This is a genomic window from Paenibacillus sp. FSL H8-0548, from assembly GCF_038630985.1.
GTDB lineage: Bacteria > Bacillota > Bacilli > Paenibacillales > Paenibacillaceae > Pristimantibacillus.
Genome location: NZ_CP152049.1, coordinates 15,001 through 187,500, shown reverse-complemented (window position 1 = coordinate 187,500; position 172,500 = coordinate 15,001). Strand labels below are relative to the sequence as shown.

Genomic DNA, 172,500 nt, shown 5'->3' with positions numbered 1-172,500 from the left:
AGGTGCAAGCACCTCTTCAACTCCGCTCGACTTGCATGTATTAGGCACGCCGCCAGCGTTCGTCCTGAGCCAGGATCAAACTCTCCATTTTGGTGTTTGAAATGCTCATTACTTTTTTATCGCTTTTTCGCTTATCCCGAAGGATTTGCGAGGCAGTTATTACTCGTTGTTCAGTTTTCAAAGAGCAATCTTTTCTTTCGTGTCAACCGTGTGTCTCATTGGCGACTTTTATAATATATCACACATGCCCAAGTTATTGCAAGTTATTTTTTTAATTCTTTTTTTGAAGCTTGTTTACTTACTCTTGGCGCGAGAAATAATATAGCATGTACTTGCCACTCGAGTCAACCCTTTAACCAAACCTTTTTATTACCTCTACACAATAACCCATTGAAGACCCGCGATCAAGGCAATTCCGGGAATCCCGAGTATAAGCACCGTACTGATCGTTGCCGGATTTAATGGTATATACATAGCAGGTACCAGCTCAGAATAATTCAGCAGATACAGCAGACCTGCAGCCAAAACTAAGTGAAGGCAAAAGCTGCGAAGCATTCCCCATGATAGTTTATTTTTCAGAATAACCGCAATCAATAATACCGTCGATGCAATAAATACAGCCATCCAAACTGTTTTCATTTTATAACTCCCCTCCAGCTTGGCCAATTATTACTTGTACGTTTCGCTAATCGAAGGAGCATATCGTACCTTTTCTCCGCTGTAACCATACAATGGATGGCATAATCAATTTGATCTGTGCCCATCGCGTAATTAAAGAAACGATTAGCATTCTCCCAATCCCGATGCGCCTCTGAAATTTCTAATCGAATTTCACTCATATAGTTCGTCTCTTGTTCCAATTCGGCAATTTGCTGCTTCTTCAACACGATTACAACCTCCCGCTTGTCCGATTTACATATAGCCCATTACTATATGTATAAACGAGGAGGACAAAATAGAACGCATCTCATTGCTTCCCTTCATCTGCAGAAGCAAGCGTAAACGGCTGTAGCCGTCCTTTAAAGGGAGAGCTCGTTTCGCAGTGATAGATAATTGAAAACTTATAAATTCTTATATGTCGAAAAAAGCGACAGGTCGAGTTAACTCGACCTGTCGCTTTTTCAAAAAAACATAAAACTAATTGATTTCTCTTCGACCTTCTAGCGCTTTCGAGAGAGTGACCTCATCTGCATATTCAAGATCGCCGCCAACCGGCAATCCATGCGCAATTCGGGTTACACGAATACCAAAAGGCTTGATCAGCCTAGATAGATACATCGCAGTTGCCTCACCCTCAATATTCGGGTTAGTTGCGAGTATAAGCTCCTGAATACGCTCATCACTAAGACGTCGCAGCAGCTCGGCGATTCGAATTTCATCTGGACCAATGCCCTCCATAGGTGAAATCGCACCTTGCAGTACATGATATTGCCCTTGAAAATCCTTCATTCGTTCAATGGCTACAAGATCCTTCGAATCTTGAACGACACAAATAACGGATTGATCACGAGATTTATCCTGACAAATTCTGCACGGATCCGTATCGGTAATATTGCAGCAAACCGAGCAATAGAACAAATTGCGCTTAACGCTTACTAGCGCCTTCGCAAAGTCAATGACGTCGTCTTCTTTCATTCGAAGCACGTGGAACGCTAGACGAGCGGCCGTTTTGGGCCCAATGCCCGGCAATCGCGTAAAAGCATCAATTAATTTCGCTATCGGTTCGGGGTAATACAAAACTCGGTACAGCTCCTTTCAAGCGGAAGCAATGCTGCTTCTTAGAACAATCCTGGTATCTTCATTCCACCAGTAAATTTACCCATATCTTTATTCGCAAGCTCATCAACTTTAGAGAGCGCATCATTAACAGCTGTAAGGACCAGATCCTGCAGCATTTCTACATCCTCTGGATCAACCGCTTCAGGTTTAATTGTAATGCTTAAAAGTTTTTTATGGCCATTCGCCTCAACGGTAACAACTCCGCCGCCTGCAGATCCTTCAACTGTTTTTGTTTCAAGCTCTTCCTGTGCCTTCATCATTTGATCCTGCATTTTCTTCACTTGCTTCATCATTTGGTTCATATTGTTCATTACAGTCACCTCATCATTAGAATTTAGTTTTTGTCCTTGATAACTACCAGATCCTCACCAAAAAGCTTAACAGCTTCTTCTACCCACTCAGGCCTGCTTGATGCCTGAGGGGCATTAGTTCTCTCGGGCTCGAGCTCCAGCGTTTCAATCTTCTGAGCGGCAGCACCCTGCGATGCCGCCTGCCAATCCTTCAGCATGACCGTAACAATCCGAAACGAACTGCCTAGGACAGTATTCATAACCTTCTCAATAATATCACGATTCGCTGGTTTTTCGGTGGTTTCTCGGTGCATCGTATTTTTGAACGCCACAAGGATGGCATCATCAGCAGATGCAACGGGCTCGCCGTCCTTCAACCATGCGTGTACAGTGATCTTGGCATCCTTCACGCCTTGAAGTACATCATTCCATTTCATACGGATCTGATTAAACTCAGGGCTGCCTGCCGTTGCTAAATAGGGATCAAGCTTAACCGACGATCTGACGATGCCGCCTGATCCGCCAAATGAGCTGCGAACCGCGCTTGTGCGCGCCGCTTGCTTGCCCGCAGCTTGATCTGATGAAGAAGCTCCCGAACTTATACCGTTCTGGAGCACTTGCTCTAGCTTTCGCTCTAGCGCTTCAACCTGCTGTCGCAAACGAGCAACGTCGGCTGACTGCGAACCGCTTGTGGCAGTACCGCTCATTTCAGCTTGTGGCGCGCCTGCGCCCTCGTCTAATGTACACAGCTTCATCAGCGCAACCTCAAATAAGGTTTGAGGCTGTGATGCATGCTTCAGCTCTACCTGGTAACGATTGAGCGTATCAATCATTGCAAACAAGCGAACCGGCGTGAAGGCATCAGCCATCGCTTTAAAACGTTCCGGATCAACAATCCGCTCCGTTGCTGCTCCTCCTTGAGGCGCAAGCTTCATTACAAGCAAGTCACGGAAATAATATATCAAATTTTCCATGCATTTGTCCGCGCTTTTTCCAGCTTGCATCAAGCTCTCTACGAGCGGCATAACCGCTGCAACATTTCGATCTTTAACAGCCTCTGCGAGCTGATAGAAATGATCCGCTGCCATACCGCCAGTTACATCCACTGCTGCCTCAAGGGTAATGCGACCATCAGCAAATGCAGATACTTGCTCCAGCAAGCTGATCGCATCGCGCATTCCGCCTTCTGATAGTCTGGCGATATAAGCTATCGCGTCCTCTTCAGCCTCTATGCCTTCTTCGCGGCAAATCTTTATCAAGTGCTCTGTCTGCTCATCGAGTGAAACCTGTCTGAAGTCGAAGCGTTGACAGCGCGAGATAATCGTAGCCGGCAGCTTATGCGGTTCAGTCGTGGCTAAGATAAAAATAACATGCCCTGGCGGCTCCTCCAATGTCTTGAGTAGAGCATTGAATGCCTCTGCCGTAAGCATATGTACTTCATCTATGATGTAAACCTTGAACTGCACTTCTGAAGGAGCATAACGCACTTTATCACGAATATCACGAATTTCATCAATACCGCGGTTAGATGCAGCATCAATCTCTATGACATCCATAACGTTGCCAGCAGTGATTCCTATGCAAGCATCACATTCATTACAAGGTTCATCCGCTGGGCCCCTTTCACAGTTAACCGCTTTCGCCAAAATCTTCGCAGCGCTGGTTTTTCCTGTTCCTCGTGGTCCATTAAAAAGATACGCATGCGATACACGCTGTTCACGTATTGAATTTTGCAGTGTTTGGATAATATGCTGTTGTCCAACCATGTCCCGAAACGTCTGCGGACGCCAGGCACGGTATAAAGCGATATGTGACACACAGACCTTTCCTTTCACGTTGCCTTTTCATTACAAAACATAATTGCTATCTCCTATTATACAACAACTATGTAGCAAGGTGAAACGGTTATCGACATCCTTTGGCGGCGTCAGCGCGTTTCATTCCGGAGAAATATAGAGAAAGTATGACGAAATGTTCTACTTTCCTATATTTTGAGAAGAAACGACTTCGTCGTCCTTGTCTAAGGACAAGAAGTTTATCTCTTCGCAACTCTAGTAAAACAAAATATTTATAAACAAAAAACACCTGCAATCGCTATTTCCGACAAAAACATCGAACAGCGCTCACAGGTGCTACTTTTGCTATTGGTATTTACATTTAGAAAATATTTAGTACCGTGCACCTACTCCTGATAAATGCGACCCAGACGACATCCTTGCACTACAGCTCGAGTCAGGCACTCCCCCGGCACATGAACTAATTTGCTTATGGCTGCTTCCTTCCGGACCTGACCGGGTTCACAAACGTCCATTGCGGAGGACCCAACTGTCAACACTGCTCGCAAGTGCCAAGACTCTACATCAGCATAACCTCAAGTAGGAATTCAACCTCGCTACAGCGGATTGCGAGTTACAGGGCACCGCTACCTCCCCATCTAGCACGGCAAAAATAAGTATAGCTGATTTAGGCACAAAGCGCAACTCGTACATCTAAATGGAGACTGGCAACTTATTCTATTTCTTCGCCTCTACATGAACGTTATAACGCGGCATATTATATTGCACAACGGATTGGGCTTCGGCAAGTAATTTCTCCGCTTGCTCGTCTGACAAAGATTTATTTACCTTTATATTTACATGCAGATCATTGCCATTAAAGTAAATTTGCGTATGCTCAATACCAGACAACGGCCTCAGCACCTGCTCAACAAAGTTGCCATCTGCATTATAATTCAAATATTGATACCGATTCGGCAAGTTTGGATTGCTGTTAGAGTACCCCATGTAGCCATCATGACCATAGGTTTTCAATCTGTTTTCTTGCTCACTTCTTCCACATCCAGAAAACGTTAGGACCAGCGCAGCTGCAAGTACCACCGTGAGTGCTAGACGCATGAAATTGAACGGTTTCTTATCCAATCAAAAAACCTCCCTTCTATCCAATAGGATGGCTGAGGGAGGCTCTTGTATTCTGCCAAATAAAAGCAAAATAATTTGTAAGATTAGATGCCGTATTTCTTCTTGAAACGATCGACGCGGCCGCCAGCATCCAGGAACTTTTGCTTACCCGTGTAGAATGGGTGGCATTGGGAACAAACCTCTACGCGAACAACCGGTTTAACTGAACCAGTCTCGAAGGAATTTCCACAAGCGCAAGTTGCTGTAATGACGTGGTATGTCGGATGAATAGCTTGTTTCATCTCGTTCACCTCTTTCTGCCCTGAATCGCATGCGGATTCAGAGTTAAATCACACATCTCGGATTATAGCACGAACTGATTTGCAGTTGCAATGAATAATCGCTCATATGTTAATATCCACCGGTTTTAACATCTGTTTGGCATTTAGCGAAGCAGCCCCGCTGGAGGAACATGAGTATAGGAGCCAATAACAACATCAGGCAGCTCCTGGCGAAATATTTCAAGCATCTGCTTCATTCCATAAATTTCACCCTGCGCTTTTGGAATGATAGCCAAATAGCTTTCAGGATCGATATTAAGGTTGCGCATTTGAATCAGCTTAAGACCTGTACGCTTTACGAAACCAATCATAGCTTCAATTTCTTCTTCACGATCGGTTACACCTGGAAAAATTAAATAGTTAATCGAAGTATATACCCCATTATCTGAAGCATATTTTAGGGATTTCTCTACATTTTTGAGCGTATAGCCTCGAGGCTTGTAATACGCATTATAATGATCATCAAGCGCGCTGATCGTACTTACACGCATAAGATTAAGACCAGCATCTACGATAGCACGCATGAAATCGGTCAAACCTGCGTTTGTATTGATATTGATATAGCCAAGCGAAGTTTGACTCCGGACACGATTCATCGCCTCGACGATAATTCGCGCCTGTGTTGAGGGCTCGCCCTCACAGCCTTGTCCAAAGCTAATGATGGATTCCGGCTCCTTCAAATGCTCCAGCATAATTTCGACAACCTCATCTACCGTCGGTTTAAAATTCATGCGCGTCTGAGGCGCAACAAAACCGCTATCATCAGGTTGCTCCGAAATACAGCCAAAGCAGCCCGCATTGCAGGAATAGGAAACAGGAACAGCACCCTCCCAGCGTCCTAAAAATGTGTTGGAAGAGGTCAAGCATTCATAGCCCAAAGCACAATTGGACAAATGCTTGTACAAACGATTTTCCGGGTATTTGGCAAGCAAACGATCTACTTGAATTCCCAGCTCATCACGGTCGCAATTTAGCGGGTCCCATTTCTCCGGATTATCGCTTTGCTCAGCGGTGACGTAAAAGTTGCCATCCTTCCATACGACAGCGGTATATCCAAACAAAGGGAGCTTCTCATTCTTGTCCGCCTTCACATAACCAGGCAGGCACAGACGAGTGAACCCTTGCGGCAGCAAAGCACCAACCGACTGAGCTCCGCCTGGTATCACCTGCATCTCACCTGTGTTAGGATTAAGCCCGATTGGCCTAGTGAAAGGCAGGCTTACCAACGTCGCTCCATTAGGAAGAGGAATAAGCTCATCCTCCATAATTTCGACGATCATATCACCGCTTCTTCCCAGAGCTATAAAGTCCGGGTGATCAAATACATTGCCTTGTTCATCCGCATATACGAGATTCATGTTGTTCTCCCTCCTGCGGTCTTACGATCCGTGCGTCGTTCTAGGTGTAGTAGGCCGCCTGCTGGTCGTTGTTGCACTGCTTTTCATACCGGACCGCTCCGGTTTTGCTTCTATTGTAGTATCCAATGACATAAGGAACTGTTCGTTATTTTCGGTTTCCTTAAGCTTCTTCAAGAAATTATCAACATAATCAGGCGTATCGGTCATACCTCTGCGTATAGCCCATACCTTATCAAGCTCATCCTTCGTAAGCAGCATCTCTTCACGTCTTGTACCTGATCTACGCATATCAAGCGCAGGGAAAATACGACGCTCGGAAAGCTTGCGATCGAGGTGAAGCTCCATATTGCCTGTACCTTTAAATTCTTCATAAATGATATCATCCATACGCGAGCCCGTTTCAATTAACGCAGTCGCCAGTATGGTCAGGCTTCCGCCCTCTTCCACATTCCGAGCCGATCCAAAAAAACGTTTTGGCCGATGGAAGGCAGCTGGATCAATACCACCGCTAAGTGTGCGGCCAGATGGAGGAATGACTAGGTTATAAGCTCTAGCTAGACGAGTAATACTATCCATAAGGATGACAACATCCTTCTTATGCTCAACAAGGCGAAGCGCCCGCTCAAGCACAAGCTCTGCTACTTTAATATGGTTCTCAGGAAGCTCATCGAAGGTTGAGGCAATAACCTCGCCTTTAACGGAGCGCTGCATATCAGTAACTTCCTCTGGACGCTCATCAATGAGCAGTACAAACAATTTAATATCGGGTCGGTTTTCAGAAATACTGTGGGCTATTTCTTTGAGTAGCAATGTCTTACCAGTCTTCGGAGGGGCAACAATAAGACCGCGCTGACCAAGTCCTACAGGAGCAAGCAAATCCATCATTCGAGTAGATAGCTTCGATGAAGTCGTCTCAAGCACCAGCTTCTTTTCTGGATAAAGAGGGGTAAGCGCAGGAAAGTGAAGTCGTTCCGATGCTGTTTCCGGATTTTCGCCATTGACGGCACTTACCTGCAGCAATCCAAAGTAACGTTCATTTTCTTTTGGCGGACGGCATTTCCCGGATACGAGATCACCGCTCCTAAGATCAAATCTACGAATTTGCGATGCGGAGATATAAATATCTTCCTTGCTCGGCAAATAGTTAATAGGCCGTAAAAATCCGAAGCCTTCTGACAAAATATCCAGCACGCCCTCCATGAACATAAGGCCGCTTTTCTCTGCTTGTGCACGTAGAATAGCAAAAATTAATTCTTTCTTCTTGAGAGTCCCGTAATACGGAACCTGAAATTGCTTCGCTAATTTATATAGATCCGTCAATTTCATCTCTTCTAGATCGGCAATCTGAAGGTCTGTCATGTCCTCACCACTTTATTCAGTTTTCATTATAAGTTCGTTTATCTATTAAAAAATAGATTGATTAATCATCATTGCCGATTTAAACGGCTTCTATTCCCCAGTATCTGTTTCACGCCATACTTCCGCGCCTAAGCGACATAGATTCTCTACTAAATTGTCGTAGCCCCGATCAATATACTCAACGCCAGAAATTTCAGTAACTCCTTCATCTACAGTCAGCGCAGCCACAACCAAGGCTGCTCCTGCGCGCAAGTCCGCCGCCTTTACTTTAGCAGCATTCAGCTTACCGCCCTCAATAACAGCCGAACGGCTTTCTAAGCGAATATTTGCACCCATTCGTGTAAGTTCAGGGACATGTTTAAATCTGGTTCCATAAACATAATCGGTCAAAATGCTAACTCCACTCGCCTGTGTGAGCAAGGTAGTCATCGGTGATTGCAGATCCGTAGGAAAGCCCGGATAGACGAGTGCTTTCACATCAATGGACGAATAAACAGGTCCACCAATAATACGTATGGACTCATCCATCTCAATAACCTGAACACCCATCTCCTCCAGCTTAGCAGTCATGGCTTCCAGATGTTTAGGAATAACATTATCAATGAGAACATCACCGCGCGTTGCGGCTGCTGCAATCATATACGTTCCGGCTTGAATTCGATCTGGAATAATGGAGTGGCGGCAGCCGTGAAGCTGATCGACCCCTTCAATACGGATCGTTTCAGTACCTGCGCCTTTGATTTTTGCACCCATGGCATTTAGGAGAGTGGCTACATCTATAATTTCAGGCTCTTTTGCCGCATTTTCAATAATCGTTTGCCCTTGGGCTCGCGAAGCTGCCAGCATAATATTAATTGTCGCGCCAACACTGGATACATCGAGATAAATTTTCGCACCACGCAGCTGCTTGGCCGAAATTCGAATAGAGCCGTGCTCATTAGTTACCGTAGCACCCAATGCTTCAAACCCTTTAATGTGTTGATCAATAGGTCTTGGCTCAAAATTACAGCCGCCAGGCAAACCGATCGTAGCTTCACCAAATCGACCAAGCATAGCTCCCATCAAATAATAGGAGGCACGCAATAATTTAACTTTACCGTTTGGCATTGGCTTAGAAATGAGCTTAGAAGGATCAATCCGCATCATGTCGCCGTCGCGTCTTACTGTAGCGCCAAGCTCCTCCAGAATTTCACTGTATACCGCTACATCACTTATAGCCGGCAAATTATCTAATATAACTTCTGATTCTGCCAAAATAGCAGCTGGCACAAGCGCAACCGCGCTGTTCTTAGCACCGCTGATTTGAACGGTTCCGCGAAGCGGTCGTCCACCGCGTATCATCAATTTCTCCATTTAATTGTAGTTCCTCCCGTAGACTTGGAAGAGAATAAAGGAAAAACCGCCAAAGCAAGCCAGTGTTAAGCCCACTTGCCGTTTTGAGGCGGTTGATTCCTTTGCTCCTAGTTATTACACTAACTAATACGATGATTATCTCTTGCTATTGTCGTTCAAGTCCGTAACGACATATCATTCTGAGACATTATAACATATTGCGCCTCAAAATAGTAAAGCATGTTTTGGCACTGCTAGAAAATGAAAAAACGACATCGTCTTCGAGCAAGCGACGATGCCGTTTATACGCTGTATTACGAGCCTATTGCAAAACGACTAGGAGAGCTACCGCCTCGCAGCTGCATATTTACTGCAATTCGCATCTCATCAATGTCGAATGGCTTGGTAAAATGCATTAACGCCCCAAGATCTGTCGCTTCCTTTATCATATCTAATTCACCATATGCGGTCATCATGATCACTTTAATATTACGATCGATAGCTTTCACATGCTTTAAAATTTCAAGACCATCCATACCAGGAATCTTCATATCCAACAGCAAAAGATCGGGAGCGTCATTCTTTACAATTTGTAAAGCCAGCTTACCATTAGATGCTTGGAACGTATCATAACCCTCACTGCTGAACACTTCCATGAGCAATACGCGAATACCGTTCTGATCATCAACGATCAATACTTTCTTCTTATCCAACTCCAAATCCCCCCGCGACTGAGCTTACCTCCAAAAATGGCCAACTCTTCCATAATCGTTAATATATTCGCTAAAGCGGGTATATAATCCTTCTCACAAAGAGAAAAACTTATTAGAAGTTGCTGCAGAATTTATCGTCGACAAAAATAGCGGGAAACTACTCCGAATAATTAAGCGCAGCTTGTACAAATCCGCGGAACAATGGCTGCGGACGATTCGGTCTGGATGTGAATTCCGGATGGAATTGAACAGATAAGAACCACGGATGCTCCGCAAGCTCCACCATTTCCACAAGACGGCCATCAGGAGATGTGCCTGAAATAGTTAGACCCGCTGCTTCAATTGCTTCACGATATTCATTATTGAACTCATAACGATGACGATGACGTTCGTATACCAGCTCATCTCCATATTCGCGTTCAGCAAGTGTACCTGGCTTAAGTTTGCATGGATACAGACCGAGACGCATTGTACCGCCCATATCCTCAATATCCTTCTGATCAGGAAGCAAATCAATAACAGGGTACGGAGTAGATGGATTAATTTCCGAACTGTTGGCATTAGCTAGTCCAAGTACATTCCGAGCATATTCAATAACAGCTACCTGCATGCCTAAGCAGATACCGAAGAATGGAATCTTATTTTCACGTGCATATTTAATAGCAGAAATTTTGCCCTCAATACCGCGATCACCGAAACCGCCTGGCACTAGAATGCCGTGTACGCCTCCAAGCTGCTCTTGGATGTTCTCATTCGTAAGCTCGTCTGCATGAATCCAACGAATCTTAACAACTGAATCCGACGCTATGCCTGCATGCTCAAGCGATTCTACGATACTAAGATAAGCATCGTGCAGCGCAACATATTTTCCGACGATTGCGATTTCAGTCGTCTTATGAAGAGACTTCACGCGCTTGACAAGCGCTTCCCACTCGCGCATATCCGGTTGTTCCGTTTGAAGCTTCAGATGGTTGACGACAATCTCATCAAGACCCTCCTCACGAAGCATCAATGGCACCTCATACAATGTCGAAGCATCGCGGCATTCTACTACTGCATTCGCATCGATATCGCAGAACAAGCCAATTTTGCGCTTCAAATCTTCGGCAAGCGGATGCTCTGTGCGGCATACAATCACGTTAGGCTGAATGCCGATGCTGCGAAGCTCTTTAACACTATGCTGAGTCGGCTTCGTTTTCACTTCGCCTGCAGCTTTAATATAAGGAATAAGCGTAACGTGAATATACATCACATTATCGCGACCAATATCACTTTTAATTTGACGAATAGCTTCAAGGAATGGCAAGCTCTCAATGTCGCCTACAGTACCGCCGATTTCAGTAATAACAACGTCGGATCCCGCTTCTTTGCCAGCGCGGAATACACGCTCTTTAATTTCATTCGTAATATGCGGAATAACCTGAACCGTACCGCCCAAATAGTCGCCCCGACGTTCTTTCGTAATAACGTTTGAGTATATTTTTCCGGATGTCACATTGTTGTTCTTCGACAAATTAATATCGATAAACCGTTCATAGTGACCGAGATCCAAATCTGTTTCTGCACCATCATCGGTGACGAATACTTCTCCGTGCTGATATGGACTCATCGTTCCTGGGTCCACGTTGATATAAGGATCAAACTTTTGGATCGTTACTTTGAGGCCCCTGTTCTTCAGCAATCGTCCGAGCGAGGCTGCTGTTATCCCTTTGCCCAAGGACGACACTACGCCGCCGGTTACAAATATATATTTGGTCACTTTGATGATACCCTCCAAGCTCTTATGGTTAATGTTTAGGTTTGCCCATTTACTCGATAAACATGGATGCAGGTACACTCTGCTTATCCATCCAGTTTGTGGGAATAAATCCTACAGACCCATCCCTCACAAACAAAAAAAGTGACACCCGTAGCAACGGGGCACTTTTACTTTTTTGGCATATATAAAAATATAAGTAGGTATAAACTAAAAGTAAGCTATACTCTGCCTATATTTCATCGCGAAACGAATCCGTGCTGTCAAATGACCATGTCCATCGTTTACGCTTGTATGCGTTATTTGTTAACCGAATCTTAAGCCCATGAGATAGTTTACTCTGCGTCCGTGGGACCTGTCAAGCGAAACTGACAGGTTAAGTCCAAGTCCGCTCGAAACGACTCGGTCATTGTGTGAGGTACGCTGTTACCCCCACAAAATGCAGGGCAGGAGAAGCTCATCGCTTTCCCTGCCCTGCAAGCTTCAATTATTTGTCGCTGCCGTCCTCTTCTTCGAAATCTTCATCGTCTTCTTCTGCTTCTTCGTCATCAGCATCCAGCTCGCCCACGACTTCTTCCCCGTCTATCTCTTCATCATCGATTCCTACTTCTTCATCGACTTCAGCTTCCTCTTCAGCTTCTTCGAAGTCCTCACGGTCCTCGTCGAATACGTCATAGTCCTCTTCCGCCTCTGTGTAAGTATCCTCTTCTTCGTCTGCGAACACATCTTCATCCTCGAGATCATCGTCGTCGTTAATGATACGTGTACGTTTCGCATTGCCTACAGGATCTTCCGAACGCTCAACTGGATACCAGCGCTTAAGTCCCCACATATTACTGCCGACACAAGCAAAACGGCCATCAATATTGATTTCCGTATATACCTGGGCAATAAATTGGTTGATTCCGTCTGCGGAAAGACCGCGTATTTTAGCGATCTCCATCATAAGATCGCGATAGTAGTAAGGGGTATTAGCCGCTTTCAGCACCTCAAAGGCCAAATCGACCATAGGCATTTCCTTCATACGCTCAGGATCCAGCTTTAACGTAAAATTGCTGCTGCTCATATGGACACATCCTCTCTTGCCAATCAAATTATGTACGTATTCATTCCTTCAAAATGCAAGGATTGTGTATGCTATCCTCTTATACACCGCTCACATTTCAATGTGAAACGAGCGTGTGCTGCCAGAGGATGGCACCGTCGTTTACACTAGTCAAAGTATAGTAAAACCTATTTCCTCCAAAAAAGCAAGCGCCCTTGATGCGACGGGCATAGCTTGGACTTAAATGCAAAAAGCGAAAGGATATTCCTTCCGCTTCGACTGTATCCATCCGACCTTGGCACCAGGTAATGCACCTTGGACGTAAGAGCCCCTGAGAACTCTTTGTTCATCGTATGTCCCCGGGCGATTTTTGACACGGTTTGTTGCCTAATTATATGAAAAAAGGCAAGTGGCTCATGCGCTCATGCACTTTTATTCATACAATAGTTCAGCATGGTCCGTCGGGAGGGGAAGCCAAGTTTGGACACCACCGCTTTTATCCGCTTGCTGCAGGATACGATGGCTTGCACGGACTCCACGACAGTAAAGCGAATTATTCGTTTTCAGCGTGCTAGCGACTACCGATATTTCCTACAGCAAATGCCCCACATCACTTCGTCGTCATCGCCGCAAAAAAAAATAAGACAAATGCCTATTATACAAGGAATTTCTTGTCGGCTGCCTGCCGAGGAGACACTTGAACGTTTCGCAGGACACGTATGGATTGAAAAGGACTGCAAAATCAGTGTTCATTCTTCAGCCCAAAAGTCGATTATTGTTGATAAAGGAATCCCTTGGGGTGTAAATCAGATCAAAGCTCCGCTGGCCTGGAGCACTACGACCGGCCATCGCATTAAAGTTGGGGTCATCGATACAGGCGCTGACTTCAACCACCCCGATCTTCGTCATTCGCTCTCCAGAGGCATCAATCTGCTCAATCGCAGTATGCTGCCCCACGATGACAATGGTCATGGGACGCATATTGCCGGAACGATTGCAGCAGCTAACCAACTGCAGGGTATGATCGGCGTAGCTCCACGTGCGCTGATCTCGCCAATCAAGGCCTTCGATCACAATGGGAGCGCCTTCGTTTCTGACATTATCCTCGGAATTGAGTGGTGCATCCGAAATCAAATAAATGTCATTAATATGAGCTTTGGAATGAAAACCAAAAGCAAAGCGCTGCTTGGCGCGGTCACTAATGCTCACAATGCAGGAGTGATTATTGTAGCTTCATCCGGCAATGATGGGAAGCGTCGCTCTGTCGACTATCCTGCCCGCTATCCTCAGACGATAGCCGTTGGCGCTACGAACAAGCTTCACCGAATTGCTGCATTCAGCAACCGTGGTGCGTACATTGATGTATACGCCCCTGGTGATAAAATCGTATCCGCATGGCTTCGCGGCAAATATAACGAAATGAGCGGCACCTCCATGGCCACCTCTCATGTTAGCGGAGCGATTGCCCTCTTGCTTGCGTATAAGCCAGACCTTACTCCAACTGAAATCAAGTCCATTATTAAACGTTCCGTACAGCCCATAAGAGGCAGCAAAGCCCGCCGATCGGTCGGCGAGCTTGATGTGATGCGAATGATGCAAGCCGTGGATAAAACATAAATCCACGGCTCCTCTCTATGATATTAGAATTACATACGCTCAGGAGCAGATACGCCCACAAGGCGCAGCACATTAGCAATCGAGAGACGAACGGCCCCGAGCAGTGCCAGCCGTGCCTGTGATTGCTCAGCATCGTCTGTAATGACGCGCTCCGCACGGTAGTAGCTGTGAAACTGAGAAGCCAGCTCATAAACGTAACGAATGAGTCTATGCGGCGCATATAGGGCAGCTGTCTCTGATATTTCCTGCGGCAGCTCGCCAATTTTGCGAAGAAGATCATATTCTCCCTCTGCCGTCAGCTTACTAAAGTTAATGCTGTCCGTAGACCCCAGTACAATTCCTTGTTCCTCTGCTTGTCTAAAAATACTGCAAATCCGCGCATGCGCATATTGCACATAAAACACCGGGTTTTCATTGGAGGTAGAGATCGCAAGGTCCATATCGAAATCGAGATGGGAATCCATGCTCCGCATAGAGAAGAAATAACGAATGGCGTCAATGCCAACCTCGTCCATCAAATCCTGCATCGTTACCGCCTTGCCTGTACGTTTCGACATTTTCATTTTTTCGCCGTTCTGGAACAAGCTGACCATTTGGGCAATCAGTACCGTCAATTTTTTCGGATCGTTGCCTAGCGCCTCCATTGCAGCCTTCACGCGAGGGATATAGCCATGGTGATCAGCACCCCAAATATTGATCATTTGATCAAAGCCGCGGCCGTATTTATCACGGTGATAGGCAATATCGGGCGTCAAATAAGTGTATGAGCCGTCATTTTTCACAAGAACGCGGTTTTTGTCGTCGCCGAAGGTCATCGTTGACAACCAAGTCGCCCCTTCTTCCTCGTATACATGCCCTGTCGCTCTAAGCGCAGCAAGACCTTGTTCAACGAGGCCGCTCTCATAAAGTGAAGTTTCGCTATACCAAACATCAAAGCCTACGCGGAATCTTCCAAGATCCCGTTTGATCTTGTCAAGCTCCCGCTCTAGACCAAACTGACGAAAAAATGTAAACCGCTCTTGGTCTGGAAGCGCTAGAAGCTTGTCCCCCTCTTGCTCCACGAGCAGCTTAGCGAAGCCGATGATATCCTCGCCATAGTAGCCGTCCTCTGGCATTTCTGCTGCTTGTCCAAGCTCCTGACGGTAACGAGCTTCAATAGAAACAGCAAGGTTCTCTACTTGTTTCCCTGCATCATTGATATAGTACTCTCTTGTTACATCATAGCCGGCATAATCCAGCACGTTGCACAATGCATCGCCAACTGCCGCCCCTCGAGCATGTCCAAGATGAAGACTGCCTGTTGGATTGGCGCTGACAAATTCGACTTGCACGCGTTTGCCGTTGCCATCCAAAGTACGTCCGTAGTTTTCACCCGCTTCAAGAGCAGCACCCACAACTGGATAGAGATAGCTGTTGTCCATACGGAAGTTAATAAATCCTGGTCCTGCGATTTCCGCAGATAGAATAGAAGCCTTCTTCTTATCTATATTGGCGATAATTGCTTCGGCGATCTGACGAGGGTTCTTCTTCGCAAGCTTTGTTAGCTGCATAGCTGCATTTGTCGCCAAATCACCATGCGATTTATCCTTTGGCACCTCTAGGACGAATGCTGGGAGCTCTTCCCGTTCTGCTAGGCCTGCTGCTACTGCAGCATCTGCGATGGCAGCCTTAACCTGTTCATACATCTTCTCCAGTACATTTTCGTTCATGAATTAAGTTCCCCCTGTATATGGAGCCGTATATGGAAACGACCCGACATTTGATCATTTACGTGAAGCTCATATTCCCACTCTAGCGTAAAGGGTAGCTGCGCAGGCAATAGATCCGCTTCTGCTTTCTCGCCGCTATCACTAGGCACTTGCAGAGAAAGCAGCTGCGTTTCTGTTTCAAGCACAAAAGACGTCATACTCGATTGATAGCGGCCAATCCGCTTCTGCCCTTGCACGAACAGCTGCTCCGACTCAATGGCGCCCCGTCGCATGATGGACAGCTCGCCTTGCCGATATTTCAATAGCGTGCGCACCTCGCCAGCCTTCGGATCACCCTCTACAGCAGGCTCGCTGTAACGGATAAAAATCGACTTCTCCTTACGAAACCATTCACCCTCGTAGGTATGAATGTGCGAGCTTCCGTCCTGCATGCTCTCCAAAGTCATTCGCACTTTCCTGCTATCATTCATAATCGTACTCCTGTTATCAGTCTAATCTTATGTAACTACTATATACAGGAAGGCTATTAATTTCAACGCTAGAGCAAGCTTAAGTTACTGTATAAGGCACAATTACACGCCAAGCCTCCACACGATCTTCAAGTGTTCGCATACGCGGAGTCGGAATAGGACTGGACGATGGGAGCTTGAGCGTTGCAATGTTCTTGAAGCTCTCGTGTCCGCGATAAAACTTATAAAACGTATCGTAAGCCTTGCTTCCGTTAAACGCGAAGCAGCGCAAGGAAGGATACTTTTCGACCAGCTCAGGAAGCTTTTGCGGTACTACTCCCTTGATATTCACATCCAAGCTTCCTTCACGCTCACAGGACTCAATGACATCCCATAGCGCCAAGCGATGCTCCTTTAAGAAAGCAAGTCGGTTCTCATATACAGGATCTGGGTCAGAGTCATTAAACAATCGATATATAATCCGCCACATAAAGTTCTGAGGATGCCCATAAAATTGTTTATGCTCAAGCGATTTCACGCTTGGCGCTGTTCCCAGTATGAGTACCTGCGCGCGTTCATCAATCACGGGTGGAAATGAATATATACGCATCTAGTCAGCTCCTTCGTACGTTTTGTCTGCAGCCATTGCGACTTAGTATGAGTATAATTAACCCCGCAGCATACGCAATAAACGCAGATTGCCTTTGCTTAACATGAAAAGGCCTCGCCAATCCGGATTTACCGATTGGGCGAAGCCTTTTCTTCTTAAAGTCTATAGGTTTACTTCAAGAAACCAAGCAGCATTTCACGAATAACCTTTGCCGCTACGATTTGAGTTTGCTCCGTAGGATCATAAGCTGGCGCAACCTCAACTAGATCAAAACCAACAATATTCACGCCCGAACGAGCTATAGCATGAACGGATTCAATAAGCTCCTTCGACGTTATGCCGCCCGCTTCCGCTGTACCTGTACCAGGCGCTGCGGATGGATCAAGCACATCAATATCAATCGTCAAATACACCGGACGGCCCTCAAGCGATGGAAGCACCTTCTTCAGCGGCTCCAATACCTCGAACGGGTGGAAGTTGATGTTCTCGCGCGCATATTGCCATTCCTCGCGGGAGCCTGAACGGATACCGAACTGGTAAATGTTCTGTCCGCCCATTAGCCCCGCTGCTTTGCGCAGCGGCGTAGAGTGAGACAGCGGCTCGCCTTCATACGACTCGCGCAGATCGGCATGAGCGTCGAAGTGGATGATCGCCAGATCAGGATGCTTCTTGTACACCTCTTGGAAGATCGGCCAAGAAACGAGATGCTCGCCGCCGAGACCAACGGGGATTTTGCCGTCATCCAGCACACCGCGAACGAACTCACCGATAATTTCCAGACTGCGTGCTGCATTGCCGAAAGGCAGCAGCAGATCGCCCGCATCGAAATACTCGATATCCTCTAGGCTGCGATCGAGGTAAGGGCTGTATTCTTCAAGTCCAATGGACACCTCACGGATGCGAGGCGGACCAAAGCGTGAGCCTGGACGGAAGCTAACCGTGAAATCCATCGGCATGCCATAGATAACCGCTTTGGAAGCTTCATAGTTTTCTGAGCTCAAAATAAAAACATTGCCTGAATATTTTTGATCCAATTTCATGAGGGTTGTCCTCTCTTTCCTATAACATAGCCGCTGCTTACTTTATGAGATCTTCAACGAATTTAGGCAGCACGAATGCTGCTTTGTGAAGACGCGGCGTATAATATTTCGTATCGATTTCTGGAATCGCTGACTCGTCCACAGCTGTTGGGTCGTACTTTTTGCTGCCCATTGTGAACGTCCATAGACCGCTTGGGTATGTTGGGATATTAGCGCCGTATACACGAACGATCGGGAATACTTCCTTCACGTCTTTGTTAACGCTTTGGATAAGATCAGCCTTGAACCAAGGGTTGTCCGTTTGTGCAACGAAGATGCCGTCTTCCTTCAAGGACTCATAGATGCCTTGGTAGAAGCCCTTCGTGAATAGGTTGGCAGCAGGACCAACTGGCTCCGTGGAATCAACCATAATGACGTCATAAGTATTCTTATGATCATGAATATGCATAAATCCGTCGTTTACGAGCACTTCAACACGCGGGTTGTCGAGCTCGCCAGCGATGGATGGCAAGTATTTCTTGGAGTACTCGATAACTTTTCCGTCAATATCGACAAGAACAGCCTTTTTGACTTTAGGGTGCTTCATAACCTCACGAATAACGCCGCCGTCTCCGCCGCCTACAACAAGGACGTTCTCAGGATTCGGATGCGTGAAAAGAACAGGATGCGCAACCATCTCATGGTATACGAATTCATCCTTGACCGTGGTCATTACCATACCGTCAAGCACCAGCATCGTTCCGAACTCTTCCGTTTCGATCATATCAAGCTGTTGAAAATCCGTTTGTTCATTTACGTAAGTTTTAGTAATCTTCGCCGTAATGCCGAAGCTGTTGGTTTGTTTTTCCGTATACCATAATTCCATGTCGTAAAATCCCTTCTTTCCTTCAATCGTTCAACCTGTATTATAGTAAAATTATCTATTCACCACAAGTAGTCCGTGAAGTCCGCATATTAAGGTTTTTTATTTTTCTTGATCATGGATAGGCAGTGTAATTTCAATCCATGTTCCCCAGCCCAGCTTACTACGTATGCGGAACTGATGCCCGCTGCCATACATTAGCTGCAGCCTTTTGTACGTATTGAACAGCCCGATATGCTTCGTTTCCTTCTCCGCTGTAATCATTTGCCTTAGCTGCACCAGCCGCTCCCGCGTCATGCCTACACCCGTATCAATGATCGCAATATGCAGCTTGGCACCGCGCCGCTTGATCTGAACCTTTACATACCCAAATCTGTTGCTCTCCTTGATGCCATGGTAAATCGAGTTTTCGAGCAACGGCTGCAACAACAGCTTTAAGACCTTATAATCCAGCAATTCCTCATCATAATCCCAAACCATATGGAACTTGTCCTTGTAGCGGATTTTCATAATCTCAATATAATGTTTTGTATTCCGCAGCTCTTCCTCCAGCGTAACCCACTTATTGGACGAGCTTATGGCATAGTGGATAACCTCCGATAGATAATCGAGCATTTGGCTCACCTCGTTCTGTCCACCCGTAAGCCCAATCGCCTTCCAAAAAATCGTCCGCAGCGTATTAGCCATAAAATGCGGATTGATATTAGACTGCAGCGCCATCATTTCCATCATCTGCAGCATATATTTCTTCTCGGTCAGCTGGATCTTGAGAGCGCTGCGCTCGACGAATGACTTGATCATGCTTTGCAAAATAAAACTGTATTCGTCCGTCACCTTCTCTGGCAGCCGCGGGATTGGCCTCCCATTCTCCGCATTGTCGATCGTCTGCAGCACCCGCAATATATTCCGATGATTCCGTCTGGAAATGTAATAAGTCAGAACAAGCCCAAGCACCAGCGAAACAAATACAAGCGTCACCGTAAGATAAAGCAGGTTCGTGGACAGCTGGTAGAAATGGCGACTCGGTGTAACCGAGATATACTGCAAGTCATAGATTTCCGATTCCAGCATAGACACCACGTAGCTCTCTCCCGTAACCTTGGACTTATACCGCTGCGATTTCGTTAAATCGAGCATAGAGATGCTCCTCAGGTCCACATGAGAGACATTTGTCGTAGCGAGAATCTCCTTCTCCCCATTCATCATGAATACCAGCTGCTGCGGCTGGTAAAGCAGCTTTTCCATGGTCGACTCCAGCTCATTCATCCATATATTGGCTACCATATAGCCTTCCGTCTTCGTCAAACCCGGCGGAACGAAGCGCTTATACAATGTCACAAGCTCCGTTTCCTTACGGTCGAAGGAGTAACGCTTCATCGTACGGCGCTCGATATACAAATCCTGCTTCTTCTGCTTCATAGCCGTAACCGTAGCATACCAGGAAATATCATTGTAGTTTTTGAGGTTGATCCTTCCTTCATTGGAAGCGAGGAAATGACCATTGGCATTATCATAATATAAATATATCGAGTGAATATGCGGTCTGATACTGGTCGGCGCATTAATGATCCCCATAAAATGGTTAAAGGCTTCAATGTCGCTGGAGCTCGCTTCATCCCCTGCCAGCAGCGAGCGCAGTCGCAAGATGAGCCTTGTGTTATAGTTCAACGTGTAATGCACAGAGTCCAGCTCGTTGAACATCAACTCCACCGTGCTGCGGGTTTGCTCCATCATCTTATAATTACTGGTGTTAAGCTCTGTTTTGATATAGCTCAAGGTGGTTACAATGGAAAAACCGCCCAGTATAATGAGCGGTATAAGCAGCGGTATAATGAAACGAAGCACGTTTTTTACAAAAAAAGATTTTCTCATCGCCCATCTCCAGCTCTAGCATTTCTACTCTTCCTGCTCTTCCTTCCAGCCCTTTCGGTTCCGGTAATCACGCGGTGTCATGCCGTAATAATTTTTGAAGGCTCTCGTAAAATTAAACGAATTGCTGTAACCGACCCGGTCGCTAATTTCATACGTCTTATACTGGATATCCTCGAGCAGTCGCGCCGCCTCCTCCATTCGGACCGTGGTCAAATAATCGGAAAACCGGATACCGGCGTGTTTTTTGAAAAACTTGCTCAAGTAATCAGCATTCATATGCACCTGCTGCGACAGATCCTCCAGCGTAACATCCTTGTAATGCTGCAGGACGTAATCCTTGACCATTGTAATGACCTTCTCAGGAAAGCTGCCGCCCAGCTCGGGCGTCCCCTTAATCTCCTGTATCGTGATCGTGCTGTCGAGCTCCTCCTTAATATTCGTGAATGCACGAATAAGCTCATTGTAGTTCGTTGATTTCAAAATATAGCGTCTCACACCTGCTTCAAGCGCCTTCTGCGCATATTCAAAGTCCTTGAATGCACTGAAGAAAATGATTTGGATGCGGGAGTATTTGGCGTTCAGCTCTGCCGCTAGATCAATTCCGGACATGACGGGCATGCGGATATCGCAAAGAATGACGTCTACCTCGTTATTTTTTATAAAATCATAAGCTTCCTGCCCGTTCTCGGCGTCTCCAACGACATGGAAACCGATCGAGTCCCAAGGAAAATATTTGCACAGGCCGTTGCGAATTTCGTAATCATCGTCTGCAATCAGTAGTTTGTACATCATGACCTCCGAATTCATCTCTGGCGAAGTGTGAGTGCCTCTACGTATTTAAAGCGTTTCCATTTTTAGATTAGCGCAATTAAATCATGTCGGTCAAGCGTTAAATAAGGTGCCTCCTATCCTCAAACGCCGCAATATATCTTAACCCTACAAATATATTCTTTAATCGACACCCTCTTCAAACGGGTTGACCAATGATTGTTTTTATCCGTTCTCCTTCGTTACATTTCGCTCCGCTTGCTGTTACGCTTGAAATGATATTCAAACCGCATTCCCTAGGAAAGGACAGTTTCTATGAGCAATTATTTCCCCTTAGAAGAGAGCATATATGACCGACAAGGAAGCTGCGTCAACAAGGTAATCGGGACAATCGCCAATCAATACGTCGCAGCTACGCCGCCAAACGGCTTCACTTTCCGAACCATAAGCGCAGACAGCTTCAAGCAATTGGAAGATGGCCGCTACGACATGAATTTGAACCACAAGTTCCCCGAGCGCCAACTGGGAGAGTACGGATATGCCTGCGCTCTCGTCCAGAGTGAGGAAGGAAGCGATCTTGAACTTTCCTTAAGCTGCTACGGACCGGTGAGAATCTATTTGAACGGCAGACTTTTCTATAAATCGACCGTAGCAGATGACGTTAACATTCTGAATCAACGGCTCCTGCAGACACAGTTGAAGAAAGGATGGAACCTTTTTTTCATCAAAATGATTAAAACCTCCTCCGGCTTCGGCTGTGTCTTCGGATCTAGCAATTACAAGTGGTTTCCGGTACATGCACTCTCCCCGTTTGCCGAACGCTCAGGCAGTGGCGGATGGATCTATTCCAGCTCTGAGATAGACGTATATCCGGAGGAAAAGCTGCCGATGGCCCGCTCTTCAGAGAAAGATTTGCCGTCTGAGTGGCTTCCGCGGCTAACAGATGGCAGCAGCCAGGACTGCGACTTTTCATCCGTATTTGGCATGCTGCCGGGTCAATCCGCCTATGCGTGGAGCAGCTTTACAATAAGCGGTCATCAAGCCGTTTCTTGCACACTAAGCGTAGAAGCTCCCGGTCCTGTTCAACTATGGGTAGACCATGCGCTTATACTGCAATCCAAGGGAGGCCGCTTTGACGCTGCGGTTGCATTGTCCCCCGGCGAGCACACGGTGCTGCTGCTATCTACTTGCGGTGAGGTTGGCTGGAGAGTTTCCTTATCTGTAAGCGACGGATTCACAACATACCTTTTGAATGCTCCACAGCAAATCAAAGGTGTATCGCAGAGCTGGATCCTTCTGGGTCCATTCGAGAGCAGCACATATGCCGATGCCGGTACGGAACCCTTTCCTACGCTGTACCGCTTATTCGAGTCTGGTTCTTCTGGAGATAGCGAATCATTGTATTGGCGTACACCGGGCATAACGAACGGTTATATCAGGCCCTATCTAGAAAACGAACGCTTCGCGAAATGGAACTATCCGCTTGGTGTTACGCTGTATGGCCTGCTTCAGGCTGGGCGTACGCTGCAGCGTGCGGATTTGCATGACTATGTGATAGCGCATATTTCCGAATGTACCCAGCTTTATTCCTATTCCTTATGGGATCGCGAGCAATACGGTGCTCCCGCAATCAATCACCAGCTCGTTGAACTTAATATGCTCGATGATTGCGGCTCTTTCGGCTCGGCCATGCTCGAAGCTTATGAAGATACGCAGGACGAAAGTTTTTTGCGAATTGCCCATACTCTTGCTGACTATATCATGAACAAGCAGGAACGCCGGGAGGACGGCGCTTTTTACAGGCTGCGGCCCGGAGAATATCAGGAGAATACGCTGTGGGCGGATGACCTATACATGAGCACACCATTTCTGACCCGGTATTATAAACATACCGGCAGCGAAGCCGCCATCGCGGATGCCGCCAAGCAGTTCCTGCTTTTCAAAACATACTTATACATGCCCGAGCAGCAAATCGTATCTCATGTTTATGATTTCAAGTACAATACGCCAACCTATGTGCCATGGGGACGCGGCAACGGCTGGGTGCTCTTTTCCCTATCCGAGCTGCTCGCTGTCCTTCCGGAATCACATGAGCATCGCAATGAGCTACTCCATATGTTTAACGAGCTTGCTAGCGGTTATTTGAAGCTTCAAGGCGATAATGGACTGTGGCATCAGGTGCTTACGGACCCCTCTTCGTACGAGGAAACCTCCTGTACCGCAATGTTTGCATATGCCTTCAGTCGTGGCGTACGCCTCAACTGGCTTCAAGACCCATCCTCCTATGCGAGTTCAGCTAGCCGCGCGTGGGAGGGTCTTACCAAACATTCTATTGATCAAAAGGGAAATGTTTACGGCGTATGCAGAGGCTCCGGCTATTCCTTCTCCACCGAATATTATCGCGATGAGCTGAATTGGATACTAAACGACACGCATGGCATCGGCATTGTCATTTTATGCGGTGTCGAATATGAGAAAATGCTCGCTTCACTTTCCTAGCATTCGCCAGAAAGAGCGAGAACAAGAGACTGCCCTCCCAGGGCAGTCTCTTGTCGTCCATATTGTCAGCTGCTTTGTTCGCTCCACTTCTCATCCTACGCAAGGTGAAACCTATACTTTCCTATATATCAAAGAAGGAGGCCACTCAAGCAGCAAAGCTGCCCAAGAAATGCCTCCTTCTTCCATACCGTATATACCGTATACCTTATGCCTCTAATGAACCGCTTAACCCTTCAATCCCGTCGTGGCTATGCCTTCCACGAAATATTTTTGCGCAAAGAAAAATAGAAGCACGCAAGGAACAATCGCGACGATAGACATCGCCATAACCTCATTCCACTTCGCGGCAGAGCTGATATCCAGCGACATGCGAAGTCCTAGCGCCAGCGTATATTTCTTCACACTGTTAATATAAATGAGTGAGTTGAAGAAATCATTCCATGTCCAGATAAACTGAAAGATCGCTGCGGAGAATAATGCCGGCTTGCACAGCGGCAGCAGAATCCGTGTCAGCACCACGAAGGAATTGCAACCGTCAATGGTTGCGGACTCGTCCAGTTCCTTCGGCAGGCCTCTGAAAAACTGAACAAGCATAAAGATAAAGAATGGATAACAGGCAAACAGTGCCGGGACCGTGAAGGGCAGGTAGCTGTTCAGCCAACCGAGCTCGTTAAACAAAATATATCGCGGAATAATAATAACCGCATTAGGCAGCATCAGCGTCGAGATCATAACCGCAAACAACAAGCCTTTCAGCGGAAACCGAAAACGCGCAAAGCCATAAGCGACCAAGACGCTGGACCCCAGCGTGAACAAGACGACAGGCACAACCATTTTAAACGTATTAAACAAAAACACGCCGAATGTAAATTGCCCACTGCCTTTCCACCCCTTGATATAGGAGTCCCATACGATTTCCTTAGGTAACAAAGCTAGCGAGCCGAATATTTCATTATTCTCCTTGAAGGAGGCAAAAAACAGCCAAATAAGCGGAAATACCATAACAAGCGCAAAGATTGCCAGAAAGAAATGACTGCCCAAATAGCGAGTGCGGAGACTTCCATTATTCATTTAAAATCCCCTCCGTCCTCGTAGTGCGTCCAATATTTCGATGATTTGAATATAATCAGAGTAACGACCAGGATGACCAGGAACAGCACCCACGAAAGTGCGGAGGCGTAGCCCATCTTGAAAAACTTAAAGCCTTCGTCATACAGCTTAAGCGCAAACAAGTAGGTCGAATTCATTGGTCCGCCGTTTGTAATGACAAATGCGCTCGTGAAATCCTGGAACGCATTGACCAGCTGCATAATAATATTGAAGAAAATAATCGGTGTCAGCAGCGGTACCGTAATCATAAAAAACATGCGAGGTTTGGATGCCCCGTCTACGCGTCCCGCCTCATACAGCTCATTCGGGATTTGTTTCAGCCCTGCCAGAAACAAAACCATGGAGGAGCCGAATTGCCATACCGCCAGCAGGCTCAGCGTGAACAGCGCTATGTTCGGACTGCCCAGCCAATCGACCGGAGGCACATGCACCTTAGCGAGCAAGCCATTAACGAACCCTTCCTTCATGAACAGAAAGCGCCACAAAATCGATACGGCGACGCTTCCTCCCAGAATCGAAGGAAGATAGAACAAAGTGCGGTACGTATTGACTCCGCGAATGCTGACGTTTAGAACAATGGCCACCAGCAGCGCGAAAATCAGCTTCATGGGCACCGAGAAGAAAACGTACACAAGCGTCGTTATCATGGACTGGTAGAAGTTGCTGTCCTTCGTAAACATATCCACATAGTTGTCCGCTCCTATAAAGCTCGGCTTGTTCGTAATGCTATAATCCGTAAAGGAATAGACAAAAGAAGCCCCAAACGGATACAGCTGGAAGACGAGAAAGCCGATTAACCAAGGTAAAATATACAGTAGGCCTACATATTGCTTACTCCACTTTCTAGTCCTTATGTTCACAGTCTCACCTTGCTTTTCAATAGAATTCTATTTCAGCTCTTTGAATTTATCCTCTACGCGTTGAATCAACTGATCAGCGCCCTTCTCTGGCGTCAGGTTGCCGTAGACTACTTTCTCGCAAATATCCCGAATAATGTCCGCGATTTCCGGCTTATTTTGCACAATTGGCGGTGAATTCATCGGGTCTTTAAGCGCATTGTCGACCATACCTGCGACGTCTGGGTCAATGACATCCGCTTCAACCAAGGCTTGCATGGCCGCTGCCGATGTCGGCACTGAGCGGGTATCAAGCAAGATCAGCGCTGCTTCCTTGCTGTTCAGCAGCCAGTTGATAAATTTAACGGATTCTTCTGCGTTTTTGGATTTTTTGTTTACAGCCAAAATCATGGATGGCTTGAATTTCACGGCAGTCGATTTTCCATTTTCCGCAAAGATAGGCATTCCAACCGCAAACTTATCTTCACCTGCAGCAGACTTGTACTTCGATACTGTAGATGACCAATCCACCGTCATACCGACTTCCCCGTTCACCCATTTCGGATTCTGTTCCATCTTGCTGGTGAATAGTGCCGCATCGCCAAGCGGAAGCGCTGCGCCGCTGTCGAACAATTCCTTCATCATGGTTAGCGCTTCCTTGATATCCTCTTTGGAAGCGGTGATAGCCGGAGCGTCAGAAACCCAGTATTCGCCGTTCTTAGAGTACAGGTACTCCCCTAATACAAATTCGCCCAATCCACCCGTCGTCGTCCCTGGCTCTATGACAAATAGATGATTTCCTTTGTTTTCAGCGTTGATTCTGCCGCCTTCCTTAATTAATTCCTGCCATGTCCATTGCTTGTCAGTCGAGAGACCGAATTTGTCGAAGAAGCCTTTATTAATCATCGTTCCATATCCGTTAGTGCCCATAGGCAGTGCTACGAGACTCCCATTAAATGAGGTGTACTCCTCCAGTACCGTTTGCGGGAACTGCGAGCGGTCAACCTCGGGCTCGTTGTTCAAGTCTACGAAAACATCGCCCTGTGCCGAGAGATCCGGAAGCCATGGATAATCCAGCTGCATAATGTCTGGCGCGGAATTGCCGGCAATCTGCGTCATGATCTTTTGCTGGTAGCCATCATAACCCTGATACTCGCCTTCAATAGAAACATGCGGGTTGAGCGCTTGGTAGGCATCAATGGCAGCGAGCGTCGCCTGATGCCGCGCATCCGAGCCCCACCAGGAAAACCTCAGATTTACCGGTTCCTTCTTGTCCTCAGGCTTGCTGCTCTCCGTTGTATTCGGTGATGCTGAATTCGTTACTGCCGGACTGTTGTTGTTCCCTCCGCAAGCGACGACCGTAGTCGCCAGTGCCGCCAGCAGAACCCCCGTGCCAAACAGCTTCCCCATTTTTTTCTTACTCATTGCTATTCCTCCCCTTAGTCGTTGAACTTGTATTGTAAGCACTTTCACAGTAGCGCTACTAAAAAGATATCATCCTGGCTTTGAAATAAATACGACGCTGATCCGAGATAAACTATCCATAGACTCCCTAATCTGGCGGACCTCCACTAAGGATAGCTTTCGACCATTGAAGATATAGCATCTGCAAGTTAGCAAAATACAGCATTCTTCTATCCATTTTGTGTTTTTCACCCTATGGGCTGCCGTCTTTTCCTATCCTTCCTCGCTTGCAGCCATATCAATGATTGACTTCGCTTTAAGATAACAGATTCAAGATAGTTTATCTCAAGCGACAAGCGTATTCATCCAAGCATCAACATGATACCTTCAATGGGGATGACAAAGATATCTCTATTGAAAGGGAGGGGAACGTGAAAGAAGATCGAGAGCAAGGACGGCGGCAGCTTCATTTAGTCTTATCTTCATCTTCCACATTTGTAAGCGCGTTCAATATCTATCTTAAATAGGAGGGGTCTCATTGATTAAGAAACGCTTTGCGAAAAAGTTCGTTAGCTGCATCCTCATTCTCGCCATGCTCCTGCCCGGTATGCAGGTATTTGCAGCTGCGGCTACCAGCACCCAATCAGGCAATAAATGGACGCTGGAGAATGATATAATCCGGACCGAAATTGAGTTTACGGATGAAGGCCGTCTTCAAATCAACAGCTTCTTCAATAAACCCGCAGGAAAAGAGTATTTGCCACAAGGGCCGGAGCTTAATCGATCCTCCCTGTTCTCTTACAGCTATCGCCTGCTGGAGAACGAACAGACTGGCAAAGAAGCAATCGGAGCCGTACAAACGCTGAATGCCAGCGATAGTGGCTATTTGCTCGGTACGCCTACCGTGCAGAATCTTTCGATGACGACGGAAAAAGGCGTCAACTCTATCATTGGAAAGCGGTTAGAGCTTCCCGTAACGAAGGACGGCATCACGATTACGCTGTCTTTTGAAATCTATGACGGCAACGCTGGCCTGAAGTATCAAACGTACATCCGCAATAACAGCGCAGATAAACGGCTTCAAATTACGGCCTCCGACGTCCTCAAGCTGGACATGCCGGACGAGCCTAGAAACCTGCACTATACCTGCATTACCAAATGGAAAAGCACAACCAGCGGCGTTGACCAAGCCGACTGCGGCAAAGCAAGCGAAGATATCAAAGTACTCATCAATCTCTATCAATCAGGTGACGGCTTCTATATCGGGCCGGAAGTGAACTCCAAAACGCAGGTGTACAGACGGGATCCAAGCGCACCTGATACAGGACAAACGTATATGGCCCGCGCTTTTGCAGGCATCAGCGCCTTTAAAGGCAAACAAGTCACCATATCCACCAATCCGGAAGCGCTGCAGCTCGTCTTGTTTCCACAAGAACAATTCGAATATATTGCCGTCAATCTTACGGCCTTCACTGGGGATATTGTAGATGCTAAGATGGCCGTTGAAGAGCATCTGCGCACCCGTTTCAAGTACAATCACACCTCCACTATTTTGAACACGAACGACTGGCAATGGGGAAATGGCAAGCGCAGCGAGGCATTCTACAAATCGACCGCCGTGCCAATTACGAAGCAAGCGGGCTTCGATATGGTCATGTTTGACGATGGCTGGAACAACGCTGACAGCAACGGCACGTCGCGCGATGGCGTAACGCCTCTCCCTTCCTATACGGACAATATGAACCGCTTGGCCGATTATTACAAAAACGAAGGACTGCTGTTCGGACTCTGGTATTCCTTGTCGGGCGGCTACCATAATCGAGGCAACGACCTCGCAGATCCCGCCGTTATTGCAGCCAAAAAGGAAAAAATCCAGTATATGATCGACAACTATCATCTTGTTCATCAGATGATCGATCTTACTCAGTTTTGGCTAAATGACGAGGTTACGGATTATTCGCATCCGACCGATAACGTCTACCGCAAAAACGTTTTGTCCAAGGATCTCATGAACGGCATTGTTGAGGTAAATCCGGAGTATAAGGTCAAATATACGACGGAGGTGGACATTTGGCCCTCACAGGGCGACCGCTCCAACGAGCTGCTCCATGTCATTAACAACGGCTGGACGACCTCTTCTACCGAGTACGGCGAGACATTGGATATTTCGTTGTTCGGAGGGCAGTTCGGCCATCTGCCACTCAATTCGGTTTACTTCAATTCCGGCAATATGAGCACAGGCGATATGTCGAGCTTCTATAAATACATGTTTGCGAGAAATATCAAGCACGGAGCTTCTCCTGATACTTGGAGTGCAGCCAACATCGAGCTTGCGGGCAAATTCAACGCTTGGCGGAAATCTCCGCGGATTCAAGCTCTGACGGACACGATCATTCGTCCGGTCTATACTGGCGAGGGCTGGGACAGCAATGTTGCAGCGAACTGGAATCAGAACGCTGGTCCTTACGTGCTCATGCACGTATCTGAGAGCAAGGACCAGGCGCTCATGATTGCAACAGGCGGCGGCAAGCCCGGCGCAGCAGCAGTTAATGTCAATCTGAGATGGCTGGACAAGAACAAATCCTACTTGGTGGAGGACATTACGCTGGATGACACCGGGATTGTCTCCTATCGGTTCAAGGGGCTGCTGACGGGCGAACAGCTGAAGAGCTTCAGGATTGATCTCGATGAAAATACGACCAAAGGCAAAGCTTACTGGATTCAGGAATTTGCGGATCAGCCTTACCAAATGCTGTATGCGGACGAGAATGTACAGGATGCGACGCTTACACTGGACGGCAGCTTGATTAAACTTTCCGGAACCGGAAAAGCAAACAGTTCAGGAAAAATCATTGTCTATGGCAAAAATGAAAATGCCGCTATGGCGGTTACGGTCCATTTTGACGGAACAGGCACCGGATCACTCGTCATTGACCAATTCGAATCCACGGATGATATATTTATCCCATCCCTGCCTTCTTCCGCTACTTATATAGCGGCTGATTTGTTCGATCAAGGGAAAACAACGCTGTCTGGCGGAACACAGACGAAGGTTGCGGGCGGTACTACGCCTAATACATCTGCGTACGGCCTTAACTTTACTTCTGCTACTACAACTGCTGGCAGCTATATCGAATTTGCCGTTAACGTGGCGAAAGCTGGCGTCTATCAGATACAGATCGCCTCCAAGGTATCGACTTCAAGAGGCATAGGCCAGTGGTATATTGAAGGAAACAAAGCAGGAGCAGTCTGGAATCAGAACGAAAGTGAGAAAATCAAATTCCATGACTTGGGCACAGTGACCTTCGCCAGCCCAGGTGAGAAAAAATTCCGTTTCCAATTCGAGGGAAGCTCAAACAGAGTGTTGAATATAGACCGAATCGTATTAACCTCTGTATTAACAGAGCCTAGCCCTTCTTATGAGGCAGAGAATGCCAGTCTGATTGCAGCTTCAACCGGAGCAAGCGTCACTACGGCTAACGATCCGGGCGCAAGCGGAGGAAAATGGGTAGCTGGAGCGATGCCAAGCGTTGGCGACAGCGTCTACCTTACCTTTGACGTTCAACAGTCCGGCACCTATCTCGTGACCGCCGCGCATCTGCTTGGCAATGAAAAAGGCACAGCGCAATTGCTCATTAATGGCGAGGCTGTTGGCGAGCCCTACGATCAATATGCTGCGGCTCCCGCATTCCAAGAGCACACTTACGGCAGATACACATTCCCTGAGCCGGGCAGCTATATTTTCGCCTTTCAGGTAACAGGCAAGCACGAAGCGTCAGCCAAATATGATATATCCATTGATAAAATCAAGCTCGAAGCCGTACCGCCGCGCATGGTCATCACCGGAAGCACCGACATGGAGGTGGGTGAGCAAGCTGCGCTTCAAGCAAGAGCAGAAGGTATCGCAGCCTTGTACACAACGGGTGATTATGTGAAATGGATCATCGCGGATCAGCAGCCTGCCGCAGGCACAGGCCGAGTCGTATCGCTCATTCCAGACGGACTGTCCGCTAAGGTTCTTGGTGTGAATGCCGGAACTGCCAAGCTGAAGGCGATGAGCACTGTCAGCGGCGAAGTCGCTGCCGAGGTAACGATAACGGTAAACGGAACGGTCATCGTTCCGCCGCAGATCACTAACGTAGCCGTAGATGGCGATCGCGTGGTCGGAAAACCGTTAACAGCCAACATTTCTTTCATTAAAGGCGACAAGGAAGCTAATTCGGACGACTTTGAATATGTATGGAACCGCAGCGGCTCACCTATCTCAGGTGCTAATGGGAAGTCCTACATCCCAACCAAAGCGGATCTGGGATCAGAGATCAGACTTTCGGTTATTCCGGTCGACGTCGCCGGTACACGTGGCGCTTTCGCCGAAAGTGCGCCTGTCTTCGTTGTAGACGCACCGGAACAAGCGCTGCCACAAGCACTGAATGTGAACATCGAGACCGAAGCATCCGGCACCGTTGTGGGACAGGCGGTTACGGCCGTCTACGACTATTACCATGCTCTCGCAGAGGCTGAGCAAGGTACAACTGTTCAGTGGTACACCGTTAACGACGGAGATTCGGAGAATAGAAACATCATCCCTGATGCCACGAAGCTCAACTTTACGCCAACCGCAGAGATGATCGGATACTATTTGCAGGTCGAGATCACGCCTCGCAGCGCGGCTCAAGAAGGAACGCCGATCACGGCGCTCTCAGCCGGCCCCGTTCTAGCAGCACCTGTAGAACCGAGTCCAAGCCCGAGCAGCAGCCCAACGCCGGCTCCGACGACAGCACCGACACCTGCGCCAACTACAGCTCCAACAGCAAAGCCTGAGGAGGAAAATCTCTCCTTCCCTGGCTTCAAAGCCGAAGAATTGCTCATTTCCTCGACTGGCGTCGGATTAAGCAAACGAAGCGGCACAGCATTCGTCAGCGGTTTTCCGAATCGTACCTTTATGCCAGACAAAGCGATTACAAGGGAAGAAGCCCTGACAATGCTCTACAATCTGGTTGCGAACGGAGACAAGCAAAACGTGAATGCGGCAGACAACCCATTCCAAGACGTCAAGGCCACGGCCTATTCGCTCCATGCAATTCTATATTTTGCGAATAAAGGAATGGTCTCCGGTGTTGGGGATGGACGCTTTGCCCCGACCAAGTCCATGACAAGAGCGGAGCTTGCCAAGCTGCTCTCCACTTTCTTGACAGGCAAGGAATCCTCCCCTGCTCCTTCATTCAAAGATGTTCAGGGACACTGGGCAGAAGCAGCTATCAAGCAGCTCGCTGGCGAAGGCTTGATGGTCGGCTTTGAGGATCACTCTTTCCGCCCTGATGATGAACTAACCAGGGCGCAAATCGTCGCCGTTCTTTGCAGGCTTCTCGGAAGGGAAGCAGGAGCAAGCGATGACCAGACAACGAACACCTTTACAGATATGAATGCCAACCATTGGGCCTACGGCTATATCTTAGAGGCTGCCCAATAATCAGGCGGTAAGAAACTAAGACAAAAAATTTAAGAGGCGGCTGCCTTCCGGCATTTAAGCGGAAAGCAGCCGCCTTATTTTATGAGAGTTTTCTATAAATGCTGGCTCACGATGAATAGAGGGCTCCTCATTTTTCCATACTAAGGAAAAGTGATGTTTTGCAACGAAGGGAGCCCGCTCCATGAAAAAGCCATCCACAAGACCGGTCAAGAATCGTCGCCTGCCAGTCTTTCCGATTATAACCGAGAGGTTCCTTCCTCAAATTTTGAAAATAAAAAGTTGGCTTCGCTGGACAGCAGCTGCTCTCATCCTGTTCCTGCTCGTTATCGTAGGCACACTAATCTATTTGCGCACCCAGTCACTCCCTGTCGCGGCGATCAGTCAAACCTCTCAAATGGTCGACTTGCACGGAAATGTCATTGATACGTTCCATGCGGGAGAAAACCGCCGCTCTGTACAGCTATCGGACATTTCTCATTATGTCATTGATGCTACCTTAGCGATTGAGGATCGCCGCTTCTACGATCATCGCGGCTTTGATATGAAAGGTATGGCCCGCGCGGTTATGGTAAATGTTCAGAGCTTCTCGGCAAGGCAAGGCGCAAGCACGCTCACGCAGCAGCTGGCACGCAATCTCTATTTGACGCATGAGCGAACATGGCAGCGCAAGATGAAGGAGGCCATGTACACCGTGCAGCTCGAGATGAGCTACTCCAAGGATGAGATTCTCGGCATGTATTTGAATCAAATCTATTACGGACATGGCTCCTATGGCATTGAGGCCGCAGCGATGATGTACTTCAATAAGCATGCCTCGGAGCTGACGCTTGCCGAGAGCGCGATGCTTGCCGGCATTCCGAAGGGTCCTAAATATTATTCACCCTATATGAATATGAAAAACGCCAAGGACCGCCAGCTGACGATACTGCAGGCAATGCTCGAGGGCGGCTCCATTACAGCTGATCAGGCAGATGCCGCCTATGCAGAGATTTTGAATTTAGAGGCGCTCGGATCAGGAACGCAGGAAGGCTTTGCGCCTTATTTTCGTGATTATATCCGTTACATAGCTGTCGACAAGCTTGGAATTAATGAGCATTTGCTCAACGAAGGCGGCATTACGATTTATACGACGCTGGACCCCACTGCTCAAGCGACGGCTGAGGAGGTCATTGCCAAGGGCATTCCCGAAAGCTCTGAGCAGCAAGCGGCGCTTATTGCTATCGATCCGCGCAGCGGCTATATCAAAGCGATGGTTGGCGGCAGAGACTATAAGAAGAACCAATACAATCGTGTTTTCGCCAAAACACGTCAGCCCGGCTCCTCCTTCAAGCCGATCCTGTATCTAGCTGCTTTGCAAAGCGGCTTCATGACTCCGGTATCGCGTTATATAAGCGAGCCAACGATATTCACCTACGATGAAGGACGCAAAACGTATGAGCCAAGTAATTATGGCGATAAGTATACGAACGATCTGATCGATATGCGTCAAGCACTGGCGAGCTCTGACAACATCTACGCGGTCAATACGATCATGACCATCGGCGCCGAGAAAGTTATCGATGCCGCTAGAGCGCTCGGCATTGACAGTCCTATGCAGCCAGTACCCTCGCTCGCACTTGGCACCTTCCCGGTCAGCCCGTTCGAAATGGCGTCTGCCTTTGGCATATTTGCTAGCGGCGGCATCCATGTCGAGCCGATTGCGATCATTCGTATCGAGGATCGTAAAGGCCAAGTATTATATGAAGCGAAGCAAAAGACCGAGCAGGCGATCACTCCCGCGGAAGCTTATGTCATGACCAGCTTAATGGAGAGTGTATTTGATGATGGAGGAACAGCCTCGCGAGTAGCTTCTATTATCAAGCGCCCGGTTGCCGGCAAGACAGGCACAACACCAACTGATGCATGGCTGGTCGGATATACGCCTGAGCTTGCGACAGCTGTATGGGTCGGCTATGACAAGGATCGAAAGCTGACTGTTGCAGAGGCCTACCGTGCCGCACCGATCTTCGCCAAGTTTACGGAACAGGCATTAGCCGCTGTTCCTCCGAAGATTTTCAAGGTTCCCGAAGGGGTCGTCAATGTTTACATTGATCCTACGAGCGGCAAGCTTGCCGAGGGCAATTGTCCCAACAAACGGCTGGAGTCCTTCCTAAGCGGCACTGAGCCCACTGAGGTTTGCGGCGATCCGGCTGCTGCGGGCGAGGATGCTAACAGCAAAGACGAAGATGCCAAAAACGCTGGACGCCGTACCTGGTGGAGTGACTTGAAGCGTTGGTGGACAGACTAACGGTGCAGGTACGAGCTTGGATGATGAGGTGATGCTGCCGATCCTATTCATCTATAATGGCGACTCTTGCACAATTTTGTCCGTTTTATGATCAAATAGTGAATATTCTTTGAACAAAAGTGTGGAGTTGTGGTATAGTAAACATAAGAAAACACTTACAATTGGTCGGGAGTGTTCAATATGACAACTAAAACAGCAACAATAAGCCAAACTCAGCCTTCAAAATCAGATGTTAAGCGTCTTGTCAATGCAATGACCGTCATCGCATGGGTCATTCTAGCCATCGGCGTTTTACTCAGCCTAATCAACCTAAGCCATTTTAGCGATCAAAATGTCGGCCTTATGGTTGGCATCGGGTTCTTAATCGGCAGCGTTCATATTTATGTCATTGGCACAGCGATCGGACTCGTCCACGCACGCCGGAATCAAGAGCAGCTGCCGAACGATCACAGCGAGCATTAATTTCATGCAGTTGCTAGGCTGAGCTGTACAAATTGACAGCCCCATTGGTTATCGACCAATAGGGCTGTCTTTTTTTATGCTTAAAGCAGGACAAGCCTACTTTTTTATTTTCCAATGATACGAGCTGCTATTTTGGGGGTATATATAGAAGAACAAAATTTGGAGCCTACATCCAAAATAAAACTGTTGTCTAAGCAGTGAACTTTCTATTACAGAATCAAGACGAATTCTTGACGTAATTGTTAACCCCGCAGTTATTAGCTGCCGGATCTGCTATTGTAATCGTAAGCAGTAATTTTGAGGAGTTGAACAGATGATGAGACCGTTTCTTCGTACGCTGACACCCGTTCTTATTATGCTAATGGCCGTTGTGCTTTCCGGCTGTGGCGAGCAATTTCTTGTGCTCGATCCGAAAGGGCCCATCGGCGAGTCTCAGAAAGATTTGATTTATTTTTCAACTATTTTATGTTCGGTAATTATTATTCCTGTACTTATCCTGGCAGCTTTCATTATCTGGCGGTACCGTGATAAGCCAAACAGAAAAGCTTCCTATACACCCAACTGGGAGCACAGCACGAAGCTTGAGGTTACTTGGTGGGGCATTCCGATTGTCGTTATTCTCATTTTGGCAGTCGTCACCGTTAGATACACGTATGCCCTTGAGCCCTCTAAACCGATTGAATCGGCTAAAGAGGCCATAACGATTGAAGTAACATCGCTAGACTGGAAATGGCTGTTCACCTATCCAGATTCGGGTATTTCAACGGTCAATTACATTAAAATCCCTGAGGATGTGCCCATTAAGTTTAGACTAACGTCTGACACGGCAATGAACTCCTTCTGGGTTCCGCAGCTTGGCGGTCAAATCTATACGATGTCAGGTATGGCTATGACCCTATATCTGCAAGCAGATGAACAAGGCAGCTATTATGGCTCCGGAGCAAACTTTACAGGGGAACACTTTGCGCAAATGACCTTTAAAGTAGACGCTACCTCAGAGGAAGAATATCAAGCCTGGATAGACGACGTGAAAGCTTCTTCTCCTGCTCTTACGATGGATGGCTTTGAAGCGCTGACTGAACCAGGCGTGTCTGACGTGCAGCTATTCTCCAGCTCCCCTGAAGGCTTGTTTGATAAAGTCGTCATGCAATATGTAAACGGCGGTGGCAGTGCTCATCAGCATCATGGCAGCGGGGCAGCTAAGCCTGCAGAAACCAAGGATGACGAAACAACAACGGAATCCACTACCGAATCGCATGATCATATGTCCAGCGGCATGGAAACTACTACTCAAAACCATGCGGGTCATTAACCCGTAAACAAGCGAAGGCTTTTGAAGCGAGTTTGTTCCACAAACTTTTAGGAGGATTCCTCATGTTAGACAAAATTAAAGAATTCGCGAGCGAATTTTTCGTTACAGGCGATCCGCTTATTTTAGGGGCCCAAGTGTCTATTGGGCTCTCGGTCGTCGCGATATTATTCGTGCTCACCTTTTTCAAAAAATGGCGCTGGCTCTGGACGGAATGGCTAACTAGCGTCGATCACAAAAAAATCGGTATTATGTATATCATTGCATCCCTTCTTATGCTGTTCCGCGGTGGTGTCGATGCACTGCTAATGCGTGTTCAACTGGCTGCTCCGGAGGTCGAGTTTTTAGCCCCGGACCACTATAACCAGATATTCACCACCCACGGCGTTATCATGATCTTGTTCATGGCAATGCCGCTGATGTTCGGTTTATTCAATATCGTCGTCCCGCTATTAATCGGAGCTCGTGACGTTGCCTTTCCGTTCCTGAACTCCCTTAGCTTCTGGTTGTTCTTCATGGGAGCGATGCTGTTTAACGTTTCCTTTATTATCGGTGGATCACCCGATGCAGGCTGGCTTGCTTACCCGCCGCTCTCCGAGCTTTCGGGCAGTCCGGGTCTAGGTCAAGACTTCTATATTTGGGGTATTCAAATCTCTGGTATCGGCTCCTTGGCTACCGGGATCAACTTTATCGTTACAATCTTGAAAATGCGTGCGCCAGGCATGAAGCTTATGCAAATGCCGATGTTCGTATGGTCTGTACTCTCGTCTTGCGTAACGATTATTTTCGCTTTTCCAATATTGACCGTTACTTTGTTCCTTCTATTCATTGACCGTTATCTCGGCGCGCATTTCTTTACGCTCGATGGCGGCGGCAATCCGATGATGTATATCAACCTCATCTGGATGTGGGGACATCCTGAGGTGTACATCGTTATTTTACCTGCATTCGGGATATTCTCTGAAATCGTTTCTGTTTTCTCGAAGAAAAAGCTTTTCGGCTACAAATCAATGGTATTCGCCCTTATGGCCATCAGCTTCTTCTCATTCTTTACTTGGGCGCATCACTTCTTCACCATGGGCTCCGGCGCCAATGTCAATGCATTCTTCGCCTTAACGACGATGATCATTGCTATACCGACCGGGGTTAAAATATTCAACTGGCTGTTTACGATGTACCGCGGCCGAATTAGGTTTACAACTCCGATGATGTGGACAGTTGCGTTTATACCGTGCTTCATTGTCGGCGGGATGACTGGGGTGCTCTTGTCTGTTGCGCCTGCTGACTTCCAGTTCCATAACAGCTACTTCCTGATCGCGCATTTCCATCAGGTGCTGATCGGTGGCGTCGTGTTTGGTTATTTTGCAGGCCTTTACTACTGGTGGCCAAAATTGTTCGGTTTCCGTCTGCATGAGGGCCTTGGCAAATGGGCATTCTGGTTCTGGAACATCGGCTTCTATGTATGCTTCATGCCGCAATACGCGCTTGGCCTAATGGGTATGACACGCCGCTTTAACGAATACAACTTCGATATGGGATGGCAGCCGCTTAACGTGGTATCGACAGTTGGCGCATTCCTAATGGGCATCGCGTTTATATTCCAAGTATGGCAAATCGCGCACAGCATTAAGTTTTTCAAGAAAGAAAAGGACGGCGACGCTTGGGATGGCCGTACACTGGAATGGTCGATTCCATCTCCTCCTCCGATCTACAACTTTGCTCGCTTGCCGCAGGTTACGAGTCAAGACGAGTGGTGGGAAGAGAAGCAGCGTATTGCCAGCGGCAAGCCTGCCAAGCCATTGGCACCGCTTGAACCGATTCATATGCCTAAAAACTCCGCTATTCCATTCATTATGGCGGTGTGCTGGTTCATAGCCGGCTTCGGCTTCGTATGGGATTGGCTATGGATGGCGATACCGGGTCTAGTCGGCGTAGCCGTATGTATGCTTGTGCGTTCGTTCACCTATGATACGGATTACTATATATCTGTAGAAGAGATTGAGCGTACGGAAGCAGCATTAAGGGGGAATAACTAATGGCACATGCAGTATCCAAGCCAGCAGGAGCGCATGGCGGTCATGGCGGCGGTCACCATGACGAGCATCACGATCAAGAATCAATGAAAACGTTCGGCTTCTGGCTGTTTCTTATAACTGACGTAATTTTATTCGGCACATTATTTGCTACATTCGTTGTCCTTCGTTTCAGTACGGACGGAGGGCCAACGGGCGGCGAGTTGATTGAGCTAAACGGGATTATCATCTCCACCTTCATTCTCCTGACCAGCAGCTTTACAAGCGGTCTGGCTGTTCTTCAGATGAACAAGGGCAATAAGCAAGGGCTTATTCTATGGCTTGCCATTACGGCTTTGCTTGGCGCATCATTTATTTATCTAGAAGTAACCGAGTTCGTGCATCTCGTGCATGAGGGTGCCAACATCGGAACAAGTGCTTACTGGTCTGCTTTCTTTGTTCTAGTCGGGACTCACGGCCTTCACGTATCGGTCGGGCTCGTCTGGATGGTCGCACTGATGCTTCAGTTGAGTCGCCGCGGCATTACGCCAGTTACGAAGCGCAAGGTCGGCATCATTAGCTTGTACTGGCATTTCTTGGACGTTGTATGGATTTTTGTATTCACGATTGTTTACTTGATGGGGGTGATGTAGATGAGTAACCCTAACACGCATGAAGCTCAGCACGATTCCCATGGCGGATCGATGAAGGCCTATGTTATTGGCTTTCTCTTCTCCATCATTCTGACGATTATTCCACTAGTTGTAGTCATGAATGATCTGCTGAACAAAACCGCTACGACAGTTCTCATTCTCGTAATGGCTATCCTGCAGTTCATTGTTCAGCTTGTCTTCTTTATGCATATTCGAGACGAGGAGAAGCCGCGCTACAACCTCATGGCGCTTATCTTCGGACTTGTCATATTGCTGACGATCGTTGCTGGCTCCATCTGGATTATGACTTACAATACGGTAGGCTAATACTCGGCAATTAGCAAAAACAAAGCTGGATCAAAGTCATTGCGACTTGGATTCAGCTTTTTTTTGTGTGCCTATGACCTTCTTCATTCTGATTGTTTATAATCAAACTTTACCTTTTATTGGATATAGATCCATGTCATAATCCTACTATAACGATTGGCAAATCTAATTAGAGGTGATCACAATATCCATTCTTCTTCGCCCCCTGCAGCTGCCCGATGACTATGAGCAGCTTGCCCAATTACTAAACCAGGTTTGGTCCGAGCCAACCTCGGCAAAGCGGCTCTTAGAGGATGATCAGAAGCTATATGAGGTTGGCCATACTTGGCTGGATGAAAACGGACTACTCGCTGGCTACGATCGAGAACGTCTAGCAGCAGTTAATGAAGAAGGGGAAATTGTGGGGTACGCTTGGTCATGGCGAGCCCCTTGGACAGAGCCGGGCTATTTATGCAATACGCTCATTGTTGCGGAAGCGTACCGCAAACAAGGAATCGGACAGCGACTGCTGCAGCATATTTCGGAATGGGCTTTAAACATCGGCGCTTCTGGTCTTATGACAGAAATATGGGACGACAACGAGGATGCTCGGCAATTTGCAATTCAGCGAGCTTTTGTCATCGACCGCCATGCCTTTCAATCCGTCCTGAGCATAGACAATCAAGAGGGACAGCTAGCAGCGGCTTTGCCCGATTTTCCCGAGATAGACAATCTTCGCTTTCTAACGCTTGCGGATGAGCCTGGCGAGGAAAGCGAGCTCAAGCTCTATGAGCTTTACAAGGAAACGCTCATAGATATTCCGGGATTTCTAGGAGAGGTGCCTGAGCAGAGCGAATGGCGAAAATGGTATTTGCAGGTCGATGGTTATGCCCCTGAACGAGTCATTATTGCTGCTGACGGCGATAACTTTGTTGGGGTTACAAATGTTCTACTAAATGCGAAGACCAACGGCATGTATCATGAATATACTGGCGTAAGCCGAGCGTACCGCGGCAAGAAGGTTGCACTGGCACTGAAGTTAAAAGCGATTCAGCTTGCCAGACGTGAAAACGCTGCTTACCTTCGAACGGACAACGATTCGGCCAATGAACCCATTCTTAGCATTAACAGGAAGCTTGGGTACTTTCCGCTTCGCGGCTCCTATCGAGTACTCGCACCACTAGATCAAGTAATACAACGGTTGAACATGTCTGTGCCAAGGTGAAACGGCTATCGCCGTCCTATGGCGGCGCCAGCTCGTTTCGCAGTGATAGATAAGCCTATTTATAATAGAAAACTTATAAATTCCTATCTATATAAGTTGAACTATAGATTTCCAGGCGAGAATAAGGGCTCCGAGGGCGTACACTTCGTTTCTCCAGTACAATCTTCTGGCTTCGCTAGATGAAGGTGAAGCGCCTACGCTGCACTTTATACAATGAAAACCTCACATGAGTGCTGCTTCAGACGGCTACATTGTACTTTCGCAGTAGAATTAGCTCCAAACCAACGAATATCGCCCTATACTAGGCAATCTATTGCACAAACTACAGTGTACGTGCCAAGTTAGGCGAGTAACGTCGATTACGTTGTACAAACTGCAACGTAGCCTCTTCCTATAGCGCTGAACCCATCGAGCTAGCAAGCCCAATCTAAGAGTTGGAGAAGGATAGCTGAAGTAACCCAACTAGATAATTTGAACTGGGGATTTACGTTTTGGGCGCTGTGCGAGTAGATCATCCTTAAGTATCGCGAGTACAACCAGTTTCTTTGATTTCCTTAGACGGTTAAAGGCAAGGATAAGGGCTGCAAAAGCGAACAGTTCGTTTCTCCACAATGATCTTCTCGCTTCGTCTAAACTTCATTTTTTTAGTTCAACTTATATATTAAATAAAGAAAAGACTTCCTCCAACTAACCAAGCTTTCGCTCCGGTTGGTTTGGGGAAGTCTCTTCTTGTTTCACCTTGCTGCATCAGCCTCGAGAAAATTCAGCATAGCTGACCTTTACGCCTTTAGGCACCGCCAGCGTCATATGCATATCTAAATGATCCGAGACAATGCCGCCATCTCTGTTATCCAAAGACCCGATCATAACGTACAGGGTAGACCCTACTGTTTCCGTTTTCAGGATATGGCCATCCTGCCGCTCCATAGGCTTAGATGACGAATATCGAACTTGGCCAAACAGCTGAAGCTCTCGCGAATCGGTTTCAGTAAGCTGGATGTCGGAATACGTATGAACTACGATACGCTCAATACTAGCTGGCACCTGCTCCATCTTCGTTTCGATAAACGCGGTGCGCTGCGTCATTTGCAATCCTCGTTGCAGTTCATCAAATAGGCCCGTCGACATCAGCAATGCAAGCCCAAGACTCACCGCACCAATGACCCCTACAAAGAAGACACTTATCCAGTCATAACGGACGATAGCTCGCTCGCTGCTCGAAAGCTTTAAATAAAGAAGAAGCTCCACGCCCAGCATGATAAATACGACCGGAGCTACCCACATCAGCATCTCATAAGCCTCAATCTCTTGCCAGAAGGATACCGCAAGTCCCGTACCCATAAGAATTAAAGTGACACCCATAGATAAAGAGCCAACCCGCCAGATTCTTGCGTTCTGGGGCAGATGTTCTGGTTCGACTGCGATGTTTACATTGTTCAATGCGATTCCTCCTCACGCTTTGCAAGCAAGGTCGGCGGCCGCTCTGGCGGTTTGCCCTTGCTTGAATGAATAGGCGCTTTGCTTCCGAAGGCTAGGCGCAGGCCGACAATAATCATGACGAATGCAACAACAGCCGTTGGAATCATATATTTAATTTGCATGTATTGCGAGTAAAGCTGATTCGAAAAATGAGAGGTTACCTCTACAGCTACACGATCCAGCAAATAGTATGCGCCAAAGCCAAGCAGTCCAAGACCAAACCAGCGCTGATAAGGCACAAGCTGCGTCAGCACCGGCTCGTCAGTAAGCGTCTGGCGCTCGTAACGAGAGGTCTGCTGCAGGGCATCGAAGAAAGCAAAGCACCAGAAGAGAGGCAGCAGGAAGAAAAACAACGACAGGCGCAAATTGTCCATAATATAGACGGTCAGGAGAAAGCCGCCCATTAGCTGCAGCCCCCGCTTTTGCAAGCCTAGATACAGATGGCCTGCACCTGGGAATATCGATAAGGCAATAGCAAGCACCTTGCTCTTGCGCCCCGAAGACATATAAGATTCCATATCCTCAAAAATAGCCCGATCCACTAGCAGCTCTCCGCGCTGCTTCGCATGCAGCTGACTGATTGCATCAAACATGCTGTATACCCATATAACAGGCAATGCAAGTAAAAAGACGAGCAGCTCTCCTCTGTGAACAATCATGCTCAAAAAGACAATAATCGCGAACCAGCCAATGAACGAAATGAGAAAGGTGACACCGCGCTGCATTAACCCCAGATTCATATGTCCGAGACCAGGTACAAACGAAAATAGAATCGTCCGTGATTTCTCACGCTGATGCTCCAGGCCTATGGGTACAAAGCTCGGATCAGGTTGACCGGCATGTTGATGATTCGGATGTCTATGGCTTGGATATGGCGATAAAGCCTTGCCATTAATAAGACCAACGATCATATCAATCATGTTGATAAGCGCTGCTATTCCGGCCACAAACAAAAAGAAGAAAATAAACCCATCCTCAATATAACCGCCCGCCATTGCTAGCAGTAAAAGCATGGCTATTGGGCCAAAAAAGGCTCCTCCATACAAAATAGCACGGATAGGCCTTCCTAAATAGGCATGCCCTACGCCAGGAATAAAAGAAAGCAAAAACGCCGCTATTGGACTTTTGTTCATCGATTATTTTTCATTCCTTTCTATATCAATTGATTATTTAAAACGAGATGCTCTCAGCCCATCCAGCCATGATCCAGTCTGGTCAACGATTCTATCTGACCACGATTCCGATTGCCTGTTGCTTGCCTCAGACGGGTCCGGCCGCATCGTTTGCTGTTTATTCTCGTTCAGCTCACGCTGCACAAGCTTCTCAGAGAAGGAGCTGAAGGTTCCGCTAGCAAGCAGCAGCAATGTAATAGAAGCTGCTACCGTATAGTGGGTTACCGGATGCTGGAGCCACGTGCGAACGCGAGAAGGAGACTTCTGAATCCGCTTATCTGACTCTACTTGATTAGATTGTCTTCGATGAAGCCCCTGCTCGCTTACCAGCTCTGCTACCACACGCTGCTCCATCAGGTCAAAATCAGGCTGCAGCGGCTGCAGCACGGCCTCGGAATCATTCATGAAGCCAATAAACAGCTCCAAACACGTTTCACAAACGCTCAGCTCCTGCTCGACTACTGCTCGTTCAGCTTCCGGAAGTCGATTATTCACATATTCCTGCATTTGGTCTGGCGTTATGTGCATATTTTTCACTCGAAATCCTCCTTCCGCCAATGGCGCTTCATCCAGTTTCTAGCACGGTACAATCTGGACTCCACGCTTTTGCGCTCCAGTCCGGTTTCGGCTGCGATCTGTTCGTACGATTTATCTTCCATATAATACGCGGTGATGACCTCGCGATAGTTATCCGGCATTTCATCTACCCTCTCGCGCACCCGCTGCCTATCCGACTGCTCGATAGCCAACAGCTCTGCTGATGAAATTCCTCCAGTGTCCTCTTGCAGCCTCTCCGCTATCACTTCGCTGTCGAGCAGCTCCTCAGGCCTTCTAGCTTTACTTCGCCTGAAATCAATTGCCCGATTAACAGCAATACGGGTAATCCACGTCTTCAACCCATCCAGACGGCATTCCGGAAGGGAGCGATAAATTTGCAGCAGCACTTCCTGCGTAATATCCTCCGCATCATGCGGCGAATGAAGCACTGCGAAGACTGTTCTATATATATACGGACCATACGCCTTTACGAAAGGACCATAATGCTCGGGCCCGCCCTTCTGTACCGCTCTGATCCAATCCTCGTCTTGAATGTCGCTCCCCTCCTTCCCAACACAATAGACGCCATCCCATCCCTCTTACCCTGCACTAAAAATAAAAAAAGTTTTCATAGAGGCTGACAGCTCAAAAAAAAAGCGGAAAACCTCATCATTCGTAATATTAATACGAACGATGAGGTTCTCATCTTTTATTAGTGATGACGCTCAAATCATCATGCACTTACCTATCGCTAAACCGTTAAAGCATGCTTTAGCTCTTCCGGCGAACGATCCCACCACTCCGGGTTGTGCTCAACAAGCAGCTTGTTAAGTGCCGTACGTTCAACATCACCCAGCTCATCTAGCACATAGCGGCGTTTAAGCGATTGATCCAGCTTATTAACATGATCAGGAAGTATCTTCCATCCACGTTTTGCCTCCGAATCAATCAGCATTTCACACGCTGTTACCCCAGCATAATAAGAGCCTTCCTCATTACGGTCGACCGCTACCCAGACGATCCAGCACTGGCGGCCGTTTGGCGTGTCCTCTTTATTTGGCGTGAACTTAATTCCGCGCTCCACCTTGCTCTTGGCATGCATCGCGCCAACGTCGATATAAGCAACTCCCTCATCAATAATGACACAGGCTACAGCGCTCAAATCGATCGAACCTGATCCAAAGCCTTTATGTTTTTTGCTGCTCACAACGTTGAGCGTCAGTGATTTCTTTTCTTTTTTCTCAGGCTGAGCTGGTTGTCCTTGTTCTTCCGTCATACAAATTCACACCTTCCCCATACATTAATTCCATTTTAGCTAATAATCTTTGAAAAGCAAACATATACATGCTGTAGATGCTTGTCAACGGGAGGGAAACGTTCAATGACTCCACGCAATTCCAAAAAAATTTTACTCGTATTACTCGCAGTCGTCATGCTCGGCTTATCTGTGCAGTACGGCTTCGGGACTGCTTGGCAATCCCAATATACTTATGCCTTCGCCCCTGCCGCGAGTGCCAAGCAAACCCCTGCGCCTGCCCAAAACTCGGCCAAGCCGCCCAGCGTGCAGGAGCCAAATACGGTTCTGACGCCTACACCTCAAGAGCTTAGCAAACGTGTCGTTGAGTATCATATCAGTGTTCATTTACTTGACGATGCAAAAATATTAAATGGCGATCAGACCGTAACCTGGACGAACCCTGGCAAAAAAGCTGTGGCCGAGCTTTATTTCCACCTGTATCCCAACGCCTTTCAGTCAGACAAAACAACGTTTATGAAAGAGTCCGGCGGCAAGCTCCGCCAAGACAAAGCAACTACGAACAGCCAAGGCTATATGAAGCTGCTGACGTTAGAAACACTAGAAGGAGAGAGCCTCCTGCCGCGCCTCCAATTCGTGCAGCCTGATGATGGGAATACCGACGATTTCAGCTTAGCCAAAATCCGCTTGCCAGAGCCTGTTGCTCCAGGCAAATCGGTTACCCTTCATATGGCTTACGAGGTAAAGCTGCCGGAAGTGTTCGCTCGCATGGGGTATTCAGGCAATTTTGTCATGGCGGGACAATGGTTTCCCAAAATCGCTGTATACGAAACTGCAGGCACGCGAGGCCGGACAGCTGAAGGCTGGAATGTCCATCAGTATCATGGAAACTCCGAGTTTTACAGCGACTTTGGCATATACAGCGTGCGAATAAAAGTACCCGAAGCCTACACAGTCGCAGCTACCGGATTCCAGACGAAGGCCATTGAAATGAAAGATCAAATGAAGATTTATCAATTTTATGCCGATGATGTGCACGACTTCGCTTGGTCTGCTTCACCTGACTTTGTTTATGAGGAGACCGCTTACTCCGATACGGGCATACCCGGCGTTCGTATTAAGCTGTATCTAGACCCTGCGCATGCCGCCCTTAAGGATCGTTACATGCATGCAGCTAAATCAGCGTTGTCGAGCTATGCCAAATGGTATGGCGAGTATCCTTACAGCACGCTGTCTATCGTCGTACCCCCGAAAGGAGCGAACGGAGCCGGCGGCATGGAATATCCCACACTGATTACTGCATTCGCTGCCGAGAAAGAAAATCCCGGCTACAATCTGGAGCGTACCGTCGTCCATGAAATCGGCCATCAATACTGGTATGGCATGGTTGCCAGCAATGAATTCGAGGAGGCATGGCTCGATGAAGGCTTTACGTCCTATGCTGAGGATAAAGTAATGGAGACTACTTACGGTCTCGAGTCTAATCTACGCATAGAAGCCAGCTATATGACCGATCCCGCTCCGCTCAAGCAGCCATCTTGGGCATATGGCAGCCATACACAATATGCCGAGAACGTTTATATGCGAGCCAAGCTGGTGCTTATCGGTATTGAGAATCAGGTCGGATCACGAACAATGCAGAAGATATTACGTACCTATTTCCAAAAATATAAGTTCAAGCATCCCTCCAGCGCAGATTTCCAGCGTGTTGTCGAGCAGGTAACCAAGACCAAATGGCATGATTATTTCAGCCAATATGTATACGACGACCAAATGGCCGACTTCTCCATCGAATCTATACATGTTCGTCCCGTTACGCAGGAAGGGGATCAGCTTTACGAATCGGTTGTTCTCGTCAAGAAGAACGGCGGCAGCAATGGCGAAATCAAAATCGTGCTGCAATTTACCGATGGTACAAAAATGACGAAGCTTTGGAGCGGCGAAGAGTCCCATATTCAATATAAGGAGCTGCATACTGCCCCGCTTCAATGGGCTGTCGTCGATCCGAATTACAGCAACGTACTCGACAATAAGCTCATTAACAACTATATGCAGGCTAAGCTGCCTGAAGAAAAGCGTACTAGATGGAGCCTTGGCGTAGTCAAGCTGGTTGAAGGGCTGCTCGGATCGCTTAGCTGGTAAGTAATTGCGTTCAAGGAGCGATAAATGATGAAGATACATTTGAAGCAAGGCTGGCGACTCACAGTTAAACATTTTTACCTTGTAATTATATTGTTTCTATATCAGCTGCTTTGGGGCTTCTTCCTCTATCGATTCATCGATTCGATCGTTTCGCCGCTGCTGCGTCGTTATCCAAGCGCTTACCCTTCTGACGTTGCAGCACAGCTTTTCGTTACCGAAGCCCAGTTTCAACTGCTGAAGACCGATCTCATCTCTCCCTACGTTTGGACGCTCGGCAGCCTGCTGCTCATTCGAATGGTGCTCACTCCTCTATTTAACGCAGGTCTATTCTACTCGCTAAAACAGACGAGATCTGACGGAGGAACGCGCTTTCTGGAAGGGATTCGCAAAGCATGGAAGCCCGTTGTTCTTCTTTACTGGGTAGAATCTATTCTCTCGCTGGCCCCAGCCTGGTGGCTGCTGCCGCGCGCGCTCGAGTCTCTGCTTCAGAGCAGCTCCGTGCCGGAGCTTATGCAAACGGTACTGCCCGGAGCAGCACTATGGCTCATATGGGGGACGGTGCTGCACCTGCTGTTTCTATCGATGCAGCTTGGCGCAGCCTCTGGCGAGGGCGTCTTCCGCTCCTTATGGCTCGCTCTGCGTAACTTTCTCTCCTATGCAGCACTGTCGCTTATTATGTGGGGATTGGGCGCAGCTGCTGGCATTGTCGTCACCAGCGTATCCATGCTTTGGACCGGATTGTTCGCACTCATTCTGCATCAAGGCTATCATCTCGTTCGTACATTAATGAAAGTATGGACGATAGCAGCGCAGTATGAATACCTGCAATCGAAATGAATAACTTCATGCACGGCCCCTCCTCCACAATGATGTGGTCGCGAGGGGCTTTTTTATTTCTTATTTACCGCAACTAATTGTTGGAATTTATGTATAAATAGTTGACAGAAAATGATAATTGGGGGATATAGAAATGATGCGTAAAAAACTCATTATAATATCGATGGCGTTGCTCCTATCAGGCGGCTCATTAGTTGCCGCGGACAAACTATTTCAGAAGGTAACCATCCTTTATAATAATAATAAGCTGCAGGCAGACGATGGATTGCTGGTGGATGATAAGATCTATATCAATATTCGCTCTCTTAGTGAGCCTCTGCAGGCTTTTATCCAGTGGAAAAGCAGTGAGAAGAGGCTTATTATTCAGAAGCCTAATGTTCATATGTTTCTGATGAACGAGAAGCGTACAATGTTTGGTCAAGTCGATAAGGGCACGACTCAGAAGTTTCTAGTGCAGGCACAAATCGATAACTTAAATCTTGAGATAGATAGCTTCAAGGTGATGATTGTCGATCCGAACGATAAAGAAACTGTCATTGACAGCCGCAATCAAAAGGATAATGACTTTAAAGAATTCGTTGAGAAGGATACGTTTTGGTTCAGCTCAAAGGTCATCACCTATGATTTTAAATATGCAGGCAAATACAGGCTGCAGTTCTGGATGGAGCAAAAAAACGGGGATCCGCAGATCATCTCAGAAAAAGTCATTACTGCGAAATAATGAAGAAACTTATACTTCCTATATTTTAAAATAGCTACTCTGCGTTGAACAAGGAAGCCGTTCTTATGAACAGCTTCCTTGTTCTATTTGCACTTCGCTTGCGGCTAGCGAAATAGGTATTTATACATATGAGATATTTTTAATCTTTTGCAAAAAAGGTTACAACACCGCCGTTTATAGGCCGCTAGACTTGGTCCAGCGATATGCTCCCAAAGGGACAAATCGGTATATTTTACACGATATCCACATAATAAATGAAATTGAGTTCATTCATTTGGTTAGAAAGTACTACTAACAACGGTTTTATTACAGTAAACACGGATTAATGAATGAATAAGCCAAAAGTTTACATGAGAATTATTAGAATTTGCCAGTAAAAGCAGGAGATGATTGAAAATAATCGAATAATTCTCAACAGCAGTAAAAAAACAGCCTAATTCCCTATGGGGAAACGGGGGAACCACTTTGGGTGAATTGATTCCGATGTCTGATCCATTTTGCAGCGTCTGAGGAATCATAGGGAGCCTTCAACCGAACCCCACAGCTAACCTCGTCGGCCTTGGAAGGAGCTTCACAATTGAAAAAGGTTACCGCATTACTAATGGGTCTCGTACTCCTTCTTGCTTTTCAAGCGGGAAGCGCGTTCGCAGATTCAAAACTGAACGGATTTATCGATGGTGTGATTGGTACCCCGTACAAGAGCGGTGGAACATCGTCGAAAGGCTTTGATTGCTCTGGATTTACAAGCTATGTGTTCACTAAAATGGGCATCGAGCTTCCACGTACTTCCGTTGCGCAATCCAAAGCAGGCACGAAGGTCGATAAGACTGATCTAATTCCGGGAGATCTTGTGTTTTTTGACACCGTTGGTGGCAACAATAGCAGTGTATCCCACGTTGGCATTTACATTGGAGACGGTAAGTTTGCTCATTCATCCTCGAGCAGAGGTGTTGTAACAGACAAACTGAACTCTTCCTATTATGAAACTCGTTTTGTGACTGCTCGTCGTGTCATGAATGATGAGTCTTTCGAAGCATTTGCTAACGAAAAATAGAGTAACCTGGCCCTTCGCAGTAAGGACTTTATAGGTAGGCTCATTCAGCAAAGCCGCAGTTTTTTGTCCTGAAACGACAAATGACATGCGGCTTTGCTGTTTCATCCCAAGCTTTTCGCGATATCTGAAAGGAGCACTGCTTGATGTACTTATTCATTCATCGCAAAGATTTGCGTACTGCAGATTTGCGGGCATTTGACTATTTAAAGAAAAAGGATACGCCCGGCATTCATTTGCTCATCATAGATCCCATTTTAATCGGCGGAGGCAGGCTAACCAGCCATAGCGGCAGAAATTTCATGGCACAGGCCGCATCTTTGCTGCACAGCTATTTTAACGAGGACAGGGAGCTTCATGTGCTCTATGGGGACCCTGCCTTAATAACAGAGGCGCTTCTGCAAGCCCACCCCATTGACGAGGTTGTGGTCCATGCAGACTACACGCCTTATGCCCGTAAGCGGGACGAGCAGTTGCAGCAGGTTACTCGTAGTCTAGGGCGTCGCTGGATGCCCCTTGCAGATGCAGCACTTGCTGATCTCGAGGCTTTCCCAGCATTCGCGCGTCGACAAGAGACCTACAAGGTGTTTACCCCCTTCTACCGGATGTGGAGCAGCTTTATGCTGCAATGCTATAGTCCGATGGGCGAAACAACGATACAGCAGCTTTCAACTGTAAAAGAATTGAACAGCACTATTGCACAGCAGTTTGAGCTGCCTAATTCCATATCCTCTGCACTGGGCGGTACGAACGTTGAGGGATTGCCCAAATCGCTGCTGAGGCTCGATCGCTTCATGCGTGAACGTCTTGCTTCCTATGCAGATAGCCGTGATTCCTTTGCAGAGGAGCTTACGAGCGGGCTCGCTCGCTTCTTGAATACAGGCGCGATCTCGTCGCGTCACGCTTATGAGCAAACACAGGGCTTGCCCGGAGCTGAAGCATGGCATCGCCAGCTTGCATGGAGAGATTTCTATTTGTATCAAGCCATGTATAATGATGATTATTTCAGGTACGAGCAGCAAACAGATCTGTCTGCCTTGTCAGATAAGCATTTTGAAGCATGGACTTCCGCTGCAACAGGTATTCCGATTATCGATGCCGCAATGACCCAGTTAAGCCGTACAGGAGAACTGCCAAATCGCTTGCGAATGGTTGTAGCGATGTTCTTAACCAAAAACCTGCTCTGCCCCTTTACGCTCGGGGAGCAGCATTTCCGTCATCATCTCAGCGATTATGACAATACACTTAACCGCGGAGGCTGGCTATGGTGCTCTTCGCTCGGCTACGATGCTGCGCCTTATTTCCGAATTATGAATCCAGCACTTCAGTCGCAAACGCATGATCCCAGCGGCAGCTACATCCGGCGCTGGCTGCCTCATTTGGCTCATCTGTCTGATAAAGAGATACATCAGCCACAAAGCGGCGCTATCGTAGATTTAAAAGCATCTCGCTCTAGAGCCATTGAGGTATACAAAACGATACTCAAGTAATTAACTTCAATGAATGTAACGCAGTCATTTGGTTAGAAGCCTTGATTTTAGATCTATAATAATAATAAAACCTCCACAGCAGCTTTGAAACAGCAGTTGTGGAGGTTTTTCACATAAATATGAAAAAATAAGAACCTATATAAGTTGAATTTAACAAAATGAAGTTATAGCGAAGCGAGAAGATTGTTATGGAGAAACGAAGTGTTCGCCTTTGCGGCCTTATTCTTACCTTTAAATGTTTTAGGAAATCAAAGAATCTGGCTGCAACAGCGATCGTAAGAATGAACTTCTCGCGCAGCGACCAAAACGCAAATGTTTAGTTCAACTTATATAGGCTTTGTTTTCTTCTGCCCCTATGGCCATTCTTCGCAGCACTTGTCTTCTTCCTAGAACCAGCATAGCAGCTAAAAGTAAAAGCATCAGCACAACGAGTGCGCTTATATACCATAATGTAGACTCAACATTATATTGATCCATAAACCAGCCGGTTAAGCGTGGAAAAATAGCTCCTCCAAGCCCGCCGAAAGCGACCAGCAGGCTCGTTGTCCGCTCAGTCATGCCCGGAATAAGCTCATTAGCGTAGACTAGTGCAATTCCGAATATACCAGCGAAGAACAATCCGCTTAACGCAACCAGTACGAGCATCCAGCTTAGTTGCCCTAAGACAGCCATTAAAATAAAAATAATGGAAGCTCCTGCCGTTGCGATCAACAAATATCGCGAATATCCCATACGTTCAGCCAATACGCCAGCGAATATGCGGCCCAGCACCATCGTACCCCAGAACAAGCTAAGTACAGCAGCAGCACTAGACTCCCCTACTCCCGAGCGGGAAATAAGAATCGATGGCAGGTAATTTGAGAAGCTCATTTCCATGCCTACATAAAGCATAAAAAACAATGCCGATAGGAGTAAAAAAGGCAATGCTTTGCGCGGATAACCGAAAAAAGCAGAGGTTTGTGCCCCCTCAGCACTTGGTAATCTCTGAGCTGCCGCACTTTTCCCTTGCTCCGAAGTAGAGCGTGAGCTAACGCTGAGCTGATCATCCAGCTCCCCGAAGGACATCGTCAGCCACATTACAAATATAATGGCTGCCATAGCCGCAAGTATAGGGAATGAAACCTGCCATATGTTATTTTTGATCAAATACGCAGCCGCAATCGGGATTAATAAGGCGCCAACCCCAAAGAAGGTTTCCAGCTTACTCATTGCCGAGGCCTTCCCGTTCTTCGCCATATCGATAATCATGGCGCCAACCACTGCTTCCGTCATCCCAAATCCGAGTCCAGCAAGCGGGGCAATCGCAAGCATCCAGCTCCATGGAAGCAGCAAGCTATAAGCCGCTTCGCTAAGCGCCAGTATGCCAATAGCAAGCAGCACAGCTCCCCTCTTGCCCATTCTCGCCGTAATGGACGGCGCCAGCAGCACACCGACTAAAAAACCAAGAAATTGATTCATAATCCATTGGCCGCCATCTTTATAGGTTAGGCCGTAATGAGCAATTAGCTGCTCTAGGATAGACCCGCCTACCACATGGGCAACCCCAATAACTAAATAAGACAAGCAGCCAAGCCAAATTAACTTTTTCATATCTAAGCTTCTCCTTATTTTTCGCACATTCACCTTGCGCCAATCTGATATAATAAACCTGTTTCAATTGTCGTTCATCTGATAGGAAGCCATATCCAAGCGGAGGTATTTACCCCATGACAAATCATCAAGGCTCCAAACATTATAAACGAAATCCGCTCGAAATGACCATATGTCCAATGAATCCCCTGCATGCACAGGAAATATGCAGCTGGACATACGAATCCCCGTATCATATTTATAATTGGCCCGCTTGGGAGCATATGCAAAAGGACGGAATCGAGTTTGGCGATCCCGTCCTGCGTGCAGCGCAATATACAGCCGTTATTGACAATCAGCAGCAGCTGATTGGTTATGCTCAATTTTTCCCTATAGCAGGCGTAACAAGGCTTGGACTCGGAATAATTCCTGCGCTTTGCGGACAAGGCCTAGGGCCCGCTTTCACAAGGCTTATCGTAGCGGAAGCCCGGCGGCGTGCGCCAGAAAATGAAATCGATTTAGAAGTGCTCACTTGGAATACGCGAGCCGTGCGAACTTATGAACAGGCTGGCTTTCATATTGCGGATACCTATCCTCATCCGAAGTCAGACCTCTGCTCCGACTGCTACTGCATGGTATATGAGCCATCTGAGCATCATAGAGGCTGAGCCCCTCGCTCCGTATCCTTTTGATCCATAAATAAAATAAGTCCCGGTGCAATCAAGACGGACACGGTCCGGATCCAAGCTGGTGAATCCAAATCCGTATACGCTCTAGAAATAATGGCACGTCGATTCTCGTTTAACTGTACCAGATTAGGAACAAAGTAAGGGCGCCAGCTCCAGTTCGCACCGCGATACTGCTCTTCACGTTGCCAGCTCATATCCGCATCGCGGTAATAGTTGGATGATAACTGAATACCATCCTCGTTACATAAATATACTCGGATACAATCATGATAAAGCTCGGGCAGCAGTGCCTCGAGCCATTCACCACTATGCTCGGTGAATCGCACCCTTGAAGCGGTTTTCACAAGCTGCTCGGCTAGACTCTCGAATTGGCTTTGCCAATAGCGCTCGCTTCCTAAATAATGATGCAAATGCTGCTCAAGCTCAGCCTCAACGATCGTTGCAAAGCAATCCGGCGCAAGAAAGTCAGGCTCTGCTCGCGCAAACATAAATCCCTGCACATAACGAGCCCCTAATTGTATAGAGCGAACCAGATCCTCCCTCGTCTCTACACCCTCGACAAGCAATGACGCTCCTACTTGCTCCGCTAGATCAGAGAAAGAGCTTAACACGCCAAAATAACCGTCATGCGTTGCACTCTTCTTAATCATATGAATATCGATTTTAAGTAAATTAGGCTGAATTTGCGCAATGCGGTCTGTATCGCTAAAGCCGCTGCCGACATCGTCAATCGCAATCATACAGCCTCTCGCCCTGTAGATATCCACTACGGCTCGAAGCTTCTCCGTGGAACCTGAAAAGCTTTCTTCTGTAATCTCAATGACAATTCGCTTCGGATTAATTCCATATTTATCAAGCAAGGACAATGTGTAAAGCTCTCCGTTTTCCTCATAACGATAGATCCAAGACGGCTTTAAATTAATAAAGAGCATCGGTTGCTCTTCCATTAACGATAGCTTGGAGAATGCCTGCTCACGCAGTATCCGATCTACAATAATATGATCCTCTTCCGGGACCTGTTCATTGCAGAAAAAAGGACCGAGGCTGCGAACAGAGTTATGTTTAACTGCCCTTCCAAGCACCTCATACCCTATAATCCGTCTTGTATCCATCGCTATAATGGGCTGATAAAATGCGGCTAGCGTTTCACCGTTTAAATCAAGCCCTTTCGGAAGCTGCAGCGATGATTGGCACTTCTTCATAGCGCTCTCCTCTATGTCACATGTATGTTAGTTTATATATCACGTATATTAAAGAACATTGTAATAGAGTAGCTATGAAATGTAAAGATACGGTATTAGCCCCTATCCTCCCGCTGGAAATAATCCGTCTACATTAGATCAGCCTAATAATTTGCGTAACCTTCTCACCCTGCGAAACCTCAATGACATGATGCTTGCTATTGTACGTAATGGTACCGCTTCCCACCCCTATAACGGGATCCTCACCCAAGCCGAAAAAAACATCGTCCGCTAGCGCCTCCATCACTTCATGACGATCCTCGGCAGGCAGCACCGACCATTCCTCAGGCTCCATTTCAAAAAAAGTATAGCTATCCTCAATTTCCGCTACTGCTGCTGTAAAATCCTTCAAAATATCCGCATATTCTCTAGCATGTCTAACGCCCATTCGTATATACCACCTTTATCGTCGTCATTTTTTGTACATATCTCTCTACTATTCTACCTCATTTTATTAATTTTTAACGTGTTTGCCTTCAAATCGTTCCTTTTACTCTAACTTCAGAATACCCATTTGACGATAATAAAAGAAGTAGAGAAATGTCGAAAATGTATTGGACGGGGTGTATGATGAAAAATTCAACAATTATTGGTCTTGTGCTAGGATTAGTCGCTGTACTCGGAGGCATGGTTTTAAAGGGAGCGCACCTGTCATCTCTTCTAAATCCAGCTGCTTATATGATCATCATTTTAGGTACGGTTGCTGCTATCATGATAGCCTTCCCGATGCAAGAGCTCGCCAAGGTGGGCAAGCTGTTTAAAATGGTTTTCACAGAGCAAACACTGCCGCAACGCGATGAGTTAATTCAGCGCTTCATGGAATGGGCATCCATTACGCGCCGCGAGGGACTACTCGCCCTTGAAGCGAAGGTTGATGAAATAGAAGATGCGTTCCTTCGCAATGGCATGCGTATGATTATTGACGGAAATGACCAGGATTTCGTTCGTGACGTTTTATTGGAAGATATTGCTGCAACTGAGGATCGTCACAAGGCGGGCGCGCTTATTTTCACGCAAGCAGGCACCTATGCTCCTACGCTCGGTGTACTCGGCGCGGTTGTTGGCCTTGTTGCTGCACTTGCGGATATGAGCGACATGAACAAGCTTGCCCATGCAATCGCGGGAGCTTTTATTGCTACACTTCTTGGTATCTTTACAGGTTATGTTCTCTGGCATCCAATTGCCAATAAGCTAAAACGTATGTCTAAGAAAGAAATTCAAATTCGACTCATGATGGTTGAAGGCCTGCTTTCCATTCAATCCGGCGTTTCCACAATCGCTATTAATCAGAAGCTGTCTGTTTTCCTTACACCTACAGAGAGAGCGAAGATGAAGGAGAAGGAGGAAGGAGCCGTTGAGCAGAAAGCATAGACACGAAGAACACGAGGAGCATGTTGATGAATCCTGGCTCATTCCTTACGCCGACCTGCTCACGCTGCTCTTGGCACTATTTATCGTGCTATACTCCATGAACTCTGTTGACGTGAAGAAATTTGAGGACATGTCTAACGCGTTCAGTATTGCACTCAGCTCAGGCAGCGGCATCCTCACTGAGAAAAGCATCGTAAGAAGTGGCGATGATGATGGAAAAAAACAAGATGAAGCAGGCGGAATTATCGATTCGAAAGAGGAAGCCAAAGATCCAAACAAGGAATTGTCCCAAGCAGATAAAGCTATGGAAGAGCTTATGGAGAGAGAACAAAAAAATCTAGAAGAGCTAAAGAAAAATATCGATAACTATATTGAGAAAAACGGCCTCACCAGCGATCTTGAAACGAAGCTCAATCTCTCCCAGCTTATGATCACGATCAGTGACAATGCATTATTTGCTCCAGCGCAAGCGAATGTTAAGCCTGAATCACGAGAGCTTGCTGTCGCTATTGGCAAGATGCTGCAGCAGTATCCTGATTACGAGGTTGTCGTGTCAGGCCATACCGACACAACGCCAATATCAACTGTTTTCTTCAAATCTAATTGGGATCTAAGCTCCATGCGGGCGATTCGATTTATGGATATTCTGCTTGAAAACAAACAGCTGAAGCCCGAACGCTTTAGTGCGATTGGCTTCGGAGAATATCGTCCGGTTGCTGACAACAAAACCGCAGCAGGTAAATCTAAAAATCGCCGCGTCGAGGTTTCCATTATGCATACCTATAGTGATGCTACGAATCCACAGAAGATCTCTGTAGCGAAATGATATTCTTTCCTATATTTCAAGAAAACCCATTGAATTGATCACACAATGTGATCAAATCCAATGGGTTTTCCTATATTGCCGCGTCCATCTCCATCTACACTGGCTTATAGCTCAATATTCCAAAAAGCTCCGTTTTTTCCTCTTCGCTTAGATCTCGCCATTTCCCAACCTGCAGTCCACCAAGCTTAATGTTCATAATTCTTTGCCGCTGCAGCTTTCTTACATGATAGCCAAATACTTCACACATTCTGCGTATTTGACGATTCCGACCCTCTGTTAAAATAATCCGGAATACCCTGTCCGTAACTCTCGTCACCACGCAAGGCAAGGTCATACTGCCCAGAATATGAACGCCGCTCGCCATTCCCTTTAAGAAAGCATCCGTCGCCGGTTTATCGACCGTTACCAAATACTCCTTCTCATGCTTGCCTTCGGAGCGAAGAATTGGATTAACGACATCACCGTCGTTGGTTAGAAGGATGAGACCCTCTGAATCCTTATCCAGCCTTCCAATTGGAAAAATACGTTCCGTATGACCAACGTAATCGACAATATTCCCTTTAATATGCAGCTCAGTCGTACATGTAATTCCGACTGGTTTATGGAGTGCGATGTAAACATGACGCTTCTGCTCGCCAATTCGATGCCCATCGACACGAACGTCATCCCCTAGCTCCGCCTGGCTTCCAAGCTGTGCTGCCACGCCGTTAATCGTAACGCGTCCGCTATCTACCAGCTTATCTGCCTCTCGTCTAGAGCAATATCCGGTTTCACTAATAAACTTATTGATTCTCAAAGCTGTTTCACCCCGTTGTATTTACTACCAGTTCGGCAATTTTGTCCGATGGATAATAATGCATTCCTGCTGTTGTACTCGCTGCGTCTGCAGATTTCATCTTTATAGCTCGGCTTGCTGCATGAAGCATTGCACGAGCCACATCCTCGCCCTTAATTGGACGATACTTGCGCATGCGACCCACCATCGCAAATTGCAAGCCCTTCGACATCCATGCACCAAAAGTCTCGCCGGGACGGGACAAAGCCCGCTCTCCAAGCAGCAGGGATGGCTGGAATATTTGAATTTGCGGTATACTCAGCTTAACAAGGGCATCCTGCAGCTCGCCCTTCACTCTGCTGTAAAACACCCTTGAGCTCGAGGAGGCCCCCATAGCGGTAACCACAGAAAATAAGGAGGCATGCGTGCGTTCCGCAAACCGCGCCAAAGTGAGCGGGTACTCATAGTCTACCTTACGGAAGGCTTCTTTTGTTTTGGCTGCCTTAATTGTAGTGCCAAGCGTACAAAAAACAACATCAGCGTTTGTGTGCTCCAATACCTGATCCAGCTCGTCCAAGGATGCAACGATCAGATGCAGCTTAGTGAGTTCACTTGGACTGCCGAGCCTCGCAGCTTCTATCGGTCGTCTGGAGACAACGGTGATTTTAAGCACAGCAGGATCTCGAATCAACTGCTCCAGCAAAGCGATGCCAATGAGACCCGTTGCCCCTACCAGCAAGGTGGTAAAGCCCTCCGAACCATTAGAAGGATTGCTGCTCTTCAGAGTACTCTTCTTGTTGCTTACAGCTTGCATCATAGACCACTTCTCCTTCACTTATTTCATTAGGAGTCCGATCTCGTACCTATTGTCCTAGTATAACGCTCTCAGCCTCTTCTTTCAAAGCAGGCAGCAGCAGATGCACGGTTGTCCCCACATTTACCTGGCTCTTAATATCCAGCGTGCCGCGGTGGCTGTTAATAATACGCTGGCTGACCATAATGCCAAGCCCTGTACCCGTTTCCTTTCCCGTAAAGAAGGGGTCTCCAATCTTAGGTATCATGTCGTCGGGAATCCCTACACCCTCATCTGTAATTATAATTGAAATATAATCTCGCTTATGCGTAATATAATTATGAATTTTTCCACCGCTCGGCATAGCCTCAATTGCATTTTTCAATAAATTAATAAAAACCTGCTTTAATTGGTTCTCCTCGCATGAGATTAGGCAGTTCTCCTCTGTAAAGGAAACTCTAAACTCGATATTATGGAGCAGAGCTTCACTATTCATGAACGCCATCACATCTCGCAAAACATTCCTCACGTCCTTGGCAACGAACCTTGTGGCCTGCGGTTTAGCCAATATTAGAAATTCGCCGACAATTAAATTAATGCGATCAAGCTCCGATAGCATAAGAGACACATGCGAGAGCACCAGCTTCTTGCTCTCTTGCTGAAGCTGAAGGAAACCTCGCAGCGTCGTAAGCGGATTTCTAATTTCATGAGCAACGCCAGCTGCCAGCTGTCCGACTGTCGTCAGCTTCTCCGACCTGCGCAGCAGCTCCTCCATCTTATTTCGACTGCGCATATCCCTTGAAATACTTGCAAACGCACGAATCGTTCCATCCGTATCACGTATTGGCGAAATCGTTACGCTTACAGGAATCAGCTCTCCTGTCTTCGTAACACACATTGTTTCCTGTGATGGCAGCGCTCTTCCCAGCAATAGCTGGTTCAGCATATGTTTCATCTCCGCACGATGCGAGTCAGGGAGAATAGGATAAATAAGCCCAATTGCCTCCTCCTCCTCATAGCCAAAAAGCTGCTCAAACGCACGGTTTACTTGAATGATTTTTCCATCTAAATCATTAAGGTGAATCGCATCGCTCGTATTGTTAATAAAGGACTCCAAATGTTCCTTCATCCGTCGGTTTTCCTCAAACGCTCTGCGCAGCTTATTCATATAAATACTTAAGTTTTGCGACATGGCATTCACCTTAAGTGCTAGCAATCCAAACTCATCCTTGCGCTTAATGCGAATAGGCTGTTGGAAGCGTGCGGATGAGACCTCATTTACCTTCCATAAAATATCCTTTATCGGTCTAATCATTACACCGACCAGCCAGTAGCTGATGATAAGTACAAGCAGCATTGTGATGCCTGTATAAATGAGGGAATGATTTCGTCTGGCAGCAACCAAACTATTAATCCCATCACCATCATACACAACGCTTATAATATAGTTATCGTTTTGATTATCCGAGTAGTAGCTGCGATAATAAGTCTCATCATTTATCCGCATCTTACGCAGCTCAAAGCCGGTATTCTTAATATCCGGTATAATTAAATGATCCGTCACGGAGTTCTTGTACGTGTAAGTACCGAAAGGGACAGCGAGCGTGTCTTGATCAAATACCGTTATTTCCTTTATATTTGGGTTTAATGATTTTACGATTTCAAATAGCTGCTCCAGAGCCGTATGCTCCTCTTCTGAAAGAAGGTAGCCATCGCCTGGCTGCTCATCGAATGAGGAAAAAACACCTGAAACGTGCACAGATGTATCCTGCATGGCACGACGAGCATGCTCCTTCATCCCTTGGATCATTGAATATTCATTCAAAATATGATGGAGTATAAAAAACGTCAATACAGTAAGAGTAATCAAGACGGAAAATTTCATCTTAATTGACAATGAATGACACATCCTTTTTATACAAGAGCGTTTATTAACATCTTATACACACTATCCACAATATTTAAGCACACACCTGAATAATTTGTTAGTATTTTTGTGTATATCGATTTAGTTATCCACAAAGTTATCCACTACATGTTAACAACAGAATATTTGTTCGTTGTATATTCATCATCATTCAAAGGAGTTCATGTACATGACTAGAGAACAAGAAGATCAGCATTGGATGCTGGAAGCCATAGAAGAGGCAAAAAAAGCCGAACAAATTGGAGAAGTTCCTATCGGGGCTGTTATCGTTAAAGATAATGAAATTATCGGGAGAGGCTACAATTTGAGAGAAACGCGGTTTGATCCGACCGCGCATGCTGAAATGGTGGCCATACGTGACGCCTGCGATCGCATTGGCGCATGGAGGTTATTGGACTGTACGCTGTATGTCACGCTAGAGCCTTGTCCCATGTGCGCCGGCGCAATTGTACAAGCACGCGTTAAACGCGTAGTTTACGGAACGGCTGATCCTAAAGCCGGCTGTGCCGGGACGCTCATGAATTTACTGCAAGAGCCCCGTTTCAACCATGAAACGGAGCTCACAAATGGTATTTTACAGCCTGAATGCGCTTATCTTTTAACACAATTCTTCCGTCGACTTCGCGGAAAATAGTTTTTTACAAATCGTCCCGGCTTATCGTGATATGTGTTAGCTCGTTTCTTTGTATATGCTGTAGCGCAACTATAAGTTGATCGGCCTCTTCGCTAACTGCCAGAACATCCGGATCTGTCAGGCTGCCGCGCGCTTCGGCTATTTCGTGAAGCTTTGACCGCAGCGACTGCAATTGTTTAAGCAAGTGTTTTTTGTCCATAGCTCGCTTCGGGGCACGCTCCTTATCTAGCACTCGTGTGGTAATGCCTCTATTATACTCCGTGTATAATAAGGAGTTTGTAAAATTTTGTCGACAAACACTAACAATTTTCAGGCAATTTTCGACAAAAAAGGGGTTTTGATCCCGTTTTATAGTTCCATTTCACTATAAAAATCGATCAGATTTTGGAAATGTTTCTTTCCTTTCCACATCGCTCTCAATAAATTATGTCTCCAATTTTAATGATATTGATAATCATAATCATTTAATGTATAATTTAACTAATTACTTATTTATAGTGGAGTGCATGCCAAATGAGTTCTGCAGATAAGCTACAAACCTTTTTGACGCTGGCCGACTGCCGCTCTTTTACTGAAACGGCAAAGATTCTTTATACCTCTCAGCCTACGGTCAGCAATCATATACAGCAGCTCGAAAATCAGTACGGTACAGCCTTATTCAATCGTTCGGGAAAAAGCATCGCTTTAACACAAAAAGGTAGAATACTATATGACTACGCTTTAAAGATCACATCACTGTATAAGGAGGCCGCTGACCGTCTTCAGCACGATGCTCCACAAACGCCAAATATCTATGTCAGCCATTATTTAGGCACCTATGTACTGCCTGAGCTTATTATGCGCTTTAATGACAAATATCCAGAAAAATCTTCGCTGCTGCGTACCTGTGACTATGTCGAATTAAACAATAATTTGCTGCATAAAAAAACAAATTTCGCTATTATGCCACTCTATGAAACCGATAGCTCTATCCATTCTGACTATGAAATAGAACCCCTCTTTGCCGAGGATCTGCTGCTCGTCGCATCGCCGGAGCACCTATGGAACAAGCGCAAAATGTTATATATCAGAGACTTAAATCACAAGCGTCTGCTTGTTCCTGAGAACGATTATATTCGGTCCACTTTAGTCCAGGCCTTAAAGCGCAATCATGTAAATGTAGATATCGTATATAAACAAAGTCTTGAAGATATTAAAGATGAAGTCGCACAAGAAAGTAGCATTGCTTATCTTCCCTATTATTCTGTGAACAAAAGTATTGCTAGCGGTACGCTTATTACACGCCCAATTGCGGGCATGCAAATGAAACGAAGCAGCGGATTTGTCATACGCAAAAACATAACGCTCACAGAACAAGAGCAGGCCTTCTATTCCTTTATTAAACAAGCATTCTAGCTCCGGTTTACAGTACAGAAAAAACACAAATAGGATTAGAGCAAGAGCAGGCGCATCCCATGCGCCTGCTCTTGTCTTTTTGTTATTTTATATGGGCCAAAGATCCGCCTATCAGCCAGCATTATGAGGATAAATCCATTTGTATTATAAGAAAGTATGAAGTAAAATTATTTAAACCATAAATCAAAATAGTCACTGAAACAAACACAATTTGGAAGTCAGGATGTGCCTTTGTGAATAATAAAGCTGTTATTTTAGGATGTAATTATTATATTGGTTTAAGTACGATTCGTTGCTTAGGAATTAACGGAGTACATACTGTTGCTGTTGACTATTCAACTAAAGATACGTATGGTGCCGATTCAAAATATACATCTGAGAAGCTGATCTCCCCTCATTACAAGGAAGATACGGCCGCATTCATTCGTTTCTTAAAAGATTATGCACGTAAGCAAAGCGCTCCTCCAGTGCTTATTCCATGTCATGATTCTTATCTCGAGGTTATTGATGCGCATCTGGAAGAGTTAAGAGAGCATTATCTGATTCCGCAGGATGTGCCTGGCATATATTCAGATATGATGAACAAAGAGGTATTACAGCGCCTCTCACTCGAGAACGGTGTTGCCGTCCCAGAAACAGTTCGCGTAGATGAAGAGCAATTCTATGAAAAAATTGATCAAGTCATTAAATATCCTTGTATTGTAAAGCCAACGGACTCCCCTTCCTTCGTAGCCAAGTTCAGAAGGAAGCTATTCAAGGTAAACAACCGTGTAGAGCTTGAAGATGCACTCACCAAAGCAAAGGACGCTCAGCTCGAGGTTATCGTGCAGCGAATCATTCCAGGTTTTGACGATCATATGTATACTTTTGACGCTTATTTAAATCAGGATTCCAAAGTGACGCACTGGGTGACCTGTCAGAAATTCCGCCAATACCCGATTAACTTCGGCGCTTCGGTTTATACTGGCCAGCGCTATGTGCAGGAGCTATTTGATATCGGCGCACCTTTCCTTGAGAAGATGAAATGGAAGGGATTCGCGGAGATTGAATTTAAGAAGGATGCTGAAACGGGGAAATTTTATTTAATTGAGGTCAACTGTAGAATTACGAATCTCAATAATTTGCTGTACAAGGTAGGCGTGAATATACCGTGGATTACCTATCAAGAGCTGACTGGCAGCAACCTTGTACCGCCTAAAGCCGTCAAAGAGAATACGAACCGTGTATTCTGGTACGGGTACGAGGATATGCTCGCCGTTCGTGATTATATTAAGACAGGCCAACTGACCCGCAAGCAAGTATTTTTATCGTTGTTTAAGCCAAAGGCTTATGCCATTTGGGACTGGAAGGACCCTAAGCCAGCCTTCTCTTATGCTGCAATTATAGGCGGCAAGCTGGCAAAAAAACTTATGAGAAGATAATTTCTGCCAACAAAACTGGTCAATAGAATGGAGCTGGTCGTATGTTGTTGACCTCCTTAATTAAAGATCTTGCTTACACGCTTCTAAAAGGTGACTTACATACCGAAATAAGCTCGCTTGCCTATGACTCCAGGGAGGTCAAAGCAGGTGGTGTATTTGTAGCCATTTCTGGATTTTCAGTCGATGGGCACCGCTTCATAGATAAAGCGCTTGAGCTTGGTGCGACCGTTATCGTTGTAGAGAAGGATTTTAGGGTCACCGCCGATGTGACAGTGCTTCGAGTTGACGACACGCGTGAAGCACTTGCCCGTTTAGCGGCAAATTTCTATCAGCGCCCGACGGAGCAGATGAATTTACTCGGCATCACAGGCACAAACGGGAAGACCTCGATTACTTATTTTCTAAAATCTATTTTCGAGCAAACAGGAACCTCTCTCGGCATTATCGGAACCATTGGGACAGTTATCGGAGACAGGACATTCCAAAACAAAAATACAACGCCTGAATCCCTTAATCTGCAGCATATTTTCGCCGATATGATTGAAGCCCATACCAAGCATTGCGTAATGGAGGTCTCCTCTCATGCGCTTAATTTGAATCGCGTCGCGCATTCCAGCTTCAACACGGGAATTTTCACGAATCTAACGCCCGATCATCTGGAACTGCATCATACGATGGAGGAATATTTCGAAGCCAAGGCTAAGCTGTTTGCGATGACAACCGATTACAATATTATTAACGCAGACGATCCGTATGGCAAAATTCTAATGGATCGTTTAAGAAATCAAGGCCCAGGTCTGATCACTTACGCCATTGAGCAGGAAGCAGACATTTACGCCACAGACATCAGCTATTTTGCCGACTACACAACCTACACCGTCAATACGCCAAAAGGCAGCATACCCATTATGGTAAATCTCCCTGGCGCAATTTACGTATATAACAGCTTAGCCGCTATTGCCACCGCTTATTGCAATCAGTTCAGCCTACAGCAAATTGCAGATGGCATTGCAGCGGTCACTGGTATTAAAGGCCGGCTCGAGGTCGTTTATCAGGATGAGGATAATAAAATCATCGTCGATTTCGCGCATACCGAGGACAGCTTGGAGAAAGCTTTAACAACTATACGTCCTTTTACTGCAGGCAAAATCATTCTTGTATTCGGCGTATATGCCGCTGATGGTGAATCGGGCACTGAGAAGCGCAGATCGATGGCTAAGGTTGCCGCTACGTTCGCGGATTTTTCCGTGATCACCTCAGATAATCCGAAAGAGCAGGATAATACGCTTATTATACGAGAAATTGTGGAAGGCATTGAGGCCTATCATGGTGCCTACGAGGCTGTCGTCGACCGAAGAGATGCCATTGCCTTTGCTATTGAAATAAGCCAAAAGGGCGATGTTATTCTCATTGCGGGCAAAGGACATGAAACGACGCAAATTATCGGCAAAACGGAGATCCCTTTTAATGAACCGGAAATCGTAAAGGAACTTATGCGGAAAACAAAGTAACAGCGTATTAAACAATATAGTAAATGAAAGGTATCTCCTATGTGCGGTTTTGTAGGTTTTGCAGACAGTCGTCCAGACGCTGATCAAGTATCCATCATCAAAGAGATGATGGATACGATCGTTCATAGAGGTCCTGACAGCGGCGGCATTTATTCGGATGAAGAGGTAACACTAGGCTTTCGACGCCTGAAAATCATCGACATGTCTGAAGCCGCCAGCCAGCCCATGTACAATGAAGACAAAAGCTGTGTTCTTGTCTTTAACGGGGAAATTTATAATTATCATGAGCTTAGAGAAGAGCTGCTGCAGAGAGGACATACCTTTGTAAGTCATACGGATAGCGAAGTCATCATCCATGCTTACGAAGAGTATGGGGTCGAGCTTCTTCAGAGGCTCCGGGGCATGTTTGCTTTTGCGATATGGGATACGAAAAAGGAAACGATGTTCCTCGCCAGAGATTTCTTTGGCATTAAGCCGCTTTATTACACACAAAATACATCGGATCATTCCTTCCTTTTCGGCTCCGAAATCAAAGCATTTCTGAAGCAGCCCGCCTTTAAGAAAGAGCTGAATAAGGATGCGCTTAAGCCTTATCTCACCTTTCAATATTCCGTGATGGATGAAACTTTTTTCAAAGGCGTCTATAAATTGAAGCCCGGCCATTATATGATTTACAATAAAGGCTCGCTGGAAATTACGCCTTACTGGGATGCCAGCTTTGAAGCAGAAGAAAATAGCCTGTCCTATTATGTCGACCAAATCAAAAGCACCGTGAAAAATTCCGTCGAATATCACCAAATTAGCGATGTAGAGGTTGGGTCTTTTTTATCAGGCGGGATTGATTCCAGCTATATTACGGCTTTGCTTAAGCCTAGCAAAACATTTTCCGTCGGCTTTCAGGACTATGAAGGCAACTTTAACGAAACGAATCTGGCTAAGGATTTATCTGATCTTTTGAATATTGAAAATCACAGGAAACTAGTCACCGCTGATGAATGCTTTGAAATGCTGCCAATGATCCAGTATCATATGGATGAGCCGCAGTCCAATCCCTCTTCTGTTCCTTTATATTTCTTGGCAGAGCTGGCGAGCAAGCATGTAACGGTGGTGTTGTCAGGCGAAGGCGCAGACGAAATATTTGGCGGCTATGACTGGTATGATACGACTCCTGCTATGAAGAAATATAGGAAATTGCCCTTTGTCGTTCGGCGGCCGCTCTCTTTCATAAGCAGCAAGCTTCCTAAAAATAGAATTACGAGCTTCGTTATGAAGGGTGGACAGCGAGTCGAAGAACGTTTTATCGGACAAGCTCATGTCTTCGACGAGGCTGATGCGTTAGCGGTATTGAAGGAGGACTACAAGCACGGGCCTTCTGTACAGAGCATTACAAGGAAAGTATACGAGCAAGTACGCGGCAAAGACGATATTACAAAAATGCAATATATCGATTTGAAGCTTTGGCTCCCAGGCGACATTCTTCTTAAGGCAGATAAAATGAGTCTTGCGCACTCCATCGAGCTGCGAGTTCCTTTTTTAGATAAAGTGGTCATGGGTTTAGCAACGAAGCTGCCGACGGATCTCCGTGTACACCCGAGCCAGACGAAGTATGCCTTGCGTACTGCGGCGAAGGAAGTACTTCCGGACGAATGGGCGAATAGACCTAAGGTCGGATTCCCTGTGCCCATCAGACACTGGCTGAAGCAAGACAAATATTATACGCTTGTGAAGGATATGTTTCTATCCGACCGGGCCAAGCATTTCTTTCATACCGATCAGCTTCTGAATTATTTGGATGCACACTATACGGGCAAACACAACTACGCTAGATACATTTGGACGGTATACGTATTCCTGATTTGGCATAAAACTTTCTTTGAGCAAGCGTGAACAGCTGCCTCCCATTATGGCTGCTAAAGCTGATTACACACTGTAGCAACTAAAACAGCAATACAGTAAAGGGAACCCAACATGAAGAGAATCATAACACTGCTGGTATTACTAGGTATTATCTTTTTAGTTTATACGTTGTATAACAAAGAAAACGCTAAGGACATAAATAAAGAAACTGTTATAAAACCAGAAACGGCGTCGCCTGCACCCGAAATCAAGCAAGGAACAATTACGATTATCAATCTAGATGAAGCAACCCAGCAGCCCATTAAAGATGCTGTTTTTACAATCCAGGCTGCGGATCGTACGGCCGTCATTGATACAATAACGACCGATGCAGAGGGCAAAGCAACGTCTCGTTTGCTTGATTACGGAACAAATTATACAATTAAACAGCAGACAGTGAGCTTGCCTTATCAATTGTCGGAAGAAGTGCATCAGTTGATTGTGGATGCGCCTAATCTACAGGTGTCGGCTGCGAATCCCGTTCTTCGTCATGTTAAAAATTTCGAGAGGGCTGACGACGGTTCTCTTGCCATTACGAGTGTCTACATTGACGTTAAGACCGTTATGCAGAAGCCTGAGCTGCCTAATGGCTGTGAGATTACCTCTTTAACCGCTGTTCTTAATTATTACGGACATGACGTTACAAAAACAGAAATGGCAGATGTTTATTTGCCGAAGCAGGCATTTTATTCTAAAAATAATAAGCTATATGGACCTAACCCATATATAGCTTACGCCGGTGACCCTAGAGAACTAAAGGGCGGTTTTTTCAGCTTTGCGCCTCCAATTGTGGACGCAGCCAACCTGTATTTCGATGCCTTCTCGCTTAGCGGCAGCACGGCCGATATTAGCGGAAGCACGAGAGAACAAATGATCGAGCAGCTAAGCAAAGGGATTCCCGTTGTTACTTGGATTACGCTTGATCTGTCGCCGCCAAAGGTAAATTATAGTTGGTATTTCAGCGATACAGGCGAATATTATGCGGCACCGGTAAATTTGCACGTAGTTGTATTAAATGGCTATGAGGACGGAATCGTACATGTCATGAATCCGTTAGAGGGCCAAGTCAGCTACGATGCCGATACCTTTTTTAATAGCTATGACGAAATGGGCAGCCATGCTATGATTGTCGGTAAATCACTCACTTAAAATAAACACTTCATCAAAAGTAGGTTGAACTATGGAAGCTAAAAGCTTAGGAATCATAGGTGGGATGGGGCCAAAGGCGACATCTGTATTTTTCGATATGATTATCGAACAGACCGCGGCAGAGCGTGATCAAGAACATATTGATATCGTTATTCTCAACCATGCCACCTTACCGGATCGAACAAGTGTCATACTGAGCAACGAAGGTGGTCGTTTCCTTGAATCGGTCGCTAAGGATTTGAAGCTTCTAGAAGCGGCGGGTGTTGCAAATATTGCAATCCCTTGCAATACATCACATTATTTTTATACAGATATGCAGCAGCTGACAAACATCAATATCATTAATATGGTGGATGAGACTCTTAAAGTCATTTACGAAACCTATGGTGAGCATTGTAAAGTCGGTATTTTGGCTACAAACGGAACGGTCAGCAGCGGGGTCTACCGTAAAGGCTGCGCTCAATACAATATGCAGCTCCATGAGCCTAGCGATGAAATTCAAGAGCATGTCATGGACATTATTTACAACAAGGTTAAACGCAATTTGCCAGTTAAGCCATTCGAATTTGAAGGCATTATCAATCAAATGCTGGACCACGAGCAGTGCCAGTGTGTCATCATTGCCTGCACGGAGCTATCCTGTATTCCCATCCAAGCTGCAGTAGCCAAAAACTGTGTAGACGCCATGGCTGTGCTCGTTCAGAAGTCGATTGAGCTCTCAGGGAAGCAGTCTGTGGTGAAATAGCGGTATATCGATGATGCACGACTACAAAAAAACAGAAGCCAGAGATTCATCTCTGGCTTCTGTTTTTTTTCTGACTCAACCTATCGTTTTCAGAGACGACTGTGCATTGCAGCTAAGGTTTCACGCTAGTTTTATCAAAGTCTTTGCCTAAGCGCGTAGATAAATAGCTGCGATTAGCCAAAATCCGCTCATCCGATGGTCTAAATTGTGCTGCCTTTTCATTATGCTCATATGCTTTTTCATACTGTCCAATACGATCATAACAAACACATAGCTGCAGATGGGGCAGCCATGTGGAGCATGCTAGGTTCTCAAAGCCCCAGCTGTGATCATTTCTCTCTGCGCTTAACGCCAGCTTATACCAGAAGATCGCAAGCTTGGGCTCCCTTTGTTGTAAGAAATGATAGCCTAAACGGCAGCAAAATTCCGGACGAGGATTATCGTAATGAAAGGATCGGAAGATGGAGTCGACCATGCTTCTCACTTCCTGGAGTTTATTATAACAATCGGCTAGTCTGCTGCAGGCAGCTATATTGTCCTCCAGCCATCCTTTTCCTGTCGCAAGAAACTTATCATAGTACCTTACAGCCGCGTCGAATTCACCATGATCCTTAAGCTCATTGGCATAATAAAACAAATCGCGCGGAGAGAAAACTTCCCCTTCTGCCAATCGTTTCTCATAAATGTTTAAATTACGATCGCTGTCATGATGAAGACTGCTATGGGTTACTGCTGCATCGCTGTGAATAATATTCCCATAAACCCGAAGGTATTCATGCACCGGACCAATCCATTGAAAAGCTCGTTCCCGCTTTACTATTCGGTTTCGCCTTAATTTGGATGTTACGTTGCCAAATTCATCGAACGCTAGATGATATTCCATCGAAACCGAATCAACGCTAGGGTCCAAATTTCGTTTTAAATTAATCAGCTTCTGCTGATCCTTCTCCTTCAAAACATCGTCCGCATCCAGCCACATAATATAGGATTTCGTTGCCAAAGAAAAAGCAAAGTTGCGAGCTGCCGCAAAATCATCAATCCATGTAAAATGTTCGATTCGATCCGTGTATTCACCAGCGACCTGCTTCGTTGAATCTGTCGAGCCTGTGTCTACAATAATAATCTCATCAGCGATGTCCTTCACTGAGGAAAGACATCGCCCGAGCGTTTTTTCTTCATTTTTTACAATTAAGCACAAGCTGATCGTAATCAATAAAATCACGCTCCTGCGAGTTGATCATATTGATTCATCATATTCCCGTACTTTTTTCCTGTTACTCCGCTATATCTGCTTCGTGTGCTCTTACTTCCAATATGGCAGGCAGCTCCTTAAAGAAAACATCAACCACCTGTGGATCAAAATGGCGTCCCCGCTCTTCCTTAATGAGCCCCAGTATGCGATCAAGCTCCCATGCCGCTTTATACACGCGGGAGCTGCCGAGTGCGTCAAAGACATCTGCAAGCGCCGTTATCCGTCCATAAACATGAATCGCTTCGCCTTTAAGCCCTCGCGGGTAACCTGAGCCGTCCCACTTCTCATGATGCTGCCAAGCTACAATAGCTGCCGCCTGCAACAGCTGCCTCTTCGAATTACGCAGAAGATGGTAGCCAATATCGGCGTGATGCTTCATCTGCTCAAATTCATCCTCGGTGAGTTTCCCAGGCTTATTCAGCACAGAGTCCGGTATTGCTACCTTCCCTATATCATGCATGGGCGAGGCACTGCGCAGCATGTCTGCTTCTGTCTCACTCATACCCATTCCCAATGCCAAAATATAAGAATACTGTGCCACTCGTTTTACATGATTACCCGTTTCCTTCGAGCGGCCTTCACCGATCTTCCCCATAGCTAAAATAATCTCTTTTTGCGTTTCAACAATTTCCTCATTTAACATAAATGATTCTAGAGATTTACCTGAGTAGGATGCAGCAAGCGATAAATATTCCATATCTTGGGTCGAAAATATTTGTTTCTCCGTCAATTTATTTATGGCTTGATATGCTCCGATAACCTCTCCCTGATTATTGCGAAAAGGAATCGTCATAATCGACTTTGTACGGTAGCCTGTTTTTTTGTCACTTTCCTGGTTATGCCTGGAGTCTTCATAAGCATCGTCTATAAAAATCGGCTGCCCCGTGCTTATTGCGGTTCCTACCAGCCCGCTTCCATAAGGAACTCGAATTTCCTGTACACCATGAGCCACCACAGTAAACAATTCATTGCGCAGCGCGTCAATTAGCCATACTGTACAACGGTCTGCAACTACCATTTCTCTGCCCATATTGGCCATTAAAACAAGAATAGAATCCAATCTTTTCTCATTGGCTATCTTTGCTGTATACTCAAAAATGACCTTTAACAATAGCTCAGGCGTTAAGTCGAATTTATAAGAGTAGGATTCATCGATTGTATCATCCATGCAGGGACTCCTTCGGCCGTTCAGACTCATAATCTTTAAGCTATTCGCCTACATTGACAATAAATCCTGCTAATCCGTTCTATAAAAGGACTTTTTTCGACAAAAAATATTGTTTTTTTCTATCTGTTATTATTTTATTCCATCTCAGTTCCAACTCTTATTGTAATTTCAGACGACAATCTTGCGCTTCGTACTGTTATCGTGATAAAATTACTTTTGCTGCGCGTCCGTAGCTCATCCGGATAGAGCAAACGTTTCCTAAACGTTAGGTGGGAGGTTCGAGCCCTCTCGGGCGCGCCATTTCTATACGACTATTCAAGCCTATTGCTGTCAACAGCAATAGGCTTTTGTTATTCCCGCTTCGAAGGTGCGTAAGCCATAACCTCCATCTCAATGAGATAGGGTCCAAGTCCGCTGAATACAGTGATTCGAGCCGGGTACGGCTTAGTAATCAGCTTTGCGTACACTTCATTATAAGCGGCCTGATCCTCTAGCTGGCTTAGATGAGTGGTCACCTTTACGATATGCTCCAGCGACAAGCCTACCTCCTGCAAAATAACCTCAATATTGCGAATGCATTGCGCCGTCTGCTCCTCAATACCACCAACCGGCTCTAAGGTTTCCGGATTTACGCCAACCTGGCCAGCTACATATACGAAATCGCCTGCCTGTACAGCGTGCGAGAATGGCAGTGGAAATTGCGGTGCACGCGCTGATGTAATAACTGTTGTCATTTTTTCATTCCTCCCGCTTCTTCCTAATGAATCTGAGCAGACATTCGGTGCCAGCTTGTTGCCTGTTGAAACTTACTTCCCAGTGCAAGGAGCGTTTCCTCGCCCATCAGCGGACCTGCCAGCTGCATCCCTATCGGCAGCTGCCTCGAAGCTTCGATACCAATAGGGATTGTCATTGCCGGCAGTCCGGCATTCGTGAATGGGCCGTTAAACATTGGACTTCCCGTCTTATAGCCAGGCAACGCGAGTGTGGGCGTCGAGGGAGTCAGCAGCGCGTCAACCTCTGTAAATAAACGCATCATCTCATTTCGGAAAACAGTCCGCACCCGCTGTGCCTGTAAATAATCTACTGCGCTAAGCTCATAGCCTAGCTCGAGCTGCTCCCGCATTGCAGATCCGTAATCATCTGCCCTCGTCTTATAGTTTTCCATATGATAGGCAGCCCCCTCGGCACGCATCGTCATCCGATGTGCCGCGACAGCCTCTTGCATGCAATCCGGGAGCTTTACCCTTTTAAACTGAACACCAAGACTCTTTAGCACCTCAATCGCCGATTCCACTGCAGCTGTAATTGCAGGCTCCTCTGCCAAAAAAAACGAATCAGGCAGCCCAACAACCATGCCCCTTATATCTCGATCAATCCCAGAAGTAAACCTCGGCGCTTCGCCAGGCAAAGTGGCTGGATCGCGAGAATCCCATCCCGCTAGTGCCTCAAGCGTAATGGCCGTATCCTCGACCGTCCTCGTGAAGCAGCCAATGTGATCCAGCGTCCAACTGGCATAGAAGACACCGTATCGGCTAATCCTTCCAAAGGTAGGCTTCATGCAAGTGAGTCCGTTGTACGCGGCAGGCCTAATAAGCGATCCGAAGGTTTGTGTTCCAAGCGTAAATGCAGCCATACCGGCAGATACTGCAGCCGCCGAACCTGAGCTGGAGCCGCCGGGCGTATGCGATAAATTCCACGGATTGCGCGTTGGCGGCTCACCGCCCTGATAGGCGAATTCCGTTGTCGTTGTTTTACCAAGCAACACTGCCCCAGCATCCGTCAGCCGTTCAATTACAGCGGCATTCGTACTCGGTACATAATCCGGAGCCACCTGCGAGCCGCCTGAAGTACGTAGGCCTTCCGTGCATATAATATCCTTGGCACCATACGGGATGCCGTGCAGCGGGCCGCGGTAATTTCCATTCATCAGCTCCCGCTCCGCCTTCTTGGCCGCCTTTATGGCTGCCTCAGGCGTCACGGTCACCCAGGCCTGTACACGGCTCTCTACAGCATCAATACGCTTCAAGTGTGCTTCCGTTAGCTCTACTGGAGAGAGACATTTAGTCCGTATTAACGTGGCAGCCTCTGCCATGCCAAGCTCATGCAGCTGTGTCGAAATCATCAAGCAAGCACTCCTCTAGATGCCAGCATCGGCAAGGTGTCATCAGAAACCCGGAACGCTCGAAGCAGCAGCAGCTCTGACTCATAACTTTTTCTTTCCTCGACCGTCACATATCCATCTCTATATTTACTTTTTTCCTGAGCCATAAACACCATGTATTTATCCTGCTGCTCTACATTCATGACAAAGACTCCTTCCTTATGGCATAAAGCTCGCATCTACCATATCCTCGTATTTCACATCCACCTTCAGGTTGCCAATAAACTTCTGCATATCGATCGCCGCCTCAAATGCCGATTCCGTTAATGTGCCGTCCTGTGGGTACACATTGCTGTCAATCATACGCTGTACCGCATTTTCTACCACGACAGCATCAAGATTCGGAAATTCCTTTTTCGCCACTTCCTTCGTGCCTTCCGGGTCCGAGTGGATGTAATCCAGCGCAAGCTCGATGGAGCTAACCATTCGTTTCACCAAATCCGGCTGTTCCTTAATAACCTTGGATGACGTGTTCAATGTTGCAAAGGCAAAATCCGGATAATCCTTCGTAAAGTCGTATACGATTTCGAGGCCCTGCACGATTCCTTGGTCCAATTGCGGCTCATAAACAATAGCAATATCCGCTTGTCCGGCTAACAGCGTTCCTAGCTCCGAGCCATTTTGCACTTCGGTTATCTTTACATCCTTCTCAAGATCGATATGATTGTCTGCAAACAGCTTGCGCAAAAGACTGTTCGAGCTGGTAGGCGCAATGCCAGTTACAATCGTTTTCCCTTTAAAATCCTCAGGTGAATCAATTGTTGTACCCGCCTTTGCAACCGCCCATACTGGTGCGCTGCCTGACAAAATACTCACCGATACCGCATCCCCGCCCTTTGCTTTGGCAAAAGCCACATGCTCTGGCCCATGGAACGAAAACGTCGATTCGCCTGACAGCACAGAGGCAAGTGCGGTTGGACCGCTTCCCGCAGCCGTAATAGACGAGAGTTTAATTCCGTTTTGTTCGAGGTACCCCTTTTCCTGTGCTACATACAACGGAAGGTAAAGAAGATTATGATAAACCTCGGATACCATAATAACATCCGGTTTCGTTTCGTTTGCTGCGGCTGGAGCCACTTTCGGCGTATTGGCGCCGCCGCATGCACTAAGCAATATACTGCTTGCAAGTATGAGGCCGCTTAACTTCATTGCTGTCTTTTTCATCATCATCATCAGTCTCCTTTGAGTTTGGGGTTTCTATATAGGACCGCTTAAACACCTGCTGATTTATTCGACATCTGCTTATTGTCATTCCAAGGCAAAATCCATTTTTCAACAAAGCTTACAATGGTATAAAGGCATGTCGCGACAAGCATCAGCGTGAATACACCGACCCAAACTGCTGGCAGATTAAACAAATTGCCTTCAACAAAAATCATATGACCTAGCCCTTTATCCGATGAGATAAACTCGCCGCCTACAACGGAAACGAGCGCAAGCCCAATATTGATGCGGAAAGCGGAAATAATCCACGGAAGCGACGATGGAACGATAATTTTGGTGAAAATCTGAGACCGCTTCGCTCCAAATGATTTCATTAAATGAATCTGTGATTGATCGATCTGATGAGTTGCCTGATACGCTGAAAGTAAAGCAACGATCAGGGTCGCTATGGAGGCCAAAGCTATTTTGGAGAAAATACCAGACCCAAACCAGATAATAATCAAGGGAGCTAGCGCAATTTTAGGCACGCCGTTTAGGGCAACAACAAAAGGGTCAATTACTCTAGACAGCTTTTTTGAAAACCAAAGCAGCAGACCCGCTAATGAGCCGATGAGGCTTCCGACTGCGAATCCAATTACGGTCGCCTTCACCGTCGCATAAGCGTCGGTAAACAACTGGCCCGATTGGATCATCGACACGGTCGATTGTAAAATTGCCGAAGGCGAACCGAGCAGGAAAGCGTTGACCCACTCCAGCCGAACAATCATTTCCCAGCCTGCAATAATAACGCCGATAATGACAAAACGCCACGCCATCGCTGCTGCCCACTGCTTCAGCGCTTCTGCTTTATGCGGCTTTATGAGACGGCGACTGCCAACCGATATTTTTTTAGCGTCTGGAAGCTTCATTCTCTGTGATGCATTTTCCATTAGCTTGACCTCCCCATCTGAATATCCAGCTCTGACCAAATGGACTCAAAAAACTGCTTGAACTTCGTATCCGTACGCGCCTTCATTGCCGAGCCATGCTCAGCTGCCAAACCGACCTCGTACGTCTTCTTCACATAAGTAGGCCGCTTGCTCATAACGAAAATACGGTCTGAAACGGAGATAGCCTCTTCGATATCGTGAGTGATGAGCACACCGGTTTTTCCTTCATTTTTTAGAATGGACAATATTTCATCCTCCAGCACCAGCCTTGTCTGATAGTCCAGCGCCGAGAACGGCTCATCCAGCAAAATAATATCTGGCTGCGTCACCAGTGTGCGAATGAGTGCAACCCGCTGCCGCATGCCGCCCGATAGAGTAGATGGATAGGACTTGGCGAAGGAATCCAGTCCATAGCGTACAAGATAGGTCATCGCGATCTCATGACGATCCTTCTTGGAAAGTCCCTTTACCTCAAGACCCAGCGTTACATTATCAAGTATCGTCCGCCAAGGGAGCAGCAAATCTCGCTGCATCATATAACCAACATGGCCGGTTTTGCGCCCAATTTCGTCTCCATCGACCAGAACCTTGCCAGAGGTTGGCTCCAGCAGCCCTGCAATGATGTTGAAAATAGTGCTTTTCCCGCAGCCGCTCGGTCCGACGACGCTCACAAACTCTTGATGTCGAATTTCCATGGTGATGCCCGCCAATACGTTGATATCATCGCCCTCTGCGTCTAAAAACGATTTCGTAATATTTTGTACTTGAATGGCTGGATGCCTTTGTTCACCTCTCAGCACCATTTCCTCTACCGGCTTCATATTGACTACGCTGCTCATTTGTCCTAACTCCCTTCGTATATGTGTGAACTCTTTTTATTGATGTTAGTTTTCCTCACATGAATTTGATATGTCTATATCATAATCATTTCAGCCGCTGCTGTCATTGGTCAAAAGCGCTGTAATCAAAATATGAATTTAGCTGTTTTGACTAAATTTTTGTGTTTGTATTTTTCAAGAGCGGCTCAATGGCAAAGGCAACACGAAACCGAAAGCTCTCCAGCGGGTCCTTCAGCCTTCGTCCTGTCAGCTTTTCGCACTTTTCCAACCGATAAATAACCGTATTCCTGTGGATAAACAGCTCCTTAGCCGTATCAATAATTTGGCAGTGGTTGTCATAGAAGCAGCGTAGCGTCCTCAGCAGCTCGTTCTGATCATTCTCTTCCTTATTGAACAAATCCTTAAGCGCCTCTTCATAAAATCTCCGCAGCTCTTCATAAGGAAGCATGCGCAGCAGCCGGCTAACATCCATCGTCTGATACGATTGAACAAAATGTTTTCTCTTTAACAAATAACCCGATTGAAGTGCCTTCAATGCTTCCTTAAAGGACAAGCCCAAATCAAGCACATTCGTAAACGGATTGCCAATGCCGAACGATAATCCCGTCTGCTCATCGGTGTAGATTCGTTCCGAAGCAAGCGCTAGCCGCTTTATGAACGCAGCCTCGTCCCAGCTATCCTCGGGCTGCTGAACGAGTATTCCGAACACATCATTTTTGGTAAACATAACAAATGGAACATCCAACCGCGCAAACTCCCGCTTCAGCACCTCGTAATAGGCATCCCGCTCAGCATTTAGACGTTCTTCTGTAGCAGAATCATCGTTCCTCTGCCTATGTGCTGGTGAATCATCCAACTTAGCGACAATAATAAAGGCTGTTGCTTCCGTCTGCAGACCATATTTGCTGCCGCGATGCAGCACCTCCTGCTCGGCGCTCATATGGCCCTCAATCAAATCGGAAAAAAACTCATTTTTATAGCGGCGGGAACGTTCCTTAACCGCCTGCTTCTTCGTCATTTCCAGTCCGATGACGTGCGCTGCCTGCTCGACTGCCAGTGCGGACAGACCTGACATTGCGTGCGCATCAGAAAACGCAAGCAAGTAACCTTCATGGCGATACGTATGAATGGGGAATAACTCTATATGTCGATAATAAGGGGGCTGAATGTTGGTAAAGCACAGCGATAACGGCGAGCTTGAAGAAGGGAGCAAAGCCATCGCCTCCGCGGCAAATGCCGGAAGACGTTCCATTTGCACACTGGAAAAATGACTTGAGGCAGCGGATATCTGATGTTTTATATTAAGCAAAAGCACAGGCGTATCTAATATTTCGGCCAACTTGTCTATAATTCGCTCAAGCCCATTTCCTTGCATAACCATGTCAGAAAACTGCTTGTGAATCGTAAGCGCATAATGCAGCTCATGTGTTTTCGTTTCCAACATAAGGCTAATGGACTGCTGAAACAGCTCACCGAGCGTCGTCTCAAGCATGGATAGCTCAATAATCGGAAAAGAAAGGCGATCCGCCTCCTCAAGCACCTCCTGAGGAATGCTCATCGAGAAACGTTTGGTCTTTATTGCAAGCCCTGCGCAGCCTTTGCTATGCATGTCGATAATAAAATCGATCATCACCTCTGGACGATCCTTTAATATATATCCATTCGTCAGCAGAAGATCGCCCTTCTTGAGAAAGGTGACAATATCGGGAGCATCCATAATGTTAATTGACGACACATCTTGAGCAGCTATACCGTTCATTCCAGCAATAATCTCAGCTTTAGCAAATACAGGCGATTTGAGCAAGTCAACAAGAAGCATATGACCAACACCTTTCTCTTAATGTTAGTAAATCTAACATTTAAAAAAGGAGTTTGTAAAGTTTTATTTGTGCATTTCAACTAAAATGACCAGATGCCTTTAAGCATTCCGTATAGAGTGAGGGAGCTGATGAGACAAATAGTGACATTGTTCATCAAGAAACGAGCATTTATAAACGCCGTCTATTTTTAAAAATAGATAGGTTGACTGTAGAACGTTTGTTCCCCTATAATGAACATGAGGTGATTTACACATGTCCATGCCGTTAACCAAGATATACGAAGCAGAACTGCAAAGTCCACCTACTCACGAAGAACTACAGCTTATACATATCGCCATTATCCTTCCACTAGCCCATGCTGTTGTAGAGCGCAATAGAGGAGAGCTGGAGAGAAAAGCCCGGTCCTTACGTTCCATTTTCACCAAGGCGGCCGATTTAATTATAGTGAGAATGAAATCCGATTTAGCAGCAAACACGAGGCAACTTGTCCTTAAAGGCATTACAGTAGGTCTGTACAGCAGCGCTTATGAGAATGTGGTCTATCGCTTTAACTGCCGCGGCTTTGAACAAGAGATTTCCCTTCCAAATGAATACATACGCAGCGAAATAAACAGGCATATTGCAGCCTATAGCTCATCCATTTTTTTGAAAAATGTTTCTTGCTAACTCGCTTTTCTGATTAAATGCAACCTTTTTCTTCTCGGATGCGTAACAAATACAAATCACATTCGAGTAGTTGTTTAGGAGGAATAGAATATGAAGGCTGCAGGTACGTTACTATTAATAACTGCAATAATCGAGGCTATTTTAGGCTTTCCTGTACTAGGAGGCATGCTTGTCATTTTATCAGGATACACGGTATTGTTCGCGACACTCATCCTTCATATCGTAACCCTGGTCCTTTGTTCTCAGCATAATAAACCGATAATAGGCAGCGTTTTCGGCATTGTTACATCTGTATTGGCATGGATTCCGGTTTTGGGAATGATTCTGCACCTTACAACGGCCGTCATTCTCTTTATTTCCGTTTCTAAGAAGGAGCAAGACAGCAATTTCCCTCATCCTCCCGCTCCAGGCACCTTCTAACGAACATAAGAAAAAGGCCATCCCCGTAGAATTATCTACTGAAGGATAGCCTTTTTTCACTTCAAGACTTTAAATTCTAGGCTTTAACCTCTAGACTAGCCTGACTGATCATATTTCTTCTTCGACATACGCTTAATACCAGCCCTAGTGCCATTAACTCAAGAATGCCGGTTGTGCCCCCGTATGATATGAAAGGCATATTCATTGCCGTTATGGGCATCAGCCCAAATGACATCATAATATTCCAAACAAAATGAAATCCAATAATCGATAGCATAGCCGTTGCAAGCCCTTTGGCATAAGAATCCTTAAGTGTTCTTAACGCTGTAATGGCTTTGACAATGAACAGTACCGTGAGCAGCATAACCGCACCGCCAAACACCCAGCCAAAGCTATAAATTAAATGAGTGAACACCATCTCACTTTGCAAATAGGGAATTTTGTTATTGGTGACGCCAAAACCATTTCCCCATAATCCCGCTGATCGCACAGCTTCGATTACATTCAACTGCTGATAGCCGATCCACTCTGAGTCAGACGACATAAAGAAAAAGAAATATCTCTCAAAAGAATGATAAATTCTCTCTTTCATAAGGATCAATAGGCTTCCTGCTATTACGGCTAATGTTGCTGCACCAGTCAAAAACAGTTTATATGATTTCGAAACATAGGTTACTACGATCATAAGCCCGAAAGCATATCCTATAAAGCTATGAAAGGAATTCCCTTGTAAATACAGCAACGTGGGAACCAGCACAAACATAACAATGATTTTAACCAGCTGCACTGCTTGTTTGAATTTCCCTTGCTCGGCCTGCCCTTTGCTCATCAGCATTCCCGCTAATGCAATCAAAAATAAATAAGCAGCAAGAGCATAGACATTTAAGGTAAACGATCCAGCAGTGAACCAACGTTTAGCCCCATTGATAGTAGTTCCATAAATAGAACAGGCCACCAATAGGATCACTGTTCCGCTGTAAATGTACAAGGAATATTTCTTTAATTTTCGATAATCCAGAAAGTAAATAACGACAAGAAGAACAATACCTATTGCTGTAAAAAACGATTTTCTAAATAATAATTGAACATTATATTGTATATTTTGGCCCAGATAAGCGACCTGCAGCGAATACATAGCAAGCAGCCCTATGCCAATCATTATGGCAACTATAGCTGCCAGGCTCCATTCCATCCTAGGCTTGTGCGCTGCGTGCAGCTGCTTCCCAAGGTCATCCGGATTGCCCATCTGTGCCAATGCTTGTTGGACAGCTTCAGCCTCGGTCAGCCCCTCACTAAGCTTGTCATCCACTAGCTCTTCTAGATGACTTCTCATCTCAAGCTGTATATCCGCATGTACCTCCTTAGCTTTCACATGACCGCACACCTGCTTCAAATATTGCTCAACCGATTTACCCTTCATACCGCCAATCCCGCTCATGCATGGCCCTCCCCAATTACACGGTCCACAGTCGTTCGAAACAGCGCCCATTCCTGCTTCTTCTCCTCTAACTGTCCTTTTCCACGCTCGGTAATCCGGTAATATTTGCGTTTTCGGCTGCCTTCCTCATTCCAGTAGGATTCAACCATCTGTTCAACCTCAAGCGTATGCAGAATCGGATAGAGTGTCCCTTCTTTGAACGTAAACAGTCCGCTGGAGCTGCGCTCGATCTCTTTGGTCATCTCATAGCCGTACATTTCTTTGCGATCAAGCAGCGTTAAAATTAAAATAACAGTGCTTCCCTTCATAAGCTCTTTATTGATTTTCATAGCGTTCTCCTTCTATGTATCGAGTATCTATACATCGTATATCTATGTATAAGTATATAATGAGGTTTGAACAATATCAAGTTGATGTCTCCAAACTACAAAAAAAGAAGCAGCCCGCATAAATAGGGGCTGCTTCTCTTTTAAGCTTATAGTCCAGTTGGCAGCTGGAACATCTGTGTCAGTTCATCAATCGTAATCACATCGGTTGGAATTTCTTCAAACTTCGGCTCTTTGCCAATGTCCGAATAAATGACGTCATAGTGAAGACCTAGCTTCATCTTCTGACCGCTCGCTTCATCCGAGGCTTCAAAATTCAGCTTGCCTGCTTGATAAGAAAGGTAGCCATCCGAAATAGCTCCAGTAAACTTCAATGTGTTCACTTTAATATCATTTTTAAGTGTATTTAGAATTTCCTCTTTGTTCGTTTCCAAATCAGTTTTCAGCTGCTCGATATCTGCTTTCTCAAGCTGCAATGATTGCAATGATGCTTCGTTTTTGAGTAAAATATCCAGAACCGCAGGCAGTACTTCGTTTACAACGGTTTCTACCGTTTGCGGGTAGTTGCCTTCATTAATTTCAAAAGCAACGACTTGATCAGCCTTCAAGTCAGCAGGTAAACCCGCCTCACTAGCTTTAAGCTCGCTGAAGTAGGTTTTTTCATCAAAGTTTTTGAGCAATACTTCGCCAATCTCTTGTCCCAGCTTCTGCTGCGTAGTCAGATCAAGCCCAGCGGCGCCTTGCTGCTCCGCAAGCTCCTTCAGGTCAATCTTAATATATTTGCCTGTAATCGTCTCCGGCAGCGGCAGCATCGGAATTTGAGGCACTTTAATGTATAATATTTGATCTGTAAAAATCATCGGCACCGTCAGCTTCATTTCCATGTCGCCAGGAATGACAATATTCATATTCAGATCCGTACGCATCGGTTCCTTCTGGTACACCGCATCCACTGTAATCGTTGCGTCCTTGATCATACCTACAATAGCAGCGGTGGCAGCCAAGTCGCCTTGCATAGCCGCATCCTGTGGAATTTCCAATTCATCTAAACCTAATGACATTTTTACTGCGTATGAGTCCGCTTCTGTAATTTTAGTCATAGCTGCCTGCAATGCTTCCTTCGGCGGTTTAGCCGAGCTGCACCCTGCAATAACAACTATAATAACGGCCAACAAAATAACCGCTATTTTCTGTACCTTCTTCATGTAATAAGTTCCTCCCCTATCTTTTTATGAGCACCTCCATTCTATACTAAAAAAGCAGCTTTTAGAAGTTATAACCAAAAAATCCCGTTTCAAATATCGAAACGGGACGTTAGATCTATTCATTATTTGTGACCTTCGATATAGTTCTAAGACCCTTGAGGATTATGATGACTCACATGATTACGCTGCTTCGTCTTCTTAGAGCCCGATAGCGGCTCTTGCTGTCCTTCGCCATTATTCTGCTTGGACCTGCCGCTTTGCGGATTGTTATCCGGTACTGGAAAGCTGTCTGGCTTCGACATAAGGACCCCTCCTCTAATCTTTTTGATGCAGCAAATCAGTTGGATGATCGTGGTTTATTGCGTCCTGGTTGCGACGGTCGTTCTTATCCTGCTGCAGCTGCTGGGCTTGATGACCATTAACCGCATCAATTGACAGTGCGTCCGCCACATTCGATAAATTTTTATCAACAGATCCTTTTGCCTTTGTCATCAATGTCCGTCTCCTCTATACATGAGTCAAGCGTTGAAGCGCTTGTGCACATTCATGCAGATGTCTAGTGTAGTCCGAAATCAATTCTTGTATGACGTCTCCGCGTTCATCGACAGATATCTTATCCCGCTCAACGTCAATCAGCTCAACCTTCACTTCGCGACTATCCACATAAGTAACCTTAAAATCAAACGAATACATTTGATGGCCAGCTGTTTCGATCGTTATGCGCAGCGACTTCGAATCTGCCTCGTCTGGCAGCACCTTGCAGCGATCAGCAGTATTAATTGTTTCCGGCAGCGTTTGCCGCCAAGCATCAGCTAAGTTTTCCTGATTCATTTGCAGCTCATCTGTTTTACCCATTGAGTAAAGCACCTCCACACCGTATAACATGCGAAGAGCGACTATATTTTATACGAAAAATAAGTAACAAAAAAAGCCTAAACGCTTAGCGTCTAGACTTGGTTGATTAAGTATGGAGGAGAGAGTGGGACTCGAACCCACGTGGGCTTGCACCCTAACAGTTTTCAAGACTGCCCCGTTATGACCGCTTCGGTATCTCTCCGCATGTAATTTTCACAAGAATTATTGTACCACAGGTCAAAATAGAAATGCAACTATATTTTGACCCTGTGGCAAAATAAATTTAGAGCTTTGATGCTTCGATCGAGCTAATTCCACCCATATAAGGACGAAGCACCTCAGGAATGGTGATAGAACCATCGGCCTGCTGGAAATTTTCAACGATTGCGGCAAAGGTACGACCTACGGCGAGGCCCGAACCGTTCAATGTATGAACAAACTCCGGCTTGCTCTTCGTATCTCTACGGAATCGAATTCCGGCACGACGCGCTTGGAAATCCTCTACGTTCGAGCATGAAGAAATTTCACGGTATGTGCCTGCGCTTGGCAGCCAAACTTCGAGGTCATATGTTTTAGCCGCTGTGAAGCCCATATCTCCCGTACAAAGCGTCAGAACGCGATACGGAAGTCCTAACAGCTCTAGTACCTTCTCTGCATTAGCTGTCATTTTCTCCAGCTCTTCATACGAATCCTCTGGTTTCGTCAGCTTGATCAGCTCAACCTTGTTGAATTGATGCTGACGAATCAAGCCGCGCGTATCGCGTCCAGCAGAGCCCGCTTCTGAACGGAAGCAGGAGCTGTAGGCTACAAAATATTTTGGAAGCTCTTCAACAGACAAAATCTCTTCACGATGCAGGTTTGTAACGGGAACCTCTGCAGTCGGAATAAGGAAATAGTCCGAATCCGAAATTTTAAATAGATCCTCTTCAAATTTCGGAAGCTGTCCTGTACCGACCAAGCTATCACGATTGACGATATAAGGCGGCAGAATCTCTTCATAGCCGTGCTTATCACTATGCAGGTCCATCATAAAGCTGATCAGCGCACGCTCTAGACGAGCCCCTAGACCGCGGTAGAACGTAAAGCGTGAGCCTGTCACCTTAGCTGCGCGTTCGAAGTCCAAAATCCCAAGTGTTTGAGCAAGCTCCCAGTGCGGCTTAGGCTCAAAGTCAAAGCTTGGCACCTCGCCGTTTTTACGAATCTCCACATTATCTTCCTCGGACTTGCCGATCGGCACGCTGTCACTAGGAATATTAGGAATGGCCTGCGTCAGCTCTACCACCTGCACATCAAGCTCACGAAGCTCATCGTCCAGCTCTTTAATGCGGTCTCCTACTTCTCTCATTTCAAGGATAAGCGATTCAGCATCGCCGCCAGTTCTCTTGAGCTTGGCCACTTCCTGTGAAACCGTGTTGCGACGGCTTTTCAGCGTCTCCGTTTCTTGAATGAGATCACGACGCTTGGTATCAAGCGCCGGGAAATTGGCTACCAGCTCAAGCGAAGCTCCGCGGTCAAGCAGCGCTTTCTCAACCTTCTCAAATTCGTTGCGTAACAATTTAACATCCAGCACGTTTCAAAAGCCCCTCTCTGAAGGGAGTAAATTTTATTATTGTAAAAGCCTATTCCTTGGCTGCCGCTGCTTCTTTCACCATGTCGACGAAATACGCATGCAGTCTGAAATCATCCGTCAGTTCAGGATGATAGGAAACGGCAAGAAGATGTCCTTGTCTTGCTGTAACGATCTCATCTCTGAAGGTGGACAATACGTCAACATCCGAACCGACTTTTTTGATTAGCGGGGCACGAATGAATACTGCGCGAACCGGCTCATCAATACCTTTAACGTCCAAGTCCGTTTCAAAGCTTTCCTGCTGACGGCCAAATGCATTCCGCGCAACGGTCATATTCATAAGACGTAAATGCGCGTCCTCTTGCCCCTCAATTTCGTCCGCCAATACGATAAGGCCCGCACATGTGCCGAACAACGGCTTGCCCTGCGCAGAAAATTCCGCAATAGCTTCCATAAAACCGTATTTCCGCATAAGCTTGCCGATCGTCGTGCTTTCGCCGCCAGGTATGACAAGCCCCTGCAGCTCATCAAGCTGCTGGACCTGCTTAACGGCTACCGCCTCTGCGCCCGCCGCTTCTAAGCTGCGTATATGCTCTGCTACTGCGCCCTGAAGCGCAAGTACACCTATCTTCATTGATCCGTTCACCTTCCTTTACAGGCAAGAGCCGGCAGCGCAATTCACGCTAAGCCGGCACCTGCATCCAACATCTATTAAATACCGCGATCTTGCATACGCTCTGAGGAGTTAAGCTTGGAAATTTCGATCCCCTTCATTGGTGCTCCAAGGTTTTTCGATACTTCAGCAATTAGCTTATAGTCTTGATAATGAGTAGTTGCTTCAACGATTGCACGAGCGAACTTCTCTGGGTTTTCCGATGTGAAAATACCGGATCCAACGAATACGCCGTCTGCTCCAAGATGCATCATCAAAGCTGCATCGGATGGTGTAGCTACTCCGCCTGCTGCGAAGTTAACCACTGGAAGCTTGCCAGTCTCATGTACGTTTAGAAGCAGCTCATAAGCTACACCAAGAATTTTAGCTTCATGATAAAGCTCGTCCTTCGACAAGCCTTGAATTTTACGAATTTGGCCATTGATCAAGCGAAGGTGACGAACAGCTTCAACGATATTTCCTGTTCCCGGCTCACCCTTCGTACGAAGCATTGCTGCTCCTTCTTGAATACGGCGCAAAGCTTCTCCAAGATCCTTCGCTCCGCATACGAATGGAATCGTGAACTCATGCTTGCTGATGTGGAACACTTCATCTGCTGGCGTAAGCACTTCACTCTCATCGATATAGTCAACGCCCAGGGATTCGAGCACTCTAGCTTCTACATAATGACCGATACGGGCTTTTGCCATAACTGGAATAGAAACGACTTTCATTACTTCTTCTACGATTGTCGGATCAGCCATACGAGCGACTCCGCCTGCTGCACGAATTTCGGAAGGAACGCGCTCAAGCGCCATTACCGCTGTTGCCCCTGCTGCTTCTGCTACTTTTGCTTGCTCGGCGCTCATAACGTCCATAATGACGCCGCCCTTTTGCATTTCTGCCATGCCGCGTTTTACGCGTGATGTACCTGTTTCCATGCTACAAATCCTCCTATTTTTCATCCAATGAATTGTATATTACCGCAGTTGTTCTAACCATTGATTTTACAGGAACCAAGAATAATCGACAAGTCTTGATTTGCTTTATTTCCTTGTTTATTACTCGGATTAGAACAAATTGACGATTCCATTAAATAAACCAGCGAAAAAATCACCAATTCCGCGGAACATCAGACGGAACCAGCCGCCTTTTTCTCCATCTTCATTTGTAATTAGGTTAACCGTACGAGTCAATTCCTGCGCTGTATCAGCGTCTGTGTACTTGTAAGTCACTGTACCGACAACTGTTCCTGCAGCAATCGGAGCAATCAGCTCTGAGTCTGGTTTGATATCGGTAGATTGAACCTCGATCTTAGGCTCGACACCCTTTTTCACCATGAAAGTAATATCTTTATCTGTCACTACGGCCAATGATTTTTTCTTGCCCTTCTTAATCTTAACCGATTGCATTGTTTCTACCACTGATTTTGGTGCAAGAACCGTTTTTTTCTCAAATGTACTGAATCCATAGTCATACATCTTTGCCGTTTCGTTAAAACGAGCGGACTTCGTAGCAGTATCCATTACAACGCTAATAAAACGTTGCTCGCCTCTTTTGACCGTACCTGTGAAGTTATAGCCGGCAGAATTAATGAATCCTGTTTTCATGCCGTCAACGCCCTCATAAGCTAAATGCTTCAAGCCCGATTGGTTTACATTCGTGCCAAGCATCCAGTTAATATTGACGATTGCTGTTTTGTCACGCTCGCGAAATTTGTATTCCTGCAGCTTGGAGTACTCGAGAAACTCTGGATGCTGGTTCAAAATAATTTGTGCAAGCTTAGCCATTTCAGCTGTCGATATCACGGTCGTCTCCGATAATCCGGTAGCACTTGTGAAAATCGCTGTTTCCAACCCAAGCTGATCGGCTACTTCATTCATTTTAGTAACAAAGCCTTGCTCACTGCCTGAAATTTTCGAAGCGAGAGCAATGGTTGCATCATTAGCAGAACCTACCGCCATTGCTCTATACAAATCCAAAACCGTATGTTGATCGCCTTGAGCTAGAAACACGGATGATCCATCCGCTGGCGTAGAGGCTGCTTCCGCACTAGTCGTAACAACTTCATCCCAGTTTAGACGTCCATTAGATATTTCTTCAAGAACGATATATTCCGTCATTAGTTTGGTCATACTTGCTGCAGGAAGTGGTTCTTCTGAATTTACCTCATACAATACTTGACCGGAATCCGCATCAATTAAAATGGCTGCTTTCACCTGTAAGCCTAAAGAGTTTTCAGTACTGGGTCTGCCTTGATATCCATCCGCCATAACTACCGCAGAACCAAGCGACAGCATGACCATCCATACCGCTATGCTTGCAGCGATGACCGTCTTTAAACGAACCGGCCTTATCATTTCCTTCAACGTCGTCTCCCCTTTTCCCACTTGGTTTGTCCGTTGTTAATTGTAACATATCAAAGGCTAACAATTAAACCTCTTAGAGGAGATAGAGAGATGAGTAATCGCTCATATAAGGTGAAACTTATACTTTCCTATATTAAAAAAAGACAAGGATTAGCGAGTTCCTCGCCTTTCCTTGCCTAGCTGTCATACTATTCTAAAATGATCATTATAGAGAGTAGTTAGGAGCTTCTTTCGTGATTTGCACATCGTGCGGATGGCTCTCACGAAGACCCGATCCCGTAATCCGAACAAATTGTGTATCGTTCTTAAGCTCATCCAGAGAGGAAGTACCGCAATACCCCATACCTGAGCGCAAGCCGCCCAGCAGTTGATGAACGGTATCAGCAAGAGGCCCTTTGTAAGGAACACGGCCCTCAATGCCTTCAGGAACGAGCTTGTTCTCATTTTCTTGGAAGTAACGATCCTTGCTTCCTTCCTTCATCGCACCAAGTGAACCCATGCCGCGGTACACTTTAAAGCTGCGGCCTTGGAAAATCTCTGTTTCACCAGGGCTTTCGGCTGTACCTGCAAACAAGCTTCCGATCATAATCGCGCTTGCTCCAGATGCAATTGCTTTCGTAATATCACCGGAGTACTTAATGCCGCCGTCAGCAATAACCGGAATATTGTATTCCCGCGCAACGCTGGCACAATCGTATATCGCAGTAATTTGTGGAACACCGATACCCGCAATAACACGAGTCGTACAGATCGATCCAGGTCCGATTCCTACTTTAACAACCGATGCACCCGCCTCAATAAGATCGCGTGTAGCTTCCCCTGTAGCGACATTGCCTGCAATAATAGTTAGGTCTGGATAAGCAGCGCGCAGCTTGCGAACCGTGTTAAGAATGTTAATGTGGTGACCATGTGCCGAATCCACCACTAGAACATCAATACCCGATTGCACCAAAGCTTCTGCACGATCAGCCGTATCCTTAGAAATACCAACCGCTGCTCCGCAAAGCAGACGTCCGTGAGTATCCTTCGCTGCGTTAGGGAATTGAATAGCTTTCTCAATATCTTTAATAGTTATAAGACCTTTAAGTGTATTGGACTCATCAATGAGTGGCAGCTTCTCAATTTTATGCTTTTGAAGCAGCACTTCAGCCTCTAACAGCGTTGTGCCGACAGGCGCCGTTACAAGATTTTCACGAGTCATAACATCATGAATCTTAATGGAATAATCATGTACGAAACGCAAGTCGCGGTTTGTTAAAATACCGACAAGCTTCTTGTCTTGATCAACAATCGGTACACCGGAGATACGATATTTGCCCATAAGCTCTTCTGCGTCATAAACATGATGATCAGGTGTAAGCGAAAAAGGATTAGTAATAACACCGCTCTCCGAACGTTTTACACGGTCTACTTCCTCCGCTTGCTGTGTAATCGACATATTCTTGTGAATAATGCCAATACCACCTTCACGCGCTATTGCAATCGCCAATGCGGATTCTGTAACGGTGTCCATGCCTGCGCTAATAAGTGGAATATTTAGCTTAATTTTCTCGCTTAATCGAATCGAGATGTCAACTTCCCTAGGTAGCACTTCTGATTTACGCGGAATAAGCAGGACGTCGTCAAACGTTAGCCCTTCTTTGGCGAATTTCGTTTCCCACACGAGTATGTTCCTCCCTTAATTTTAAGTACGTCTCACATATATTATTGCAATATTATCAGAGGGGTTATAGGCTGTCAAGACTGAGAGATCGCGATGATGCATCTGCTTTCAGCTCTATTTTACAGATTCAAAGAATGCTATTTCTTTAGAAAAAGTCAGGCAAATACGTTGTTCGTTCGGGAATACGATCTTGTAAGCGTTTAATACATACCATATCACCTTGAATACGTGCAATTTGCGCTAATTGTATCGGTCGCAGATAGCCCATCAGCATCGCTGTAAGTGACCCGATATCCATTTTTATTACATCAAGTTCCTCTACATTTTCCTTTATTCTACGTAATAAGGCCTTTCCAGATAGATCTATACTTAGGATATAGTACCCTTTATTCCACGAAGCATGCTCATCGGAAAGCTCAATTGCAATATTGTCTGCTACATCAGCTGCTGTAAAATCATACTGTTCAATGAATGCCTCAGCATCAACGATACGCGCCATAAAATAAGGGATTACTTCTTGCTTGATTCTTGGATTTGGCAGCTGATATGGAAGTAGGTCATCGGACGGCACCGTCATCGTTACTTCCTCTAACATGGAATCATGCTGAGCAATAAAGGTCCATAGCGCCTCTCTTGCATACTCATCTAAATAAATAAACTCATGTACGTTAAAGCGTCTATTTGTCACTTCGTATATTAAATAACCACGAGCCTCTCCGAGCTTATCATAATATAGAGCAATTTGGCCTGGCTTCCTTGCTTTAATTCGATATTCCCACCATAGCTCCGTTCGTACCAGAGATCCATTGTATCTGGAGGCATAAACCTGATAGATGTCATTCAACACCTCGTAGCCTCCGGTATACCGCTCTATACGGCCCTCAGACAACGTACGTGCAGGAAGATGCTCTAGTTTTATGGTGTAAGCTTTATGTTCCGTATACGTCTCCCATCCAAACTTTCGATAAAATCCGAATGCAAAGGGATGTAGAAAAGAAATCGTTTGGCCTTTCGCACGCATCTCCTTCAATGCTTGAATAAGCATCTGCGCAACAAAGCCCTGCCTTCTATATTCTGGCCATGTAGCGACCCCAGCAAGTCCACCCATCGCAAATGGCTTGCCACCGATATAGGTTTGCAGCTCCAGCACTGTAGCTTGTGCAGCCAGCTGTTGATCACTATAGACAGCATATCTCACAGCAGGCTCCTGTGCAAACTGCTCTCTGGTTCGTTCAAGTCGTTCAGGAGATAATTCAAATTGAAAAGCAAACTGCGATAATGCCATGCTTTCATCAAAATGTTCGACACCCATATGCTCAATACCTATAGCTTTTTTCATTTAGAAGCCTCCTTATATTTCATAATCATATCATATCGAAAAAACACAAAAAAACCTATCGCATCACATGCGATAGGTCTCTCGTGCTTGGCGACGTCCTACTCTCCCAAGACCCTGCGGTCTAAGTACCATTGGCGCTGGAGGGCTTAACGGTCGTGTTCGGTATGGGAACGCGTGGTTCCCCTCCGCCATCGCCACCAAACGTAGCGTGTTGCACGCTGAAAACTGGATACGAAAGTTAGGTTTGCTGAAACCTATTATGCTGCTGTCTACCGGATGTATGGGTCACAGTAAACGTGTTTAGGATAAGCCCTCGACCGATTAGTATTCGTCAGCTACACACATTGCTGTGCTTCCACCCCGAACCTATCAACCTCGTCGTCTTCAAGGGGTCTTACATACTGGGAAATCTCATCTTGAGGGGGGCTTCGCGCTTAGATGCTTTCAGCGCTTATCCCGTCCGTACTTGGCTACCCAGCGGTGCTCCTGGCGGAACAACTGGTACACCAGCGGTACGTCCATCCCGGTCCTCTCGTACTAAGGACAGCTCCTCTCAAATTTCCTGCGCCCGCGACAGATAGGGACCGAACTGTCTCACGACGTTCTGAACCCAGCTCGCGTACCGCTTTAATGGGCGAACAGCCCAACCCTTGGGACCTACTTCAGCCCCAGGATGCGATGAGCCGACATCGAGGTGCCAAACCTCCCCGTCGATGTGGACTCTTGGGGGAGATAAGCCTGTTATCCCCAGGGTAGCTTTTATCCGTTGAGCGATGGCCCTTCCATTCGGTACCACCGGATCACTAAGCCCGACTTTCGTCCCTGCTCGACTTGTAGGTCTCGCAGTCAAGCTCCCTTATGCCTTTGCACTCTGCGAATGATTTCCAACCATTCTGAGGGAACCTTTGGGCGCCTCCGTTACATTTTAGGAGGCGACCGCCCCAGTCAAACTGTCCACCTGACACGGTCCCCGAACCGGTTTCACGGTTCTAGGTTAGAACTCCGATACGATCAGGGTGGTATCCCAACGGTGCCTCCACACAAGCTGGCGCTCATGCTTCGTAGGCTCCCACCTATCCTGTACAGATCGTACCAAAGTTCAATATCAAGTTACAGTAAAGCTCCATGGGGTCTTTCCGTCTTGTCGCGGGTAACCTGCATCTTCACAGGTATTAAAATTTCACCGGATCTCTCGTTGAGACAGCGCCCAAGTCGTTACGCCATTCGTGCGGGTCAGAATTTACCTGACAAGGAATTTCGCTACCTTAGGACCGTTATAGTTACGGCCGCCGTTTACTGGGGCTTCGGTTCACAGCTTCGGGTTACCCCTAACCGCTCCCCTTAACCTTCCAGCACCGGGCAGGCGTCAGCCCGTATACTTCGCCTTACGGCTTCGCACAGACCTGTGTTTTTGCTAAACAGTCGCTTGGGCCTTTTCACTGCGGCCCCCTCGGGCTATTCACCCTACCGAGGCACCTCTTCTCCCGAAGTTACGAGGTCATTTTGCCGAGTTCCTTAACGAGAGTTCTTCCGCGCGCCTTAGCATACTCTGCTCGCCTACCTGTGTCGGTTTGCGGTACGGGCACCTAGATCTCACTAGAGGCTTTTCTTGACAGCCGGAGTACATGACCTTCGCTACTGTAATTTTCGCTCCCCATCACAGCCCAGCCTTATAGTGTGCGGATTTGCCTACACACTAGCCTCACTGCTTAGACGGACTATTCCATCAGTCCGCGTCACTGCCCTTCTGTGTCACCCCATTGCTCAAACAATCTTCGGTGGTACAGGAATTTCAACCTGTTGTCCATCCACTACGCCTTTCGGCCTCGCGTTAGGTCCCGACTTACCCTGAGAGGACGAGCCTTCCTCAGGAACCCTTAGGCTTTCGGCGGACAAGATTCTCACTTGTCTTTTCGTTACTCATACCGGCATTCTCACTTGAATACAGTCCACCAGTCCTCACGGTCCAACTTCAATCCGTATTCAACGCTCCCCTACCCAAGTACCCTAAGGTACATGTCATAGCTTCGGTGGTGTGTTTAGCCCCGTTACATTTTCGGCGCAGAGTCACTCGACCAGTGAGCTATTACGCACTCTTTAAATGATGGCTGCTTCTAAGCCAACATCCTGGTTGTCTTTGCAACTCCACATCCTTTCCCACTTAACACACACTTGGGGACCTTAGCTGATGATCTGGGCTGTTTCCCTCTTGACAATGGATCTTAGCACTCACTGTCTGACTCCCGAGTAGCACGTCTATGGCATTCGGAGTTTGACTGGACTTGGTAACCCTTGGCGGGCCCCGCACCCAATCAGTGCTCTACCTCCACGACGCTCATTCCTCGAGGCTAGCCCTAAAGCTATTTCGGGGAGAACCAGCTATCTCCGAGTTCGATTGGAATTTCTCCGCTACCCCCACCTCATCCCCGCACTTTTCAACGTGCGTGGGTTCGGGCCTCCAGTGCGTGTTACCGCACCTTCACCCTGGACAGGGGTAGATCACACGGTTTCGGGTCTACGACCACGTACTTATTCGCCCTATTCAGACTCGCTTTCGCTACGGCTCCGTCTTCCCGACTTAACCTTGCACGTGATCGTAACTCGCCGGTTCATTCTACAAAAGGCACGCCATCACCCATTTAACGGGCTCTGACTTTTTGTAAGCGCACGGTTTCAGGTTCTTTTTCACTCCGCTTCCGCGGTGCTTTTCACCTTTCCCTCACGGTACTGCTTCACTATCGGTCACCAGGGAGTATTTAGCCTTGGCAGATGGTCCTGCCGGATTCCGACGGGGTTTCTCGTGTCCCGCCGTACTCAGGATCCGTCTCGGAGAGTGCTTGCTTTCGGTTACAGGGCTTTTACCTGCTCTGGCGGGCCTTTCCAGACCTCTTCGCCTACCAAACACCTTTGTAACTCCATGTGAGACGTCCTACAACCCCAAGGAGCAAGCTCCTTGGTTTGGGCTAATCCGCGTTCGCTCGCCGCTACTGACGGAATCACTATTGTTTTCTCTTCCTCAGGGTACTTAGATGTTTCAGTTCCCCTGGTATGCCTCTACCCAACCTATGTATTCAGTTGAGAGTAACTGCCCATTACGGCAGCTGGGTTTCCCCATTCGGAAATCCTCGGATCAATGCCTGCTTACGGCTCCCCGGGGCGGTATCGTTGTTCGCCACGTCCTTCTTCGGCTCCTGGTGCCTAGGCATCCTCCGTGCGCTCTTACTAGCTTAACCATATGCTCAGGTGATTCGGCTTGCCCGCCGTTTTCCTTTTGTTTCTCTGATCTCCTAAGACATCAAATTGGTTGAAACAAAACGAAAAGAAGTCGGAACAATCTCGAACACCTTTCGCTTACAATAAAAACAGCTTAAAGGATGTTTCAGCAATTCTTTTCTTTCGTTATCCAGTTTTCAAGGTGCAATTGTTTTGCGCTGAATCTGCTTCGGAGTTAATCTTCAGCAAAGACAATACAAAAATTTGATTGGTGGAGCCAAGCGGGATCGAACCGCTGACCTCCTGCTTGCAAGGCAGGCGCTCTCCCAGCTGAGCTATGGCCCCAAATTCGGGTACCGACTTCTCAGAGTCGATAATGGTGGGCCTTAGTGGACTCGAACCACCGACCTCACCCTTATCAGGGGTGCGCTCTAACCAGCTGAGCTAAAGGCCCTTGGGTATTCACTTGTCTTGACTTCCATTTTGAAAGAGGATTAATCTTTCAAAACTGACAACGAGTAAGCGATAAACTGCCAAGTTTATCCGAACCTCATCGGGTTCGGGTATTTCCTTAGAAAGGAGGTGATCCAGCCGCACCTTCCGATACGGCTACCTTGTTACGACTTCACCCCAATCATCTACCCCACCTTCGACGGCTAGCTCCCTTGCGGGTTACCCCACCGGCTTCGGGTGTTGTAAACTCTCGTGGTGTGACGGGCGGTGTGTACAAGACCCGGGAACGTATTCACCGCGGCATGCTGATCCGCGATTACTAGCAATTCCGACTTCATGCAGGCGAGTTGCAGCCTGCAATCCGAACTGAGACCGACTTTGATAGGATTGGCTCCACCTCGCGGTTTCGCTTCCCGTTGTATCGGCCATTGTAGTACGTGTGTAGCCCAGGTCATAAGGGGCATGATGATTTGACGTCATCCCCACCTTCCTCCGGTTTGTCACCGGCAGTCATCCTAGAGTGCCCACCCAAAGTGCTGGCAACTAAGATCAAGGGTTGCGCTCGTTGCGGGACTTAACCCAACATCTCACGACACGAGCTGACGACAACCATGCACCACCTGTCTCCTCTGTCCCGAAGGAAAGCCCTATCTCTAGAGCGATCAGAGGGATGTCAAGACCTGGTAAGGTTCTTCGCGTTGCTTCGAATTAAACCACATACTCCACTGCTTGTGCGGGTCCCCGTCAATTCCTTTGAGTTTCAGTCTTGCGACCGTACTCCCCAGGCGGAATGCTTAATGTGTTAACTTCGGCACCAAGGGTATTGAAACCCCTAACACCTAGCATTCATCGTTTACGGCGTGGACTACCAGGGTATCTAATCCTGTTTGCTCCCCACGCTTTCGCGCCTCAGCGTCAGTTACAGCCCAGAAAGTCGCCTTCGCCACTGGTGTTCCTCCACATCTCTACGCATTTCACCGCTACACGTGGAATTCCACTTTCCTCTTCTGTACTCAAGCTTTGCAGTTTCCATTGCGACTTGGGGTTGAGCCCCAAGTTTAAACAACAGACTTACAAGGCCGCCTGCGCGCGCTTTACGCCCAATAATTCCGGACAACGCTTGCCCCCTACGTATTACCGCGGCTGCTGGCACGTAGTTAGCCGGGGCTTTCTTCTCAGGTACCGTCACCTTGGGAGCAGTTACTATCCCAAGCGTTCTTCCCTGGCAACAGAGCTTTACGATCCGAAAACCTTCATCACTCACGCGGCGTTGCTCCGTCAGACTTTCGTCCATTGCGGAAGATTCCCTACTGCTGCCTCCCGTAGGAGTCTGGGCCGTGTCTCAGTCCCAGTGTGGCCGATCACCCTCTCAGGTCGGCTACGCATCGTCGCCTTGGTGAGCCGTTACCTCACCAACTAGCTAATGCGCCGCGGGTCCATCTTTAAGTGATAGATTGCTCCATCTTTCCCGGCTCGATCATGCGATCAAGCCGCGTATCCGGTATTAGCATTCGTTTCCGAATGTTATCCCAGTCTTAAAGGCAGGTTACCCACGTGTTACTCACCCGTCCGCCGCTAAGTATCAGAGATGCAAGCATCTCATCAACTCCGCTCGACTTGCATGTATTAGGCACGCCGCCAGCGTTCGTCCTGAGCCAGGATCAAACTCTCCATTTTGGTGTTTGAAATGCTCATTACTTTTTTATCGCTTTTTCGCTTATCCCGAGGGATTTGCGAGGCAGTTATTACTCGTTGTTCAGTTTTCAAAGAACAATGTTCTCTTTCGTGTCATCCGCTAATGTCTCGCAGCGACAAGAAATAATATATCACGAGTGCCTATGTGAATGCAAGTCTTTTTTATAAAACATTTAAAAATAATGAATACAACATGTTTCATCCCAATAATACCCTCAATATCACATCATCGTGTACTTCAGCATTCCATCCTTACATCGCACATCCTGCTGCCTGTCGGTACACAAAGAAACGGGCCTGCGTATGAACGCAAGCCCGTTTCTTTGTGTGTATTAATATTCCTTAGCGATCGTATACTTCGATGCATCCTTGATTAGATCCATCTTCTTATTGCTGTTCTTGTATCCAGCATCTACAGTCGTATCGATAGTAACCCATTTGCCATCGAGATAAACCTGATTCCAAGCATGATAAACATCTACATAGCTCGAATCGCCCATCAATAGCTTAGTCGGGATTCCCACACTTCGGAGCATGCCAGCAAACAATGATGCATATCCGTAGCAAATGTCTTTTTGTGCTTTAAACGTACGATCGATGTTGGGTAGGTAATCGACCGATAAGCTCTCAGCCAATTTATTATCATATTTAATGTTAGTTATGATGTAGTCGTAGATAGCTTTCACTTTATCTGCATCGGTTTTTTTGTTCTTCGTTAATTCTTTAGCTTTAATGACTGCGCTGCTTGTGCTTGTCCAATCAATATTTTGAATCGAGTTCAGATACAGAACATTACTATCCTTCAAGTTCAAAACTACGGTTTCTTTCTTTAGCTGTTTATATTTATTACCTGTGGTATTCTCGAGCAGCGATATTGTATATTCACCATTTCCAAGCTGCAATGGAAAGCTTTCACTTTTCTTGCCCGCTGTAATGTTATAGGTATAATTCGATTTGCCTTTAGCAATGAGCAGCTTCGTTGTTACTTTTGTATTCGCTGCATATTCTACTGAAACAATCCCAGCGCTAAGCTTGTCCTTATTTAGCCAGTTATCAGTACTATTTCCGCTTGCCTCTGCAGTGGTAACATTAATCGATGCAAAGAGGACAAATGCTGCAATTAACACCATTAGTTTACGCATTCAAAACTCTCCCTTCGGTAGCTGGCTGCCATCTTCAGAAGGCCCTTTAGCTTTGCGTCCCTACCTTTCGATAGGTTTGCCATTATCGTGTGAAGCTTTATTAAAGGTAAACTACTTAATAAACAAAAAAAAAGCATGTCCATTCGGTAGCTGGCTGCCATCTTTCAGAAGGCCCTTTAGCTTTGCGTCACTGCCTTTCGACAGCTTTGCCATTATCGTGTAAAGCTTTAATAGTTATATTCTACCATGACAATCTATTAAAACAATAGCCTACTCACATAAAACATTAGTAATTTGCTAGATTTTAAGCTTTGATGCCACAAAAGCTCAAAAAAAAGAACCGCCTGCAGCAATTGCCAGGCGGTTCGACGATTATAGACTTATTGTCAGAAGAACTATTCGTCTCTCATATGAGGGAACAACAGTACGTCACGTATCGATGGTGAGTCTGTCAGCAGCATAATCAAACGATCAATACCGATGCCAAGCCCGCCGGTTGGCGGCATGCCGTATTCTAGCGCGCGGATAAAATCCTCGTCCATTTCATGCGCTTCATCATTGCCATGCTCACGCTCAAGCAGCTGTGATTCAAAACGCTCGCGCTGGTCGATCGGATCATTAAGCTCAGTAAAAGCGTTCGCATGCTCACGAGCTACGATAAACAGCTCGAAACGGTCCGTGAACCGCGGGTCTGCCTCGCTCTTCTTAGCTAGCGGAGAGATCGCAACTGGATGACCGGTAACAAAGGTTGGCTGAATAAGGGTATGCTCGCCAAACTGCTCAAAGAATGCATTAAGAATATGACCGAATGTCATATGAGGCTCTACAGCAACCTTGTGCTCCTTCGCTAAACGATGTGCTTCCTCATCGCTCATCTCAACACCAAAATCAACGCCTGTCAATTCTTTAACAAGCTCCACCATAGAAACACGACGCCACTGCGGAGTCAGATCAATTTCTTGACCTTGGTATGTGATTTTCGTTGAGCCCAGCACCTCTTGTGCAATATGTGCGATGACATTTTCTGTGAGTGCCATAATATCCTTGTAATCGGCATAGGCCTCATACAGCTCTATCATTGTAAATTCAGGGTTATGACGTGTAGACATCCCCTCGTTCCGATATACGCGGCCAATCTCATATACCTTCTCCATGCCGCCTACGATAAGCCGTTTCAAATGAAGCTCAATCGCAATACGCATGTAGAGCTGCATATCGAGTGCATTGTGATGGGTTTCAAACGGACGCGCCGCCGCGCCGCCTGCAATAGAATGAAGGGTTGGCGTTTCAACCTCAAGGTAGCCACGAGAATCTAAATAGCGTCTCATAGACTGAATGATTTTTGAACGAGTAATAAAGGTTTGCTGCACCTCAGGGTTTACAATAAGATCAACATAACGCTGACGGTAACGAAGCTCAACATCTTTAAGTCCATGATATTTGTCGGGCAATGGAAGCAACGATTTAGTCAACACTTCAATATCAAGCGCTTTGACCGATACTTCACCAGTATTGGTTTTAAACACAACGCCCTCAACACCGATAATATCCCCAATATCCAAAATGTCGAATGCAGCGAACTTATGCTCAGCAACACTATCCTTGCGCACATAAATTTGAACCTTTCCGCTCAAATCCTGTATCGTCGCGAAGCCCGCTTTACCCATACCGCGCTTCTGCATAATACGGCCCGCAATACGGACTTGCACGCCTTTTTCTTCGAGCTCATCTTTAGCAAAGCCTTCATAGGCTTGTACAATGTCTTTAGCATTATGAGTGCGCTCGAATTTCCGTCCGAATGGATCTACGCCTAGTCCTCTAAGCTCGTCCAATTTGTCTCTACGAATTTGCAAAAGCTCACTTAGCTCCTGCTCGTTGTTTTCATGTTCCAATGCTTTCATCTCCTTGGTCATTCGGCAAGCATAAGCGGCAGTCGCCGGAACTATTACAGCAAAATCTCCCCTTTGGGAGAGATTCAAGCAAAGTATATGCCTAGGCTGTTTACATTCTTATAGTGTAAACGTTCAAAAAGCTTCCGACAAGGAAGCTTTCCGATTCGCACATAGCAAGCCTTATTTGGTAATGTCGATAATTTTGTATTGAATAATGCCGACTGGTACATTTACTTCCACGACTGTGCCTTTTTTCTTACCCAAAATCGCTTTACCAACCGGACTTTCATTTGAAATCTTGTTTTGCAAAGGATCGGCCTCCGCTGAGCCAACGATGGAATATTTCATCGTATCGCCATACTCCATATCCTCAACCGTTACAATCGAACCGATACTTACAATATCAATATCGATATCATCATTATTTATTATGCTCGCGAAGCGCAGCATTTTCTCAAGAGTAAGAACACGGCCCTCAATAAATGCTTGCTCATTCTTCGCATCCTCATACTCTGAGTTCTCGCTTATATCACCATAGCCGATTGCAACTTTAATACGTTCTGCAACCTCACGACGTTTGACCGATTTCAGGTTTTCCAATTCATCCTCGAGCTTCCGCAGCCCTTCTTGAGTCAGAATGATTTGCTTATCGTTCATCTTCCCGATTCTCCTGTCATGTGACTAATTTTTCATACCTTGTATGAACTCACTGTTACTTAATATATTACGCTTCTTCAGCATCATACCTCTGTTATATGAAGCGTACTTGATGTGTACGTTAGATTATATTGCACGATTATATTGCAAAGGTACCCTGAATGTCAATCTAAGCCAACGGAGCTATTAAAACCGTTTCCGTTCTAGCTATTACAGCAGAATCCGCTTAGTATCGGCTTTTGTCGAACTATGTCGGATGACTGACAAAACAGGGCAGCCCGCTTAAACGATTGATTTCGGTTCTAGTAAGCTACCTCTTCAGCAGCTCCTGCTTCTCCTGCCGTCGGGTCACGTCCGGTCTCTTCCATTTACGGGAATGGATACCGCTTCCTTAACATCTCTTATAATGTCCCAATTCGCCTTGCCTGTATACAATTGCTCACGTGTAAACCCCTGCACGCTATCAGCTTTACCGCCCACATGCTCAACAGCGCGTGCATTCTCAACCGCATACACATGCTGGTCATCCCAGCCAATACGCATTTTCACGGTTACTGGCTTATCAGCAGCATCTACGATTGTATAAACCGCTTATTTCTTGTTTCGTTATTCACGATTATCCGACATAAGTTCCTCGTAGCTAATTCCTAACGTCTTGGCGATATGACTGAGCAGCTTTGGATCTGTTTTTCTTGTTCCACGTTCTAATGAGCCTAGAACAGCCACCGATACGCCAAGCACCTTGGCCAGCTCCTGCTGTGTATAGCCCTTCAGCTTTCGAAAGGCTCTGACGCGCTGCGCCAATTGAGTATTTTCCATAATGTGATGCCTTCCTTTCCATCAAGAAGCGCCGCTCTGGATGCTGCACTCACCTCATCATACAGCTGATGGGATTCATCCATAACATCATTCAGCGGTACAAGCACAAATGACCGCTCCAGCATGCGTGGATGCGGTAATGTCAGCTCCTCTTGATCCATTCTGACATTATCATATAGGAGAAGGTCGAGGTCAATGGTTCTAGGTCCCCAGCGCACTTGTCGAACTCTCCCTAATTCCTGCTCGAGGGCAAGCAGCTGTCTCAGCAGCATCAGCGGAGTCAGCTTAGTTCTCACAGCTAATGTCATATTAAGAAATGACGGCTGGTCAGTGTAGCCTACAGGATCTGTCTCATACATACCTGATACCTTGCTCACTTCTATAGCGGGGTGTGCGTCAATTAAAGCAATGGCTGATAGCAGCAGCTGCTCCCGGTCCCCCATGTTTGACCCTAATGCAATGTATGCCTCTGCCTGTGCGCCGTTAAACGGGAATTGTTCGTCCATTAGAATCCCGCTTTCTGCGCAGCTCTACCGTAACTCCATCAAAATGGATATCAAACGGCGGATTCGGCTTGGTTACTCGAACCGTTACTTCATTTACCATAGTATAAGCTTCCAGTACTCGGGATGCAATGTGACCTGTTAAAGCTTCAATCAGCTTGAAGGGCGCACCCTCTACAATGCTTTTTGCAAGTGCGTGGATATCCGCATAATTGATCGTGAGGCTGAGGTCGTCCGTTTGCGCAGCCTGCTCTAGATCCATATTCAGCTCGATATCAACATAATACTTCTGACCGAGTTTATTTTCTTCTGGGAATACGCCATGGTACCCGTAAAATTTCATCCCTTTAATGATCATTTTGTCCATGATTGTACGTCACACTCCTAACGGTGTTAACTGCGATATAGAATTGCATCTGTCATAAGTGCTGTCCGTTTGATTTCACCTACATCATGCACTCGCACGATTTGGGATCCCTGTGCAATGCCGAGAGCGACTGTCGCCGCCGTTCCCTCGACAAGCTCATCTACAGGCAGATTAAGCGTCTGCTTGATAAATCGCTTGCGGGAAGTACCCAGAAGCACTGGATAGCCTAACTCGTTTAGCTCAGATAGCCGGCCGAGCAGCTCAATATTTTCCTCGTGCGTTTTGGCGAACCCGATACCTGGATCGAGCCATATCAGGTCATCCGCAATACCAGCAGCGTGAGCAATGCTTACGCTGCCCTTTAGATCAGCAATGACATCTGGAACAAAATCATTATAGTCACCCGAATGGCGGTTGTGGTTGATAATAACTGGACATCCATATTCAGCTGCAACAGCGGCCATATTAGGATCATCCTTCAAACCCCAAATATCATTTATAATATGTGCACCCGCCTCCAACGCTTGGCGTGCCGTTTCGGCTTTATAGGTATCAATAGAAAGCGGTATATGAGGCAGCACTTTGCGCAGCGCTCGAATCACCGGAACAATCCTACGCAATTCCTCTTCCACACTTACAGGCTCAAATCCTGGGCGAGTAGACTCTCCGCCAATATCGAGAATATCAGCACCCTCTTGGACCATCGCTTGCGCATGGGCAACTGCGGATTCAACGCTTGTATAACGTCCTCCATCCGAGAAGGAATCAGGCGTAGCATTCAGAATACCCATAATTAAAGTGCGCTCACCGAGCACAAGCGTTGCTTCTCCGCCGAACTCATACACTCTTTTATAGAAAATCGGCTGCTTCACAACTCATTCACATCCTTCATTATTGGCTCTCATTATTATAGCTGCACCTTACCCTCAATCGCTGCTGGAGCACTCTCTCGAGTGAATTTTCGATAAATAGAAAGCAGATGTCTAGTCATAATTCCCGCTTCCCCGTCACCAATTATAGCACTCTGCCCGCTAGCATCCGTTATTGTAGTTACAGGAATAAGCTCCTGAATCGAATTAGTGAGCCAGATCTCATCTGCCGATTGCAGCTGCTCCCAGCTAAACAGACCTTCTTCAGTCTCATACCCGGATGATCTTGCAATCTCAAGTACCCGCTCACGCGTAATACCGGGCAATATGCCTGTCGAAAGATCGGGGGTGCATACCTTGTTGTCCTTTACAAAAAACAAATTGCTGACGATCCCTTCTGCCAGCCAGCCTTCACGGGTTAACATAAGCCCCTCTGCCCCTGGTGAGGCCCCGCTTGCTAACAGCTCACGCTTAGCAATAATATTGTTCATATAGTGAAGAGATTTGAAGCGAATATCACCTTCCGGCGTATTCCGCCGCGTCTGAACTAGACGCAGCTCCCGTCCGCGCATATGAACCGCATCATTAACCTGCGGCAAGGTTTTCACAAGCATTAACACATTTGGCTGCTCATAATCACCTGTCGGCAAGCCGAGCTCTGCTTCCCCTGCACTAACCGTAAGACGTATATAACCATCCTCCAGCCCATTAGCTTCAAGCAGCTCATTTACCCAGTTGGTGATTTCGCCCAAATCACAATCATAACGAATGCCGAGCTGCTCACAGCCGAGCTGCAAGCGGCTTAAATGCCGATCCAATAAATATGGTTTCCCCGCATAGGTACGAAAGGTTTCAAACAGACCTATACCGTACAAAAAGCCGTGATCATAAACAGAGATCACAGCTTCGCTCGCTTCCTTGACGGAGCCATTCAGACCGATTTTCATCGTACTGGGCTCTTCCGATTTTGCAAGAAATTACGCAGCATCGTAAGTCCATGCTCCGTAATAATTGATTCAGGGTGGAACTGTACTCCTTCGATCGCATATTCCTTATGACGCAGACCCATAATTTCGCCTTCGTCTGTCTCTGCTGTGATTTCCAAGCAATCCGGCAGTGTTTCGCGACGAACGATTAGAGAATGGTAGCGCGTAGCGGTAAATGGAGAAGGCATGCCTTCAAAGATCGTCTGTTGATTATGATGAATCAATGAGGTTTTTCCGTGCATGAGCTTCTCCGCGCGCACAACCTCTCCGCCGAAAGCTTGTCCAATGGATTGATGGCCCAAGCATACGCCGAAAATCGGAATTTCACCTTTGAAATGGTCAATAAGAGACAGACTGATGCCCGCTTCATTCGGTGAACAAGGTCCTGGCGATATTAAGATATGATCTGGAGCTAATTGTTCAATTCCCGCCAAATCAATCTCATCATTGCGTTTAACTATAATTTCTTCACCAAGCTCGCCCAAATATTGCACGAGATTATACGTAAAAGAGTCATAATTATCAATTACTAGTATCATGTTAAGGCTCCCCCTTTATCCACTTCCAGTGCTTGCTCATGGGCCGCAAACCGTTCGCTGTACTGAATCGCCTTCCATAAAGCTTTCGCTTTGCTCAGCGATTCCTTGTATTCTCGCTCGGGATCAGAATCGATGACAATTCCTGCTCCCGTTTGAATATGAACGACTCCATCCTGCAGCACCATGGTTCTAATAATTATATTAAATTCCATATCTCCGCTGTAGTCAATCCACCCGAGTGAACCTGTGTAGGGACCACGACGCGATGGCTCAAGCTCCTCGATAATTTCCATCGTCCGAATTTTTGGCGCACCGGTGATCGTTCCTCCCGGAAAGGTCGCGGAAATTACATCATAAGCATCCATGCCGCTTGCCAGCTGCCCTTCCACTTGAGAGACAAGATGCATCACATGCGAGTAGCGTTCAATGACCATGAGCTCTTCAACCTTAACCGTTCCGTATGCTGAAATCCGGCCAAGATCGTTGCGTTCCAGATCAACCAGCATAATATGCTCCGCTCGCTCCTTCTCATTCGTAAGAAGCTCATCTTCTAATCGCCGGTCCTCTTCCTCTGATCGGCCCCGCCTCCGAGTACCTGCGATTGGTCTTGTAACGAGCTTGCTATCGCCAAGCTCTACTAGCAGCTCTGGCGATGCGGATACAAGCTGAAAGTCCGGACAGCGCAGAAAACCCATATAAGGCGATGGATTAACCAGCCTCAACCACTCATACAGCTCATCTGGAGAAGCAGAGATAGGCTTGCTTTGCCGTACGGACAGATTGGCTTGAAATACATCCCCTTGCTGAATATAACGCTGTATACTCCGAACTGCCTCCATATAAGCTTGCTTGGAAAATGGAGACGCAATGCCCGCTAGCGACTCTACGTCGATTTGCAGCATATCATCTTCCAACAGAAGCTGCCGCTTTGCTCTAAGCCCCTCTGCTTTCTCCTTGGCATGCTGCTCATCAAACCAAGTCAGCCAATAATCAGTCATTCCCTCTGCCCGCAGCAATGCACGATCATAGACCTCGTTTAGCTCCGCTTCTTCCGCATCTGGATTAATCCTTGTATGGACAGCACAGTATACTTTGGATTCCAAATGGTCGATAATCCAAATTTCATTCATTTGCATGAACAAATAATCAGGAATAGACAAATCATCGTCTGCCAGCACCGGCAGACGTTCAATCGTACGTATAATGTCATAGCTCCAAAACCCAACACAGCCGCCTATCCACTTCGGTCCGCCCTCGATTTTAGGACCAAGCTGACCGCTCATCCATTCTCTTACTATCTGTAGAGGCTTGCCCTCCCAGTGACGCTTGCTGTGCTCCTCAAGCGACCCAAACTGTACAGACTCCGCTGTGAGGCCTTTGCCCCGAATTACACCGTCAGGATGCAATCCTAAATAGGTATAACGTCCGTTCTTGCCGCTCTCTAGTACAAAAGCATATGGCGAAGCATCCTGCCATACCTCTTCCCAAGAAGCAACACCTGCCCGAGTTTCAAGCTGAAATGGCAATTGTTTAACTATCGGCAGCATTGTGTATTTCCTCTCGGCGTGCCACCGAGTCCACTGCTCTTTAGCGGTGATCATCACCTTCAACCCCCGATTACTTGACTTATTTTGCTCAGTATACAGAATAGATAAGTAAAAAGAAAGCCTTCCATTCCGAGGAATGAAAGGCTGATAGATCTAAGTAGTAAAAATTAGTTGTCGAAGTTGAATAGCGGAGTCGACAGGTAACGTTCGCCATTGCTCGGAATGACTGCAACAACACGTTTGCCTGCGCCAAGCTCTTTCGCAACTTGAAGCGCTGCGAAGATCGCTGCGCCTGAGGAAATACCGCAAAGAATTCCTTCTTCTTTAGCAGCGCGGCGAGCATATTCAAATGCTTCTTCGTTCTCAACAGTAATAACAGCGTCATATACATCACGGTTCAAAATATCAGGTACAAAGTTAGCGCCGATACCTTGAATTTTGTGAGCGCCTGGCTTGCCGCCCGAAAGGATTGGAGATGCAGCAGGCTCTACTGCTACAATTTTGATGCCTTGGAAGTTTTGCTTAAGCACTTCGCCTGCACCTGTAATTGTGCCGCCAGTACCGATACCAGCCACGAATGCATCCAATTTGCCATCTAGGGAATTAATCGCTTCAACGATTTCAGGTCCAGTCGTTTCACGGTGAACCTTCACGTTTGCTTGGTTTTTGAATTGTTGAGGCAAGAAATAATCAGCGTTCTCAGCAGCAAGCTCTTCCGCTTTGCGCACTGCGCCGTTCATACCCTCGGAGCCTGGTGTCAAAACAAGCTCTGCGCCATAAGCGCGAAGCAGGTTGCGACGCTCAATACTCATTGTTTCAGGCATAACAAGAATAGCCTTATAGCCTTTAGCTGCTGCTACGAGTGCTAGTCCAATTCCAGTATTGCCGCTTGTAGGCTCGATAATCGTATCGCCTGGTTTAATAATTCCTTCTTGCTCAGCAACTTCAACCATACTGATTGCGATACGGTCCTTAACGCTTGCACCTGGGTTTTGGTATTCAAGCTTTACATAAATTTCTGCACTGCCCTCAGGCACGAGACGATTCAAACGAACAAGCGGAGTATCACCGATAAGTTCTAACACGCTTTGCACAATTTTGGCCATGGAAATAACTGCCTCCTTATTCCGACTAATTCAGTTGGTATTTTAACTAATTCAATATTAACAATGTCTTGCATCCGTTGTCAATAGCGAGTTTTCAGTTTACGGCAAACAAGAACAGCTGTGACGCTATTCAGTTTTTATTGCATCGTATTTCACCAGAAGCTCGTCTTCGATTTCCGTTAACGAATCGGCGCGCTCTAATGCCATTTGTTTGTGCACCGCTTCATGCAAACGGCGTCCAGTCATACTTGTTGTTATTTGCCGTTCAATAAGCTGGATAACCGCATACCCGCCGTCAACCTGAATCGGGCCAGCCATTTCGGCAATCTGCAGACGACTGGCTGTATTCAACATTTCACGGTTATAGAAAGGATCATCTTCATCAATTAAGCCTAAGTCACCGCCTGCATCGGCCGTGAAAGAATCAATGGAGTACGTCTTCGCAAGCAGAGCAAAGTCCTCACCCTCTGTGAGCAGCTGCAGCACCGAATTAGCTTCCTTCACGGTATCTGTCAAAATCCACTGTAAATGCAGCTGAACTCGATCTTCAAATTCCTCAGGGTGGTCGGCTATGTAACGACTGACCTCATCATCCGAGATGCTGATGCTGCGAATAACGATTTTCTCCAGCAGCAGACGATACCGCAGGTCCTCGAGCACCTGTTCCTTCGTCATGCCAAGCTGATTCTGCATCACCTCATAGAAGTGATCCTCACTTTCGTAGCCCTCAATTAGCTTGGCCAGCTCGCGGTCCTGCTCTTCCGCTGATATGCTTAGTTCAGAGGCTTCAGCCTCTAATTCAACAACCTTATGCACCATTATCGTTCGCAGAACGGCAGCCCCATGCTGCTTATAGAGCTCTTTCTCCAAATCAGCCAACGTAATGCTCTCTTGTCCTATCTTGGCAATAACTCGCTCGTGGTCCGTTTGCTTCGAGGGGTCAACGATCAATGGCTGGTCTGTTTTCCCCTGATCCAGATCCTCTCCGCTGCCTGCATTCGTTTGAGGACGTCTGTCCTGAAATCGATCATTTCCCGGAAACACCTTAATAACAACGACTACCGTTAGCACCACCATACATACGGCTTGAAGGATGACAACGGCCTTCAGCACCTCGTATTTCTTCATTCCCTATTGCCTCCGATTATTGGATCGGCTTTGGTTTCGCTTGATCAAGCAATCTCTCTAGCTCTGTCCGATCAAAGGTATACGCTTCGTTGCAAAATTGGCAAACGACTTCCGCTTTTCCGTCTTCATCAATAATTTGTTGCATTTCATGCTCACCCAGGCTGAGAAGTGTCTGCTCTACCCGTTCCGAGGAACAGAAGCACTCGAATTTCAATTCCATCGTGTCATGGATTTGAAGATCATCTCCAACGATCCAGCGCAGCAGCTCCTCCGGCGTTTCTCCTTGATCAAGCAGAGCTGTTACAGGCGGCATCGAGCCAACCGCTTGCTCTAATCGTGTAATTTCATCATCCGTAAGTCCTGGCAAGAGCTGGACGATAAAACCGCCTGAATGCATAACCGAATTATCGGTATCAACCAAAACGCCAAGTCCTACTGCGGCAGGCGTCTGCTCCGATACAGCGAAATAATAAGTAAAATCCTCGCCTAGCTCTCCCGACACAATCGGAATGCTGCCTCGGTACGGCTCCTTCATTCCTAAATCCTTCGTAATGTGAACAAAGCCGGTACGTCCAACCGCTCCCGCAACATCAAGCTTTCCATGTGCATTGCTTGGTAAGTGAACCTCGGGGTTTTCTACATAACCGCGCACCTCGCCGTCTGCATTTGCATCCACGACGATTTGACCAAGCGGTCCATCACCCTTCACTTGTATGGTCAGCTTTTCTTGCCCCTTCAGCATTGCACCCATAATAGCTCCGGCTGTCAAAGTACGGCCTAGCGCAGCCGTAGCTGTAGGAAATGTGCCGTGACGCTGCCTTAGTTCCTCAACAAGCTGAGTCGTGCGAGCTGCGAACACTCGAATTTTCCCTTTCCATGCCGTCCCTCGCACCAGCACGTCCTTCAGCTGATCATCCATCATATTCCCTCCTGATTGCGTTCATATATAATTCTCAAACCTTCAAGCGTCAGAAGGGGATCCACCTCTTCTATCGTTTCCGATTCTGCAGCGATTAACTCCGCTAAACCGCCCGTTGCAATAACACGAGGCGTTACGCCGAATTCGTCGCGAATGCGATTGACTATCCCATCTACTTGTCCTGCATATCCAAAAATTATCCCCGCTTGCATCGACGTTACAGGATTGCGGCCAATGACACTCTTTGGCCTCACCAGCTCAATTCTAGGCAGCTTGGCAGCTCGTTGATAGAGCGCCTCCGTAGAAATCCCGATACCAGGCACAATTGCCCCTCCGAGGTAATTGCCGTTTTCATCAATATAGTCAAAAGTCGTGGCTGTTCCGAAATCCACAACGACAAGCGGTATGCCGTACTTAACAATGCCCGCTACTGAATTTACGATACGATCGGCACCCACCTCACGCGGGTTCTCATAGCGTATATTCAAGCCGGTCTTGATGCCCGGCCCAACGATTATCGGAGTTTTGCGAATATATTTGGTGCATAGCTGCTCCAAAGTACGCATTAAAGGAGGTACGACCGATGAAATAATGACACCGTCCATCTGCTCCAGCCTCACACCTGCGTAATGAAACAGATTATGAATCGTGATGCCGTATTCATCTACTGTCGCCGAACGGTTCGTGCTTAGCCGCCAATGATGTAGAAGCTCTTTTCCCTTGTATATGCCAAGCACAATGTTCGTATTCCCGACATCAATGACGAGGATCAAAGCGTTTCCCCACCTTTCTTCTCATTCAAATCCAAACTAATATCAAGCGCGTGGAATGAATAGGTGAGCCCGCCTACAGAAATAACATCTACTCCGCATAAAGCAATACCCTTTACCGTTTCCAATGAAACGCCGCCAGATGCTTCTACAATAACATGCGGTGAAACGGCTTTGATTTTGGCTACCGCTTCCTTCATCATCGGATGCGCCATATTGTCGAGCATAATAATATCTGCTCCGCTAGCAAGCGCTTCGTCTACCTGCGCAAGTGATTCTGTCTCTACCTCGATTTTCATCGTATGCGGAATTTTGCTGCGTGCAGCTTCAACCGCAGCACGAATGCCGCCGGAGCCCTTAATATGATTGTCCTTAATCATAACCGCATCATACAGTCCAAATCGGTGATTAGCTCCTCCGCCGACACGAACCGCATACTTCTCCAGCTTGCGGTGACCAGGCGTTGTTTTGCGCGTATCCACCAGACGGACGGGCAAGCCCTCAATCGCCTCAACAAAAGCCCGGGTTTTTGTAGCAATGCCAGAGAGCCTCTGCATTAAATTAAGCGCAAGGCGCTCGCCAGTAAGCAGACTATGCGTACTGCCCTCTACAGTGGCTAGCACTGTACCTTTGTCCACATATTGGCCGTCCTGTACCTTGGCCTCAAATACAAGCAAAGGATCAACAACCTCAAACACAAGCTGAGCGATAGGCAGTCCGGCTATAATGCCGTTTTCCTTCACATGGATGACAGCCTTTGAGCGTGAAGCTCTCGGGATTGTCGTCTCCGTCGTTATATCTCCACTGCCTATATCCTCTGCCAGCCAGCTCTGGATTAGGTCACGCACCTGCGCATCATATCCACCTGTGGTCCACTCAAACATCTTCTATTCGCTCCTCCGTCAGTCCATATAGACGGTGCATCACCGTATGCTTTCTCCAATTCGCATCGTCACGTGCCGGGAAATCCTCTCGATAATGCGCGCCGCGGCTTTCCTCGCGCGAGAGCGCCGATTCTGCAGTAAGCAGCGCACAGGTAAGTAAATTTGCAAACTCATATTCTTCACGCTCTGTCAAAATCGATTGGAATATCGGCAGCTGCCGCTTTAATTCCTCAAGTCCCTTTTCAAGTCCCTTCGCATCACGACGCAGACCCGCGTATCTCACCATAATTTTTTGCAGCTTAAGCCGTCTTTCGACAACTGCTTGAATCGGAGTGCTGCTTCGCTCTGTTTCATTATTGGAAACAGGACGCGTCGTAATCGCTGAAAGCTCGTTAATTCGCTTAACGATTCTTCTGCCAAACACGATCGCTTCCGAAAGTGAGTTGCTTGCAAGCCGATTTGCTCCATGCACGCCGGTTGAAGAAACCTCGCCGCAGGCAAACAAACGCTTAATATTGGTTTCGCCGTTTAAGTCGGTTTTGACCCCACCCATCATATAATGCATGGCAGGAGCTACCGGAATCCAATCCGAGGTCAAGTCAAGACCATATTTCAAGCAATATTCATATATCGTTGGAAAACGATGCTTCACCATATCCGGCGATTCATGCGTAATATCAATATAGACGAAGGTGGACTTGGTTTCTTCCATCTCGCTAACGATGGCGCGCGCCACAACGTCTCTCGGCGCGAGCTCAAGCTGCTCGTGGTAACGTTCCATGAACCGCTCTCCCTTTATATTGCGAAGATAAGCGCCTTCACCGCGAACAGCCTCTGAGATTAGAAACCTAGGCGCTCCCGGATAACATAACGAGGTTGGATGGAATTGAATAAACTCTACGTCCTGAATATATGCGCCTGCCCGGTAAGCCATCGCAATGCCATCGCCAGTAGCAACCTCAGGATTTGTGGTATAGCGGTAGAGCTGCCCTGCACCGCCGGAGCTTAGTATAACTGCCTTGCCCCGTATAAATAGTCTTTGTCCGCCTGGCTTCTGCACAATAACACCACAGCATTCACCGTCCTGCGTGACAAGATCAATAACAAAATGATCATCCCATACCTCTATCTTGGGGTTAGCAACCGCATTCTCCGAAAGCGCACGAACGATTTCAAAGCCAGTAGCATCTCCATTAGCATGCAAAATTCGCCGCTGACTATGCGCCCCTTCCTTCGTTAACGCAAATTCTCCATTTTCCAGATCGAATTGCGTACCCATTTGAATCAAGCTGCGGACACCTTTAGGCCCTTCATGAACAAGTACATCAACAGCAGCATCCGAGCATAAACCAGCACCTGCCACTAGCGTATCCTGTCTATGATAAACTGGAGAATCCTCATCAGAAATAACCGCGGCGATTCCGCCTTGAGCGTAACGGGTATTGCTATCCATAAGTGATTTCTTAGTAATCATAAGCACAGAATTATGCTCACTTGCCCGTATAGCGGTAAAAAGACCGGCAATGCCGGCCCCGATAACTATGACATCTTTTTCAATCACCGGCAGCTCACTCAGCTGCACATCAACTAAATATCTAGGGATCATTAGGGCTCCTCCAAGCGTAGACGGCAAAAAGCCGACCATTGGCTGCATCGCTTACGTTTCAGAATGAAATATAAGCAGAATGACAAATACAATACACAAACCTTATATTACATACACAGGAGTAGCGCATGCTACTTCACTAGTAGCATGCGCTCTAAGGACAAACGAGCCTGATCCGCAACATGCGGCGGTACATAAATTTGAGGCTGCATCGTTTCTAGACATTTCACGAGCTTCTTCAAGTTATTTACCTTCATGTTGGGACAAACCAAATATTTGGATGCAAAATGAAACGTCTTGCCCGGGCTGTCCAAACGAAGCTGATACCCTGTTCCGTCCTCTGTGCCTACGATAAATTGCTGGCATTCCGATTCTTTGCAATATTTAATGATGGCGGTTGTACTCCCTACAAAATCACCAAGCGCAACGACCTCCGGACGGCATTCTGGATGAACAACAAATTGCGCGTCTGGATACTTGACTCTCATCTCTTCAACGTCTTTAACCGTCAGCATATCATGAGTGTTGCAGTAGCCTTCCCAGATGATCATCTTCTTATCGGTATGCTGCTGCACATAGTGACCGAGGTTTTTGTCTGGAACCCAGATCACCTCGTCACCCTCTACGGAGTTCACTACCTTGACTGCATTCGCTGAAGTACATACGATGTCGGTCTCGGCTTTAATATCAGCAGAGGAGTTGATGTACGTGACGACTTTTGCGTTCGGATGCTTTGCTTTCAGCTGACGCAGTCCGTCAACGTTCACCATGTCTGCCATCGGACAGCCGGCACGCTCATCGGGAATGATAACCGTCTTGTTTGGTGCCAAAATTTTAGCGCTCTCACCCATGAAATGAACGCCGCAGAAAACGATGACATCAGCATCGGTTTGAGCAGCCTTCTGAGCAAGCAAAAAGGAATCTCCACGGAAATCCGCTACCTCTTGAATCTCATCACGTTGATAATAATGTGCCAAAATAATAGCGTTCCGTTCTTTCTTCAACTGTAACAACCGTTCACGCAGCTCACGATTTTGCTCAGCCTTGCGTTCCAGTGCCAGTGCTTCCACAGTAGATCCTCTCCTCTTATGAAGGATGGGGTAATACCCATTCCATTTTGCAGCAAGCTCGACTATGTGAATTGATGCACAAACTCAAAAAGCCGCTTACCTATAGTTTAAACCAACAGGGATAAATTCAATTGATTAAGTTTTAATTTACACGCGGCAGATGCTACTGTCAATGTATTAAAGGCCTTTTTCTCCCAGCAATTAAAAATTAATTATTTTGGACCCACTCTCACACCATTAAACACCATTAATCCCCCTGCACACGCCCTCAAGGTGAAACGGCTGTCGCCGTCCTTTGGCGGCGCTTGCGCGTTTCATTCCAGAAATATAGGCGGAGTAAAAGTGTGAAACTTATACTTTCTTATATTTTAAAACAAAACAGGGCCCCTTTCGCAACCAGAAAGAAACCCTCTTCATTTATAAATATGTTAACGTTTCGCCGGATCGTAAGACTGACCAAGTGCCGACGGAGCACTTGAACGACCGACAGCACCTGCTAATACAATTAGCGTTAGTACATACGGCAGCATGTAGAAAAATTCGACCGGAATTTGCTTTGAAAAATCAAATAGCTGCGCAAAGCTTCTAAGCGCTTGAGCCAGTCCAAAGAACATGGCCGCGCCAACAACGCCTAGTGGATTCCATTTTCCGAATATTAACGCCGCAAGCGCAATAAACCCTTGCCCGGAGATCGTATTGTGAGCGAAGCTGCTCGTCGTCGTCAGCGTAATGGTCGCACCGCCAAGACCTGCGAGCGCACCGCTGAGCAATACGCCGATATAACGATATTTTGCAACACTAATCCCAACCGTGTCTGCCGAGCTGGGATGCTCGCCCACCGCGCGAAGACGCAAGCCAAAGGGGGTACGGAATAAAACAAAATAGCTGATCACTGCAATCGCGAGTACGATATACGTCGTTGGATAGGCAGTGAAAACCGCTTTACCGAGCAATGGAATATCCGATAAGTAAGGTATCTTCCATTTGTGAAACACATTTGCAAGCTGCGGAGTTTGTCCTGAGCCGTGATATAAGCTCTTCGTTAAGTATAACGACAAGCCGAGCGAGAAAATATTAATAACAACACCAACAACCGTCTGATTCGCTCGGAAGGTAATTGTGGAGATGGCATGCAGAAGCGATACGAGTACACCGTAAATAGCCGCTGCCAAAAAACCGATCCACGGCGAAGCATTGCCAAGACCGGCCTCAATCGCATACTCCGTTCCAACTGCTGCGGCGAAGGCTCCGGATACCATCAAGCCCTCGAGCCCAATGTTCACGACACCTGAACGCTCAGAGTACATGCCTCCAAGTGCTGCAAAGATAAGCGCGGTGGAGAATACGAGCGTTGTATTTATAAGCTGCCCTATGACATCTAGTACATTCATTTTACACCGCCTCTTTCCGCTTGCTTGCCCGTTTATTTAGAAAAGGCTTTAAGAACCACTTCACCAATCCATGCGAAGCAACGAAGAAGATGACGGCGCCAATCACGATGCGCACGACCTCAGGAGGAACGCCTGCCCCAAAGCTCATTCCAGCCGAACCGTAGCTCAAGCCTCCGAACAGGATAGCTCCGAGCAACACGCCAATTGGCGTGTTGCCTCCAAGCAGCGCTACAGCAATACCATCAAAGCCGTAGCCCGGTGAAGCAGCCATAATCGTCTGATTCCCGAATACGCCCAGCACCTCAAATACACCGCCTAGACCGGCGAATACACCGCTTATAAACATCGATTTGACCATCGTGGCATTTACATTCATCCCTGCATACAAAGCGGCATCTGGATTATACCCAACCGCGCGCAGCTCGTAGCCTTGTTTTGTTCTCCATAGCACAATATAGAACAGCACAATACAAACGAGCGCTATAATCGTACCCCAGTGCATACGCGCATTGTCTGTCAGCTTAATCAGCCAGTCGATTTTCACCATCGCTGTATCGGCAATAGGCATCGACTTTTGCTGTCCCTTCTGAATAAGGAACTTGGCTACAATAAAGTTGGCCAAAAACAACGCAATCCAGTTCAACATAATAGAGGAAATAACTTCATTCACACCGCGCTTCGCTTTCAAATAACCGGCAATCCCAGCCCATATGCCGCCAAATACAGCACCTGTAATAATAGCAAGCGGCGCGTGGATATACCAAGGAAGATCCAGCAGCACACCTATGATCGTCGCACCAGTCATCCCCATTACGAATTGTCCCTCTACACCGATATTGAATAATCCGGTACGGAAAGCAAAAGAAACCGCCAATCCAGTGAAAATCAAAGGGGTAATGGCTCGAATAGCCTCCCCGATGTTATAAGGAGAACTAAACAGCCTATCCAGCAAAGACGTATACGCCAAAATTGGATTATAGCCTCCTGCGAGCATAGCAATCGCACCTACGAGCAGGCCAAGAATTATGGCTACACAAGGAATTAGGATAGACGATTTATTGAATATCCTTTTTAAATTTTCCATATCCGCTATCCCCTCTTCCTTGATGCAGCTGCTGCAGACCTGTCGCCAGCCATCATGAGACCAAGCTGCTGGTCATCCCTATGCTCAGCATCCACCTCACCCATCAGCTTGCCTTCATACATGACAGCAATTCGATCAGACAAGGCATAAAGCTCATCGAGCTCAAAGGACACAAGTAGAACCGCCTTACCTTCGTTTCTGGCTTGTATCAACCTCTTATGTACATATTCAATAGCGCCGATATCTAGCCCCCGCGTCGGTTGAACAGCAATAAGCAAATCAGGGTCCTTATGCAGCTCACGTGCAATAATCGCTTTTTGCTGATTACCGCCCGACAATGCGCGTGCATGCGTATGAATGCCTGACGATCGGACATCAAATTCATTGACTAGCTTGTCAGCCAGATTATCCATTGCGCTATAGTCAATAAACAGCGACCGTCCAAACTCCGGTTCAAAATAAGTATTCAAAATCATATTCTCGCTCACTGAAAAATCGAGCACCAAGCCATGCTTATGCCGATCCTCCGGAATATGGCCCACACCAGCGACTGATATTTGCCTTGGCGATTGGTTCGTTATATCTCGGCTATTCAGCTTAACATTGCCGCTATCAACCTTGCGCATCCCCGTGATCGCATATACGAGCTCACTTTGTCCGTTGCCGTCAACACCAGCTATGCCGACGATCTCTCCGGCTCGAATGTTAAAATCAATACCGTTTAATGCATTTCTTCCTTGCCCACCCTTCATCTGCAGAGCATTAACAGACAAAATAACATCACCAAGCTCACGCTTTGTCTTAGTTGCTTCGAAATTCACATCTCTGCCTACCATAAGCTCGGCCAATTGTTTTTCATTCGTTTCATCAGTGGCGACTGTCTTAATGACTTTGCCACGCCGAATAACGGTTACGGAATCTGCAAGCGCCATAACTTCTTTCAATTTATGCGTAATAATAATAATCGACTTGCCTTCCGCCGCCAGACTACGAATAATCTCAATAAGCTCTTCGATTTCCTGTACCGTCAAAACAGCTGTTGGCTCATCAAAAATAACGATCTCCGCGCCGCGATACAACGTCTTCAAAATCTCCACACGCTGCTGGGTACCTACCGTTATATCTTTAACCCGCGACTGCGGATCTACTTTCAGACCATAGCGTTCGGATATTTCCCTAACCTTCTCGTTTGCGAGCTTATAATCGATTTGCATGCCTTTAATGGGCTCATTGCCAAGCACAATATTTTCGGTTACCGTAAATGGCTGCACCAGCTTAAAGTGCTGATGCACCATTCCAATGCCTAAATCGATAGCCTTCGACGCGCCTTCGATGACGGTTTGCTCGCCATTAATCCATATCTCGCCCTCATCAGGCTGATATAAACCGAACAATATGTTCATGAGCGTCGACTTCCCTGCCCCATTCTCACCAAGCAGCGCATGAATTTCGCCTTTCTTCAATTCTAAATCGATCGAATCATTGGCTACCAATCCAGGAAACCGCTTTGTAATCCCCTTTAAATGCACAGCCGTCAGGCTCCGGTCCATGCCACATCACCTCCCCGTTTTTTACGCTACGAGTATATGAAACACCAACTTGGTTACCAATGGATGCAGAAAACTATGCAGTAGGCACCTTAATTTCGCCGCTAATAATTTTTTCTTTGTATTTGGCTACTTCTGCAAGTACATCTTCCGGAAGGTTTTTAGTCGTTTCAGGCAATCCTACTGCATCATCCTTCAAGCCGAGCTTTTGTATTTTGCCGCCAGCAAACGTACCAGCAATGACATCTTTAGATATTTTATGAACGGCCGCCTCTACGCCCTTCATCATCGAAGTAAGCGTCACCTCATCACCATACTCGAGCGACTGATCTTTATCTACGCCAATAACCCAAACGTCATCGCCTGCAGATTTGCGGGCTATCGCTTCATTGAATACACCGTTGCCCGTTGCACCTGCAGCGTGAAAAATAATATCGACACCAGCATCATACATCGTTGCTGCAGACAATTTACCAAGATCAGGCTTGCCGAAATCACCCGCATAGTCAATCTTTACTGTTGCATCTGGTTTAACCGCCGCTACACCAGCTTTAAAGCCAACCTCGAAATTTTTGATAACGGGAATTTCCATTCCGCCTACAAAGCCAATTTTGTTTGTTTTGGTCATCAGGCCAGCAACGACACCAACCAAGAATGAACCTTCATTCTCAGCGAATACAATCGAAGCAACATTCGGGACCTCAATAACGCTGTCTATAACAGCTAGCTTAGCATTCGGGTTCTCAGCAGCCACTTTAGCAAGTGCGTCATTGAACAAGAAACCAATACCCCAAGTAAGATCGTAGCCCTCTTTAACGAAGCTGTTCAGGTTCGGCTCCAAATCTGCCTCGCCTTTGCTTTCCAAGAACTTCGTGTCTGCACTTGTCTCAGCTGTTACTCTTTGCAGAGCTTCCCAAGCGCTTTCGTTAAAAGATTTATCATGTACGCCGCCAACGTCAGTAACCATTCCAATTTTAATGCCTTTACCCGTTTCATCAGATACTACTTTCGTACCACCGTTTGTAGCTGAACCACCCTCATTATTTTTCTTCGCTCCGCAAGCTGACAACACCAGCGTCAATGCAATCATCATAACGAGCATAAAGCTAAATGTTTTTTTCATGTGTTCATTCTCCCTTGCTCCATTTTAGCGAAAGATGTACAGCCCCTCTCGTCTTCTTATTCTTCCTATTTCTAGCCGCGATTATTTCATTATCGTTACATGAAATTAAACACGAACGATTGATATATGACATATGTATTGTTACTGACAAAAAAAATAGGCCGTCCCACTACTCATAACAAGTAGCAGGACGACCTATTAGCCGTTAAAAGAAAATCTATTCGTTCTTATCCGGATCTTCGGAATCTTGGCGTTTCTCAAGACTAGGCGCTTTAATTTCATCCTGTTCCCGAGTTTGTATGCGAACCTTAACATCTCCAATAGTCTCAACTACTGGTTCTGTAGTAGGTTCAACTACAGCTGTGGATTCCTCAGAAGTGGTTGGTCCGCCTTCTAAAGTGCCTGTTTCAACCAACCGTTTGATTTGCTCCATTTCAAGCGTTTCCTCATTAAGCAGCGTTTGAGCAATCAAATGCATTTCCTTGCTCTTCTCTGTCAATAGGTTCTTCGCTCGTTCGTAGCAATCATTCGTGATGGCTTGCATTTCTTGATCGATCTCATAAGCAATCGCATCAGAGTAATTTTGTTCGTGACCGATATCACGACCAAGGAATACCTGGCTTTGCGAGCTGCTGCCAAACTGCATTGGTCCAAGCTTGTCGCTCATACCATATTCCATAATCATAGCGCGCACGATGCTCGTTGCTTGTTTAAAGTCACTGTATGCGCCTGTGCCGATTTCGCCGATAAACAGCTCTTCCGCTACACGCCCAGCAAGCAAGCCTGTAATTTTATCAAGAAGTTCCGGCTTGGTTACAAGCATACGGTCTTCCTTCGGAAGCATAATGACGTATCCGCCAGCACGACCACGAGGAATAATTGTTACCTTGTGCACCATATCAGCATGCTCAAGGAAGAATCCTGCAATCGTATGCCCTGCTTCATGATAGGCAACAATCCGCTTCTCACGATCACTAACGACACGGCTCTTCTTCTCCGTACCGACAATAATACGATCAATCGCATCATCAACCTCAACCATAGCGATATCCTTTTTATTGCGGCGAGCTGCAAGAAGCGCTGCTTCATTAAGTAAATTTTCTAGATCAGCACCACTGAAACCAGTAGTGCGTCTAGCGATCACTTCAAGCTTAACATCCTTAGCCAGCGGCTTATTGCGTGCATGCACTTTAAGCACAGCTTCACGGCCTTTCACATCTGGACGGTCAACCGTAATTTGACGGTCAAAGCGGCCTGGACGCAGTAATGCCGGATCGAGAATATCTGGACGGTTCGTTGCAGCAATAATGATAATACCTTCGTTAGCGCCAAAGCCATCCATTTCAACGAGCAATTGGTTGAGTGTTTGCTCACGCTCATCGTGCCCGCCGCCAAGACCGGCGCCGCGCTGACGACCTACCGCATCAATCTCATCGATAAAAATAATACATGGTGCATTTTTCTTAGCATTCTCAAACAAATCACGCACACGGGATGCGCCGACACCGACAAACATCTCTACGAAATCAGAGCCTGAAATACTAAAGAATGGTACGCCTGCCTCACCTGCTACTGCACGGGCTAGCAAGGTTTTACCTGTACCTGGAGGACCAACAAGCAATACGCCCTTCGGTATGCGTGCGCCTACCAGGTTGAATTTGCGCGGATCCTTCAAGAAGTCAACGACCTCAATGAGCTCTTGCTTCTCCTCGTCTGCTCCAGCGACATCTTCAAATGTAATACGTTTTTTCTCATTATCATAAAGCCGCGCTTTGCTCTTGCCAAAGTTCATCACTTTGCCGCCGCCGCCCTGAGCTTGATTCATCAAGAAGAAGAACAAGACAAAAATAATAATGAACGGAATAATGGAAGTCAGGAATGTTAGCCAAATGCTTGGCTGCTTCATTTCCTGATTCTCTAAGGCGAATCCATACTGCTTCGACCATTCTTGAATCTTAGCCTCAGCGCTGACGCCGGTCCTCGATACGAATTGATCATTTTCTGCGTCTGCAGGCTTCACTTTATATTTACCGGAAACAAAATAAGATTGGTTCTCATACCTAACACTTAACTCTTTAACATTTCCCGATTCAATAGCTGTAACGAGCTCGTCGTAACGCAATCCCACGGTTGTGTTGTTTTGGCTGCTGATAAATTGAAAAATCCCAACGGTCACCAAAAATATAATTAAATAAAAACCAGTATTACGGATGATCCGATTCATCCCCAACCTCCTCTCAGGCACTTAAAATATTTTACCATAGCATGACTTTCCATAACAATAGAGGTATACGGAGAAGGGCATGTACGGGTGAATCGCTATTATTTTTCATACACTTGCGGTTTCAAAATACCAACATAAGGAAGGTTGCGATATTTTTCCGCAAAATCTAATCCATAGCCTACAATAAACTCGTCCGGTAGTGTAAAGCCCTTATAATCAGCCTCAAGCTCAACCGTACGGCGAGCCGGCTTATCAAATAGGGTAACCACTGTAACAGACTTGGAATTACGACGCTCTAAAACATCGATTAAATAGCTGAGTGTCAAGCCGCTGTCAATAATATCCTCAACAATCAGAACCTCGCGACCCTCAACGGAAACATCAAGATCTTTGATGATTTTAACGACGCCTGATGACTTCGTGGACTGACCATAGCTGGATACAGCCATAAAATCAAGCTCAAGCGGCACCGTTATTTCCTTCACAAGGTCTGCCATAAAAATAAAAGCACCCTTTAGAACGCAAATAACGAGCGGATTGCGTCCGCTAAAATCCACACTCAGCTTTGCACCGAGCTCCTTGACCTTCTCACTAATCTGCTGTGCATCGTACAATACTTCTTTAATATCGTTTTGCAAAGTGAAAATCCCCCTACGCCTTAACTATGTTTATGAGTGTACCAGTGCTTCTTATTCGTTTTCTGCCCGTATGAACAACACGTCTTTTGTATGTAATTCCGTAAGCGCAAAATTGGATCTGCGAATACCTGGAATCCACAGCAATCTCCCTGTTGCATCGAATAGTAATGGATATAGCTCTCGCTTTAGCGGGGCGATTTTCTCATCAACGAACATATCTTGCACTTTTTTCGAACCATTTAATCCTAAAACATGAATTCTGTCGCCCGGCCGTCGATTTCGAACGATGAGCGGATATGATAACTTTGAAACATCGAAGCAGGCTTCATATCGCGAAGCAGGCTTACGGCTATCTTGTGAGGCTAAATAGTCGAATTGGAACGACCATCCGCTTTGCTCCACGGTTAGGCTAGCAGTATCCAGGCCCGCCTCGAGCGCATAGTCACTCATATCGTGTATCGTAGGGTGCGATATTCGAAGCCACCGCATCAAACCGTATTCACGAGCACAGAGGATTCCAGCACCAGCATCCATTCGCCATGTTGCAGGCGCTTGAGTAGAAGCAGCCAGTCGCATCGTCTCAATCTGTTCGAAGGATATGTTTTCCGTCTCCTTAGATAGATAACTTAATATTAGTTTAATCAATCTCCTTTGTAAAGCGACGTGGAGACCGAGCAAATCGACACAGCTAATCTCGCATTCATCGGGGGATAATTTAACGAGCTGTGCGAATAACGCTTCGGTTTGCTTCTCCATCCACTCGTCCTCCGCCCCCGCAACCTCAGCAAGCCGCTGAAGCGATTGAGACAATTGCGGATTATGGCGGGATAAATACGGTAAAATATCTAGCCGAATAATATTTCGGAAATAATAGCGTTCATTGTTACTGCTATCCGTGCAGTAAGGGATCTGATGCTCTTGGCAGTAACGCAGAAGGTCTGACTTGTTCATACGAAGCAGCGGTCTAATAAGTTCCACGTTTTTTTCTCTTCTTTTACTAAGAATTCCGGCGAGGCCAGTTAATCCGGTTCCACGGATCACACGCATCAGAACCGTCTCTGCTTGATCGTCCGCATGATGGGCGAGAGCAATTTTTGAAGCCCCGTGCTTTGCAGCAACATCATGCAAAAAAGCGTACCGTCTCACGCGGGACGCAGCCTGCCCCTTCATGCGCGTCTCCTCTATATAAGACGGCATATCAAGACAAGTAGTCTCACATATCACTCCGAGCTGCTTCGCAAAGGCTTGTACGACGAGCAGCTCATGCGCAGACTCCTCTATTCGAAAGCCGTGGTTCGCATGAGCCGCTATAATAGATAGACCGCTTTCCTTAGCAATTACAGAGAGCATATGCAGCAGAGCCATGGAATCAGGTCCGCCGGAAACCGCCACAACAATACGATCTCCACTGGACCACAGTCCGCGCTCCGCTGCCATTTTCTCTAACTCATTCGGCAGATTCATATGTATTTCCTCACCTTCATTTACTGCCGCTAGCTGCTGCTACAGCACATTGCGGAGCAGCCAGTAAACGGATGTTCCAAGCAGCACTGCAGTTCCAGCAGCAAGTCCCTTGAGCCACCCTGGCGTTTTAGAGTGTCTTCGTGTATCTCTTCTATGCATCAATATGCGCCATGCCGCTGAAGCCTCTCCAGCGTCTGCATAATGGCCCGCAAACACCTTGCGAAGCCAGCCAGCAATCGGTTTTAACGCCTGACTCGATTCCGCAATTTGAATAAGCTCCCCTGCAGAACGATTTTGCGGCAGCAGCTCTACCGTCAATGCATGAAGCCGCTTTGCTTCATGCAGCTGTATGCAAAGCACGCCAAATGAAAATAGATCGTACCTTGGATCAGCAGACCGAGAGCCGCCGTTCCAGTAGCCCCGATCATATATTTCTGTAAATTGGCGAATTCCTTTACCTATCGCGGTCACACCGCCGTAATCGACCAGCTCCACATGACCATAATCTGCGACGAGCACATTCTCCACCTTCAGATCCCCGAATACCCAGCCCGACTGATGAAGCTTTGACAGCTTGCCGAGCAGATTAAGCCCCACGAGCGGAAACCACTCCATACCCTGCTGCCTCAAAAAATCAGACAGCGTTGCCCCGAGCACATAACGCATAATATAAAAAGGATACTCCTTTCCATCAGGCCCGTACAAATCATCCACGTCGAATAGGAAAGAATCATGTCCCTGCTGCTTCTGCTTAGCGATCGACTGCAATACATTAATTTCCGACTGCAGGTCAATAGCATCCAGACCAAGCTTCAAAGCATACCAATTGCGATCGCGCTGTACGAGATATACTTTACCGTTTGCGCCCTCTCCAAGCAACCTCTCTACCCGATAACGCCCTTGCTTCCACTTTCCGGTTACCACCATGCCGCGGCGGAGATCAACCTTAAACGACGTAGCCACTCATCATCCCATCCGTTTCATCTCTGCTCTGTCTACCATAATTGCCTTGGCGATAAAAATCAATCACATGCATAATCGCTGGACCTGTAGGCGTTGTCCCCCCCATTTGCAACCTAGGAAATATCCCGTTCACGCCATTCAAATGATCCGTCCAGCCTAAATCCATAATGCAATCATCTCCATGTCTGGAGCCTGGAAAGTGAAAAACAGAAATTTCACTTTTCCCTTGCCTAGCCTGCAGGCTCAGCATAAGATCGCGTATGGCCTCCTCAACCGCCGCCAGCTTAGGCTTCATGCTCGCGCTTGCATCAATAAGAAGGGCCACCTGAAGACTAGAGCTCTCTCCCAGCTCATCTATCACACGTACGACCTCTCCTCGCTTCTCTGGGGGCAGTGCTTCAATGGAATCATTGCCCAGCACATGCTTTAGCTCCTTCTGTACTGCCAGCTGAATGGTCTGCACCACTGTCTTGCGCGTCATCATCTGCACCGTCTGCGAGAGCTGACGCGTATTCACCATTCTGCTCAGCCCTCCGCCCGCACGTGCGATCTCATCAATTTCCGCCGCACCCAGCTCGCCCACATCGCCATGATCGAGTACACCCACCACATTAACCGAAATGCCGTCCGAATAGGCATGCGCAGCCGCCACCACCGGACTAAGCCCTACATTGGAGCAACCATCCGTAATTAATAATATTTGTTTCATTATGCATTACCCCTCTCAAGCGTTTATGTAACAAACACAGCCTCATAAGCTTAGGCCGCTGCTAAGCCTTTCTATTAGCTTTGCCTTTTTTGAGAGGGTTAAACCGCTAGACTATTAAAAAATTGATATTCGTCCTTATCAAAAACCCGCATCCTTGTTCATTTTTATAAAAATCGTCGTTCTCTATATTATTTATCGGTTCTCTTTCGAAGTTAGATGAACGAGGCTTGGAGCACAGATTCACCCCCTGCTTATTTGGTTATAAATGATTAGCAGCTCCGTTTGCCTGCTCACCAGCACAAAAAGCCCCTTGCCTGCCAGCTTCTAAACAGCTTTTAGACCAAAGGGCTTCACCATGCCAAGGTGAAACGGCTGTCGCCGTCCTTATGGCGGTGGCGCGTTTCATTCCCAGAAATATAGAGAGAGAGTATGACGAAATGATATGCTTTCCTATATTTGAACAGAATTGTAACTAGCTCACTATTTTAGCATCGCCCTCCCAGCGCTCTATTCATTTTTTTATCCTTAGCTCACCGTCCTTGGCCGGTCCATACGCGTCACACCAGGAAAGCGGAAGGACGCCCATTCCGGCAAATGTTTATCAATGCGCGCAACAAGCACCGTCATATCGTCAATGATTTCTCCATTATGATGACGCACCACCTTCTCAAGCAGCGCATCCGCCATTTCCTGCGGATCCTCCGTCTCCAGCTCGCTAATGATCCGTTTCATCCAAAGCTCCTTATTAACGGCGAGCCCTGGCGCATCATAAATACCGTCACTCATCATAACGAGCGTATCCCCCGACTGCATCTGCATAGATACAAAATCAACATCAATATCCTGAATGATTCCAATTGGCAAATTGTTTGCTGTTATAGGAATAACCTCATTTCCTCTTTTAATAAAACTCGGGGTAGAGCCTATCTTCATGAACGTCGTCTGCGCCGTATACAAATCAACGATCGCCAGATCAACGGTAGCGAATACTTCATCGGATGATCGCAATAGGAGCACGGAGTTGACTGATTTCACCGCTAGTCGCTCGTCCATCCCAGACTGCAGCAGCTGCTGCAAAATTGATAATGCCGCACTGCTTTCCTGACGAGCCCGTTCGCCATTGCCCATACCGTCACTAATAGCTACTGCGAATTTACCATTGCCCAGCTCAATCATGCTAAAGCTGTCTCCCGAGAGCAAATCCCCCCCCTTGGCTGCTCCGGCAATGCCAGTCTCGATCTCATATTGTTTAGCTGAGCCAAAGGACACAAGCGTCGGCTCTCCGCTCCTTCCTGGCAGGCGCTCTGATTTAACTGCGATATGCTCTCCCAAAATATCACTCAGCAGCGGTGCAATAATTTTGCGGCACTCATCATATCCCTGGCCGAAGGCATGATACACTTCAATATCTACATTTCCCTCCTCCAAATTCACAATATCTATACCTTGAACAGATAATCCTAGTCCCTCCACCGCCTCTCTTATTTGCTCCTCTTGCAAATGCAGCGTCTGGCCTTCCCGTTTAATCTCCTTAGCCAAGTCCTCCATCACCTGCGATACACCCTGCAATTGCTCTGCAACAAGTCCGCGAGAGTCGAATATTTGCTTCTTCCAATGCATATTATTTTGATATAGCTCGTATTGCTGTGACATCTCACCCAGCACCTGCGCAGATTTAACACAATGCGTCGACCAAGCACGGGGAATTTCCTTTGCTGATGGTACACGATCCTCCTCCACAGACGACATCATATCGGTCATCATTTTGTACGTATGAAAAAATTTATCCTCCCAGCACACATTTTGGCGGTGACAGCTTGCGCAGCTGCGCTCGGCAACTGCATTCATGAAATGACTAATCTCCTCCTCCTTATTAAGCTTGGTTGCGTTATTGTTAAGCTGGCCAAAGCTGCGCGACAGCTGGCGGAACACCTCTGAATATTGCGACACGCGATCTGCTGTGACCTCGCGTACACGCTTCGCATACTCATGCTGCGATTTGGCGTGCTCATTCGTGCCTGGCACGTACCGCGATATCGTTCGGATCATGCTGCGCGGCGTCAGCATAAGCATGATCGCTGCTGCCACTGATTCCCAGGTTGAGCTCATAACATCCGCCTGGTTTCCTACATATATGGATAAAATCGATGTTCCAAGCAACATTCCAAATGCCGCTGCCATTTTGCCGCCTTCACGCAGCAGGCCAGCCAGCAAGCCCGCAAATGCGAGTAAGCTCATTTGTACGACTGCACCAAAATCAGCCAAGCTTAGAACGAGTCCTGCAACAACACCGACCGAAGCGCCAAGCGGTGCACCGCCAGCGAGTGCAAATAGCAGCAGCATATATCGAGACATGACATGCTCTGCGGACATGCCATAGAACACCCACCCCACCGCACCCGTCATGACAGAAGCAAGCAAAATCATTAAACAAATGATTTCTTCGTTTTTGAGTGTCGCCGATTTTTTCGTCATGGTAAGCACCGGTATCGCTTGTATGAAGACAAGCGTAAGGACAAACCCGAGCGCAGCCTCTACAACTACGAGCATAAAATTGTACCAGCTGAGCGCATCTCCAATGAATACGCTGAACATCTGCACTAATAACGTTGAAGCAAATACGAGAATCGGTGCCGATGACAGCTCCGCTCGTTCATAAGCTTCGAGTCCCTTCACGAATAGAAACAATATCGCTATCTCCATGGCGATCCACATTGGTGCAGGATCAGCGGCCAGCCAGCTGCCAGCAACCAACGATACAGCGACCCAAAGATAAATATCCCTTCTCATAAAATAAATGACGGCGAAATAGGCAATAGCGAACGGCATAAGCGATTCAAGGATCACAGCTCTACCTAGAAGAAAGGCTACGCTTACAAGGAGGAAGGTCCATTTTTTTGCTAAAATGATCTGAATGAAACGACGCGACGCGATAAAGTCCCGGCCTTTCTGTACAAACGCCCTAGCCAAACCTGTCCGTTTCATACCGGGAAGCACAACTACGTTTTCCTTTTCCATGATCAGACACCACCATTCCGATTGTAATGTGTTTTTCATTATAGGAGGTTGTCCGTATAAAGTTTGTCAGTTAACGTAATTCATTTGTAAATTTTTTCCGACAAAAAGAATTGACACTGCGCTCATTGTCAGCACCGTGTCAAAGTTATGCCCCGTAAAGGATTGACCGCTCTTAGCATGAGCAGAATCCAAAACTCCGACAACAAAATATGTGCTCTATTTTTTCCATACGATGGCGAATGGACGTTATAACCTGTCGGGATTAACAGAGGATGAGAGAAAAGTATTTTTTCGGACCGTTTCTGCCTGCACCCATACGACATTGACCGTGCCCTTCCATCCGCCGTCCTTTCATTCATCAGCATTTCGTAGGCTTAGCGTCCTTCTTCGACAGCAGGCGGTAGGTCAGAGTGTCAGGTTAGCGTCGCAAGAAATGCAAAAAAGGAGCAGAACCGGGTAGGTTCTGCTCCTTATATAAGGTTATGACGATTCAGCTTATACTCGCTTGGCACCGCGTCCGCCGCGTTTGCCCTCCGTATTCTTCTTCAAAGAGGAGATGCGCTCTTCGCTGTCTTTCAGGAAACGTGACACTTTATCCTCGAATGACGGTTTACCGTATGCCGGTCTGCCAGCCGATTGCTTGTTGAAGGGACGTCCGCCACCACCACCGCCACCACCGCGGTTGAAACGTTCGCCACCACCACCACTACCGCCGCCAGTGCTTCCACCGCTGCCTCCGCTATGACGCTCGCGTTGTTGTGGCGCTGGTTGGCCCTCTGGCCGGTCAATGGCTTGCTTAATGGAAAGTCCGATCTTTCCGTCTTTGTCCACGTTGATCACTTTAACTTTCACGACATCGTCGATTTTCAGGTGATCCTTCACGTCTTTGACGTAATTATCAGCAATTTCCGAAATGTGAACAAGACCCGTGACACCTCCCGACAAGTCGACAAATGCCCCAAAATGCGTAATGCCTGTCACTTTTCCTTCTAACTTAGCGCCCACTTCAATTGCCATAAAATAAAATGTTCCTCCCTAAAAGTTATGCGAAGCAAAACTGAATTCATAAGCATATGCTAAAAGTTTTGCGAAAACGCTATTAACGTGATTATAACCGAACCGTTCAAGTCAGGTCAACAGACGTTCACCCGATTTCGCGCCCTATTTTAGTCACTAAAAATTTGTTGCTCGCCGTTCTTTACCATCCCTTGCTCTTTTGTTGCTAGCTGTTCGATATATTCTGGGTCGTTTAATCGTTCAATTTGACGTTTAAGCTCAGCAGTCTCCTTGGCTGAAACATCTAGCTTTTCTTGAATCAAAGCCAGCTTATCGCCCGTGATGTTTTTCTGTTGCATTTGGCCAAAAAGCGTATACCCCGCCCAACCCATAAATAGCACGATGAACATCATCCACAGTTTGAACCGGCGTTTTGTGCCCGCATTCCCCGAAGTTTTATTTATAGCTGCTGCTGCCATTAGCGGTGTTACCTCCTAAACCATTTACTCCAAAAGCGAGCAATTATTAGTCCAAATCTTTGTATTTTGCCCGTTATTTGCCATTTGGTTATGTAAGACGACAGCCAGCGCCACAAAGGCCGTACAGCAGGTCGCACCATCCAAACAAATAACTTCCAAAATGGACGAACCAATTGTAACACAATTTTCAAGACGAAAATAGTGAACGCAGACCCAAATGCAAAGATGAGCATGACTAGCTTATAGAGCAGCAATATCGGCTTTATCACTAAAATTTCCACACATTTCAACAAAATCAAAATGAGCTTCCGCACCGCTCCTATGATCCATTTTACGATGACAATGACCACTCTGCTTAAAACAAAATAATAGATTACGATACCGATAGCTAGTCCGATAAAAACGTACGCCCGCACCTCGCCATTATTGCTAGCGTACAGCACCCGAAAGACGACTAGTGCCGCCGCCATCCAATAGATAACGTCAAGCACCGGCAGCCACCAGCGCGGGAACTTGAGCTCATTCGATACGACGCGATAGCCGTCGAATACGATTCCCATGCCAAGTCCGGATAACAGCATGGCTGCCATCGTCAACCATTGCATACTAAGCGTCACTTAAACAGCTTCCCAAACAACCCTTTTGATTTTGCAGAGGTATTGCTCCCATCCATATAGGCGAGCGAATGGACGAGCCCCTCGATAGATACCAAACCTTGTTCGAGGCTAAGATGCTTCATATGCAAATTTTGGCCCTTAACCGCCAAGTAGCCAAGCTCTGTCTCCAGTAAAAACTCCTCGCTGTCGAAGCTCTCTACGTTCACTACGCCGGTAAGCTCCAGCAGCTTGCGATTCAGCATTTTCACTTCTTGATGCTTCTGCCCCTTGCCCTGGTCAACCATAGACTCGTCCTCCGCTTCATTAGCATGTCTAGGCGTAGCGGCCACCGCCACCCTATGGCGGCGCAGCATACGTTTCGCGTTCAAATATAAGAAGGCATAAGCACGAGGCTTAATCTTCTTATAGGTTAAGACTAGCTTATGGGGCATAGCGGAGAATTAGAACCTACTTCTTTCACTTCCAGACACAAAAAAAAGACTGCCTACAAGTATGATCCTTGTAGACAGCCCTGTTGTTATTGCTGTTGTTCCCAGTCGAGCGTGTTCTCGCGCTGGCGTTGTTCTTCTTTCACCAAGGTATACAGCTCTCCGGCTTCATCCTTACGGGTCGTCTCCGCAATTCGCTCAACGCGTACGGTTACGATTTTTTGACCGTATTGGATTTGGAGCTCATCACCGACCTTTACGGCGCTGCTTGCTTTCGCTTCGCGGCCGTTGATCCATACGCGCCCTTGCTCGGATACATCCTTCGCAACGGTACGGCGTTTGATCAGTCGTGATACCTTAAGAAATTTATCTAATCTCATAGATTATTGGATAGCTTCTTTCAACTTGTTGCCTGCTTTGAATGCAGGAACTTTTGCTTCCGAAATTTCGATTGGAGCGCCTGTTTGCGGGTTGCGTCCAGTGCGTCCAGCACGTTTACGAGTTTCGAAAGTACCGAAGCCGATCAATTGTACTTTATCTCCACCAGCAAGTGCATCTGTTACTTCGCCCAAGAAGCCGTTAAGTACTGCTTCTACGTCACGTTTAGTCAAACCGCTTTTTTCTGCAATGTTGTTGATTAGATCTGTTTTGTTCATTATAAAATCCTCCTATGTCTTTACCATTATTTTTTGTGGTCGACGCTTGCGGCGCCGCCTTGACTCTAAGTACTTACTCTCACGAAGAATACTTATTCTGCCTTCTAGCAAATAAATCCTGCCGCTACTTCGAAATAATTTTGCGTTTGGTGCAGAAATAAGGCGATTCATGACGAAACAGCCCTGATTATTGACGTTTAGCCTCTTCCCACCAACGATCCATTTCTGTTAAATCAGTTTGGTCAAATTGCTTGCCGCTTATACGAAGCTGTTCCTCAATATACGCGAATCTACTGCGGAATTTTTTGTTCGTACGCGAAAGCGCCTCCTCAGGATCGGCATGGATGAAGCGAGAGGCATTGACGACCGCAAACAGTAAATCCCCAAGCTCCGCGGCTTGCTCCTCTGCAGATTGTGACGCTACCGCTTCACGCAGCTCTGCAAGCTCCTCCTCGATCTTATCCAGCACTGGGCCAAGCTCATCCCAGTCAAAGCCTACCTTAGCCGCTTTTTTCTGCAGCTTATAAGCTTTCATAAGTGCTGGCAAATCTGGCGGTATGCCGTCCAGTACCGATTGGCGATTGGCATCGGTCCCTTTCAGCCGCTTCTCCTCTGCCTTCTGCTGCTCCCAGTTGCCTAGCGCCTCTTCCGAATTGCCGGCAGCATCCAGCTCTCCAAATACATGCGGATGGCGGAAAATAAGTTTCTCGTTTAGTGATTGTATCACATCATAAACAGAAAATGCGCCCGTCTCTTCTTCCATCTGGCTATGCAGCATCACTTGGAGGATAACATCCCCAAATTCTTCTTGCATGCCGTCAGGATCATCATTGTCGATCGCCTCTAGCGCCTCATAGAGCTCTTCGATGAAATTTTTGCGAATAGACTGATGCGTCTGCTCACGATCCCACGGACAGCCCTCGGGACTGCGCAATATCGAAACAATCTCATGCAGCCGCTCAAAGGAACGGTTGCGCAGCGCGGCATCATCCGAGCGCGGCACCCAAATCAACGATAGATTGCTATAGCCTGGCGTACGATCAAGCTCGTACAGCGGAACACGTATAATCTGCTGATCAGAAGCAACGCCTAGCGAATGGCCTACAACGACTTCGTAATCATCGGGATAACGCTCCATAAGCGCAAGCTTCACATCAGAGGCTGTGAATGCATCATACACTTGTCCAATCAACGTATGCAACTGCGGCTGTAGGAGCGATGGCTGCAGCTCTGCCGCATCGAGCAGCGCAAAACCCTCAATTGGATCGATGCCAAGACTGACAAAGGCTTGATCAAGGAAGCTTTCTCCGCCGACAATTTGCAGCTCAATGCCCGCTTCCTGGCATTGCTCGCGAAGCAGCTGGACGGTACGTTCAGCCACCATCGGGTGACCCGGCACAGCATAGATTAGCGAGCTGGAGCTTTGGCTTGCGGCCTCAGCTATTAACGTTTCCGCGATCGCTTTGTAGACATCAGGGAAAGAGTCATGCTGCTCATATAGCGTATCGAAGGAAGTGTAGGCAATTCCATTCTCATTGAGCATAGACATCGCAGGATGCTGCGCAGTGCGAACAAACACACGCTCCGCAGCCTGCAGTCTGCGCCAAACACCTAGCGTCAATTGATCAGGATCACCCGAACCAAGTCCAACGACTGTAATTTGCGGGATAGACATGCTTAGTAAGCCTCCTAAAAAAGTTCATCTGTTTTATAGGCATTGCTTGATTTGGCAGACATGGCGCATGCGCTTAGAGTCAGGATGCGTCTGGCTGTGGCTGCTATAGACATCAATCCCCAAAAATAGAGAAAATCCCTCTATCTAGTCTAAAGTAGCCAGACTAGCTCACCAACCACAGAAAGTAATCATGAACCAATTCAACCATAATTTCAATATCGCCGCCCAAAAATATTACTTTATTTGCGTAAACAAACGTTCCACCTGCAGCACAAACTGAGCCTTATTACAGCTTAACCCTGCAGACCGCCTTCTGAAACGTGATGGGTTGCAGAACTTTGAATAATAATGAATAAAAATGCATCAGGATAGCTCCGTATGTCGGATAGAGCCTTGCCTCTCGACCTAAAATGATGAAATGTGGTTGGCATGGCCTATTCGTGACACATACATTGCACTTTATGCAATCAAGCAGACTATAAAAAAATTTCAATAATCGTTCGCTGTACTTTCTGCAATAGAATTGCCCGATTGCACGTTAAATAGGCCGAAATTGGATAAAACCACTGTATTTTGTGCAATGCAGCCACGGAAATCACTGGATCTTATGCTTTCTGTTGCACTAAGTACATTACTTTTTATTGCTTGCCCAAGGGGCATAAGCAAGCATCTCTGAGAGAAGGGGTTGCGAGCTACGCGGTCTCTCAGCAGAGGTCAACCGTTTCATGTCTCGAAAACTCATGGAAAATCGATATGCAATATTACGAATTATTATTCACTATAGCAAGAAGATTCAATAGTCTTCAAAACGCTGATTAAGGTTAGTGGAATCAAGCTGATTATCCGCTTAATTCTGTCAAATCTATGGAGTTAACTCGGCACAATAAGCATCAGCCACAGCATATGAGCTATGCTGCTGTGACGAGAGCTAACCGAGGTCATCCGGTTAGCTCTCGTCCTTCGCTGGCGGAATAAGCCGCCAGCGCCGCAAGCGGGCGGCCAGTACGCCGCCGCCCGGCAGCGCGCGCAATTCGCGCGCGCTTACAGCGCCGCCGCGCAAAGCCGCGGCGCCGAAGGCGCAAGCGCCGACGGCAACGCACGTCAGCGCAAGCGCAGCTGCTGCCGCCCTAGGCGGCAGCCCGCCAAGCGCGGCGCTCAGCGCTCGCTCGGCGACAAAGAGCGCCGCCGCCATGATCGCGAGCGCGAAGCCCGTGCCTGCGGCCGCGCGATGGAACGCGGGCCATCGTCTCCGCCGCGGCGCAAGCGGACTACCGCTCGCCACTTCGCTCCCGCGCTCAGCCGCTCCATCCGCTTGCTCACTATCGCCAGCATGCCTGCTCCCGCTCGCCCCTACGCTCCGCCGCTCCGCCTCTCTTTCCGCTCGCAAACTACCTCGCTCCGCCGCCACCTCGCCGCTCCAGCTCCCCGCAAGCGACGCACCTTCTGCGGCGGCTTTGAAGCGTACCGCAACGGTGCCGAGCATAGCCGCCGCGCTTAAGGCAATGATGCCCGCAGCAGCGGCACCTTCTATTCCGTAAGCTGGAACAAGCGCAGCGTTGATTACACCCTTCAGAAGCGCTGCAACAAGCAGCAGCACAGCTGGAATCCTTACAGCACCAAGGCTTTGCAGCACTGGCGCCGTTACCGCATTAACACTGCCCGCAAGTGCGGTACAGCCAATCAAGGCAAAGGCAAGCGTACCTTTGCTGTCGGTATACAGCATAATGTTTAAGGGCTCTGCGAGCAGCGCTAAGCCGATAGCCGCTGCCGCTCCGATTGCCCATGCCGCTCGTTCAGCAAGCGAGAGCTGCATGCGCAGCTGCCCGTAAGCGCCTCGCATCCGAGCAAGCGCCAGACCCGGAACAAGCGCTGCTGCGGCTGCGCCAGCGACCATAACGACCAATTGCACAAGCGGCTGCGCTCGGCTGTACACTCCGAACATCGCCATTGCGTCTACCTCAGAGGCTCCGCTAGCTTGCAGCAGCCTTGGAACAGTGAACGCATCCACCACACCAAGAACGGGTACGACAACGGCGCCAAGTGCGACCGGCAGCGCGATGACCGCAAGCTTTTTGATCTCCGCTCGTATAGCACCCGCCTTATAGGAGAGCCGTTCCCGATTGCGGCTGCGCCAGGAGTAGCCGGCGAGAAGCAGCAATGCGGCTGCCCCGCCAAACGCCGAGCCGCTCATGACCCCAGAAGCTACAGAGGCATCTTTCCAGCCCGCTGACCAGCTTAATCCAAGCACAAGAAGCATAACGCCTACACGTATCAATTGCTCCACGACCTGCGAGGACGCTGAGAGTCCCATGTTTCCAAGTCCCTGCATGTACCCGCGCAGCGCGGCAACGAACGGGGCTAGCAGCAGCGCAAACGAAACAGATCGGATAGCACCCGCCGTTTCCGAATCCCCAATCCAACTCGCAACATGATCCGCACCAGCCCACATAAAAGAAAAAGCGATGATGCCCGTTATCCCAAGCAGCAGCAGCGCTGCATATAACGTTCGCCTTACGCCCTCAGCATCATTGCCTTTGCGGAGTCTCTCAGCAATTAGCAATGCTACAGCAGTTGGCAAGCCCGCAGTAGCCAATGAGGCCGCCAGCTGATAAAACGGATAAACAGCGTTATATATGCCAAATACCCGATCTCCCGCCAAATTTTGCAAAGGAATTTTTTGAAATACGCCAATGAGCTTGGACAACAACGCTGCACCAGCCATTAGGACAACGCCATTCATCAAAAGCCTCTTAGAGCTTCGCCCAACCTTTGTTCTTCCTTCAGCTGTCAGCCCCCTCGGCTTAGCTCCAAGCTCATTTTCTACATCTATCGTTCCAGCTATGCCAGATTTGCTGCCGCTTGCCGACTCTAGCTCTACCGCTGTATGCCCTCGCTCCCCCGGCTTGCGGTTCATTCCCCACACTCCTGCCTATTTCTCGGTTGATTTTGGTATCTATTATACCTCACAAACACAAAACTTAAGAAGAAACGATTACGTCATCCTTGTCTAAGGACAAGAAGTTTCTCGAAAAATATAGGCGGAGTACAAATATGAAACTTATACTTTCCTATATTTGAACAAAATTACCCTGACGGGTAATTGGAAATCGCAGACGCGTCAGCTCACACTTCTAACGGAAACCACCGACGCTAAATCGTCTTTATTGTTCGTTTCAAAATTGTAACGGAAACAGGAGCCTCTATTTGTGCCCTACATGCCCGATTTCGGTTCATTTTTAAGAAATAGCGTCTCCCTGTTCCGTTAGAATGTGACGCTAACCAAAAATCGAACTTTAGCGTCTCTGATTTCCGTTAGCTTTCGTTATCCCCTTTCCGGCTGCTGGCGCAGCATCGTTCTCAACAGGTTTCGAGAATCCATACTTCTCTATCTCCCGAAAAAAAAGCCTCCCCAATCGAGATTGCTCTCGATCAAGGAAGCTGTCATTTTCTTTATTCGTTTTCCTTTTCATTGCCTTTTTCATTGCTCGCTGCATTGCCCTTTTCTTGCGCATATGCAATTTATTGCTCCATTTGCTTAGCTAGAAATCCTGCTGCCGTTTCGGCCATCTTCGTTTCCATCGTAGACATCTTCACAGACTCATCCTTGCTCAGCAGCACCACCGTACCGATAGGATCGCCACCTGCAATAATAGGCGCAATGACGAAGGAGCTGTACGTTTCCTGCGTATCCTTCACAATCTCGAACGCGCCTCCATTCGCCTCTGCCTGCGTTTTGCGATTTTCCATACAGCTCTCAAGAACTGCCCCGACCTGCTTGTCCAACAGCTCTTTCTTAGACGCTCCTGCGACAGCGATAATGTTATCGCGGTCCGTAATTAAAGTCACGTGATTCGTACCCTCAAATAACGACTCCGCATACTCTTTGGCGAAATCGCCCAGCTCACCGATAGGAGAATATTTTTTCAAAATAACTTCGCCATCACGGTCTACAAATATTTCTAGAGGGTCACCCTCGCGAATACGCAGTGTACGGCGGATCTCCTTCGGAATCACCACACGCCCGAGATCATCGATGCGACGTACAATTCCAGTTGCTTTCATTTCTTGTTGCCCCGCTTTCCTAGAGGATTTTGAATCGACTGGATTTTTGCATTTCGTTTATAACGAAGAAGAAACATCCTTCAAAAGATTTTGAATCTGACCATAGTATTCATCTGCTCCCAAATTCTTATACACGGATGACAACTCCAGCCAAATGTTCCATCTTCTTGTACAACTGCTGCCGAGAAATCGACGCGTATGGGTGTCTTCACTTCCTTATCATCCCTTTTCAGCGGGTCATTATTCCTACATATTTCATAAAAATCCTATAACCCCTTTAACAGGGCTAACCGTTCCTTGGTTAGCCCTTAGGCTGCGTTTGCTTTTTGATTTTGATTGATCCGCTTTGTAAGCGTACATTTGGGATCGCCTAGAACAAAAAGCATTATTTATCCCAGGCCGCCATTCATTTTCGTCAATGCACCATTGATTTTTTCAAAATGTAAGAAAGTATAAGTTTCATATGGATACGCCGTCTATATTTTTGCGAGAAACATCTGTCCTTAGACAAGGACCACGTTGTCGTTTCCTCTTCGTAAAGAATAAAGCTGCCAAGCACACAAGCATAGCAAAAGCACCCTCTTCTTACTGAAGAGAGGGTGCTTTCACTCGTTTATTTATATTTATATCACTATACCGTCAAATATTTGCGAATGACCTCATCATCAAGCGACTCCAAGCCGCCCTCCCACGCAATGGCGCCCTTCTCGAGCACGTAGAAATAATCTCCAACACTTTTCACAAAATCCAAGCTTTGTTCCACAAGCAATATAGCCGTCTTGCCATCAGCCTTAATGGAGCGAATAACGTCCCTAATATCATCTACGATGGAGGGCTGTATCCCCTCGCATGGCTCATCCAGCAGCAGCACCTCCGGCTTTGAGGCAAGCGCCCTCGCAAATGCCAGCTGCTGCTGCTGCCCCCCACTCAGATCACCGCCGCGGCGTGTGTACATCGCCTTGAGCACAGGGAATTTAGCAATCGCCTCATCAGGAACGGCAGTCAGCTTCGTTCGGGAAGCCTCAAGACCAAGCAGCAGGTTTTCGTAGACAGATAGCTGGGCGAATATTTCTCGTCCCTGCGGCACGTAGCCAATGCCGCGTTTTGCTCTTTGACCTGGCGCCTTCCTCGTCAGATCGGAGCCATTGTAGGAAACCATCCCCTCACGCGCCTTCAAGAGCCCCATAATGCTTTTCATCAGTGTTGTCTTGCCGACACCATTGCGCCCTAATAAGCATACAACCTGCCCCTGCCTGACCTTAAGCGATACGTCTCGCAAAATAATACTCTCGCCATAACCCGCCTCAAGCTGTTGAACGGCTAACATCGGCATCCCGCCTTTTCCCCAAATACACTTCCGCTACGCGATCATCTCGCTGAACCTCATCCATCGAGCCTTCCTTCAGCAATTTTCCTTCATGCATGACGGTAACCAAACTCGCAAAATTACGAACAAACTCCATATCATGCTCCACAACGACAACTGCACGCCTGCTAGCTATTTGATGAAGCAGCTCCCCCGTCTTATCCGTCTCCTTATCCGTCATCCCAGCAACCGGCTCATCCAGCAGCAGAATTTCCGGCTCCTGAAGCAGCATCATGCCAATCTCAAGCCATTGCTTCTCGCCGTGTGACAAGCCGCCTGCACGATTCTGCGCTTTCTTCTGCAAGCCAATCATCGTCAGCTGCCCATCAATTTTTGAGCGCTCCTCCTCAGCCAGCTTAGCAAACAGCGTCGCAAACACAGAGCGCTTCTGGCGCATCGCAATTTCTAAGTTTTCGGACACAGTCATAGACGGAAATATGGAGGGGGCTTGAAACTTGCGGCCAATACCGAGCTCAGCAATTTGATGTTCCTTCTTTTTTGTTATATCCACCTTGCCGCGGAAGGTAACCTGCCCTGTCGTCGGACGAACCTTCCCGCAAATCACATCAAGCATTGTCGTTTTGCCAGCACCATTTGGTCCGATTAGAAAACGAAGCTCACCCTTCTCCAGCTTCAAATTCATGCCCTGAACCGCCTTGAACCCATCGAATTCAACCGTAACATCGTCACACAGCAGGATTTCGGACTCCTTCATGCTTCGGTTCACTCCTTTTTTTGCGGAATTTGATTTGACTAACCAATCCGGCAATACCCTTAGGCATAAATACGACAACAACTACAAACAGCAAGCCCATAAAGAAGAGCCATCCTTGTGGATACGCCGTACTGAACTCACTTTTCGCCCAGTTCATCAGAATTGCGCCAAGCGCCGCACCGACAAGCGTTCCACGACCTCCAATCGCAACCCACAGCACCATCTCAATCGATGGCACGATGCCCAGCATAGATGGCGATATGATGCCGACATGCAGAACGAACAGCATCCCTGCTATGCCAGCAATGCCTGCCGATATCGTGAAGATGACCATTTGATAAATAGCCGGGTTATACCCAATAAATCGCACACGATTCTCACCATCACGGATAGCGCGAAGCACCTTGCCGAAGCGGCTGCCGATAACAAAGCGGCAAAATACGAATATGCCAATTAGCGCAGCTACTGTAATGTAATAAAGCACACGCTTCGTCTCCGGAGAACCTATGGAGAAGCCAAGAACGGTTGAATATCCAGTAATCCCATTCGTTCCCCCCGTAAAGGCTTGCTGGCCAATGAGCAGAGTGGTTGTAATAATGACGAGCGCCTGTGTCAAAATGGTAAAATACACACCTCGTATCCGATTGCGGAACGTGACATAGCCGAGTATGAGCGCGAGCAGTGCAGGTATCGCAATACCCATAGCAACCGCAAACCAGAAGCTTTGGAACGGCTGCCAAAATAGCGGAAGCTCCTTCAGGCCGCTCCAGCCCATGAAATCCGGCGGCTTTCCACCGCTTGCCTCCAGCTTTAAATACATCGCCATGGCATAGGCGCCAAGCCCGAAGAAAATGCCATGACCAAGGCTCAAGATGCCGGTAAAGCCCCATATCAGATCAAGCCCCAGCGCCACTATGGCAAAGGCCAGAAATTTCGCCAGTAAATTGAGCCGAAAATCACTTACAAAGAGCGGCGCAGAGAACAGCGCAGCAGCCGCAGCCGCATAACCAATCAAGATCCATATTCGCTGAGGGGTAAATTTTTGCAATCGCATGAGCGTCACACCTTTCTTATCCTAGTCAAGCGACCGCGAACGCATGGCAACGAGCCCCATTGGCTTCCATTGCAGAAAAGCAACGATACAAACAAACACCAGTACCTTGCCAAGCGAGGCATTCGTCCAATATTCAAACAAGGTGTTGAACATGCCTATACCTGTAGCGCCAAGCACCGTTCCTACAAGCTTGCCTACGCCGCCCAGTACGACGACCATAAAAGCATCAACGATATAATAAGTTCCAAGTGAAGGTCCGATCGGCCCTAGAAGGGTCAACGCACAGCCTGCAATACCGGCTATACCCGAGCCTATAGCGAAGGTCATCGCATCCACCCGCCTCGTTGAGACACCAAGACATGCCGCCATATCACGATTTTGCATAACCGCGCGCATTCGTCTTCCTTCATGGCTGCGATAAATATAGAAGTACATAGCTACTAAGCAGGCAATAACAAGCGCAATAATAAAGATCCGTTTATAGGGAAGCAAGGTTCCATCCATAATTTTAAGTCCGCCATTTAGCCAAGCAGGACTTGTAACCGCAACATTCGGTGCGCCGAATATTGATCTTGCAAGCTGCTGCAGCACCAGACCAACACCCCAGGTAGCAAGCAAGCTGTCGAGCGGTCGACCGTATAAGAAACGAATCAAGGACATTTCAAGAATTAGGCCGAATATAAAAGCAATCGCAAAGCTTACCGGAACAGCGAGCACGAAATACCAGTCGAACATCGATTTTGGCAAATAATCATGAAATAGATTTTGTGTCAAATAAGTAGCGTAGGCTCCGATCATAATAAGCTCGCCATGCGCCATATTAATAACCTTCATTAAGCCAAATGTAATCGCAAGTCCTAATGCAACCAAAAGCAGAATAGAGCTGATACTTAAACCATTGAATAGCTGAAGCAGGAACAATTCCATATGACCACTCCTTTCAAGGTGAAACGGTTGTCGCCTTTCTTTGGTGGCGCCAGCGCGTTTCATTCCGAGAAATATAGAGAAAGTATGGCGAAAGGATATACTTTCTCTATATTTTAAGAAAGGGAAGCATTCGAATCGATCGAATACTCCCCCATGTCTTACTGCGTATTAGAGTATCACTTGCCTATGAATTATTCCGTTGGCTGGATACTTGCTGCCCAAGCATAGCCCTTCAGGTATGGATCTGGCTTAACTGCTTCGCCCGAATTCCACAGCTCTTTGAATTGACCGTCAGACTGCACCTCACCAATACGAACCGTCTTATAAATATGCTGCGTTTCGCCATCAATTTTCACTTTGCCCTCTGGTGCATCCCACTCCAGCTCTTTCGCTGCTTCCTTCACTTTGTCTACTTCCGTAGAGCCTGCCTTCTCAACAGCTGCTGCCCATAAGTAAACCGCCGTATAACCAGCCTCGATTGGATCGGCAGTAACGCGCTCGTCTCCGTATTTCTTTTTGTAGTTCTCAACGAAGGTTTTGTTTGTTGGTGTATCTGTCGTTTGGTAGTAGTTCCATGATGCTAAATGTCCTTCGAGCACATCCACGCCGATACCGCGTATTTCTTCCTCCGCGACGGATACAGATAATGTCGTCATATCTTTGGCTGTAATGCCGGCATCCTTCAACTGCTTGAAGAACGCTACGTTGCTGTCCCCGTTCAATGTGTTATATACAATGTCCGGCTTAGCTGCTTTAATTTTGCTGATTAATGTGCTGTAATCGGTATGCCCAAGCGGTGTATATTCTTCGCCTACCAATTCACCACCCTCAGCCTTCAACTGCTCTTTAATGACGAGGTTTGCTGTGCGAGGAAACACGTAATCAGATCCGAGCAAGAAGAACTTTTTGCCGCGGTTTTCAAGCAGCCACGAAACCGAAGGAACAATTTGTTGGTTTGTCGTAGCACCTGTATAAAAAATATTAGGAGATGATTCCAAACCCTCGTATTGCACCGGATACCATAACAATCCGTTTAATTCCTCAAATACTGGCTTCATTGCTTTCCGGCTTGCAGATGTCCAACCGCCGAATACCGTTGCAACCTTATCCTCTGAGATCAGCTTGCGCGCTTTCTCCGCAAAGGTTGGCCAGTCGGAAGCGCCATCCTCAAGCACAGGAACGATTTTCTTGCCAAGCACACCGCCGGCTGCATTAATCTCATCAATAGCCATCATCTCCGAATCAATAACGGATACTTCGCTTATGGCCATCGTGCCGCTCTGCGAATGCAAAATCCCTACTTTAATTTCCCCCTCTGTGCTTGCTCCTGTATTTGTTCCCGTATCTGTTTTCACATTCGTTGATGTCGGTTTGTTGTTAGCTCCACAGCCCGTCAATACAATCGCTAATACAACAAGCGCCAAGCCAAACTGATAAAAAGACCTTTTTTTCATCTTCCCACTCCCCGATTCTTTATATTTGTCTCTATTTCCCGAACGATTGATAAATTCACATCGCCAATGTTCGTGCTTTCATTATAGAATGACCATTATATGGATGTCAACATACTTTACATTAAAATTTCATTTAATTAGATTAAAGACTGATTTCAGTTGCTTTAAAGGTGTTTCAATCTATTTTATGTTATGTTATATAACACGTAATGGGTATAACATTTGTTTTTATGCTTTAACTCAAACTTATATGACAAGTAACATCACGGTTTTCACAAAAAAAACCCATCCAAAGGCATCAGCCTCAAGATGGATTTACATCAAGCTATAGAACTATTTATTCTCTTCCGCTCTAGCGATAAGCATATCTACAATAAGATCGACTTGCCCGCTAATTTTTGAATATTTTCTAGAGAAAGACCCTTTAACCACAAAGTGGCTAAAGGGTCTGAAAGACTCGTATTTACACTTATTTTGCAGCTGGTGCTTCTGTAGCTGGCGTTTCATCTGCAGCCGGTTCTTCAGTGCTGTCAGTTGCGTCGCCCTCAGTATCATCAGTTGCAGGAGCTTCTTCCTCTGGTTGAGGAAGCTTGGTTACGATCTCTTGCTTCGGAAGCTCGTCCGTCATGAACGTGTTCATTTTCTCGTTTGCAATTACGCCTTTAATTGTTTCTTTGTCCGCATCGCTAAGATCAGCGAACGCTGGTGTGTCGCGTTTCTCAACAAGAATGACATGGTAGCCATATTCAGTCTCTACCGGATCACCAACAACGCCAATTTCTTGCTTGTAGGCTGCTTGTTTAAATGCCTCTACCCAGTTTCCGTTCTTCTGGTCTGCATAAAGACCGCCAGTTTCCTTCGATCCTGGATCGTCGGAATATTCTTTAGCAAGAGCCGCCCAATCCCCGCCAGCCGCAAGCTTTCCTTGAACTTCCTTAGCACGAGCCAAAGCTTCTTCAAGCGTGCGAATATCTTTCGGCTCTTGTGTAGTTGCATCTGTTTCTTGCGTTGCTACCAAAATATGACGTACAGTTACCGTTGCATAATTAATGCCGTTTGTTTCATATTCGGTTTTCATTTCATCTTCTGTTACTTGCGAGTTCAGGTGTGCAGAAACCTTTGCAGTCAGCAACAAGAAGTTTTCCATATCTTTATCTTTTAATTTCACAGCATCTACCGATGCTTTCAAATCTGAGTTTTGCTTCAACGCTTCTTTGTATTGCTTCATTTGCTCTTTAACATCTGCTTCGGCCGTTTTAACGGTGTCTGCAGACGCTTGACCGCCTAAAACTTTGTAAGAAATATACTGCTGGAGCAACTGCTCCTTAAATTGCGGAATTTCAATGATTTGCGCATAAGTTGGCTGCATAATGGTGAATACATCCAAATACTTGTTGAATTCCGTTTCCGTTACACTACCATCCTTATACGTTGCAACCTCTATCTCTGTCTTTTTCGCGCCGCATGCCGCCATAGTCAGAACTAGCACGACTGCCACGATAAGCAGTGCGCCTTTGCGCCATGCTGATTTGCGTGAATTGTGTAACATGTTGAATCCCCTTTCATCTTATAAGCTTGTTAATATTGTATCAGAAAAGGGTTATATAAAGCGAATATTGTCTATGGCGATACATTTTGCAATTCATCCGTAATGGAGAGGGCATCCTTATAAGCCTGCAAAAACTGTTCGGTCATATGAATTTTCTGCTCCATATTCAAGCCCTTGCCCCGAAGTAAAATACTCGGGTTCGGCTCTTGGTCGCTGCCCTGCTTAAAGCGATTCTCATGCTTTAGGCATAGCTGGTCAACCTTCTTCCGATCTATCCGGCTCTTCTGAGAGGCTGCAAAGCGAAGCAGCAGGTCGTCTCCCTTGCCGCTAATCTGCTCAATGCCATATAACGTGCCGTATACTTTCAATCTAGCTACTGTAAGCAAATTGCTTACCGCCTGCGGTAAATCGCCAAAACGATCCACTAGCTCATCGATCACATCATCCGATTCCTCGAAATTGCGAATAGCGGCCACTTTTTTATAAATTTCGATTTTTTGAATACTGTCATAAATATAATCGGAAGGCAAGTAAGCATCTATGCTGACATCAATCAGCGTACTAACCGGCTTCTCTTCCTTAATCTCTTCACCGCTCATTTCCGCCTTACGCTTGGCAATCTCATCTGCCAGCATCTGCGAATACATATCGAAGCCAACAGAGGCTATGAAGCCATGCTGCTCCGCTCCGAGCAAATTGCCCGCTCCGCGAATCGATAAATCACGCATCGCAATCTTGAAGCCCGAGCCAAGCTCCGTAAATTCCTTGATCGATTGCAGACGCTTCTCTGCCACCTCTGTAAGCACTTTATCCCGTTGATACGTAAAATAAGCGTAAGCAATTCGATTCGAGCGCCCTACACGGCCGCGCAGCTGATACAGCTGTGACAGACCCATTTTATCCGCATCATGTACGATTAACGTATTCACGTTTGGAATATCAACGCCGGTCTCGATAATGCTGGTGCTGACTAAGACGTCAGACTCTCCATCCAAGAAATCGAGAATCGTCTTCTCCAGCTCCTGCTCCGACATTTGGCCATGACCGACTGCAACTCTAGCACCTGGAACGAGCGCATTGATTTGCTCTGCCATTTGATAGATCCCTTGCACCCGATTGTACAAATAGTAGACTTGGCCACCGCGCGCAAGCTCCCTCTCAATCGATTCTCGGACAAGCGACGGACTGTACTCTACCACGTAGGTTTGCACAGGAAAACGATTCTCAGGTGGAGTCTCAATAACTGACAAGTCCCGCACGCCGAGCATCGACATATGCAGCGTTCTTGGAATCGGAGTCGCTGTCAACGTAAGCACATCCACATTGGTTTTCAGCTTCTTCAGCTTTTCCTTATGGGATACGCCAAAGCGCTGCTCCTCATCGACAATCAGAAGCCCTAACGATTTAAATATAATATCCTGCGAGAGCAAGCGGTGCGTACCAATAACGACATCGACAGTACCCGCCTTCAATCCCTTCATCGTCTCGTTCTGCTCCTTGCGCGAGCGGAACCGGCTCAGCACCTGAACATTAATGGGATAACCTGCAAACCGCTCACGGAACGTCTCATAATGCTGCTGGGCCAAAATAGTTGTCGGCACAAGCACCGCAACCTGCTTGCTGTCCATCGCGGATTTGAAGGCAGCACGAATCGCTACTTCTGTTTTGCCATAACCAACGTCGCCGCAAAGCAAGCGATCCATCGGCTGCGTTTTTTCCATATCCCGCTTAATTTCCTCAATTGCTCTTAGCTGATCACGCGTCTCGTCATAAGGGAACATCGCCTCGAACTCATTCTGGTATGTTGTATCTTGTCCAAAGGAATAGCCAGGTGCAGTCTGCCGCTCAGCATACAGCTTGATTAAATCGTCAGCGATATCCTGAACAGATGCCTTTACCTTACTCTTCGCCCGTGTCCATTCACTGCCGCCAAGCTTGTTGACCTTCGGCTCCTTATCCTCGTTGCCGACGTACTTCTGAATCATATCCACCTGTTCAATCGGAACAGACAGCTTATCCCCGCCAGCATATAAAATATGCAAATAGTCTTTGTGAATACCTGCAATTTCAAGCGTACCTATGCCTATATATTTACCAATACCATGATTATGGTGAACAACATGATCGCCAACCTTAAGCTCGGTGTAGCTTTTAATGCGTTCAGCATTATCGACCTTTTTATCCATTCTGCGAGCTTTGCGCTGCTTCTGTGAGAACATTTCGCCCTCGGTAATGATAACGAGATGGGAGGATGGCAGCTCAAAGCCTGACTGCAAATTGCCTTCCAGAAGGGTCGGCGTCTCAATACTATAATCATCGAGCACGCGGCGCATTCTCTCCATACGCTCGGCATTGCCTGCAAGCATCATTACGGTCGCACCCGTCTTGTGCCACCGTTCCATTTCTGTTTTCAGCAAATTCATTTGTCCATGAAAGTTTTGCATAGAGCGGCTGGTCATGTTCAAAATATTTTGCGGCTGCGAATGCGGAATTTGTCTTAGAAATAAGGACAGAAACAATGTTGGAAACGGACGCTGATGAAGAATCTCATCGGTATCGCGCGCTAACGTGAGATCTGGCAGCGACTTGCCATTTTGCAGCAGGTGCATCGACCACTCCGTCTCATCCCGCTCGAGCTGCTTAGCCGTCTCTATTAAACGTGTTGGCTCGTCTAGTATAAGCAGCGTATCGCTTGGCATATAGTCGAGTATCGTTTCACGCTCGGGATAGAGCAGCGATATATATTTATATATTTCCGGAAAATAAACATGCTCACGCAGACGCTCAAGCTCTCCGCCGAGCTCTGAGCGGAGACGATCCTTCGCTGTACGATCTGTCATTTTGTCGAGCTGCTTCTCAAGAAGCGCTTGGGCATGATTAGCCGCAATTTCCATACGATGGCCATCCGCCATCAGCTCCTGACAAGGAAGAACAACGTAGGATTCCAAACGACCTTGGGAACGTTGATCCGCAGGATCAAAGGCGCGTATGGAATCCACATCATCCCCAAACCATTCGATCCGATAGGCCTGTGAAGCCATAACCGGATAAAAGTCAACGATACCGCCGCGAACGCTCATCTCCCCGCGCAGCTCCACGCGATCCGCTCGGGTGTAGCCCAGTGCAGTCATTTGTCGCAGAAAAGTATCGATTGGAATCGAATCGCCTACGTTCACCTCAATTTGCGCCTCTGCTACAACACTCTTGATAGGCACATACCGCCGCACCCCTGAGAAAGGCACGACAACAATCCCGCGATAGCCCTTGGACAGCTTAATCAGCACATCCATGCGCTGCGCAAGCGTCTCGGGACTCGAGATCGCAGCTTCCGCAGCGACCAGCTCATTGGCGGGATATAATAATACTTGCTCTGGTAATAAACATTCCTGCAGATCCTCTGCAATCTTCTGCGCAGAAAACATATTATGCGTCACAACGAGCATTGGACGCTCTACATCCTCCTGCAGCGCTGCAATCAGTACCTGTCTGGAAGAGCCTGCAAGACCAGATATCATCTGCTCCCGCATCCCTTTACGAATACCGGATATAACGGACTGAACGTCCGAATCCGCGGCAAAAGCTTTAATTAACGCTTTCAACGTTTGCGACACCCCGTTTCTATACACAATCGGAGAGTGATACGATCGCTCCCTGTACATTGAAAATAAGCCTCAGCCGTCCGCTAAGGCTCATACTATTCAATTTCCGTCATTGAAGAGGATTAACTACCAAATGAAGCTCTGGGTTCGCGTCAATCGCCTCGCGGCAATAATCACAAACCACTTTTACCGTTACATCTCCATTTGGGTCATACGCTATTATATCGCTGCGCTCCTCAGGGGTCAAGAAATGGAAACCAAGCTGGTGCTCCGTTATTTCTGGTCCGTCAAGGGATCCAATAGACGTTTTGCAGTGCCGACAAATATAGTTTACAGCCATATGTATGCCTCCTGAAGGGTCGTTATACCCTTCAGTATGCCCGCATTAACGTAATCTAACAGATTATCGGTTAAACTTTGCCATCGTTTCCTCAAATGGAGCCTTCAGCCTAAACTCAATGGCATCACAAGCGTCTGTTATCATGGCATCCAGCTTCTCACGATCGCCCTTCGGGAAAGTAGAGAGCACGTAATCAGCTATGTTCATGCCCGGCTGCGGACGAGAGATGCCCATCCGAACACGGTCGAACGTCTGCGTGCCCAAATGCTGAATCAGCGACTTAATGCCGTTATGTCCACCTGCACTGCCTTGATAACGAAGACGCAGCTTTCCAATCTCCGTATCCAGATCATCATAAACGATTAGACCATCCTGAACCTCAGCTTTAAAATAGTCAAGAAAAGATCTAACCGATTCACCGGATAAATTCATATATGTCATCGGTTTAATAAGGACAACCTTCGTACCCTGTACATTGCCCTCACCGATTAAAGCTCTGCATTTATTTTGATTTACATTGATACCCCAACGTCTTGCCAGCTCATCAATAACCATAAATCCGACATTGTGCCGGGTGCCTTGATAAGCAGTGCCGGGATTCCCTAGTCCTGCAATCCACCTCATTGCTCGATTCACTCCTTTACGGTCAAATGTAACACAATCTATTGTAAGCGTAAACGGCTCGCGTCGCCAAGTGACTGCGTTGCAACCGCAAAACAACGCCATCCTGCATGAGGAGGGCGCTGTAGTAGGAGTTTTTCTGCATATCAAGGTGAAACGGCTGTCGCCGTCCTTTGGCGGCGCCAGCGCGTTTCATTCCCAGAAATATAGAGAAGGTATGGCGAAATGATCTACCTTCCTATATTTCAAAATATAAGGGTTACAGGCTCTTTACGCCTTCAAGCTTCGCTTCGTTCGAACGAGACTCCGCCTCAGCAAGCTCCACAGCTGCGTCCTCTGCCTCTTCCTCCGTAAGGTCCTTCTGCGGTGAAAGAACGGTAAGAACAACCTGCTCGGGATCCGCGCTTGGCTCTACGCCATTAGGCAGCTTTAAATCGCTGATGAGTATGCTCTCGCCCATCGCTAAGGATGAGATATCTACGGTCACTACATCAGGAATGCTGCCTGGCAAGCACTGCACCTCAACCTCATGCATAATGACTTGAAGCACACCGCCTTCTCTTACCCCCTGCGAATCACCATCAGCATGAATGCGAACATTTGCCTTTACACTCTCATTCATATTGATTTGATGAAAATCAACATGCAGCACATTGCGATTTAGCGAATCGCGCTGTATTTCGGAAATCATAACGGAAGTCTTTCCGTGTGATGGAATATTTATTTCAAGCACCGCATTCGGATGCGAGCGCAGCAGCGATTGAAGCTCCTTGGCATCCACCGTTACCTGAGCGGCATCACTCAATTGCTTTCCATAGATTATGCCTGGGATTTTCCCTTGAAGCCGCAATAAGCGCAACTCGCCCTTCGTCGTACCCGTACGTTGTTCTGCATTCATAGCTATCGCCATTTGGATTGCCTCCTAATATTTTAATTTTCTATAACTTACCCACTACCATCCAAAGTTAAACTTTAACGCCTCATATTAAATAAAAAAAAGCAGCAGCAAATCCGAAAATTCGAATTTACTGCTGCTTCTATACCCGCTTCACTCGCTTAAGTTTGCTTCTTCTCTTTCTTTGCTTTAGCCCGGCCACGAATCTTCTCCGCATAACCCGGCTTATTCACTTGACGCTCGCGAGCGATAGCGAGGTCGCCTGCTGGGACATCATGGGTCACTGTTGAACCAGCTACTACATAGGCGCCCTCTCCGATTTTCACCGGTGCGATTAGATTGACGTTGCTGCCAACAAACGCATTATCGCCAATTTCGGTTACAAATTTATTGAAGCCGTCATAGTTGACCGTAATGGCTCCACAGCCAATATTAACATCCTTGCCTACTTTCGCATCTCCAACATAGCTCAGATGCGATACTTTGCTTCCATCATCCAGTGATGCGTTTTTCAGCTCAACAAAATCACCAATCTTGCAGCCTACGCCAAGCTTCGAGCCTGGACGCAAATTCGCGTAAGGGCCTACCGTGCTTGTGTCGCCTACAATAGATTCTGCGACTACAGAATATTTTATCGCAACGCCATTTCCAATCGTGCTGTCCGCGATGTCAGCCTGCGGTCCAATGATGCAGTCCTCGCCAATCACCGTAGAGCCGCGAAGCACTGTGCCAGGATAAATAATCGTATCCGCGCCTATTTGAACACCTGCTTCTATATAGGTCGATGAAGCATCAATCAAAGTGACGCCGCCAAGCAGATGATTGCGATTAATTCGATCGCGCATGAAGCGCTCTGCTTCAGCTAACGCCACACGGTCGTTAACACCGATGGCTTCCGCCAAATCAGTTGTACAATAACCTTGAACGGATTGTCCCGCTTCACGGAAAATACCGATAACGTCCGTCAAATAGAATTCTCCCTGTGCGTTATTGCTTGTGACATTCGCAAGCGCAGCAAACAGCTTCTTATTGTCGAAGCAATACGTACCGGTATTAATTTCTTTTGCCGCCGCTTCCTCAGGGGAACAATCCTTCTGCTCCACAATACGCTGTACCGCACCGTCCTCGCCCCGAATGACACGTCCGTAGCCCGTAGGATCATCAAATGCAGCCGTCAACACAGTCGCTGCCGCTCCGCTGGATACATGAAGCTCCAGCATAGCTCTTATCGTAGATGCTTGTACGAGTGGCGTATCACCGCAAATCACAATAGTCGTACCTTCCTCTTCACCGAGCAAGGCCTCTGCTTGACGAACCGCATGACCTGTTCCGAGCTGCTGCTCTTGCAGTACGTATTCCGCACGATCACCCAAATAGGACTTCACCAAATCTGCGCCATGGCCAACAATAACGACTGAACGCTCAGCATTTGCTTGTTTCACAACATCAAGCACATGACCAACCATCGGCTTTCCACATACCGGATGAAGCACTTTGTATAATTTCGATTTCATTCGCTTGCCCTGTCCTGCAGCAAGTACAATTGCCATAACCTTCAAATCAAAGACCTCCCTGGACCTGAATCCACTAATCATTATAATTGCAGTGATACGAATTAATAATAGTAAACTACTAAATTCAAGCGAGACGAAGAAGATTACGAGCTGTCTCCAATACATTGACTATATTATATTCCATTATACGAATATGTTACTGGATTTCCAAGTACAACAAAACTGCACCATTCTTCCCCCTTATGTTCTCAAAAAAAAGAAAAGAGAGCCGTAGCCCTCTTCTCCATGAACCCCAAAACATAAACTGCTTGGTTAAGCGCCTTCTTCAATCGCAACTTCTTCTGCTGCACGCTCATATTCAGCGAGAACAGCAGCCTGGATTTTCTCCCGGGTGGTCGAAGAGATCGGATGAGCGATATCCCGAAATTCTCCATCCGGAGTACGTTTGCTTGGCATTGCAACAAACATTCCATTGTTTCCATCGATGACACGAATATCGTGAACAACGAATTCATTATCAATAGTAATGGATGCGATGGCCTTCATACGCCCTTCGGAATTTACACGGCGGAGTCTGACATCAGTAATTTGCACTTGTGTTCACCACCTTTGTCTATCAGAGACTTGGTGTATACTTCCACGTTTTTGTGCCAATTCCTTCTACTTTTTTGGTAATTTCATGCATAATTTAAAATATTTTTTTCGAAACGAATCTTTTTCGTTGTCATTCGACAAATGTCGATGCAATCACTTCTATTTCGACAAGAACATCCTTTGGCAGCCTTGCTACCTCAACCGCTGAGCGAGCCGGTTTATGCTCTCCGAAATAGGAAGAGTAGATACCATTTACCGTTGCAAATTGATTCATATCCTTCATAAATACAGTCGCCTTCACAACATCCTGAAAGCTGGCACCTGCCTCAGCCAGCACAGCCTCCAAATTGCGAAACACCTGATGGGTTTGCTCCTCAATACCACCCTCTACAAGCTGACCCGCCGCATCGAGTGGAATTTGTCCTGAAGTAAACAATAGTCCCCCCAGCTTTATCGCTTGAGAGTACGGTCCAATTGCTGCAGGCGCTTTGTCCGTAGCAATTACTTGAAGCTGTTGCTTCTTAGTCATGTTGGTCCCAGCCCTTCATTTCAAAATGTTGTACAACTGCACTACTCATTATCGCTTTATGCTTTAAAATAGTTCCCCGGAACGACTGTCGTTTGCTTCGTCTTCATATCAACAGCAGTTAGCTTAGCAAGCGACACATAATCCTCAAGAAGCCGCTCCTCCAATTCTACCTCGCCGGATTCTACAAACACGCCTACACCCGCTACGGTAGCTTTAAATTCAAACAGCAAATCCATCATGCCCTGAATCGTTCCGCCAGCCTTCATGAAGTCATCAATAATAAGAACACGCGATTGCTCTTTAATCGCCCTGCGAGCCAGTGACATCGTTTGAATACGCTTCGTCGAGCCTGAAACGTAGTTAATGCTGACTGCTGATCCCTCGGTCACCTTATTATCGCGACGAACAATGACAACAGGTATATTCAAGCAGGCTGCCGTTGCATGAGCAAGCGGTATCCCTTTTGTTTCTACCGTCATAATGACGTCGATCTTCCGATCTGCAAAGGCTGTCGCAAACATTCTTCCGACATCCGCAAGCAGCTCGGGCTGGCCCAACATATCCGTTATATACAAATAACCGCCGGGAAGAACCCTTTCAGGCTGCTCTAACTGGCGGCATATGCTCGTCATAATCGTGAGTGCTGTCGCTGCTTGCATCTTTGGCGTATATCTCACTCCGCCTGCAGCTCCCGCAAGAGTATGAAGCTCACCAATTCCTTCTTCCTCAAATACTTCTTTAATTATCGCCAAGTCCTCACTAATTGAAGACTTTGCCGATTGATATCGATCAGCAAATGCTGTCAGTGAAATTAACGTATGGGGACGACTTAACAGGTATTGGGTCATTTCTACCAATCGCGAGCTCCGTTTCAACTTCTTCAAGCACATCTCCCCCCACCAAATCCGAATAATATAATGTCAATATAACATTTTTATACGGATTTAATCAAGAAGAACGTCAGACCTATGTTAGCATTCTTACCACATAGACCTCTTTGCAGAAACCACGAAGGCCATTGTAAATACGAGGAAGCTTGGCCTCCTTCGATACAAGACCGAATACCGTCGGTCCGCTCCCAGACATTAAGACACCATCAGCGCCAAGACGAATCATACTTTCCTTTAACTGCAGCACCTCTGGATAGGTATCAAGCGTAACCTTCTCAAGCACATTGCCAAGTCCTTCGCATATATCCGTGAATGATCCACGCTCAAGCGCACTAACCATATTTGGAATAGATGGATGCTCTTTAAGCTCATTAGCCCGAAATTTACCGTACACGTCTGCTGTCGACACATTAATTGGCGGCTTCGCGAGTACAACCCAGCACTGCGGTGGACCCGCAATATGCTCCAGCTTCTCTCCACGTCCGCGAGCAATTGCTGTGCCGCCTGTAACGCAGAAAGGAACATCTGAGCCAAGCTCCGCTCCAAGGGTGCATAGCTCGTCCTCTGGTATTCCCAGCTTCCATAGACGATTGAGCCCGCGCAGCGCTGCAGCAGCATCACTGCTGCCTCCAGCAAGTCCTGCTGCGACCGGAATCTTCTTGTCCAAATGTATATATACGCCCTGCTTCACATTATAACGCTCTTTAATAAGCCTAGCCGCTTGGAAAGCTAGGTTCTTCTCATCTAACGGTATGTAGCCAACTTGGCTTGAAATAATGATCGTATCTCTTGGCAGCTCTTCCATCTCAAGCCGGTCAGCAAGGTCAACCATGGTCATGATCATTTCTACCTCATGATAGCCATCATCGCGCTTGCGGAGCACATCGAGCAGCAAATTAATTTTGGCAGGAGCTTTTTCATAAATTTTCATTTTATAAGTTCACCCGTTCGTTCATAAGCTTAAGCATTCATTATATCAAACCAACGCAATAAAAGCTAAGAGATGACAACCGATCATTTCGGATTGCGATCTGCTTAGCTTTTTCATGCCTAAATATCAGGTTATAGTTACGGTTGATTCGTTCTTGCAGCAGCTTGTTCTGCTAGCTCTATGGCACGTTTAACCATATTTCCGGCATCCTTCGCTCGTATGCCGCCCCAGCCCTCTTGCTGAACCGTGTCGTAAAATCCTAAGTCCTTGGCCAGCTCATATTTTAACTGCTCTGACATTATGCCGCGTCTTCTGCGCCCCATCCTCATGACCTCCGAATCTGAACGAAATTTGATTAAGCATAAACGTCTGTAACGATTGCACACGTAGTATGCTTCATTCCGAATTGGACCATACATGAAAAAAAGAGCGCAGATGATCTGCGCTCACATGCCTGACTAGGCTATATATCATCTAATGTTGCAAATGCGCAATACGGACTTGACCTTCATCATTGCATACGGTCACTTCAACTGACTCCGTCAGTATATCCGCATAACTGTAAGAGACACGCTTGAACGCATGTTGCTCTTCATCCAGTTTAACAATGAAAACAGAAGGGTAGGTTTCTTCCAATGTACCGGTTCGTTCGATGGTCTTACGTCGTCCACCGTTCGCTCGAAGTCGGATTTTGGAGCCAACATGAGCTTCCAAGCTGCGTTTAATATCCAATAGCGCATTTTTTGCCATTGTCCACTACCACCTCTTTCCTTGTCCATTATAACCAAAAAGAGGCGGGTTGTCAAACAAAGAGAAATATTATATCAGTAGGAATATTTACTTGTCAACGGTGATTTCACCCATTTTTTAAATTCTACGGATAATTCAGCGAAAATTATACATATTAAGAAGTTGCTGAACAAAATCACCTTTACGGATGATTGGAAATCGCAGTCGCGTCAGCTCACACTTCTAACGGAAACCAAAGACGCTAAATCGCCTTTATTTTTCGTTTCAAGATTCTAACAGAAGCACAGGCCTCTATTTGTACCCTACACGCACGATCTCGCTTCATTTCTGCGGAATAGCGTCTCCCTGTTCCGTTAAAATGTGATGCTAACCCAAAATGCAACTTTAGCGTCGCTGGCTTCCGTTAGCTTTCGTTAGCTGCTCACTGCTGCTGCCAAAGCATCATTATCAACAGGTTCGGAGAATGCATAGTTTCCTATACAACAAGGTGAAACGGCTGTCGCCGTCCTTGTCTAAGGACAGGATGTATCTCATGGCTATCGTTTCAATACTGATGTGGAAGCTGTTATTTTAGGCTTAGGCAAACCTACTCTGAAGCGTCCCATTGTCTCAATCCCGCCTACACCATCAATTCCACTTATCGTGCCATGAATAACATCAGATAAGTTTATCGTGTCCTTAATGGACGTATAGCTTGCTTTAATGGCTATATAAACAGGATCGAGAGCATGAATCAAAATACGGCCCGGCGAGCTTGCGAAATTAGACCCCACCTGCAGCAGTGCTTCAAAATGTGATTGGCATGCGCCCGCGATAACAATTAGTCCATCGCGATTTTTTTCATAATCACGAGCAACACGAACCGCATTAACAAAATGCTGGGAGTTTTTATAGCTGCTCAAACTAAAGAGATCCATTTGTGCACGATTTTTCAATACACCATCATGACCAGTAATTACGACAATATCAGGTTGAATTTGCGGCAGTAGTCGGTACAGCACATCAGCCATTTGGGACTCATGCACGTGAAGGCCATGAGAAGGAACATGCATCGTATTATACAACTGCATGCTCTTCTTTAAATAGTTTCCGTCACCGTCTAGATGAAGCACCTTTCCAGGCACCTCAAAAAATGGCTGGCTCTGCTGCATCGCATGCCGAATGTTATCCTCGTTCTCTAACGCCTGGCGTTCTCGCTCCGAATGCATACGTTTCAGCGAATCATTTACTTTAATTCGAACTTGCTGCACCGCTCTCGTTGATTCTGGATCACGTACAACCGACAGATCAGGAATCGGAGCATCCGCAAGCAATCGGTAGTCCGTGCCTTTCAGAATAGCAGTTTGTGATCGAACATCCTCAACCTTAAATAGCACGTCACCGCCATACGAATTGCGGACGACCAGGTCCCCTTGCTTCATGGGTAAATCACCTCTTCGTCTATCCTATGGGCGTTCGACGAGAAAGGTGTGTATTTTATGCTGAAACAACCTAAGCGCCCCAGCCGGCTTCCAGCATGCTGCGGCTAATTCGCGCAAATTCCTCAAGCGAGAGCGTCTCCCCGCGTCTAATGGGATCAATGTCGTTCTTTAGAAGCATCTCCGTCAGCGCCTCACGCCGCTCCTTGCCAACAAAAGCAGTCAAATTGTTCGCCAGTGTTTTCCGGCGCTGTGCAAAGCTGGCTTGGACGACACGGAAAAAATGATTCTCATCGGGCACATCGACAGCCGGCTTATCGCGCAGGGATAGCTTAATAACAGCCGAATCGACATTAGGCTGCGGTATAAACACCGTATGCGGCACCATACAAACGAGCTTAGGCACACAATAGTATTGCACAGCAACGCTTAAGCTTCCATATTCCTTGCCTCCTGGCTTTGCCGCCATCCGCTCAGCTACTTCCTTCTGAATCATGACAACAATATGCTCAAGCGGCAGACGCTCTTCAAGCAGCTTCATCAGAATCGGGGTGGTAACATAATAAGGAAGGTTGGCAACGACACTGACACCTGATACATCGGAAAATTGCTCCTTGAACAACGCCTTCAGATCAAGCTTCAGCACATCGCCATGAATAACCGTCGTATGCTCTTCATCAGCCAGTACCTCTTTTAAAATAGGAATTAGCCGATTATCGATTTCCACAGCCGTTACCTTGCCCGCAGATGCTGCTAGCCGCTGTGTGAGCGCGCCGATGCCAGGTCCAATCTCTAGGGCACCCTTTGTTTCGTCCAGCTCGGCAGCCGCAACGATATTATTTAAAATATTTTGATCGATTAGAAAGTTTTGACCTAAGCTTTTTTTGAAGGAGAAGCCGTATTTCGCAATGATCTCTTTGGTCCGTTTTGGCGTAGCCACCTCAATCGAGACTCGTTTCACCTTTTCCTTGCCCTGCTGCTCCAATTGCTCTTGCTCGCTCATCAGGCTATCCCTCCAGTTCCTTTTCCATTTGCCGATATGCCTCTGTAAATTCAGCCTTACTAATACGGAAGCTTGTACAACGCTTATAGAACTGCTTGCCGTTCGCATAGCCTATACCAAGAAGCTTGCCCATAACGAGGCGCCGATTAGACGCATCAGGATGTACAATTAAGCCTGCATCCATCAGATCCTCCCAGCTAATTTCTCCTGCCTCGTCCACTGACTCTGTGCGTAGCTCCGATAGTGCCGCTCGAATGGCCTCTGGACTCGCATTCTCAATGCCGATATCCCCTTTGTACATAGCCTTCTCCTGCGGCAAAAAGGCATGCTTGCACCCCGGCGCATGACGAGCCACTATTTTGCGGATACGTTCCCCTGCGTGATCTGGATCTGTAAAAATAATGATACCGCGACGCTCGTTCGCAAGTGCAATACGTTTAAGCACATCATTGCCTATAGCAGAACCGTTTGTCTCGATGGTATCTGCATCAACCGCTCGCTTTATTGCAACGGTATCATCTTTTCCTTCAACGACAATGATCTCTCTGATCATCAAGACCATTCCCTTCAGCCTTATTTTAAATATGCCCGCAAACATGCAAAAAGAAGAGGCGTGGCCTCTCCTTATGATGGCATATTTAATTGATAAATACGATAAGATGATGGTAACCCATTCATCAGCTCGCTGTAGGTTTATTAGGCCCTAACACGTAGACCGTATAGCCCTTCTTCCGGCCAAACTTATTTGCTGTTGCGTTGCTATCAAAGTATACATCGATTTTGTTGCCCTTAATCGCACTTCCCGTATCCTCTGCGCGACGGAAACCGATTCCTTCAATATAGACCCACCAGCCTATCGGAATAACCTTAGGATCGACCGCTATCGTCCGTCCCTCTTTTACTTTTGTGCCTGATGCTGTTACTCCATATTCCGGATGATCTTCATCCTTGCCTGTCGAAGCAACACCTGCCGAATAAGCAGTCAAAGTGACATTCTTAAGTGTAGTCTTTGCGTTAAACGTTACACCACTCTTTGTCAGTGTGGCAACGCTTGGACTTTTATTCGAGAGCACAGTTACTTTAGGCTCAGCCTTCTTCGTTCCGATCGCAATAACCTGATCCACCGCAGCCGCCTCAACGACCTTGTTGACCATTGTCTTCGAAATGAGAATTCCGTCCTCATACTGCTTCTCGATATGTTCTACAACAAGCCCTTCCTTACCTGTTTGCACGAGTTTTTCCTTACCCGCTTCCAGCGTAGGATCCTGCTTCTTCACGATAGAGAATGGCATGGTACGCTCGGTTTCAGAAACCTTCGTATCTACACGTACAACAGTTACCGTTAATTCCGTATCAACTGCCGTTTCAAGCGGAGGCACTACTTTATCTTGTTCACGAACTGGAATATTTAATTCCTCGATCGCTGCCTGCACTGTTCTCTCTGTCGTGTACACAGTAGAGGTCTTGCCATCAGCTTTCACAATTACCGGTATCGCATGAGTGACCTCAATACGATCTCCGTCCTTTATTGCCGCATTAAGCGGTATGGACACCTCATCATGTGGTCCAATTGCGATAGCTTGTTCATCCAGTAGGCGTTGCAGGACCCATTGCTTCGTTTCTACAATGGTTTCTTGTCCGTTCACTACTACGGAGACGCTTTTGACAGCCGTTCCGTACAACAACACCAAAAACATGAAAGTCATAGCGATTGAGATAATAGCACTCAAAAGAATCAAACGCAAGTTTTCACGCTTCCATCGCAATGCGAAAGACATGCTGGATGATCGTTTCCCATGGGTGTCCTTAACCTGGATTATTCCCACTTCATCGGTCCTCCTTCATAGCCCCGCCGCCAAGTGTTACGCATGATACAACTGACGCGACTATAGTATATTGGCGTGCAAGCACGCAATCCAGTACTGCTATCGATCCTCCCACCCCCATCTTTTAACCCTATGTCGACAAATTCCTGATTATTCGAAAATAAAAAGAAGCCGTCGACAGAGGATCTGTTTCGTGGCTTCCCGGTAGTTGCTCACACTGGGATACAGAAAAATGGATGCACGAGGTTGATCACTCTCTATAACGCTTACGAGGTTAGCTGTCGGGTTCGGGCAAGAGAGTCACCCTGTTCGTTACACAATGCTCATGGCAAAGGCTTCAAAATTCACCCCTGAAGAATTCATAATACGGTACAAAAAACCGTACTTGGTTCCCCCGCTCTCCGAATGGAGATTAAGCGCAAACTGGAAATCCAATACAAAATTTTAAAGCTCTGAGATGAATCATACCCTCATACGAGGGCAATTGTAAAGATACGATAAAAGACGATTTAAGCGAAAAAGGAGGATAAAGTCGGAATAATTAAGCGATAATCGCTATAAAAATCAGTTTTTACGCAATAAAGGTCTGTAATTCTCTTTATCCCTCACGTTTTCATACAATTCGAAAACATCTCTTCCCGTTTTCGGTCGTAATTGCACCTATTTCTTCTACCGTTTTGCCTAATAATTCTGCTGCCGTCTCTGCAACAAGGGACACATAAGCAGACTCATTTCGCTTCCCTCTGAACGGATGAGGGGACAAATACGGAGCGTCTGTTTCGATTAAAATTCGGTCGAGCGGAACCTGTTTTAATACCTCCTTGGGAACCCTTGCATTTTTGAATGTGACGGGTCCACCGAACGAAATATAGAAGTTCATATCCAAACATTGCTTAGCCGTTTCCGGACTGCCTGAGAAGCAATGCATGACCCCTCCAACCTCTGCTGCATTTTCTTCTCGGAGAATTCGAATAATATCCTCATGAGCATCACGATTATGAATGACAATAGGCTTGCCTACCTTGCGAGCAAGACGAATTTGTTCCCGAAAAACGCGCTGCTGAACATCCTTTGGTGACGTATCCCAGTGGTAGTCAAGTCCAATTTCCCCAATTGCTACCACTTTTTCATGTACGCAAAGCCGTTCAATCCAATCTAAGTCCTCTGGCTGCATATCAATGCTGTCTACCGGATGCCAACCAACTGCCGCATAGATAAAATCATACTTTTCTGCAAGCGCCATGGTTGTAGGGATCGTCTCACGGTTAAAACCAATATTAACGAGCATATGAATGCCCGCATCCTTAGCACGCTGTATGACCTCATCCCGATCTTCATCGAACTGATATGAATCTAAGTGTGTATGTGTATCAAAAAGTAATGTCATATTGGTGTAAGGCTCCTTTAGTTAAGTTTAAAAAGCTTTTTCATCGCTTCTGACAGCAGGTCAATATTTTTTTTGAGCGGCTCCTCCGGATAATACAAATGATACTCTCCTTGGTGAAGTCCCGTAATCGAGCGAACGATGTCGGATTTAGCAGATATTTCACTTACCTTATCCTCTGCGTCTAACAACAAAATCGGCGCTTTTTCTTTCTTTTCTCCCTCTTTTTTATCCGGTCGGTATACGTCATACGGAAGGTCGAACGGAAAATCAATCTCCATATGATAATCCGGATACATTCCTATAGAAGAAAGACAATCGCTGATCTCATTCAACTGCGCTTCATCAGGGTTATTTATCGTTATGTACTTATATAATCGGCGGTTGAGAAAACGATCGCATAGATCACTTAACAACAGATCCTTCTCCTCTGCCCATTGCATAAAAACCGTCTGAACAAGAGCTTCATCCAGTTTCAAATAATCTTCTACTGTCAGTGTATTATGAAGCAAAGCTACAAATGCTGTTGGCATCTTCCAGTTAAAAGCATAGCCACCCACACAAAGCTCCTGCGCTCTACGAAATATTTGGCGTAATATAATTTCAGAGCTTCTGGTAACGGGATGGAAATAAATTTGCCAATACATTTGATAGCGCGACATTAAATAATGCTCAACGGCATGCATACCGCTCTCTTTGACGACAATTTGCCCCTTATAGGGACGCAATACCCGTAAAATCCGTTCCAGATCAAACGTTCCATAATTCACACCGGTGAAATAAGCATCTCGCAGCAAATAATCCATTCGATCAGCATCCATTTGACTGGATATGAGACTAACCACAATCGGCTTTGGATACGTCTTTTGAATAACTGCTGCTACCTGCGCAGGGAACTGCTCTGAAACAGCTCTCAGCACCCGATTAATTTCCGTATTCTCAAGAATGATTTTACAAGTCCATTCCTCATGATCCGTGTCGAAAACCTCTTCTAAGGAGTGGGAGAATGGACCGTGGCCGACATCATGCAGAAGTGCTGCGCAAAGTGAGACCAGTCTCTCTTCCACAGGCCAATCGGGATAGTCATTTCGTTCAAATTGGGATATTATTTTACGCGTAATTTCATATACGCCAAGCGAGTGTGAAAATCGGCTGTGCTCTGCACCGTGAAAAGTCAAATAGGACGTTCCTAACTGACGTATTCTACGTAAACGCTGAAACTCTTTTGTGTTAATCAAATCCCAAATCGTCTGGTCTTGTACATAGATATAATTATGGACAGGATCTTTGAAAACCTTCTCCTCGGTCAGCTGTTCCTTCATCGTCTCTCTACTCCTTTGTTCATATTTTCGACACAAACAATGAAACTTATGTCGAATAGTGTCGTAATTTAGTTTCCAAAATGTCGAAGCTGTTGTATTCTATTACAGAGTAATATGACCCTTGTATCTAGTCAAACACTTAACCTACCAGCTCTTTTAGAGTGATTTATTAGTTGACTATTATGGTAAACGTTGGTATTATTATATTCATAAAAGTAAAAACTATGTCGAACGATGACGAAACACATTTTGAGAGGGGCAATAATAGATTATGATGAAATCTACTGGGATTGTTCGTAAAGTTGATGAACTAGGACGGGTTGTTATTCCAATTGAATTGCGCCGTACACTTGGTATAGGCGAAAAGGATGCACTTGAAATCTACGTTGATGGCGAGCGCATTATGTTGAAAAAATACGAGCCTGCATGTATCTTCTGTGGCAATGCAGAGAACGTATCCTATTTCAAAGGTAAAATTGTTTGTCATGTTTGTTTATCAGAAATGCCAACACCTGTGACAAAATAAAAAAAATCAGTTATAATATATTTATGAACTCATTAATTCTAACCTTTTTAATACTCCTTGAAACCTTCCTGCGCTTAAACCCGGCCAGGAAGGTCTTTTTTTTGTCTTTTTTATCTATACATACCCTTATTATCTATTTACCTCATTATATACATCCCGCTTCGGCAGCCCGCGATCTACGGCAACCAGCTTAATAGCTTCCTTCCGGTCATATTGCTCCTCATAATGAGCGACATGAGCATCAAGACTAAGCTCTGACCACCACTCAGCTGCTATTGGCTGTTCACTTGCCCCAATCCCCTCAGACCCTTCCACTACGATACAGAACTCTCCGAGTGGTGGATGCTCTGCAAACCATTCTATACATTCTGAAACACGCCCGCGAACGGCCTCCTCGTGACGTTTCGTCAGCTCTCTCACACAAGCGATTGAACGGTCGCCCAAGCTTTCCTGAAGTACTTCAAGTGTTTTGGTTATACGATGAGGTGACTCATAAAATAGAAGGGTTCCTTTTTGCGCCTGCATGTCCTTCAACCACTTTAATAACGATTTTCGTTCACGGGGAGGAAACCCGGCGAATAAAAAGCGCTCCGTTGGCAAGCCAGACATAATGAGTGCCGACAAGGCAGCATTCGCACCAGGGATTGGAATAACGGGGATATCATTCTCAACAGCTTCTCTTACGAGGTCAGCACCAGGATCAGAAATAGCCGGAAGCCCGGCATCACTGACTAATGCAATCGATTGTCCCTCAAGCAGCAGCCTAATTAGCTCAGGTCCACTAGCACGCTTGTTATGTTCATGATAGCTAACGATGCGAGTACCGATTTCAAAGTGGGTAAGCAGCTTCCGCGTTTGCCTCGTATCCTCTGCCGCAATCAGCTCCACTTCCTTTAACGTGCGTATTGCACGGAAGGTCATGTCCTCCAAGTTTCCAATAGGTGTTGCAACTAAATACAGACTTCCAGGCATTCCGCTTGCAGTATCCGCGAAGCTTTTCTGTACATTCAAACGATCTGCACCCCATTCTCATACACCATAATCGGTGGAAGCAGCTTAATATCAGGCTTCCCATCACGAATGGCTTCTATTAATACCATATTAGCCTCTGCCTTCGCATGAGGATGAACAAACTGAATCCGTTTCGGCTCCAGCCTCCATTTACGCATCGTCTCCACAATATCAAGCAAACGTGAAGGACGATGAACCATCGCTACTTTCCCGCCAGGCCGGACTAACCGTGAGCACGCCTCAGCGACATCCTCCAGCGTGCAATGGATCTCATGTCTAGCAATTGCATAATGCTCATTTTCGTTCTGCTCTCCTGCCGTTATCGGCATATAGGGAGGATTGACTGTTACCGCATCATAAACACCATTACCCGCAATTTTCGGAAAAAGCTTCAAATCCTGCTCAATAACGTTAATCTGTTCCGTCAATTGATTGAGCGCAACGCTTCTTCTCGCCATATCCGCTAATCTAGGTTGAATTTCAACTGCATCAATTTGTGCTTTCGTTCGTGTAGTGAGAAGCATTGGAATAACGCCGTTGCCAGAACATAAGTCGACAATACGACCATACTTCGGCACGCTAGCAAAGCGTGAGAGCAGTACTGCATCAAGCGAAAAGCTGAATACCTCCCGACTTTGTATAATCTTCAAGCCTGATACTGTCATTAAGTCATCAAGGCGTTCATTTTCTGCTAAAATTATTTGTTCCGACACGATTTAAGCCGCTCCTTTTTCCTTTGTTCATCATGATTTCGTTCCATTCATACTTATCTACGAATAAAAATACCGCCCTTTGCGGCAAGGACGGCATGTCGAGACGGATTCCACTATTTATTTAGAAAGGATAGACAGAACAAACAGTCACCCTCCGTCCGCAAATGCCCGTAATATACGTTGCAAATGTGGAATCCTTCATGATACAACCGGGTCAAATTATCGTGGCCTTCCCCAATAGCTACGCTTGAATCTACAAACACGTTGTCTATTAAGGGCTGTACCTCTTGAACCGCTCCCGATTTTTTACCTTTGCTTGGCGCTTTGTCAACCTCACGCTCCAGCTCTGCTTCTCTCTTAAACAACTGACGCAGCTGATTGTTCTCTTCACTTAGACGCTTGTTATCCTCGAGCAGCTCTTTTACCTTCTGCTTCAATTCTGTAAGCTCCTTATGAAAGACTCCTACTTGATTATCCAGCTCGTCCATCTTCGCAAAAATATTGTTCTTCTCCAAGTTCCCACCCCAGAGCTTCAAGCGCAAGTGCAACCTCACTCGTGACAGTTACACTGTGCCGCTTATTTGATGACGACATCATCCATCGACAGTTCTTTCGGTTTACCTGGTGTATCAAATAGCTGTACATACACGCTTTTGGTGGATGTGTTAATACCAGTAACTTTACCTTCACCATATGAGGTAACAACGAATTTGCCGATGGCCGGTAATTCTTCACGAATACTTTCGTAATTGTCATGCTCATATTTCAAGCAGCACATGAGACGACCACATAATCCTGAGATCTTCGTAGGATTAAGCGAAAGGTTCTGATCCTTAGCCATCTTGATGGACACCGGTTCAAAATCTCCCAGCCAAGAAGAGCAGCATAGCACCCGTCCACAAGGACCAATACCACCGAGCATCTTCGCTTCGTCACGAACCCCGATTTGCCTGAGCTCGATTCTAGTCCGGAATACGCTTGCCAGATCCTTAACGAGTTCACGAAAATCAACTCGGCCCTCTGCTGTAAAGTAAAATATAATTTTATTGCGGTCAAACGTAAATTCGACGTCAACAAGCTTCATACGAAGCTCATGACCCTTTATTTTCTCAAGACAAGTAGAGAACGCATTTTTGGCTGCTGCACGATTTTCATCCACAACCTTCGCGTCAACATCACTTGCAATGCGAATCACTTTCTTAAGAGGAAGAACGACATCCGATTCACCGACTTGCTTCTGTCCCACCACCACTTTACCATATTCGATACCGCGTGCTGTTTCAACAATAACATGTTGCTCCTTATCCACGGGATGCTCGACCGGATCAAAGTAATAGATCTTGCCCGCTTTCTTAAAGCGAACACCGATGACATTATACAAGAATTAGCCCTCCTGTAAGTTTACCAATAGTTGCTCAAATGCGAGCTGAGGCGTAACATTTGCGCGCATACGCTTACTCGCTTCCAACGTATGCTCTATGCAGGACACCCAGCCTGCGATCGATCGATTAAAAGCATGCTTGCCTATCCATTCCAACTGATCTATAAAAACGATGTTGTCCTGCCTTCCGGCCTGGAACTGTATCAAATCTTTAAACCATATAACTAATAACGACAACAGCAATTGAATATGCTCCACTAAATCTGTTTTAAAAAGCTGTTGTCCAGCAGTGATCATCGCCGCGGTGAATCGGGTCAAACTCTCCTTGCCTAATTGTATCACTAGGGTTCTGATTTCTGCAAATTGATTCTGCTCAAGAAATTTTCGCGCACCATCTAATCCTGATGTTAAATGTACAACAGTTCGGGCTAAAGTTGACGGTGCACCCTCATTAATTAAAATTTGCAGCATACTCTCCGGCGACATCGGCAAAAAAGGTACCCACTGCGTTCGAGATCGAATGGTAGGGAGCACTGCTTGTCCATTATCAGTAATCAATATAGCGACAACAGGCGATAACGGCTCTTCCAAAAATTTCAATAGGCTATTCGCCGCTTGCAGCGTCATTTTGTCCGCTTGCTCAATCATATAAATTTTTCGCTTCATACCGCTGTTTCGATAAGACAAGTCTTTCTGCAACTCGCGAATTTGGTCGATTTTTATCGATTGGCCATCAGGTACAATAATCGTTAAGTCGGTTTGGTTACCGTGCTTAAACTTTCTGCACTCCAAGCATTCTCCGCATGCGTCAGCACCGTCTTCGGTGCAGAACAATGCTTTAGCAAATTCGCGTGCCATCGCCACGCGGCCGGTTCCTGAAGGCCCATTAAACAAATATGCGTGAGAAATTTTACCACTTTCCAGCGCATGCTTTAATATTTTTTGAGCTTTCCATTGCCCTGTAATTTGTTCAAGGCTCATAACGGTTCCTAACCTTTCCCTGCTCGCTTCTCATTAGAATAATAAATTAATAAGAAGACCCCGTATTTCACCGATCTTGTTAAGCAAGTCGATTTTTCCTTGCTCGCTATCGAGCAATTCCTCGGCCATTGCGATGAGTGTTTCGTCAATCTCATCCAGCAGTTTATATCTTTTTATACGCCCTCTGCGATCAAACCCTTTAATTTCTTTAAGAACGACACCACGTCTGACCGTATCCTCCAGAAACTGCTTAATCATCTGACGATAGATTTTGAGCTCGCGAACGGTCATTATTTTAGCAAGGCGCTCACCCTGCTTCTGAATATCCTGCAGCTTCTGCTGCAGCTGCTCTTGTGTGCGATTAGCCTCTTGTTGAAACATGACATCTGAAAAGTTTCTCTGTTGAACTTTATTTGTCGAAGTGTCATTGCTAGCTCTATTTTGTCCCAGTGGCCGAAAACCTTGGTCAATTTTCATTTTATGTCACACCCAATCAGAAATGCTCAAAGCGTTCAACTGGAATTACGAATACAGCTGCCCCGCCTACCTGTACCTCGACAGGAAATGGGATGTAGGAATCGGTTGAGCCGCCCATAGGCGATACGGGAGTAACCAATTGATCACGCACCTTGCAATTGGAATTGATGACTTGCAGTACCTCATGTACCCGCTCATCTTCAATACCTATCATGAAGGTGGTGTTTCCAGCTCTCAAAAATCCGCCTGTACTTGCCAGCTTTGTTGCTCTAAAGCCTTCACGTACAAGCGAGTTCGACAGTCGGTTGCTATCCTTATCTTGAATAACCGCAATTACTAATTTCATCTTCATTCCTCCTGGACTACTATTAGAATAGGTTATTGAGAGCTTGCTCATTGTAACTCACCTTGTAGAATCTTCCGTAGAAGCTCATTCATGTCTACCACAAAATAAGCCTATACATTAAAGTTTGACATCGGTTGCAAAAAATCCTGCAAAACGCTCATCAATTGCTGTTAAAACGTCATGAAATACCAGTTTTGGACTTTGTTCCGCATTTATCAGCGTAATTCGCTCCGGATATTGCTGCAGAAGCATTAAATATCCTTCCCTCACCTTTTCATGAAAGGAATGTTTCTCAAGATCTAACCGATTGATCTCTCTTTCTGCTGCCTGTGCAATTCGGCTCAAGCCTACTTCAGGAGACACATCCATATATAGGGTCAAATCAGGCATTAGATCCTGGATTGCAAACTGATTAATAGCCCATACCTCTTCCATCCCAAGTCCGCGTGCATGGCCCTGATAAGCTAGACTGCTGTCAACGAAACGATCGCATATCACAATTTTGCCTTCCTCTAATGCGGGTAACACCTTTTCCACTAGATGCTGCCTTCTCGCAGCAGCATAGAGCAGCGCTTCTGTTCTGCCGTCCATCGTCACATGCTGACGATCCAATATAACGGCACGTATTTTCTCTGCTATCGGAATTCCTCCAGGCTCCCTCGTCGTAATGACCGATTTTCCCCTTTGAAGCATCTTATTCGAAAGCAACTCAATTAGTGTCGATTTGCCGGCTCCTTCGCCGCCTTCTATAGTAATGAATACACCTTTTCTCAAACCAAGGCTGCTCCTAACATTTATGTTAACTATACTTTCTTCTATATTAACAAAGCCTTTCAGCCTTGTACAATGAAGAATTGTTTACCATTAATAATTCCTCTGCCGCTTCCACTTATCACTCAAAAACAGATATTGTAGTCATTCCGACATCTTCCGCACCTTGAAATTTCGCACCATTTTCAGCCAAATACTGGATTTGCGCAATAACTTCAGCTGATATTCTCTCTCCGGGATACAGAATTGCAATTCCCGGCGGATAGGGTATGACCATTTCTGCCGACATTTTTGTCTCTGCTGCTTCTAATGGCATACGCTTTTTTGCTTGGTTATTAAATAAATTCCTTCCAAAGGAGACAGGCTCAGAGCTTGTTAACGCAAGGACTTTCATCGCATCCGGTTGTTTTTTTGCCGCTAGCTTCTCTCCACTATTCTGGTTGCCAAATGATTCAACCGCTTTTTGGAGCCTTTGCGTATCATTTATTGATGTTTCAATTCCAAATACTAAAACTACATACCGGGGGTCTGCCATCTCTGCGAAGCATCCATATTGCTCAAACTGCTTCTGAAGCTCATAGCCCGTCCGCTGACCGCTGCTATCGTACAATACGATGCGTAGTGGGTCTATAAGAAGCTCACTCCCCCTATCCCCCACAGTGTTTAGCTCTCGTATTGTCGTTGATTGCTCCCTCAGCCACCGGCGAAAAGCGTTTGCCGAGGCTGTACTTTTCTCGAACAAGGCTGGTCCTAACGTATCAATCATTGCTCGGGAAATATCAATCGAGGCAAGAATAGGAAATGAAGGACTTGAGCTTTGAATCATTGCTAACGACTCACGAAGTGAAGGAATAGGTATTCTATCTCCTTGCACGTGAAGAAGGGCACCCATCGTTAAGGTTGGCAGCGTCTTATGTGCTGATTGCACGACTGCATCTACACCCTCAGATAAAGCGGACCTAGGAAACGAAGGATGGAAGCCATAGTGCGCACCATGCGCTTCATCAACTAGGATAGGGATATGGTGATCGTGAACAGCCTGAGCGTATGGCCCTAGCTTTACACCCATCCCATAATAATTCGGATTTGATAAAAAAACAGCCTTTGCTTCTGGATATAAGATAAGTGCCTCTTTCACCTGCTCTATGCTAGGTATTGTAGCCAATCCTGAATGTACATCTATTTGCGGGGATAAGAAGACAGCCCTTGCTCCTGCAAGCCTTAAGCCGTTTAGAACCGATTTGTGTACATTACGCTGAACAATGATCATATCATCCGGCTCACAGAGCGCTAACAGCAAAGCAATATTGCCAGAAGTACTGCCTCCCACTAGAAAAAAGGTTTCCTCTGCGCCAAACGTTTTTGCGGCTAATTGCTGTGCTTCCTTTATAGATGCTTCAGGATGATGCAAATCATCGGTCGTTGAAAGCTCAGTGACATCAATCTGCATCAATTTATGAAAATACTCAAATGGATTATAGATTGGGTCGTTTATACCTAATGATTGCTTTAATGCTTCTCCATTATGATGTCCTGGTACATGAAAGCTAACTGGCTCACTCGATGCATGATTATGCAGTGCTTCAAAGAGCGGCGCAAAAAAAGGCTTCATTATAATAGGTCATTCCTTTCAACTAAATATCCTCGTTTCGCAGTACTTCTATTGTACCCGAAAAAGAATACAAAAAAAGAGCAGCTTCTGTTATCAGAATCTGCTCAAGCATTTTCGCCAAGAAATATTTGCTTCATTTGATGAATGAAAAAGGGGTATTTCGCATCCTTCACATCTGTTCGCACCATTTCCTCTTCACAGGTCTCGCATATAAAGCCAGACACCACTCGAATCCCCTGTCCTTCAGCCTTTTGTTCATTGCAAATATTGCATTTATGCTCGCGATTATCGTTCATGGCAATCCCCGCTTTCTCTTCGATCCTATATAGCTATTATTATTGCACATAGTCTATCTATTTATACTTGTTTCATAGCAGATTTCAAATATTTATATATCCTATGCTGCATATAGGCTTATGGTTACTACAGATCCAAAATGTTTCACTGAAACTATGGACAGATGACAAACAAATGCCGATATAGTTATGGAGAGTTACTGTAATCAAGGGCGGAAGGACGTTTCCAAATGCGTAACAAACTATCTGATCAACAAAATGCTACGATATATCAATACCAGCTGGTCAAACGCACAATCATTCGCCCAGAACTCATTCAGAGTCATTTGCTCATTGCAGCGATCCTGCTAGCTTTTCAAATGCTCATGTATCAAATGGATGGATTGTTCTCATGGCTATTCGGCTTTGCAGTCGTACAAATTATTCATATCGTTATTATACTTCTAACCTTTATCCGTGTAGATGAAGCAGTGGATCGAAAATGGGTCTGGCGAATAACACCACCTTGGATTGGCTTTAAACCAGCTAACGATATTAAGCTGCAGCTATTCCGCCGTGTCCATCGCCATATGTTCTGGATAGGCCTCTGCTCTATTGCTCTTCTCTATCCTTGGATTAAGGAATCGTTAATGATCAGCATTGTCAGCTGGCATTTATGGCTGCTGATGCCGCGCATGCTCCTCTCCTACTCCTTTCGTAAGGAACGGAAAGACGGTGTCCTTCGCCTTGAATCTAGAGAAGCATCATACTACCACCGTTAACAAAAACGCCTTAGATGCTCGTATAGAGCACCTAAGGCCTTTGTTTGTTTATTCACTTGAAACAAACAAAAAACCTATCGCATAACATGCGATAGGTCTCTCGTGCTTGGCGACGTCCTACTCTCCCAAGACCCTGCGGTCTAAGTACCATTGGCGCTGGAGGGCTTAACGGTCGTGTTCGGTATGGGAACGCGTGGTTCCCCTCCGCCATCGCCACCAAACGTAGCGTGTTGCACGCTGAAAACTGGATACGAAAGGTAGGTTTGCTGAAAACCTGTTCTGCTGCTGTCTACCGGATGTATGGGTCACAGTAAACGTGTTTAGGATAAGCCCTCGACCGATTAGTATTCGTCAGCTACACACATTGCTGTGCTTCCACCCCGAACCTATCAACCTCGTCGTCTTCAAGGGGTCTTACATACTGGGAAATCTCATCTTGAGGGGGGCTTCGCGCTTAGATGCTTTCAGCGCTTATCCCGTCCGTACTTGGCTACCCAGCGGTGCTCCTGGCGGAACAACTGGTACACCAGCGGTACGTCCATCCCGGTCCTCTCGTACTAAGGACAGCTCCTCTCAAATTTCCTGCGCCCGCGACAGATAGGGACCGAACTGTCTCACGACGTTCTGAACCCAGCTCGCGTACCGCTTTAATGGGCGAACAGCCCAACCCTTGGGACCTACTTCAGCCCCAGGATGCGATGAGCCGACATCGAGGTGCCAAACCTCCCCGTCGATGTGGACTCTTGGGGGAGATAAGCCTGTTATCCCCAGGGTAGCTTTTATCCGTTGAGCGATGGCCCTTCCATTCGGTACCACCGGATCACTAAGCCCGACTTTCGTCCCTGCTCGACTTGTAGGTCTCGCAGTCAAGCTCCCTTATGCCTTTGCACTCTGCGAATGATTTCCAACCATTCTGAGGGAACCTTTGGGCGCCTCCGTTACATTTTAGGAGGCGACCGCCCCAGTCAAACTGTCCACCTGACACGGTCCCCGAACCGGTTTCACGGTTCTAGGTTAGAACTCCGATACGATCAGGGTGGTATCCCAACGGTGCCTCCACACAAGCTGGCGCTCATGCTTCGTAGGCTCCCACCTATCCTGTACAGATCGTACCAAAGTTCAATATCAAGTTACAGTAAAGCTCCATGGGGTCTTTCCGTCTTGTCGCGGGTAACCTGCATCTTCACAGGTATTAAAATTTCACCGGATCTCTCGTTGAGACAGCGCCCAAGTCGTTACGCCATTCGTGCGGGTCAGAATTTACCTGACAAGGAATTTCGCTACCTTAGGACCGTTATAGTTACGGCCGCCGTTTACTGGGGCTTCGGTTCACAGCTTCGGGTTACCCCTAACCGCTCCCCTTAACCTTCCAGCACCGGGCAGGCGTCAGCCCGTATACTTCGCCTTACGGCTTCGCACAGACCTGTGTTTTTGCTAAACAGTCGCTTGGGCCTTTTCACTGCGGCCCCCTCGGGCTATAAACCCTACCGAGGCACCTCTTCTCCCGAAGTTACGAGGTCATTTTGCCGAGTTCCTTAACGAGAGTTCTTCCGCGCGCCTTAGCATACTCTGCTCGCCTACCTGTGTCGGTTTGCGGTACGGGCACCTAGATCTCACTAGAGGCTTTTCTTGACAGCCGGAGTACATGACCTTCGCTACTGTAATTTTCGCTCCCCATCACAGCCCAGCCTTATAGTGTGCGGATTTGCCTACACACTAGCCTCACTGCTTAGACGGACTATTCCATCAGTCCGCGTCACTGCCCTTCTGTGTCACCCCATTGCTCAAACAATCTTCGGTGGTACAGGAATTTCAACCTGTTGTCCATCCACTACGCCTTTCGGCCTCGCGTTAGGTCCCGACTTACCCTGAG

Annotated in this window: 154 protein-coding genes, 4 tRNA genes, 6 rRNA genes, 1 other RNA gene, 1 pseudogene and 4 riboswitches (2 of these 170 cut by a window edge); of the genes and pseudogenes, 30 read left to right on the top strand and 136 right to left on the bottom strand. The window is 46.7% G+C overall.

What is annotated here, in order from left to right:
* The 15 genes from MHI37_RS00885 to rpoE all read right to left on the bottom strand — a co-directional run.
* Positions 1 to 91 (bottom strand): 16S ribosomal RNA (locus MHI37_RS00885); it reaches 1,464 nt to the left of the window's first position.
* A 284-nt stretch (positions 92 to 375) separates the two neighbouring features.
* Complete coding sequence (locus MHI37_RS00880) at positions 376 to 639, bottom strand: pro-sigmaK processing inhibitor BofA family protein (protein ID WP_076337884.1); 264 nt, start codon at positions 637 to 639, stop codon at positions 376 to 378.
* Positions 636 to 887, bottom strand: coding sequence for a DUF2508 family protein (locus MHI37_RS00875; protein WP_256710591.1), 252 nt, complete (start codon positions 885 to 887; stop codon positions 636 to 638). Before MHI37_RS00875 ends, MHI37_RS00880 begins: the two co-directional genes overlap by 4 nt.
* Positions 888 to 1,137: 250 nt before the next feature.
* Positions 1,138 to 1,737, bottom strand: a complete 600-nt coding sequence (gene recR, locus MHI37_RS00870; protein ID WP_076337882.1) for a recombination mediator RecR — start codon at positions 1,735 to 1,737, stop codon at positions 1,138 to 1,140.
* A gap of 41 nt (positions 1,738 to 1,778) precedes the next feature.
* Positions 1,779 to 2,090: a YbaB/EbfC family nucleoid-associated protein gene (locus MHI37_RS00865; protein ID WP_076337881.1), complete on the bottom strand. Its 312-nt coding sequence runs from the start codon at positions 2,088 to 2,090 to the stop codon at positions 1,779 to 1,781.
* Between the two features lie 23 nt (positions 2,091 to 2,113).
* On the bottom strand, positions 2,114 to 3,886 hold the full coding sequence (gene dnaX / locus MHI37_RS00860) for a DNA polymerase III subunit gamma/tau (RefSeq protein WP_076337880.1): 1,773 nt from the start codon (positions 3,884 to 3,886) through the stop codon (positions 2,114 to 2,116).
* A gap of 357 nt (positions 3,887 to 4,243) precedes the next feature.
* An RNA gene (gene ffs, locus MHI37_RS00855) (signal recognition particle sRNA large type) lies at positions 4,244 to 4,512 on the bottom strand.
* Positions 4,513 to 4,582: 70 nt separating this feature from the next.
* Positions 4,583 to 4,987, bottom strand: a complete 405-nt coding sequence (locus tag MHI37_RS00850) for a hypothetical protein (RefSeq protein ID WP_076337879.1) — start codon at positions 4,985 to 4,987, stop codon at positions 4,583 to 4,585.
* Between the two features lie 83 nt (positions 4,988 to 5,070).
* Positions 5,071 to 5,268, bottom strand: a complete 198-nt coding sequence (gene rpmE / locus MHI37_RS00845; protein WP_076337878.1) for a 50S ribosomal protein L31 — start codon at positions 5,266 to 5,268, stop codon at positions 5,071 to 5,073.
* Positions 5,269 to 5,411: 143 nt separating this feature from the next.
* Entirely contained in the window at positions 5,412 to 6,665 is a 1,254-nt protein-coding gene (locus MHI37_RS00840) for a radical SAM protein (RefSeq protein ID WP_076337877.1), read from the bottom strand.
* Between the two features lie 21 nt (positions 6,666 to 6,686).
* Positions 6,687 to 8,024, bottom strand: a complete 1,338-nt coding sequence (rho, locus tag MHI37_RS00835) for a transcription termination factor Rho (protein WP_076337876.1) — start codon at positions 8,022 to 8,024, stop codon at positions 6,687 to 6,689.
* A 90-nt stretch (positions 8,025 to 8,114) separates the two neighbouring features.
* The gene (locus tag MHI37_RS00830; protein WP_076337875.1) at positions 8,115 to 9,377 is read right to left on the bottom strand and encodes a UDP-N-acetylglucosamine 1-carboxyvinyltransferase; all 1,263 of its coding nucleotides are present in this window, start codon (positions 9,375 to 9,377) and stop codon (positions 8,115 to 8,117) included.
* A gap of 293 nt (positions 9,378 to 9,670) precedes the next feature.
* Entirely contained in the window at positions 9,671 to 10,069 is a 399-nt protein-coding gene (locus MHI37_RS00825; RefSeq protein WP_076337874.1) for a response regulator, read from the bottom strand.
* 157 nt (positions 10,070 to 10,226) lie between these two features.
* Entirely contained in the window at positions 10,227 to 11,828 is a 1,602-nt protein-coding gene (locus tag MHI37_RS00820) for a CTP synthase (protein ID WP_076337873.1), read from the bottom strand.
* A 484-nt stretch (positions 11,829 to 12,312) separates the two neighbouring features.
* Positions 12,313 to 12,891 (bottom strand): DNA-directed RNA polymerase subunit delta, encoded by a 579-nt coding sequence (gene rpoE / locus MHI37_RS00815; RefSeq protein ID WP_076337872.1) that lies wholly within the window; start codon positions 12,889 to 12,891, stop codon positions 12,313 to 12,315.
* Between the two features lie 459 nt (positions 12,892 to 13,350).
* On the opposite strand from rpoE, the gene MHI37_RS00810 reads away from it, so the two are divergent.
* Positions 13,351 to 14,487 carry a S8 family peptidase gene (locus MHI37_RS00810; RefSeq protein ID WP_076337871.1) on the top strand — a complete coding sequence of 379 codons (1,137 nt, stop codon included), beginning with the start codon at positions 13,351 to 13,353 and terminating at the stop codon, positions 14,485 to 14,487.
* Between the two features lie 29 nt (positions 14,488 to 14,516).
* Here the strand turns inward: MHI37_RS00810 and argS are convergent, their stop codons facing one another.
* From argS to MHI37_RS00775, 7 genes are all read right to left on the bottom strand, one after another.
* Positions 14,517 to 16,196 carry an arginine--tRNA ligase gene (argS, locus tag MHI37_RS00805; protein WP_076337870.1) on the bottom strand — a complete coding sequence of 560 codons (1,680 nt, stop codon included), beginning with the start codon at positions 16,194 to 16,196 and terminating at the stop codon, positions 14,517 to 14,519.
* Positions 16,193 to 16,666, bottom strand: a complete 474-nt coding sequence (locus MHI37_RS00800) for a DUF1934 domain-containing protein (RefSeq protein WP_076337869.1) — start codon at positions 16,664 to 16,666, stop codon at positions 16,193 to 16,195. Before MHI37_RS00800 ends, argS begins: the two co-directional genes overlap by 4 nt.
* A 79-nt stretch (positions 16,667 to 16,745) precedes the next feature.
* Entirely contained in the window at positions 16,746 to 17,255 is a 510-nt protein-coding gene (locus MHI37_RS00795; RefSeq protein WP_076337868.1) for a DNA-deoxyinosine glycosylase, read from the bottom strand.
* Positions 17,256 to 17,425: 170 nt separating this feature from the next.
* A complete protein-coding gene (speB, locus tag MHI37_RS00790) occupies positions 17,426 to 18,295 on the bottom strand; it encodes an agmatinase (RefSeq protein ID WP_076337867.1) in 870 nt (289 codons plus the stop codon).
* Positions 18,296 to 18,332: 37 nt separating this feature from the next.
* Entirely contained in the window at positions 18,333 to 19,160 is an 828-nt protein-coding gene (gene speE, locus MHI37_RS00785) for a polyamine aminopropyltransferase (protein WP_076337866.1), read from the bottom strand.
* Positions 19,161 to 19,259: 99 nt separating this feature from the next.
* Positions 19,260 to 21,029, bottom strand: a complete 1,770-nt coding sequence (locus MHI37_RS00780) for a sensor histidine kinase (RefSeq protein WP_076337865.1) — start codon at positions 21,027 to 21,029, stop codon at positions 19,260 to 19,262.
* Between the two features lie 24 nt (positions 21,030 to 21,053).
* Positions 21,054 to 21,821 carry a response regulator gene (locus MHI37_RS00775; protein WP_256710590.1) on the bottom strand — a complete coding sequence of 256 codons (768 nt, stop codon included), beginning with the start codon at positions 21,819 to 21,821 and terminating at the stop codon, positions 21,054 to 21,056.
* A 291-nt stretch (positions 21,822 to 22,112) separates the two neighbouring features.
* Between MHI37_RS00775 and MHI37_RS00770 the strand changes: the two genes are divergently transcribed.
* Positions 22,113 to 24,296 carry a glycoside hydrolase family 88 protein gene (locus tag MHI37_RS00770; protein ID WP_076337863.1) on the top strand — a complete coding sequence of 728 codons (2,184 nt, stop codon included), beginning with the start codon at positions 22,113 to 22,115 and terminating at the stop codon, positions 24,294 to 24,296.
* A gap of 225 nt (positions 24,297 to 24,521) precedes the next feature.
* Here the strand turns inward: MHI37_RS00770 and MHI37_RS00765 are convergent, their stop codons facing one another.
* The 3 genes from MHI37_RS00765 to MHI37_RS00755 are packed head-to-tail and all read right to left on the bottom strand — an operon-like array spanning position 24,522 to position 27,667.
* Positions 24,522 to 25,367: a carbohydrate ABC transporter permease gene (locus MHI37_RS00765; protein WP_076337862.1), complete on the bottom strand. Its 846-nt coding sequence runs from the start codon at positions 25,365 to 25,367 to the stop codon at positions 24,522 to 24,524.
* Positions 25,364 to 26,266 (bottom strand): sugar ABC transporter permease, encoded by a 903-nt coding sequence (locus tag MHI37_RS00760; protein WP_256710589.1) that lies wholly within the window; start codon positions 26,264 to 26,266, stop codon positions 25,364 to 25,366. The genes MHI37_RS00765 and MHI37_RS00760 overlap by 4 nt, the downstream gene beginning before the upstream one ends.
* Positions 26,267 to 26,293: 27 nt before the next feature.
* Positions 26,294 to 27,667, bottom strand: a complete 1,374-nt coding sequence (locus MHI37_RS00755) for a sugar ABC transporter substrate-binding protein (protein ID WP_076337860.1) — start codon at positions 27,665 to 27,667, stop codon at positions 26,294 to 26,296.
* A 517-nt stretch (positions 27,668 to 28,184) separates the two neighbouring features.
* Between MHI37_RS00755 and MHI37_RS00750 the strand changes: the two genes are divergently transcribed.
* The 8 genes from MHI37_RS00750 (at position 28,185) to MHI37_RS00715 (ending at position 41,370) form a co-directional block, all read left to right on the top strand.
* The gene (locus MHI37_RS00750) at positions 28,185 to 33,116 is read left to right on the top strand and encodes an S-layer homology domain-containing protein (RefSeq protein WP_076337859.1); all 4,932 of its coding nucleotides are present in this window, start codon (positions 28,185 to 28,187) and stop codon (positions 33,114 to 33,116) included.
* Positions 33,117 to 33,297: 181 nt separating this feature from the next.
* On the top strand, positions 33,298 to 35,403 hold the full coding sequence (locus tag MHI37_RS00745) for a PBP1A family penicillin-binding protein (RefSeq protein ID WP_076337858.1): 2,106 nt from the start codon (positions 33,298 to 33,300) through the stop codon (positions 35,401 to 35,403).
* Between the two features lie 180 nt (positions 35,404 to 35,583).
* Positions 35,584 to 35,865 carry a hypothetical protein gene (locus MHI37_RS00740; RefSeq protein WP_076337857.1) on the top strand — a complete coding sequence of 94 codons (282 nt, stop codon included), beginning with the start codon at positions 35,584 to 35,586 and terminating at the stop codon, positions 35,863 to 35,865.
* A gap of 316 nt (positions 35,866 to 36,181) precedes the next feature.
* The gene (cyoA, locus tag MHI37_RS00735) at positions 36,182 to 37,177 is read left to right on the top strand and encodes a ubiquinol oxidase subunit II (protein WP_076337893.1); all 996 of its coding nucleotides are present in this window, start codon (positions 36,182 to 36,184) and stop codon (positions 37,175 to 37,177) included.
* A gap of 62 nt (positions 37,178 to 37,239) precedes the next feature.
* The gene (locus MHI37_RS00730) at positions 37,240 to 39,210 is read left to right on the top strand and encodes a cbb3-type cytochrome c oxidase subunit I (RefSeq protein ID WP_076337856.1); all 1,971 of its coding nucleotides are present in this window, start codon (positions 37,240 to 37,242) and stop codon (positions 39,208 to 39,210) included.
* On the top strand, positions 39,210 to 39,839 hold the full coding sequence (gene cyoC, locus MHI37_RS00725) for a cytochrome o ubiquinol oxidase subunit III (RefSeq protein ID WP_076337855.1): 630 nt from the start codon (positions 39,210 to 39,212) through the stop codon (positions 39,837 to 39,839). The genes MHI37_RS00730 and cyoC overlap by 1 nt, the downstream gene beginning before the upstream one ends.
* Complete coding sequence (gene cyoD / locus MHI37_RS00720; protein ID WP_076337854.1) at positions 39,840 to 40,166, top strand: cytochrome o ubiquinol oxidase subunit IV; 327 nt, start codon at positions 39,840 to 39,842, stop codon at positions 40,164 to 40,166.
* Between the two features lie 175 nt (positions 40,167 to 40,341).
* A complete protein-coding gene (locus tag MHI37_RS00715; RefSeq protein WP_083676361.1) occupies positions 40,342 to 41,370 on the top strand; it encodes a GNAT family N-acetyltransferase in 1,029 nt (342 codons plus the stop codon).
* Between the two features lie 747 nt (positions 41,371 to 42,117).
* Here the strand turns inward: MHI37_RS00715 and MHI37_RS00710 are convergent.
* The 5 genes from MHI37_RS00710 to MHI37_RS00690 all read right to left on the bottom strand — a co-directional run bounded on the left by MHI37_RS00710 (position 42,118) and on the right by MHI37_RS00690 (position 45,834).
* On the bottom strand, positions 42,118 to 42,810 hold the full coding sequence (locus tag MHI37_RS00710) for a hypothetical protein (RefSeq protein ID WP_076337853.1): 693 nt from the start codon (positions 42,808 to 42,810) through the stop codon (positions 42,118 to 42,120).
* Positions 42,807 to 43,982: a hypothetical protein gene (locus MHI37_RS00705; protein ID WP_076337852.1), complete on the bottom strand. Its 1,176-nt coding sequence runs from the start codon at positions 43,980 to 43,982 to the stop codon at positions 42,807 to 42,809. Before MHI37_RS00705 ends, MHI37_RS00710 begins: the two co-directional genes overlap by 4 nt.
* A gap of 33 nt (positions 43,983 to 44,015) precedes the next feature.
* Positions 44,016 to 44,558, bottom strand: coding sequence for a hypothetical protein (locus tag MHI37_RS00700; RefSeq protein ID WP_076337851.1), 543 nt, complete (start codon positions 44,556 to 44,558; stop codon positions 44,016 to 44,018).
* Positions 44,555 to 45,094 (bottom strand): sigma-70 family RNA polymerase sigma factor, encoded by a 540-nt coding sequence (locus MHI37_RS00695; RefSeq protein WP_076337850.1) that lies wholly within the window; start codon positions 45,092 to 45,094, stop codon positions 44,555 to 44,557. The genes MHI37_RS00700 and MHI37_RS00695 overlap by 4 nt, the downstream gene beginning before the upstream one ends.
* A 215-nt stretch (positions 45,095 to 45,309) precedes the next feature.
* Entirely contained in the window at positions 45,310 to 45,834 is a 525-nt protein-coding gene (locus MHI37_RS00690) for a YwhD family protein (RefSeq protein ID WP_076337849.1), read from the bottom strand.
* 105 nt (positions 45,835 to 45,939) lie between these two features.
* On the opposite strand from MHI37_RS00690, the gene MHI37_RS00685 reads away from it, so the two are divergent.
* From MHI37_RS00685 to MHI37_RS00665, 5 genes are all read left to right on the top strand, one after another.
* A complete protein-coding gene (locus tag MHI37_RS00685) occupies positions 45,940 to 47,955 on the top strand; it encodes a M1 family metallopeptidase (protein ID WP_076337848.1) in 2,016 nt (671 codons plus the stop codon).
* A gap of 24 nt (positions 47,956 to 47,979) precedes the next feature.
* Complete coding sequence (locus tag MHI37_RS00680) at positions 47,980 to 48,792, top strand: hypothetical protein (protein ID WP_256710588.1); 813 nt, start codon at positions 47,980 to 47,982, stop codon at positions 48,790 to 48,792.
* Between the two features lie 133 nt (positions 48,793 to 48,925).
* Positions 48,926 to 49,513 carry a hypothetical protein gene (locus MHI37_RS00675; protein ID WP_076337846.1) on the top strand — a complete coding sequence of 196 codons (588 nt, stop codon included), beginning with the start codon at positions 48,926 to 48,928 and terminating at the stop codon, positions 49,511 to 49,513.
* A gap of 420 nt (positions 49,514 to 49,933) precedes the next feature.
* Positions 49,934 to 50,087: riboswitch (cyclic di-AMP (ydaO/yuaA leader) on the top strand.
* Positions 50,088 to 50,090: 3 nt separating this feature from the next.
* A complete protein-coding gene (locus MHI37_RS00670; protein ID WP_256710587.1) occupies positions 50,091 to 50,567 on the top strand; it encodes a C40 family peptidase in 477 nt (158 codons plus the stop codon).
* A 143-nt stretch (positions 50,568 to 50,710) separates the two neighbouring features.
* Positions 50,711 to 52,054 (top strand): deoxyribodipyrimidine photo-lyase, encoded by a 1,344-nt coding sequence (locus MHI37_RS00665; RefSeq protein WP_076337845.1) that lies wholly within the window; start codon positions 50,711 to 50,713, stop codon positions 52,052 to 52,054.
* A gap of 321 nt (positions 52,055 to 52,375) precedes the next feature.
* Here MHI37_RS00665 and MHI37_RS00660 read toward each other — a convergent pair whose 3' ends face one another.
* A complete protein-coding gene (locus tag MHI37_RS00660) occupies positions 52,376 to 53,644 on the bottom strand; it encodes an MFS transporter (RefSeq protein ID WP_076337844.1) in 1,269 nt (422 codons plus the stop codon).
* A 116-nt stretch (positions 53,645 to 53,760) separates the two neighbouring features.
* On the opposite strand from MHI37_RS00660, the gene MHI37_RS00655 reads away from it, so the two are divergent.
* Positions 53,761 to 54,291, top strand: a complete 531-nt coding sequence (locus MHI37_RS00655) for a GNAT family N-acetyltransferase (protein ID WP_083676360.1) — start codon at positions 53,761 to 53,763, stop codon at positions 54,289 to 54,291.
* Here the strand turns inward: MHI37_RS00655 and MHI37_RS00650 are convergent.
* Positions 54,279 to 55,514: an EAL domain-containing protein gene (locus tag MHI37_RS00650; protein ID WP_083676359.1), complete on the bottom strand. Its 1,236-nt coding sequence runs from the start codon at positions 55,512 to 55,514 to the stop codon at positions 54,279 to 54,281. The genes MHI37_RS00655 and MHI37_RS00650 overlap by 13 nt on opposite strands.
* A 133-nt stretch (positions 55,515 to 55,647) precedes the next feature.
* On the bottom strand, positions 55,648 to 55,941 hold the full coding sequence (locus tag MHI37_RS00645) for a hypothetical protein (RefSeq protein ID WP_076337843.1): 294 nt from the start codon (positions 55,939 to 55,941) through the stop codon (positions 55,648 to 55,650).
* A gap of 182 nt (positions 55,942 to 56,123) precedes the next feature.
* Between MHI37_RS00645 and motA the strand changes: the two genes are divergently transcribed.
* Both motA and MHI37_RS00635 read left to right on the top strand, forming a co-directional pair.
* Positions 56,124 to 56,924 carry a flagellar motor stator protein MotA gene (motA, locus tag MHI37_RS00640; RefSeq protein WP_076337888.1) on the top strand — a complete coding sequence of 267 codons (801 nt, stop codon included), beginning with the start codon at positions 56,124 to 56,126 and terminating at the stop codon, positions 56,922 to 56,924.
* Positions 56,908 to 57,750, top strand: a complete 843-nt coding sequence (locus tag MHI37_RS00635; RefSeq protein WP_076337842.1) for a flagellar motor protein MotB — start codon at positions 56,908 to 56,910, stop codon at positions 57,748 to 57,750. The genes motA and MHI37_RS00635 overlap by 17 nt, the downstream gene beginning before the upstream one ends.
* A gap of 94 nt (positions 57,751 to 57,844) precedes the next feature.
* On the opposite strand, the gene rluF is transcribed toward MHI37_RS00635, so the two are convergent.
* From rluF to MHI37_RS00620, 3 genes are read right to left on the bottom strand one after another with little or no spacing between them, the layout of a single operon-like run.
* Positions 57,845 to 58,546 carry a 23S rRNA pseudouridine(2604) synthase RluF gene (gene rluF, locus MHI37_RS00630; protein WP_076337841.1) on the bottom strand — a complete coding sequence of 234 codons (702 nt, stop codon included), beginning with the start codon at positions 58,544 to 58,546 and terminating at the stop codon, positions 57,845 to 57,847.
* Between the two features lie 7 nt (positions 58,547 to 58,553).
* Positions 58,554 to 59,342: an NAD(P)H-binding protein gene (locus MHI37_RS00625; protein WP_256710585.1), complete on the bottom strand. Its 789-nt coding sequence runs from the start codon at positions 59,340 to 59,342 to the stop codon at positions 58,554 to 58,556.
* A gap of 46 nt (positions 59,343 to 59,388) precedes the next feature.
* On the bottom strand, positions 59,389 to 61,215 hold the full coding sequence (locus MHI37_RS00620) for an ATP-binding protein (RefSeq protein WP_076337840.1): 1,827 nt from the start codon (positions 61,213 to 61,215) through the stop codon (positions 59,389 to 59,391).
* 199 nt (positions 61,216 to 61,414) lie between these two features.
* On the opposite strand from MHI37_RS00620, the gene tadA reads away from it, so the two are divergent.
* Positions 61,415 to 61,879 carry a tRNA adenosine(34) deaminase TadA gene (gene tadA, locus MHI37_RS00615; protein WP_076337839.1) on the top strand — a complete coding sequence of 155 codons (465 nt, stop codon included), beginning with the start codon at positions 61,415 to 61,417 and terminating at the stop codon, positions 61,877 to 61,879.
* Between the two features lie 4 nt (positions 61,880 to 61,883).
* On the opposite strand, the gene MHI37_RS00610 is transcribed toward tadA, so the two are convergent.
* The gene (locus MHI37_RS00610) at positions 61,884 to 62,078 is read right to left on the bottom strand and encodes an aspartyl-phosphate phosphatase Spo0E family protein (protein WP_076337838.1); all 195 of its coding nucleotides are present in this window, start codon (positions 62,076 to 62,078) and stop codon (positions 61,884 to 61,886) included.
* A gap of 314 nt (positions 62,079 to 62,392) precedes the next feature.
* On the opposite strand from MHI37_RS00610, the gene MHI37_RS00605 reads away from it, so the two are divergent.
* From MHI37_RS00605 to MHI37_RS00580, 6 genes are all read left to right on the top strand, one after another.
* Positions 62,393 to 63,274 (top strand): LysR family transcriptional regulator, encoded by an 882-nt coding sequence (locus MHI37_RS00605; RefSeq protein WP_076337837.1) that lies wholly within the window; start codon positions 62,393 to 62,395, stop codon positions 63,272 to 63,274.
* 233 nt (positions 63,275 to 63,507) lie between these two features.
* Positions 63,508 to 64,695: a carboxylate--amine ligase gene (locus MHI37_RS00600; RefSeq protein ID WP_076337836.1), complete on the top strand. Its 1,188-nt coding sequence runs from the start codon at positions 63,508 to 63,510 to the stop codon at positions 64,693 to 64,695.
* Between the two features lie 41 nt (positions 64,696 to 64,736).
* Positions 64,737 to 66,206, top strand: a complete 1,470-nt coding sequence (locus MHI37_RS00595; protein WP_076337835.1) for a UDP-N-acetylmuramoyl-L-alanyl-D-glutamate--2,6-diaminopimelate ligase — start codon at positions 64,737 to 64,739, stop codon at positions 66,204 to 66,206.
* 39 nt (positions 66,207 to 66,245) lie between these two features.
* On the top strand, positions 66,246 to 68,093 hold the full coding sequence (asnB, locus tag MHI37_RS00590) for an asparagine synthase (glutamine-hydrolyzing) (protein ID WP_076337834.1): 1,848 nt from the start codon (positions 66,246 to 66,248) through the stop codon (positions 68,091 to 68,093).
* Positions 68,094 to 68,174: 81 nt separating this feature from the next.
* On the top strand, positions 68,175 to 69,251 hold the full coding sequence (locus tag MHI37_RS00585) for a C39 family peptidase (protein WP_076337833.1): 1,077 nt from the start codon (positions 68,175 to 68,177) through the stop codon (positions 69,249 to 69,251).
* 31 nt (positions 69,252 to 69,282) lie between these two features.
* Complete coding sequence (locus tag MHI37_RS00580) at positions 69,283 to 69,996, top strand: amino acid racemase (RefSeq protein WP_076337832.1); 714 nt, start codon at positions 69,283 to 69,285, stop codon at positions 69,994 to 69,996.
* A 112-nt stretch (positions 69,997 to 70,108) separates the two neighbouring features.
* Here MHI37_RS00580 and MHI37_RS00575 read toward each other — a convergent pair whose 3' ends face one another.
* Both MHI37_RS00575 and MHI37_RS00570 read right to left on the bottom strand, forming a co-directional pair.
* Positions 70,109 to 71,209 (bottom strand): glycosyltransferase, encoded by a 1,101-nt coding sequence (locus tag MHI37_RS00575; RefSeq protein ID WP_076337831.1) that lies wholly within the window; start codon positions 71,207 to 71,209, stop codon positions 70,109 to 70,111.
* A 61-nt stretch (positions 71,210 to 71,270) separates the two neighbouring features.
* Positions 71,271 to 72,416: an HD domain-containing phosphohydrolase gene (locus MHI37_RS00570; protein ID WP_076337830.1), complete on the bottom strand. Its 1,146-nt coding sequence runs from the start codon at positions 72,414 to 72,416 to the stop codon at positions 71,271 to 71,273.
* 223 nt (positions 72,417 to 72,639) lie between these two features.
* On the opposite strand from MHI37_RS00570, the gene MHI37_RS00565 reads away from it, so the two are divergent.
* Positions 72,640 to 72,716, top strand: a tRNA-Arg gene (locus MHI37_RS00565).
* 50 nt (positions 72,717 to 72,766) lie between these two features.
* Here the strand turns inward: MHI37_RS00565 and MHI37_RS00560 are convergent.
* The 7 genes from MHI37_RS00560 to MHI37_RS00530 all read right to left on the bottom strand — a co-directional run bounded on the left by MHI37_RS00560 (position 72,767) and on the right by MHI37_RS00530 (position 79,328).
* Entirely contained in the window at positions 72,767 to 73,150 is a 384-nt protein-coding gene (locus MHI37_RS00560) for a Rid family hydrolase (protein ID WP_076337829.1), read from the bottom strand.
* Between the two features lie 23 nt (positions 73,151 to 73,173).
* Positions 73,174 to 74,538 (bottom strand): amidase, encoded by a 1,365-nt coding sequence (locus MHI37_RS00555; protein ID WP_076337828.1) that lies wholly within the window; start codon positions 74,536 to 74,538, stop codon positions 73,174 to 73,176.
* Positions 74,538 to 74,720 carry a hypothetical protein gene (locus tag MHI37_RS00550; protein WP_076337827.1) on the bottom strand — a complete coding sequence of 61 codons (183 nt, stop codon included), beginning with the start codon at positions 74,718 to 74,720 and terminating at the stop codon, positions 74,538 to 74,540. Before MHI37_RS00550 ends, MHI37_RS00555 begins: the two co-directional genes overlap by 1 nt.
* Positions 74,721 to 74,736: 16 nt before the next feature.
* Positions 74,737 to 75,750 (bottom strand): ABC transporter substrate-binding protein, encoded by a 1,014-nt coding sequence (locus tag MHI37_RS00545; RefSeq protein WP_076337826.1) that lies wholly within the window; start codon positions 75,748 to 75,750, stop codon positions 74,737 to 74,739.
* Positions 75,751 to 75,788: 38 nt separating this feature from the next.
* On the bottom strand, positions 75,789 to 76,670 hold the full coding sequence (locus tag MHI37_RS00540; protein WP_076337825.1) for an ABC transporter permease: 882 nt from the start codon (positions 76,668 to 76,670) through the stop codon (positions 75,789 to 75,791).
* Positions 76,670 to 77,509, bottom strand: coding sequence for an ABC transporter ATP-binding protein (locus tag MHI37_RS00535; protein WP_256710584.1), 840 nt, complete (start codon positions 77,507 to 77,509; stop codon positions 76,670 to 76,672). Before MHI37_RS00535 ends, MHI37_RS00540 begins: the two co-directional genes overlap by 1 nt.
* 151 nt (positions 77,510 to 77,660) lie before the next feature.
* The gene (locus tag MHI37_RS00530; protein ID WP_076337824.1) at positions 77,661 to 79,328 is read right to left on the bottom strand and encodes a PucR family transcriptional regulator; all 1,668 of its coding nucleotides are present in this window, start codon (positions 79,326 to 79,328) and stop codon (positions 77,661 to 77,663) included.
* A gap of 253 nt (positions 79,329 to 79,581) precedes the next feature.
* On the opposite strand from MHI37_RS00530, the gene MHI37_RS00525 reads away from it, so the two are divergent.
* Together MHI37_RS00525 and MHI37_RS00520 are read left to right on the top strand one after the other, a co-directional pair.
* Complete coding sequence (locus MHI37_RS00525) at positions 79,582 to 79,995, top strand: hypothetical protein (RefSeq protein WP_076337823.1); 414 nt, start codon at positions 79,582 to 79,584, stop codon at positions 79,993 to 79,995.
* Between the two features lie 90 nt (positions 79,996 to 80,085).
* On the top strand, positions 80,086 to 80,415 hold the full coding sequence (locus tag MHI37_RS00520; protein ID WP_076337822.1) for a hypothetical protein: 330 nt from the start codon (positions 80,086 to 80,088) through the stop codon (positions 80,413 to 80,415).
* A 76-nt stretch (positions 80,416 to 80,491) separates the two neighbouring features.
* Here the strand turns inward: MHI37_RS00520 and MHI37_RS00515 are convergent, their stop codons facing one another.
* From MHI37_RS00515 to MHI37_RS00130, 78 genes and pseudogenes are all read right to left on the bottom strand, one after another.
* A complete protein-coding gene (locus MHI37_RS00515) occupies positions 80,492 to 81,853 on the bottom strand; it encodes an FtsW/RodA/SpoVE family cell cycle protein (protein ID WP_076337821.1) in 1,362 nt (453 codons plus the stop codon).
* Positions 81,850 to 82,182: a PadR family transcriptional regulator gene (locus tag MHI37_RS00510; RefSeq protein ID WP_076337820.1), complete on the bottom strand. Its 333-nt coding sequence runs from the start codon at positions 82,180 to 82,182 to the stop codon at positions 81,850 to 81,852. Before MHI37_RS00510 ends, MHI37_RS00515 begins: the two co-directional genes overlap by 4 nt.
* Before the next feature lie 146 nt (positions 82,183 to 82,328).
* Positions 82,329 to 83,384, bottom strand: a complete 1,056-nt coding sequence (locus MHI37_RS00505; protein ID WP_076337819.1) for a hypothetical protein — start codon at positions 83,382 to 83,384, stop codon at positions 82,329 to 82,331.
* 146 nt (positions 83,385 to 83,530) lie between these two features.
* Positions 83,531 to 83,686: a small acid-soluble spore protein P gene (locus MHI37_RS00500; protein WP_076337818.1), complete on the bottom strand. Its 156-nt coding sequence runs from the start codon at positions 83,684 to 83,686 to the stop codon at positions 83,531 to 83,533.
* A 13-nt stretch (positions 83,687 to 83,699) separates the two neighbouring features.
* The gene (locus MHI37_RS00495; RefSeq protein ID WP_179090248.1) at positions 83,700 to 83,876 is read right to left on the bottom strand and encodes a hypothetical protein; all 177 of its coding nucleotides are present in this window, start codon (positions 83,874 to 83,876) and stop codon (positions 83,700 to 83,702) included.
* Between the two features lie 15 nt (positions 83,877 to 83,891).
* The gene (locus MHI37_RS00490; protein WP_076337817.1) at positions 83,892 to 84,239 is read right to left on the bottom strand and encodes a hypothetical protein; all 348 of its coding nucleotides are present in this window, start codon (positions 84,237 to 84,239) and stop codon (positions 83,892 to 83,894) included.
* Positions 84,240 to 84,352: 113 nt separating this feature from the next.
* Positions 84,353 to 84,441, bottom strand: a tRNA-Ser gene (locus MHI37_RS00485).
* 81 nt (positions 84,442 to 84,522) lie between these two features.
* A complete protein-coding gene (serS, locus tag MHI37_RS00480) occupies positions 84,523 to 85,809 on the bottom strand; it encodes a serine--tRNA ligase (RefSeq protein WP_076337816.1) in 1,287 nt (428 codons plus the stop codon).
* A gap of 49 nt (positions 85,810 to 85,858) precedes the next feature.
* Positions 85,859 to 86,443 (bottom strand): pyridoxal 5'-phosphate synthase glutaminase subunit PdxT, encoded by a 585-nt coding sequence (gene pdxT, locus MHI37_RS00475; RefSeq protein ID WP_076337815.1) that lies wholly within the window; start codon positions 86,441 to 86,443, stop codon positions 85,859 to 85,861.
* 77 nt (positions 86,444 to 86,520) lie between these two features.
* On the bottom strand, positions 86,521 to 87,402 hold the full coding sequence (pdxS, locus tag MHI37_RS00470; RefSeq protein ID WP_076337814.1) for a pyridoxal 5'-phosphate synthase lyase subunit PdxS: 882 nt from the start codon (positions 87,400 to 87,402) through the stop codon (positions 86,521 to 86,523).
* A 129-nt stretch (positions 87,403 to 87,531) separates the two neighbouring features.
* Positions 87,532 to 88,821: a D-alanyl-D-alanine carboxypeptidase family protein gene (locus tag MHI37_RS00465; RefSeq protein ID WP_076337885.1), complete on the bottom strand. Its 1,290-nt coding sequence runs from the start codon at positions 88,819 to 88,821 to the stop codon at positions 87,532 to 87,534.
* A 214-nt stretch (positions 88,822 to 89,035) separates the two neighbouring features.
* Entirely contained in the window at positions 89,036 to 90,493 is a 1,458-nt protein-coding gene (guaB, locus tag MHI37_RS00460; RefSeq protein ID WP_076337813.1) for an IMP dehydrogenase, read from the bottom strand.
* 145 nt (positions 90,494 to 90,638) lie between these two features.
* Positions 90,639 to 91,832: a GNAT family N-acetyltransferase gene (locus MHI37_RS00455; RefSeq protein WP_076337812.1), complete on the bottom strand. Its 1,194-nt coding sequence runs from the start codon at positions 91,830 to 91,832 to the stop codon at positions 90,639 to 90,641.
* Between the two features lie 85 nt (positions 91,833 to 91,917).
* Positions 91,918 to 92,034, bottom strand: a 5S ribosomal RNA gene (gene rrf, locus MHI37_RS00450).
* A gap of 99 nt (positions 92,035 to 92,133) precedes the next feature.
* Positions 92,134 to 95,065: ribosomal RNA gene (locus tag MHI37_RS00445) — 23S ribosomal RNA — on the bottom strand.
* A gap of 249 nt (positions 95,066 to 95,314) precedes the next feature.
* Positions 95,315 to 95,390: transfer RNA gene (locus MHI37_RS00440), tRNA-Ala, on the bottom strand.
* A 32-nt stretch (positions 95,391 to 95,422) separates the two neighbouring features.
* A tRNA-Ile gene (locus MHI37_RS00435) sits at positions 95,423 to 95,499 on the bottom strand.
* A gap of 121 nt (positions 95,500 to 95,620) precedes the next feature.
* Positions 95,621 to 97,175: ribosomal RNA gene (locus MHI37_RS00430) — 16S ribosomal RNA — on the bottom strand.
* The 16S, 23S and 5S rRNA genes sit together here with 2 tRNA genes alongside, the layout of an rRNA operon.
* A gap of 350 nt (positions 97,176 to 97,525) precedes the next feature.
* On the bottom strand, positions 97,526 to 98,335 hold the full coding sequence (locus tag MHI37_RS00425) for a transglutaminase-like domain-containing protein (protein ID WP_076338552.1): 810 nt from the start codon (positions 98,333 to 98,335) through the stop codon (positions 97,526 to 97,528).
* Between the two features lie 13 nt (positions 98,336 to 98,348).
* Positions 98,349 to 98,426: riboswitch (cyclic di-GMP riboswitch) on the bottom strand.
* A 51-nt stretch (positions 98,427 to 98,477) separates the two neighbouring features.
* Positions 98,478 to 98,556: riboswitch (cyclic di-GMP riboswitch) on the bottom strand.
* 174 nt (positions 98,557 to 98,730) lie between these two features.
* Positions 98,731 to 100,248 (bottom strand): lysine--tRNA ligase, encoded by a 1,518-nt coding sequence (lysS, locus tag MHI37_RS00420; RefSeq protein ID WP_076338551.1) that lies wholly within the window; start codon positions 100,246 to 100,248, stop codon positions 98,731 to 98,733.
* A gap of 159 nt (positions 100,249 to 100,407) precedes the next feature.
* On the bottom strand, positions 100,408 to 100,884 hold the full coding sequence (gene greA, locus MHI37_RS00415; protein ID WP_076338550.1) for a transcription elongation factor GreA: 477 nt from the start codon (positions 100,882 to 100,884) through the stop codon (positions 100,408 to 100,410).
* 363 nt (positions 100,885 to 101,247) lie between these two features.
* Positions 101,248 to 101,463 (bottom strand): annotated as a pseudogene (locus MHI37_RS00410) (tRNA-dihydrouridine synthase); the annotation flags it as partial.
* Positions 101,464 to 101,490: 27 nt separating this feature from the next.
* On the bottom strand, positions 101,491 to 101,703 hold the full coding sequence (locus MHI37_RS00405; RefSeq protein ID WP_076338549.1) for a helix-turn-helix transcriptional regulator: 213 nt from the start codon (positions 101,701 to 101,703) through the stop codon (positions 101,491 to 101,493).
* A complete protein-coding gene (gene folK, locus MHI37_RS00400) occupies positions 101,655 to 102,209 on the bottom strand; it encodes a 2-amino-4-hydroxy-6-hydroxymethyldihydropteridine diphosphokinase (RefSeq protein ID WP_076338548.1) in 555 nt (184 codons plus the stop codon). The genes MHI37_RS00405 and folK overlap by 49 nt, the downstream gene beginning before the upstream one ends.
* Entirely contained in the window at positions 102,187 to 102,573 is a 387-nt protein-coding gene (folB, locus tag MHI37_RS00395) for a dihydroneopterin aldolase (protein WP_076338547.1), read from the bottom strand. Before folB ends, folK begins: the two co-directional genes overlap by 23 nt.
* 26 nt (positions 102,574 to 102,599) lie before the next feature.
* On the bottom strand, positions 102,600 to 103,445 hold the full coding sequence (gene folP, locus MHI37_RS00390) for a dihydropteroate synthase (RefSeq protein ID WP_076338546.1): 846 nt from the start codon (positions 103,443 to 103,445) through the stop codon (positions 102,600 to 102,602).
* Positions 103,446 to 103,480: 35 nt separating this feature from the next.
* The gene (gene pabC, locus MHI37_RS00385; protein WP_076338545.1) at positions 103,481 to 104,389 is read right to left on the bottom strand and encodes an aminodeoxychorismate lyase; all 909 of its coding nucleotides are present in this window, start codon (positions 104,387 to 104,389) and stop codon (positions 103,481 to 103,483) included.
* Positions 104,386 to 104,967, bottom strand: a complete 582-nt coding sequence (pabA, locus tag MHI37_RS00380) for an aminodeoxychorismate/anthranilate synthase component II (RefSeq protein WP_076338544.1) — start codon at positions 104,965 to 104,967, stop codon at positions 104,386 to 104,388. Before pabA ends, pabC begins: the two co-directional genes overlap by 4 nt.
* A complete protein-coding gene (locus tag MHI37_RS00375) occupies positions 104,964 to 106,568 on the bottom strand; it encodes an anthranilate synthase component I family protein (RefSeq protein ID WP_144023748.1) in 1,605 nt (534 codons plus the stop codon). Before MHI37_RS00375 ends, pabA begins: the two co-directional genes overlap by 4 nt.
* Positions 106,569 to 106,681: 113 nt before the next feature.
* On the bottom strand, positions 106,682 to 107,620 hold the full coding sequence (gene cysK / locus MHI37_RS00370; protein ID WP_076338542.1) for a cysteine synthase A: 939 nt from the start codon (positions 107,618 to 107,620) through the stop codon (positions 106,682 to 106,684).
* Positions 107,621 to 107,746: 126 nt separating this feature from the next.
* Positions 107,747 to 108,748, bottom strand: a complete 1,002-nt coding sequence (locus tag MHI37_RS00365; protein ID WP_076338541.1) for a peptidylprolyl isomerase — start codon at positions 108,746 to 108,748, stop codon at positions 107,747 to 107,749.
* 16 nt (positions 108,749 to 108,764) lie between these two features.
* Positions 108,765 to 109,667: an Hsp33 family molecular chaperone HslO gene (gene hslO, locus MHI37_RS00360; RefSeq protein ID WP_076338540.1), complete on the bottom strand. Its 903-nt coding sequence runs from the start codon at positions 109,665 to 109,667 to the stop codon at positions 108,765 to 108,767.
* On the bottom strand, positions 109,667 to 110,440 hold the full coding sequence (locus MHI37_RS00355; RefSeq protein ID WP_076338539.1) for a type III pantothenate kinase: 774 nt from the start codon (positions 110,438 to 110,440) through the stop codon (positions 109,667 to 109,669). Before MHI37_RS00355 ends, hslO begins: the two co-directional genes overlap by 1 nt.
* Positions 110,437 to 111,321 (bottom strand): carboxylating nicotinate-nucleotide diphosphorylase, encoded by an 885-nt coding sequence (nadC, locus tag MHI37_RS00350; RefSeq protein ID WP_076338538.1) that lies wholly within the window; start codon positions 111,319 to 111,321, stop codon positions 110,437 to 110,439. The genes MHI37_RS00355 and nadC overlap by 4 nt, the downstream gene beginning before the upstream one ends.
* Positions 111,314 to 112,927, bottom strand: a complete 1,614-nt coding sequence (gene nadB / locus MHI37_RS00345; protein WP_076338537.1) for an L-aspartate oxidase — start codon at positions 112,925 to 112,927, stop codon at positions 111,314 to 111,316. Before nadB ends, nadC begins: the two co-directional genes overlap by 8 nt.
* A 131-nt stretch (positions 112,928 to 113,058) precedes the next feature.
* The gene (gene nadA, locus MHI37_RS00340) at positions 113,059 to 113,997 is read right to left on the bottom strand and encodes a quinolinate synthase NadA (protein WP_076338536.1); all 939 of its coding nucleotides are present in this window, start codon (positions 113,995 to 113,997) and stop codon (positions 113,059 to 113,061) included.
* A 428-nt stretch (positions 113,998 to 114,425) separates the two neighbouring features.
* Positions 114,426 to 115,388 (bottom strand): ABC transporter permease, encoded by a 963-nt coding sequence (locus tag MHI37_RS00335; protein ID WP_076338535.1) that lies wholly within the window; start codon positions 115,386 to 115,388, stop codon positions 114,426 to 114,428.
* Between the two features lies 1 nt (position 115,389).
* Positions 115,390 to 116,472 carry an ABC transporter permease gene (locus MHI37_RS00330; protein WP_076338534.1) on the bottom strand — a complete coding sequence of 361 codons (1,083 nt, stop codon included), beginning with the start codon at positions 116,470 to 116,472 and terminating at the stop codon, positions 115,390 to 115,392.
* 5 nt (positions 116,473 to 116,477) lie between these two features.
* Positions 116,478 to 118,022 carry an ABC transporter ATP-binding protein gene (locus MHI37_RS00325; protein ID WP_076338533.1) on the bottom strand — a complete coding sequence of 515 codons (1,545 nt, stop codon included), beginning with the start codon at positions 118,020 to 118,022 and terminating at the stop codon, positions 116,478 to 116,480.
* A 73-nt stretch (positions 118,023 to 118,095) separates the two neighbouring features.
* Positions 118,096 to 119,142 (bottom strand): BMP family protein, encoded by a 1,047-nt coding sequence (locus MHI37_RS00320; protein ID WP_076338532.1) that lies wholly within the window; start codon positions 119,140 to 119,142, stop codon positions 118,096 to 118,098.
* 217 nt (positions 119,143 to 119,359) lie between these two features.
* A complete protein-coding gene (ftsH, locus tag MHI37_RS00315; RefSeq protein ID WP_076338531.1) occupies positions 119,360 to 121,366 on the bottom strand; it encodes an ATP-dependent zinc metalloprotease FtsH in 2,007 nt (668 codons plus the stop codon).
* A gap of 98 nt (positions 121,367 to 121,464) precedes the next feature.
* The gene (gene hpt, locus MHI37_RS00310; protein ID WP_076338530.1) at positions 121,465 to 122,004 is read right to left on the bottom strand and encodes a hypoxanthine phosphoribosyltransferase; all 540 of its coding nucleotides are present in this window, start codon (positions 122,002 to 122,004) and stop codon (positions 121,465 to 121,467) included.
* A gap of 51 nt (positions 122,005 to 122,055) precedes the next feature.
* Positions 122,056 to 123,468, bottom strand: a complete 1,413-nt coding sequence (gene tilS, locus MHI37_RS00305; RefSeq protein WP_076338529.1) for a tRNA lysidine(34) synthetase TilS — start codon at positions 123,466 to 123,468, stop codon at positions 122,056 to 122,058.
* A 39-nt stretch (positions 123,469 to 123,507) separates the two neighbouring features.
* The gene (locus MHI37_RS00300; protein WP_076338528.1) at positions 123,508 to 124,431 is read right to left on the bottom strand and encodes a serine/threonine protein kinase; all 924 of its coding nucleotides are present in this window, start codon (positions 124,429 to 124,431) and stop codon (positions 123,508 to 123,510) included.
* A complete protein-coding gene (locus MHI37_RS00295) occupies positions 124,415 to 125,140 on the bottom strand; it encodes a VWA domain-containing protein (RefSeq protein ID WP_076338527.1) in 726 nt (241 codons plus the stop codon). Before MHI37_RS00295 ends, MHI37_RS00300 begins: the two co-directional genes overlap by 17 nt.
* 525 nt (positions 125,141 to 125,665) lie before the next feature.
* Positions 125,666 to 128,158 carry a stage II sporulation protein E gene (spoIIE, locus tag MHI37_RS00290; protein ID WP_076338526.1) on the bottom strand — a complete coding sequence of 831 codons (2,493 nt, stop codon included), beginning with the start codon at positions 128,156 to 128,158 and terminating at the stop codon, positions 125,666 to 125,668.
* Between the two features lie 495 nt (positions 128,159 to 128,653).
* Entirely contained in the window at positions 128,654 to 129,175 is a 522-nt protein-coding gene (locus tag MHI37_RS00285; protein WP_076338525.1) for a S1 domain-containing RNA-binding protein, read from the bottom strand.
* Positions 129,176 to 129,324: 149 nt separating this feature from the next.
* Complete coding sequence (locus MHI37_RS00280; RefSeq protein WP_076338524.1) at positions 129,325 to 129,633, bottom strand: septum formation initiator family protein; 309 nt, start codon at positions 129,631 to 129,633, stop codon at positions 129,325 to 129,327.
* An 8-nt stretch (positions 129,634 to 129,641) separates the two neighbouring features.
* The gene (yabQ, locus tag MHI37_RS00275; RefSeq protein WP_076338523.1) at positions 129,642 to 130,250 is read right to left on the bottom strand and encodes a spore cortex biosynthesis protein YabQ; all 609 of its coding nucleotides are present in this window, start codon (positions 130,248 to 130,250) and stop codon (positions 129,642 to 129,644) included.
* Entirely contained in the window at positions 130,247 to 130,534 is a 288-nt protein-coding gene (yabP, locus tag MHI37_RS00270; protein WP_076338522.1) for a sporulation protein YabP, read from the bottom strand. The genes yabQ and yabP overlap by 4 nt, the downstream gene beginning before the upstream one ends.
* A gap of 233 nt (positions 130,535 to 130,767) precedes the next feature.
* Positions 130,768 to 131,058: an RNA-binding S4 domain-containing protein gene (locus MHI37_RS00265; protein WP_076338521.1), complete on the bottom strand. Its 291-nt coding sequence runs from the start codon at positions 131,056 to 131,058 to the stop codon at positions 130,768 to 130,770.
* A 3-nt stretch (positions 131,059 to 131,061) separates the two neighbouring features.
* Complete coding sequence (locus MHI37_RS00260) at positions 131,062 to 131,334, bottom strand: HU family DNA-binding protein (protein WP_053373361.1); 273 nt, start codon at positions 131,332 to 131,334, stop codon at positions 131,062 to 131,064.
* 187 nt (positions 131,335 to 131,521) lie between these two features.
* The gene (mazG, locus tag MHI37_RS00255) at positions 131,522 to 133,009 is read right to left on the bottom strand and encodes a nucleoside triphosphate pyrophosphohydrolase (RefSeq protein ID WP_076338520.1); all 1,488 of its coding nucleotides are present in this window, start codon (positions 133,007 to 133,009) and stop codon (positions 131,522 to 131,524) included.
* 946 nt (positions 133,010 to 133,955) lie between these two features.
* Positions 133,956 to 135,923, bottom strand: coding sequence for an oligosaccharide flippase family protein (locus tag MHI37_RS00250; RefSeq protein ID WP_076338519.1), 1,968 nt, complete (start codon positions 135,921 to 135,923; stop codon positions 133,956 to 133,958).
* Between the two features lie 605 nt (positions 135,924 to 136,528).
* Positions 136,529 to 137,071: a stage V sporulation protein T gene (spoVT, locus tag MHI37_RS00245; RefSeq protein WP_076338517.1), complete on the bottom strand. Its 543-nt coding sequence runs from the start codon at positions 137,069 to 137,071 to the stop codon at positions 136,529 to 136,531.
* Positions 137,072 to 137,702: 631 nt separating this feature from the next.
* On the bottom strand, positions 137,703 to 138,398 hold the full coding sequence (gene urtE / locus MHI37_RS00240; protein WP_076338516.1) for an urea ABC transporter ATP-binding subunit UrtE: 696 nt from the start codon (positions 138,396 to 138,398) through the stop codon (positions 137,703 to 137,705).
* Positions 138,376 to 139,152: an urea ABC transporter ATP-binding protein UrtD gene (urtD, locus tag MHI37_RS00235; RefSeq protein ID WP_076338515.1), complete on the bottom strand. Its 777-nt coding sequence runs from the start codon at positions 139,150 to 139,152 to the stop codon at positions 138,376 to 138,378. The genes urtE and urtD overlap by 23 nt, the downstream gene beginning before the upstream one ends.
* Entirely contained in the window at positions 139,124 to 140,206 is a 1,083-nt protein-coding gene (gene urtC, locus MHI37_RS00230; RefSeq protein WP_076338514.1) for an urea ABC transporter permease subunit UrtC, read from the bottom strand. Before urtC ends, urtD begins: the two co-directional genes overlap by 29 nt.
* Positions 140,207 to 140,227: 21 nt before the next feature.
* Entirely contained in the window at positions 140,228 to 141,133 is a 906-nt protein-coding gene (gene urtB / locus MHI37_RS00225) for an urea ABC transporter permease subunit UrtB (protein WP_076338513.1), read from the bottom strand.
* Between the two features lie 191 nt (positions 141,134 to 141,324).
* The gene (urtA, locus tag MHI37_RS00220) at positions 141,325 to 142,587 is read right to left on the bottom strand and encodes an urea ABC transporter substrate-binding protein (RefSeq protein ID WP_076338512.1); all 1,263 of its coding nucleotides are present in this window, start codon (positions 142,585 to 142,587) and stop codon (positions 141,325 to 141,327) included.
* 469 nt (positions 142,588 to 143,056) lie between these two features.
* Complete coding sequence (locus tag MHI37_RS00215; protein ID WP_076338511.1) at positions 143,057 to 144,136, bottom strand: peptidylprolyl isomerase; 1,080 nt, start codon at positions 144,134 to 144,136, stop codon at positions 143,057 to 143,059.
* A 71-nt stretch (positions 144,137 to 144,207) separates the two neighbouring features.
* Entirely contained in the window at positions 144,208 to 147,795 is a 3,588-nt protein-coding gene (gene mfd, locus MHI37_RS00210) for a transcription-repair coupling factor (protein ID WP_076338510.1), read from the bottom strand.
* A gap of 49 nt (positions 147,796 to 147,844) precedes the next feature.
* The gene (locus MHI37_RS00205) at positions 147,845 to 148,075 is read right to left on the bottom strand and encodes an anti-sigma-F factor Fin family protein (protein ID WP_076338509.1); all 231 of its coding nucleotides are present in this window, start codon (positions 148,073 to 148,075) and stop codon (positions 147,845 to 147,847) included.
* Positions 148,076 to 148,138: 63 nt separating this feature from the next.
* The gene (pth, locus tag MHI37_RS00200) at positions 148,139 to 148,699 is read right to left on the bottom strand and encodes an aminoacyl-tRNA hydrolase (protein ID WP_076338508.1); all 561 of its coding nucleotides are present in this window, start codon (positions 148,697 to 148,699) and stop codon (positions 148,139 to 148,141) included.
* A gap of 256 nt (positions 148,700 to 148,955) precedes the next feature.
* A complete protein-coding gene (locus MHI37_RS00195; RefSeq protein WP_076338507.1) occupies positions 148,956 to 149,606 on the bottom strand; it encodes a 50S ribosomal protein L25 in 651 nt (216 codons plus the stop codon).
* Between the two features lie 146 nt (positions 149,607 to 149,752).
* Positions 149,753 to 151,150 (bottom strand): bifunctional UDP-N-acetylglucosamine diphosphorylase/glucosamine-1-phosphate N-acetyltransferase GlmU, encoded by a 1,398-nt coding sequence (glmU, locus tag MHI37_RS00190; RefSeq protein ID WP_076338506.1) that lies wholly within the window; start codon positions 151,148 to 151,150, stop codon positions 149,753 to 149,755.
* A gap of 267 nt (positions 151,151 to 151,417) precedes the next feature.
* The gene (gene spoVG / locus MHI37_RS00185; RefSeq protein ID WP_028609566.1) at positions 151,418 to 151,699 is read right to left on the bottom strand and encodes a septation regulator SpoVG; all 282 of its coding nucleotides are present in this window, start codon (positions 151,697 to 151,699) and stop codon (positions 151,418 to 151,420) included.
* Positions 151,700 to 151,829: 130 nt separating this feature from the next.
* Positions 151,830 to 152,228 carry a RidA family protein gene (locus MHI37_RS00180; RefSeq protein WP_076338505.1) on the bottom strand — a complete coding sequence of 133 codons (399 nt, stop codon included), beginning with the start codon at positions 152,226 to 152,228 and terminating at the stop codon, positions 151,830 to 151,832.
* A 56-nt stretch (positions 152,229 to 152,284) separates the two neighbouring features.
* Complete coding sequence (gene purR, locus MHI37_RS00175) at positions 152,285 to 153,112, bottom strand: pur operon repressor (RefSeq protein ID WP_076338504.1); 828 nt, start codon at positions 153,110 to 153,112, stop codon at positions 152,285 to 152,287.
* Positions 153,113 to 153,194: 82 nt separating this feature from the next.
* On the bottom strand, positions 153,195 to 154,049 hold the full coding sequence (gene ispE / locus MHI37_RS00170) for a 4-(cytidine 5'-diphospho)-2-C-methyl-D-erythritol kinase (protein ID WP_076338503.1): 855 nt from the start codon (positions 154,047 to 154,049) through the stop codon (positions 153,195 to 153,197).
* A 137-nt stretch (positions 154,050 to 154,186) separates the two neighbouring features.
* Entirely contained in the window at positions 154,187 to 154,372 is a 186-nt protein-coding gene (locus MHI37_RS00165; protein WP_076338502.1) for a small, acid-soluble spore protein, alpha/beta type, read from the bottom strand.
* A gap of 151 nt (positions 154,373 to 154,523) precedes the next feature.
* Positions 154,524 to 154,799 carry a Veg family protein gene (locus MHI37_RS00160; protein ID WP_076338501.1) on the bottom strand — a complete coding sequence of 92 codons (276 nt, stop codon included), beginning with the start codon at positions 154,797 to 154,799 and terminating at the stop codon, positions 154,524 to 154,526.
* A 536-nt stretch (positions 154,800 to 155,335) separates the two neighbouring features.
* Positions 155,336 to 156,220 (bottom strand): sporulation peptidase YabG, encoded by an 885-nt coding sequence (gene yabG, locus MHI37_RS00155; RefSeq protein ID WP_076338500.1) that lies wholly within the window; start codon positions 156,218 to 156,220, stop codon positions 155,336 to 155,338.
* A 70-nt stretch (positions 156,221 to 156,290) separates the two neighbouring features.
* Positions 156,291 to 157,220 (bottom strand): 16S rRNA (adenine(1518)-N(6)/adenine(1519)-N(6))-dimethyltransferase RsmA, encoded by a 930-nt coding sequence (rsmA, locus tag MHI37_RS00150; RefSeq protein WP_076338499.1) that lies wholly within the window; start codon positions 157,218 to 157,220, stop codon positions 156,291 to 156,293.
* 4 nt (positions 157,221 to 157,224) lie between these two features.
* Positions 157,225 to 157,773 carry a ribonuclease M5 gene (gene rnmV, locus MHI37_RS00145; RefSeq protein ID WP_076338556.1) on the bottom strand — a complete coding sequence of 183 codons (549 nt, stop codon included), beginning with the start codon at positions 157,771 to 157,773 and terminating at the stop codon, positions 157,225 to 157,227.
* Between the two features lie 124 nt (positions 157,774 to 157,897).
* On the bottom strand, positions 157,898 to 159,046 hold the full coding sequence (locus MHI37_RS00140) for a 3D domain-containing protein (protein WP_076338498.1): 1,149 nt from the start codon (positions 159,044 to 159,046) through the stop codon (positions 157,898 to 157,900).
* 248 nt (positions 159,047 to 159,294) lie between these two features.
* Positions 159,295 to 159,475: riboswitch (cyclic di-AMP (ydaO/yuaA leader) on the bottom strand.
* A 184-nt stretch (positions 159,476 to 159,659) separates the two neighbouring features.
* Positions 159,660 to 160,433 carry a TatD family hydrolase gene (locus tag MHI37_RS00135; protein WP_076338497.1) on the bottom strand — a complete coding sequence of 258 codons (774 nt, stop codon included), beginning with the start codon at positions 160,431 to 160,433 and terminating at the stop codon, positions 159,660 to 159,662.
* A gap of 17 nt (positions 160,434 to 160,450) precedes the next feature.
* Positions 160,451 to 161,752: an HD domain-containing protein gene (locus MHI37_RS00130; RefSeq protein ID WP_076338496.1), complete on the bottom strand. Its 1,302-nt coding sequence runs from the start codon at positions 161,750 to 161,752 to the stop codon at positions 160,451 to 160,453.
* Positions 161,753 to 162,023: 271 nt separating this feature from the next.
* On the opposite strand from MHI37_RS00130, the gene MHI37_RS00125 reads away from it, so the two are divergent.
* Complete coding sequence (locus MHI37_RS00125; RefSeq protein WP_054025791.1) at positions 162,024 to 162,278, top strand: AbrB/MazE/SpoVT family DNA-binding domain-containing protein; 255 nt, start codon at positions 162,024 to 162,026, stop codon at positions 162,276 to 162,278.
* A gap of 129 nt (positions 162,279 to 162,407) precedes the next feature.
* Here MHI37_RS00125 and rsmI read toward each other — a convergent pair whose 3' ends face one another.
* The 10 genes from rsmI to MHI37_RS00075 form a co-directional block, all read right to left on the bottom strand.
* Positions 162,408 to 163,250 (bottom strand): 16S rRNA (cytidine(1402)-2'-O)-methyltransferase, encoded by an 843-nt coding sequence (gene rsmI / locus MHI37_RS00120; protein ID WP_076338554.1) that lies wholly within the window; start codon positions 163,248 to 163,250, stop codon positions 162,408 to 162,410.
* A gap of 35 nt (positions 163,251 to 163,285) precedes the next feature.
* The gene (locus MHI37_RS00115; protein ID WP_256710629.1) at positions 163,286 to 164,002 is read right to left on the bottom strand and encodes a tRNA1(Val) (adenine(37)-N6)-methyltransferase; all 717 of its coding nucleotides are present in this window, start codon (positions 164,000 to 164,002) and stop codon (positions 163,286 to 163,288) included.
* Positions 164,003 to 164,115: 113 nt separating this feature from the next.
* Entirely contained in the window at positions 164,116 to 164,517 is a 402-nt protein-coding gene (locus tag MHI37_RS00110) for a DNA replication initiation control protein YabA (protein ID WP_076338553.1), read from the bottom strand.
* Positions 164,518 to 164,579: 62 nt separating this feature from the next.
* Positions 164,580 to 165,383, bottom strand: coding sequence for a stage 0 sporulation family protein (locus MHI37_RS00105; RefSeq protein ID WP_076338495.1), 804 nt, complete (start codon positions 165,381 to 165,383; stop codon positions 164,580 to 164,582).
* A 3-nt stretch (positions 165,384 to 165,386) separates the two neighbouring features.
* Positions 165,387 to 166,364, bottom strand: coding sequence for a DNA polymerase III subunit delta' (gene holB, locus MHI37_RS00100; RefSeq protein ID WP_076338494.1), 978 nt, complete (start codon positions 166,362 to 166,364; stop codon positions 165,387 to 165,389).
* Between the two features lie 33 nt (positions 166,365 to 166,397).
* Entirely contained in the window at positions 166,398 to 166,841 is a 444-nt protein-coding gene (locus MHI37_RS00095) for a YaaR family protein (protein ID WP_076338493.1), read from the bottom strand.
* A 16-nt stretch (positions 166,842 to 166,857) separates the two neighbouring features.
* Positions 166,858 to 167,187: a cyclic-di-AMP receptor gene (locus MHI37_RS00090; protein ID WP_076338492.1), complete on the bottom strand. Its 330-nt coding sequence runs from the start codon at positions 167,185 to 167,187 to the stop codon at positions 166,858 to 166,860.
* 117 nt (positions 167,188 to 167,304) lie between these two features.
* Positions 167,305 to 167,961 carry a dTMP kinase gene (tmk, locus tag MHI37_RS00085; protein ID WP_076338491.1) on the bottom strand — a complete coding sequence of 219 codons (657 nt, stop codon included), beginning with the start codon at positions 167,959 to 167,961 and terminating at the stop codon, positions 167,305 to 167,307.
* A 118-nt stretch (positions 167,962 to 168,079) separates the two neighbouring features.
* Positions 168,080 to 169,570, bottom strand: coding sequence for an aminotransferase class I/II-fold pyridoxal phosphate-dependent enzyme (locus MHI37_RS00080; protein ID WP_076338490.1), 1,491 nt, complete (start codon positions 169,568 to 169,570; stop codon positions 168,080 to 168,082).
* A gap of 104 nt (positions 169,571 to 169,674) precedes the next feature.
* Positions 169,675 to 169,866 carry a sigma factor G inhibitor Gin gene (locus tag MHI37_RS00075; RefSeq protein ID WP_076338489.1) on the bottom strand — a complete coding sequence of 64 codons (192 nt, stop codon included), beginning with the start codon at positions 169,864 to 169,866 and terminating at the stop codon, positions 169,675 to 169,677.
* 230 nt (positions 169,867 to 170,096) lie between these two features.
* On the opposite strand from MHI37_RS00075, the gene MHI37_RS00070 reads away from it, so the two are divergent.
* Entirely contained in the window at positions 170,097 to 170,627 is a 531-nt protein-coding gene (locus tag MHI37_RS00070) for a hypothetical protein (RefSeq protein ID WP_076338488.1), read from the top strand.
* Between the two features lie 104 nt (positions 170,628 to 170,731).
* Here the strand turns inward: MHI37_RS00070 and rrf (MHI37_RS00065) are convergent.
* Together rrf (MHI37_RS00065) and MHI37_RS00060 are read right to left on the bottom strand one after the other, a co-directional pair.
* Positions 170,732 to 170,848: ribosomal RNA gene (gene rrf, locus MHI37_RS00065) — 5S ribosomal RNA — on the bottom strand.
* 100 nt (positions 170,849 to 170,948) lie between these two features.
* Positions 170,949 to 172,500, bottom strand: a 23S ribosomal RNA gene (locus MHI37_RS00060); it runs 1,381 nt beyond the window's last position.

Bases quoted from the DNA above. Each gene is read 5' to 3' on its own strand.
- MHI37_RS00880 (WP_076337884.1), bottom strand. From the start codon at position 639: ATGAAAACAGTTTGGATGGCTGTATTTATTGCATCGACGGTATTATTG.
- MHI37_RS00865 (WP_076337881.1), bottom strand. From the start codon at position 2,090: ATGAACAATATGAACCAAATGATGAAGCAAGTGAAGAAAATGCAGGAT.
- rpmE (WP_076337878.1), bottom strand. From the start codon at position 5,268: ATGAAACAAGCTATTCATCCGACATACCACGTCATTACAGCAACTTGC.
- MHI37_RS00840 (WP_076337877.1), bottom strand. From the start codon at position 6,665: ATGAATCTCGTATATGCGGATGAACAAGGCAATGTATTTGATCACCCG.
- rho (WP_076337876.1), bottom strand. From the start codon at position 8,024: ATGACAGACCTTCAGATTGCCGATCTAGAAGAGATGAAATTGACGGAT.
- MHI37_RS00830 (WP_076337875.1), bottom strand. From the start codon at position 9,377: ATGGAGAAATTGATGATACGCGGTGGACGACCGCTTCGCGGAACCGTT.
- rpoE (WP_076337872.1), bottom strand. From the start codon at position 12,891: ATGAGCAGCAGCAATTTTACGTTAAAGCTGGATCCTGAGCGTATGAAG.
- argS (WP_076337870.1), bottom strand. From the start codon at position 16,196: ATGAACGAAAATGTACTGGAGAAGATGTATGAACAGGTTAAGGCTGCC.
- MHI37_RS00800 (WP_076337869.1), bottom strand. From the start codon at position 16,666: ATGAATGATAGCAGGAAAGTGCGAATGACTTTGGAGAGCATGCAGGAC.
- MHI37_RS00795 (WP_076337868.1), bottom strand. From the start codon at position 17,255: ATGCGTATATATTCATTTCCACCCGTGATTGATGAACGCGCGCAGGTA.
- speB (WP_076337867.1), bottom strand. From the start codon at position 18,295: ATGAAATTGGATCAAAAATATTCAGGCAATGTTTTTATTTTGAGCTCA.
- speE (WP_076337866.1), bottom strand. From the start codon at position 19,160: ATGGAATTATGGTATACGGAAAAACAAACCAACAGCTTCGGCATTACG.
- MHI37_RS00780 (WP_076337865.1), bottom strand. From the start codon at position 21,029: ATGAGAAAATCTTTTTTTGTAAAAAACGTGCTTCGTTTCATTATACCG.
- MHI37_RS00775 (WP_256710590.1), bottom strand. From the start codon at position 21,821: ATGATGTACAAACTACTGATTGCAGACGATGATTACGAAATTCGCAAC.
- MHI37_RS00770 (WP_076337863.1), top strand. From the start codon at position 22,113: ATGAGCAATTATTTCCCCTTAGAAGAGAGCATATATGACCGACAAGGA.
- MHI37_RS00765 (WP_076337862.1), bottom strand. From the start codon at position 25,367: ATGAATAATGGAAGTCTCCGCACTCGCTATTTGGGCAGTCATTTCTTT.
- MHI37_RS00755 (WP_076337860.1), bottom strand. From the start codon at position 27,667: ATGAGTAAGAAAAAAATGGGGAAGCTGTTTGGCACGGGGGTTCTGCTG.
- MHI37_RS00745 (WP_076337858.1), top strand. From the start codon at position 33,298: ATGAAAAAGCCATCCACAAGACCGGTCAAGAATCGTCGCCTGCCAGTC.
- MHI37_RS00740 (WP_076337857.1), top strand. From the start codon at position 35,584: ATGACAACTAAAACAGCAACAATAAGCCAAACTCAGCCTTCAAAATCA.
- cyoA (WP_076337893.1), top strand. From the start codon at position 36,182: ATGAGACCGTTTCTTCGTACGCTGACACCCGTTCTTATTATGCTAATG.
- MHI37_RS00730 (WP_076337856.1), top strand. From the start codon at position 37,240: ATGTTAGACAAAATTAAAGAATTCGCGAGCGAATTTTTCGTTACAGGC.
- cyoC (WP_076337855.1), top strand. From the start codon at position 39,210: ATGGCACATGCAGTATCCAAGCCAGCAGGAGCGCATGGCGGTCATGGC.
- cyoD (WP_076337854.1), top strand. From the start codon at position 39,840: ATGAGTAACCCTAACACGCATGAAGCTCAGCACGATTCCCATGGCGGA.
- MHI37_RS00705 (WP_076337852.1), bottom strand. From the start codon at position 43,982: ATGAACAAAAGTCCAATAGCGGCGTTTTTGCTTTCTTTTATTCCTGGC.
- MHI37_RS00690 (WP_076337849.1), bottom strand. From the start codon at position 45,834: ATGACGGAAGAACAAGGACAACCAGCTCAGCCTGAGAAAAAAGAAAAG.
- MHI37_RS00685 (WP_076337848.1), top strand. From the start codon at position 45,940: ATGACTCCACGCAATTCCAAAAAAATTTTACTCGTATTACTCGCAGTC.
- MHI37_RS00680 (WP_256710588.1), top strand. From the start codon at position 47,980: ATGATGAAGATACATTTGAAGCAAGGCTGGCGACTCACAGTTAAACAT.
- MHI37_RS00675 (WP_076337846.1), top strand. From the start codon at position 48,926: ATGATGCGTAAAAAACTCATTATAATATCGATGGCGTTGCTCCTATCA.
- MHI37_RS00665 (WP_076337845.1), top strand. From the start codon at position 50,711: ATGTACTTATTCATTCATCGCAAAGATTTGCGTACTGCAGATTTGCGG.
- MHI37_RS00660 (WP_076337844.1), bottom strand. From the start codon at position 53,644: ATGAAAAAGTTAATTTGGCTTGGCTGCTTGTCTTATTTAGTTATTGGG.
- MHI37_RS00655 (WP_083676360.1), top strand. From the start codon at position 53,761: ATGACAAATCATCAAGGCTCCAAACATTATAAACGAAATCCGCTCGAA.
- MHI37_RS00650 (WP_083676359.1), bottom strand. From the start codon at position 55,514: ATGAAGAAGTGCCAATCATCGCTGCAGCTTCCGAAAGGGCTTGATTTA.
- MHI37_RS00645 (WP_076337843.1), bottom strand. From the start codon at position 55,941: ATGGGCGTTAGACATGCTAGAGAATATGCGGATATTTTGAAGGATTTT.
- motA (WP_076337888.1), top strand. From the start codon at position 56,124: ATGAAAAATTCAACAATTATTGGTCTTGTGCTAGGATTAGTCGCTGTA.
- MHI37_RS00625 (WP_256710585.1), bottom strand. From the start codon at position 59,342: ATGATGCAAGCTGTAAGCAACAAGAAGAGTACTCTGAAGAGCAGCAAT.
- tadA (WP_076337839.1), top strand. From the start codon at position 61,415: ATGACTAGAGAACAAGAAGATCAGCATTGGATGCTGGAAGCCATAGAA.
- MHI37_RS00610 (WP_076337838.1), bottom strand. From the start codon at position 62,078: ATGGACAAAAAACACTTGCTTAAACAATTGCAGTCGCTGCGGTCAAAG.
- MHI37_RS00605 (WP_076337837.1), top strand. From the start codon at position 62,393: ATGAGTTCTGCAGATAAGCTACAAACCTTTTTGACGCTGGCCGACTGC.
- MHI37_RS00595 (WP_076337835.1), top strand. From the start codon at position 64,737: ATGTTGTTGACCTCCTTAATTAAAGATCTTGCTTACACGCTTCTAAAA.
- asnB (WP_076337834.1), top strand. From the start codon at position 66,246: ATGTGCGGTTTTGTAGGTTTTGCAGACAGTCGTCCAGACGCTGATCAA.
- MHI37_RS00585 (WP_076337833.1), top strand. From the start codon at position 68,175: ATGAAGAGAATCATAACACTGCTGGTATTACTAGGTATTATCTTTTTA.
- MHI37_RS00580 (WP_076337832.1), top strand. From the start codon at position 69,283: ATGGAAGCTAAAAGCTTAGGAATCATAGGTGGGATGGGGCCAAAGGCG.
- MHI37_RS00570 (WP_076337830.1), bottom strand. From the start codon at position 72,416: ATGGATGATACAATCGATGAATCCTACTCTTATAAATTCGACTTAACG.
- MHI37_RS00560 (WP_076337829.1), bottom strand. From the start codon at position 73,150: ATGACAACAGTTATTACATCAGCGCGTGCACCGCAATTTCCACTGCCA.
- MHI37_RS00555 (WP_076337828.1), bottom strand. From the start codon at position 74,538: ATGATTTCGACACAGCTGCATGAGCTTGGCATGGCAGAGGCTGCCACG.
- MHI37_RS00550 (WP_076337827.1), bottom strand. From the start codon at position 74,720: ATGAATGTAGAGCAGCAGGATAAATACATGGTGTTTATGGCTCAGGAA.
- MHI37_RS00545 (WP_076337826.1), bottom strand. From the start codon at position 75,750: ATGATGATGATGAAAAAGACAGCAATGAAGTTAAGCGGCCTCATACTT.
- MHI37_RS00540 (WP_076337825.1), bottom strand. From the start codon at position 76,670: ATGGAAAATGCATCACAGAGAATGAAGCTTCCAGACGCTAAAAAAATA.
- MHI37_RS00535 (WP_256710584.1), bottom strand. From the start codon at position 77,509: ATGAGCAGCGTAGTCAATATGAAGCCGGTAGAGGAAATGGTGCTGAGA.
- MHI37_RS00530 (WP_076337824.1), bottom strand. From the start codon at position 79,328: ATGCTTCTTGTTGACTTGCTCAAATCGCCTGTATTTGCTAAAGCTGAG.
- MHI37_RS00525 (WP_076337823.1), top strand. From the start codon at position 79,582: ATGTCCATGCCGTTAACCAAGATATACGAAGCAGAACTGCAAAGTCCA.
- MHI37_RS00520 (WP_076337822.1), top strand. From the start codon at position 80,086: ATGAAGGCTGCAGGTACGTTACTATTAATAACTGCAATAATCGAGGCT.
- MHI37_RS00515 (WP_076337821.1), bottom strand. From the start codon at position 81,853: ATGAGCGGGATTGGCGGTATGAAGGGTAAATCGGTTGAGCAATATTTG.
- MHI37_RS00510 (WP_076337820.1), bottom strand. From the start codon at position 82,182: ATGAAAATCAATAAAGAGCTTATGAAGGGAAGCACTGTTATTTTAATT.
- MHI37_RS00505 (WP_076337819.1), bottom strand. From the start codon at position 83,384: ATGAAGAAGGTACAGAAAATAGCGGTTATTTTGTTGGCCGTTATTATA.
- MHI37_RS00500 (WP_076337818.1), bottom strand. From the start codon at position 83,686: ATGTCGAAGCCAGACAGCTTTCCAGTACCGGATAACAATCCGCAAAGC.
- MHI37_RS00495 (WP_179090248.1), bottom strand. From the start codon at position 83,876: ATGACAAAGGCAAAAGGATCTGTTGATAAAAATTTATCGAATGTGGCG.
- MHI37_RS00490 (WP_076337817.1), bottom strand. From the start codon at position 84,239: ATGGGTAAAACAGATGAGCTGCAAATGAATCAGGAAAACTTAGCTGAT.
- pdxT (WP_076337815.1), bottom strand. From the start codon at position 86,443: ATGAAGATAGGTGTACTTGCGCTTCAGGGCGCAGTAGCAGAGCATATA.
- pdxS (WP_076337814.1), bottom strand. From the start codon at position 87,402: ATGGAAACAGGTACATCACGCGTAAAACGCGGCATGGCAGAAATGCAA.
- MHI37_RS00465 (WP_076337885.1), bottom strand. From the start codon at position 88,821: ATGATAAGGCCGGTTCGTTTAAAGACGGTCATCGCTGCAAGCATAGCG.
- MHI37_RS00455 (WP_076337812.1), bottom strand. From the start codon at position 91,832: ATGAAAAAAGCTATAGGTATTGAGCATATGGGTGTCGAACATTTTGAT.
- MHI37_RS00425 (WP_076338552.1), bottom strand. From the start codon at position 98,335: ATGCGTAAACTAATGGTGTTAATTGCAGCATTTGTCCTCTTTGCATCG.
- lysS (WP_076338551.1), bottom strand. From the start codon at position 100,248: ATGACCAAGGAGATGAAAGCATTGGAACATGAAAACAACGAGCAGGAG.
- greA (WP_076338550.1), bottom strand. From the start codon at position 100,884: ATGAACGATAAGCAAATCATTCTGACTCAAGAAGGGCTGCGGAAGCTC.
- MHI37_RS00405 (WP_076338549.1), bottom strand. From the start codon at position 101,703: ATGGAAAATACTCAATTGGCGCAGCGCGTCAGAGCCTTTCGAAAGCTG.
- folK (WP_076338548.1), bottom strand. From the start codon at position 102,209: ATGGACGAACAATTCCCGTTTAACGGCGCACAGGCAGAGGCATACATT.
- folB (WP_076338547.1), bottom strand. From the start codon at position 102,573: ATGGACAAAATGATCATTAAAGGGATGAAATTTTACGGGTACCATGGC.
- pabC (WP_076338545.1), bottom strand. From the start codon at position 104,389: ATGAAAATCGGTCTGAATGGCTCCGTCAAGGAAGCGAGCGAAGCTGTG.
- pabA (WP_076338544.1), bottom strand. From the start codon at position 104,967: ATGATACTAGTAATTGATAATTATGACTCTTTTACGTATAATCTCGTG.
- MHI37_RS00375 (WP_144023748.1), bottom strand. From the start codon at position 106,568: ATGATCACCGCTAAAGAGCAGTGGACTCGGTGGCACGCCGAGAGGAAA.
- cysK (WP_076338542.1), bottom strand. From the start codon at position 107,620: ATGGCCAAAATTGTGCAAAGCGTGTTAGAACTTATCGGTGATACTCCG.
- MHI37_RS00365 (WP_076338541.1), bottom strand. From the start codon at position 108,748: ATGAAGAAATACGAGGTGCTGAAGGCCGTTGTCATCCTTCAAGCCGTA.
- hslO (WP_076338540.1), bottom strand. From the start codon at position 109,667: ATGGATGATCAGCTGAAGGACGTGCTGGTGCGAGGGACGGCATGGAAA.
- nadC (WP_076338538.1), bottom strand. From the start codon at position 111,321: ATGTTTGAGTGGACCACAGGTGGATATGATGCGCAGGTGCGTGACCTA.
- nadB (WP_076338537.1), bottom strand. From the start codon at position 112,927: ATGATCCCTAGATATTTAGTTGATGTGCAGCTGAGTGAGCTGCCGGTG.
- MHI37_RS00335 (WP_076338535.1), bottom strand. From the start codon at position 115,388: ATGAATGTACTAGATGTCATAGGGCAGCTTATAAATACAACGCTCGTA.
- MHI37_RS00330 (WP_076338534.1), bottom strand. From the start codon at position 116,472: ATGGAAAATTTAAAAAGGATATTCAATAAATCGTCTATCCTAATTCCT.
- MHI37_RS00325 (WP_076338533.1), bottom strand. From the start codon at position 118,022: ATGGACCGGAGCCTGACGGCTGTGCATTTAAAGGGGATTACAAAGCGG.
- MHI37_RS00320 (WP_076338532.1), bottom strand. From the start codon at position 119,142: ATGAAAAAAACATTTAGCTTTATGCTCGTTATGATGATTGCATTGACG.
- ftsH (WP_076338531.1), bottom strand. From the start codon at position 121,366: ATGAATCGGATCATCCGTAATACTGGTTTTTATTTAATTATATTTTTG.
- tilS (WP_076338529.1), bottom strand. From the start codon at position 123,468: ATGAATCTGCCGAATGAGTTAGAGAAAATGGCAGCGGAGCGCGGACTG.
- MHI37_RS00295 (WP_076338527.1), bottom strand. From the start codon at position 125,140: ATGAAACAAATATTATTAATTACGGATGGTTGCTCCAATGTAGGGCTT.
- spoIIE (WP_076338526.1), bottom strand. From the start codon at position 128,158: ATGGAAAAGGAAAACGTAGTTGTGCTTCCCGGTATGAAACGGACAGGT.
- MHI37_RS00285 (WP_076338525.1), bottom strand. From the start codon at position 129,175: ATGGCAATTGAAGTGGGCGCTAAGTTAGAAGGAAAAGTGACAGGCATT.
- MHI37_RS00280 (WP_076338524.1), bottom strand. From the start codon at position 129,633: ATGGCAGCAGCAGCTATAAATAAAACTTCGGGGAATGCGGGCACAAAA.
- yabP (WP_076338522.1), bottom strand. From the start codon at position 130,534: ATGGTTGACCAGGGCAAGGGGCAGAAGCATCAAGAAGTGAAAATGCTG.
- MHI37_RS00265 (WP_076338521.1), bottom strand. From the start codon at position 131,058: ATGAGATTAGATAAATTTCTTAAGGTATCACGACTGATCAAACGCCGT.
- MHI37_RS00260 (WP_053373361.1), bottom strand. From the start codon at position 131,334: ATGAACAAAACAGATCTAATCAACAACATTGCAGAAAAAAGCGGTTTG.
- mazG (WP_076338520.1), bottom strand. From the start codon at position 133,009: ATGTCTATCCCGCAAATTACAGTCGTTGGACTTGGTTCGGGTGATCCT.
- MHI37_RS00250 (WP_076338519.1), bottom strand. From the start codon at position 135,923: ATGAACCGCAAGCCGGGGGAGCGAGGGCATACAGCGGTAGAGCTAGAG.
- spoVT (WP_076338517.1), bottom strand. From the start codon at position 137,071: ATGAAAGCAACTGGAATTGTACGTCGCATCGATGATCTCGGGCGTGTG.
- urtE (WP_076338516.1), bottom strand. From the start codon at position 138,398: ATGTTAGCCGTTCAACAGCTTGAGGCGGGTTATGGCGAGAGTATTATT.
- urtD (WP_076338515.1), bottom strand. From the start codon at position 139,152: ATGAAGGAGTCCGAAATCCTGCTGTGTGACGATGTTACGGTTGAATTC.
- urtC (WP_076338514.1), bottom strand. From the start codon at position 140,206: ATGCGATTGCAAAAATTTACCCCTCAGCGAATATGGATCTTGATTGGT.
- urtB (WP_076338513.1), bottom strand. From the start codon at position 141,133: ATGGAATTGTTCCTGCTTCAGCTATTCAATGGTTTAAGTATCAGCTCT.
- urtA (WP_076338512.1), bottom strand. From the start codon at position 142,587: ATGAAAAAAAGGTCTTTTTATCAGTTTGGCTTGGCGCTTGTTGTATTA.
- MHI37_RS00215 (WP_076338511.1), bottom strand. From the start codon at position 144,136: ATGTTACACAATTCACGCAAATCAGCATGGCGCAAAGGCGCACTGCTT.
- mfd (WP_076338510.1), bottom strand. From the start codon at position 147,795: ATGTACAGGGAGCGATCGTATCACTCTCCGATTGTGTATAGAAACGGG.
- MHI37_RS00205 (WP_076338509.1), bottom strand. From the start codon at position 148,075: ATGGCTGTAAACTATATTTGTCGGCACTGCAAAACGTCTATTGGATCC.
- pth (WP_076338508.1), bottom strand. From the start codon at position 148,699: ATGAGGTGGATTGCAGGACTAGGGAATCCCGGCACTGCTTATCAAGGC.
- MHI37_RS00195 (WP_076338507.1), bottom strand. From the start codon at position 149,606: ATGGCGATAGCTATGAATGCAGAACAACGTACGGGTACGACGAAGGGC.
- MHI37_RS00180 (WP_076338505.1), bottom strand. From the start codon at position 152,228: ATGACTAAGAAGCAACAGCTTCAAGTAATTGCTACGGACAAAGCGCCT.
- ispE (WP_076338503.1), bottom strand. From the start codon at position 154,049: ATGAAAATTTATGAAAAAGCTCCTGCCAAAATTAATTTGCTGCTCGAT.
- MHI37_RS00165 (WP_076338502.1), bottom strand. From the start codon at position 154,372: ATGGGGCGCAGAAGACGCGGCATAATGTCAGAGCAGTTAAAATATGAG.
- MHI37_RS00160 (WP_076338501.1), bottom strand. From the start codon at position 154,799: ATGGCAAAAAATGCGCTATTGGATATTAAACGCAGCTTGGAAGCTCAT.
- yabG (WP_076338500.1), bottom strand. From the start codon at position 156,220: ATGAAGCAAGGGGACCTGGTCGTCCGCAATTCGTATGGCGGTGACGTG.
- rsmA (WP_076338499.1), bottom strand. From the start codon at position 157,220: ATGAGCGAGCAAGAGCAATTGGAGCAGCAGGGCAAGGAAAAGGTGAAA.
- rnmV (WP_076338556.1), bottom strand. From the start codon at position 157,773: ATGATCAGAGAGATCATTGTCGTTGAAGGAAAAGATGATACCGTTGCA.
- MHI37_RS00135 (WP_076338497.1), bottom strand. From the start codon at position 160,433: ATGACATTACTTTTTGATACACATACACACTTAGATTCATATCAGTTC.
- MHI37_RS00130 (WP_076338496.1), bottom strand. From the start codon at position 161,752: ATGAAGGAACAGCTGACCGAGGAGAAGGTTTTCAAAGATCCTGTCCAT.
- MHI37_RS00125 (WP_054025791.1), top strand. From the start codon at position 162,024: ATGATGAAATCTACTGGGATTGTTCGTAAAGTTGATGAACTAGGACGG.
- rsmI (WP_076338554.1), bottom strand. From the start codon at position 163,250: ATGCCTGGAAGTCTGTATTTAGTTGCAACACCTATTGGAAACTTGGAG.
- holB (WP_076338494.1), bottom strand. From the start codon at position 166,364: ATGAGCCTTGAACAAATTACAGGGCAATGGAAAGCTCAAAAAATATTA.
- MHI37_RS00095 (WP_076338493.1), bottom strand. From the start codon at position 166,841: ATGAAAATTGACCAAGGTTTTCGGCCACTGGGACAAAATAGAGCTAGC.
- MHI37_RS00090 (WP_076338492.1), bottom strand. From the start codon at position 167,187: ATGAAATTAGTAATTGCGGTTATTCAAGATAAGGATAGCAACCGACTG.
- MHI37_RS00080 (WP_076338490.1), bottom strand. From the start codon at position 169,570: ATGAAGCCTTTTTTTGCGCCGCTCTTTGAAGCACTGCATAATCATGCA.
- MHI37_RS00075 (WP_076338489.1), bottom strand. From the start codon at position 169,866: ATGAACGATAATCGCGAGCATAAATGCAATATTTGCAATGAACAAAAG.
- MHI37_RS00070 (WP_076338488.1), top strand. From the start codon at position 170,097: ATGCGTAACAAACTATCTGATCAACAAAATGCTACGATATATCAATAC.